General features: G+C 57.9%; 199 protein-coding genes, 3 tRNA genes and 6 pseudogenes (2 of these 208 cut by a window edge). 132 read left to right on the plus strand and 76 right to left on the minus strand.

Annotated features, from left to right (window positions below; all coding sequences use genetic code 11):
- The 9 genes in view from AC3CHX_RS08315 to AC3CHX_RS08355 are tightly spaced (at most 53 nt apart) and all read left to right on the plus strand, a layout consistent with a single transcriptional unit that may run on beyond the window.
- A protein-coding gene (locus AC3CHX_RS08315; protein ID WP_488643573.1) for a bifunctional salicylyl-CoA 5-hydroxylase/oxidoreductase crosses the window boundary here: on the plus strand, positions 1-2,349 show its 3' portion. Its footprint begins 57 nt before the window's first position; 2,349 of the gene's 2,406 nt are visible here — the last part of the coding sequence; its start codon lies off the left edge, out of view; its stop codon occupies positions 2,347-2,349.
- 2 nt (positions 2,350-2,351) lie between these two features.
- On the plus strand, positions 2,352-3,134 hold the full coding sequence (locus AC3CHX_RS08320) for an SDR family NAD(P)-dependent oxidoreductase (protein WP_488643574.1): 783 nt from the start codon (positions 2,352-2,354) through the stop codon (positions 3,132-3,134).
- A 10-nt stretch (positions 3,135-3,144) separates the two neighbouring features.
- On the plus strand, positions 3,145-3,717 hold the full coding sequence (locus AC3CHX_RS08325; protein ID WP_488643575.1) for a MarR family winged helix-turn-helix transcriptional regulator: 573 nt from the start codon (positions 3,145-3,147) through the stop codon (positions 3,715-3,717).
- An 11-nt stretch (positions 3,718-3,728) separates the two neighbouring features.
- The gene (locus AC3CHX_RS08330; RefSeq protein ID WP_488643576.1) at positions 3,729-4,583 is read left to right on the plus strand and encodes an enoyl-CoA hydratase family protein; all 855 of its coding nucleotides are present in this window, start codon (positions 3,729-3,731) and stop codon (positions 4,581-4,583) included.
- Between the two features lie 9 nt (positions 4,584-4,592).
- Positions 4,593-5,768, plus strand: a complete 1,176-nt coding sequence (locus tag AC3CHX_RS08335) for an acyl-CoA dehydrogenase family protein (protein ID WP_488643577.1) — start codon at positions 4,593-4,595, stop codon at positions 5,766-5,768.
- A gap of 13 nt (positions 5,769-5,781) precedes the next feature.
- Positions 5,782-6,216: an acyl-CoA thioesterase gene (locus AC3CHX_RS08340; protein WP_488643578.1), complete on the plus strand. Its 435-nt coding sequence runs from the start codon at positions 5,782-5,784 to the stop codon at positions 6,214-6,216.
- A gap of 53 nt (positions 6,217-6,269) precedes the next feature.
- Positions 6,270-6,662, plus strand: a complete 393-nt coding sequence (locus AC3CHX_RS08345; protein ID WP_488644765.1) for a RidA family protein — start codon at positions 6,270-6,272, stop codon at positions 6,660-6,662.
- Positions 6,663-6,684: 22 nt separating this feature from the next.
- Positions 6,685-8,199 (plus strand): 3-hydroxyacyl-CoA dehydrogenase, encoded by a 1,515-nt coding sequence (locus AC3CHX_RS08350; RefSeq protein WP_488643579.1) that lies wholly within the window; start codon positions 6,685-6,687, stop codon positions 8,197-8,199.
- A 33-nt stretch (positions 8,200-8,232) separates the two neighbouring features.
- Positions 8,233-9,420, plus strand: coding sequence for an acyl-CoA dehydrogenase (locus tag AC3CHX_RS08355; protein WP_488643580.1), 1,188 nt, complete (start codon positions 8,233-8,235; stop codon positions 9,418-9,420).
- On the opposite strand, the gene AC3CHX_RS08360 is transcribed toward AC3CHX_RS08355, so the two are convergent.
- Together AC3CHX_RS08360 and AC3CHX_RS08365 are read right to left on the minus strand one after the other, a co-directional pair.
- Complete coding sequence (locus tag AC3CHX_RS08360; RefSeq protein WP_488643581.1) at positions 9,345-9,710, minus strand: LysR substrate-binding domain-containing protein; 366 nt, start codon at positions 9,708-9,710, stop codon at positions 9,345-9,347. The genes AC3CHX_RS08355 and AC3CHX_RS08360 overlap by 76 nt on opposite strands.
- Positions 9,711-9,861: 151 nt before the next feature.
- Positions 9,862-11,919 carry a 3-hydroxybutyrate oligomer hydrolase family protein gene (locus AC3CHX_RS08365; RefSeq protein ID WP_488643582.1) on the minus strand — a complete coding sequence of 686 codons (2,058 nt, stop codon included), beginning with the start codon at positions 11,917-11,919 and terminating at the stop codon, positions 9,862-9,864.
- Positions 11,920-12,233: 314 nt separating this feature from the next.
- Here AC3CHX_RS08365 and AC3CHX_RS08370 point away from each other — a divergent pair, with 314 nt between their 5' ends.
- Positions 12,234-12,416: a hypothetical protein gene (locus tag AC3CHX_RS08370; RefSeq protein ID WP_488643583.1), complete on the plus strand. Its 183-nt coding sequence runs from the start codon at positions 12,234-12,236 to the stop codon at positions 12,414-12,416.
- Positions 12,417-12,498: 82 nt separating this feature from the next.
- Here AC3CHX_RS08370 and AC3CHX_RS08375 read toward each other — a convergent pair whose 3' ends face one another.
- Positions 12,499-13,410, minus strand: a complete 912-nt coding sequence (locus tag AC3CHX_RS08375) for a choline sulfate utilization transcriptional regulator (protein WP_488643584.1) — start codon at positions 13,408-13,410, stop codon at positions 12,499-12,501.
- Positions 13,411-13,515: 105 nt separating this feature from the next.
- Here AC3CHX_RS08375 and betC point away from each other — a divergent pair, with 105 nt between their 5' ends.
- From betC to AC3CHX_RS08400, 5 genes are all read left to right on the plus strand, one after another.
- Entirely contained in the window at positions 13,516-15,036 is a 1,521-nt protein-coding gene (betC, locus tag AC3CHX_RS08380; protein ID WP_488643585.1) for a choline-sulfatase, read from the plus strand.
- A 41-nt stretch (positions 15,037-15,077) separates the two neighbouring features.
- Entirely contained in the window at positions 15,078-16,034 is a 957-nt protein-coding gene (choX, locus tag AC3CHX_RS08385) for a choline ABC transporter substrate-binding protein (protein ID WP_488643586.1), read from the plus strand.
- Positions 16,035-16,139: 105 nt separating this feature from the next.
- A complete protein-coding gene (locus tag AC3CHX_RS08390; RefSeq protein WP_488643587.1) occupies positions 16,140-17,273 on the plus strand; it encodes a porin in 1,134 nt (377 codons plus the stop codon).
- Positions 17,274-17,303: 30 nt separating this feature from the next.
- Positions 17,304-19,025: a ClcB-like voltage-gated chloride channel protein gene (locus AC3CHX_RS08395; RefSeq protein WP_488643588.1), complete on the plus strand. Its 1,722-nt coding sequence runs from the start codon at positions 17,304-17,306 to the stop codon at positions 19,023-19,025.
- Positions 19,026-19,294: 269 nt separating this feature from the next.
- Positions 19,295-19,600 carry a DUF3955 domain-containing protein gene (locus tag AC3CHX_RS08400; RefSeq protein WP_488643589.1) on the plus strand — a complete coding sequence of 102 codons (306 nt, stop codon included), beginning with the start codon at positions 19,295-19,297 and terminating at the stop codon, positions 19,598-19,600.
- A 46-nt stretch (positions 19,601-19,646) separates the two neighbouring features.
- Here AC3CHX_RS08400 and AC3CHX_RS08405 read toward each other — a convergent pair whose 3' ends face one another.
- Positions 19,647-20,027, minus strand: coding sequence for a hypothetical protein (locus AC3CHX_RS08405; protein WP_488643590.1), 381 nt, complete (start codon positions 20,025-20,027; stop codon positions 19,647-19,649).
- A 163-nt stretch (positions 20,028-20,190) separates the two neighbouring features.
- Here AC3CHX_RS08405 and AC3CHX_RS08410 point away from each other — a divergent pair, with 163 nt between their 5' ends.
- Positions 20,191-23,460, plus strand: coding sequence for an autotransporter outer membrane beta-barrel domain-containing protein (locus tag AC3CHX_RS08410; RefSeq protein WP_488643591.1), 3,270 nt, complete (start codon positions 20,191-20,193; stop codon positions 23,458-23,460).
- A 103-nt stretch (positions 23,461-23,563) separates the two neighbouring features.
- Here the strand turns inward: AC3CHX_RS08410 and AC3CHX_RS08415 are convergent, their stop codons facing one another.
- The 8 genes from AC3CHX_RS08415 to AC3CHX_RS08450 all read right to left on the minus strand — a co-directional run bounded on the left by AC3CHX_RS08415 (position 23,564) and on the right by AC3CHX_RS08450 (position 33,362).
- Entirely contained in the window at positions 23,564-24,304 is a 741-nt protein-coding gene (locus AC3CHX_RS08415; protein WP_488643592.1) for an SDR family oxidoreductase, read from the minus strand.
- A 345-nt stretch (positions 24,305-24,649) separates the two neighbouring features.
- Positions 24,650-26,047: an efflux transporter outer membrane subunit gene (locus AC3CHX_RS08420; RefSeq protein WP_488643593.1), complete on the minus strand. Its 1,398-nt coding sequence runs from the start codon at positions 26,045-26,047 to the stop codon at positions 24,650-24,652.
- Positions 26,044-28,017: a MacB family efflux pump subunit gene (locus AC3CHX_RS08425; protein ID WP_488643594.1), complete on the minus strand. Its 1,974-nt coding sequence runs from the start codon at positions 28,015-28,017 to the stop codon at positions 26,044-26,046. Before AC3CHX_RS08425 ends, AC3CHX_RS08420 begins: the two co-directional genes overlap by 4 nt.
- Before the next feature lie 2 nt (positions 28,018-28,019).
- Positions 28,020-29,204, minus strand: coding sequence for an efflux RND transporter periplasmic adaptor subunit (locus AC3CHX_RS08430; RefSeq protein WP_488643595.1), 1,185 nt, complete (start codon positions 29,202-29,204; stop codon positions 28,020-28,022).
- Positions 29,205-29,289: 85 nt separating this feature from the next.
- Positions 29,290-29,703, minus strand: a complete 414-nt coding sequence (locus AC3CHX_RS08435) for a YgiW/YdeI family stress tolerance OB fold protein (RefSeq protein ID WP_488643596.1) — start codon at positions 29,701-29,703, stop codon at positions 29,290-29,292.
- Between the two features lie 1,008 nt (positions 29,704-30,711).
- On the minus strand, positions 30,712-31,914 hold the full coding sequence (gene pcaF / locus AC3CHX_RS08440) for a 3-oxoadipyl-CoA thiolase (protein WP_488643597.1): 1,203 nt from the start codon (positions 31,912-31,914) through the stop codon (positions 30,712-30,714).
- Between the two features lie 66 nt (positions 31,915-31,980).
- Positions 31,981-32,622 carry a 3-oxoacid CoA-transferase subunit B gene (locus tag AC3CHX_RS08445; protein ID WP_488644766.1) on the minus strand — a complete coding sequence of 214 codons (642 nt, stop codon included), beginning with the start codon at positions 32,620-32,622 and terminating at the stop codon, positions 31,981-31,983.
- A gap of 41 nt (positions 32,623-32,663) precedes the next feature.
- Positions 32,664-33,362 (minus strand): 3-oxoacid CoA-transferase subunit A, encoded by a 699-nt coding sequence (locus AC3CHX_RS08450; protein WP_488643598.1) that lies wholly within the window; start codon positions 33,360-33,362, stop codon positions 32,664-32,666.
- A gap of 194 nt (positions 33,363-33,556) precedes the next feature.
- On the opposite strand from AC3CHX_RS08450, the gene AC3CHX_RS08455 reads away from it, so the two are divergent.
- Positions 33,557-34,384 carry an IclR family transcriptional regulator gene (locus AC3CHX_RS08455; RefSeq protein WP_488643599.1) on the plus strand — a complete coding sequence of 276 codons (828 nt, stop codon included), beginning with the start codon at positions 33,557-33,559 and terminating at the stop codon, positions 34,382-34,384.
- Between the two features lie 22 nt (positions 34,385-34,406).
- Here AC3CHX_RS08455 and AC3CHX_RS08460 read toward each other — a convergent pair whose 3' ends face one another.
- From AC3CHX_RS08460 to AC3CHX_RS08470, 3 genes are all read right to left on the minus strand, one after another.
- The gene (locus AC3CHX_RS08460; protein ID WP_488643600.1) at positions 34,407-35,315 is read right to left on the minus strand and encodes a DNA ligase; all 909 of its coding nucleotides are present in this window, start codon (positions 35,313-35,315) and stop codon (positions 34,407-34,409) included.
- 244 nt (positions 35,316-35,559) lie between these two features.
- Positions 35,560-37,659 carry an elongation factor G gene (gene fusA, locus AC3CHX_RS08465; protein ID WP_488643601.1) on the minus strand — a complete coding sequence of 700 codons (2,100 nt, stop codon included), beginning with the start codon at positions 37,657-37,659 and terminating at the stop codon, positions 35,560-35,562.
- Between the two features lie 21 nt (positions 37,660-37,680).
- Positions 37,681-37,818 (minus strand): hypothetical protein, encoded by a 138-nt coding sequence (locus tag AC3CHX_RS08470; protein ID WP_488643602.1) that lies wholly within the window; start codon positions 37,816-37,818, stop codon positions 37,681-37,683.
- A 403-nt stretch (positions 37,819-38,221) separates the two neighbouring features.
- On the opposite strand from AC3CHX_RS08470, the gene AC3CHX_RS08475 reads away from it, so the two are divergent.
- The 4 genes from AC3CHX_RS08475 to AC3CHX_RS08490 all read left to right on the plus strand — a co-directional run bounded on the left by AC3CHX_RS08475 (position 38,222) and on the right by AC3CHX_RS08490 (position 42,986).
- A complete protein-coding gene (locus AC3CHX_RS08475) occupies positions 38,222-39,760 on the plus strand; it encodes an ABC transporter ATP-binding protein (RefSeq protein ID WP_488643603.1) in 1,539 nt (512 codons plus the stop codon).
- Positions 39,753-40,847 (plus strand): ABC transporter permease, encoded by a 1,095-nt coding sequence (locus tag AC3CHX_RS08480; RefSeq protein WP_488643604.1) that lies wholly within the window; start codon positions 39,753-39,755, stop codon positions 40,845-40,847. Before AC3CHX_RS08475 ends, AC3CHX_RS08480 begins: the two co-directional genes overlap by 8 nt.
- The gene (locus AC3CHX_RS08485; protein ID WP_488643605.1) at positions 40,847-41,764 is read left to right on the plus strand and encodes an ABC transporter permease; all 918 of its coding nucleotides are present in this window, start codon (positions 40,847-40,849) and stop codon (positions 41,762-41,764) included. Before AC3CHX_RS08480 ends, AC3CHX_RS08485 begins: the two co-directional genes overlap by 1 nt.
- A 136-nt stretch (positions 41,765-41,900) precedes the next feature.
- The gene (locus AC3CHX_RS08490) at positions 41,901-42,986 is read left to right on the plus strand and encodes a BMP family ABC transporter substrate-binding protein (RefSeq protein ID WP_488643606.1); all 1,086 of its coding nucleotides are present in this window, start codon (positions 41,901-41,903) and stop codon (positions 42,984-42,986) included.
- A 100-nt stretch (positions 42,987-43,086) separates the two neighbouring features.
- On the opposite strand, the gene AC3CHX_RS08495 is transcribed toward AC3CHX_RS08490, so the two are convergent.
- From AC3CHX_RS08495 to AC3CHX_RS08550, 12 genes are all read right to left on the minus strand, one after another.
- Entirely contained in the window at positions 43,087-45,699 is a 2,613-nt protein-coding gene (locus AC3CHX_RS08495; protein ID WP_488643607.1) for a sensor domain-containing protein, read from the minus strand.
- Between the two features lie 100 nt (positions 45,700-45,799).
- Positions 45,800-46,249 carry a response regulator gene (locus AC3CHX_RS08500; RefSeq protein ID WP_488643608.1) on the minus strand — a complete coding sequence of 150 codons (450 nt, stop codon included), beginning with the start codon at positions 46,247-46,249 and terminating at the stop codon, positions 45,800-45,802.
- Positions 46,242-47,498, minus strand: a complete 1,257-nt coding sequence (locus tag AC3CHX_RS08505) for a sensor histidine kinase (protein WP_488643609.1) — start codon at positions 47,496-47,498, stop codon at positions 46,242-46,244. The genes AC3CHX_RS08500 and AC3CHX_RS08505 overlap by 8 nt, the downstream gene beginning before the upstream one ends.
- Positions 47,495-48,559, minus strand: a complete 1,065-nt coding sequence (gene cheB, locus AC3CHX_RS08510) for a chemotaxis-specific protein-glutamate methyltransferase CheB (RefSeq protein WP_488643610.1) — start codon at positions 48,557-48,559, stop codon at positions 47,495-47,497. The genes AC3CHX_RS08505 and cheB overlap by 4 nt, the downstream gene beginning before the upstream one ends.
- A 207-nt stretch (positions 48,560-48,766) precedes the next feature.
- Complete coding sequence (locus tag AC3CHX_RS08515; RefSeq protein ID WP_488643611.1) at positions 48,767-51,004, minus strand: hybrid sensor histidine kinase/response regulator; 2,238 nt, start codon at positions 51,002-51,004, stop codon at positions 48,767-48,769.
- Between the two features lie 13 nt (positions 51,005-51,017).
- On the minus strand, positions 51,018-52,556 hold the full coding sequence (locus tag AC3CHX_RS08520; RefSeq protein ID WP_488643612.1) for a methyl-accepting chemotaxis protein: 1,539 nt from the start codon (positions 52,554-52,556) through the stop codon (positions 51,018-51,020).
- On the minus strand, positions 52,553-53,143 hold the full coding sequence (locus tag AC3CHX_RS08525; RefSeq protein ID WP_488643613.1) for a TOL_0243 family YfiR-like periplasmic protein: 591 nt from the start codon (positions 53,141-53,143) through the stop codon (positions 52,553-52,555). Before AC3CHX_RS08525 ends, AC3CHX_RS08520 begins: the two co-directional genes overlap by 4 nt.
- The gene (locus AC3CHX_RS08530) at positions 53,140-55,068 is read right to left on the minus strand and encodes a TOL_0244 family TonB-dependent receptor (RefSeq protein ID WP_488643614.1); all 1,929 of its coding nucleotides are present in this window, start codon (positions 55,066-55,068) and stop codon (positions 53,140-53,142) included. Before AC3CHX_RS08530 ends, AC3CHX_RS08525 begins: the two co-directional genes overlap by 4 nt.
- A 34-nt stretch (positions 55,069-55,102) precedes the next feature.
- Complete coding sequence (locus AC3CHX_RS08535; protein ID WP_488643615.1) at positions 55,103-56,830, minus strand: methyl-accepting chemotaxis protein; 1,728 nt, start codon at positions 56,828-56,830, stop codon at positions 55,103-55,105.
- A gap of 14 nt (positions 56,831-56,844) precedes the next feature.
- Positions 56,845-57,396 carry a chemotaxis protein CheW gene (locus tag AC3CHX_RS08540; RefSeq protein ID WP_488643616.1) on the minus strand — a complete coding sequence of 184 codons (552 nt, stop codon included), beginning with the start codon at positions 57,394-57,396 and terminating at the stop codon, positions 56,845-56,847.
- A complete protein-coding gene (locus AC3CHX_RS08545; RefSeq protein ID WP_488643617.1) occupies positions 57,393-58,898 on the minus strand; it encodes a CheR family methyltransferase in 1,506 nt (501 codons plus the stop codon). Before AC3CHX_RS08545 ends, AC3CHX_RS08540 begins: the two co-directional genes overlap by 4 nt.
- Complete coding sequence (locus AC3CHX_RS08550; RefSeq protein ID WP_488643618.1) at positions 58,895-59,356, minus strand: chemotaxis protein CheW; 462 nt, start codon at positions 59,354-59,356, stop codon at positions 58,895-58,897. Before AC3CHX_RS08550 ends, AC3CHX_RS08545 begins: the two co-directional genes overlap by 4 nt.
- A 331-nt stretch (positions 59,357-59,687) precedes the next feature.
- Here AC3CHX_RS08550 and AC3CHX_RS08555 point away from each other — a divergent pair, with 331 nt between their 5' ends.
- Together AC3CHX_RS08555 and AC3CHX_RS08560 are read left to right on the plus strand one after the other, a co-directional pair.
- Positions 59,688-60,734: a 5'/3'-nucleotidase SurE gene (locus AC3CHX_RS08555; protein WP_488643619.1), complete on the plus strand. Its 1,047-nt coding sequence runs from the start codon at positions 59,688-59,690 to the stop codon at positions 60,732-60,734.
- 115 nt (positions 60,735-60,849) lie between these two features.
- The gene (locus AC3CHX_RS08560) at positions 60,850-61,620 is read left to right on the plus strand and encodes an SDR family NAD(P)-dependent oxidoreductase (RefSeq protein WP_488643620.1); all 771 of its coding nucleotides are present in this window, start codon (positions 60,850-60,852) and stop codon (positions 61,618-61,620) included.
- 392 nt (positions 61,621-62,012) lie between these two features.
- Here the strand turns inward: AC3CHX_RS08560 and AC3CHX_RS08565 are convergent, their stop codons facing one another.
- Both AC3CHX_RS08565 and pdxR read right to left on the minus strand, forming a co-directional pair.
- A complete protein-coding gene (locus AC3CHX_RS08565; RefSeq protein ID WP_488643621.1) occupies positions 62,013-63,020 on the minus strand; it encodes an SIS domain-containing protein in 1,008 nt (335 codons plus the stop codon).
- 96 nt (positions 63,021-63,116) lie between these two features.
- Positions 63,117-64,580, minus strand: a complete 1,464-nt coding sequence (pdxR, locus tag AC3CHX_RS08570; RefSeq protein ID WP_488643622.1) for a MocR-like pyridoxine biosynthesis transcription factor PdxR — start codon at positions 64,578-64,580, stop codon at positions 63,117-63,119.
- Between the two features lie 133 nt (positions 64,581-64,713).
- Between pdxR and AC3CHX_RS08575 the strand changes: the two genes are divergently transcribed.
- From AC3CHX_RS08575 to ggt, 5 genes are all read left to right on the plus strand, one after another.
- Positions 64,714-66,120 (plus strand): aldehyde dehydrogenase family protein, encoded by a 1,407-nt coding sequence (locus tag AC3CHX_RS08575; protein ID WP_488643623.1) that lies wholly within the window; start codon positions 64,714-64,716, stop codon positions 66,118-66,120.
- 53 nt (positions 66,121-66,173) lie between these two features.
- The gene (locus AC3CHX_RS08580) at positions 66,174-67,583 is read left to right on the plus strand and encodes an amidase (protein ID WP_488643624.1); all 1,410 of its coding nucleotides are present in this window, start codon (positions 66,174-66,176) and stop codon (positions 67,581-67,583) included.
- Positions 67,584-67,615: 32 nt separating this feature from the next.
- The gene (locus AC3CHX_RS08585) at positions 67,616-68,758 is read left to right on the plus strand and encodes a branched-chain amino acid ABC transporter substrate-binding protein (RefSeq protein WP_488643625.1); all 1,143 of its coding nucleotides are present in this window, start codon (positions 67,616-67,618) and stop codon (positions 68,756-68,758) included.
- Positions 68,759-68,914: 156 nt separating this feature from the next.
- Positions 68,915-69,295 carry an Lrp/AsnC ligand binding domain-containing protein gene (locus tag AC3CHX_RS08590; protein ID WP_488643626.1) on the plus strand — a complete coding sequence of 127 codons (381 nt, stop codon included), beginning with the start codon at positions 68,915-68,917 and terminating at the stop codon, positions 69,293-69,295.
- A 190-nt stretch (positions 69,296-69,485) separates the two neighbouring features.
- Positions 69,486-71,210, plus strand: a complete 1,725-nt coding sequence (gene ggt, locus AC3CHX_RS08595; protein WP_488643627.1) for a gamma-glutamyltransferase — start codon at positions 69,486-69,488, stop codon at positions 71,208-71,210.
- Between the two features lie 80 nt (positions 71,211-71,290).
- On the opposite strand, the gene AC3CHX_RS08600 is transcribed toward ggt, so the two are convergent.
- The 3 genes from AC3CHX_RS08600 to AC3CHX_RS08610 form a co-directional block, all read right to left on the minus strand.
- Positions 71,291-73,036 carry an FAD-binding protein gene (locus tag AC3CHX_RS08600; RefSeq protein WP_488643628.1) on the minus strand — a complete coding sequence of 582 codons (1,746 nt, stop codon included), beginning with the start codon at positions 73,034-73,036 and terminating at the stop codon, positions 71,291-71,293.
- 18 nt (positions 73,037-73,054) lie between these two features.
- Positions 73,055-74,152 carry an aromatic ring-hydroxylating dioxygenase subunit alpha gene (locus tag AC3CHX_RS08605; protein WP_488643629.1) on the minus strand — a complete coding sequence of 366 codons (1,098 nt, stop codon included), beginning with the start codon at positions 74,150-74,152 and terminating at the stop codon, positions 73,055-73,057.
- 108 nt (positions 74,153-74,260) lie between these two features.
- The gene (locus AC3CHX_RS08610) at positions 74,261-75,250 is read right to left on the minus strand and encodes a flavin reductase (protein ID WP_488643630.1); all 990 of its coding nucleotides are present in this window, start codon (positions 75,248-75,250) and stop codon (positions 74,261-74,263) included.
- Positions 75,251-75,510: 260 nt separating this feature from the next.
- Between AC3CHX_RS08610 and AC3CHX_RS08615 the strand changes: the two genes are divergently transcribed.
- Genes AC3CHX_RS08615 through AC3CHX_RS08625 form a run of 3 tightly spaced genes read left to right on the plus strand, consistent with a single transcriptional unit; the run spans position 75,511 to position 78,416 of the window.
- Complete coding sequence (locus AC3CHX_RS08615; RefSeq protein ID WP_488644767.1) at positions 75,511-76,551, plus strand: 2Fe-2S iron-sulfur cluster-binding protein; 1,041 nt, start codon at positions 75,511-75,513, stop codon at positions 76,549-76,551.
- Positions 76,552-76,603: 52 nt separating this feature from the next.
- Positions 76,604-76,783, plus strand: coding sequence for a hypothetical protein (locus tag AC3CHX_RS08620; RefSeq protein ID WP_488643631.1), 180 nt, complete (start codon positions 76,604-76,606; stop codon positions 76,781-76,783).
- A 13-nt stretch (positions 76,784-76,796) separates the two neighbouring features.
- The gene (locus AC3CHX_RS08625) at positions 76,797-78,416 is read left to right on the plus strand and encodes a FadD3 family acyl-CoA ligase (protein ID WP_488644768.1); all 1,620 of its coding nucleotides are present in this window, start codon (positions 76,797-76,799) and stop codon (positions 78,414-78,416) included.
- Here AC3CHX_RS08625 and AC3CHX_RS08630 read toward each other — a convergent pair.
- Complete coding sequence (locus AC3CHX_RS08630) at positions 78,411-78,554, minus strand: hypothetical protein (protein ID WP_488643632.1); 144 nt, start codon at positions 78,552-78,554, stop codon at positions 78,411-78,413. The two genes, AC3CHX_RS08625 and AC3CHX_RS08630, sit on opposite strands and share 6 nt — an antisense overlap.
- Here AC3CHX_RS08630 and AC3CHX_RS08635 point away from each other — a divergent pair.
- Both AC3CHX_RS08635 and AC3CHX_RS08640 read left to right on the plus strand, forming a co-directional pair.
- The gene (locus AC3CHX_RS08635; protein WP_488643633.1) at positions 78,553-80,058 is read left to right on the plus strand and encodes an MDR family MFS transporter; all 1,506 of its coding nucleotides are present in this window, start codon (positions 78,553-78,555) and stop codon (positions 80,056-80,058) included. The genes AC3CHX_RS08630 and AC3CHX_RS08635 overlap by 2 nt on opposite strands.
- 159 nt (positions 80,059-80,217) lie before the next feature.
- Entirely contained in the window at positions 80,218-81,018 is an 801-nt protein-coding gene (locus tag AC3CHX_RS08640; protein ID WP_488643634.1) for an SDR family oxidoreductase, read from the plus strand.
- 111 nt (positions 81,019-81,129) lie between these two features.
- Here AC3CHX_RS08640 and AC3CHX_RS08645 read toward each other — a convergent pair whose 3' ends face one another.
- Positions 81,130-81,597, minus strand: a complete 468-nt coding sequence (locus AC3CHX_RS08645; RefSeq protein ID WP_488643635.1) for an SRPBCC domain-containing protein — start codon at positions 81,595-81,597, stop codon at positions 81,130-81,132.
- Between the two features lie 218 nt (positions 81,598-81,815).
- On the opposite strand from AC3CHX_RS08645, the gene AC3CHX_RS08650 reads away from it, so the two are divergent.
- The 3 genes from AC3CHX_RS08650 to AC3CHX_RS08660 are packed head-to-tail and all read left to right on the plus strand — an operon-like array spanning position 81,816 to position 84,938.
- Positions 81,816-82,925, plus strand: coding sequence for a DUF1214 domain-containing protein (locus AC3CHX_RS08650; protein ID WP_488643636.1), 1,110 nt, complete (start codon positions 81,816-81,818; stop codon positions 82,923-82,925).
- The gene (locus AC3CHX_RS08655) at positions 82,922-84,124 is read left to right on the plus strand and encodes a sulfotransferase family protein (RefSeq protein WP_488643637.1); all 1,203 of its coding nucleotides are present in this window, start codon (positions 82,922-82,924) and stop codon (positions 84,122-84,124) included. The genes AC3CHX_RS08650 and AC3CHX_RS08655 overlap by 4 nt, the downstream gene beginning before the upstream one ends.
- A 25-nt stretch (positions 84,125-84,149) precedes the next feature.
- Positions 84,150-84,938, plus strand: coding sequence for an SDR family oxidoreductase (locus AC3CHX_RS08660; protein WP_488643638.1), 789 nt, complete (start codon positions 84,150-84,152; stop codon positions 84,936-84,938).
- 49 nt (positions 84,939-84,987) lie between these two features.
- Here the strand turns inward: AC3CHX_RS08660 and AC3CHX_RS08665 are convergent, their stop codons facing one another.
- Positions 84,988-86,175: a helix-turn-helix transcriptional regulator gene (locus AC3CHX_RS08665; protein ID WP_488644769.1), complete on the minus strand. Its 1,188-nt coding sequence runs from the start codon at positions 86,173-86,175 to the stop codon at positions 84,988-84,990.
- A 191-nt stretch (positions 86,176-86,366) separates the two neighbouring features.
- On the opposite strand from AC3CHX_RS08665, the gene cysD reads away from it, so the two are divergent.
- The 5 genes from cysD to AC3CHX_RS08690 all read left to right on the plus strand — a co-directional run bounded on the left by cysD (position 86,367) and on the right by AC3CHX_RS08690 (position 92,489).
- Entirely contained in the window at positions 86,367-87,263 is an 897-nt protein-coding gene (cysD, locus tag AC3CHX_RS08670; protein ID WP_488643639.1) for a sulfate adenylyltransferase subunit CysD, read from the plus strand.
- The gene (gene cysN / locus AC3CHX_RS08675; protein ID WP_488643640.1) at positions 87,263-89,167 is read left to right on the plus strand and encodes a sulfate adenylyltransferase subunit CysN; all 1,905 of its coding nucleotides are present in this window, start codon (positions 87,263-87,265) and stop codon (positions 89,165-89,167) included. The genes cysD and cysN overlap by 1 nt, the downstream gene beginning before the upstream one ends.
- A gap of 93 nt (positions 89,168-89,260) precedes the next feature.
- Positions 89,261-90,232 (plus strand): acetyltransferase, encoded by a 972-nt coding sequence (locus AC3CHX_RS08680; RefSeq protein WP_488643641.1) that lies wholly within the window; start codon positions 89,261-89,263, stop codon positions 90,230-90,232.
- A gap of 155 nt (positions 90,233-90,387) precedes the next feature.
- The gene (locus tag AC3CHX_RS08685) at positions 90,388-91,620 is read left to right on the plus strand and encodes a flavin-dependent monooxygenase (protein ID WP_488643642.1); all 1,233 of its coding nucleotides are present in this window, start codon (positions 90,388-90,390) and stop codon (positions 91,618-91,620) included.
- A 113-nt stretch (positions 91,621-91,733) separates the two neighbouring features.
- Entirely contained in the window at positions 91,734-92,489 is a 756-nt protein-coding gene (locus AC3CHX_RS08690; RefSeq protein ID WP_488643643.1) for an SDR family oxidoreductase, read from the plus strand.
- 76 nt (positions 92,490-92,565) lie between these two features.
- On the opposite strand, the gene AC3CHX_RS08695 is transcribed toward AC3CHX_RS08690, so the two are convergent.
- Positions 92,566-93,936 carry a Fic family protein gene (locus tag AC3CHX_RS08695; protein ID WP_488644770.1) on the minus strand — a complete coding sequence of 457 codons (1,371 nt, stop codon included), beginning with the start codon at positions 93,934-93,936 and terminating at the stop codon, positions 92,566-92,568.
- Between the two features lie 220 nt (positions 93,937-94,156).
- Here AC3CHX_RS08695 and AC3CHX_RS08700 point away from each other — a divergent pair, with 220 nt between their 5' ends.
- The 17 genes and pseudogenes from AC3CHX_RS08700 to AC3CHX_RS08780 all read left to right on the plus strand — a co-directional run bounded on the left by AC3CHX_RS08700 (position 94,157) and on the right by AC3CHX_RS08780 (position 112,911).
- Positions 94,157-95,053, plus strand: coding sequence for a VOC family protein (locus AC3CHX_RS08700; protein ID WP_488643644.1), 897 nt, complete (start codon positions 94,157-94,159; stop codon positions 95,051-95,053).
- Between the two features lie 34 nt (positions 95,054-95,087).
- The gene (locus AC3CHX_RS08705) at positions 95,088-95,972 is read left to right on the plus strand and encodes a CoA transferase subunit A (protein WP_488643645.1); all 885 of its coding nucleotides are present in this window, start codon (positions 95,088-95,090) and stop codon (positions 95,970-95,972) included.
- A gap of 11 nt (positions 95,973-95,983) precedes the next feature.
- Complete coding sequence (locus AC3CHX_RS08710) at positions 95,984-96,751, plus strand: CoA-transferase subunit beta (RefSeq protein WP_488643646.1); 768 nt, start codon at positions 95,984-95,986, stop codon at positions 96,749-96,751.
- Positions 96,752-96,791: 40 nt separating this feature from the next.
- Entirely contained in the window at positions 96,792-97,697 is a 906-nt protein-coding gene (locus tag AC3CHX_RS08715) for an enoyl-CoA hydratase (protein WP_488643647.1), read from the plus strand.
- The gene (locus AC3CHX_RS08720) at positions 97,694-98,758 is read left to right on the plus strand and encodes an NAD(P)H-dependent flavin oxidoreductase (RefSeq protein ID WP_488643648.1); all 1,065 of its coding nucleotides are present in this window, start codon (positions 97,694-97,696) and stop codon (positions 98,756-98,758) included. The genes AC3CHX_RS08715 and AC3CHX_RS08720 overlap by 4 nt, the downstream gene beginning before the upstream one ends.
- A gap of 34 nt (positions 98,759-98,792) precedes the next feature.
- Positions 98,793-99,578: an enoyl-CoA hydratase family protein gene (locus AC3CHX_RS08725; protein WP_488643649.1), complete on the plus strand. Its 786-nt coding sequence runs from the start codon at positions 98,793-98,795 to the stop codon at positions 99,576-99,578.
- A 4-nt stretch (positions 99,579-99,582) separates the two neighbouring features.
- Positions 99,583-100,749 carry an acyl-CoA dehydrogenase family protein gene (locus AC3CHX_RS08730; protein ID WP_488643650.1) on the plus strand — a complete coding sequence of 389 codons (1,167 nt, stop codon included), beginning with the start codon at positions 99,583-99,585 and terminating at the stop codon, positions 100,747-100,749.
- Between the two features lie 10 nt (positions 100,750-100,759).
- A complete protein-coding gene (locus AC3CHX_RS08735) occupies positions 100,760-101,815 on the plus strand; it encodes an acyl-CoA dehydrogenase family protein (RefSeq protein WP_488643651.1) in 1,056 nt (351 codons plus the stop codon).
- Positions 101,816-101,820: 5 nt separating this feature from the next.
- Positions 101,821-102,975: an acetyl-CoA C-acetyltransferase gene (locus AC3CHX_RS08740; protein WP_488643652.1), complete on the plus strand. Its 1,155-nt coding sequence runs from the start codon at positions 101,821-101,823 to the stop codon at positions 102,973-102,975.
- A 7-nt stretch (positions 102,976-102,982) separates the two neighbouring features.
- Positions 102,983-103,861, plus strand: coding sequence for an SDR family oxidoreductase (locus tag AC3CHX_RS08745; protein ID WP_488644771.1), 879 nt, complete (start codon positions 102,983-102,985; stop codon positions 103,859-103,861).
- A 31-nt stretch (positions 103,862-103,892) separates the two neighbouring features.
- Positions 103,893-104,975: pseudogene (locus AC3CHX_RS08750) on the plus strand (acyl-CoA dehydrogenase family protein); the annotation flags it as partial.
- 102 nt (positions 104,976-105,077) lie between these two features.
- The gene (locus tag AC3CHX_RS08755; protein ID WP_488644772.1) at positions 105,078-106,214 is read left to right on the plus strand and encodes an acyl-CoA dehydrogenase family protein; all 1,137 of its coding nucleotides are present in this window, start codon (positions 105,078-105,080) and stop codon (positions 106,212-106,214) included.
- Positions 106,211-106,330 (plus strand): annotated as a pseudogene (locus AC3CHX_RS08760) (SDR family oxidoreductase); the annotation flags it as partial. The gene AC3CHX_RS08755 and the pseudogene AC3CHX_RS08760, both read left to right, overlap by 4 nt.
- A 99-nt stretch (positions 106,331-106,429) precedes the next feature.
- Positions 106,430-107,389, plus strand: coding sequence for a WD40/YVTN/BNR-like repeat-containing protein (locus AC3CHX_RS08765; protein WP_488643653.1), 960 nt, complete (start codon positions 106,430-106,432; stop codon positions 107,387-107,389).
- Positions 107,390-107,455: 66 nt separating this feature from the next.
- On the plus strand, positions 107,456-109,843 hold the full coding sequence (locus tag AC3CHX_RS08770; RefSeq protein WP_488643654.1) for an efflux RND transporter permease subunit: 2,388 nt from the start codon (positions 107,456-107,458) through the stop codon (positions 109,841-109,843).
- A gap of 23 nt (positions 109,844-109,866) precedes the next feature.
- Positions 109,867-111,645, plus strand: a complete 1,779-nt coding sequence (locus AC3CHX_RS08775; RefSeq protein ID WP_488644773.1) for an FAD-dependent oxidoreductase — start codon at positions 109,867-109,869, stop codon at positions 111,643-111,645.
- Positions 111,646-111,711: 66 nt separating this feature from the next.
- Entirely contained in the window at positions 111,712-112,911 is a 1,200-nt protein-coding gene (locus tag AC3CHX_RS08780; protein ID WP_488643655.1) for an AAA family ATPase, read from the plus strand.
- Between the two features lie 77 nt (positions 112,912-112,988).
- On the opposite strand, the gene AC3CHX_RS08785 is transcribed toward AC3CHX_RS08780, so the two are convergent.
- The 3 genes from AC3CHX_RS08785 to AC3CHX_RS08795 all read right to left on the minus strand — a co-directional run bounded on the left by AC3CHX_RS08785 (position 112,989) and on the right by AC3CHX_RS08795 (position 115,223).
- A complete protein-coding gene (locus AC3CHX_RS08785) occupies positions 112,989-113,264 on the minus strand; it encodes a hypothetical protein (protein WP_488643656.1) in 276 nt (91 codons plus the stop codon).
- Positions 113,265-113,451: 187 nt separating this feature from the next.
- On the minus strand, positions 113,452-114,387 hold the full coding sequence (locus AC3CHX_RS08790; protein ID WP_488643657.1) for an alpha/beta hydrolase: 936 nt from the start codon (positions 114,385-114,387) through the stop codon (positions 113,452-113,454).
- A gap of 35 nt (positions 114,388-114,422) precedes the next feature.
- The gene (locus AC3CHX_RS08795; RefSeq protein WP_488643658.1) at positions 114,423-115,223 is read right to left on the minus strand and encodes an SDR family NAD(P)-dependent oxidoreductase; all 801 of its coding nucleotides are present in this window, start codon (positions 115,221-115,223) and stop codon (positions 114,423-114,425) included.
- 152 nt (positions 115,224-115,375) lie between these two features.
- Between AC3CHX_RS08795 and AC3CHX_RS08800 the strand changes: the two are divergent.
- Together AC3CHX_RS08800 and AC3CHX_RS08805 are read left to right on the plus strand one after the other, a co-directional pair.
- Positions 115,376-115,570 (plus strand): annotated as a pseudogene (locus AC3CHX_RS08800) (3-ketosteroid-9-alpha-hydroxylase); the annotation flags it as partial.
- 72 nt (positions 115,571-115,642) lie between these two features.
- The gene (locus AC3CHX_RS08805; protein WP_488643659.1) at positions 115,643-116,797 is read left to right on the plus strand and encodes a helix-turn-helix transcriptional regulator; all 1,155 of its coding nucleotides are present in this window, start codon (positions 115,643-115,645) and stop codon (positions 116,795-116,797) included.
- Between the two features lie 42 nt (positions 116,798-116,839).
- Here the strand turns inward: AC3CHX_RS08805 and AC3CHX_RS08810 are convergent, their stop codons facing one another.
- Together AC3CHX_RS08810 and AC3CHX_RS08815 are read right to left on the minus strand one after the other, a co-directional pair.
- On the minus strand, positions 116,840-117,259 hold the full coding sequence (locus AC3CHX_RS08810) for a nuclear transport factor 2 family protein (protein WP_488643660.1): 420 nt from the start codon (positions 117,257-117,259) through the stop codon (positions 116,840-116,842).
- Positions 117,256-118,092: an alpha/beta fold hydrolase gene (locus AC3CHX_RS08815; RefSeq protein ID WP_488643661.1), complete on the minus strand. Its 837-nt coding sequence runs from the start codon at positions 118,090-118,092 to the stop codon at positions 117,256-117,258. The genes AC3CHX_RS08810 and AC3CHX_RS08815 overlap by 4 nt, the downstream gene beginning before the upstream one ends.
- A 127-nt stretch (positions 118,093-118,219) precedes the next feature.
- Here AC3CHX_RS08815 and AC3CHX_RS08820 point away from each other — a divergent pair, with 127 nt between their 5' ends.
- From AC3CHX_RS08820 to AC3CHX_RS08885, 14 genes and pseudogenes are all read left to right on the plus strand, one after another.
- The gene (locus AC3CHX_RS08820; RefSeq protein ID WP_488643662.1) at positions 118,220-119,032 is read left to right on the plus strand and encodes an SDR family oxidoreductase; all 813 of its coding nucleotides are present in this window, start codon (positions 118,220-118,222) and stop codon (positions 119,030-119,032) included.
- A 175-nt stretch (positions 119,033-119,207) separates the two neighbouring features.
- A complete protein-coding gene (locus tag AC3CHX_RS08825) occupies positions 119,208-120,926 on the plus strand; it encodes a DUF1302 domain-containing protein (RefSeq protein WP_488643663.1) in 1,719 nt (572 codons plus the stop codon).
- A 13-nt stretch (positions 120,927-120,939) separates the two neighbouring features.
- Positions 120,940-122,319, plus strand: a complete 1,380-nt coding sequence (locus tag AC3CHX_RS08830; RefSeq protein WP_488643664.1) for a DUF1329 domain-containing protein — start codon at positions 120,940-120,942, stop codon at positions 122,317-122,319.
- Positions 122,320-122,400: 81 nt separating this feature from the next.
- Positions 122,401-123,183 carry a 2-oxopent-4-enoate hydratase gene (gene dmpE / locus AC3CHX_RS08835; protein ID WP_488643665.1) on the plus strand — a complete coding sequence of 261 codons (783 nt, stop codon included), beginning with the start codon at positions 122,401-122,403 and terminating at the stop codon, positions 123,181-123,183.
- A gap of 59 nt (positions 123,184-123,242) precedes the next feature.
- Positions 123,243-124,154, plus strand: a complete 912-nt coding sequence (locus AC3CHX_RS08840) for an acetaldehyde dehydrogenase (acetylating) (RefSeq protein ID WP_488643666.1) — start codon at positions 123,243-123,245, stop codon at positions 124,152-124,154.
- Between the two features lie 9 nt (positions 124,155-124,163).
- Complete coding sequence (gene dmpG / locus AC3CHX_RS08845; protein WP_488643667.1) at positions 124,164-125,195, plus strand: 4-hydroxy-2-oxovalerate aldolase; 1,032 nt, start codon at positions 124,164-124,166, stop codon at positions 125,193-125,195.
- Between the two features lie 83 nt (positions 125,196-125,278).
- Positions 125,279-125,527 carry a DUF2164 domain-containing protein gene (locus AC3CHX_RS08850; protein WP_488643668.1) on the plus strand — a complete coding sequence of 83 codons (249 nt, stop codon included), beginning with the start codon at positions 125,279-125,281 and terminating at the stop codon, positions 125,525-125,527.
- A 724-nt stretch (positions 125,528-126,251) separates the two neighbouring features.
- Positions 126,252-129,425: an inverse autotransporter beta domain-containing protein gene (locus tag AC3CHX_RS08855; RefSeq protein WP_488643669.1), complete on the plus strand. Its 3,174-nt coding sequence runs from the start codon at positions 126,252-126,254 to the stop codon at positions 129,423-129,425.
- A gap of 178 nt (positions 129,426-129,603) precedes the next feature.
- Entirely contained in the window at positions 129,604-131,079 is a 1,476-nt protein-coding gene (locus AC3CHX_RS08860; RefSeq protein ID WP_488643670.1) for a flavin-containing monooxygenase, read from the plus strand.
- 236 nt (positions 131,080-131,315) lie between these two features.
- Positions 131,316-132,134, plus strand: coding sequence for a hypothetical protein (locus AC3CHX_RS08865; protein ID WP_488643671.1), 819 nt, complete (start codon positions 131,316-131,318; stop codon positions 132,132-132,134).
- A gap of 141 nt (positions 132,135-132,275) precedes the next feature.
- Positions 132,276-135,266, plus strand: coding sequence for a putative bifunctional diguanylate cyclase/phosphodiesterase (locus AC3CHX_RS08870; RefSeq protein ID WP_488643672.1), 2,991 nt, complete (start codon positions 132,276-132,278; stop codon positions 135,264-135,266).
- Between the two features lie 134 nt (positions 135,267-135,400).
- The gene (locus tag AC3CHX_RS08875) at positions 135,401-135,709 is read left to right on the plus strand and encodes a Dabb family protein (RefSeq protein WP_488643673.1); all 309 of its coding nucleotides are present in this window, start codon (positions 135,401-135,403) and stop codon (positions 135,707-135,709) included.
- A 1-nt stretch (position 135,710) separates the two neighbouring features.
- On the plus strand, positions 135,711-136,160 hold the full coding sequence (locus AC3CHX_RS08880; protein WP_488643674.1) for a PaaI family thioesterase: 450 nt from the start codon (positions 135,711-135,713) through the stop codon (positions 136,158-136,160).
- A gap of 42 nt (positions 136,161-136,202) precedes the next feature.
- Positions 136,203-136,628: pseudogene (locus AC3CHX_RS08885) on the plus strand (GNAT family N-acetyltransferase).
- A 42-nt stretch (positions 136,629-136,670) separates the two neighbouring features.
- Here the strand turns inward: AC3CHX_RS08885 and AC3CHX_RS08890 are convergent.
- Genes AC3CHX_RS08890 through ygfZ form a run of 4 tightly spaced genes read right to left on the minus strand, consistent with a single transcriptional unit; the run spans position 136,671 to position 140,240 of the window.
- On the minus strand, positions 136,671-138,095 hold the full coding sequence (locus AC3CHX_RS08890; protein ID WP_488643675.1) for a CoA transferase: 1,425 nt from the start codon (positions 138,093-138,095) through the stop codon (positions 136,671-136,673).
- Positions 138,096-138,138: 43 nt separating this feature from the next.
- Positions 138,139-138,864, minus strand: a complete 726-nt coding sequence (locus AC3CHX_RS08895) for an NRDE family protein (protein WP_488643676.1) — start codon at positions 138,862-138,864, stop codon at positions 138,139-138,141.
- Between the two features lie 2 nt (positions 138,865-138,866).
- Positions 138,867-139,169: a DUF4936 family protein gene (locus AC3CHX_RS08900; protein ID WP_488643677.1), complete on the minus strand. Its 303-nt coding sequence runs from the start codon at positions 139,167-139,169 to the stop codon at positions 138,867-138,869.
- 24 nt (positions 139,170-139,193) lie between these two features.
- Positions 139,194-140,240, minus strand: a complete 1,047-nt coding sequence (gene ygfZ / locus AC3CHX_RS08905; RefSeq protein ID WP_488643678.1) for a CAF17-like 4Fe-4S cluster assembly/insertion protein YgfZ — start codon at positions 140,238-140,240, stop codon at positions 139,194-139,196.
- Positions 140,241-140,389: 149 nt separating this feature from the next.
- Here ygfZ and mltG point away from each other — a divergent pair, with 149 nt between their 5' ends.
- From mltG to AC3CHX_RS08975, 14 genes are all read left to right on the plus strand, one after another.
- The gene (gene mltG, locus AC3CHX_RS08910; protein ID WP_488643679.1) at positions 140,390-141,352 is read left to right on the plus strand and encodes an endolytic transglycosylase MltG; all 963 of its coding nucleotides are present in this window, start codon (positions 140,390-140,392) and stop codon (positions 141,350-141,352) included.
- Positions 141,353-141,393: 41 nt separating this feature from the next.
- A complete protein-coding gene (gene tmk, locus AC3CHX_RS08915; protein ID WP_488643680.1) occupies positions 141,394-142,002 on the plus strand; it encodes a dTMP kinase in 609 nt (202 codons plus the stop codon).
- A 66-nt stretch (positions 142,003-142,068) separates the two neighbouring features.
- Positions 142,069-143,112, plus strand: a complete 1,044-nt coding sequence (locus tag AC3CHX_RS08920) for a DNA polymerase III subunit delta' (RefSeq protein WP_488643681.1) — start codon at positions 142,069-142,071, stop codon at positions 143,110-143,112.
- 30 nt (positions 143,113-143,142) lie between these two features.
- Positions 143,143-143,517 carry a PilZ domain-containing protein gene (locus tag AC3CHX_RS08925; RefSeq protein WP_488643682.1) on the plus strand — a complete coding sequence of 125 codons (375 nt, stop codon included), beginning with the start codon at positions 143,143-143,145 and terminating at the stop codon, positions 143,515-143,517.
- A gap of 6 nt (positions 143,518-143,523) precedes the next feature.
- The gene (locus AC3CHX_RS08930) at positions 143,524-144,039 is read left to right on the plus strand and encodes a GNAT family N-acetyltransferase (RefSeq protein ID WP_488643683.1); all 516 of its coding nucleotides are present in this window, start codon (positions 143,524-143,526) and stop codon (positions 144,037-144,039) included.
- A 137-nt stretch (positions 144,040-144,176) separates the two neighbouring features.
- Entirely contained in the window at positions 144,177-144,971 is a 795-nt protein-coding gene (locus AC3CHX_RS08935; RefSeq protein ID WP_488643684.1) for a TatD family hydrolase, read from the plus strand.
- Positions 144,964-145,668 carry an ankyrin repeat domain-containing protein gene (locus tag AC3CHX_RS08940; RefSeq protein WP_488643685.1) on the plus strand — a complete coding sequence of 235 codons (705 nt, stop codon included), beginning with the start codon at positions 144,964-144,966 and terminating at the stop codon, positions 145,666-145,668. The genes AC3CHX_RS08935 and AC3CHX_RS08940 overlap by 8 nt, the downstream gene beginning before the upstream one ends.
- A gap of 175 nt (positions 145,669-145,843) precedes the next feature.
- Positions 145,844-146,335 (plus strand): hypothetical protein, encoded by a 492-nt coding sequence (locus AC3CHX_RS08945; RefSeq protein WP_488643686.1) that lies wholly within the window; start codon positions 145,844-145,846, stop codon positions 146,333-146,335.
- A gap of 88 nt (positions 146,336-146,423) precedes the next feature.
- Entirely contained in the window at positions 146,424-147,596 is a 1,173-nt protein-coding gene (locus AC3CHX_RS08950; protein WP_488643687.1) for a c-type cytochrome, read from the plus strand.
- A 25-nt stretch (positions 147,597-147,621) separates the two neighbouring features.
- Positions 147,622-149,376 carry a cytochrome c oxidase subunit I gene (gene ctaD, locus AC3CHX_RS08955; RefSeq protein ID WP_488643688.1) on the plus strand — a complete coding sequence of 585 codons (1,755 nt, stop codon included), beginning with the start codon at positions 147,622-147,624 and terminating at the stop codon, positions 149,374-149,376.
- Positions 149,373-150,017 (plus strand): cytochrome c oxidase subunit 3 family protein, encoded by a 645-nt coding sequence (locus AC3CHX_RS08960; protein WP_488643689.1) that lies wholly within the window; start codon positions 149,373-149,375, stop codon positions 150,015-150,017. Before ctaD ends, AC3CHX_RS08960 begins: the two co-directional genes overlap by 4 nt.
- Before the next feature lie 21 nt (positions 150,018-150,038).
- A complete protein-coding gene (locus AC3CHX_RS08965; protein ID WP_488643690.1) occupies positions 150,039-150,770 on the plus strand; it encodes a heme-copper oxidase subunit III family protein in 732 nt (243 codons plus the stop codon).
- A 9-nt stretch (positions 150,771-150,779) separates the two neighbouring features.
- The gene (locus AC3CHX_RS08970) at positions 150,780-151,094 is read left to right on the plus strand and encodes a cytochrome C oxidase subunit IV family protein (protein ID WP_488643691.1); all 315 of its coding nucleotides are present in this window, start codon (positions 150,780-150,782) and stop codon (positions 151,092-151,094) included.
- A gap of 103 nt (positions 151,095-151,197) precedes the next feature.
- Positions 151,198-151,734, plus strand: coding sequence for a DUF2058 domain-containing protein (locus AC3CHX_RS08975; RefSeq protein ID WP_488643692.1), 537 nt, complete (start codon positions 151,198-151,200; stop codon positions 151,732-151,734).
- A 157-nt stretch (positions 151,735-151,891) separates the two neighbouring features.
- On the opposite strand, the gene AC3CHX_RS08980 is transcribed toward AC3CHX_RS08975, so the two are convergent.
- The 4 genes from AC3CHX_RS08980 to hpnC form a co-directional block, all read right to left on the minus strand.
- A complete protein-coding gene (locus AC3CHX_RS08980; protein ID WP_488643693.1) occupies positions 151,892-153,028 on the minus strand; it encodes an alpha-hydroxy acid oxidase in 1,137 nt (378 codons plus the stop codon).
- A 125-nt stretch (positions 153,029-153,153) separates the two neighbouring features.
- Positions 153,154-154,500 (minus strand): hydroxysqualene dehydroxylase HpnE, encoded by a 1,347-nt coding sequence (gene hpnE, locus AC3CHX_RS08985; protein ID WP_488643694.1) that lies wholly within the window; start codon positions 154,498-154,500, stop codon positions 153,154-153,156.
- Positions 154,501-154,521: 21 nt separating this feature from the next.
- A complete protein-coding gene (hpnD, locus tag AC3CHX_RS08990) occupies positions 154,522-155,355 on the minus strand; it encodes a presqualene diphosphate synthase HpnD (protein ID WP_488643695.1) in 834 nt (277 codons plus the stop codon).
- Positions 155,356-155,530: 175 nt separating this feature from the next.
- The gene (hpnC, locus tag AC3CHX_RS08995) at positions 155,531-156,343 is read right to left on the minus strand and encodes a squalene synthase HpnC (RefSeq protein ID WP_488643696.1); all 813 of its coding nucleotides are present in this window, start codon (positions 156,341-156,343) and stop codon (positions 155,531-155,533) included.
- Positions 156,344-156,433: 90 nt separating this feature from the next.
- Between hpnC and AC3CHX_RS09000 the strand changes: the two genes are divergently transcribed.
- The 3 genes and pseudogenes from AC3CHX_RS09000 to AC3CHX_RS09010 form a co-directional block, all read left to right on the plus strand.
- Positions 156,434-156,625: a hypothetical protein gene (locus tag AC3CHX_RS09000; RefSeq protein ID WP_488643697.1), complete on the plus strand. Its 192-nt coding sequence runs from the start codon at positions 156,434-156,436 to the stop codon at positions 156,623-156,625.
- 47 nt (positions 156,626-156,672) lie between these two features.
- Positions 156,673-156,757, plus strand: a tRNA-Leu gene (locus AC3CHX_RS09005).
- 291 nt (positions 156,758-157,048) lie between these two features.
- Positions 157,049-157,210, plus strand: a pseudogene (locus AC3CHX_RS09010) (CreA family protein); the annotation flags it as partial.
- Positions 157,211-157,499: 289 nt separating this feature from the next.
- Here AC3CHX_RS09010 and AC3CHX_RS09015 read toward each other — a convergent pair.
- Genes AC3CHX_RS09015 through AC3CHX_RS09030 form a run of 4 tightly spaced genes read right to left on the minus strand, consistent with a single transcriptional unit; the run spans position 157,500 to position 163,012 of the window.
- Entirely contained in the window at positions 157,500-157,868 is a 369-nt protein-coding gene (locus AC3CHX_RS09015; RefSeq protein WP_488643698.1) for a hypothetical protein, read from the minus strand.
- Positions 157,865-159,760, minus strand: coding sequence for an integrase (locus AC3CHX_RS09020; protein ID WP_488643699.1), 1,896 nt, complete (start codon positions 159,758-159,760; stop codon positions 157,865-157,867). The genes AC3CHX_RS09015 and AC3CHX_RS09020 overlap by 4 nt, the downstream gene beginning before the upstream one ends.
- On the minus strand, positions 159,757-161,640 hold the full coding sequence (locus AC3CHX_RS09025) for a hypothetical protein (RefSeq protein WP_488643700.1): 1,884 nt from the start codon (positions 161,638-161,640) through the stop codon (positions 159,757-159,759). The genes AC3CHX_RS09020 and AC3CHX_RS09025 overlap by 4 nt, the downstream gene beginning before the upstream one ends.
- The gene (locus tag AC3CHX_RS09030) at positions 161,627-163,012 is read right to left on the minus strand and encodes a site-specific integrase (RefSeq protein ID WP_488643701.1); all 1,386 of its coding nucleotides are present in this window, start codon (positions 163,010-163,012) and stop codon (positions 161,627-161,629) included. Before AC3CHX_RS09030 ends, AC3CHX_RS09025 begins: the two co-directional genes overlap by 14 nt.
- Before the next feature lie 155 nt (positions 163,013-163,167).
- On the opposite strand from AC3CHX_RS09030, the pseudogene AC3CHX_RS09035 reads away from it, so the two are divergent.
- From AC3CHX_RS09035 to AC3CHX_RS09075, 9 genes and pseudogenes are all read left to right on the plus strand, one after another.
- A pseudogene (locus AC3CHX_RS09035) lies at positions 163,168-163,497 on the plus strand (CreA family protein); the annotation flags it as partial.
- Positions 163,498-163,730: 233 nt separating this feature from the next.
- Positions 163,731-165,083: a trigger factor gene (gene tig / locus AC3CHX_RS09040; RefSeq protein ID WP_488643702.1), complete on the plus strand. Its 1,353-nt coding sequence runs from the start codon at positions 163,731-163,733 to the stop codon at positions 165,081-165,083.
- A 95-nt stretch (positions 165,084-165,178) separates the two neighbouring features.
- The gene (clpP, locus tag AC3CHX_RS09045) at positions 165,179-165,805 is read left to right on the plus strand and encodes an ATP-dependent Clp endopeptidase proteolytic subunit ClpP (RefSeq protein WP_488643703.1); all 627 of its coding nucleotides are present in this window, start codon (positions 165,179-165,181) and stop codon (positions 165,803-165,805) included.
- Between the two features lie 243 nt (positions 165,806-166,048).
- Positions 166,049-167,320, plus strand: coding sequence for an ATP-dependent Clp protease ATP-binding subunit ClpX (clpX, locus tag AC3CHX_RS09050; RefSeq protein WP_488643704.1), 1,272 nt, complete (start codon positions 166,049-166,051; stop codon positions 167,318-167,320).
- Positions 167,321-167,556: 236 nt separating this feature from the next.
- Positions 167,557-169,971 (plus strand): endopeptidase La, encoded by a 2,415-nt coding sequence (gene lon / locus AC3CHX_RS09055; RefSeq protein WP_488643705.1) that lies wholly within the window; start codon positions 167,557-167,559, stop codon positions 169,969-169,971.
- Positions 169,972-170,279: 308 nt separating this feature from the next.
- The gene (locus AC3CHX_RS09060) at positions 170,280-170,552 is read left to right on the plus strand and encodes an HU family DNA-binding protein (protein ID WP_488643706.1); all 273 of its coding nucleotides are present in this window, start codon (positions 170,280-170,282) and stop codon (positions 170,550-170,552) included.
- A gap of 86 nt (positions 170,553-170,638) precedes the next feature.
- Positions 170,639-170,714, plus strand: a tRNA-Val gene (locus AC3CHX_RS09065).
- 60 nt (positions 170,715-170,774) lie between these two features.
- A tRNA-Asp gene (locus tag AC3CHX_RS09070) sits at positions 170,775-170,851 on the plus strand.
- Between the two features lie 79 nt (positions 170,852-170,930).
- On the plus strand, positions 170,931-172,865 hold the full coding sequence (locus AC3CHX_RS09075) for a SurA N-terminal domain-containing protein (protein ID WP_488643707.1): 1,935 nt from the start codon (positions 170,931-170,933) through the stop codon (positions 172,863-172,865).
- A gap of 85 nt (positions 172,866-172,950) precedes the next feature.
- Here the strand turns inward: AC3CHX_RS09075 and AC3CHX_RS09080 are convergent, their stop codons facing one another.
- Positions 172,951-173,565, minus strand: a complete 615-nt coding sequence (locus tag AC3CHX_RS09080; RefSeq protein ID WP_488644774.1) for an arylesterase — start codon at positions 173,563-173,565, stop codon at positions 172,951-172,953.
- Between the two features lie 121 nt (positions 173,566-173,686).
- On the opposite strand from AC3CHX_RS09080, the gene AC3CHX_RS09085 reads away from it, so the two are divergent.
- The 4 genes from AC3CHX_RS09085 (at position 173,687) to AC3CHX_RS09100 (ending at position 176,073) form a co-directional block, all read left to right on the plus strand.
- Complete coding sequence (locus AC3CHX_RS09085) at positions 173,687-174,445, plus strand: ABC transporter ATP-binding protein (protein ID WP_488643708.1); 759 nt, start codon at positions 173,687-173,689, stop codon at positions 174,443-174,445.
- A gap of 52 nt (positions 174,446-174,497) precedes the next feature.
- Positions 174,498-174,833: a hypothetical protein gene (locus tag AC3CHX_RS09090; RefSeq protein ID WP_488643709.1), complete on the plus strand. Its 336-nt coding sequence runs from the start codon at positions 174,498-174,500 to the stop codon at positions 174,831-174,833.
- Positions 174,834-174,903: 70 nt separating this feature from the next.
- On the plus strand, positions 174,904-175,071 hold the full coding sequence (locus AC3CHX_RS09095) for a hypothetical protein (RefSeq protein WP_488643710.1): 168 nt from the start codon (positions 174,904-174,906) through the stop codon (positions 175,069-175,071).
- Positions 175,072-175,158: 87 nt separating this feature from the next.
- On the plus strand, positions 175,159-176,073 hold the full coding sequence (locus AC3CHX_RS09100; RefSeq protein WP_488643711.1) for a LysR family transcriptional regulator: 915 nt from the start codon (positions 175,159-175,161) through the stop codon (positions 176,071-176,073).
- An 8-nt stretch (positions 176,074-176,081) separates the two neighbouring features.
- Here the strand turns inward: AC3CHX_RS09100 and AC3CHX_RS09105 are convergent, their stop codons facing one another.
- Positions 176,082-176,507: a thioredoxin family protein gene (locus AC3CHX_RS09105; protein ID WP_488643712.1), complete on the minus strand. Its 426-nt coding sequence runs from the start codon at positions 176,505-176,507 to the stop codon at positions 176,082-176,084.
- Positions 176,508-176,650: 143 nt separating this feature from the next.
- On the opposite strand from AC3CHX_RS09105, the gene tsaB reads away from it, so the two are divergent.
- The 4 genes from tsaB to AC3CHX_RS09125 are packed head-to-tail and all read left to right on the plus strand — an operon-like array spanning position 176,651 to position 179,754.
- The gene (gene tsaB / locus AC3CHX_RS09110; protein WP_488643713.1) at positions 176,651-177,355 is read left to right on the plus strand and encodes a tRNA (adenosine(37)-N6)-threonylcarbamoyltransferase complex dimerization subunit type 1 TsaB; all 705 of its coding nucleotides are present in this window, start codon (positions 176,651-176,653) and stop codon (positions 177,353-177,355) included.
- On the plus strand, positions 177,352-177,837 hold the full coding sequence (gene rimI, locus AC3CHX_RS09115; protein ID WP_488643714.1) for a ribosomal protein S18-alanine N-acetyltransferase: 486 nt from the start codon (positions 177,352-177,354) through the stop codon (positions 177,835-177,837). The genes tsaB and rimI overlap by 4 nt, the downstream gene beginning before the upstream one ends.
- Positions 177,834-178,733, plus strand: coding sequence for a uracil-DNA glycosylase (locus tag AC3CHX_RS09120; protein WP_488643715.1), 900 nt, complete (start codon positions 177,834-177,836; stop codon positions 178,731-178,733). The genes rimI and AC3CHX_RS09120 overlap by 4 nt, the downstream gene beginning before the upstream one ends.
- Positions 178,714-179,754 carry a DUF1853 family protein gene (locus tag AC3CHX_RS09125; RefSeq protein WP_488643716.1) on the plus strand — a complete coding sequence of 347 codons (1,041 nt, stop codon included), beginning with the start codon at positions 178,714-178,716 and terminating at the stop codon, positions 179,752-179,754. Before AC3CHX_RS09120 ends, AC3CHX_RS09125 begins: the two co-directional genes overlap by 20 nt.
- 44 nt (positions 179,755-179,798) lie before the next feature.
- Here AC3CHX_RS09125 and lplT read toward each other — a convergent pair whose 3' ends face one another.
- Positions 179,799-181,061 (minus strand): lysophospholipid transporter LplT, encoded by a 1,263-nt coding sequence (lplT, locus tag AC3CHX_RS09130; protein WP_488643717.1) that lies wholly within the window; start codon positions 181,059-181,061, stop codon positions 179,799-179,801.
- A 216-nt stretch (positions 181,062-181,277) separates the two neighbouring features.
- Here lplT and alr point away from each other — a divergent pair, with 216 nt between their 5' ends.
- From alr to fghA, 4 genes are all read left to right on the plus strand, one after another.
- Positions 181,278-182,366, plus strand: a complete 1,089-nt coding sequence (gene alr / locus AC3CHX_RS09135; RefSeq protein WP_488643718.1) for an alanine racemase — start codon at positions 181,278-181,280, stop codon at positions 182,364-182,366.
- 6 nt (positions 182,367-182,372) lie between these two features.
- Positions 182,373-183,746, plus strand: coding sequence for a DNA repair protein RadA (gene radA, locus AC3CHX_RS09140; protein WP_488643719.1), 1,374 nt, complete (start codon positions 182,373-182,375; stop codon positions 183,744-183,746).
- 68 nt (positions 183,747-183,814) lie between these two features.
- Positions 183,815-184,921 carry an S-(hydroxymethyl)glutathione dehydrogenase/class III alcohol dehydrogenase gene (locus AC3CHX_RS09145; protein WP_488643720.1) on the plus strand — a complete coding sequence of 369 codons (1,107 nt, stop codon included), beginning with the start codon at positions 183,815-183,817 and terminating at the stop codon, positions 184,919-184,921.
- A gap of 4 nt (positions 184,922-184,925) precedes the next feature.
- Positions 184,926-185,774, plus strand: a complete 849-nt coding sequence (gene fghA, locus AC3CHX_RS09150) for an S-formylglutathione hydrolase (RefSeq protein WP_488643721.1) — start codon at positions 184,926-184,928, stop codon at positions 185,772-185,774.
- Between the two features lie 10 nt (positions 185,775-185,784).
- Here the strand turns inward: fghA and AC3CHX_RS09155 are convergent, their stop codons facing one another.
- The gene (locus AC3CHX_RS09155; protein ID WP_488643722.1) at positions 185,785-186,828 is read right to left on the minus strand and encodes a GlxA family transcriptional regulator; all 1,044 of its coding nucleotides are present in this window, start codon (positions 186,826-186,828) and stop codon (positions 185,785-185,787) included.
- 349 nt (positions 186,829-187,177) lie between these two features.
- Between AC3CHX_RS09155 and AC3CHX_RS09160 the strand changes: the two genes are divergently transcribed.
- The 6 genes from AC3CHX_RS09160 (at position 187,178) to AC3CHX_RS09185 (ending at position 194,017) form a co-directional block, all read left to right on the plus strand.
- Entirely contained in the window at positions 187,178-188,128 is a 951-nt protein-coding gene (locus AC3CHX_RS09160; RefSeq protein WP_488643723.1) for a choline ABC transporter substrate-binding protein, read from the plus strand.
- A gap of 113 nt (positions 188,129-188,241) precedes the next feature.
- The gene (gene cdhC / locus AC3CHX_RS09165) at positions 188,242-189,132 is read left to right on the plus strand and encodes a 3-dehydrocarnitine:acetyl-CoA trimethylamine transferase CdhC (protein ID WP_488643724.1); all 891 of its coding nucleotides are present in this window, start codon (positions 188,242-188,244) and stop codon (positions 189,130-189,132) included.
- Between the two features lie 129 nt (positions 189,133-189,261).
- Entirely contained in the window at positions 189,262-190,227 is a 966-nt protein-coding gene (locus AC3CHX_RS09170; protein WP_488644775.1) for an L-carnitine dehydrogenase, read from the plus strand.
- Position 190,228: 1 nt separating this feature from the next.
- Positions 190,229-190,723, plus strand: coding sequence for a thioesterase family protein (locus AC3CHX_RS09175; protein WP_488643725.1), 495 nt, complete (start codon positions 190,229-190,231; stop codon positions 190,721-190,723).
- Positions 190,724-190,820: 97 nt separating this feature from the next.
- The gene (locus AC3CHX_RS09180) at positions 190,821-191,948 is read left to right on the plus strand and encodes a porin (protein ID WP_488643726.1); all 1,128 of its coding nucleotides are present in this window, start codon (positions 190,821-190,823) and stop codon (positions 191,946-191,948) included.
- 98 nt (positions 191,949-192,046) lie between these two features.
- Positions 192,047-194,017, plus strand: a complete 1,971-nt coding sequence (locus AC3CHX_RS09185) for an acetoacetate--CoA ligase (RefSeq protein WP_488643727.1) — start codon at positions 192,047-192,049, stop codon at positions 194,015-194,017.
- A 67-nt stretch (positions 194,018-194,084) separates the two neighbouring features.
- Here the strand turns inward: AC3CHX_RS09185 and AC3CHX_RS09190 are convergent, their stop codons facing one another.
- The 4 genes from AC3CHX_RS09190 to AC3CHX_RS09205 all read right to left on the minus strand — a co-directional run bounded on the left by AC3CHX_RS09190 (position 194,085) and on the right by AC3CHX_RS09205 (position 199,650).
- A complete protein-coding gene (locus tag AC3CHX_RS09190; protein ID WP_488643728.1) occupies positions 194,085-195,059 on the minus strand; it encodes an alpha/beta hydrolase in 975 nt (324 codons plus the stop codon).
- Between the two features lie 306 nt (positions 195,060-195,365).
- Entirely contained in the window at positions 195,366-196,793 is a 1,428-nt protein-coding gene (locus AC3CHX_RS09195) for a PepSY-associated TM helix domain-containing protein (RefSeq protein ID WP_488643729.1), read from the minus strand.
- A 37-nt stretch (positions 196,794-196,830) separates the two neighbouring features.
- On the minus strand, positions 196,831-199,176 hold the full coding sequence (locus AC3CHX_RS09200; RefSeq protein ID WP_488643730.1) for a TonB-dependent receptor: 2,346 nt from the start codon (positions 199,174-199,176) through the stop codon (positions 196,831-196,833).
- A 90-nt stretch (positions 199,177-199,266) separates the two neighbouring features.
- The gene (locus AC3CHX_RS09205; RefSeq protein ID WP_488643731.1) at positions 199,267-199,650 is read right to left on the minus strand and encodes a DUF2946 domain-containing protein; all 384 of its coding nucleotides are present in this window, start codon (positions 199,648-199,650) and stop codon (positions 199,267-199,269) included.
- Between the two features lie 263 nt (positions 199,651-199,913).
- On the opposite strand from AC3CHX_RS09205, the gene AC3CHX_RS09210 reads away from it, so the two are divergent.
- Entirely contained in the window at positions 199,914-201,173 is a 1,260-nt protein-coding gene (locus AC3CHX_RS09210; protein WP_488643732.1) for an MFS transporter, read from the plus strand.
- A 9-nt stretch (positions 201,174-201,182) separates the two neighbouring features.
- Positions 201,183-202,175, plus strand: a complete 993-nt coding sequence (locus AC3CHX_RS09215) for a GlxA family transcriptional regulator (protein ID WP_488643733.1) — start codon at positions 201,183-201,185, stop codon at positions 202,173-202,175.
- A 12-nt stretch (positions 202,176-202,187) separates the two neighbouring features.
- On the opposite strand, the gene AC3CHX_RS09220 is transcribed toward AC3CHX_RS09215, so the two are convergent.
- From AC3CHX_RS09220 to AC3CHX_RS09260, 9 genes are all read right to left on the minus strand, one after another.
- Entirely contained in the window at positions 202,188-202,562 is a 375-nt protein-coding gene (locus AC3CHX_RS09220) for a copper-binding protein (protein WP_488643734.1), read from the minus strand.
- Between the two features lie 49 nt (positions 202,563-202,611).
- Positions 202,612-205,797, minus strand: coding sequence for an efflux RND transporter permease subunit (locus AC3CHX_RS09225; protein ID WP_488643735.1), 3,186 nt, complete (start codon positions 205,795-205,797; stop codon positions 202,612-202,614).
- Positions 205,794-207,335, minus strand: a complete 1,542-nt coding sequence (locus AC3CHX_RS09230) for an efflux RND transporter periplasmic adaptor subunit (RefSeq protein ID WP_488643736.1) — start codon at positions 207,333-207,335, stop codon at positions 205,794-205,796. The genes AC3CHX_RS09225 and AC3CHX_RS09230 overlap by 4 nt, the downstream gene beginning before the upstream one ends.
- Positions 207,332-208,660 carry a TolC family protein gene (locus AC3CHX_RS09235; RefSeq protein WP_488643737.1) on the minus strand — a complete coding sequence of 443 codons (1,329 nt, stop codon included), beginning with the start codon at positions 208,658-208,660 and terminating at the stop codon, positions 207,332-207,334. The genes AC3CHX_RS09230 and AC3CHX_RS09235 overlap by 4 nt, the downstream gene beginning before the upstream one ends.
- A 75-nt stretch (positions 208,661-208,735) precedes the next feature.
- Positions 208,736-209,134 carry a hypothetical protein gene (locus AC3CHX_RS09240; RefSeq protein WP_488643738.1) on the minus strand — a complete coding sequence of 133 codons (399 nt, stop codon included), beginning with the start codon at positions 209,132-209,134 and terminating at the stop codon, positions 208,736-208,738.
- 132 nt (positions 209,135-209,266) lie between these two features.
- Entirely contained in the window at positions 209,267-210,487 is a 1,221-nt protein-coding gene (gene chrA, locus AC3CHX_RS09245) for a chromate efflux transporter (protein ID WP_488643739.1), read from the minus strand.
- A 16-nt stretch (positions 210,488-210,503) separates the two neighbouring features.
- Complete coding sequence (locus tag AC3CHX_RS09250; RefSeq protein WP_488643740.1) at positions 210,504-211,556, minus strand: DMT family transporter; 1,053 nt, start codon at positions 211,554-211,556, stop codon at positions 210,504-210,506.
- A gap of 94 nt (positions 211,557-211,650) precedes the next feature.
- A complete protein-coding gene (locus AC3CHX_RS09255) occupies positions 211,651-211,830 on the minus strand; it encodes a DUF1289 domain-containing protein (RefSeq protein WP_488643741.1) in 180 nt (59 codons plus the stop codon).
- Positions 211,831-211,965: 135 nt separating this feature from the next.
- Positions 211,966-212,241 carry a metal/formaldehyde-sensitive transcriptional repressor gene (locus AC3CHX_RS09260; RefSeq protein WP_488643742.1) on the minus strand — a complete coding sequence of 92 codons (276 nt, stop codon included), beginning with the start codon at positions 212,239-212,241 and terminating at the stop codon, positions 211,966-211,968.
- A gap of 259 nt (positions 212,242-212,500) precedes the next feature.
- On the opposite strand from AC3CHX_RS09260, the gene AC3CHX_RS09265 reads away from it, so the two are divergent.
- On the plus strand, positions 212,501-213,154 hold the full coding sequence (locus AC3CHX_RS09265) for a peroxiredoxin (RefSeq protein WP_488643743.1): 654 nt from the start codon (positions 212,501-212,503) through the stop codon (positions 213,152-213,154).
- A 76-nt stretch (positions 213,155-213,230) separates the two neighbouring features.
- Here AC3CHX_RS09265 and AC3CHX_RS09270 read toward each other — a convergent pair whose 3' ends face one another.
- Positions 213,231-214,388, minus strand: a complete 1,158-nt coding sequence (locus AC3CHX_RS09270; protein ID WP_488643744.1) for a DNA polymerase Y family protein — start codon at positions 214,386-214,388, stop codon at positions 213,231-213,233.
- A gap of 278 nt (positions 214,389-214,666) precedes the next feature.
- On the opposite strand from AC3CHX_RS09270, the gene AC3CHX_RS09275 reads away from it, so the two are divergent.
- The 3 genes from AC3CHX_RS09275 to AC3CHX_RS09285 are packed head-to-tail and all read left to right on the plus strand — an operon-like array spanning position 214,667 to position 217,310.
- Positions 214,667-215,434 carry a GNAT family N-acetyltransferase gene (locus AC3CHX_RS09275; RefSeq protein ID WP_488643745.1) on the plus strand — a complete coding sequence of 256 codons (768 nt, stop codon included), beginning with the start codon at positions 214,667-214,669 and terminating at the stop codon, positions 215,432-215,434.
- Entirely contained in the window at positions 215,431-216,291 is an 861-nt protein-coding gene (locus AC3CHX_RS09280) for a UDP-2,3-diacylglucosamine diphosphatase (RefSeq protein ID WP_488643746.1), read from the plus strand. The genes AC3CHX_RS09275 and AC3CHX_RS09280 overlap by 4 nt, the downstream gene beginning before the upstream one ends.
- On the plus strand, positions 216,273-217,310 hold the full coding sequence (locus AC3CHX_RS09285) for a glycosyltransferase family 4 protein (protein ID WP_488643747.1): 1,038 nt from the start codon (positions 216,273-216,275) through the stop codon (positions 217,308-217,310). Before AC3CHX_RS09280 ends, AC3CHX_RS09285 begins: the two co-directional genes overlap by 19 nt.
- A 111-nt stretch (positions 217,311-217,421) precedes the next feature.
- On the opposite strand, the gene AC3CHX_RS09290 is transcribed toward AC3CHX_RS09285, so the two are convergent.
- On the minus strand, positions 217,422-218,219 hold the full coding sequence (locus tag AC3CHX_RS09290; RefSeq protein ID WP_488643748.1) for an outer membrane protein assembly factor BamD: 798 nt from the start codon (positions 218,217-218,219) through the stop codon (positions 217,422-217,424).
- Positions 218,220-218,264: 45 nt separating this feature from the next.
- On the opposite strand from AC3CHX_RS09290, the gene AC3CHX_RS09295 reads away from it, so the two are divergent.
- Complete coding sequence (locus AC3CHX_RS09295) at positions 218,265-219,308, plus strand: RluA family pseudouridine synthase (RefSeq protein WP_488643749.1); 1,044 nt, start codon at positions 218,265-218,267, stop codon at positions 219,306-219,308.
- 64 nt (positions 219,309-219,372) lie between these two features.
- Positions 219,373-220,152 (plus strand): peptidoglycan editing factor PgeF, encoded by a 780-nt coding sequence (gene pgeF, locus AC3CHX_RS09300; protein WP_488643750.1) that lies wholly within the window; start codon positions 219,373-219,375, stop codon positions 220,150-220,152.
- An 8-nt stretch (positions 220,153-220,160) separates the two neighbouring features.
- Here the strand turns inward: pgeF and AC3CHX_RS09305 are convergent, their stop codons facing one another.
- Positions 220,161-220,472, minus strand: coding sequence for a hypothetical protein (locus tag AC3CHX_RS09305; protein ID WP_488643751.1), 312 nt, complete (start codon positions 220,470-220,472; stop codon positions 220,161-220,163).
- A gap of 57 nt (positions 220,473-220,529) precedes the next feature.
- Here AC3CHX_RS09305 and phaC point away from each other — a divergent pair, with 57 nt between their 5' ends.
- From phaC to AC3CHX_RS09335, 6 genes are all read left to right on the plus strand, one after another.
- Positions 220,530-222,314 carry a class I poly(R)-hydroxyalkanoic acid synthase gene (gene phaC / locus AC3CHX_RS09310; protein WP_488643752.1) on the plus strand — a complete coding sequence of 595 codons (1,785 nt, stop codon included), beginning with the start codon at positions 220,530-220,532 and terminating at the stop codon, positions 222,312-222,314.
- 144 nt (positions 222,315-222,458) lie between these two features.
- The gene (locus tag AC3CHX_RS09315; protein WP_488643753.1) at positions 222,459-223,199 is read left to right on the plus strand and encodes a 3-ketoacyl-ACP reductase; all 741 of its coding nucleotides are present in this window, start codon (positions 222,459-222,461) and stop codon (positions 223,197-223,199) included.
- 298 nt (positions 223,200-223,497) lie between these two features.
- The gene (gene phaR, locus AC3CHX_RS09320) at positions 223,498-224,061 is read left to right on the plus strand and encodes a polyhydroxyalkanoate synthesis repressor PhaR (protein ID WP_488644776.1); all 564 of its coding nucleotides are present in this window, start codon (positions 223,498-223,500) and stop codon (positions 224,059-224,061) included.
- 173 nt (positions 224,062-224,234) lie between these two features.
- Positions 224,235-225,608, plus strand: coding sequence for a 30S ribosomal protein S12 methylthiotransferase RimO (rimO, locus tag AC3CHX_RS09325; RefSeq protein ID WP_488643754.1), 1,374 nt, complete (start codon positions 224,235-224,237; stop codon positions 225,606-225,608).
- A gap of 107 nt (positions 225,609-225,715) precedes the next feature.
- Complete coding sequence (locus tag AC3CHX_RS09330) at positions 225,716-226,093, plus strand: hypothetical protein (protein WP_488643755.1); 378 nt, start codon at positions 225,716-225,718, stop codon at positions 226,091-226,093.
- 56 nt (positions 226,094-226,149) lie between these two features.
- The gene (locus AC3CHX_RS09335) at positions 226,150-227,313 is read left to right on the plus strand and encodes a cystathionine beta-lyase (protein ID WP_488643756.1); all 1,164 of its coding nucleotides are present in this window, start codon (positions 226,150-226,152) and stop codon (positions 227,311-227,313) included.
- 124 nt (positions 227,314-227,437) lie between these two features.
- Here the strand turns inward: AC3CHX_RS09335 and AC3CHX_RS09340 are convergent, their stop codons facing one another.
- From AC3CHX_RS09340 to mfd, 3 genes are all read right to left on the minus strand, one after another.
- A complete protein-coding gene (locus tag AC3CHX_RS09340) occupies positions 227,438-227,800 on the minus strand; it encodes a DUF4870 family protein (RefSeq protein WP_488643757.1) in 363 nt (120 codons plus the stop codon).
- 60 nt (positions 227,801-227,860) lie between these two features.
- Positions 227,861-228,703, minus strand: coding sequence for a phosphoserine phosphatase SerB (gene serB, locus AC3CHX_RS09345; protein ID WP_488643758.1), 843 nt, complete (start codon positions 228,701-228,703; stop codon positions 227,861-227,863).
- A gap of 94 nt (positions 228,704-228,797) precedes the next feature.
- A protein-coding gene (mfd, locus tag AC3CHX_RS09350) for a transcription-repair coupling factor (protein ID WP_488643759.1) crosses the window boundary here: on the minus strand, positions 228,798-230,686 show its 3' portion. Its footprint extends 1,606 nt past the window's final position; only the last 1,889 of its 3,495 coding nucleotides appear in the window; the start codon falls outside the window, past its right edge — the gene reads right to left on this strand; it ends in the stop codon at positions 228,798-228,800.

A 230,686-nucleotide genomic window follows, 5' to 3' on the forward strand; every position in this document is an offset into this window, starting at 1 on the left:
AAAAAGCAAAATCCGGCGCATGAGATTAGCGTGATCGAGCGCAATCGTCCTTTCGACACCTTTGGCTGGGGCGTGGTGTTTTCCGATCAGACCCTCGGCAACCTGGTGAATGCCGATGAAAAGACCGCACGCACGATTCTGCAATCCTTCAATCACTGGGATGACATCGACGTCCATTTCAAAGGACGCACCATCACGTCCAGCGGCCACGGCTTTTGCGGCATCGGACGCAAACGCCTGCTCAATATCCTGCAAGAGCGCTGTCTGGAGCTGGGTGTCAATCTCGTGTTCGAGACCGATGTGTCCGACGATCAGCAGATTGCAGCCGACTACGACGCCGATCTGGTGATCGCCTGCGACGGCCTCAACAGCCGCGTCCGCACACGCTATGAGAGCACCTATCAGCCGGATATCGAAACGCGCAAATGCCGCTTCGTCTGGCTCGGCACCAAGAAACTGTTTCCCGCCTTTACCTTCGCGTTCGAGCAGACCGAGCACGGCTGGTTCCAGGCCCACGCCTACCAATACGACGGCGATACCGCCACCTTCATTGTCGAGACCCCGGAAGAAGTCTGGCTGAAGGCCGGCCTCGACAAGATGAGCCAGGAAGAAGGCATCGCGTTCTGTGAAAAACTGTTTGCCAGGTATCTTGACGGGAATCCCTTGCTGAATAACGCTACGCATGTGCGCGGTGCGGCGATCTGGATCAAATTCCCACGGATTGTCTGCAAGGAATGGGTGCATTGGAACGCCATGCAAGGCAAGCGCGTACCGGTGGTGCTGATGGGCGACGCTGCGCATACCGCGCATTTTTCGATCGGCTCCGGCACCAAGCTGGCGCTGGAAGACGCGATCGAACTGGCAGGGTGCTTCAAGCAACACGGGGTAGCCGGCATGGAACAGGTCATGGCGGCTTATCAACAGGTGCGCGCCATCGAAGTGCTGAAGATTCAAAGCTCGGCGCGCAATTCGATGGAATGGTTCGAGAACGTCGATCGCTATACAGACATGGAAGCCGAGCAGTTCGCCTATTCCATGCTGACCCGCAGCCAGCGCCTGTCGCATGAAAATCTGCGGCTGCGCGACCAAGGCTACATCGCCCAGTATGAAAACTGGATTGCGGAACAGGCTTACGCGGGCGCCGGTTTGTCCCTACCCGACGACAAAGCGCCGGATCGTCCCGGCGTGCCGCCGATGCTGACCCCGTTCAAGCTGCGCGGCGTGACCCTCAAGAATCGTATCGTGGTGTCGCCGATGGCGCAGTATTCAGCCCATGACGGCGTGGCGGGCGATTACCACCTGGTGCATCTGGGGAGCCGCGCGATGGGCGGCGCCGGCCTGGTGTTTGCCGAGATGACCTGCGTGTCGGCCGATGCCCGCATCACGCCGGGCTGCCCCGGCATGTACACGCCGGAACATACGCAAGCATGGAAACGCATCGTCGATTTCTTTCACACCAATTCGGATGCGAAAATCGCGCTGCAACTTGGTCACGCCGGCCCCAAAGGCTCGACCCGGCTCGCCTGGGAAGGGATCGACCAGCCGCTGGAAAGCGGTAACTGGCCGCTGATTGCCGCTTCCGCGCAGCAGTATGTTGAAGGCGTGTCGCAGACCGCACGCGCAGCGACGCCCGCAGACATGGAGCGGATCCAGGCCGATTTCGTGCGCGCCACAGAAGAAGCCGCCAAGGCCGGCTTCGACTGGCTGGAGCTGCATTGCGCGCATGGCTACTTGCTGTCCACCTTTATTTCGCCGCTGACCAATCAGCGCGCCGATGAATATGGCGGCTCGCTGGAAAACCGCTGCCGTTACCCGCTCAGGGTGTTCGCCGCGATGCGCGCGGTCTGGCCGCAAGACAAGCCGATCAGTGTGCGGATTTCCGCGCATGACTGGGTCGAAGGCGGGATCACGCCGGATGACGCGGTGGCCATTGCCAGGTTGTTCAAGCAAGCCGGTGCGGACATGATCGATTGTTCGTCCGGGCAGGTCAGCAAGAAGGAACAACCGGTGTATGGCCGCATGTTCCAGACGCCATTTTCCGACCGCATCCGGAATGAGGCGGGGATTCCCACCATTGCTGTCGGCGCCATCTTCGAAGCCGACCACGCGAACAGCATCATCGCCGCAGGCCGTGCCGATTTGTGTGCGGTGGCAAGGCCGCATCTGGCGAACCCGGCATGGACGCTGACCGAGGCCGCCAAAATCGGTTATCTGGGCATGGAATGGCCCAAGCAATATTACGCGGCCAAGGTGCAACTGGAGCGCAATCTCGAACGCGAGAAGCAAGTCGCCGCTGCGAATACCGGTCTGACACCGCAACAGATTGCGGCAAAATTGCTGGAGGGCTGAGGATGTTATCCGATAAAACATTGACAGGCAAACACGCGCTCGTCACCGGGGGCGGTCGCGGGATAGGGGCAGCGATTGTGAGCGCATTGCTGATGCATGGCGCGCGCGTGACGCTGCTGGGGCGCAATGAAGCGATCCTGGCCGGGACCGTGCAAAAACACCGGGCGTCGGGTGAGTTGGACTATGTAGCGGCGGACATCACCTCGGCGGCGTCGGTAGCGACGGCATTTGCGCGCGCTGTCGAACGTTTCGGCCGCATCGACATTCTGGTCAACAATGCCGGCCAGGCGAGCTCCGCACCGTTCGTAAAAACCGATGAGGCCTTGTGGCAGCAAATGCTGTCGGTCAACCTGACCGGCACCTTCCACTGCACGCAGGCGGCACTGCCGGCCATGCTGGAGGCGGGCTGGGGCCGGATCGTGAATGTCGTCAGTACCGCCGGCCTGACCGGCTACAGCTATGTTGCTGCATACTGTGCAGCCAAGCATGGCGTGATCGGCCTGACCCGTGCGCTGGCACTGGAACTGGCGACCAGGGGCATTACCGTGAATGCGGTCTGTCCGGGCTACACCGAGACCGACATCGTCAAAGACGCGGTAGCGAATATCGTCGACAAAACCGGACGCAGCGCCGAACAGGCCCGTGCCGAGCTAGCTGCGGGCAATCCGCAAAAAAGACTGGTGCAACCCGAGGAAGTGGCCAATGCGGTCGTCTGGCTGTGTTTGCCGGGCTCGGCTGCAATGAATGGACAAGCGCTGGCGGTGGCCGGCGGTGAAGTAATGTGAAGGATTAAAAATGACCAAGAAAATAGCCAACAAACCAGACCTCAAGATTGCAAGCAGCAGCGACGCCAAAGCGCCTGTGCAGCAAGCGGAATCGGCCCAGGTATTCGATATGGAAACGCGCCTGACGCAAGACCATCATCAATCCTTGCGCTTATGGCTGCGGATGCTGTCTTGCACCGCATTGATCGAGGGGGAAATCCGTTCCCGTTTGCGCACGGAGTTCGGGATTACCTTGCCGCGCTTCGACCTGATGGCGCAACTGGAGCGCCATCCCGACGGCTTGCGCATGGGTGAACTGTCCAAGCGGATGATGGTCACCGGCGGCAATATCACCGGGATTACCGATCAGCTGGAGCAGGAAAATCTGGTGGCGCGGGTGCCGGATCCAAAGGATAGGCGGGCCTACAGCGTCAAGCTCACTGCCGAGGGACGGCGTGCCTTCAAGCGCATGGCCTCCGTGCATGAGGGCTGGATTACGGAACTGCTGAGCGGCATCGGCGGGCCGGATAAAGAGAAATTGATCGAATTGCTGTCGCAAGTGAAGCAGCATCTGAATGAGCCCAGCGCTGAAGATCAGGAATAAGGAAAGAAGCCATGCGTTATTTACCAGGTGAAGCACAGAACCTGCCCGGCAACAGCGGCAGCTTGTCGGCATATCAGGCCAGGCATTTCGGATGCGAGGTGAAGGAGGGCGTAGTCACGCTGACCCTCAACCGCCCTGAGCGCAAGAATCCGTTGACTTTCGAGTCGTATGCGGAGTTGCGCGATCTGTTCCGCAGCCTGAGCTATGCGGCGGATGTGAAGGCTGTCGTCATTGTCGGTGCCGGCGACAACTTCTGTTCCGGCGGTGACGTGCATGACATCATCGGCCCGCTCACCAAACTCGATATGCCGGGGCTGCTGGCGTTTACGCGCATGACCGGCGATCTGGTGAAGGCGATGCGCGCCTGTCCGCAGCCGGTCATCGCTGCGATAGATGGCATTTGCGCCGGTGCCGGCGCCTTGCTGGCATTGGCTTCCGATATCCGCTTTGGTACGGCGCGCAGCAAGACCGCCTTCCTGTTCACGCGGGTCGGGCTGGCCGGTTGCGATATGGGGGCGTGCGCGCTATTGCCGCGCATGATCGGTCAGGGCCGCGCGTCGGAGTTGCTGTATACCGGACGCAGCATGGGAGGTCAAGAGGCCGAGCGCTGGGGATTTCTCAATCGTCTTTGCGTGCCGGAAGCGATATTGAGCGATGCCCAGGAATTTGCCCATGCGCTGGCACAAGGCCCCACCTTTGCCCATGGCATGACCAAGAAAATGTTGCAGCAGGAATGGAATATGGGAGTGGATGAAGCAATCGAGGCGGAAGCGCAGGCGCAAGCCATCTGCATGGCAACCAACGACTTCCACCGTGCCTACCATGCTTTTGTTGCGAAGCAAAAGCCGGTATTCGAAGGCGATTGAGAAACTATCATGGCAGATAAAAAATATTTGGACTGGCCCTTTCTAGAGCCGCAGCATCGTGACCTGGAGCATGCACTCGACGCATGGGCAAGCGGGAATATTTCGCAGCAACACGACAAGGACGTAGATGCCGCCTGCCGCCATCTGGTACGGCAGTTGGGCGATGCCGGCTGGCTGAAACATGCGGTCGGTGGTGTCGCTTATGGCGGCAACAGCGACGCCATCGACACCCGCGCCGTCTGTCTGATACGCGAGACGCTGGCACGGCATGCCGGCTTGGCGGATTTCGCTTTTGCCATGCAGGGGCTGGGTTCCGGTGCGATCACGCTATTCGGTAGCGAAGCCAACAAGCGGCATTTTCTGCCGCGTGTCGCCAGCGGCGCTGCAATCGCGGCGTTTGCCCTGTCGGAGCCGGACGCAGGTTCGGATGTCGCGGCCATGCAATGCGCGGCGCGGCTGGACGGCGATCACTATGTGCTGAATGGTGAAAAAACCTGGATTTCGAATGGCGGCATCGCCGACCTGTACACGGTGTTCGCGCGTACCGGTGAAGCAGCGGGCGCGCGCGGTATTACCGCCTTTATCGTCGAGGCCGACACACCGGGGTTCGAGATTGCCGAGCGGATCGACGTGATCGCGCCCCATCCGCTGGCTCGCATCAGATTTATGAATTGCCGCATTCCTGCCGCGCACCGTCTGGGTGAGCCGGGGCAGGGCTTCAAGGTGGCGATGGCGACGCTGGATATTTTCCGCACCTCAGTGGCCGCTGCCGCACTCGGATTCGCACGGCGGGCGCTGGATGAGGCTTTGCAACGCACCACGTCACGCAAGATGTTCGGCCATACCTTGGCGGATTTCCAGCTGACACAGGCCAAACTGGCGCAAATGGCAACCGGCATCGATGCTGCCGCGCTGCTCACGTATCGTGCCGCGTGGCTGCGCGATCAAGGTCAACGGGTCACCAAAGAAGCGGCGATGGCGAAGCTGACAGCGACCGAAACCGCGCAGCAGGTGATCGATGCGGCGCTCCAGATGTTCGGCGGCCTCGGTGTGGTCAGCGAACAACCGGTCGAAAGGCTGTATCGCGAGATCCGTTCCCTGCGCATCTATGAGGGCGCGAGCGAAGTGCAGCAATTGATCATCGCGCGCGAATTGTTGCGTGAGGCGACGCTTCCTTCCATTTGACCCGGCGGACCTCATGACATCTTCCTTCGATCCTGTTTTCAAGACCAGCATAGTGGTGCGCTTCGGCGACTGCGATCCGGCCGGCATCGTCTTTTATCCGCGCTATTTTGAAATGATCAACAACCTGGTGGAAGACTGGTGCGCGCTCGGGTTGGGGCACAGTTTTCGCAGCTTGCACATGGAGCAGGGCCTGGGTTTGCCGACGGTGCACATCGAGACCGATTTTGTCGCGGCCAGCGAACTTGGCGAGACCTTGCGCGCCGAGTTGCAAGTACAAAAAATGGGCACCGCCTCGATCACGCTGGACATCCGTTTATCGGGGCCGGACGGCAGCGCCCGGGTGCGCTGCACGCTGGTGCTGGTCTTGCTGGATTTACAGAAGCGCAGCGCGGTGGCCCTGCCGGAAGCGTTACGGACCGCCATCGCAAGGTTTTGCGCCACACAGTAACAAACAGAAAAAGCACAATGACACACCATACATCAAGCGAGAAAGGCAACATCATGGACTTCCTGCAACCGCAAGGCTGGGCACGCGCCAAAGGGTATTCCAACGGCATCGTTGCCAGCGGACGGAGTATTTTTGTCAGCGGCATGATCGGCTGGGATGGGGACGGAAAATTCCATACCGATGATTTTGCCGGTCAGGTGCGGCAGGCGCTCCTGAATATCGTGGCGGTGCTGGCCGAAGCGAATGCCTCGCCGGAACATATCGTGCGCATGACCTGGTACGTGGTGGACAAAAAAGAATACGTCGCGGCTTACAAGGAAATCGGCATCGCCTATCGAGAAGTGATCGGACGGCATTTCCCGACCATGACGGCGGTGCAGGTCGCCGCGCTGATTGAAGATCGCGCGCGCGTCGAGATCGAAGTGACTGCGGTGGTGCCGGAATAATCGCACCATGCAGTCTATCCCTATGAACCCACCCGCTATCCTCGGTATCGTCGGTGCCGGCGCGATGGGGCGCGGCATCGCGCAGATCGCCGCGCTGGCAGGCGTGCAGGTCAAGTTGTACGATATGCAAGCCGGCGCGGCTGAAAACGCACGCGCTGCGATCATTGCGCAACTCAAAAAATTGCAGGAGAAAGGCAAGCTGAGCGAAGCGGCGGTGTGCGCCGCGATCGAACAGATTGCACCGGAAAATACCCTCGACGCGTTCGCGGATTGCGACATCGTGATCGAAGCGATCGTCGAAAATCTCGATGCCAAACGCGCATTGTTGCGCACGCTGGAACAGATTGTCGGCAGCGCTTGTATCCTGGCGACCAACACATCGTCACTATCGGTGACGGCCATTGCTGCCGCTGCCACCCATCCCGAGCGCGTCGCCGGTTTTCATTTCTTCAATCCGGTGCCGTTGATGAAGGTGGTCGAGGTCGTTTCCGGGGTGCTTACCGCGGAACCTGTCGCGCAAGCGCTGGCCGACTTTGCCGTCCGGATCGGGCATCAGCCGGTGCGCGCCAAGGATACCCCCGGCTTCATAGTCAACCATGCGGGACGGGGCTATCTGACCGAAGCGCTGCGGATTGTCCAGGAGAGCGCAGCGGATTTTTCGCAAGTCGATGCAGTCATGCGCGAGGCCGCCGGATTCCGCCTGGGGCCGTTCGAGTTATTGGATCTGACCGGACTCGATGTCTCGCATCCGGTGATGGAGTCGATTTACCGGCAGTATTATCAGGAGCCGCGCTATCGCCCCAGCGTCATCACCGCGCAACGGCTGAGTGCCGGTTTGCTGGGACGCAAGAGCGGTCGCGGCTTCTACCGGTATGAGAATGGCAGGCTGATCGAGGAGCCGGCCAGGCCCGCCGAGAGTCGGGTGCCCGCATGGTCCGGGACGGTCTGGGTTGCCAGTGCGGAGACCCACACGCAGTTGGCGGCGTTACTGGCGCGCTGCGGCGCAGTCGTTGAAAGCGCTGAAAAGCCTTCCGCGACGGCGCTCTGTCTGGTTGCCCCGCTGGGCGAAGACGTCAGCACCTGTGTGGCGCGCGCAGGGCTGGATGCAGCGCGTACGCTTGGCATCGACACGCTGACGGATTGCCGCGGGCGGTTGACGCTGATGCGCAATCCGGCGACCGACAAGGCGCTGGCGCAACAGGCGCAGGCATTGCTGGCGCAGAGCGGGCAAGCCGTCACACTCATCCAGGATAGCTACGGTTTTATCGTGCAGCGGGTATTGGCCGCCATCGTCAACATCGGTTGCGACATCGTGCAGCAAGGGATTTGCACGCCGCAGGACCTCGATTGCGCGGTCGAGTCAGGTTTGGCTTATCCGCGCGGGCCGCTGGCGTGGGGCGATCATATCGGTGCGCCGCGTGTGCTGACCATCTTGAAAAACCTGTATCAATCTACCGGTGACCCACGTTATCGGGCCAGTCCCTGGCTGATCCGGCGTGCCCAATTGGGTTTGTCGTTACTGCATTCAAGCAATTGATTTTTTTTCGTTTCAACTATTCAGGAGATTCACATGGCACACGCTAAAGCCTCTTTCCATTGGGACGACCCATTATTATTGACCGAACAATTGACGGACGACGAGCGCATGGTGCGCGACGCCGCGCACGCGTATTGCGAGGGCAAGCTGGCGCCGCGCGTACTGGAATCCTTCCGGCACGAAACCACCGATCCGGCGATTTTTCGCGAAATGGGCGAACTCGGCTTGCTGGGCGCCACGATCCCCACGGAGTACGGCGGCGCCGGTCTGAACTACGTGAGTTACGGCTTGATTGCGCGTGAGGTCGAGCGGGTCGACTCCGGTTATCGGTCGATGATGAGCGTACAAAGTTCGCTGGTGATGGTGCCCATCTACGAATTCGGCAGCGACGCGCAAAAGCAGAAATATTTACCCAGGCTGGCAACCGGCGAGTGGATCGGCTGCTTCGGCCTGACAGAACCGAATCACGGCTCCGACCCCGGCAGCATGGTCACGCGCGCCAAAACCGTGCCCGGCGGTTACGCACTATCCGGTGCCAAGATGTGGATCACCAACAGCCCGATCGCCGATGTGTTCGTGGTCTGGGCCAAGACCGACGATGGAAAAATTCGCGGCTTCATCCTGGAAAAAGGCTGGAAAGGCCTGTCAACGCCGGTCATCCATGGGAAGGTCGGTCTGCGTACTTCGGTCACCGGCGAGATCGTGATGGATGAGGTCTTCGTTCCGGAGGAAAATCTGCTGCCGCACGTCGAAGGCTTGAAAGGCCCGTTCACCTGCCTGAATTCGGCGCGCTTCGGCATCGCCTGGGGCGCGTTGGGCGCAGCGGAGTTTTGCTGGCATGCGGCCCGCCAATACACAATGGACCGCATCCAGTTCGGCCGTCCGTTGGCGGCGAACCAGTTGATCCAGAAAAAACTGGTCGACATGCAAACCGACATCACGATGGCCTTGCAGGGTTGCCTGCGTCTGGGCCGGATGAAGGATGAAGGCACTGCAGCGGTCGAAATCACGTCGATGATGAAACGCAACTCCTGCGGCAAATCGCTGGATATCGCCCGTATGGCACGTGACATGCTGGGCGGCAACGGCATCTCGGATGAATTCGGCGTGATCCGGCATATGGTCAATCTGGAAGTCGTGAATACCTATGAAGGTACGCATGATGTGCACGCGTTGATATTGGGTCGCGCCCAGACCGGGATTGCTGCGTTTGCTAATTGATCGCCGGCAATAGGATGCGGGACTGCGCTAGCTTGGAAACCTGGCGCGGTGGGCCATTGACCTGCGCCGAAAGCAATGGCGACGTCCACCGGCTCTCCGCGAATATCGAATTCGTTCTGAGACGTCACGATCCGCACATCCAGATTCGGCACCAGTTCGCGCAGGGCAGCGAGCCTTGGCATCAGCCAGTAGGCGGCGAAACCGAAGTCGGTCGCCACCGTCAGCACCTGGCGGGTACGGCGCGACCGGATTTTTGCTACGGCATCGCCGATGCCGCCCAGACGTGGCAATCAAATTTTCCAACAAAATAGACCAGGAGCGGTCGTCCGATATTCGCGCCTGATTCAATCAGCCAGATCGAGTTCAAAACTGGTGGCATGCCTAGACTCGCAACTTCAATCGGCGATTCCTGGCAGCCACCGTTTCTTTTGTGGTCCGCTATTAATCCGGCACGTTAATCATGCCGTCGCCGATGGTGATAACGTTCTCTGGCACCGGATTGGCACTGATCGGGGGGACATTTTCAGCGGTGAGAGGTGTCGTCGGGGAAACGCGAGCCTGCGCGCGAACCACCTGTGATGGAGGCAAGGCGGTGCCTGCCGTCAAATGGTTGTACATCAAATCCAATGCCCGTATGGCGTAGACATGCAATGGCACAAAAACACGCGGATAGAACGTAACCAGAGCGTCAAAGTGATTGGCATCGGTGACTTCGTAATAACGCAAGCGTGAATTGCGTTCGGTCTGGCTGTTCAGTGCGGAGTATGGGCGAGATGCGTGGTTGACGGGCACTAGTGTATCAGCGCGTCCTTGGACGACGATTGTCGGTTTACCGTGTAGGTTGCCGTCCACGCGGATCTTGCTCATGCCGTTGCGCACGCGTTCAGCCAGACGTTCTTCCGCCGAGGAAAGCATGGTATTGCCGACAGCCGCGCCAGTGGCAAGGCGGCGCAGGCACATTGCACCGTCGATATTGAAATCTTCCTTGCCGGTACTGAGCGATACGGAAGTGGTGTCCTTTGCCGGGCCGCCACGGGCGTTGTCATTGATGATGGTAAGGATGCCGCTGGCCAGGCCGGATCCGGTTGCCCAGAACTGTTTTTGCACTACTTCGTTCGGTGATCCTGGAATGGTTACGCCAACGCCGCCCACGCTATAGCCACAAATCGGCTCACTCACTGGTGTGCGAGCATAGGCGCTGGCATAGGCGCTTGCCACCAGGTTGGTAAATTCAAAGCCGTAGTGGCTGTCATGCAGGATGTCCGATTCGGGTTCCCAGCCATAGCTGCGCAGCTTCGCCAACGCATCGCTAGCCTGCGCCGCAACAGTCGCTCCGCTGATTACTCCGAATTGCGCCAGCGCAGCACAGCGGTTCTCGGCACGGTCGCGGGCGGTAACAGTCGGAGGAGAACTGCTAGCCAGCGCAGCGCAGGGTTGGAGCAGGTTGGCGTAGGTGATGTAGTCAAACAGCGGCTTGCCCGCGTTTTCGATCACCTGCCCGTTGCGCTTGACTTTGATTTGAGCATTGTCCGGTAGATTCACCTGCGGCTCGGACACCACGACTGCCGTAATCAGGCCATCCTTGTCCTGCTCGGCGGCACGGATCGACGCACCACCGCCGTTTGAAATGCCGGACGCGATCACGATCGTGTTGTCAGGATTGAACTTGGCAGTCGGAAACTCTTTGTTTAACACATAGAAGGCCGTACGGATTGCTTCCAGTGTATAAGTGCCCCAGTCTTGCTCCGGATTCTGTTGCGAATGCAGATGCTTGACGGCGAACCGATGCGGATTGGCGTTTCGATATGCGTCAATGTCAGCTTGAGTCAGGTTGGCATTGAAAGTCAGGTCCTTACGCCCGCGGGCAATAGTCTGAGTCCCGTCGATGAGATAGGCATGATCGGTATCCAGATCATGTGCGCCCATGCCAGTCCCCTTGTCGGTGTAAACCACCGCACAGCCTTTGTTCAATGCCCATTCGCCAGTGGTAGGAGCTGCGCCATAAACACCGCGGGAACCGCTCGACGGTGCGACAATGATGCATGGTTTTGCGAGGTTGAAATGGCTGGGTATCTGCACAGCGATGGTAACGTTGACGCGACCGGTGCCGTCATCGGCAACGCCAACGTACTCTACGCCCTTATTGGCATTCGCGGTAAGCGTTCCGAATTCGTCGCCGAAACCACCTTCTGGATTCAGATCGAGGAGGCCCGCGTAAGAACCCTTGATTTGCAGTGTCCGCAGCGCCTCCGGCGAAGGCTCGACGTCGGCGGGTATGGTGAAGGTGAGCATGTCTCGAAGGTTGGTCGCACTGCCGGTATGCAGCCCGGAGGTAATGCCGTCGTAGTTTTTCTTGACCGGTTCCCCGACCAGGAACACTGGCCTTGAGGTAAAGTCCTTCCCCTCATGCTTATCGGCAGTTTGTTCACCTGCATAAGCAATACTTTGACCAGAAGCCAGGAGTGAGGCCGTTCCAATTACACCATATATTTTTTTCATTCAGTTTCCTATTGCGTCAGTGTTAAACATAGAATCGAGGAGTGCCGCAGAAGAACCAGATCGATTCTAGACGAAATATCGAGGGAACCTCATATAGGAGAAGTCGGAAAATTCGCATGCGTGAAGTCTTGTCGTTGCACGCAACTCATATAGGAAAACTTCTTAACAAAGGTGAGTGGAATTTTGCAATCGTTCACACATTTGTGGCTTTGGGACGTCAGCCTGCTTTGGCAAATTCGATAAAATTGTGGGCATAGCTGAAACGACTGCAACGCAAGACCGAACCAGACGATGGATTCCCGGGGAGAAAAAAGATGTCAGGATTTCAAAAAAACCGCGACGAAGACCTATTCGATTTCAATGAACTGATGACCGATGACCAGATGACGGTGGAAGCTCATGCGGCCATCGCGCGCAAGAAGGTCGAGGCACGCCGGATGATCGAAGATGCATTGGAAGCGGCAAGGGAGCGCCGTGCCACATTGGACGGCATGTAAGCCGCCAGCATCAGACGGCATGCGACGCAAGCCCAAGTCCTTAGAAGCGGGCGGACAAGCGAGACATCCAGCTACCGACGCATCAGGACGCGCGTCTACACTCGCCGATGATCCATTGGCGGAAGCGGCTGAGCGATTCCGGCGAGCGCTGCGAATTTGGCTGGACCAGGAAGTAACCGCGCTCGGTCCTCAGCGGCCGATCGACGGCAGTCACCAGTTGGCCGCTATTCAGCAGTTCGTCAACCAGCGGCACCCATCCCAACGCCACTCCTTGCCCGGCAGTGGCCGCCTGAATCACGAGCGCGTAGTTGTTCAGGGTGAGGTCATGGCTCTCAGTGTTCGTCGCTACGTCATGTAGCGCAAACCAATTCTCCCAGGTGAGCCAACGCGCGGGCTCTGCGCTCTCAAGATGGAGCAAGGGCAAGCGCGTCAGGTCGGCAGAATCGCCGCTCAGGGCATGCCTGGCCAGGAAGCCGGGGCTGCAGACGGGGATGACGATTTCCGGGAACAGCGGTTCGGCCGCACAGCCGGGCCATTGACCCGCGCCGAAAGCGATGGCGACGTCCACCGGCTCTCCGCGAATATCGAATTCGTTCTGAGAAGTCACGATACGCACATCCAGATTCGGCACCAGTTCGCGCAGGGCGGCCAGTCTTGGCATCAGCCAGTAGGCGGCGAAACCGAAGTCGGTCGCCACGGTCAGCACCTGGCGCGTACGGCGCGAGCGGATTTTCGCTACGGCATCGCCGATGCCGCCCAGACTTTCATGCACGGCCTCAAACAGGTGGACCCCATCGGCGGTCAAGGAGACGCCGCGATGTTCCCGTTTGAACAGCGGTACGCCCAGGTCATCCTCCAGCAAACCGATGCGCTGACTGACCGCCGGCTGGCTGGAGCCAAGCTCCTGTGCCGCTGCGGTGAAATTCAGGTGGCGCGCCGCTGCTTCGAAGAAAGCCAAGGTCTGCAGCGGCGGCAGGCGGGATCGCGTTGCCATAATAATTCCTTATGTATCCATAATTATTTTCAGTCTTCACACCCCTGAAAACGCGATGATAGACTGAATTCATCCCATAAATCAAACTTATGCAAGGAACGTTTCATGAGTACCCGCAAGCCAAACATTTTGATTCTGATGGCCGATCAGTTGACGCCTACGGCGCTGGCAGCCTACGACAATCGGATCACCAAGACCCCCAACCTTGACGCGCTCGCAGCCGAGGGCGTTGTGTTCGACTCCGCCTATTGCAACAGCCCGCTGTGCGCACCGTCGCGCTACGTTTTCATGTCAGGAAAGTTGCCGTCGGCTATCGGCGCCTACGACAACGCTGCCGAGCTGGGGTCGGAGGTGCTGACCTTTGGCCACTACCTGCGCCACGCCGGCTACCGCACCGTCCTGTCCGGCAAGATGCATTTCTGCGGGGCCGACCAGTTGCATGGTTTCGAAGAACGGCTGACAACCGATATCTATCCGGCGGATTTCGGCTGGACGCCCGATTGGGAGCGTCCGGACCAGCGGCCGAGTTGGTATCACAACATGCAATCGGTGATCGATGCCGGGCCGTGCATCCGTACCAACCAGCTCGACTTCGACGATGCAGTGGTGTTCGCCGCGCAACAAAAGCTGTTCGACATCGCGCGCGACAGCGATGAGCGGCCGTTCTGCCTGGTGGTGTCGATGACGCATCCGCATGATCCCTACGCCATTCCAGAGCAGTATTGGAACCTGTATCGGGACGAGCAGATCGATCTGCCGCGGGTGACGCTGGCGCCGGAGCAGCGCGATCCCCACTCGCAACGGCTGCGCCACGTCAGCGACATGGATCGCACGCCGGTGACGGAGCAGCAGGTCCGGAATGCGCGCCGCGCCTATTACGGCGCCGTCTCTTACGTGGACGAGCAGATCGGCCGCGTCCAGCGCACGCTCGAAGAAAGCGGGCTGGCCGACGACACCATCATCATCGTGCTGGCCGATCATGGCGATATGCTGGGCGAACGCGGACTCTGGTACAAAATGAGCTTCTTCGAGAATGCTTGCCGCATACCGCTGATTGTGCATGCGCCGGAGCGTTTCCGGGCGCACCGTGTCGCCGCGTCGGTATCGCTGGTCGATATTCTGCCAACGCTGGTCGATCTGGCCTTCGATGGCGCCGCGCCGTGTTATCCGGAGCCGATTGACGGCCGCAGCCTGCTGCCGCATCTGCAAGGTAGCGGCGGCCATGACGAAGTCAGCGGCGAGTATTTCGGAGAAGGTGCGATTGCGCCGATCGTCATGATCCGGCGCGGGCAGCACAAGTTTATCCACTCGCCGGCCGACCCCGACCAGCTGTATGACCTCGCCCACGATCCCGACGAGCTGAACAACCTGGCCGAGGTACCCGCCGCTGCCGCGCTGGTGCGGGAATTCCGGGATGAAGTCGGCGCCAGGTGGGACCTGCCGCAGCTGCATGCGCAGGTGATCGCCAGCCAGCGCCGGCGCCGCTTCCACTTCAGCGCCCAAAGCGCCGGCAGGCACCAGCCCTGGGACTATCAACCGTTTCAAGATGCCAGCCAGCGCTTCATGCGCAATCACATCGATCTCGACGCGCTTGAGGCGAGGGCGCGTTTTCCCAAAGTGAAGTGAACTAATTAAGACGATTTAATCTTTTAACTAAGGAGTGCATCATGTGGAAAAAACGTAGCTTAGTGGCATCCGTCTGCCTGATCGCCGGGACGCTGCTGGCAAGTCAAAGTGCATTCAGCGCCGACCCCGACGCTTGCAAGCTGGTACGCATGGCAGACCCGGGCTGGACTGATATTACCTCTACCAATGCGATCGCCGGCATCTTGCTGAGCGCACTTGGCTACGAGCAAAAGGTATCCACCCTCTCGGTTCCGATTACGTATGTCGGGATGCAGAAGGAGCAAATCGACGTCTTCCTCGGCAACTGGATGCCGGCCCAGAAGCCACTCATCGAGCCGATCATCAAGGAAGGCAAAATCGAGGTCGTGCATGCGAACCTGCCCAACGCCAAGTTCACCCTTGCCGTTCCGGATTATGTGGCAAACGCCGGCGTCAGGAATTTTGGCGATCTGGCCAGATTCGCGGATAAGTTCGAGCACAAAATCTACGGTATCGAACCCGGTTCCCCGGCCAATCAGAACATCAAAAAAATGCTCGATGCCAAGAGCTATGGCCTGGCCGGCTGGACGCTGGTGGAGTCGAGCGAACAAAGCATGCTGAGCCAGGTTGCGCGCAAGGAACGGTCGAAAGACTGGATCGTCTTCCTGGCCTGGGAACCGCATCAGATGAACACAAGGTTTCACATCAATTATCTGGATGGCGACAAGGATTACTTCGGCCCTAACTACGGCAGCGCTACGGTCAACACCGTGGCGCGTCGCGGGTACGCCGCCCAATGTCCGAATGTGGGCCGCCTGTTCAGCCAGCTGGAGTTCAACGTCGATCTCGAGAATCAGATCATTAGCGATGTACTCGACCAGAAAATCGACGCGAAAGCGGCAGCGCTGCATCAGCTGAAAGCGAATCCGAAAATGCTGGACGCCTGGCTGGCGGGTGTAAAGACGCGCAGCGGCGAAGACGGGTTATCTGCAGTCAGGAAGCTGCTCGGGCAGAACTGATGCTGGCCGCGCTGATAAACGCTGATTCGCAGCAGGGGCGAACCGGCGGATAAGCAGCGGTCAATTACTCACGGCTGGGCAACACTATTATTAAGGGGGAGTCAAATGAACAGGATTAAATGTCTGCTTTTGTTGAGCGGGATCGCGGCGATCAGCGGCGTCGCGCAAGCCCAAAGCAATGTCACCATGTACGGTGTCCTCGATGGCGGGATCACCTCCGTCAGCAACGAGGGCGGCGCCCGCAACACCAAATTCGACGATAGCGTCAGTTTGGGAAATCGGCTGGGATTCAAGGGCACGGAAGATCTGGGCGGCGGCACCAAGGCCGTATTCGTCCTGGAGAACGGCTTTCACCTGGGCACCGGGGCGCTCCGGCAAGGGGGCGCCTTGTTCGGCCGGCAAGCCTATGTCGGACTGGAGAATCCATGGGGCGCTCTCACCCTGGGCAATCAATACGACTTCATTGCGGATTACGCCGAGGAATTCAACGTCAGCGCCTACGCCAGCGGTTACGCCATCCACCAAGGCGACTTCGACCGCTTCAATCTTGACCGGCTGAAGAATTCGGTCAAGTTCTCCAGCGCCAATCTTAACGGCTTCACCTACGGCGGCATGTATTCCTTTGGCGAGGTGGCCGGTAACCTGCATGCCGGGAGTGCCTGGAGCGCCGGTGCGCATTACGTCAACGGCCCGTTCACCACCGGCGTCGCGTATACCCGCCTGAATAATCCGTCGGGCGTCGCCGCGCTCGATCCGTTCGCGGCGATCGGCGTCAAATCGTTCCTGGGGCAACAAGTCGCCACGGTGGATCCGGTCACCGGCGCGGTCACCGACTTGTATGCCAGCAACCCGTTCCAGGTCGATAGCCAGGGCATCTTCGCGATCGGTGCGCAATATGTGTTTGGGCCATTCGCGCTGATGGGCAACTTCACCGATACGAAATTCAAGGGCTTTGGTCAATCTTCGCAAATGCGTGTGGAAGAAATTGGCGGAACGTATCAGCTCACGCCGTCCATGCTGGGCGTGCTGGGTTATCAGCACACGACGTTTGAAGCATCGCGCTGGAATCAGTTGAGTGCGGGGCTGACTTACAGTCTTTCCAAGCGTACCGCTGTGTATGCCTCGGCGGATTATTTGAAGGCATCGAGCAATACCAATGCGGTCATCGGTTATAGCTTCGAGCCATCAAGTACCAGTACGCAATCGGCTGTGCGGATTGGCTTGCGGCATAAGTTTTAACGAGGGTTTACGCATACCTCTGCGATTGCCATGAAAACTCCCTTTAATGCGCCCCGGCTCTCGGATGACCATACGATGTTGGGTTGGGCCGCGCTGGTCGGTGCCATCGGCGCGCTGGCCACGATGGCGTTCCGCGAAGGTATCGCGCTGCTGCAAACAGCGATTGCCGGGCATAGCGGCAGCCTGGTCGATATGGCGCGCGGCATGCCGTGGACGGTGCGCATCTGGGTGCCCGCCGGCGGCGGGCTATGCGCCGGCGTGTGTCTCGTACTTTCCCGCTCATGTACCCAACCGCACGCCGATCAGAAATTCAACAGCGACTATATGGAAGCGATCACCATTGGCGAAGGTGTGATCTCGCTGCGTCAAAGTCTCTGGCGCAGCTTATCTTCGCTGTTCACGATTGCGAGCGGCGGCTCGATCGGACGTGAAGGCTCGATGGTGCAACTCGCTGCGCTGTGCGCGTCGCTGTTCGGCCGCCGGCTGCATTTCGATCCGCCGCGCTTGCGCCTGCTGGTCGCTTGCGGCGCGGCAGCCGGGATCACGTCCGCCTACAACGCGCCGCTAGCAGGGGCGTTTTTTGTCACCGAGATCGTGCTTGGTTCGATGGCGATGGCGAGCTTCGGGCCGGTCCTGGTCGCCTCGGTGGTCGCGAACCTGACGATGCGTGAATTCGCCGGTTATCGACCGCCTTACGAGATGCCTGTATTTCCTGCAGTGACCGGCATCGAGGTACTGCTGTTCGTCGCGCTGGGTGCGCTATGCGGACTCAGCGCGCCGCATTTCCTGCGGCTTCTGAATGCGTCGAAAGCGGGTTTTGCAAAACTCGGCTTGGCGCTGCCGCTGCGCCTGGCTTTGGGCGGCTTGCTGGTCGGCCTGTTGTCGATCCAGGCCCCCGAGGTATGGGGCAACGGATACAGCGTGGTGAATGCGATCCTGCACCAGCAGTGGGCCTGGGGCGCGCTGCTCAGCGTCCTGTTGCTGAAGATCGCGGCGACCGCGGCGACCTCCGGTTCGGGGGCGGTGGGAGGCATCTTTACGCCGACGCTGTTTGTCGGCGCGGTGCTCGGTTGCCTGTTCGGACAGGCGCTGCACGCCATCTGGCCCCACACGACATCCTTGCCGTTTGCCTATGCAATGGTGGGCATGGGAGCGTTTCTCAGCGCTGCCACCCATGCCCCGCTGATGGCGATTCTGATGATTTTCGAAATGACCTTGAGTTATCAGCTGGTATTGCCGCTGATGCTTGCCTGCGTCGTCGCCTATTGCATTGCACGGACCATTGCGCCGACATCAATGTACGAAGTCACGCTGCGCCGCAATCGCGCCGAAAAGGAAGGTCTGCGTTTGCGCGCGACGCGGATGCGCGCGCTCATCAAGCCGGCCGGCACGGTGCTGCCGCTGACTGCGGGCGTGCCGGAGATGGCCCGTGTGTTCCTGGTAAATCCGGTCAAGTATCTGTATGTGATCGATGCGGCCGAGCGCTTCCAGGGCGTGGTCGCGTTACAGGACATTACCGCCGATCTGCTCGATAAGTGCGATACCTCGACCAAGACTGCGGCTGCGTATCTGCAACCCCGGTTTACTGTGCTGACCCCCGACATGCCGCTAGGCGTCGCGCTCCGGCACTTCATGGCGTTTCAGGGCGAGCGCCTGCCGGTGGTCGAGAGCGAGCTGGACCCCAGGCTGATCGGGGTGGTCTACAAGACGTCATTGCTGGATGCGTATTTCCGCATGCAGCTCGCATGTTGATGCGTTGTTTGGCGTCTTGATCGACTGGAAACCGGCGTATGCCAATGTGGTGGGGCATTCACCTGGCGGCATCCGCGATTTGAGCCCGTTCTAAACAGATATTTCCTACATACATTCTTGGCGCCCCCTAATAACATTTCAGCGTTATCAACACATCGGGGTAATCAAGACGGCCATCGCCGCTCGGCGCTGCCCAAGGTATTGACGCAACTGCCCGCTGTACGCCAGGGCGCCGACGACGAAGACCACAACGACTATTGGATGAAATCATGAATAATGGCAATCAACAGATCCCGGGCCACACCGACGCCCCAAACGGAGCAGGCGATACACCTAGTACAGCATTGTCTGGCAAAAGAAATTTTTTGCGCCTGACTTGGGTTCTGGCGCTATGCCTGTCCATTGCAGGTTGGGTAACAATTTTCCTGCTCTCAGATAAAACCACTTGGATTGATACCGATGGTTCCCTGCACGAACCGCTGTTCAGGCTTATCCCCATCAGCTATTTCTTCTTGTTTGTTGCCATCGTGCTGGCCATATTAGATATGGCCATCAAGCTCAGGAAGCGTCGTTGATGCCCTTATGGCGGATTCCTCACCACGTCGAATCTGCCGACGGACTTTAACGGATGGAAATCCGCATGCCAATGAAACGGCTTGCAGCTATCCCGCCACGCCTCATCCACATGTCCAAGACCAGCGCCCCCTGAACGCCGCTCACTCTGACCAAGGTCAGCGGATCGGCGATGTCCTCGAGTCCCTTGCCTTCGGCATCGACACCATCATCTGAAACGGTTGCTGCTCCGTGGAGATTGGCCGATATCAAAATATCGTCTTCTCTTTGTACCCATGGTTGCTCGAAAGAGAGAGTTTGAGCACCTTCTAAACAGATATTTCCTACATACATTCCTGGCGCCCCCTCATACCATTTCAACGTTATCCACATACCGGGGTAATCGAAAAGGCCATCGCCGGTCGGCCTAGTCCGGTTGTCGAAGACCATCCTCTGCAAAGAGAATTTCTTTCAGAGCCGCTTTTGCCTTTCCGAAATAACGCCAATTTTCCGCCATCTGTGGAAGGCGATATTTCAGGGACGGTTTCTCTCACGGAATGCGCCATCAATCCGCTTGATTACCAATAAAGAGATAGGTTCTTGTATGAAAACCATGCGTAGATTTGCCGTTAGCAAGCTTGCCGTTTGTGTTGCCCTCGCATTCCCGGCAGTGTCTGCTTTCGCGTTGGAGACGCACACGGTATATAACCCGGCAGGGGTGGGTATTTTTCAAATTCTCTTTGATGAGCCGGGCGATGTTGGTGGGGCTGCGACCTGGGGTTTATCAGCCCCGCAAAAGAAAAAAATTCTGGCTGCAATGTCGTATTGGGCGGAAATTATTCAACCTGCCGGGCAGCACCCCGCTATTATCGGCGTCAGCACTTTTGACGATCCGAACGCGTTTGGCGAGAGTCAATTTGTTTCTGAAGACAGCGCATTCAGCCTGACACAACTGCAAGCTGCCTTGCAGGGTCAGCCTACAGGCGTGCCGACCGGTGACGTCCACGCTGGATTTGTCATCGGGAAACTGGATTTCGATACGCTGGACTATGTTCCCTCGCAGTTGCCGCGCTCCGGCCAGGTTGATCTTTATGGGGTGGCATTCCATGAACTGGCGCATGGTTTGGGGATCATTAACCCGGTGAGTCTGGGGAAGTACGACAAGACCTTAGGCTCCTGGGCCGAACATTTACGCGATGATAACGGTAACCCGGCGCGACCAGGGCAGGTGATCCTCTGTGGACCATGCAGGAAGCCGTACGACCCGAGCGGTTTTGATGTGCGCAAGGATCAAGCCTATTTCACCGGCGAGCATGTGGATGAGGTGCTGGCCGGCGGATTACGCGGTGTGCCGGTAAAACTTCTTACGGAAGACGGTCGCATTGATGGTAACTACATGAGCCACATCGAACTCACAAACAGCTTGATGAGCCATCAAAATTACCGTAACTACACCACCTTTATGGAAGCGGAACTGGCGACGCTGCAAGACATGGGATACAACATCGACCGGCGTAATTTCTACGGCTATTCGCTGTACGGCAATGGCCAGACGATCGTCAACAATCACGGTTTCTTCCGGCGCAATGCCAGTGGCACTGGATATTTGCCGGGCCAATACAACAGCGCGACCCTGGGCCTGGGCTTGCACATTTACGGCAGCGGCAACGCGCTGTTGCAGCAGGCCGATTTGCTGACCAACGGTGCGGGTGGGGCCGGGGTACGGATTGACGGCGTCGGCAACACAATGGTGGTAGCGCCTGGCACCCGTATCCATGCCGACGGCCTCAACGGCCGCGGGCTGATGGTGGCTTACGGTAAGGATCACAACCTGGTTCAGCGCGGCGACGTACAGGCCATGGGGCAGGACGGGATTGCCGCAAGCTTTGATTTTGGCAATAACGCGGTAGGCAACAACACCGAATATCGCGGATCGTATATCCGGTCGAGTTCCTGGCGGTCGCCTCCGCTTCTGGATGAATTAAACGGCGCCCTGGTCGACCGCTTCGACGTCAGCGGGCGTCTGGCCGGCAAGGCCGCCGCGATCTACATGTCGGATAACGCGCTGGTCAACCGCATCAACATCCTGCAGGGCGCGCAGTTGCAGGGTGACATCATCTCTCACTACAACCAACGCGATGCGCAGGGGCGGCAGCGCCTGACCCGGCTCTCATTCGGCCAGGTAGCGGATGCGCAGGGACGCGCGAGCGGACAAGCGGACGCGTATTTCGTGTTCAACTACCAGGGCAATATTGATGGCATCGACAATCTGGCGCTGGCGGCGCAGGGCGGCTACACTTCACTGAACGGCGCGCATCGGATTTACAGCGCAGAAGTTTCCGCCGGCGCGACGCTGGCGGGGAGCAGCAGCTACGCGCTGAATGCCGACGGCGCTTTTATCAATAACGGGACGCTGTCGCCGGGGAATGCGATGGCAGACTGGACGGGGCGGATGGACATCGCCGGCAACTACCGGCAGGGCGCGACAGGCAGGCTGTTGATGGCGGTCGATGGCAACGGCGGTCATGCCACGCTGAACATCGCGGGCAACGCGGAACTGGACGGCCAGCTCACGCTGGCGCCGCGCCGCGACTGGTACGCCAACAGCTGGACCATGCGTTCCGATACGCTGCTGCAGGCGACCAGCGCGCACGGTGCGTTTGCCACGGTGAACAGCCAGATGGCTTCGCCAACGCTGACATTTGACGCGACTCCGCTTGGCAACAACACATACCGGTTCGGCGTCGCGCGCCGGGCGGATGCCTACAGCCGGTATGCGCAAAATGAGAACGCCCGCCAGGTGGGAACGGCGCTGGACGGGCTGGTCGCCAGCGCAGGCCCGGACCTGCAACCGCTGTATCGCACCCTCGATTTCTCCGCGCCGAATGGATCGAGCGTGGGCAACGCGCTGGCGCAACTTTCACCGGCGTCCTACAGCGCGCTCTTCGCCACTGCGTTAAACCGCGAACATCAGATTTCCGACCTCGTGAGCGGGCGCGGCTTTGCGCCGCAGCTTGCAACGAATGAATGGCGCAGTTTTGCGATCCCGTTTGGCGGCGGATTCAGCCAGAGCAGTCTGGGTTCCAGGGTCGGGTATGCCGGGTCCGGCGCCGGCGTGGTGTTTGGCGCCGAAAAGCAAAGTACCCGGTATCGTGACTGGGTGCTGGGCGTCCATGGCGCGGCCAGCGGACAATCGGTCAGCGTCAAGGGACCGGACAATGCCAAAGGGGAAACGATGGCGTTCGATGTCGGGGTGCATGCCCGCTATGGGGCCGATCCGATGGCCGGGACTTATCTGTTTGGTCATGCACGCATCGGCGTCGAGGACGGCAAAATGGAGCGCCGCATCAGCGTCGAAGATTACGCCAGCACACAGCGTGCTGACTGGACCGGACTGAACGCAACGGCGATGGTCGGCGGCGGGTATCGCTGGGAGTTGAGCGAGACCCTGAGCGCAGGGCCGATGGCAGCCCTCAACTACACGCTATTGTCGCGCCCGGAGGTGACGGAATCCGGTGACGCCGGCAGCCGCCTGAAACTGTCCGCCAGCCATCTCAACTCGCTGCGCTCAAGTATCGGCGTTAACGCCAGCCTGAATCTGCCGGCGAAAGCCGGTTCCGCCCTGAAAGCGGATCTCCAGCTGAGTTGGGACAGAGAGCTGCTGCAGGGCGGCCTTACGCAACAAGCCAGCTTCGTCGGCTATCAAAACGCCGGCTTCAGCAGCAAAAACAATCTTGGCGGGCGCGATTCCCTGGGGGTGGGGGCCGGGTTGACCTATAACCTGAACACGGATGTTGCCGTTGGCGCGCAGCTATCCAGCGATCTGCTGCGTCCAGGCTATGACGCCGTGACCGGCAACCTGTCCGCGACCTGGCGCTTCTGATTCGGCGCGACGCATTGCGCTGCTGACGAGACAGTGCTCAGCAGCGCAATCTTGGTCGGCAAGCCGGCGCATACGGCCGTCTCGATTTTTCTCGGTTCCGGTTTTATGCCAATCCACCATTCGCAGGCAGATTTTGTCCCGTGATCCAGCCAGCCTGGTCGCTACTGAGAAACAGCACGACACGCGCAATATCTTCCGGTTCGCCGATACGGCCAAATGCGGCCATTGAGGCCAGATGTTTAACCACGGCCTCGGGTTTTCCCTGATGAAATAACGGGGTATTGGTCGGTCCCGGCGAGATCGCGTTGACGGTGATGTTGCGGGCACCGACCTCTTTGGCAAAGGTGCGGGTCAATTGCTCTACCGCGCCTTTTGTCGCAGCATACGCGCCGTAGGCTGGCATCAGCATACGGGTCATACTGTTGGAGACGTTGACGATGCGGCCGCCATCCTGAAGTCGGGTAGCGGACTCGCGCAGCAGGTTGAAGACACCCTTAACGTTAATGCTGAAGATTCGATCAAATTCATCGTCGCCGGTGTCCTGTAGCTTCTTGCTGAACAGAATCCCGGCATTGTTGACCAGAATATCGACCTTGCCGAAGCGCGCGATCGTCGCGTCGAATAGTGCTGTGGCCTGGGCCGGCTGACTGACATCGGCTTGCACCGCGAAGGCGCTGCCGCCAGCTTGTTCGATCGCGCTGACTACCTTGTCTGCGGCAAGCTGATTGTCAGCATAATTGACGATGACCTTGGCGCCGGCCTGCGCTAGCATCGCGGCAATATGGGCGCCGATGCCGCGTGAAGCGCCGGTGACGATAGCGACTTTGTCTTGTAAGTTTTGCATGAGGTGTCCTTGGGTAACGATGAATAAGAAAAATAGCGAAGAATTTGTCTGCGTGAAATTGATTCACTACGTGACTGACTGCGGAAATTATTTTGCACACTACGCTGTAAGAGCTTCCTGAGATGCGTTGCTTGGCTTTTTGCAGTTGCCGATTATCTGATAGTGGAATGATCCCGTATGTAGGAAAAATCCTATTGTGCATGCGGGAAATATCCTGGAAGGAGTATTGCGTGCGCTGTAAAAGCCGAAAGTGGAATAATCTTCGTGCAGTGCCAAAGGCAAAAATGAGGGACACAACTCGGCCGTGTTGGCTATTCCAGATAGTATTTTCTACATGGTCTCGAATTACTCCTGACCGGCAGCGATCGCGTCGCCGCCCAAGGCTTGGTACAGCTTGACCTGAGCAATCAGCAGATTCAAGTTGTTGTCCGCCAGTGCGATCTCGGCAGCACGCTGCGTTTCTTGTGCGTCGAGCCAGATCCTGAGTGGCGCCGCACCGGCGCGATAGCGCTCTTGATACAGGCGTTCAATCGCGCTTGCCGCTGCCAGTGCTTGCGTTAGCTTGCGTCCCTGATCCTGGAGTTGGCTGCGTGCGGACAAGGCGATTTCTACATCGCTCAACGCTTTATAAAAAGTTTGGCGAAAGTCGATCACGGCTTTTTCATAGTCGGCCTGAGACACCTTGATGTTCAATTGCATTTGATGCCATTGCAAAAACGGGAGGGTCAACCCGGCGCCCAAGGTTGCCACCGGATTTTGCAGCAGGTTCAGCAATGCCGTGCTGGTGCTGCCAAGCGATCCGGTCAGCGTGAATGCCGGGTAAAAGCTGGCGCGCGTGGCGTCGACGCCGGCCAGCATTTTGCGCAGGCGAAGTTCTGCCGCACGCAAGTCGGGCCGGCGGCTCAGCAATTCCGACGGCAAACCGGCATCGATCGACGGCAGCGGGTCGACAGACAGCGCGCGCAACTCGGGGTCGGGGTAGCGGGTTTGCGGCGGGCCGTCGAACAGGAGCGCCAGCGCGGCGCGCGTTTCCACCAGCTGGTGCAGCAGCTGGGTATGGCTGGCCTGTTGCGATGTCAGCGAGCGCTCGGCTTCCAGCACTTCCAGCGTCGATACCGCACCGGCGTCGTGTTGCAAGCGGACCAGTGCCAGGATCTTGCCGACATAGGCAATGCTTTGCTGGCTGACGGCTATATGCTGCTGCAGGTTGGCAATTTTCCAGTACAAGGTGGCGGTGGTGCCGATCAGGGATAGTGCGGCGCTGTCGCGATCCTCGGCAGTCGCCAATGCCTCCCATGCGGCAGCGTCGCGCTGGCTGGACAGTTTGCCCCACAGATCCAGTTCATAGCTGACTGCGCCGCTGAGCGACCGGTTGCGCGCGGGGTTCGGCGCAGCGCGCAGATTGCGGCTGTTGCTAGTGCTTATATTGAGTGAGACAGCGGAATTAGGTGCCGTCAATCCGGCTTGCAATTGCGCGCGCAGCACCAGGATCGCCGCCGCGGCCAGATCGTTATTCCGCGCCAGCGCCAGTTCAATCAATTGATTCAACTGCGGATCGTTAAAATTCTGCCACCAGCGGTCCTTCAACGTGATGCTGGCTCCGGTGGCGGCAGCGCTGTTTTGCCATTCTGCGGGCGTCGCAATTGCTGCTTGCCGGCAGGGCGTGTGTAGTGGAGCGCAGCCGACGAGCAAGCTGGCTGCGATCACACCGATGGTCGTGTTGAAATATCGCATTGTGGTCATTCTCGTGCCAGGGCCTCGACAGGGTCCAGGCGCGCGGCATTGCGTGCCGGTAAAAAGCCGAAGACGATGCCGATCAGGGTCGAACAAGTGCAAGCCACCACGATGGAGGTGGGCGAATAATGCATCTGGAAATTGCCGCCCATGCCGGAAAACAGGGCGCCGATCCCGAGCGCCAGGGCGATCCCCAGGATGCCGCCCAGCAGGCAGACCAGGATCGCTTCGATCAGGAATTGGCGCATGATATCGGCCTGGCGCGCGCCGACCGCCATCCGTACGCCGATTTCCTGGATGCGCTCGGTGACCGATACCAGCATGATGTTCATCACGCCGATGCCGCCGACCACTAGCGAGATCACGGCGATCATCGACATCAGCAGCGTCATGGTGGCAGTAGCCGCTTCATACGTCTTGCGGATGCTGTCGCTGTTCAGGATAAAGAAGTCTTTGCCGCCGTGGCGCTGGCTTAATAATTTGACGATGCTTTGTTCCGCCGCACTGGGCGAAGCCGCATCGCTGATACGCACCTTGATCGATTGCAGATGCGACTGGCCCATGATCCGTGTGAGGGCAGTGGTGTATGGGACCCATAAAGTCAGGTTGTTGTCGCCGCCATACGCATTCCGTTCTTTTTTTGCGACGCCGATGATGCGGCAGGGGATATTCCCCAGCATCAGCACCTGCCCGAGCGGGTTGCCGTCGGTGCCGAATAATTTCTGGCGGGTATTGTGATCGATCACCACCTCTTGCATCTGGTGCCTGATGCTGGCCGCCGTGAATGACGTGCCTTCGGCCATTTGTATGCCATGCACCCGAAAATGCTGCCCACCGACGCCCTCCAGCGAGGCGCTGACCGACAGATTCCGATAGCGCACCGTCGTCGCGGTCGTGACGCCGGGTGTGGCGCTGTCGGCATAGACCTGCTGCGCCAGCGCATCGGCATCGGCCGAGACCAGCGTGCGCAGTGCCGCAGCTTTTTCGTCACCCCAGTCTTTGCCGGGATAAATCGTGATGGTATTGGTCCCCAGAAAACTGATGTCTTGCAGAATTTTCCGGCGCGATCCTTCGCCCAGCGCGACCACCGAGACCACCGACGCAATGCCGATGATGATGCCCAGCATGGTCAGGAAGCTGCGCAGCCGATGTGCATTCATCGATAGCAACGCCATCTTGCAGGCTTCGATCAGGCTGGCGCCGATGGCGCGCCATGACGACTCCTGACGCAGATCGATGTGCGGCCGGTCGGCGCGTGTTGCCGACGCCGCTGCCGTAGCGCCGGCGTTCCCGGTCCGCAGGCGATCGGCGATGATTTCGCCGTCGCTGATTTCAATGATGCGCTGTGCGTACTCGGCGACCTGCATGTCGTGCGTGACGATGATCACGGTATGGCCTTCGGCATGCAGCTCCTGCAAAATCCTGATGACTTCCTGGCCGCTATGACTATCCAGAGCACCGGTCGGTTCATCGGCCAGTATCACCTGGCCGCCGTTCATCAGCGAGCGGGCGATACTGACGCGCTGCTGCTGACCGCCGGACAATTGACCGGGCCGATGATGGGTGCGGTTGGCCAGTCCCAGCCGGCTCAGCAAGGCGTGTGCGCGCCTTTTTCGTGCGGCCGCCGGTGTGCCTGCGTAGATCGCCGGGATTTCGACATTGCCGAGCGCATCCAAATCCGGTAACAGATGATAACGCTGGAAAATGAAACCGAAATGTTCCCGTCGCAATTGCGCCAGCGCAGCGGCTTGCATGTCGCCGGTGGCGTGGCCCGCGACATGGTAACTGCCGCTACTGGGGCGGTCCAGGCAGCCGAGGATGTTCATCAACGTCGATTTGCCTGAGCCTGACGGGCCGACCAGGGCCACCATTTCTCCCGCGGCAATCTTCAGGTTGATGTTTTTAAGTACGGTGACGGTTTCTTCGCCGGACGGAAACCGTCGAGACAGTGCGGTCAGTTCTAATAAGGCGGGCGTCATGCTTAGTAGCCCATGACCATGGCATTTTGGTCAGTGCTGCTGCCGGCTTCGCCGATGATGACCTGTTCTCCCGCCTTTAAGCCATCCAGCACTTGTGCATGCATGTTGTTGATGCCTATCCGTACCTGGCGTGTGGACACAGCGTGCTTGCCGTTCCTGGTTTCCAGCACCCTGACCTGATAGCGGCCATCCTTGCCCCGCTCACCCAGGGCCGTCGAGGGGATTGCCAGTGCGCCTTTGGCTTGCTGCACTACAATCGAGACTTGTGCCGTCATCGAAATCCGCAGTTTGTTGTCTGGATTGGGGACGTCAAACAAAGCGTTGTAATAAATCGGGGCAGCAGTTGCATTGCTTTTATTTCTGCTGTCGCTTGCATCGGTGCTAATCGAATCCGGGGCGGGATCGACAGTACGCAGCGTTCCATGGAAGCGTTGATCGGGATCTCCCAGAATCGTAAAGAAGACTGGTTGTTGCGGCTTGACGCGAATCACGTCGGCTTCGGAAACCAGGGCCTTGACCGTCATGGTTTTCAATTCGGCCAGAATGATGATGGTCGGCGCCAGCTGGGCGGAATTGACGGTTTGTCCTTCCTTGGTCACGATCGACACGACCTTGCCATCCATAGGCGCAATAATTCGGGTATAGCCGAGATTCAGCAGCGCGGTATCGACCGTGATCCTGGCTTGTTCGATTTGCGCATTCAGCGCGTCAATGTCCGCCAGCGTGGCTTGCCGCGTTGCCGAGGCGCTTTCATAGCTCTCACGCGAACTTGCGTCGCCGGCCAGCAAGCGTTGCTGGCGCTTGAAATTCAACTGGGCCTGGGCCAGGCTTGCCTGTTTGGAGCGTAGTTGGGCGCGCACCTGGGTCAGCGCCGACCGGGCATTTTGCAACGCGTTTTGCTGCGTCAACGAGTCGATCTCGGCGACCAGTTGGCCCTTTTTAACTTCCTGCCCGAGTACCACCTTGAGTGATTTGAGTTGGCCGGATACCTGGGCGCCGACATTCACCTGTTGCAATGCTTCCAGTGAACCGCTGGCGAGGACTGTGTCTTGAATGTCGGTGACAGTGACCGGTGCGGTCAGGTATTCCGGGTCCTTATCAGTCGGAAAGGAGAATCGGTAGAGAGCGAATGCCGCCAGCAGGAGCACGGCTGCGGAGATCAGGAAAGTAATGAATTTTTTATTCAAAACGCATTTAGGAACGGAATTGATTGTGTGGGGAGGACGACTGAGTAGCTGTCTTTACGCCAGCCATTCAGTCGTCGCATCCCATTTATTTGGAAATCACCTTGATGTGTTTGACTTCCAGTTCCGACGTGCCGAAATGTTCCTTGTCGAATTTTCCGGTCAGTTCGACCGCTGTATTGGCGTCGATGGTTTGGTTTGCCGGAAAATATTTAGCTGGAATTTCTACCTGTATTTCGCCGCTGGCGTCAGCCAGAACGTACTGCTTGCCGCCGGTGTGGCGTACCAGTTTTCCTCTCAGGGTCGCATATTGATCATCCACGCCATTTTCCAGCAACTGTCTGGCAGTCATGTCCGGCACGGTTGATGGCCCGGAATAATTCGGACTGGCCGGTGTGGAGGGCGTTCCGGATGGGCCGGTATAGCCGCTGCTCTGTGCGATGACTGCGCTTGAGCCGGCGGCCAGAAGAGTGATGACGATCAGTTTGCTAATGCGATGCATGTGCTGTCCTTGTTAACAACGATGGAAATGATTGATAGCTTCGGTTCAGCACGGTATCTGTTGTTTGCTGACCCTGATGCTATCAGGCCCTGGATTTCAAGCTGAATCTCTTGCACTCGTATTTTAAAAAGAACGAACCCATATGCATGTAGGAAAATTCCTATTAATCGTAGTGTTTTCTCCGTTTGAAGTGGGAGGGCAACATGCGTTGTTGGATTCGGTCTGCGTGACCCCTATGGGCTAAGCGGTGGCGTGCTAACAGTAGACGGATGCGGGCTCAGCTGCCCCTGCGCCGCGATTCTATCGAGATGGCGATTGCGTTGCGAGGGTAGAGACAGTACCTGCGCCGACCTGATCGCCGTTGCCGCAACCTTCCAAAAGATGACTTATGGAATTTGACGATATTTTTTAATAGGAGCCTGCTCTTGCAGGCAGTCTTCCGCTGTTTTTCGGATTTCTCCTACATACGTTCCTGCCGGCAGCTTCTATGATCAAACGTCTAATCTCACCTTGCTATGACGGCGTCAAACGGGTACTTGCTTTGCCAGGCGGGGGCTTAATTAACGATGGAGGGCGAGTATGGAAGCCGGAAAGATTTTTAAAGCAAAGAGTATGGTTGCAGCGTGCGTCGGGGTTTTCCTGGTCGGCCTTCTCCCAGGCAGCGGGTACGCAGCGAATGGCAAGATAACGACAGCGGCCAAGGAGGCGCCCCTGACTTTTGCAGCGAATGGCACGATAAGCACCACGAGCAAGAAGGTAACGCCCATGGATTTTGCAAGCAAGGGCCGGAACTAAAAGTACGGGGATGTTCCTGCACAATGGCCTCTGACTCAGAGGTTTTTAATTTCAACCCTGTACGGGTGCGCTCGACCATCAGTTCCGCGCCATGTCGGTCAGACAGATCGTGATATATGGAAGCAACGGCCTGATGGCGTGCCGGTATCGATGGCGTCGGCGCGGCGCGTGAACTGAAATCCATGTCACAGCGCCGGCCCATACTATCTTTCGTTAAACCCGTTCCAGCACCAGCGCAATGCCTTGCCCGACGCCGATGCACATCGTGCACAAGGCATAGCGTCCATTGGTCCGTTGCAACTGGTTGACGGCGGTGGCTACCAGGCGGGCGCCGGATGCGCCCAGGGGATGCCCGAGTGCGATGGCGCCGCCGTTCGGATTGACGCGCGGGTCGTCGTCCTGCAGGCCCAGTTGGCGCAGCACGGCGAGGCCTTGCGCGGCGAACGCTTCATTGAGTTCGATGACATCGAACTGGGCCAGCTTCAGGCCGGTCAGTTCCAGCACTTTTTGCGTCGCCGGAAATGGTCCGATGCCCATCACGCGCGGCGCCACACCGGCCGTCGCCATGCCGACGATACGCGCCTTCGGCGTCAGGCTGTATTTGGCCGCGCTGGCTTCGTTGGCCAGCAGCAGGGCGCAGGCGCCGTCATTTACGCCGGAAGCATTGCCGGCGGTGACGCTGCCGTCGGCTTTGACGATGGGTTTGAGTTTTGCCAGCGCTTCGAGCGAAGTGGCGCGCGGATGCTCGTCCCGGCTGACGACGATTGGATCGCCTTTTTTCGGGGTGATCGTTACCGGCGTGATCTCGCTATCGAAGAAGCCGGCTTGTTGCGCGGCGATGGCTTTCATTTGGCTGGCCAGCGCCATCTGGTCTTGATCTGCGCGATTGATGCCGTATTCCGTAGCGACATTTTCGGCGGTCTCGGGCATCGAGTCGACCCCGTATTGCGCCTTCATCAGGGCGTTGATGAAGCGCCAGCCGATGGTGGTATCCTCGATTTTTGCTGCACGCGAAAATGCGCTTTCCGCCTTGGCCATGACGAACGGTGCGCGGCTCATGCTTTCGACGCCGCCGGCGATCATCAGGCCGGCCTCGCCGCTCCTGATGGCGCGGGCGGCAGTGCCGATCGCATCCAGCCCCGAGCCGCACAGGCGGTTGACGGTCGCGCCGGGAACTTCCAGAGGCAAGCCGGCCAGCAGGGCCGACATGCGGGCGACGTTCCGATTGTCTTCGCCGGCCTGGTTGGCGCAACCGTAGATCACATCGGCCACGGCTTGCCAGTCGACCTGCGGGTTACGCGCGATCAGCGCGCGAATCGGAATCGCCCCGAGATCGTCGGCGCGGATGCCGGATAACGCGCCGCCGTAGCGGCCGAAGGGTGTGCGCTGGGCGTCGCAAATGAAAGCATGGGACATCGGAATCTCCTGAATCTAAATAAAAAATGATAGTTAAACGTCGGCGTTATACGTACAGCGGCAGGATCAGCAAGCGTTGACCAGCGCTACCGCAGTCACTTTTTGCAATTCATCGAAAGTCATTCCCGCAACGATGTCGATCACCGTGGCGCCATCCGCGCTCAGGTCGATCACGGCCAGATCGGTATAAATCCGGCTGACGCAGCCGACGCCGGTCAGCGGGTAGGTACAGGCGGGAACCAGTTTGCTGGCGCCGGCTTTGGTCAGGTGTTCCATCATCACGTAAGTTTTCTTGGCGCCGATGGCGAGATCCATCGCGCCGCCGACGGCCGGGATCGCGTCCGGCGCGCCGGTGTGCCAGTTGGCCAGGTCACCGCCGACTGACACCTGGAACGCGCCGAGTACGCACACATCCAGATGGCCGCCGCGCATCATCGCGAAACTGTCGGCGTGATGGAAGTAACAGCCGCCCGGCAACAGCGTCACCGGTTGCTTGCCGGCGTTGATCAAGTCGTAGTCTTCTTCGCCTTTGGCGGGTGCCGGTCCCATGCCGATCACGCCGTTTTCGCTGTGCAGAATCACTTCCCGATCGCTCGGCAAGTGATTGGCGACCATCGTCGGCAAGCCAATCCCGAGGTTGACGACGTCGCCGTCGGCAATATCCTGCGCCACGCGCAGCGCCATTTGTTCTCTGGTCCACTTGTTCATCTTGGTTTCACTCATCATTTTCTCGCTCATTCTGTTCTCCCTCAGGCTGCCTTGAAGCCGGCCGGGCCGGTTGCGGTGCGCGGCACTTGCACTACGCGCTGCACGTACAGGCCGGGCGTGATAACGGCCTCCGGATCGAGGCTGCCCAATTCCACGATGTCGTGCACCGATGCGATCGTGACCTTGGCTGCGCTGGCCATGATCGGTCCGAAATTGCGCGCGGTCTTGCGATACGTCAGATTGCCCCAGCGGTCGCCGCACTCCGCCTTGATCAGTGCAAAATCGGCATGGACCGGATATTCCAGCACATACATGCGACCGTTGATGGCGCGCGTTTCCTTGCCAGCGGCGAGTTCGGTGCCAAAACCGGTCGGCGTGAAGAAGGCGCCGATACCCGCACCCGCGGCACGAATCCGTTCGGCCAGGTTGCCTTGCGGGACCAGTTCCAGTTCCAGCTTGCCGGCGCGATATAAGGCGTCGAACACATGCGAGTCAGCCTGGCGCGGGAACGAGCAAATGATCTTGCGCACCTGACCATTCTTTAACAGGGCGGCCAGGCCGGTATCGCCATTGCCGGCATTGTTGTTGACGATGACCAGGTCTTTCGCACCTTGCGCAATCAGGCCGTCGATCAATTCGGCTGGCTGGCCGGCGCCGCCAAAACCGCCGATCATGACCGTTGCGCCATCGTGAATATTTGCCAGTGCTTCTGCTACCGAGGGAAAAATTTTGTTGATCATGTTTTTTATACGAACAAATGGTTGAAAACAAACAATAAAGTTCTTACAATGAACAAATATTCGCATTTAGAACTTATTGGGTAAGAATAGACAGCTGACCGCAGCTTGTCAATCCCCAACTCATGCGCTTAGGCCGTCTTTGGATTGCTTGCTGCCGGCTTGCCAATAAATACATCAAATGAAGAGGACGATCCATGCCGGATTCCGTAACGGTAAACACCAAGATCGCGACTGAGGACGCTCTTTCCTCCGATCCCAAACCGGGCGACAGCTATGTCCAGTCCTTCGCCCGCGGGCTCGCCGTGCTGCGCAGTTTCGGCGCCGACGCCCCCGCCCAAACCCTGTCCGAAGTCGCCGAACGGGCCGAGCTGACCCGCGCCGGCGCGCGCCGCATCTTGCTGACCCTATTGCATCTCGGGTATGTCGAGGCAGAAGGGCGCCTGTTTCGTTTGACGCCGAAAGTGCTGGAGCTGGGTTTCGCCTACCTGTCATCGCTGCCGGTATGGAACCAGGCGCAGCCGGTGATGGAAGAACTGGTGGAAAGCCTGCGGCAATCCTGCTCTGCCGCGGTGCTGGACGGCGCCGAGATCGTCTATGTATTGCGGGTGCCGGCCCACAAGATCATGTCGATCAATCTCGGCGTCGGCAGCCGCCTGCCTGCATATTGCACGTCAATGGGACGCGTATTGCTGGCAGGCTTGCCGCCTGCGACGCTCAGGGAGCGCCTGGCCGGCATGGCGTTGCTGCCCCTGACGCCGCACACAATCGTCGATCCGGAGCGCCTGCTGGAAGCGATCGAACAGGTACGGATCCAGGGCTGGTGCATGGTTAGCGGGGAACTGGAGCCCGGCCTGGTATCGCTGGCCGCACCGATTGTCGATCGTAACGGCCGGGTCGTGGCGGCGATCAACATCAGCGGTCAGGTCAATAATCCGGGCCCGGCCAGCTTGCTGGAAAACTGCCTGCCCAAGTTGCTGGCCGCTGCGGCAAAAATCAATATGCTGGTACGCGCGCAGCAATGATGCGCGCCAAGGCGGCGCAAAATTACGGCGTTGCCAACCCTGGCGGCATCTCGTCCCGCACCCGCATGAAGCTGGCAAATCTGGGGATGCCGCTCGGATTCAACCCTCTATAGCGATAGGTCACCCAGCTACCGACGGGCGGCGGCTGACGGCGTTCTGCATCCTTGAAGCCGGTGCCTAGCCGAAACCGCAATCCCTCCGGTGTTTCCACCAGCAGCGCGCCCATCATCCCTTGATATTTTCCTTTGCCGGGGAGATAGCCGATCACCCTCGCTTCGCTATCGTCATGCATTTTGAGTTTCAGCAGATCGTCGCTGCGGATGCCGCGATAGCGTGAATCGGCGCGATGCAACATCAATCCCTCGCCACCTTGCCGGACGGTTTTTTCGAGCATGGCTTGCAATGTCTTCTGATCGCCGATCCTGATTTGCTGCACTGGCCGGACCCAGGGTTGCGCCAGTGTGGCGAGCAAGGTTTGCAGGGCCGGAATCCGTTCGGTGAACGTGCCCGGATGGGCGGGTAAATCAAACACCATAAAGCGTATCTCGCGCCACGCCGCATCATGTGGCAGGTCCTGGCGCACGGTCGAGACCGCCTTGGAAAATTGCCCGCGGCCAGCCCATAGCTCACCGTCCAGCGGGACCTTCGGCCAGTTCGCGGTGAACCACGCCGGCGCATGAACCGGCGTGGCGCCGCGCGTCCACAGCGTTGCGCCGTCCCAATATCCGCGCACGCCATCGAACTTTTCACTGACCCAGTAATCCGCCAGTCTGACACCTCGATGATAGACATTTGCCAGCATGAGCGGTGGGGGCGGATGGTCGGCTGCATGCGCGGCGAGCGGCGTCGCTGCCAGTAGAAAACCGGCGCTGAGCAGCAATACAAACAGTTGCCGGCGGAGGAGGGGTAGGCGGGCGTTGACGATTGACATGAGCTGTCCTGGTTGGCTGAGGGGATCGAGCTTGCTTTTGTAAAAAGCTTAGCAGCGTTCCGGGCCGGGATTCCACGCCAGCGGCATCAGATAAGCGATGTCATAGATGGCCTTGGCGAATCAGCGTCAGTTGGGGGATTGTTTGCAGTGGCTGGCGCAAACGCAAACGGGCAGGCACTTTCACGCTTTGTCTGGTGAAAGTGCCTGCCCATATTTACTGCAAAATCCCGGGAGCCTGTCCGGCTTATCTATTCAGCTTCATCAGATCCAGGATGTGCTTCGGCACAGCGGCATAATGCTTGAACTCCATGGAATATGTCGCCCGCCCCTGCGTCAGCGAACGCAATGTTGTGGAGTAGCCGAACATCTCGGCCAGCGGTACTTCGGCGCGGATGGTTTTGCCGCCGCCGCCGGGGATATCGTCGGTGCCCTGGACCATGCCGCGACGCGAAGACAGGTCGCCCATGACGTTACCCATGAAGTCTTCCGGCGTTTCCACCTCGACCATCATCATCGGCTCGAGTAATGTCGGACTGGCGCGCCGCATGCCTTCCTTGAAGGCGATCGAGCCGGCCATGCGGAAGGCGTTTTCGTTGGAGTCGACGTCGTGGTAGGAGCCGAAGGTCAGCGTGGCCTTGACGTCGACCACGGGATAACCTGCCAGCACGCCGCTCTTGAGCGTTTCCTGAATACCTTTGTCGACCGCCGGTATGTACTCGCGCGGTACCACGCCGCCCTTGATGGCATCGACAAATTCGTAGCCTTTGCCGGGCGCAAGCGGTTCCAGCTTGAGCACGACGTGGCCATATTGCCCGCGGCCGCCGGATTGCTTGATGAATTTGCCTTCGATATCTTCGACGGACTTATGGATGGTTTCGCGATACGCCACTTGCGGTTTGCCGACCGAAGCGTCCACGCCAAATTCGCGGCGCATGCGTTCGACCAGGATTTCCAGATGCAACTCACCCATGCCGGAGATGATCGTCTGGCCGGATTCTTCATCCGTATGCACTCTGAACGACGGGTCTTCCTGCGCCAGACGATTCAGGGCGATGCCCATTTTTTCCTGATCGGGCTTGGTCTTCGGTTCCACCGCCTGTGAAATCACCGGCTCCGGAAAGATCATGCGCTCAAGGATAATGACGTGATCCGGATCCGACAGCGTATCGCCGGTGGTGACGTCTTTCAGGCCCACGGCTGCCGCGATATCGCCGGCATAGACCTCCTTGATTTCCCTGCGTTCGTTAGCGTGCATCTGCAGGATGCGCCCCAGCCTTTCCTTTTTGCCCTTGACCGGGATGTAGACGGCGTCGCCGGAATTGACCACGCCCGAGTAGACCCGGAAAAAAGTCAGCTGACCGACGAAAGGATCGGTCATGATCTTGAAGGCGAGCGCAGAGAACGGCTCATCGTCCGCGGGATGGCGTTCAATCTCGCGATCGTTTTCGTCATGACCGAGGATCGCCGGTACGTCCAGCGGCGACGGCAGATAGCGGACCACCGCATCCAGCATGGCCTGCACGCCCTTGTTTTTGAAGGCGCTGCCGCACAGCATCGGCACGATCTGGTTGGCAACGGTGCGCAGGCGCAGGCCGTGGACAATCTCGGCTTCGGTGAGTGGCTCGCCACCGAGGTATTTGTTGAGCAGTTCGTCAGTCGCTTCGGCGGCTTGCTCCACCATCTTGTCATGCCATTCCTGTGCCTCGTCCATCAGATCGGGAGGGATCTCGCGGACATCGAACACCACGCCCTGACTGGCTTCATCCCAGATGATGGCTTTCATCTTGACGAGGTCGATCACGCCCTGGAAGTGATCCTCGGCGCCGACCGGAATCTGGATCGGAACCGGGTTGCCTTTCAGCCGCTCCTGCATCTGCTGGCGCACCCGGAAGAAGTCGGCGCCAACCCGGTCCATCTTGTTGATAAAGGCAATCCGCGGCACGGCATATTTGTTGGCCTGACGCCAGACGGTCTCCGATTGCGGCTGGACGCCGCCGACGGCGTCATACACCATCACCACGCCATCGAGCACCCGCATGGAACGCTCGACTTCAATGGTGAAATCGACGTGGCCCGGGGTGTCGATGATATTGATGCGGTGCTCGGAAAAATCGCCGGCCATGCCTTTCCAGAAGGCGGTGGTGGCCGCCGAGGTAATGGTGATGCCGCGCTCCTGCTCTTGCTCCATCCAGTCCATGGTGGCGGCGCCATCGTGCACCTCGCCGATTTTATGTTTGACGCCGGTGTAGAACAGGATGCGTTCGGTGGTGGTGGTTTTACCGGCATCGATGTGTGCGCTGATGCCAATATTCCGATAGCGCTCAATGGGAGTCTTGCGTGTCATGGCAGGGCCTTTTCAAGTGTTTTAGTGCGATATGGGTAAGAAGAACTTGCCGGACGGTGTCGTTGCACCATCATCAACGTCACGGTCAAAGGAGGGGCGCAAGCTGCCGCTCCTTTGACCAATACGAATTACGGCGATCAACTTGTCATAGGTACGCATACCAATTCCTTGAAAGCGGGCATAAAGCAGGCCACCATTTCACGCCAGATTATCATTTTTCTAACCGATCAGTGGCCCGGATGTAAATATGGGGTGAGTTCGCACACAAAACAATGGCGGCGACGCTTTTTACGTAACAGGGAGCGTGGCGTATGCTGCGAAGTCTGTCATTCAAACGCCTAAAGATCGTTATCCCGCCAGACAAAATTAGATTGCGATTATTACATTTTGATGTAGCCTCAATTATCTGTATGGGCTGCGCTCCGATACTTTGCGGAAATACGTCCTATATCCATATAAGTATGATTGCCATGTCGCGCTGCAGATATGTCCAGGGCTCGCTTTCCTATACCTTAAAAACATAAGAAAAATAATGTTTTCTATATAAAAACTAAACGAGACAATGACAAACCGCCTAGAACTTCATAGCATCACCAAACGCTATCCGTCGGTTGTCGCTAACGATGGCATCAACTTAACCGTCAAGCCAGGTGAAATCCACGCCGTATTAGGAGAAAACGGCGCCGGCAAATCGACCTTGATGAAAATCATCTACGGCTCGGTCAAACCGGACGCCGGCCGTGTGATCTGGAACGGCAAGGAAGTCCATCTGGCCAATCCCTCCGCTGCCCGGGAACTGGGTATTGCGATGGTATTCCAGCATTTTTCCCTGTTCGATACGCTGACCGTTGCCGAAAACATCGCACTCGGTCTGCCGCTGGACACCAAGCTTGACGAGCTGGAAAAACGCATCTCGAACACGGCCGAGCAATATGGCCTGGAGCTGGAACCGCAGCGCCATGTGCATACGCTGTCGGTCGGCGAATGTCAGCGGGTGGAAATTGTGCGCGCTCTGCTGGCCAAGCCGCAGCTGCTGATTCTGGATGAGCCGACGTCGGTGCTGACGCCGCAAGCGGTCGAGAAGCTGTTCGAAACCTTGCGCAAACTGGCCGCCGAGGGCTGCAGTATTTTGTACATCAGCCACAAACTCGATGAAATCAGAGCGCTGTGCCACACCTGCACCGTGGTGCGGGCCGGCAAAAATACCGGGGTCTGCGACCCGCGGGAAGAATCCGCCGCCAGTTTGTCGCGCTTGATGATCGGTGCCGAGCCGCCCGCCATCAAGCATGTGTTGCGTTCGCCCGGCGAAACCCTGCTGGCGGTGAAAAACCTGTCGCTGGCCAAGAGCCATCCGTTTGCGACCGAATTGTCCGGCATCAATTTCGAATTGCGGGCCGGCGAGATCCTCGGGATCGCCGGCGTCTCCGGCAATGGCCAGCAGGAATTGCTGGCAGTCTTGTCGGGCGAGGACCAACGCGCCAAACCCGACATGATTTTGCTGCAGGGCGAGCGGGTCGGCCATTTTGGACCGGGCCGGCGGCGCGAGCGCGGCCTGGGTTTCGTGCCGGAAGAACGGCTGGGACGCGGCGCGGTACCTGAAATGTCCTTGGCCAACAACATCATGCTGTCGCACCAGACCGGCGCCACCATCCGCCACGGTTTTGTCAAACACAACGCGATCGTCAAAATGGCGGCCGACGTGATTGCGCGTTTTAATGTCAAGGCCGGCGGGCCGCATGCCGCTGCGCGCAGTTTGTCCGGCGGGAATTTGCAGAAATACATCGTCGGCCGTGAAGTCATGCGTGGGCCGAAGGTGCTGATTGTGGCGCAGCCGACATGGGGGGTCGATGTCGGCGCGAGTGCCCAAATCCGTGCGGAACTGGTGGCATTGCGCGATGCCGGTTGTGCCTTGCTCGTCATTTCAGAAGAGTTGGACGAATTGTTTGAAATCACGGATCGCCTGGTGGTCATCGCAAAAGGCCGTTTGTCGCCGTCCATCAAAACGGCGAACGCCACCATCGACCAGATCGGTCAGTGGATGAGCGGCATGTGGACCGATACCGCCGTCACACCAATCAAGAAAGGGGCAAGCAATGTTTAAGTTAGAGGCGCGTGCCAATCCATCCACTTTCATGTCGTGGATGTCGCCGGTACTGGCGGTATTGTTGACGGTGCTATGCGGGGCCATCCTGTTCGTCATTCTGGGGAAAGATCCGCTGACCGGCCTGGCAGTGTTTTTCCTGGAACCGATCAAGGATTTGCGCGGCTGGTCCGAGGTTGGGGTCAAAGTCGCTCCGCTGTTGCTGATCTCGGTCGGGTTGGCGATCTGTTTCCGTGCGAATGTGTTCAATATCGGTGCCGAAGGGCAGTTGGTCGTCGGTGCGATTGCCGGCGGCGCTGTCGGTTTGTTCTTCGATAACGGCAGCGGCGGCGGCCCCCTGATGATAGCCGTCGTGCTGCTGGCCGGCATGTTGGGCGGCATGGCCTGGGCCGCCATCACGGCTTTCCTGCGCGATCGCTTTAACGCCAATGAGATTCTGGTTTCCTTGATGCTGGTGTATGTGGCGCAACTGTTGTTGAGCTATCTGGTACACGGCGTGCTCAGGGATCCTGAGGGCTTCAACTTCCCGCAGTCAAAGATGTTTTCGGAAGGGTTTTTGCTGCCCATCATCATGTCAGGCACCCGCTTGCATTTCGGTCTCGTGCTGGCGCTGCTGGTGTCGTTTGCCGGTTGGCTGTTCCTGTCGAAGAGCTTTGCCGGTTTCCGTCTGCAAGTGGGCGGCATGGCGCCACGGGCAGCACGTTATGCCGGGTTCTCTTCGCGCCGGGCGCTCTGGACGTCGCTGATGATTTGTGGCGCGTTATCCGGTCTGGCCGGTGTCTGCGAAGTGTTGGGCCCGATCGGTCAATTGACGCCGTCGGTGTCGCCCGGTTATGGCTTCGCCGCCATTATCGTGGCGTATGTCGGTCGCTTGCATCCGATTGGCGTCATATTTTCCAGTTTCATCATGGCCTTGTTCTATATCGGTGGCGAACTGGCGCAATCCCGACTGGGGATGCCGAGCGCCATCACGGGCGTGTTCCAGGGGATTCTGCTGTTTTCGCTGTTGGCCTGTGACGTCCTGATTAACTACAAACTGCGCTGGAGCGGCTCCATGATCAATTCAACACTTCTCGGGAGCAAATAATGGCGTCCTTCGCACCCCTGATTGCGGCATCTATCAATGCCGGCACGCCCTTGATGCTGGCGTCCTTCGGTTTGTTGATCAACGAAAAATCCGGGGTGGTGAACCTCGGTGCCGAAGGCATGATGCTGGTCGCTGCGATTGTCGGTTTTGCGACCACCATCCATACCGGCAGCGTGACGGTCGGCTTGATGGCCGGTGCTTGTTCCGGCATGCTGCTGGCGGGATTCTTTGCTTGGTTGACCGTCTGGCTGGGGACCAATCAGGTGGCTACCGGTCTGGCGCTGTCTTTGTTCGGCACCGGGGCTTCGGCCTATATCGGCATCCATTATGTCGGTAGCAGCCTGCAAAACGCCAAGTTCGGCATTCCCTTGCTGCAAGACATTCCATTTTTAGGCACGGCGTTGTTCAGGCAGCATCCGATGGTGTACGTCGCGATGGCGTTGTGCCCGGCGATTATCTGGTTCCTGTACCGCAGCCGCGCCGGCCTGATTTTGCGTGCGGTTGGCGAGTCGCCGTCCTCGGCGCATTCGCTGGGCTATGACGTGCGCCGGATCCGCCTGGCTGCGTTGCTGTTCGGCGGCGCTTGCTGCGGTCTGGCCGGCGCTTTCCTGTCGCTGGTGTATACGCCGCAATGGGTCGAAGGCATGGTGGCAGGGCGCGGCTGGATTGCGCTGGCGCTGGTGACGTTTGCCACCTGGCGGCCGGCACGCGTGATGGCCGGCGCCTATCTGTTCGGCGGCGTGACCATTTTGACCTTCTACATGCAGGGTGAAGGCGTAGCGATCGCCTCGCAGTTGCTGTCGATGTTGCCGTACCTGGCGACGATCGTGGTGCTGGTGCTGATTTCCCGGAATGCGAACTGGATCAAGCTGAATATGCCTGCCTCTCTGGGCAAGCATTTCAATCCGAATAGCTGATTCCAGGTACTGCGAATCTGTGAGTGACCTGGACCGAGATGCCATGGCAGTTGGTATCCATGATTTGCCGCTTATCCCACGCGGCAGATTGCTCGGCCAGGATGATGCGAGTGGGAGTTACACCTAGAGGAAAATAATGTCTAAGAATTTCATGCGCAATGCTGTATATGCAATCGGTTTGCTGCCTGCTGTCGCAATGTCCCCGGCAGCATCTGCTGCAGAGCCGCTGGGTGTTGGTTTCGTCTATGTCAGCCCGATCGGTGAAGCCGGTTGGACCACGCAACACGATATCGGCCGCAAGGAAATGGTCAAGCATTTCGGCGACAAGATTAAAACCAAGGTGGTCGAAGACGTGCCTGAAGGCGCCGATGCCGAGCGCGTGATCCGCGACCTGGCCCAGCAAGGCAACAAGCTGATCTTCACGACGTCGTTCGGCTACATGAACCCGACCTTGAAAGTCGCGAAACAGTTTCCTGACGTCAAATTCATTCATGTGACGGGATACAAAACGGCCTCCAATGTCGGCAATGTCAATGCCCGCTTCTACGAAGGCCGTTACCTGGCGGGCGTGTTGGCGGCGAAGATGAGCAAAGGCAATGTGGCCGGTTACGTTGCCGCATTCCCGATTCCGGAAGTGCTGCAAGGAATTAATGCCTTCACGCTGGGCATGCGCAGCGTCAACCCGAAAGCCGAAGTCAAGGTGATCTGGGTCAACAGCTGGTACGATCCGGGCAAGGAACGCGATGCCGCGTTGACATTGATGAGTCAGGGCGCCGAAGTGGTGACCAACCACACCGATTCCACCGCGGTCGTGCAAGCGGCGCAGGAAAAGGGGAAATACGCGATTGCCTACCACTCGAACATGAAAAAATTCGGTCCAACGGCACAGCTTGCTTCGGTCACGCATCACTGGGGCGAGTACTACATCAAGCAAGCGCAGGAGGTGATGGATAACAAATGGAAACCGACCAGCGTCTGGGGCGGCATTAAAGACGGTATGGTTTCGCTAGACAACTATGGCCCGGCGGTGCCGAACGACGTCAAAGTGTTTGTCCAGGGCAAGGAAGCGCTACTCGTCGCCGGAAAATTGTCGCCATTTACCGCGCCGGTGAAGGATAACGAGGGCAAGGTCCGCCTCGAAAAAGGCCCGATGACCGACGAAGCGTTGAACAAAATGGACTATTACGTCGAAGGTGTGGATGGGAAATTGCCTTCCAAGTGACCGCAGCAAAACACGCTGCCTGCCATGCAGGCAATGTGTCGTGTTGAGAATTGGCAGGGAAACGGCTGAAACACAGCGGTTTCCCTGTCTACACTGGTGCTCATTCCATCTCAAAGCTAGCCAGCAGCGTTTCAACTTCCGTTCCGGCCATCGGTTTTCCAAGTAAATAACCTTGCAGCTCATCGCACCCCAGCAACTGCAGCTGGGTGCGCTGCTCGATCGTTTCCACGCCTTTCGCAATGACTTTGAGTTTCAGTGCATGCGCCAGCAAGATGATCGTCGACACGATGGTGATCTGCCCCGTATGGGTGGTTAAATCCGAGACAAAGCCGCTGTCGATCTTGATCGCGTTCAGGGGAATCCTGGCGAGATAGCTGAACGACGAATAACCGGTTCCGAAATTGTCGATCGCGATGCCGATCCCTTTATCCTTGAGTATCTGCAAGGACGGGATGACGCTGTCGATGTTCCCCATGAGCACGGACTCGGTGATTTCCAGATCGATTGCGGCGGGATTTTCCTCGTCAAGTCCAGCCACCGCGTCGCACACGGTTGCCAGAAAATCCGGTTGCCGCAACTGAATTGCCGAGATATTCACCGCAATCGCGGGCGGATTCAAGCCTTGTTTGCACCAGTCGCGATAATCGGATGCGGCCTGTTGCAACACCCACTTGCCCAGGTCCACGATCATTCCGGTCTCTTCCAGGGTTGCAATGAATGCAAGCGCCGGAACCAGTCCGTGTTCCGGGCTGTTCCAGCGGATCAGCGCATCAAAACCGATCAGGCGGCCGCTGTCGGCTGCCATCTTGGGTTGGTAATACAACATAAATTGCTTATCCGCGATGGCCCGTCGCAACTGGCTTTCCAGGACCAGCTGTTCTGCTACGCGCGCTTTCAGGTTCGCTGTATAGAACAGATATTCCTCACCGGACAGTTTGGCTTTCTTCAATGCGGCTTCGGCGTTGCCAAGCAGTTCATCGACATGCGTGCCGTCATTCGGATATAGCGCGACGCCGCAGCGTGCCGCGATGCTTATTTCCTGATTCTCGATCGAGAACGGTTGATCAAGGGGGCCGAATACATATTTCTTCAATGCGTGCGCGACGTCTGCATCGCTATGCAGATCCGATAACGCCATGGCAAACGTGTTGCTGCCAATCCGCGCGCAGTTGATCCGGGCGTCGGTACTCAGCCGTTTGGCCAGGAGCTTGAGCACCTGGTCGCCCTCGGCCTTGCCAAACGAGTCGTTGATCACACCAAAGTGCCGGATGTCCAATACCACCAGCGCCAGCTTCGTGTGGGTTTGCGCATTGGATTTGAGCGATTGCGCGGTATGCTCCAAAAACAGCTGGCGGTTGGGCAGCCCCGTCAGCACGTCGTACAGGGCGAGGTAGTTCAGGCCCGCTTCTTTTTCCAGGTAATCGAGCGCGAAGGAAATGTCGTCGGCCAATTCCTTGAGCAACGCCGCTTCCTCGCAGTCGAATGTATTCGGTTCTGCGGAATACAACACGAAGACACCCATCACGCGTCCATCCATCGCCATCGGCAGTATGGCAATCGAACGGACGCCATGTTGCAGCAATATGTCTGCGCGCTGGGGATTGAACATATCCGACTCGAGAATGTTGGCGACAACCGGCTTGGACAGGTCGATCGTCTGGTTCAGGATAAATCCTCCTTCAGCCTTGTTGTCGCGCAAAATGAGACGAACGCCGATCAGGATTTCGGTGTCGTCTCCCGCCCAGCTGAGAGGTGTCAATGCATGCGTTTTCATATTCACAAGGCCGCTCCAGGCCAGCTTGAATCCGCCTTTTTCGACCGCAATCCGGCAGGATTCACGGAGCAGCGCTTCGCGGTCGCGGATGCGCGTGATCGCCGAATTGATGCCGCTCAGCATGGCGTGGAAATGGTTCAGACGGACGATTTTGTCCTGCTGCCAGGCGCGGTCGGTAATATCGCGGTCGGCGCCGCGATAACCGGCAACTTCACCGTCGCCGCCGAACAATGGCACGGCATTGCTTTCCAGCCAGCAGGTGCTGCCGTTTTTATGTTTCCAGCGGAACGTCAGGTTGCGCCACCCGTGCTTGCTGGCGAAAGCGCTTCGCGCCAGATCGGCGGCGGCCTCACCGTCCTCTTCGAGCATGTAGTTGTTGACGTTTTTGCCGATGAGTTCCTCTGGCGCATAACCCAGGATCGTGTTGCTGACCGGGCTGCAGTAGGTGAAGGTCCCGTTCACGTCGGTCTCCCAGATCCACTCGACGATTGCATCTGCAATGGAGCGAAAGCGTTCTTCGCTCTGCGCCAGTTCCTGCTCGGTCCTGCGCAGCGCCTTGCACGCCTCGGCTTCCTTGAGCGCACGCTGGATGGCCGGCAGCAGCCGCGCCCGATTGTCTTTCAGGACATAATCGACCGCGCCGCGCTTGAGCGCTTCGATCGCACGTTCCTCGCCGATGGTCCCCGACACGAATATGAGCGGAATATCGGGCGTCTGCTCCAGGACCATTGCCAGGGCACGCATGCCGCCGACGCCCGGCACGGAGTAATCGCAGAGGATCACGTCCGGCTTGAAATGTTCAAGTGCGTACGCCAGTTCTGCGTGCGTGTCTACGCGCCGGGGGTCGATCTCGAGCCCGCCCTTGCGTATTTCACGGATCAGCAGTTCCGCATCTTCGACCGCATCCTCGACAAGCAATACCTTGATTGGCTCAGTCATATATTCTCCATTTTCTTCAAATTACCCGGACTTATGCAAAATTCGTCGGCAGGTTTTGACAAACTCGTTGCCGGGATAATTTTGCATAAGTCATCAGTCCTCATGACAAATCATTCGGACGCTTATTCAAAATCGTCCAATACCAGCAGGCGTGCGACAGCATCTCGGTGAATGCCGCGGCATCCACCGGCTTGGTGATGTAGCTGTTGGCGCCCAACTGGTAGCACTCCACCAGGTCGCGTTCTTCGGCTGACGAGGTGAACATGACTACCGGGATGGATTTTGTGTTTTCATCCGACTTCACGCGTCGCAAGACATCGATGCCGCTCAGTCCTGGCATCTTGATATCCAGCAGGGTCAGTTTCGGGTGGCCATTGCGGCGCTGTCGATAAGCGCCGCTGCAGAAAATGAAATCGAGCGCCTCGACGCCGTCGTGAGCGCGCACAATTTTGATTGCCCACCAGCACTTCTTGAGGGCGCGTATCGTCATCTCGGCGTCTGTATCGCTGTCTTCCACCAGAAGCACATCAACCCGTTCCAGATCATCCATTTTTTTCTCCGACCGGCAGTGCAAAAGTAAACACCGCACCCTCATTGACCTTGCCTTCGGCCCATACACGCCCGCCGTGGCGCGTCACCACCCGATGGACGATCGCCAGGCCGACACCGGTCCCGGCGAATTCCTCGGTCCGATGCAGGCGCTGGAATACCCCGAACAGCTTGTCGTAATAGTCCATGCTGAAGCCGGCGCCGTTGTCCCGGATCGAATACCTGTTTTCCACACCATCGCTGCAGCCGCTTATTTCGATGATCGGGGCGGGCGCTTTGCTGCTGTATTTGAGGGCGTTGGAGATCAGGTTGGTCCACACCTGACGCAGCAGCCCGCGATCTGCCTGGGCCGATGGCAGGGAATTGACTGCGATTTTTTGCATCCTGTATTCCGGATGGTCCTGATACGCGCTTTCGATGACTTCCTGCACCAGTTGATTCATATCCAGTTCGCCCGGAATGATGGCTTGCCGCGCCAGCCTGGAGAAGGACAGCAGCTCGTCGATCAGCGTGCTCATGCGCTTGGTGTTGCTGCGAATCACGGATAGATACCTCACCCCCTCTGCATCCAGGCGGTCGCCGTAATCCTCCTCGAGGATGTTGGCGTAGCCGTCGATCGCGCGCAACGGCGCGCGCAGGTCATGCGAAACCGAGTAGCTGAAGCTCTCCAGCTCCTTGTTGCTGGTTTCCAGTGCTTCCTTGCTTTCGTTGAGTTCCCGGTTGCGCTGGATGGCGGCGTCGTAAGTGGACAGCAGCAGATTGAGAATTTGCAGACGATCGGCGGTGATGAAATGGCGCTGGCCGTTGAAATAGATTTCCACTCCCATGCCCGCTTCCTCGGTCCGCCGCAATTCGCGATTCAGGACCACGTACTGCACGCGGCTCAGCAGATAGCGCTCGTCATACGGCTTGAGGACGAAGTTGTCGGCCCCGCACTCCAGTCCGCGAATCACGTCCTGAGGATCGGACATCGTGGTCACGAGAATGACCGGGATGTCGCGCAGAGAGGCGTCCGCCTTGATCCGCTGGCAGAGTTCGTAGCCGTCCATTTCGGGCATGATGACGTCGCTGATAAGCAGTGCAGGGCGGAACTGTGGGGCCATTTCCAGCGCCAGGCGGCCGTTGGCGGCGACGCCGACTTCGTAGCCTTGCTGTTCGAGAATATTGCGCAGCCTTTGCGCCTGGGTCGGGCTGTCTTCCGCGATCAGGATCTTGATGGGTGCATCGGTCATTTGCACGACTGAATTCATGATTTCCTCGACATGTCATTTTTCTGGTTGACCAGTGCGACCAGCGCCGCGGCGATCTTGTCCGCCGCCAGCACATGGGTGGCGCCGCCCAGAGCGACGGCGACACCAGGCATCCCGTACACCACCGAACTTTCCTCGTCCTGGGCGATGGTGACGGCACCTTGATCCTTCATCAGTTTCAATTCCGCTGCGCCGTCCTGGCCCATGCCGGTGAGCAGCACGCCCAGGGCGTTCGGGCCGACCGTCTCGGCCAGCGAGCGGAACAAAAACGACACCGCCGGCCGCAGGTGGTTTTCCGGTGCTTCCCGGGTCAGGACAATCCTGCCGTCGGCGCCGACGCCCATGTGGAAATCGTCGGGCGCCAGATACGCGTGGCCCGGCAGCGGATAAGTCCCGTAGGAGGCGATGTGAATCTGCCAGCCGGTGGTGTGGCTCAGCCACTCGGCCATGCCGGCCATGAAGCCGTGCGCAATATGCTGCACGATGAGCACGGGCACGGGAAAATCCTTCGGAAGCGCGCCCAGGATGGTTTGCAGCACCGGCGGTCCGCCGGTGGAGGCCCCGATGCCGATCAGTTTGATCCGCGCCGGCGTATGCGCTGGGCGCGCCGCAGGCGATGCCAGCCGCGAGTAGGCCGAGCGCCGCACCACCTTGACCTCGGACATCAGCTTCACCGTTTCCAGCAGGTGTGCAGCCGTTGCCTCGAAATCGCCGAGCTCGCGACCGTAAGGTTTCTCGATGCAGGCAATGGCGCCGGCTTCCATGGCCTGGAATGAAATGACGATATCCTTGGCGTTGGAGGTGGCGCTGCAAATCACGATCGGCAGCGCGCACGTTTCCATGATGCGGCGCGTCGCCTCGAAACCGTCCATGCGCGGCATATGGATATCCATGAGTACCACGTCGGGCTTGTTGTTCTGGACGAACTCAAGCGCAGCCTGGCCGTCGGCGACGGCGCCGATGACGCTGATTTGCGGATCCGACTCAAGCAAATGCACGAGAAACATGCGTATGACTGTCGAGTCTTCTGCCACCAGTACCTTGATCTTGCGGTTGCTCATGAAAGACGCTTCCTTTAGCGTATTACCGGTCAATTTAATTTTCGTTAAGGTTAGTTAAATTCTTGACAATTGTAATTGCTCTGTTTCAACTGTCTTGACCGTGCGTCTCAGTTTTTAAAAAATCAACTGTTTTACACCCAGCCGGTAGGGCGTAATAGCGCAGCGTATTGCGCCCTACCATCATTATTTCCTTTAGCGTTGATTTCTTTAAATCAGCCGTCGCACGGCCTCCAGCAGGTTGCTCTGATCGAAACTGCTCTTGACCAGGTAGGCATTGGCGCCGACGTCGATGCCGCGCTCGCGGTCCTCCCGCATCTCCAGCGCTGTCACCAGTACGACCGGCAATTCCGTTAATTTTTTGTCGGCGCGAATCCTTGCCGTCAGGTCGAATCCGTTCAGCCGCGGCATTTCCACATCGGATACAACCAGGTCGAACTTGTCGGCGCGCAACAGGGTGAATGCCTCCATGCCATCCACCGCCGTTGTCACTTTGTAACCGGCAGACTCGAGAATGTTCTTGATCAGCATGCGCGAGGTGATCGAATCCTCGGCGACCAGAATCGCCCTGGCTTTCACCTGCTGTGTTTTGACCGCACCGCGTGCAGCCGCACTGCCGGCCTTGATGGCGGATTTCAGCAGGTCGGCGACGTTCAGCACCGGCGCCACCTGGCCGGAGCCGAGCACGCTGGCGCCGGCGATGTGGCGCACCCGCGAGAGCGGTTTGCGCAGCGGTTTGACCAGCACTTCCTGTTCGTCCAGCACCGCGTCCACTGCGAACGCGATGCGCTGGTCGGCCGCGCCGAGGACAATGACCGGCGTGCCGGCGCGCGCTGCGTCGTCATGCTGCGCGGGGGGCAACTCCAGGATGTCGGTCAGCCGCACCAGCGCCACGGCACGCCCGCTCAGGGAGATGGTTTCGCGGCCTTCCACCGTCTGGACATCGTCTGCCTTGACGCGCGTCACCCGTTCGACATGGAAGGTGGGCAGAATAAACAGTCGCCCGGCTGCCTCGATCAGGATTCCCCGAAACGTCGCGAGCGTGGAGGGCAGCGTGATGCGAAAACTGGTTCCCTGGCGCGGCTGACTCTCGACGGCGACCGTGCCGCCCAGTTTTTCGGCCTTCTCGCGCACGATCGCCAGGCCCAGGCCGCGGCCGGACAGCCGGGTGATCATCGGACTAGTCGATACCTCGGCCTGGAAAATCAGCGCCTGCGCCTCCGCGTCGCCGAGCTGGCGGGCGTTATCCGCCGACAGGAAACCGTGTTTGACGGCGGATTGCCTGACACGGTCGGTGTCGATGCCGGCGCCATCGTCGGACACCAGGAGTTCGACCTTGCTGCCATTCATGGGAGATACCGTGAGCGTGATCGTGGCATGCGCGGGTTTGCCCTGGCCCACGCGCGCTTCGGACATTTCGACACCGTGATCGATGCAGTTGCGCAGCAGGTGGATGAGCGGGTCTTTCATCTCCTCCAGGATGCGCTTGTCGATCTCGACCTCTTCGCCCTGGATCACCAGGATTGCCTCCTTGCGCTGGTCGCGGCACAGATCGCGCACCAGTTTCGGGAACGGCGCCACCAGCGTGGCGAAAGGCAGCAGGAGCAGTTTCTTGGAGTCTTCCAGCAGATCGTCCACCAGCTTGCCGACGACATGCCGGTCCTGCTCCGCAGTGCGGGCGAGCGCCGCCACTTTGCTTTCAAGCGCTTTGATGTAATCGCAATTCCAGTCGAGAAATTCCAGCAGCCGCACCGTGCCCAGGCTGACCTTGTGGCCGATGCCGCCCGCCAGCGGCCGCTCAATCGTCTGACGCAATGCACGGGCTTCCGGTTCGAGCGTCGTCCATTGATTTTTCCAGGCCTCGAAGCGCTGCGCCAGCGCACGCAAATCTTGCGCACGCTGGCCGGTGGTCAGCTTTACGGCCAGCATCTCCTCCGCTTCCATCATCCGAAGGTCCAGTTTAGCGACGGCGATGCGCACGGTTTCGTCGGAGGAAAAAGGCGTTTTCTCCAGCGCCGGCGGCGGGCGGGCAACTTGCGCCGGCGCCGCTATGGCGACTTCGGGATGCAATGACGGCTGCGCTACCCGCGCGCGCACGCCGCGTGCCAGTTCCGGTGCGGACAGGTTGGTGCTGATGGCGTTGAGCGCGCGGTGGGCGGTGTCGAAGGCAGCGGGTGACGGAGTGTCCTCCTGGCGCTTCCACGAGGCGAACATGTCTTCCAGCGACTGGCATTGCGATTCAATCTCGGTGAAGTCGACCGCCCGCGCCGCGCCCTTCAGGCTGTGGGCGGCACGGAACACGGTCTCGACCAGGCTGCGTTGCGCTGTGGTCTGCGGCGTTTTTTCCAGGTCCAGCAAGCCCGTCGCAATGACTTGCAAATGCTCCGCGGCTTCGATCCTGAAGGTCGCTCGGAGTTGCTTGAGGAATTCGTCTTCCTTGGTGCTCATCGGGATTCGCTTTCTACACTTTATACAGCTCGACCATCTGTTTGAGGCGCTGGCCCATCGCATTGAAATTGTGCGCTTCGGCCTCCAGCTGTTTCGCACTCGCCAGATTCTGCTGGCTGGCCTGCTTGATGCTCTCCATCGCGCCCGCGACCTGGTCCACGCCGACCAGCTGCTGCTGGCTGGAGGCCGCGATCTGTATCGCCGCCTGTGCGGCCTCCGTCACGCTGCCGCTCAACGCCTGGATCGACTCGCCCGCCGCTTCGGTTTGCCGGGTGCCGGCTTCCACCGCCTTGCTGCCTTGCTCGGTGGCCATTACCGCGCTCGCCGTCGCCTTCTGAATGTCGCCGAGGATGGTGCGCACCTGGTTGGTCGCCTGGCGCGATTGTTCGGCCAGGCTCTTGACTTCCTGCGCCACCACGCCGAAGCCCTTGCCGTGCTCGCCCGCTTTGGCCGCCTCGATGGCGGCGTTGACCGCCAGCAGGTTCGACTGCGTCGCCAGGTCTTCCACCGTAGCGATGATCTGGCCGATGGTCTGGCTCTGCTCGGAGAGCCGTACCATGCTGACGGCAATCGCCTCCATTTGCTGGTGGATGCGGGTCATGCCGGCACCCATATCTTCGATCGACTTGCGCCCGTTGCGGGAATTCTGGGCCGCCTTCTGGGCGCTGTCGGCAACGTATTTAGCCTTTTGATTCGCCAGTTGTGCGGTTTGCCGGACTTCTTCCACCGTGCTGGTGGTTTCGCTGACCGCCGTGGCCGACTCGCTGGCACTGACGGCCAGTTGGCCGGTGGAGGCGACGATTTTGCCGGCTGCCGTACCCAGCACGTCAGCGCCCTCGGCCAGCCCGTGAATCTGGGCGCGCAGATTCTCGGTCATCTCGGTGATCTTGGTCGCCAGCAGCCCCAGTTCGTCTGTGCGCGAGGTGGATGCGATGCTCACCGTCAAATCGCCCGCCGCAATCCCCGACACGGCCCGCGCGATTTCACGGATAGGATTCGCGATCGTGGCATGCAGCCGTGTTGAAACCGGCAAGGTGATGAGCAGCGAGCCGACCATCACCAGCAGAATGATCCCGCCGTAACGCATCAGGCGCGTCGTCAGCGGTTCGATGCCGGCGCGCAGATACACGGTGCCGATCTGCGCCGGCCCCTGTTTGACCGCCCGCGACGCCGTCAATTCGTCGCCGTCGAAACGCTGGCCCGGAGCCTCCGCGCGGGCGGGCGCCGGTCGCGCGTCCGTTCCCTGGCGGGCATAGCCTGCGAAAAGAGCGCCGTCCGCTCCGTACACGCCGGCCGCGGCAATTTCCGGATTGGCTTCGAGTGCGCTCAGGTATTCCTGCGCCGCCTTGGGATCGCTGAATGCAAGAGGGGCCGTTACGCTGGCCGCGACGATCTCGGCCTGCACCGAGATTTCCCTGGCTTTCTGGGCACGGTAGGTCATGGTTTCGTACGCAACGATGACCGATCCGGCCAGCAGCAGGGCAATCATGCTCGACAGCACTGACACCAGCATCAGTCTTGCGCGAATGGGAATATCCGTCAGTTTGCTCATTTCGCCGGTTCCTTGGGTGTTCTGCGTTTGACGTCCAGCGCAAGGCTCATCAGTTTTGAACTGATGGCAAGCCCGTTCTGTGCGGCCGCTTCGTCGTCGATATTGAAACGCACACGATTATCCTTAATGACAAAATGAATGATTCCCGCGCTGGTTCCTGGAACGCGGTCGTCGCTGACGGTCAGTACGCTGTTGCCGCGGACTGCCTCGAACACTTGACTTGAGCGCGGCGTCCTGGGGTCGCCCAGGTACAGGATGTGGCAGCCGGCGTCGCGCGTGATGCTCTTCAAGCGGCGGATGACGATTGCGCGGCCATCGATTTTCTGGTCGCCGACCGCACGGTCAAGCAGCGCGCCGAACGGATCTTCTCCGGCAACACAGAGGTTGAGCGGAGCGCTCGGTGAAGAAAATGCCGTGCCCGGCCATTGGACAAACAGGCCGAACTTGTAAAGGAATGCAGCCTTGACGGCGTATTCCAGCGATTGATCTTCAGCCACGGCGACGCCGGCCGGCACCAGGGCAAGCGCAACCAGGAGCGCCGCTGTGGCGCGTCTGCAGATGCGCGTCCTTGCGCTCAGCGGCTTCATAACGATTTCCATAGTATTTTGAGATAAACGGCGCGCCCGAATTCGCTGCGCGTCGCCGCCGTTCCGAATTCCGCATGACGCCGATCGAGCAGATTGGATCCCGCTAGCGATATCTCGAGACCTTTCGATACCTTCCAGCCTAGTCGGCCATCGAGCGAGGTATAGCCAGGAACGCCCGGATTCGGCAGGGCGCCAATCGTTTGCAGCGCAATATCCAACTCCAGGTTATGCGCCAGGTTCATCTGGGAACGCAATGAAACCTGGTGTGACGGATCGTTGCCGGCGGCTTGCACCCCTGTGGGGTCGAGGCTGCCGGATGTGTAGTGCAACGCCTTTTTCAGGTAGTTATAGCTGGCGCTGAGTTGCCACCAATCGCTTACGCGGTAACTTCCCCAGGTTTCCACGCCATAGGTGTCCCCCGCCATCTTGTTGGAGATCACATACGGTAGCCCACCGTTGGCCGAAGGTTCCAGGCTGCGCAATTCGTCGTAGACGTTGTAGAACGTGGAAACCGAGAAAGAGGCGCCGGCAGTCGGTTGCGCCCGGTAGCCGATTTCATAGGCAGTCAGTTTCTCCGATTCGAAATTCGCTCCGCCGGCGATCAGAAAGGGCGGCTGGCTCGGGGAAAACAGGTCGCGATCCAGCCGCGAGGGCGTCCGCACCGCGCGCGAGACGGCCGTCCACAGCAGGGTATTGTCGTACTGCTTCCAGGCCAGCCGGGCGTTGGGCTCGATCTCGAAGCCGGTGTAGTTGTTGCGTTCGAGCTTCGCGCCCAGCGTCAGTTGCAGGCGCTCGCCGAGGGCAACGCTGTCCTGCAGAAAGACATTGGCGAGACTGAGATCGGTCCGGGCCGGAAGGAATGCCAGCATGGCGCTGTTGGTGACATCGTCGCGCTCCAGGCGGTAGCCGCCGCCCCACAGGATTTCATGGTACTGGCCCAGCTTGAAGCGATGTTGCACGTCAATGTCGTAAGTATCGAGCGTTTCACCGAACGTGCCGGGGTAAATCCGCCGGGTGGTGTCGTAGTAAGCCTGTACCTGGAGCGCGGAGCCGTCGTCGAACGTCCTGTCCCAGCGCCCCAGCAAGTTGCCGCCGGAGATTTTCCTGTCAGCGAACAGCGGCTGCTCGATCGTCCCGTCATAGGCATCGCCCTGGAGTGTGAGCGTATTGCTTGCCGCGCCCCAGTCGACACGGAACCCGCCTTGCTGTTTGTTCCAGTTATCCTGCGCGCTGGCGCCGCTTGCGGTCACGCTGTGATCCCGGTCGAGGCCCTTCGCGTAGACGCGGTAGGTCGCGTTGTCGCCGAACCGGCCGCCGTAGCGCGCCGCTGCGTCGCGCCCATCGCTGCCTGCGCCCACGCTCACCAGGCTGCCGGTCGTGTCCCGCGAACTGCGTGTAATGATGTTGATGACGCCGTTTACCGCGTTCGCGCCCCATAGCGTGCCGCCCGGCCCGCTGATCACCTCTATCCGTTCTATATCTTCGATCATGGTGTCCTGGACGTCCCAGAAAACACCGGAATACAGCGGCGTATACACGCTGCGTCCGTCGATCAGGACCAGCAGCTTGTTGGCCGTGGTGCTGTTGAAGCCGCGCGCCGAAATGGCATATTGGTTCGCGTTGACGCGCGCCACCTGGAGATTGGGTGCAAGGCGCAGTATTTCCGGGATGCTGTTGTAGCCCGAGCGGCGAATGTCTTCGCTGGTGATCACGAATACCGCCGCGGCCGCATCGGCGAGCCTCTCGGGTTTCTTCGATACCGAAGAGATTTCGACGTTCGCCAGGTCTTCCAGCGTCATGCGCGAAAAGTCCGGAGCCGATGGCGGCCCGGCTGCGCTGTCCGCCGCCGCAGCGCCGCCAGCCTCGAACAGCATGCACATGGAGGCGACGATGCGGCTAAGTACGGTGCTTTTTATTTTTATCATATGCTCCCCTTATCATGGATGTATCCTGCGGGCGTCACACTTGGTAACGTTCGACCATCAGCTTGAGCCGCTGGCCCAGCGCGTTCAAATTACGGGCTGCGGTTTCCAGTTGCTTGGCGCTCGTGACATTCTGGGTGCTGGCTTGCTTGATGCTTTCCATTGCCCCCGCCACCTGGTCCACGCCCACCAACTGCTGCTGGCTGGTGGCGGCGATCTGTATCGCCGCCTGCGCCGCCTCGTTGACACTGGCTTCCAGCGCCAGGATCGCCTTGCCTGCCACGTCGGTTTGCAAGCTTCCCGCCTCCACCGCCTTGCCGCCTTGCTCGGTGGCCATGACCGCCGTCGCCGTCGCCTTCTGAATGTCGCCGAGGATGGTGCGCACCTGGTTGGTCGCCTGGCGCGATTGCTCGGCCAGGCTCTTGACTTCCTGCGCCACCACGCCGAAGCCTTTGCCGTGCTCGCCCGCTTTGGCTGCCTCGATGGCGGCGTTGACCGCCAGCAGGTTCGACTGCCCGGCCAGGTCTTCCACTGTGGCGATGATTTGCCCGATGGTCTGGCTCTGCTCGGAGAGCCGCTCCATGCTGGCGGCAATCGCCTCCATTTGCTGGCGGATCCGGTTCATGCCGATGCCGACGTCCTCGGTCGACCTGCGCCCGTTCTGGGAACTCTGCTCCGCCTTCTGGGCGCTGCCGGAGACCTGCATGGCCTTCTGGCTTGCCAACTGCGCGGTTTGCCGCACTTCGTCCACCGTGGTCGTGGTTTCGCTCACCGCCGCGGCCGATTCGCTGGCGCTGGCGGCGAACTGCGCGGTCGAGGCGACGATTTCGCTGGCGGCCGCGTTCAGTACATTGGCGCCTTCGACAAAGCCGCGAATCTGTTCGCGCAGATTTTCGGCCATGCGCGCAAATGCGTTGCCCAGAACATCGAGGCCGGACTGGGGTTTGAAGGTCGAGCGCAGGTCGCCGTCGGCGATCTGTTCGGCTACCGCAGCCATCGACCGCAACGACTGCGTCATGCGGTCGAAGGTCCGTGTCAGCACGCCCACTTCGTCGCTGCGTTCATCGGTCGACACGGTGATGCTGAGATCGCCGACGGTAATCCGTTCCGCCACGGCAGTCAGGTCCCGCAGCGGGCGGGCGATGTTGCGGGTGATGGCGAATCCGGCCAGCGCCGAGACTAGCAAGGCGGCCAGGGTGCCCAGCACGATAGTCCATTTTGCGTTGGTGGCGTCGGTCGTTGCCTGCTCCGAGCGGCGCACCAGCAATTCGTTCTCGACCTGTGCCATTGCGGCGAAACCCTTGCGAATTTCATCGAGCAACTGCTTGCCGGTGCCGCTCTTGATGATCCGGGTGGCGGCCTCCAGGCCGGTATTTTGCCTGGCGTCCACTACGGCTTTGGCGAAGGCAAGCTGGTTCTTGATAAGCGGCTCCAGCTGGTCGAGGTTGCGCTGTTGCGTCGGATTGTCCGACGTCAGTCTCCGAATTTCCAGGACGTTTCGGTCAACCTTGCCCAGTGCGTCCCGATAGGGTTCGAGGTAGTTTTCTTCCCCGGTAATAACGTAGCCGCGCTGGCCGGTCTCGACATCCTTCATCAGCGACAGCACGTCGGATATTTGATTGAGCACTTCGTACGTGTGCTTGTGCCAGTCCGATGCGTCAATCAACTGCGTCGTGCTGCGGTAGGAGACCGTCCCGACGATCACAAAGATTGCCAGCGCCAGGCCAAACCCGGCGCCGATCTTGGTTCCGACATTCCATTTCATGGTGCAGATCTCCGTTAGTTTTCGACTTCCTCGTGCACAATAATTTTCGGATCCGCCAGGATGCGATCCAGGTCGAGCACCACCAGCCGTTCCGCCGTCACGCCTTTCAGGTATTCGCTGCGGATGCCGGTGAGGGTCGGCAGCGAGGGCTGCAGGCTGTCCACGGCAATGGTGCGCACGCCGACGACGGCATCGGCCAGCAGGCCAAGCTCGAGATCGTTGCCGCGCACCAGGATGATGCGATGGAGGTCGGTCAAGCCCTTGTCCGGAAGGTCGAAAAATTTCTTGATGTCGATCACCGGCGTGATGCGGCCGCGGACATTCACGACACCCAGCACAAAAGGCGGCGTGCAGGGTAGCGGCGTCAGATCCTTCAGCGGATAAACCTCGTGCACGCAACGGGTCTCCAGCGCGTAATACTCCTGTGCCAGACGAAACTCCAGCAGTTCGAGCGTTGCGCCGCTGGCGGCAGCGTTTTCCTGCGGGCGCGCCAGCGCCTGGGCCCGGGCGCGCAGGATTTGTCCGGCGTCGAGGGCGGAAGAGGGGGGCGATGGGGGTTGCTTCATGGCGCGTTCTCGATGGCAGTCATGGCGGTAATGAATGCAGTGAGGCGGCCGGCAGTGAGGCCGTCCGCTTCGGGCAGCAGATCGTTCTGCTGATAGTTATGCAACAGGCGCAGCGCGTTGGCTAAATGCCGCTCTGCCTCATCCGTTTTTCCGCCGCCGCGCGCCAGGTTGCCCAAGGCAAAATGGGCCAGCACGAAATCGGGGTGCAGATAGATCGCCCGCTGGAACGAAGCGCGCGCCTGCTCCGGGTGGCCCTGTTCCAGCAGCACCACCGCGCGCAGATAATGGCCCGCTGGTTCGAGTTTGTCGGCGGCGATCCAGCGCTCGCACCATGCCAGCGCATCGGCCAGCCTGCCCTGGTTGGCCAACGCGCGCGCCAGCAGCGGAAATTCGGCCGGCGCGGGCGAGTGTTCGGCAAACGCGGCCAGCAGCATGTCGGCCGCCTCCGCATAGCGGCCTTCCTGGTAAAGCGCTTCCGCACCGTTCAGGCGGCTGGGCGGGGCCACTTCTTTCTGCGGCTCTGCGGGCTCCGCAGGCGCGCTCAGGGCAACTGACGGTACTAATGGCAAAGACGGTTCAAGCACCGGGGCGGCGGTGAGCAACTCCGGCGGCGCGACGAATGGCATCGACTTCGGTTCGGGCGCAGGCGGCGCGGCGCTTTTTTGAAACAGGATTGCGCCGGGGAAATTCACGTTGACGAAGCGCGGAAACAAGGCCGTCGATGCTTCGCTCGGACTCACCGCCAGCCAGCCGTTTTCCACCAGCGCCTGGCGCAGGTTGCCGATGACACGGCGCACCTGAGGCGGCGTGAAATACATCAGCACGTTGCGGCAAAAGATCACATCCATCGCGTTGGTGTCGGTCTCCAACGCGGGATAAACGTCTTCCACCAGGTTCAATTGCGCGAAATTCACCAGTTTTCTGATTTCCGGGATGATGGCGTAGCGGCCATCTGCGCTGCGGTTGAAGTAATTTTGCCTGAGCCAGGCCGGCGCATCGCGGAACGACCACTCGCCGTAGGTGCCCGCCACGGCTTTTTGCAGAAAGCGCGCGTTGATATCGGTCGCGGTGATCGTCACCCGCCAATCCTGCAAGTCCGGCAATAGCTGATGCAGCAGAATTGCCAGCGAATACGCCTCTTCGCCGCTGCAGCAAGCCGCGCTCCAGAGGCGCAGCCGTTGCTCCCGACCGCGCCGGGCGCGGATCAATGCCGGCAGGATATGCTCGGCGAGTGCCTGCAGCGCTTGCCGGTCGCGGTAGAAATAGGTTTCGCCGACGGTAAGATGGTTCGCCAGCACCTGCAAGTGCGCTTTGCTTGGCGCCGCCGCCAGCAACCAGTCGATGCATGGCGCCAGATCCGCAAAGCCGAACTCCTGCGCAGCGCCTGCGAAACCACGCTGCAGATCGTCGCGGCGCTCGCGCGGAAAATGCAGTCCCATCCTGGCGGCGATGAACTCGCTCAATTGCGACCATTGCGTATCCAGGACTTGATTTGGCATCATTCGCTCCGATCCATTGCCTGATCCAACATGTCCGCCTCGTCCAGCGAGAGAAATTTTTCCAGGTCGTGGATCAGTACCAGTCCATCGGCGAGCTTGACGACGCCACGGAATTGTTCGAGGCCGGGTGTGATCAGGCTGGCGCTGACGATGGCGGATTGTGCGTGTTCGATGACCCCCTGGGCCTCATCGACGACCAACGCCACCGCGCGTCGCCGGGTGAGTGCGATCAGGAACCGGTCGTTGACACCGATCTCCCGCTCCGGCAATTGAAACCGTCGCCGGACATTCAGCACCGGGATCACCTCGCCTTGCAGGTCGATCGCACCGAGCACGATGGTCGGCGCGTTGGGCAAGGGTGTTACCTCTGCGGCGTAGACAATGCGGGTAACGCTGGCGAGCGGCAGCGCATAGCGCCTCCCGTCCAGAAAAAAAACGACCAATTGGATGAGTTCACTCATTTGAAAACCTGAGCCTCCCGAATTTTCCGGACCGGATTTAAATTGCTTATTGGCAATTAGAGTAGCATGCTTTTATATAAACGGTAGCGCTATAAATGGGGGATATCGTTGTTTTCAGTGCAATAACTGGCGGTGCGCAAAGCCGGCATTGACGCGCGGGGGTGTTGTTGCACGGATAAGAATATGGCGGGATGAGGCCTTGCCTCCGGGCGTTATGAAATTTGCTCTCAGTATCCCTAAGTCCGACAGACGCCTAGTCTGAACAGACGTTGAATTCCAAAAGGCAATACCGCTACGCTAAAGACTCCTGGATTGGCAAAGAAAGATAAATATGAAAAAAGGTGTGAAGTGCATGATCGCCGCGGCACTTGTTTCAAGCGCTGCATCTTCCGCTTGCGCGTTGAATATTCTCGTGACCAACGACGACGGTGCCGAATCGTCAACTGTACATGCGCTGTATCAACGCCTGACGGCCGCCGGCCACAGGGTGATCATTGCCTCGGAGGTCTGTGACAATAGTGGAAAAGGGGGCGCGCTGGATTTTTTGCGGCCGATCGGCCCTTTGTCCGCGACTAACTGCGGCGCTGCTCCCAGCCGCGGCGGCGTGCTGCCCGCCGCTGCGCCCGGGGTGGGCACCTTGCCTGGTATGCCGTATGCCTATTATGTGAATAGCACCCCGGTCGCCGCGACCTTGTATGGGATAGATATCGCGGCGAAAAAGGTGTTTAAGCGGGCACCCGATCTGGTCGTTTCCGGCCCGAATTACGGTAACAATACCGGTCTCGTCAACAATGGTTCCGGCACCGTGAATGCAGCGCTGATCGCGATAAACCGCGGGATTCCGGCGCTTGCCGTCAGCGCAGAACAGCCGCAAACCTATAAGCCATTCAATCAACTGGCCGCTGGCGACCCTGAGTACGAAGTGGCGGATGTCGTCGTCAAGCTGGTCAGTGCGCTGGAACAGCACAAATCGGCGGCAGGCGGCAGCTTGTTGCCGCAAGGGCTTGGTCTGAACGTCAACCTGCCAAAATTTGCCAAAGGCACTGCGTCATCGTTGCCGCTTAAATTCAGCAAGCTCGGCCTGGCGACTATCGCGCTGCCGTATTTCGTTGAAGATCTGTCGCAAGACCCGGTTGCGCAGAGTTATCTGGCAAAGGCGTTTCCTGGTGGCGTTCCTGCGTATCCCGGCGTGACCCTGGTGATCAATCCGGCGCCTGTGCCTGCCGGGCTGACCTACATCCGGGATACCGATCCCGATTCAGAGCAAAATGTCGTGAATTCCGGAGCGATTGCCGTGTCAGTGATGCAGGGAACCCATCAGGCTTCCCGCGCTCAGGAAGCGGCATTGCGCGCCAGGTTGATCAATTTTGCCAAGTGAGCTTGTCTGATGGCATCGGGACAAAGAATCTAGTCTGTTTAAAGGTGGCACGGCTTGCTGAGAAAGGTTATTTTTGTACACACCTTTTTCTCGACCAATTTTTACAGGAGCTTTTATGAGTATCGCGTTAAATTCCCCTGGCACCGCCGTGATTGTTACCGGCGGGGCCTCCGGTATCGGGCTGGCGTCGGCCCGTGCCCTGGCGGAGGTCGGTCGGGCGGTGGCTTTGTGGGACATTAACGGTGACAAGGCCAGCGCCGCCGCCGCAGCGCTGAAGGCAGAGTTTGGCGTGGAAGCAATTGGTGTGCGGGTTGACCTGAGTCAAGCCGATGCGTTGGCCGGCGCCTTACAGACTACCCGTGCGGCACTCAAGGAGATCGGCGGCCTGGTGCATGCTGCCGGTATCGTTGACACCGGTTCACTGGAGGGGGTGACCCTGGAGGTATGGGAGGCGGGCATGAATACCCATCTGCGTCCGCTGATTCTGCTGGTGCAGGCTTTACTGCCGGACTTCAAGGCCAATCCGGGCTCCGCCGTGGTCGGCATCGCCTCCATCAACGCCACGCTAGGCAATCACGTCAACCCGGTCTACAGCGCCGCCAAAGGCGGCATGCTGTCCATGGTGCGTTCGCTGGCGGATCGCCTGGGCATGGACGGCGTGCGCATCAACTGCGTGTCACCGGGTCAGATCGTCACCCCGATGCTGCAGCCGGCGATCGACCACCTGCCCAAGGGGACTTTCGAGAAACGCATCCTGTTGGGCCGCATGGGCCAGCCGGAAGAGATCGGTCGGGTGGTGCGCTTCCTGCTGTCCGATGAAGCGAGCTACATTACCGCTGCCGAGATTGTGGTGGATGGCGGGAATATCTCATCGCAGCGCATGTAATGCCGGTTCTGAAGCCGAATCTGAATCAAACACGCATGTGTGCGCGCTATCTGCCGATTATTGATGAGTACATGCCTTGGCTGCGCTCCAATATCCGCTTGGGCGATTCTGCATAAGTGCGCCTTTTGATGTAAAACACTTTGGCGGCGAAGCGTCGAAGAACAGTCGGAAATCGATGACTAGCGGGAGGCATCACACGCCCGACCTGACCGGAACGAAAGAAAAGGCCCCCTACGTTCCGTCAAATAGAGGATCGGAGCGGCCGCCAAGACTATGGTGACCACGTAGCGAGCTGCGACGGCCCTGGCGACGACGACAACAACGAGTTATCAGGACTTAACCTCATTCCGTATTGACCGTCTTTTAAACGGCCAATACGAGTACAGACTGTCTTACAGCTTAACGCGGGAAGTTGCCGTCGCCCAAGGCTCGACGTCCTCGCGAGTCGTGTCGGGATTTGATCCGCGACGACGTGCCAATTCGGCCACCAGACGCTGAAGCGGGATGATCGAGACAAACGGACGAAGCAGATAGTCGACCTCGGCGAAAGGGAGGTCGCAATCGCCCGTGCCTGCAGTCAGCACCTCGACGCCAAGTTCGACCAGCAACGTACGCAGCGCTGCGGTGCGTCCGCCATCGTCGATATTCGGTACAACCGTAATCGCAGCCATCCGGGACTCAAAAACGGCAGGCGTTCCATGGAGTGCTAGCTCGACGGACATTGCCTCTGCCCAGAGATACGCTCCTTCCTTTATCTTCAACGCCGCTTCCGTCACTGAAAGTTCGTCGATACCAAACCCAGTCAGAAAAATCGGCTCCCGGTTGATCAGGCGTGCCAAAACGTTGGTGGGCGCGGGCTTCGCAAGCGTTTCCTGAATCGCTGCCGGAATCTTATCAAGCGCAGCCTCGAACTCGGAGGCGTCGTCGCCAACCAGTTTTGCTACAAGGCGTCCGAGAACGGCGAGTGCAGTGAGGTACGACACAGTATGCGTGCTTGCCTTTTCGTCGGCGCACGTGCGCAGAACAACGTCGCCACCTGGGTTTTGCGCGCCATGACCTGAGATTGCGATTGTCAGAGCGCCAACCTTTCTTGCGCGTTCAAAGAGCTGATGTGGGAAGCGCTTGGTGCCGCGATGGCTCACGACAACGATCTGATCTTCCGCCCTTATCTCGCCACGCAACGCATAGTCGTGCGTTTCGACAGCTGCGGGCCGAAGACGCCCGCCGGAAAGCTCGGCTACCCAGTAGGCCGCAACCTTGCAGGCATGCAGCGACGTGCCGATGCCTGCGAAGATGACCGGCCGCTTTGGGTCGAGTGTTGGGACCTCAATTGATTGGAGGACGCTGCTGACAGCCTCAAACTGAGAGGCAATCTGATCGTCGAATGCGAAATGTTTCATTACGAGACTCCTAAAGTTGGGAAAAGGAGTCTCGAATGTTATTGAATAAATGGACTCATGAAAAGATCCACTTTTTTCATGTTAGCTAGGCCAATTTCAATCACGATCTGCATCCATGATCGCCATCCGAAGGCGCTCCACCGCCCAAATGGCTCGGTCTTCTGGCGTATTTGCGAAGCCAATAACGAACCCATTCAGATCGGAGCGCGCCAACCCATAGCCGGACAGCGCCGGGGCATTGATCCCCAGGTTCAGTCCGATCCTGGATGCCTTCGCGTCGTCAATTCGACGGCGCAGCTTGACGATAAAGTGAAGTCCCGCGCCGTAGTCCACCGGCTCAACCAGGTCTTTGATCTTTCTGAACGCATCCAGAAGCGCACGGCGACGTGCATCGTAGATCGGCCGTAGTCGCTTCACATGGGCCGCGAGGTGGCCACCCTCGATGAATTCAGCGGCCACTGCCTGAATCTCAATCGAAACATGCCGATCGCTCACGGCTCTCGCCGCGGCGAAGGCGTCTACAAGATCGGATGGAACCACGAGATAGCCGAGTCGCAGCGACGGCGCGAGGACTTTGCTCAAGGTGCCGAGGTAGACCACGCGTCCGCCCGAGTCCAGCGAGTGCAGAGCACTCACTGGTTTGCCGGCATAGCGAAACTCGCCATCGTAGTCGTCCTCGAGGATCCAGGCATCGGCGCGTTCTGCCCAGTCCAGCATCGCCATCCGGCGCGGCAGGCTCTGGACTGATCCCATGGGATATTGGTGAGATGGCGTGACGACCGCGAGTTTTGCATGGGGCGCGAGGAGCGCACCAGCCACGGGATCCAGGCCTTGCTCATCCACTGGGACAGGCACCAGGCGGGCACCGTTTGCGGCAAGCGCACTGCGGCCAGCGACATAGCCTGGATCTTCGACCCACACTGCATCGCCCGGGTCGAGCAAAACGCGGGCAGCGGTATCGATGCCAGCCTGAGATCCCGCGACGATCAGGACTTGCTCCGGTTCGCAGGAGATGCCGCGCGCAGCGCGCAGATAGTTTGCGAGAGCTCTTCGCAGCGGAGCGTATCCGGCAGGATTGCCGTAAGGGAGCAGGTTGTGTGGTTTGCTGCGCCAAAACCGGCCCGTCATCCGAGCCCACAGCGTGAAGGGAAATTGATCAAGTGCGGGAAGGCCGGGCGTTAGCGGCAGGGTCGAACTCGCGACAAAACCGGTTGCTGCATTGAGCGTCCGTTTACCACGCGTGGATGGACGGCGAACCGGCAGGTCCCGGCCCTTCGCCTTGGCCTTTGGAAGCCCTTCGGCGACATAGGTTCCCGACCCGGTACGACTCTCAAGATACCCCTCTGCGACCAGTCGCTCATAGGCAAACGCGACAGTGTTCCGGGCAACCCCTAACTCGGAAGCCAGTTCGCGCGTGGGCGGAAGGCGCGTTCCCGAGCGCATGCTGCCGGAAGCAATGGCTTCCCGGAAAAAAGCAACGATCTGGTCTTGAATTGGCCTCTTGTCATTTCGGTCCAGAGCAAAGCTGCTCCAGACCGGGTATGTCGGGTGGATTTTCATGATGGATGATTGGCTTAGTTGACTATTGAAAAGTGGATCTACCTTATGGGCCAAATTTATCATATTCTTCGAGGCAAGTGGCGGCAACATTTGTCCGTCGCATCCAAATGACAGAACCTTTTGAGAGACTTTGATGTTTACGATTTCTGAGCCATTGACCACTACAAAGACAATCAAAGTCCTGAACCCGTTCGATGGTTCACTAGTTGGCGTGGTACCTGACGATGACGTTGCCAGCGTCCGCCGCGCGCTCTCAGCGGCCGAGCAGGGATTCAAGATCAGCCGCGCGCTTTCTCGGCATGAGCGAGCAACGATTCTCGAGCGCACCGCAGCGCTTGTTGAGGAGCAGTCCGACGCCTTCGCGCGTCTGGTCACAGCTGAAAGCGGAAAAGTGCTGCGAGCAGCGCGCAAGGAGGTTGGGCGCTGTATCAATACACTGAAGTTGTCGGCTGAGGAGGCGAAGCGCCTCGGCGGTGAGGTCATCCCGTTCGACTCCTTTCCCGGATCTGAGCGCCGAGTTGGCTTCTACCAGCGTGAGCCGATAGGCATTGTCGTTGCCATCACGCCTTTCAACGATCCGCTCAACCTGGTCGCCCACAAGCTTGGGCCTGTGATCGCAGCGGGAAATTCGGTCGTCTTGAAGCTGAGCGAGCTAGCGCCTCTCTCCGGTGCACGACTAGTGGCGCTGTTTATCGCGGCGGGACTTCCCTCTGAAGTCATCACCGTCGTTACCGGAAGGGGGGCGATCGTTGGCCCTGCGCTCGTTTCGGATCCATCCGTGCGGTTGGTGTCGTTTACTGGCGGTTTTGAAACCGCGCGCGCAATTAAGAACTCCATGGGTCTTGCCCGGATCACCATGGATCTCGGCGGCAACGGCGCGGTCATTGTTCTGGACGATTGTGATCTCGAGCGCGCCGTAGTTCAGACTATATCAGGCGCGTTCTGGGCGGCTGGACAAAACTGCATTGGCGTTCAACGGGTCTTCGTCCAACACGGCATCTTTGAGCGTTTCGCAGAGCGCGTGGCAGTCAAAGCGCGGAGCCTTGTCGTCGGCGATCCGCAAGATGAGCGTGCCGACATGGGGCCGATGATCAGTGTTTCAGCCGCGCAGCGCGCGGAGGCGTGGATCAATGACGCGGTTGAAGCAGGCGCCCGGATGCTGACAGGCGGCAAGCGGGATGGAACGCTACTTCAGCCCACCGTACTCATAGACGTTCCCGATACCGCGCGCCTTGCCTGCGAGGAGGCATTTGCACCCATTGTCTGCATCAACCGGATCGACACGCTTGAGGAGGGAATTGCACGCGCCAATGCGACTCCCTATGGCATCCATGCAGCGATCTTTACCAAAGACCTTGGTTCGGCTTTGTCCGCAGCCGAAGAACTTGAAGCAGGCGGGGTGATGATCAACGACTCTACCGACTACCGGCTGGATGCGATGCCTTTCGGCGGAGTGAAGGCCGGCAGCTTGGGTCGAGAGGGCGTCCGATTTGCTATCGAAGAAATGACACAGACCAAGGTCATTTGTTTTAACCGGTAATCAACGCTCAGCGGGAGTCCGCTGTCACAGTTCTTAAAAGGATGTCACGACAAATGCTTTATGAAAACGCCCCTATCACAAGAGCGCCTTCGCTCTGTCAACTCAGCGCAGCGCAATTGGCGGAATGCTATGCGAGCGGCGAAATATCGCCGGTGGAAGTTGCGAGGGCAGCAATCGACCATGCCCACCATGTCCAGGGCGCGCTAAATGCCTTCACGTTCATCGACAGCGAAGGGGCATTGATCGCCGCGCGCGCGTCCGAGTACCGCTGGCGCATGGGACGGCCGCTGTCCGAGTCCGATGGCGTCCCGACGACGATCAAAGACCTCGTCTGGGTCGACGGTTGGACGGTACGTTTCGGCAGCAGGACGACATCCGAGGTTGCTATGCGCAGCGATGCACCTTCGGTGGCGCTTTTGCGCAAGGCAGGGGCGGTGTTTATCGGGCAAAGCGCTTCATCGGAATTCGGCTGGAAACCAGTAACGGACAGCCCCCTGCGCGGCATCACCCGTAACCCATGGGAGAGCAGTAAAACGCCGGGTGGTTCATCGGGCGGTGCGGCGGTTGCTGCGGCCACAGGCGCGGGAGTGTTTCACCTCGGGACCGATGCCGGAGGATCGATCCGGGTCCCAGCTTCATTTACAGGGATTGTGGGGCTCAAGCCGAGCTTTGGGCGCGTGCCGAACTATCCGCCGAGCGGATTCTTCTCGGTCTCCCATACCGGACCGATGACGCGCTCTGTGGACGACGCCGTCCGCATGCTGCGCGCAATGTCGGGACGCGACATGCGTGACTGGTCGCAAAGCGCCGGAGAGCTACGTCTACGTGGGCTAGCTCTTTCTTCCATTGATCTAGCTAATCTGAAGATCGGTTACTGGTCAGAGCCGCCCGTGGGCTCGCTCGATCCCGAAGTAAAAAACGCAGTGGATGCAGTGGCGACTGCGCTCGCCAACCAAGGCGCTGCAATCAGGCCATTCAGTCTTCCGGCCGAAGACATCCTGGAGATGTTCAACCAGCATTGGCTGTCTGGCGCCGCGTTGAAGTTCTCGTCGCTATCGGATGTCGATCGCACATTGGTCGATCCTGGATTTCGCCTGGCCGCCGAGGAAGGCAGGCATCTGACGGCAACGAATCTGCTCGAAGCGCAAGTGAAGCGCGCGCATTTCGGTGCAGCCATGGACGCGTTGCTTGCGGAAGTCGACGTTGTGATCTCACCTGCAACGGCGATACCTGCCTTCGAAGTCGGGTCCGATGTGCCGCCGGGCCGCGGTATGCGACGCTGGACTGAATGGACAAGCTTCAGCTATCCCCTGAACCTGAGCGGACAGCCTGCCTGCGTAATTCCTTGTGGCGTCACAAGGGCTGGATTGCCCATCGGCCTGCAGATTATCGGGCCACGTGGGGAAGATGCCCGCGTTCTTTCCGTGGCAAAGGCCATCGAACTTCTGATCGGCGTGTTGTAGTTCCTTGCTGTTTAATCCTTAGGAGATGAGAGATGCAATTCAAAATGAAAATGATTCCACTGGCTGGCGCTATTACTTTCGCATTTGCAGGCGCTCTGCATGCGCAGGAAGTAGTGAAGATCGGCGAGGTCGGCCCGATTACTGGTCCCGTCGCTCACTTGGGCAAGGACGTCCAAAATGGCGCCCGTATGGCAATTGATGAACTGAATGCAAAAGGCACCACCATCGGCGGCAAGAAAGTGAAATTTGAACTGGCGGCTGAAGATGACGGAGGCGATCCCAAACAAGGTACTACCGTCGCACAGAAATTAGTCGATGAAAAAGTCAATGGCGTGATCGGTCATTTTAACTCCGGTACCACCATTCCGGCGTCCAAGATCTATTTCGAAGCGGGCATCCCGCAAATCTCACCATCAGCAACCAACCCGAAATACACCCAGCAAGGCTTTAACACGGCATTCCGCGTGGTCGCCAACGATGGTCAGTTGGGCGGCACCCTGGGCCGCTATGCAGCGAAAGTCCTGAAAGCCAAAAACATCGTGGTGATCGATGACCGTACCGCCTATGGTCAAGGTGTTGCGGAAGAGTTCAGCAAAGGTGCAAAAGGCGCTGGCGTGAACATCGTGGCGACCCAGTTCACCAACGACAAGGCGACCGACTTCAACGCCATTCTGACTGCGATCAAAGCCAAGAACCCGGATCTGGTGTTCTTCGGCGGAATGGATGCAGTTGCCGGTCCAATGCTGCGCCAAATGAAACAACTGGGCATCAACGCAAAGTTTATGGGCGGTGACGGTATCTGTTCCGAAGGACTGGTGGCACTGGCTGGCGACGGCATGGCGAATGGCCAGGTTATTTGTGCGGAAGCCGGTGGGGTTGAAGAGTCTGGGAAAAAGGGCCTTGATGACTTCAAGGCGGCCTACAAGCAGAGGTTTGGCATCGATGTCCAGGCTTATTCGCCATATGCCTACGACGCTGTCATGACCATGGCAGGGGCCATGCAAAAAGCGGGATCGGCTCAACCGGCAAAGTACCTGCCTGAGCTAGCCAAAATTCATCACAAAGGTGTCACCGGCAATATCGCTTTCGACGCTAAGGGCGATATGCAGCAAGGCACTTTAACGCTCTACACCTACAAGGATGGCAAACGCCAACAACTGGCCGTCACCAAATAATCAATATTCGACATCATCTTGCGGCACAAATTCTAATCTGATCAGCGCCCTGCAATGGGCAGCGGCGCTGTTTGATCCTGCCGCTTTAGCCGCTCCTGAACAACGCTTGTCGGCGCTAGGGGTGGCTTAGCAAGTGTTGTGCAAGGAGTAGAAAGGATGGACATTTTTATACAAGTGGCGCTGGTCGATCATAAAAGCAAAACGCTTAGCGCGTTCAAGAGGAAAGTCGAGGTGCTATCCGAAATTGTGGAGTGGTACCGGATCATCGGAGACTTCGATTTCTTGCTGAAAGTGCGGATCGAGGACATGTCTGGATACCGCCATTTTCTCGGAGGACTGTTGGCGATTGAGCAGGTCCTTTCGGCGCGGACTTATGTGGTTATTCCGGAAAGCGAGCCGATCAGACTCAATCCGGACACAAAAATATCGATCATTTTCCGCATCAATCGGCGGATGACATCGTCGGCGTATTGCGTTCACGCTAACTGCCCATTATTGATGAGTACATACCGTGGCTGCGCCCCAATATCCGCTTAGGCGATTCTGCATAAGTCGTCTGTGCCGAAGCAGGCGGTGTCGAAGAGTCCGGCAGAAAAACGGGGACATGAAGAGTGGTGCGATGACGCTGTATACCTACAAGGATGGGCAGCGTAAGATTATCGGTGTTTTCCATTAAGATTTTCCCGAGCACTGATCTTGCCCACCTCAACTCAAGGAGACTAAAACAATGAAAACCCACAAAATCCGGCAGACGCTGCTCGCCTCGGCCATCGCGCTCTGTTGCTGCACCGCGCAAGCGGCATCGCTGGCGCCAGTGGCCGCAGAACACGGCATGGTCGTGTCAGCGCAACATCTCGCCAGCCAGGTCGGGATTGATGTGTTGAAGAAGGGCGGGAATGCCGTGGATGCCGCCGTGGCCGTGGGTTATGCGCTGGCGGTGGTGTATCCTGCCGCCGGCAACCTGGGCGGTGGCGGCTTCATGACGATCCAACTGGCTGACGGACGCAAAAAATTCCTCGACTTCCGCGAGAAAGCCCCGCTCGCCGCCAGTGCCAATATGTACCTCGACGCCAGCGGCAACGTCGTCAAGGGCCTCAGTACGACCGGCTATCTGGCGGTCGGCGTGCCTGGCACAGTGGCGGGCATGGAGCTGGCGCTGGCGAAATACGGCACGATGAAGCGCGCCGCGCTGATTGCGCCGGCGATTCAATTGGCCGAACACGGCTTTACGCTGGACGAGGGCGATGTCGACCTGTTGCTCACCGCCACCAGCGACTTCCGCAAGGATGCGCCATCGGCCGCCATTTTCCTCAACAAAGGCGAACCGTATAAGCCTGGCCAAAAGCTGGTCCAGCACGACCTGGCCAAGACGCTGCATCTGATCAGCCAGCATGGTGCAGATGGCTTTTACAAGGGACCGGTCGGCACTGCCCTGGTGGCATCGAGCGCGGGCGGCAAGGGCATCCTGACCCAGGCCGACCTCGATCAATACAAGGTGCGCGAGCTGGCGCCGGTCGAATGCGACTATCGCGGCTATCACATCGTCTCCGCACCGCCACCGAGCTCGGGCGGCGTCGTTATCTGCGAGCTGTTGAACATCGTCGAAGGTTACCCCTTGAAGGAATTGGGCTTTCGCTCGGCGCAGGCGGTTCATTACCAGATCGAAGCCATGCGCCATGCGTATGTCGATCGCAACAGCTACCTGGGCGACCCCGACTTCGTGAAAAACCCGCTGGATCGCCTGCTCGACAAGGGCTACGCCGCGAAAATCCGCGCCAGCATCGACCCGGCCAAAGCGGCTGTGTCGAAGGACCTGAAACCCGGCGTTGCGCCGCATGAGGGGAACAACACCACGCATTATTCCATCGTCGACAAGGATGGCAATGCGGTGTCGGTCACCTATACCCTGAACGACTGGTTCGGCGCCAAGGTCACGGCGGCGAAGACGGGCGTGATGCTCAACGACGAGATGGATGACTTCACCGTGAAAATCGGCGTGCCGAATATGTACGGCCTGGTGCAGGGCGAAGCGAACGCCATCGCTCCGGGCAAACGGCCGTTGAGTTCGATGAGTCCGACCATCGTCACGCGCGATGGCAAGCCGGTCATGGTGGTCGGCACGCCAGGCGGCAGCCGCATCATCACGGCCGTGTTCCATACCATCATCAACGTCATCGACTATGGCATGAACGTCCAGGAAGCAGTCGATGCACCGCGCTTCCATCAGCAATGGCTGCCGGATGTGACCAACGTCGAGACCTTCGGGATCAGCCCGGACACCAGAAAAATCCTGGTCGGGATGGGGCACAATCTGGGCGAGCCGCAGCCGGAAAACCATTTGGCTGCCATTCTGGTTGGCGCGCAGTCTCTGAACGGCAAGCCGCGCGGCGCGAACAAGTTCTACGGCGCCAACGATCCGCGTCGGAATACCGGGCTGGCTCTGGGGTATTAAGGCCAGGGGCGCAGCCGCAGGCACGAAGAAAAAAGCAGCTTCGGCTGCTTTTTTCTTGTCAACCGCGCTGGACTACTACTTCAAGCTGTGGCCTGCACACGGGCCTTGTTTGCTGCACACGCAGCCGCATGCGCGCCGGCACGCCGTCCGGAAAAAATGCAATCCGCCGCAGATAACCCGCTGACATACAGATGCGAGCAAATGCCGATTGCCGTTCTGCCTGCCGCGTACAGCCCGTCAATGACGGTTTCGTCTTCCCGTTTTACCTGACCGGTTGCTTCGTCGACGATCAGTCCGCCAAGCGTCAGTACCGGCATCGGGAACAGCTTGCTGGTGACCGAAACGTCAATCGCATAAAACGGCCCGCCGGTCAGTGCGCACATGTCCTTCCTGCCTTTTGCGAAGGGGTCGGGATGTTGACCGTCAGCAGCCCGGTTGTAGGTGGCAATCGCCGCTGCCAGTTTCTCGGGAGAAAAGCCGCATTTCCTGGCCAGTTCGCGAATGTCCGATCCTTTGCGTCGCGCGAACAGGAGCGCCAGAATCGCCGGGTCGCGCTGGAACGGCAGTAGTTCGTCCTTGAAGACCTGGCGCCAGGCCTCACGATATAGTTTCGCGTCCAGAATCACGTAGCCTTTGCCGTTGTGCTCCTCACACATTGCATAACCCAGCGTGGCGCCATACAGCGATTCGTCACAAAACCTGGCGCCGTCGGCATTGACGACGATGCCTTTGGAGAACGCCATGGGCGGATTGATAAAACGCCAGCCGCTGACATGCTGCAGGCGACTGACAGCGCCGCCCGCCGTTTGCCCCAGGCGGATGCCGCTGCCGTCATCGCCGGGATTGCCAAGCGGCATGCCGGCCTGGTATTTGGGCGCGTAGTGACTGACCATTTCCCGATTGAAAATAAAGCCCCCGGCGCTCAGGCAGACGCCATGCCTGGCCCGGATAGTCCGCTCAACCCGATGCATGCCGGCCAGGACCTCGGCCTTGCGGCTATAGTAATTGGCGATCTTCGCCATCAGGCCGGCACCCGGAAACGACGGCGGTAATTTCAGCAGATATTTTTTAGCCTTGGCCTGGTACCCCGCATATTCTGCAATCGCACTGCTTCCCACCGGAAACTGAAGGACTTTTACGCCGATGACGCGACCGCTCTGGTCCAGGATGAGGCGTTGCACTTCAGCGTTTTTCATTTGCCTGACACCAAGCCGCAGCGCCGCCTCCATCAACGGCGTGTAGAGCGCAGCGCCGTAGCCGGTGCCGGTCTTGTTGTGGTGCCGCGACCAGACCTTGTGTCCGCGCGCTGCCGGTTTGGCGATTGCTGCGCGGGCGGATGACATCGAGCTATCCGAATGGTAAAGAAAATACCTGAGGGCTGGATAAGAGGTCTTCTTACGGTAAATTGTGCTGTTGAAGCGTACTCCATGGGCCATGAGCCAGGCTATCATCGCCGGGCTTTCTTCGCAAAACCGGCGTAGTGTCGCGTCACTGATAACGCCTTGCGTCTCTGCCGACAGGTAGTTGAACATTTGCTCCGGGTCGTCTTCCACCGCAGCCTGTTTCTGGATCGCCGTTCCGCCGCCCGCATACACGACCCCGCCATTCATTGCGGTGGAGCCGCCGCCTTCAAAACGGTCCAGGGCGATCACTTGCAATCCCTGTTCTGCCGCCTGCAGTGCGGCCGCTACGCCTGCTCCGCCATAGCCCACCACCACAAAATCGGCTTCCTCATCCCATTCCAGCAGGTTTGCGTCTGCTACCACATCGGGCCGTTTTACCGCCGAAAACCAGGTTGCCGAGTCGGGGCCAATTGCATTTGTCATTGCTGGGCTCCTCGGCAGCTACGCTGCAGCGGTGTAAGGGAGCGCACCGCGCGGCACATATACGCCCTCGCACTGTTCGAGAAACTCTTGCTTTTGTGCGCGCGGATTGAAGAACTGCTTGTACCAGATGCGGGCCTTCATGTAGGGACCGTCGCTTGGCAGGAACAAGCCGTTCAGGCATGGCGCCTTGCTGCTCCAGACTTCAAAATCCTGCTTGAAGGCTTGCAGGGCACCCGCCTGGAACTGGCGCGCGGCAACCGTGTCCGGCAACGTGACTTGCGCGTTGTTTCCCGGCGACTTGACCAGCAGCGCGTGCCAGACTTTGATTGATCCATCGTCGACCGGTGTGTGAGTGATCAGCATGATCGCGTCGAACAGGCCGGTCAGGTGGGAAATCAGCACACCCGGGCCGTGATAGGTAGTGTCGGTATGCAAGACAGGGCTGACACCGTCCACGCCGACCAAGGTGCGATGCGGTCCGCACTGACGTTGTATGGCGGTATGGGCGAGAAATTCATTTTCGTACTTTTCGACGGTCGAACCGTGAATCGGGCCGAGGTGGGCATAGTCGGCGATGTTGTCGATCACTTCCATCGGATGTTGCTGCAACATGCCAAGGTGATCGAATTTCCAGCGTACCCAGGACGGATCGTCCCACTGCGGCAGCGACGGATGCTGCCACTCCGGCGCGCCGCCTTCGGGGTCATGCCAGACCCAGATGGCACCCATGCTCTCGACCACCGTCCATGCCTTGACGCAGGCAGTCGCCGGGATCGGGCCCTGGTGATTCGGAATCTCGTCGCACTTGCCGTCGGGACCGAAGCGCCACGCATGATAAGGGCAGCGAATGGCGTCGCCTTCGACATTGCTGCCGCCACCGTCGATGACCACGTAGGAGGTGTTGTTGGGCGCGGCCAGGTGGGTTTTCATATGCGGGCAATACGCATCCAGCAGCACCACTTTGCCCGTGGCGCGGCCACGATATAAAGCGAAATCCTTGCCAAAAAAGCGTAGCGCCACAGGCTTGTGCGTATTGATCTCTTCAGCGTCGGCGATCATGAACCAGCCGCGTGGGAAAGTGAATTCTCCGAGCCGGTAATCTTTAGTTGTTGCCATTATTCCTCCTGAATTTGACGCAATTGGATAGACCTACGCGATTGTTCCCTATCCATGGGTGGGACGCATACTCTGTTTGGACGATATGCGGCCGGGATTCCGGAACGACTATTCCGTGGATTGCCCGTCGGCGGTCCACAGTTTTGGCAAGCCGGGATCGCTGCTGAGGATCATTCTCTTGAGCAGGTTGCGCAACGCTACCGCTTCAAATTCTCCGATGCGGGCTATCAGGTCGGCCTCGATCGATTTTGCCGCCGCCAGCAGGTGCAGAATGGCATCGCGTCCGTCAGCGCTGAGCCGGTACAGCGCCAGGGTGTCGCCTTCTTGGCACAGCAGGTTGCGCTTGCATAATCCTTGTAGCGCGGCCGGATCGATGTCGAACCCGGTATAGGCCATATGCCTGGCGATCTCTTGCGCCGACAAGGAGGCGCGCACGCTGAGTAGCGACAGCACGAAGAACTCGGCGTCGGACAGTTCGCGCTGCTGGAGGATGGGGCGGATCCCGGCCAGAAACTGGTAGTGGGCGCGGCCCAGCAGGTATCCCAGCATATCTTCCGAAAAAGGCGACGCCGGAACATTCGCTTGCGCTTCGGTGGACACTGCGCCCGATTTGCGCGTGGCGAGTGCGTAGCCTCCGGTCACATACAGCAATGGCGGCCGTTCCGTACGGTTGTAGTCGATGACTTCACCGACGAAGATGATGTGGTCGCCGCCTTCGTACTGGAACATGGTGCGGCACTGAAACCGCGCACTGCAGTCCGGAATGAGCGGCGCATCGGTGATGCCGGGATCGAGTTCGAGGCCGCCGAACTTGTCCGCTCCGGAGCGGGCGAAGCGGTTCGACAATGTTTCCTGTTGATTGGACAGGATGTGGACGTTCCAATGTTGTTTGCCACTGAACACGGCCAGGTTGCGTGAGCTCTTGGCCAGGCTCCACAGGACCAGTGGCGGTTCCATAGATACCGAATTGAAACTGTTCGCGGTGACCCCCACGGCGGCGCCGTTTTCGGCACGCGCCGTAACGATGGTCACGCCGGTGGCGAACATGCCCAAGGCATTGCGGAAATCTTTTGGATCGAATATGCGCGGCTGATTCATGGTTGGTTGTCTCCTTATTCGCTGTATTGACGATGCACAGCACAAGCACAGCATGCCGGGTATGACAGCGCCGCAAATCCCTCACTTGGACTATTCGGAGGGAATTGCTTGTTATGCCGGTCTGTTAGTCCGGATAGACGATGAATGCAACGACAGCGAATGAGACGATCAGGCCATACCGGGTGTTAAAGACGGATCAAGGAGATGTAGTGGAGCAAGATGTTGAGGTAATGGCCGCCGGCCTGAACCGGGATCGGCCTATGAGTACGCCGGATTCCCGCTATCACGGCTTGCGCGTGCGCGCAGTTGTCGACGAAACACCCGATGCCAAGTCGCTGCTGTTCGACGTGCCGCCCGCTCTGGCCGAGGTGTTTCGCTACCGCTCAGGTCAATTTCTGACGCTGCGGCTGCCGCTGCAGGGGCGGCATGTGCCACGTTGCTATTCCATGTCCAGCACGCCGGCGCTCGATGATGCACTGCGCGTCACCATCAAACGGGTGAACGGCGGGCGCGGCTCGAACTGGATCTGCGATCAGGTGCAAGCCGGCGATACGCTGCAAGTATTGCCGCCGTCCGGGGTCTTCACAGCGCGGTCGCTGGATGGCGACTTCTTGCTGTTGGCCGGCGGCAGCGGCGTGACGCCGGTATTTTCAATTCTGCGGGCGGCCTTGGCCGGCGGCAGCGGGCGCATCTGCCTGATCTACGCGAATCGCGACCAGCACTCGGTAATCTTCCGCGAGGAACTCAACGCGCTGGCCGCTGCCCACCCGACACGGTTACAGGTGATTCACTGGCTGGACGCCGTACAAGGCGTGCCGGCGGTGGCGCAACTGGCCGAACTCGCCAGACCCTGGCATCAGGCCCAGGCGTTCATCTGCGGGCCGGGGCCGTTTATGGATGCAGCCGTCGCGGCGTTGCAGGGCAACCAAATGGCATCCGAAAGAATCCATGTCGAACGCTTCGTCTCGCTGCCGGATGAGGAAGATGCGCATGCTGTATTGGCGACTGCGGCGCCGGGCGTTGAGAACGCCGAACTGGAGATTTCACTGGACGGTGTGCTGCACACCATCCAATGCGCTGGCAACGAGACGCTGCTGGAGGCCGCCTTGCGCGCCGGATTGAAGGTGCCGCATTCCTGTCAGGCCGGCATGTGCGCCTCTTGCATGTGTCAGGTGGTCGACGGCAAAGTGCACCTGCGCCACAACGATGTACTCGACCAGAAAGATCTTGCCAAGGCGTGGACACTGAGTTGTCAAGCGCTGCCGATGAGCGACCGTGTACGCATCAAGTTTCCGGAGTGATAAATAATCCTAGATTCCTCAGTTGACCGCTTACTTTTGTCTGGAAATCCACATGAACACATACTTTCTTTCGTTCGATAAGCTGCACCGATTGGGTGAGAACGCTACAGGCGCGATTGCACATTTTTCCGGCCCTCTGGCCGCGTTGCTCCTCCTTGCAGAATGCAGTCTGCCGCGTCGTCGCGCCTTGCCAGATGACCGGAAAAACGCACACTCGCACCTGTCCAACTGAGGAATCTAGGATGATGCCTGAGTTCCTGAATGAAACAGCTGGCGATCTGCCGCAAACGCTGCCGCAAATGATCCGCCATGCCGCCCGCCGGTTTCCGCAGCGTCAGGCGATCGTCGATGGCGCGCTGTCCATTGATTACACGGACCTGGTGCGCAGGACCGAGCAAGCGGCAGCTGCGCTGATCGCTCTGGGAGTGGAGGCGGGCGATCGGGTGGCGATTTGGGCGCCCAATCTGCATGAATGGATTATCGCCGCCTGTGGCATCCATGCCGCCGCCGCTGTGTTGGTCCCGATCAACACTCGCATGAAGGGTGCCGAGGTGGCCGACGTCCTCGAACGCAGTCATGCCAGGGTTTTATTCTGTATCGGAGAATTCCTGGGGCAATATTATCCGGATCTGCTGGATGGCCTGCGTCCTGCCGGACTGCGCCATGTAGTGGTCCTGCGGGACAGCCGTGCGGCCGACGCCGGCGGCAACATGGACTGGACTGCCTTTCTGGCCCGGGCCCACACCGTTCCACTGGCGCGCGTGCTTGAGCGCGAACAGTCGCTGAGCGCCGGGAGTATGGCCGACCTGATGTTCACCTCGGGTACCACCGGCCGTCCCAAGGGCGTGATGGCGGCGCACGGTCCGACCATCCGCGCCTTCAGCGAATGGGCCAAGGTGGTGGGGCTGGATGAAGCGGATCGTTATCTGATCATCAATCCGTTTTTTCATACCTTTGGGTACAAGGCCGGATGGGTGGCGGCGTTCATCCGGGGGGCGACAGTCTTTCCCCATCTGGTGTTCGATGCCGAGCAGGTATTGCAGCGGATTGCGCAGGAGCGCATCAGTTTTCTTCCCGGGCCGCCGACGTTGTTCCTGAGCATGCTGGCGCACCCGCAGTTGCGTTCGTTTGATATCAGTTCACTCAAGGCCACCGTGACCGGCGCCACCACGGTGCCGCCGATCCTGATCAAGCGCATGCGTGAAGAACTCGGGTTTCAGCACGTGACGACTGCCTACGGACTGACCGAATGCGGTGGTTGCGCCACGCTGTGCGATCCATCCGATAGCGCGGAAACGATCGCCACCACTTGCGGCAAGGCGCTCCCCGGCACCGAAGTCCGTTGCGCCGACGAGCAGGGGCGCAGCGTCGCCATCGGCGAACCCGGAGAAGTACTGCTGCGTGGCTACCACGTGATGCTCGGCTATTTCGAGGATGAAACGGCCACGCGCGAGGCGATTGACGCGCAGGGCTGGTTGCACACCGGCGACATCGGCGTGCTGGACGCGCGCGGCTACCTGCGCATCACGGATCGCCTGAAGGATATGTTTATCGTCAGCGGGTTCAATTGCTATCCGGCCGAGATTGAACGCATGCTGGCCGAACATCCGGCCATTGCGCAGGTCGCGGTGGTCGGGATCCCCGATGAACGGATGGGAGAGGCCGGTTGCGCGTGCGTGATATTCCGGCCCGGCAGCGCGCTCAGCGCTGAGGAACTGGTGGCCTGGTCGCGCCAGCGTATGGCGAATTACAAGGTGCCGCGTCATATGCTGGAGTTTGCCGCGTTTCCGCTGAATGCCTCGAATAAGGTACTCAAGCGGGAGTTGGCGCAACTTGCCGCAACGCGCCTGACGCCGGCGCTATGAGCGCAACGCAGCGCTGCCGCAGTGCCGCGCATTACCGTATCCGGCCAGCTCGGGCGTCAATCCGGGAGTTGGCCCGGTGAGCAGCATCGCCAGTCCTGCGCTACCCGTCACGCAGGCGCCAGCCATCAATCGTCGCATGATTACGATCTCAATCATGCTGGCCACACTGATTCAAAGCCTGGATGGCACCATCGCCAACGTTGCTTTGCCACATATGCAAAGCAGCCTGTCGGCAGCGCAGGATCAAATCACCTGGGTGCTGACCTCGTATATTGTGGCGACGGCAATCGCGACGCCGCTTTCAGGCTGGTTGTGCGACCGTTTCGGCCTGAGGTTGGTGTTCCTCGCATCGGTTGCCGGTTTCACTGCGTCCTCGGCACTTTGTGGTGTCTCCACCTCGTTGACGCAGATTGTCGTGGCGCGCCTGCTGCAAGGCATGTTCGGTGCCGCCCTTGTGCCACTTTCTCAAACCGTCCTGCTGGATATCAATCCGCGCGAAAAGCACGGCTCGGCAATGGCAGTCTGGGGCATGGGGGTCATGCTCGGGCCGATACTCGGGCCGACGCTGGGAGGCTGGCTCACCGATGCATTCAACTGGCGCTGGGTATTCTTTATCAATGTGCCGATAGGTGCGATGGCGTTTTACGGTATCGCCAGATACATTCGCCATGTTCCCGGCAGCCGCCGCATGCGCTTCGACATGTTTGGCTTCGCGACCCTGAGTCTGGCGCTCGGCGCGCTGCAAATGCTGCTGGATCGGGGCGAACTGAACGACTGGTTTTCCGCCCTGGAGACCTGGATCGAAATGCTTGTTTTTGCAGCCGCCACGGGCTATTTCATTGCGCACACCGTGGCCACGCCGGCCAGTCGATCTTTTTTTGATTACCGCTTGCTCAAGAATCGTAACTACGTCACCGGATTGCTGTTCATATTCATGGTTGGCATGGTGCTGTTTGCGACACGCGTCCTGATGCCTGCCTTGTTGCAAAATCTGCTGGGTTATCCGGTAGCGCTGGCCGGTCTGCTGACCGCGCCGAGCGGCCTGGGAACCATGATTTCCATGCTCATCGCCGGACGCCTGATCGGCCGCGTGGATCTACGTTTGCTGCTGTTGACCGGCTTTGCAATTACCGCATTTTCCCTATGGCAGATGTGCGGCTATTCGCTGGAGCTGTCACAGGGCGATATTGTCTGGCCGGGCATGATTCAGGGCATCGGGCTGGGCCTGGTTTTCATACCGCTGAGTACGGCAACGTTTGCCACCTTGGATCCGGCGCTGCGTCAGCAGGGAACGGCAATCTTCAGTCTGGTTCGCAACATCGGCAGCGGTATCGGCATCTCGCTGGTGCAAACCTTACTGGTCCGGAATACCCAAATCAACCACGCTGCGCTGGCAGAGCATATTACGTATGCCAATCCTGCATTGCAGGACCCGGCGCTGGCGGCTTTCTATAGTCCGGCGCATCCGCTGGGACTGGCGATGCTGAACGCAGAAATCACCCGGCAGGCTTCAATGATCGCCTATCTGGACGATTTCTGGCTGATGCTGCTGATGACCTTGATGGCAATGCCGCTCTTGCTGCTGATCAAATTACCGGGCAAAGGCGAATCAGCCATTGTGGAGCATGTCGCCACGGAATAGCGGCGCGCCATGTCGGTTGCTGCATAGTCCAAACAGGGGATGAGTCGCGCGATCTGCGCTAGTAATCTCAACGCATAGCGCGCTGCCGGTCCGCTGCGCCGTTGCGGGATCGGGGCGGCACAACAGCGGAATTCAAATGCATTTCAGGAGAATGGACGAATGGGAATTATTGCGGTAACAGGAGCGGCTTCAGGTATCGGTGCGGCCACGGTAGCGCGCCTTTTGCACGACGGGCATCGGGTGCTTACGGTCGACCGGCAAGCGGCGGACATTGTGTGTGATCTGGGGTCGGAGCAGGGACGGCAGCTCGCCATCAAGGGCATCACCGAACTTGCCGGGTCGCATCTGGACGGCCTGGTGACCTGCGCCGGGATCGGCGGGTTTCCGCACCGAAGCGGTGCCGAGGTGGCGGCCGTCAACTACTTTGGCACGACGGTGTTGCTGGCCGGATTGCGGCCGCTGCTGGCCGCCGCCGGCAACGCTTCGGTGGTGGCGATCAGTTCCAACTCGGCCACCGTCCAGCCGGGCTGGCCGCAGGCGCTGGCCGAGGCTTGCCTGAGCGGGGACGAAGCGCGCACCTGCACCCTGGCCAACGAGGTCGGCGCGCTCCTGACGTATCCCGCCAGCAAGGCGGCAGTGGCACGTTATGTGCGACGCCATGCGCCGACCAAAGAATGGATCGGTGCCGGCATTCGCCTGAATGCGATCGCGCCCGGACTGGTCGAGACGGCGCTGGTTGCCGAGGGCCGCAGCGACCCGGACATCGCCCGCGCATTCGATGCCTTTCCGGTGCCGCTGGGCCGCGCCGGGCGGCCCGAGGAGGTCGCGGCGCTGATAGCCTTCCTGCTTGGTCCGGAAGCCGGATTCATATGTGGCTCGGTCATCTGGCTGGATGGCGGCTCCGATGCCCTGTTACGGCCGGACGACTGGCCGGCGGTGTGGAATCTGCCTGAGGCTTGAGAACGGACTCAGGGACGCCGCCTCTTCACTCACGCTCACCAAACATCTCAGCAGCGCACGTTTGCAAGTCTTGAGACGCTAACAAGCACCGTTGCGTGATGTTGGGGCTGTTCAGGCCAAGGCATATAACTGCTCGGCCCTTGCCTTCAAGCTGTGTGCGACCGCGTCGAAGCCCTGTTTGACCCATGGCCCGTGCTTCTCCATCACGGTGGGTGCGGTTGGCCCAAGGAAAAGATCGGTGGTGTAATACGTGCAGCTGACCTCGCTCGTGACCTCGATGTATTGGTCGCGACGTGCGGCGTCAGGGGAAATTTCCGACGGAGACATCTCCCATGACAGTCGCTGCGGCTGATCGAACGCTGCCAGCTGTTCGATCACGTGAATCAATTCTCCAGGTCGGGTCGGATCGGGTAAAAACAGGTTAACAGGTTCGCCCATTTTGAGGGTGGATTCGACCCGCACCGTGTAGGGATTCCATTGCGGGTATTTTTCGAGATCAACCAATACTTTCCATACCAGGGATGCGGGCGCGTGGATCTGTACTTTGACCGAGGTGACAAGATATTTTGAAGCGGACATGCAAGGCTCCTTAGAGATGGTCGACACTTAGTGGAATTGCCGTAAATATCTTACTAACCACCAGAGATCCGATCTTCATCCGATCGGACGAAGAGTGGTGTGCTTGCCCTTGTTATTGTGTGAAATCAGATGGTGTTCGCGAGAATATCCAGTAACAAACAGCCAGGAATGATTTTGCCAATAAGCGCCGTCGAGGTGCGGACTACAGGAGACGCAACGTGACAACAGATTCGATCGAATCGCAAATACTTTCCGGAGAAACATGGGCAACATTCTGCGATGCATTAAAACGCAGTGGCCAGCAAATTCTCAGGCCGGAAGCCCCGCAAGACGCATTGACCCGCGCCGAAGGTTACCGTTACCTGAGCCGCTTGTTGCGCATAGCGCTCGAGATGCACGTGGAGTTTTCCGATCCGGCGTTTCCCGGGTTCTTTTCGCCATCCCATGAGACGGCGAAGATCGGTGCCGATAATCCCGATAATTTTTATCAATACGCGCGCTTGAACGGCCACCATGCCTACCGTGTAGCCGGCAATCGGGGGACGGTGTCGTATTTGAGTTTCGGGACCCAGAAAGGCGGTTACGAGACTGATGGGAAAATGGAGCAGACCGGCTTCATCGACGCCAGCCATCTCGACATCAATCCGGATGGCAGCTTCGCGCTGATCCTGAGCCAGCAACCACAACCGGGAAACTGGATACGAATGGCGCCAGACACCAATGCGTTGATCGTGCGGCAGACCTTCCTTGAGCGCAAGCTTGAAAAGCCGGCGCAACTGAGGATTGAGCGCATCGGACACAGCGACGCGCCGGCAGCGCTGGACCCGCTTGCTCTGCATAATGGACTGTTGCGCGCCGCCGGCTTTGTTGAAAACACCGCGCGCATCTTCGCCGACTGGGCGGCCGGCTACCGTGCGCACACCAATCAACTTCCGCCGGCCGACCAGGCGGTATGCCAGGCGGCTGGCGGCGATCCGAATATTTTCTATTACCACTCCTATTGGGAGCTGGCCGCGGACGAAGCGCTCGTCATCGACGTGGCGTCGGTCCCTGATTGTGATTTCTGGAATATGCAAATCGACAATTACTGGATGGAGTCGCTCGATTACCGTTATCACAATATTTGTATCAACAAGCATTCGGCGCATTACAACGACGACGGCGGGGTGACCTTGGTGCTTGCCCACCGTGATCCTGGCCGGCCCAACTGGCTGCAAACCGCCGGACACGGCAACGGAACCATGTGTTTGCGCTGGGTCGGCGCATCGCAGCAGTCTCACCCGACAACCCGCGTCGTCAAACTGGATACCCTGAAGGAGGCCGCATGAGCGCCAATATCGCAGTAGCGCCTGAATTCAATGTGGATGGCCTGATGTCGCTGGCGATCGAACGCTCCGGCGGCCTTGCCGATTTCGGTGGCGGCGGTTATCGGGAGGCGTTGACCGTTTTGTGCGCGGCGCTGGAGCAAGAGGCAAACCTTTCGGCGCAGGGCAGGGTGCTGATGCACGAAAAAATTGTCGCGCAACTGGTTAACCGTTTGGCTATCGAGGATTACTGCCGGCGCTACCCGGAAATTCTGACGCAGCGAATCGACGATCCGGTCGTGATCGTCGGCCTGCCGCGTACTGGAACCACCTTGTTGCAGCGCGCTCTGGCGGCCGATCCGCGCTTTTATTCTGCGGCATTCTGGGAGACCCGCTACCCGGCGCCACTGCCGGGTCAAGCGTCGCACGATCCGGGGAAGCGTATTGCACTGGCCCGCGACGAAGTCGATATGATGATCAAATACATGCCGCAAATTCTGGCGATGCATCCGCTGGATGCGATGCAGGCCGACGAAGAGTTCATGCTGATGGAGCATTCGTTCATGTGCGCAATGGACTCGTACGTCAATGTGCCAAGCTATACCGCCTGGCTGGACCGGCAGGATCAGACCCCGGTCTACGATTATCTGAAAAAAATCCTGCAGTTTCTGCAGTGGCAGAAGCTGCAGCGTGGCGAACCCGCGGCGCAACGCTGGATACTCAAGACACCGCAGCATTTGCATACCCTTGAATTGCTGTTCAAGGTATTCCCACAAGCAAAAGTCGTCCTTACCCACCGCGATCCGCTGCACACCATTCCATCGATCGCCAGCATGGCGCATACATTGTGGAAAATGTATGCCGATGAACCGGATGCGAAAGTGGTCGGACAGCAATGGAGCACGCGCATGAGACGTGCGGTGCACCACGCGATGCAGGTGCGCGCTGCGCTGCCGGCAGGCAGTTTTCTGGATATACGGTTTGAAGATACCGTCACCGATCCGTTCGGCGTGATTGCGTCGATCTACCGCTTTGCCGGCATCGCATTGACGGAAGAAGTACGGGGCGCCATACACAACTGGCTGACGGAGAACCGTCGCGACCAGCGCGCGGCGCACGACTACACGCTGGCCCAGTTCGGCTTTGGCGAGGAACAACTTAAGCGGGATTTCGCGGCCTACCGAGAGCGTCATATCCTGGCCGATGCGGTTACAGCGCGTTAAATCGCAATTCAGAGGAGATTTGAAAATGCTGTTAAAAAACAAGGTAGTCATCGTATCCGGCATCGGCCCCGGTCTCGGCGTCAAACTGGCAGTCGAGGCCGCACGCGAAGGTGCGCGTGCGGTGGTGCTGGGGGCGCGCACTGCGGCTAAACTGGATGATGCCGAAGCCCGCATCAAGGCACTCGGTACGGATTGCGAAGTGTTGAAGGTGGTGCTCGATATCACTGATCGTGCCCAGTGCAAGAGCATGGCCCAACAGACGGTGCAGCGCTTCGGCCGTATCGATGCGCTGCTCAACAGCGCGTACGTGCATGGCAATTTCGAGCCGGTGGAAATGGCCGACCTGGAAGCCTGGCGCGCGACGTTCGACACCAATGTGGTCGGTACCATGAACCTGACACTTGAGGTCGTGCCGACCATGAAAGCCCAGCGCGGCGGAGCGATCGCAATGATTAACACCCAGGCTACGCGCAAGCCTTTTCCCGGTGAGTCCGGTTATGCCGCTTCGAAAGGCGCGTTGGCGGTGGCGGTAAAATTTCTCGCCCGCGAACTTGGCGCGCATGGCATTCGCGTCAACAGCGTGTTCATGGGCTGGATGTGGGGCGCACCGGTACAAGGCTATGTCCGGCATGCTGCCGCAGAGCAGAACGTGGCGCAGGAGCAGATCATTGGGCAGATCACGGCGAATATCCCGCTTGGCCATATCCCGACCGATGACGACTGCGCCAAGGCGGCGCTGTTCCTGGTGTCGGACTATGCCAAAGCGGTCACTGGCGCTTCGCTCGACGCCAACGGCGGCGAGTTCATGGCGTGATTTTCCAGCCGGCCTCGCCGGTCACGGCCTGACAGGCCACTTCTGTTATTCAAGTCAGGGCGACCACGCTGCTCAACAAGGTCTTCATGAGCGTGGCCTGGCGGGTCGCACCGGTCTTTGCGAAAATGCCGCGCAGGTGAGTGCGCACAGTATTTTTCATGATCCCGAGCTGGTCGGCCGCTTCGTCGAGTGTCAGCCCATCGGTGAGCAGCAATGCGAGTTCGGTTTCGGTCCGCGTCAGCTTGAAAAGCTTGCGCAGCACCTCGCGCGATGTCTGCGAGGTGCTGACCGGATCGCGGATGAAGATCACGACTGCGGGGCGGCGCTGTTTTTCCTTCGCGTAATAATTCAGCGGGATCGCGCGGATCAGGACGGTGAGCGGCATTTTTCCGGAAGGCCGCGACAGGGTGCTTACCTCAACAGCAGAAATCGCCGCGTTCAGGTGATTGTTCAGTCCCTGTTGAATCGCTTTCTGGAGTTTTCTGTTTTCGAGAGGGCAATGCGCTTTCAGCATGTGCTGGCTAACCTGAATACCATCTTTTGCAGTGATCAGGTCGTATGCTGCGCTGTTGGTCTTTAGCACCTCGCCGCCTTCGTCCAGGATCACGGTGCCAATCAGCATCCGGTCGATTGTACTTGCGTAAAGCGATCGCTCCGATTCCAGCACGTCAAGCTTCGAATGCAGATCGACCGCTCTTTTGAGGTGCGGCAGCAAAACCTCGATGAAGGCTTTTTCGATCACCGCGAAATCGCTCGCAGCATGGTTGCGGCTGACGAAGAATGCGCATTCCACACCATCGTCGGTGCGAATGTTGGCCGCCAGGATGTAGCGCAGATCGAGCGGTTGCAGGTACTGCATGTAGAACGGATTGGCGCGCCATCCGCTTGCGCCGAAAATTTCGTCGGCGGTACGCACCTGATCGGTCGGCAGGCCTAAGAATGGGCACAACGCATAATAATCGTTGCTGTAAGCGGGCTCGCCCGGCAGCGCGGTGCCGTAGACGGAGGCATTGACGATCAGCCCGGGGCGGGAACTGGCCGGTGTACGCAATACCAGTGTCGCGAAACTGGCATCCAGCCGGCGTCGGACAAGTTCAAGCGAACTCGACCACGGGGTTGCCTCCATCGGCCCCTGATACAGCAAGCCAAGCAGCGTACTCAGTTCGGCGGGCGGCAGCACCGCTGTTGCAAACAGCTGAGGCGCATCGTGGCGGGATCTGGTCATTGCCGGCAACATACTCATTGTCTCCATCGAACATGACTTCAGGGTCATTTGTTGTTTACTTATACCCGCTTCACCTGATCGCGAATCGTCCGTTTGGTCTAGGTGATTTCAGAGAGCTTTGGTTCGCCCGAATGGATGATGTTGTGCGCGGATTTTCCCCACACACTGTGACCTCATCGAGCAAATAAAGAAGGAGACAAACGATGTTGACTCACTTGCAGCGCCTTGAGGCGGAGAGCATTCACATCATGCGTGAGGTGGTGGCGGAATGTGAAAATCCGGTGATGCTGTATTCCATCGGGAAAGACAGTGCCGTGATGCTGCATCTTGCGATGAAGGCGTTCTACCCGGCCAAGCCACCGTTTAAATTATTGCACGTCGACACGACCTGGAAATTCAAGGAAATGATTGCGTTCCGCGACCGGACGGCGCAGCAGCTGGGGGTTGAACTGATTGTCCACGTCAACCCTGACGGGCTTGAAAAGAATATCAATCCGTTCACCCATGGCTCTGCGGTGCATACCGATATCTGGAAGACGGAAGGCTTGAAGCAGGCACTGGATAAATACGGCTTTGACGCCGCATTCGGTGGCGCCCGGCGCGATGAAGAAAAGTCGCGCGCCAAGGAGCGCATCTTCTCGATGCGTTCCGCCCAGCACCGCTGGGACCCGAAATTGCAACGTCCCGAACTCTGGCGCATGTACAACGCGCGCAAGAATAAAGGTGAAAGCATCCGGGTGTTTCCGATCTCCAACTGGACCGAGCTCGACATCTGGCAATACATCCACCTTAACAATGTGCCGATCGTGCCGCTGTACCTCGCAAAGGAGCGGCCGGTGGTGGAGCGCGACGGCACATTGATCATGGTGGACGACGACCGCATGCCGTTGAAGGAGGGCGAGGTCCCCATGACCAGGAAGGTACGCTTCCGCACGCTGGGTTGCTATCCGCTGACTGGCGCGATCGAAAGTGAAGCCGATACCCTGACGGCGATTATCCAGGAAATGCTGTTGGCTAAAACATCCGAACGGCAGGGGCGTCTGATTGACCACGACTCCGCCGGTTCGATGGAAAAAAAGAAACAGGAGGGATATTTCTGATGGCACACGTATCCGACATGATTGCCGAGGACATCGAGCAATATCTGACATCACACGAGAACAAGAGCCTGCTGCGGTTCATCACCTGCGGCAGCGTTGACGATGGCAAGAGCACGCTGATCGGCCGCTTGCTGTATGAATCGAAAATGCTGTTCGAAGACCAGTTGAGCCAGCTCGAACTAGATTCGAAAAAGGTCGGCACCCAAGGCGGCGACCTGGACTTCGCATTGCTCGTGGATGGACTTTCCGCAGAGCGTGAACAGGGCATCACCATTGATGTGGCGTATCGCTTCTTCTCGACCGACAAGCGCAAGTTCATCGTGGCCGACACCCCGGGCCACGAGCAATATACGCGCAACATGTTTACGGGTGCTTCCACGGCGGACGTCGCCATTATCCTGATCGACGGCCGCAAAGGCGTGCTGACGCAGACCCGGCGACATAGCTATCTGGCTTCTCTGATCGGCATTCGCCATATCGTGGTGGCGATCAACAAACTGGATATGGTGGATTACTCCAAAGAGATCTTTGATCGGATCGATGCGGAATACCGCAGGTTTGCAGACGAGATCGGCCTGAAGAATATTGTGACGATTCCCATGTCGGCGCTCAAGGGCGACAACATCACGGCATTAAGCGCCAACACGCCGTGGTACGCCGGTCCGACTTTGATGGCGCATCTGGAGGATGTGCAGGTCGAGGATACGGCCGATGAATCCTGGCCGTTTCGCATGCCTGTGCAGTGGGTCAATCGCCCGAACCTGGACTTCCGGGGCTATTCCGGGATGGTGGTGGGCGGCAGCGTCAAGCCTGGCGACCGCTTGCGCGTATTGCCGTCCGGCAGAGAAAGCAACGTCGCGCGTATCGTGACAGGCGATGGCGATCTTGCGCGTGCAGTGTCGGGTCAGTCGGTCACGATTACGCTACAAGACGAGATTGACATCAGTCGCGGCGACGTCCTCGTGACCGCCGAGGCGCCGGCCGGGGTCGCGGACCAGTTCGAGGCGACTATCGTCTGGATGCGCGATGAACCGATGCTGCCTGGACGTCCTTATCTATTGAAGATCGGGACCAAGACCGTGACAGCCACCAGCGCGGCGCCAAAATACAAGGTCGACGTCAATACGATGGCGCATCTGGCGGCAAAGAAGCTCGACCTTAACGAAATCGGCGTCTGCAATCTGAGTCTTGACCAGTCGATCGCGTTTGATCCGTACCAGGAAAATCGCGATACCGGCGGCTTCATCATGATCGACCGTCTGACCAACAACACGGTGGGCGCCGGACTCCTCCACTTTGCCTTGCGTCGTTCGCAGAATATCCATTGGCAGGCGATCGACATCAACAAGCAGGCGCACGCAGCCCTCAAGCGACAAAAGCCTTGCGTAGTCTGGTTCACGGGATTGTCGGGCGCCGGCAAGTCGACCATCGCCAACCTGGTTGAGAAGAAGTTGCACGCGCTGGAGAAACATACCTGCCTGCTCGATGGCGACAACGTGCGGCATGGGCTGAACAAGGACCTCGGATTCTCGGAAGCGGATCGGGTCGAGAACATTCGCCGGGTCGGAGAAGTGGCAAGACTGATGGTCGACGCCGGTCAGATCGTGCTGGTGTCGTTTATCTCGCCATTCCGTTCCGAACGCAGAATGGCGCGTGAACTGGTGGCAGCCGACGAGTTCTTCGAGGTGTTCATCGATACCCCGATCGACGTGGCCGAACAACGGGATCCGAAGGGGCTCTACAAAAAGGCGCGGCGCGGCGAACTGAAGAACTTCACCGGCATCGATTCACCTTATGAAGCACCGGAGAATCCGGAGATACGCATCGACACGGCCGCTCAATCGCCGGAGCAGGCTGCCGAATTGATCGTCAATCACCTGATTGCCAGCGGCGTCGTCAGCTAGGAGCCTGTCAGGGCAGATGCCCGGGCAACGTGGTTAGCCGCTGCTGCTAACCACGCATTCGCAGCACACGATACTTTGTACCCATCGAATCCTATGAACCATTACTACGCTTTTAACGGCGACGCGGACGGCTTGTGCGCGCTGCAGCAACTTCGGTTGGCCGACGTATCCGGTGCTGCAGCGGCGACGCTGGTGACCGGCGTCAAACGCGACATCCAGCTCCTGCGGCGCGTTGCGGCGGCAGCGGGCGACCAGGTCACTGTGCTCGATATATCGCTCGATCAGAATCGGAGCGATCTGTCGCGGCTGCTGGAGACAGGGGCATCGGTGCGTTACTTCGACCATCACTACGTCGGCGAGTTGCCGCAGCATCCGCGCTTCGCGCCTTATATCGAGGAGACGGCCGATGTGTGCACCAGCATCATGGTCGACCGTCATCTCGGCGGACTGCATCATGCCTGGGCCATTGTCGCCGCTTTCGGCGATAGCCTGACGCAGGTGGCCGGCAAGATGGCGCAGGCAGCCGGTGTCGATGCACAGGCGACGGTAACTCTGGAAAAACTCGGCGTTTATCTCAACTACAACGCTTACGGCGAAACGGTTGCCGATCTGCATGTCGATCCGGTTGAACTGGCTGCCCGGATGCTGCCGTTTGCCGATCCGCTGGAGTTCGTCAGGAATTCGCCGACATTTACCCAGCTTTCCGCCGGATACGAAGAGGATATGACCCAGGCACGTCGACTCGCACCGATCCGCCAAGTGCCGGGAGCAACCTTGATGTTGCTCCCGGATGCACCTTGGGCGCGACGGGCGATCGGGGTTTTTGCCAACGAATTGATGCACGCACACCCCGACAGCGCCCTCGGCATTCTGTCACCAAAAATGCAAGGTGGCTTTACGGTGAGTGTGCGTGTACCAGCCGATAGCCCGCTGGGCGCCGCTGATTTCTGTCGCACGTTTGAGACCGGTGGCGGCAGGAAGCTGGCTGGCGGGATCAATCATCTCCCGGAATTGGCGGTCGATCAGTTTGCCAGTAGTTTCGAAGCATGCTTCGGGGCGCGTTAGGGGAGGTCTGTTCCGCAAGTTTTCCATGCATGCCGTAGTCAGTAGTCTTTTTGGACGATGTTGCCGCGCGTTTAATGCATAAACATGTTCATCAATCAAAGAAGAATCCAGGCATCGTCCGATGCCCGGGTGCCAGATAATCGTGGAGCACATTCATGCAACAGACATTGGTCGAGATTTCACCTTCAAGCACAGCCTTCGCCGAGGCTTCATCCACCGTTTCCGCCGCCGGGCTGATCGCGCGCGCGCGCGAATTGGTGCCGCTGCTGGCGCAGCGGGCGGCACAAGCCGAGCTGGCGCAAAAGGTCCCGGATGAGACCATCGCGGATTTCCAGCGCGCCGGTTTTTTCCGCGTTCTGCAGCCGAAGCGTTTCGGCGGTTACGAAATGGATCCGGACGTGTTCTATCAGATCCAGATGACGCTCGCCGAAGGCTGCATGTCGAGCGCCTGGGTGTACGGCGTTGTTGCGGTACACAACTGGCAGCTGGCCCTGTTCGATGAGCGCGCGCAGCAAGAAGTGTGGGGCGCGAACGGTTCGGTGCTGACTTCCTCGACTTATATGCCGGTGGGCAAGGTGGTGCCGGTTGACGGTGGCTTCCAGTTTTCCGGCCGTTGGGGCTTTTCCAGCGGCAGCGAGCATTGCGACTGGGTGTTGCTGGGCGGCCTGGTGCCGCCCAAGGCGGGAGAAAGCGCGCCTGAATATCGCACTTTTCTGCTGCCGCGGCGCGACTACCAGGTGGTGCGCAACTGGGACGTGCTGGGATTGAAGGGAACCGGCAGTCATGACATCGTGGTGGAAGCTGCCTTTGTGCCGGATTACCGTACCCACAAGGCTATCGATGGCTTCAGGTGCGATAGCCCCGGCAATGCGGTCAATCCGGCAGCGTTATATCGCTTGCCGTTCGCGCAGATTTTTGTACGCGCGGTATCGACCGCGTCCATCGGTGCCTTGCAGGGCGCCGTGAATCTGTTCCGCGAAGTTGCGTCCAGGCGGGTAAGCGCGAATACCGGACAAAAGACAACCGAGGACATCGGCGCGCAACTGGCCTGCGCCGAAGCCCAGGCCGCGGTGGATGAAATGCGGCTGGTGTTGTTGCGCAATTTCAGAAACATGATGCAGGCGGCCCGCGCCGGCGAGGCGATACCGGTCGACACCCGGGTCGCGTATCGCTTCCAGTCCGCCGCTGTCGCAGAACGTTGTGCGACCCACGTCAATCGGCTGTTGCGCTATTGCGGCGGGCGCGGGATCTATCTGAGCAATCCGATTACGCGGACCTTTCTCGATCTGCACGCTGCACGCGCCCACGTGGCGAATAACATCGACCCGTACGGTCGTAACTATGGCGGCGTGCTGATGGGGCAGAACAACACCGATTTCTTTATTTAAGTCGTTGCAGGAGTGTATGTCGACGGCGCTTACACGACATTGAAACAAGCCCTGGCATGCGCTTGATGTGGAATCAGTTTTATCGTCAGTAAACACTAAATCAGGAGATGAAGATGGGTCGGGTTGAAGGAAAAGTCGTATTGATCACCGGTGCCGCCAGCGGTGTCGGCAAGGAAAACGCATTGCTACTGGCGCGCGAAGGTGCGCGCGTGGTGCTGACCGACGTCAACATCGAGGGCGCGCAAGCCGTTGCTGCCGAGATCGGCGCTGCCGCGCTGGCCTTGCGTCACGATATCGCCAGCGAAGACGACTGGAAACAGGTGCTGTCCGCCACGCTGGAAAAATTTGGCCGGCTGGATGTGCTGGTCAATAACGCGGCGATTCTTGCCTTGGGAACCATTGAAGATACCTCGCTGGAAGCCTGGCAAAAAATCCAGCGGATTAATGCCGACGGCTATTTTCTGGGATGTAAATACGGCGTGTCGGCGATGAAAGACCACGGCGGCACGATTATCAACATGGCCTCGCTGGCCGCGCTCTCCGGCATGGCGAGTTTCTGTGCCTACAGCGCCTCCAAAGGTGCGGTGACCGCATTGACCCGCAGCGTGGCGGCACATTGCAAGCAACATGGCTACAAGATCCGCTGCAATTCCGTTCATCCGGACGGCATTCTGACGCCGATGGTCGCCAATCTGCAGGCCGCAGCCGACCCCGCAACGCTCAGCGAGGTAAGGGGTGATCCGATGGCACGCATGTGCCTGCCGCAGGATATCGCTAATCTGATCCTGTTCCTGGCGTCGGACGAGTCGCGGTTTATTAACGGTACGGAAGTCCGGATCGACAACGGGCATTTGACGCTGGATATCTAAAACGCAGTCTGAGATTTTGCTGTGGCAGGCTTTGCGCGTCAGCTGGGGCAACGCCGTTTGGAAGGAACGGCGTCCATCAATCGGATGATCCCGCTGCTTGCCGGGCTTTCCATGCCGCGAATTCAGACGGGCGCAGCCCGTACCGCGCCAGCACACCCTCGTGCAGCCGGCGCAGTTCCTCGATAATCAATGCCTGTACGTTCTCGCGATCGGGTTTTCCTACATGCTCTGCAACACTCTGCAAAATGACTGTGAGAGCATCCTCTCCGGTACGCGTTACTACCTCACGGATGGTCTGTTTTATGATGTCCCGGTAGGCGAGGCGGCCGGGATCGGGCTCGGCCAGGTCTTGCTTGATAGCAAGATATTCCTGGGTCGAGCGCTCGTAAGCCCAGACGTAAAGGTCACGCAGCAATTCCACCCGGGTCAGTTCGTACAGGCCAAGAATGGTGCGACTGTAGGCCTGCTCGGGCACGTCCACGAAGGTGAGGGGGCAAAGGTTCGCGCGGAACAGTGGCAGGTTGGCCGCCAGCCGGGAAGTGCGCTTGTTGATGTCTGCAAACGGCTGCAGATAGGGCAAATGCACCATCACGAAGAAGGACTGTTCGAAAGGGTCGACGATCTGACTCGCTTTCTCCAGCAGCAGGTCCAGCGTTGCGTCGATTTGCTGTGGCGTGGACAGCGGTCGATACACGCTTTTGCCAATTTCCACGGCATGCTGGCGAATCCGGCCTTCATCGGCTGGATTGGGTAAAAGGTTCTCCGACAAGGCGCTATGCAGGTTCATGAACGTGTAGCGGTCGAACCCGACCGTCCCGGCATTCTCCACCAGCAACTCGATGGCGCTCTTGTGGTTCAGGATCATCTGGGTATCGAGGACCGCCTTGCCTTGCGCCACCTTGCCGTGTTCGATCAGTTCCCGCGTGTCGAGTCGCGAGTAGGTGTTGCCCTCCAGATGGCTTGACGCCCAGGACAGATCGATCAGTAATCGATTCAGAATCGCGCGGCCATAGGTGCCTGCCGGTGCATCGGCCTGGGCGGTTTTCCCCATCCTGCGCAACTGACGACGCAGCGACTCCGACAGGTACCAGGTACGGTTCGGCTGATAGGCATCAAGGAAGTCGCGCTGGTAGCCCACGGGCCTGCGCGCTTCCAGGGGGTGATCGACGTAGGCAAGGATGTCGCGGCTGTCGGCAGAGAGCGGGATGTACCCTGGGAAGATGTCTTGTTCAGTGCCGGAATCTTGCGCGACAGCCGGCTTGACTGCGAGATAGCGTCGCGCGCTTCCTGCGCCGATGCCGGTTATCCGGCCATCAATGATCAGTCGACTGATCCAGCGCTGAGCCGTTCGGCGGGCAACGTCGGAATGCCGCGCCAGCAATTCTGCCAGCGTCAGACCAGAGGCGGATTGCTGGATGCTGATCAGTAGGTCGCTGGCGGAGGACATGGCATCGTTTGGCGCAGTTTGTTTGAGTGATGGCGCAATTATGGCGCAGTTCAATAGACTGCGCCACCGGAATGGCGCAGTTCGCAATTCCCGGACTATTCGTAATACTTTTTCAAGAATTTCATGCGCTGCGCCCGCGCGTAGTCTTCTTAGACGATGTCGATACTTCTTATTTCTCTCAGAATCGACTCCAGACTTTAACGCAAGCGAGGAGCGAGACATGATGGATATTCGCGGGTTGGGCTACATCGTCGTCGAATCGACGGACATCGCCGGCTGGCGTCGATATGGCGAGCAGGTGCTCGGCATGATGGCGGACGATGCGCCTGACGGCGGCCTGTATCTGAAGATGGATGAGCGGGCGTTTCGGTTTGAAATCGTGGCGGGCGGGCGCGATGGCTATTTCGCCTCCGGTTGGGAGGTGCCCGACGTTGCGGCTTTCGTCGCCGCGCAGCAATTGTTGACCGAGCGCGACCTCAGGTTCCAGATTGCCGATAGCGCGACTTGCAGTTTGCGCCGTGTGCAGCAAATGCTCTGGTTTATCGACCCGTCGAATAACCGGCATGAGATTTTCTGGGGCATGAAATCCGACTTCCGGCGTTTCGTCTCCCCGGTCGGCGTACCGCATTTCGTCACCGCCGGGCTGGGGCTGGGCCACGTCGTGCTGCCCGCGCCGAATTTCGATGCGACCTACGCCTTCCTGTCCGATCTGCTGGGTTTCAAGCTTGCCGACATTTACCGGGTGCGCTTTACCCAGGATCCGGCAGAGCCGGAGAAACGCATCTATTTCCTGCATTGCAACAACAATCGTCATCACAGCCTGGGCATCTTTGAGATGCCATTGGCCAGCGGTTGTGTGCACGCGATGGTGGAAGTGCCATCCATGGATGAAGTCGGCCGCGGACTGGATCGCGTCCAACAGCATGGCGTCAAGATGTCGGCCACGCTGGGACGTCATTGCAACGATCAGATGACCTCGTTCTATATGAAGACACCGGGCGGCTTCGATGTCGAGTACGGCTGCGGCGGACTCGTGGTCGATTGGGAAAAACACAGTGTCTACGAAGCCACCGCGGTCAGTTTGTGGGGCCACGATTTCAGCATCGGTTACAAGTAAATCCGCTGATATTCGGGAATGGAAAGGATAGTTCATGGCATTGAATAAACAAATGAGCGCTGCGCAGGCGGTGGCGCAATTGCAGGACGGGATGACCATCGGTATCGGTGGCTGGGGACCGCGCCGCAAACCGATGGCGCTGATAAGGGAACTGTTGCGCTCGCCGCTGAAGGACCTGACGGTAGTCGCTTACGGTGGCGCGGATGTCGGGATGTTGTGCGCTGCGGGCAAGGTGAGGAAACTGGTGTTCGCCTTTGTGTCGCTGGACTTCATTCCGCTCGAACCCTATTTTCGTGCCGCCCGTCAAAGCAGCAGCATAGAGGTCATGGAGATCGACGAGGGCATGCTGTTGCTGGGATTGCGAGCGGCCGCCATGCGGGTGCCGTTCATCCCGACCCGGATCGGTCTTGGCACCGACGTCGTGCGGCATAACCCGGATCTGAAGATCATTGATTCTCCATACGATGACAAAGCCTGGGTCGCGATGCCGGCGTTGGCGCTGGATGCGGCCCTGCTGCATGTCGACCGTGCCGATGTGCGTGGCGTGTGCCAGATCAAAGGCCCGGATTTGTATATGGACGACCAGTTCGCCCGTGCCGCGCAGCAGACGTTCGTGTCCTGCGATGAAATCGTCGACAGCGCATTTTTTGCGCAGGACGAGGAGGCCCGCTACGTGTTTTGGGAGCGTTCGCAAACCACCGGTGTGGTGCATCTGCCTTGCGGTGCCCATCCGAGTTCCTGCGCGCCGCTGTACGGCTTCGATATCCCGCATTTCAAGGAATACGCGGCCAGCGCCAAGGAAGGCAGCGCCGGCTGGCAACAGTATTTCGAGCGCTATGTGGCCTGTGGCGAGCAGGAGTATCTGCAGCGCGTAGGCGGTGCAGGCGCCATCCGCAAGTTGAGCTTGCCGGTATTTTGAAGGGGACGGACATGACTGAACAACCATTGATCGATCGCATTATCTGCGCCGCAGCGCAGGTCTGGAATGCCGATGGCGAGGTACTGGCGACCGGTATCGGCGTGTTGCCGCGCCTGGCGGCGTCGGTCTGCATGGCATCCGCCAACAGCGACCTGATGATGACCGACTCCGAGGCCTGGCTGGTGAGCGAGCCGGTACCGCTCGGGCCGCGCGGGGACTATCAGCCACGGCGCGAAACCTGGATGGGCTTTGCGCGCATTTTCGATAATGTCTGGGGCGGGAAACGTCATGCGATGGTCGCGCCGACGCAGATCGACCGCTTCGGCCAGGCGAATATCTCGATGGTGGGTTCCGATTACCGCCGTCCGAAGGTGCAGATGCTGGGTGTGCGCGGATTTCCGGGTAACTCGATCAATCACGCCAACTCGTTCTTCGTGCCCAGCCATAGCCCGAAAGTGTTCGTGTCGGGCGAGGTCGATATGGTGGCCTCGATAGGCTACAACCCTGAGCGCCTCCCGCGCGGTTATAGCCTGGACGATATCGATATCCGTCAGGTCATCAGCAATCTGTGCGTGATGGATTTTGGCGGGCCGCAGCATCAACTGCGCATCGTCTCATTGCATCCGGGAGTGAGTGCCGGGCAGGTGCAGGAGGCTACCGGCTTTGCGCTATGCATTCCAGAGAATATTCCTGAAACAGTCGCACCTGCGGCAGAACAGCTGGCGCTGATTCAAAAGCTGGATCCGCACAATTTGCGCGCTAGCGTTCTTGGCGCATAGCTGCTTATTTACCGCGTAATAACCGCAAACCAAGGCTCACATGACAAGCGACAACTCCGTTTATGAAACCGATGAGCCGGTGCTGTATGGCGTCAAGGACGGGATTGCCACCGTGACGATCAACCGGCCCCAGTTCAACAACGCCCAAAACTCGCAAATGACCTATGCACTGGACGCTGCATTCCGGCGTGCGGTGGATGACGACGCGGTCAAGGTGATCGTGCTGCGCGGCGCCGGCAAGCACTTCTCCGCCGGTCACGATATCGGGACTCCGGGACGCGATATCCATCAGTCGTTCCCGCGCACGTCGATGTGGTACGACCATGTCAACAAACCGGGTGGCGAGTTCCTGTATGCACGTGAACAGGAAGTGTATCTGGGCATGTGCCGGCGCTGGCGCGATTTGCCGAAGCCGACCATCGCCATGGTCCACGGCGCATGCGTCGCCGGTGGCCTGATGCTGGCCTGGGTGTGCGACCTGATCGTGGCGTCGGACGATGCCTACTTTGCGGATCCGGTGGTACGCATGGGAATTCCGGGAGTCGAATATTTTGCCCATCCGTATGAATTGCATCCGCGCATCGCCAAGGAATTCCTGTTCCTCGGCGAGCGCATGCCGGCCAGCCGCGCCTATGAAATGGGCATGGTGAATCGGGTCGTGCCGCGCGCGCAGCTGGAACAGGCGACCTATGACATCGGCCAACGCATCGCCCACATGCCGCGCATGGGTCTGGCGCTGGCCAAACAGGCGATCAACCACGTCGAAGAACTGCAGGGCAAGCGCGCGGCGATGGATGCTGCATTTGGCTGGCACCAGTTCGCCCACGTGCATAACGAACTGATCTCGGGCGACAAGCTGGGCGGCTACGACGCCAGGGCGATGGCGTCTGCGCAGCGCCAGCCGGTCGCACAAGACAGCAAAAACAGCGAAAGCCCGGAAGCATGAGCGACATCCTGAGAACTCCATTGTGCGATCTGCTCGGCTGTCGCTATCCGATCGTCCAGACCGCGATGGGCTGGGTCGCCGATGCGCGCCTGGTGGCGGCCACCGGCAACGCCGGCGGTTTCGGCTTTCTGGCCGGTGCCACGATCGGGCCGGATCAGCTGGAGCTGGAGATCCGCAAGGTCAAGGACCTGACCGATGCGCCGTTCGGTTTGAATTTCCATATGTTTCAGCCGAACGCGCAGGAAGCCATCAATCTGGCGATCAAGTATCGCTTGCGCGCGGTCAGCTATGGCCGGGGACCGGATGCCGGCGCGATCCGGCGTCTCAAGGACGCTGGTGTGATTTGCATGCCGACGGTCGGTGCGCTCAAGCATGCGCAGAAGGCCATTGCGTTGGGCGCGGATGTGGTCACGGTACAAGGCGGCGAGGGCGGTCATACCGGCTCGGTGCCGACCACCTTGCTGCTGCCGCAGGTACTCGACGCGGTGCAGGTGCCGGTGGTCGCGGCTGGCGGCTTTTTTGACGGCCGCGGCCTGGCCGCCGCGCTGGCCTACGGCGCGGCCGGCATCGCGATGGGAACGCGGTTCTTGATGACCACGGAATCGCCGGTGCCGGCAGCCACCTTGGATCGCTATGTCGCTGTGCGCGACACGGCGGCGATTCGCGTGTCGCATGTGATTGACGGTATGCCGCAACGAATGATCGACAACCGGTATTTGCTGGAGCTGGAACAGGCCGGACGACTGCGCCGTTTGCTGTTGGCGCTGGGTGCCGCGCAACGCTGGCGCACCCATACCGGCATGCGCTGGGGTCAGATGCTGCGGACCGGACTGACGGCCTTGCGCGCTGGCGACATGACTGTGGCCCAGACCCTGATGGCCGCGAATGCGCCGGTACTGATCCAGCGCGCGATGGTCGAAGGAGCCCCGGATGAAGGTGTGCTGCCAAGCGGACAGGCTGCAGCGGCGATCGGCAGTATCGCATCGTGCGGCGACGTGATTGCACGCATCGTCGCAGACGCGGAACAACGCTTGACATCTTTTGGCCATGCAGCGCAGTAAATACCGAACCAGATCAAACAGGAAGGAATATTCCATGAATCATCCGAGTCAACCATTCCATACCAGCATCGCCGACGGCATCGCCGAACTGGTGATCGACCAGCCGCCGGTGAATGCGCTCGATTGCGCGGGCTGGCACGCACTCGCGGCAGAACTCGACGCGCTTGGCCGCAACCAAGAGGTGCGCGTGATCGTGCTGCGCGGCGAAGGGCGGGGTTTCTGCGCCGGTGTCGACATCAAGGAGCTGGCGGCGTTTCCGGAACGCATCGTTGCCGTCAACGCCGGCAACTACGCTGCATTCCGCGCGGTGCATCGGAATCCGAAGCCGGTGATTGTGGCCGTACACGGCTTTGTGCTGGGCGGCGGCATTGGTTTGGCGGGCGCTGCCGACATCGTGCTGGCGTCTGAATGCGCGCGCTTCGGGGTACCTGAAATCGATCGCGGCGCGATGGGCGGCGGTGCCCATTTGCAGCGTTTGTTGCCGCTCCAGAAAGTGCGCTGGATGTACTTTACCGGCCTGATGATAGCCGCGGCGGAAGCCTATCGTCTGGGCGGCGTCGAACGCGTGGTGCCGCTGGCGCAACTGCGTGCCGCCGCGCTGGAGATGGCGGCCGTGATCGCACGCAAGAGTCCGGAAATGGTGCGCCTTGCCAAAGAGTCCCTGAATGGCGTGGAAGACGGCAATCTTGAAGACAAATATCGCTGGGAGCAAGGGTTTACCTTGCAAGCCTACATGAGCCGGGATTCGGACGAGGCACGCGAGGCTTTCGTCGAAAAACGCGATGCCAAATTCGAACCGCTTGCGCCCTGCGGAGCCTGATGCCATGAACCTTGTATATACCGACGGTCAACGAAAATTTCGCGCCGAGATCCGTAGCTGGCTCAAGGAACATGTCCCTTCCAGTCCATTGAAGAGCTTCGATACGGAACAAGGTTTTGCCGAGCACCGGGCCTGGGAACGGGTCTTGTATTCCGGGCGCTGGAGCATGGTCACCTGGCCGCAGGAACTTGGCGGGCGCGGCTGCGACCTGATCGAATGGCTGATCTTCGAAGAAGAATACTGGCGCTCGGGCGCGCCGTTGCGGGTCAATCAGAATGGCGTCTTTCTGCTGGGGCCGACCTTGATGGATTTCGGCACGGAAGAACAGAAGGCCCGGTTCCTGCCGCGCATCGCCGCCGGTGATGACGTCTGGGCGCAGGCCTGGTCGGAACCCGGCGCCGGGTCCGATATGGCGGCGATCCGCTGCAGCGCGCATCTCGATGGCGACAGCTATGTGGTCAACGGCCAGAAAATCTGGTCGACCCGTGCGGTCTGGGCCGACTGGGTGTTCGGACTGTTTCGCACCGATCCCGGATCGGTCCGGCATCACGGCCTGTCATTTCTGCTGATGCCGCTGGATACGCCGGGCATCACCGTGCGCCCGATCAGGCAATTGAACGGCCAGACCGGGTTTGCCGAAATTTTCTTCGATAACGTGCGGGTGCCGCTGGAAAACCGTCTGGGCGATAGCGGCGCAGGCTGGCAGGTGGCGATGGCGACCGCCGGCTTCGAACGCGGCCTGATGTTGCGCTCTCCCGCCCGCTTTCAGGAAACGGCACGCGCACTCGCTAGCCTGTATCGCCGGCGGGCGGCAGAAGGCGCTGCGGATCCGGTATTGGGCGAAGCGGTGGCGCGGGCCTGGATGGATGCCGAGGCGTATGCGCTGTCAACCTATGCGACCGCCTGCCGCTTGCAGCAAGGCGGTCATATCGGTGCCGAGTCCAGCACCAACAAAGTGTTCTGGTCGGAGCTGGATATTCGCATGCACGACACCGCGCAACGTCTGGCCGGTCCGTTGGCCGAACTGACGGAACAGGCGCCGCTGGCGCTGGAGCACGGGCGCTGGCTGGAAGGCTTCATGTTTGCGCAATCCGGCCCGATCTACGCCGGCACCAATGAAATCCAGCGCAATATCGTCGCGGAACGCATGCTCGGCATGCCGCGCTCTTAAGGAAAAAGACATGGACTTCACCTTCCACGAAGATCAAAACATGCTGGTCGATAGCGTGCGCAAATTTCTGATGAATGAAGTGTCGCCCGAACTGATCCGCGAACTATGGACCAGTCCGACCGGACGTTCACACAAGATCTGGGATCAACTGGCGCAGCAGGGATTGACCGGGTTGTCGGTGCCGGAGGCGCATGGCGGCATGGGCTTGAGCGATATCGACTGGATCCGGATTGCGCAGGAATGCGGTTATTACGCGCTGCCGGAGCCCTTGCTGGAGAGCGCATGGGTTGCGGCAGGGCTGGTTGACGCCTTGCCGGACAGCGACTTCCGCAGTTGCTTGCTGGCCGACATCGCTGACGGCAGCGCCCGCGTCGCGCTGGGCCATGCGCATAGTCCGCTGATTGCGGATGCCGATCAGGCGACTGTATTGCTGCTGGCACGCGGCGGCAAGCTGTACGCCATATCTCCCGGGAATGCACAGCTGACCGCGCAGCCGAGTGTGGATCCAAGCCGTCGCTTGTTTACCGTGAATTTCGAACGGGAAGAAAAACATTGCATCTCCGGGGATGACGACGCCGGGGCCTTATGCGCGGAGGCGTTCGATCGCGGCGCCCTGGCCGCTGCCGCCCAATTGCTGGGCCTGGCACAACGGATGCTGGATCTGTCGATCGACTATACGGCGCAGCGCAAGCAATTCGGCAAGCCCATCGGCTCCTATCAGGCGGTGAAACATCATCTCGCAGATGTCGCCATCAAGCTGGAGTTCGCCCGTCCGGTGGTGTATCGCGCCGCGCATGCGATGGCGCATGGCGAAGCTGATCGGACCGCCCATGTATCACACGCAAAAATCGCAGCCTCCGAAGCGGCGCAGCTGGCGGCAAGGCACGGGATTCAGGTCCATGGCGCGATGGGCTATACCTGGGAAATGGATCTGCAGATTTTCATGAAAATGGCCTGGGCGCTGGATGCGGCCTGGGGAGACCGGAGTTTCCACCTTGCGCGCACGCGCGCCTTTGTCCTGGAATCGGGTGTTGCGCTCGGACCTGGCTGCACTTTTAACGAGTAATGTTTATGCAAAAATCAGAAGCTTATATTGTCGATGCGCTCCGTACACCAATCGGCAAACGGCGCGGTGCGCTGGCGCAGACGCATCCCGCCGACCTGGGCGGCTTCGTATTGAAGGCGCTGGTTGATCGCAACGTGATCCCGGCTGACGAATACGATGATGTGATTTTCGGCTGCGTCGATACGATCGGCCCTCTGGCCGGGAATATCGCGCGTTCATCCTGGCTGGCAACCGGTCTGCCGTTGACCGTCCCGGGCGTCACGATCGATCGCCAGTGCGGGTCTTCACAGCAAGCGCTGCACTTTGCCGCTCAGGCAGTGATGAGCGGCACCCAAGACGTGGTGATCGCCGGCGGCGTGCAGACCATGAGCCAAATTCCCATTTCATCGGCGATGATCGCCGGCCAGCCTCTGGGCTTTACTGATCCGTTCTCCGGCAGCGTTGGCTGGAACAAGCGTTTTGGCGATCAGCCGGTATCGCAGTTCTATGCCGCACAAAAGATTGCCGAGCGCTGGAATTTGAGCCGTCTCGACATGGAACGCTATGCCTTGGAAAGCCATGCACGCGCATTGAACGCTACCGCGGAAGGCCGGTTTGCCCGCGAGATCGTGCCGTTTGCCGGTCTGTCCCACGATGAGACACCACGCCAGACCTCACTCGACAAGATGGCTGCGCTGGAACCGCTCGAAGCGGGGAGCCGCCTGACCGCCGGCGTGTCGAGTCAAACCTGCGATGCCGCCGCCGCCCTGCTGGTGGTGTCCGCAGCCGCCTTGAAGCGCTACAACCTGACGCCGCGCGCGCGGATTCATCACCTCAGCGTGCTGGGCGACGATCCGATCTGGATGTTGACCGCACCGATCGCGGCCACGCAACGCGCGCTAAGGCAATGCGGCTTGCAATGGGATGACATCGATCTGGTGGAAATCAACGAAGCCTTTGCGTCGGTCGCCCAGGCCTGGCTGAAGGAAACCGGTTACCCGCATGCGCGCACCAACGTCAATGGCGGTGCAATTGCGTTGGGTCATCCGCTAGGGGCGACCGGTGCGCGTCTGATGACCACCTTGCTGCATGAACTGGAACGCAGCGGCGGACGGTATGGCCTGCAAACCATGTGCGAAGGCGGCGGTCTCGCCAATGTCACGATTATTGAACGTCTTTGAGGGTTATATGGGCATTTGTGAAAATCGTACTGTCATTATCACCGGCGCCGGTGCGGGTCTGGGGCGCGCTTATGCGCTGGCATTTGCCGCCGAAGGCGCGAATGTTGTGGTCAACGATATTCGGCATGAGGCGGCGCAGGCCGTTTGTGCTGAAATTCGCGCCCAGGGCGGCAATGCCCTGGTCAACGCTGGCGACATCACCGGCATGGCCGGGGCCGAAGGCATCGTCGCCGCCGCGTGTACGGCGTTCGGTGAAGTCCACATACTGGTCAACAATGCCGGCATTTGCCGCGACCGCATGTTTGTCAGCCTGACCGAGGCCGACTGGGATGAGGTCATGCGGGTCCACCTGAAAGGGCATTTCTGTCTGGCCAACGTGCTGGCGCGGCGCTGGCGCGATGCCGCCAAGGCCGGCAAGCAGATCGCTGCGCGGATTCTCAACACCAGTTCCGGCGCGGGCTTGCAAGGTTCGATCGGGCAGTCGAATTATGCCGCGGCGAAAGCCGGCATTGCCGCGCTGACCCTGGTGCAGGCGGCCGAGCTGGCGCGCTACGGCATTACGGCAAACGCGCTGGCCCCGGCGGCCCGTACCGGCATGACCGAAGACGTGTTCGGCGCCATGATGAAAAAGCCGGACGGCGCAGATTTCGACTATTTCGATCCGGCCAATGTCGCGCCCCTGGTGGTGTGGCTGGGCAGCGCCGAATCGGGACACGTCAGCGGCCGCATGTTCGAAGCCGCCGGCGGCATGATTGCGTTAGCCGAAGGATGGCATACCGGCGTCGCGTGCGACAAAGGCGGGCGCTGGCAAGCTGCCGAGATTGGCGCGGCGGTTGCTGCCTTGCTGGAAGAAGGTCGTCCCGCTCAAAAAGTTTACGGTGCATGAGATGGAATTTAATCTGAATTCGGATCAGGAAATGATCCGCGACGCTGCCGACGCCTTCCTGTCGGAGCAATGCGATTCCGCTGCCTTGAGAAAAGCAATCGAAAGCGAGGACGGTGCCGATCTTGCCTTATGGCGGACGATCCGCGCGGAGATGGGCTGGTGCAGCCTGACCATTCCGGAAAATTTCGACGGCATGGCACTTACGCAGGTCGAGCGCGTCTTGCTGATGGAGCAGCTGGGGCGGCGGCTGGCGCCGGTGCCCTATCTTGCCAGCGCCTGTCTGGCCACCGATGCCTTGCAATATGCGGCGCATGCAGCGGCGCAGCAGCGTTATCTTCCCTCTTTGGCCAGCGGCAGGATCAGCGCTGCGCTGGCCTTGCCGACGGCGGCCGGATGGCGCGCCGAGGCCTGTACCGTGACGGCGCAGCGGGTGGACGATGGCTACGTATTGCATGGCGTCGTGGCGCAGGTACTTGGCGCTGCCGAAGCGGATCTGCTGCTGGTACCGGCGCGCCTGTCCGATGCAGCGGAGTCCTTTGCCATGTTCGCGCTGGACCTGCCGCTGCACGGCGTCGGCGTGACAGCATTGCAAACGCTGGACATGACGCGCCGGATTGCGCGCCTGACACTGGACAACGTGCGGCTGGAAGCCGCCGCGCGTATCGACCAGCCAGAGCAATTGCAGGCCGGCTTGCACCTGACCGCGGCATGCGCCGGATTGGCAATGGCCGCGGAACAGGTCGGCAGCGCGCAGCAATGTCTCGATCTGACGCTTGCCTATGTCAGCGAGCGGAGCCAGTTTGGGCGCGTCATTGCGTCGTTTCAGGCAGTCAAGCATCGCTGCGCCGAAATGATGGTCAAGCTGGAATCGGCCCGCTCGATGGTGTATGGGGCCGCACGGATGGCGCATGCCGCTGCCGGATTGGATGCTTTGCAATTGGAAGTCGCGTGCGCCAAAAGCGCCGCCAATGAAGCCTTGTTCTTTTGTGCGCAGGAAGCGATTCAGCTGCATGGCGGCGTCGGGTTTACCTGGGAATACGACCCGCAGCTGTATTTCAAGCGGGCGCAGGCAGCACGCGTGTGGTTTGGCGACGATGCGGCTTGTCATGCACGGATAGCCGCGGCGCTGTGCGATAGCGGCGATGTGCATCCGGACGCTGCGGCAGTCCCGGAGGGGCGCAGCGACGCAGATTTTCGCGCCGGGTTCGCGCAATGGATGCAGGAAAATCTTCAGGGCGAGTTTGCCGTTTTACGTCATCGTGGCGGCCCGGGCGATGAGGAGGCGTATCCCGCCGGGCGCAAGGCATGGGAGCGCACGCTGGCGGCTGCCGGCTGGAGTTGCGTCGGGTGGCCGCAACAGTACGGCGGCAGAGGCCTGTCGATCGCGCAACAAGTCATTTATCACGAAGAATATGCACGTGCCGGCGGTCCGGGTCGCGTCGGCCACATCGGCGAAGGATTGATCGGCCCGACCCTGATCGCGTATGGCAGCGAGGACCAGAAGCAACGCTTTCTGCCGGGTATCCGGAATGGCAGCGTGCTGTGGTGCCAGGGCTACTCCGAGCCGAACGCGGGCTCCGATCTGGCGAACGTGCAAACCCGCGCGGTGCAGGATCCGGCCAGCGGCGACTGGATTGTCACGGGGCAGAAGGTATGGACCTCGCTGGCCCACGATGCGGAATGGATATTTGTGCTGGCGCGCTGCGAAGCCGGTTCGCGCGGCAATCGCGGCCTGATTTTTCTGCTGATGCCACTGGCTCAGGCTGGCGTCGAGATCCGGCCGATCCGGCAGCTCAGCGGTTCGGCGGAATTCAATGAAGTGTTCTTTGACGGCGCGCGCGCGAAGGCCTGCGATGTGGTGGGCGCAGCGGGCGACGGCTGGAAGATCGCGGTGGCGCTGCTGGGTTTTGAACGCGGCCTGTCGACACTTGGCCAGCAAATGCATTTTCTGCATGAGCTGGAGCTGGTGATCGCCGTGGCGCGCGCTAACGGCAGTCTGCAACAGCCTTTGATGCGCGCTCGGATTGCGCGTGCCTGGGTCGGTTTGCGCACGATGCGCTACAACGCGTTGCGGATGCTGTCGGTCGCCAGCGACGGTCAACTGGGACGCGCAAGCCTGATTTACAAATATTACTGGTCGAACTGGCACCGCTCGCTGGGCGAACTGGCGATGGATGTGCTGGGCGCCGAGGGCAATCTGGTGCTGGCCGACGATCTCCGCCATGCGCGCCTGCAGGGCCTGTTCTTGTTTACCCGGGCCGACACGATTTACGCCGGCACCAACGAAATTCAACTCAACATCATCGCCGAGCGCGGTCTCGGCATGCCAAAGGAAGCAAGAGGCCAAGCATGAACCAGTCACCCGAACAACACACGCCGGCAGTACCGCCTTACGTCGCGGGCCATCAGTTGCTGAGAGGCAAGTCGGTATTGATCACGGCCGCGGCAGGCGGCGGCATGGGTGCTGCCAGGTTGTTTGAAGTGCTGTAAGCAGCAGCGATGTAATAAGTAATTTGCAACATCAAGAAAATATAACGTGGCCAACGAACCACACAGGAGACGACAATCATGAAATCAATCCGACTCGCCAGTCTTGCGCTGTCGGCTGCGGTCGCTGCGGCAGCCGTCTATGCATTCTCGGCGCGGCCCCTTGCCGTTTTCCCGGATACCCGGGTGCGCGCCGACCGCCTTCAGATCAATGGCATGGCCAAGGCCGGCAAGCGTCTGGTGGCGGTCGGCGAGGGCGGGCATATCTTGTTCAGCGATGACCTGGGCGGCCATTGGCAAGACGCGGAGGTGACGCCGCAGTCCGGATCGACCTTGAATCAGGTCAGCTTCGGCGACAATTCGCATGGCCTGGCGGTCGGCCACGACGGCGCGATCGTCAAAACCGACGATGGCGGCGCGCATTGGCGCCAGGTGCGATTCGATGACAAACATTCCGAGCCGTTGCTGGGCATTTCCTCCATTGATCCCGACACGGCGTTTGCGGTTGGCAGTTTCGGCACAATGCTGCGCTCGACCGACGACGGCGCGCACTGGAGCAGGCCGGCATCCATGCCGGATATCGCCGACGGTCATGTGAATGCGCTGGTCGCGGGTGAGGGCGGGCGCTTGCTGCTGGTCGGCGAGGCCGGCATGTTGCAGCGCTCTGCGGACAGCGGAGCACAGTGGGAAGCATTGACGCTTCCCTACAAAGGATCGTTGTTCGGCGGCCTGGCGTTGTCTGCGAATACCTGGCTGGTGTATGGCATGCGCGGCAATGTGTTCCGGACCGAAGATTTTGGCACTAGCTGGACGCGCATCGAAAGCGGCTTGCCGACCTCGTTTTTCGGCGGCTTGCGGTTGCAGGACGGGCGCATTGTGCTGGTCGGCCAGGGCGGGGCGATGCTGGTCTCAAGCGACGCCGGCAAGAGTTTCAGGATTCATCGCGTCGGTGGCCGTGCCAGCCTGACCAGTCTGGTCGAACTGGCCCCCGGTAAATTGTTGATTGGCGGCGAGGCGGGCGTTTCTACGGATGCGCTGTGAAGCCCGTTCTGGCGTCGTGTTCCACGGCATCCATTTCTTTGAATCATTTGCGTTGAGAGTCCCGTCATGAGTCAGTCATCCAATTCACGTTTGTCCGCCTTTATCGATTCCTGTGCCGCTTTCCTGTTGCATTCTCGCCGCCTGTTGTTGTGGCTGTTCATTGTCCTGACCTTGCTGCTGGCGGCCTCTGCCACCCGGGTCAGACTGGATCCCGGCTTCGCCAAAACCGTGCCTTTGCAACATCCTTACATGCAGACTTTCACGAAGTATGCGAGCAAATTTTCCGGTGCCAACCGGATTGTCGTCAGCTTGCGCTGGAAGGGGGCGGGCGATATCTATAACAGGCAATTTCTGGCTGCCTTGCGTGAGGTGACCGATGATGTGTTCTTCCTGCCGGGGGTTCAGCGTAGCCGGGTGTCGTCGCTGTTCACGCCTAACGTGCGTTACACCGAAGTCACCGAGGCCGGTTTCTATGGCGATGTGGTAGTGCCGGCGCGCTTCTCCGGCCAGCCGCAAGAGCTTGAAACAGTGCGGGTCAACGTCGCCCGTTCCGGACAAATCGGGCAACTGGTGGCTAACGATCTGAAGAGTGCAATGGTCCGGGCGGAGTTGCAAGAGGTCGATCCGAACACCGGCCAAAAGCTGGATTACGTCCAGGTTGCACACAAACTGGAACAGATCCGCAGCAAATACGGCAAGGACAATATCGAGATCAACATCACCGGCTTTGCCAAGGAGATGGGCGATGTGATGGCCGGTATCGATGGCGTGATGTCGTTTTTCGGGGTCGCGTTCCTGATTACCGCCGCTTTGCTTTTCCTGTATACCCGGTCGGCACGCATGACCGGATTGGCGCTGGCGGTGGCCTTGTTGCCGGTGATCTGGCTGCTGGGGATATTGCCGCTGATCGGATTCGGCATCGATCCGATGTCGATACTGGTGCCCTTCCTGATTTTCTCCATCGGCGTGTCGCACGCTGTGCAAATGACGAACGCCTGGCGTCAGGCCGCGCAGGCCGGCGCATCTTCCAGGGAAGCATCGCGGGAAGCATTCCGCAGGTTATTCATCCCCGGTACGGTGGCCTTGCTGACCAACGCGCTCGGGTTCCTGGCGATCATGACTATCAAGATCGATATCGTGCGCGAACTGGGCGTGACGGCCTGCATCGGCGTGCTGCTGATGATTCTGACGAATAAGATGTTTTTGCCGATTCTGTTGTCGTATATGTCGACCGGCGTGCAGCCGTCTGCAGTCAAGCTTGCGTCCGAACAGCGCAGCCGGTTCTGGTGGGCGCTATCGTCTGCCGCCGAACCGCGCGTCGCCTTGCTGGTGATGTTGTTGAGCGCCGGCTTGCTGGTGCTGGGAGCGTTTGGCGCGCGTCATTTGAAAGTCGGGGATATCGGCAACGGCGTACCCGAACTGCGGGAAAATTCGCGTTATAACCGTGATAACGCCGCCATTACCAGGCAATACAACGTCGGCGTCGATGTGTTGTCGGTGATCGCCGAGACCCGCGAAAGCGGCGATGCCTGCCTGCAGTATCCGGTCATGAGCAGTATCGAACGCTTCGAAATATTCCTGCGCGGTGTCGCCGGTGTCCAGTCCGTCGTCAGCGTGCCATCGCAGGCGAAAGTAACCATAGCGGCCTTTAATGAGGGCAATCCGCGCTGGCAGGCATTGCCGCGCAGCAGTCAGGGATTGGGGCAGGGGTCGGGCAGTTTCAACCCGGACTACGGCATGAATTCCGAAGACTGCAAGGCGATCCAGGTCCTGATTTACACCGACAATCACGAGGGCACCACGATTGCGCATGTGATCGGCGAGATCAAACGTTTTATCGCGCAGGAGAAATCGCCGGTCAGGTTCCAGCTGGCCAGCGGCGATGTCGGCGTGATGGCGGCCACCAATGAGGCGGTGGAGCAGGCCGAGGTAGGCATGCTGCTGTCGATCTTTGCGGCGATTACGCTGCTGTGCCTGATCACCTTCCGCTCCTGGCAGGCGGTGCTGTGCATCATCGTGCCATTGGCGTTGGTGTCGATCCTGTGCAATGCCTTGATGCCGCTGTTGGGGGTAGGGCTCAAGGTGTCGACCTTGCCGGTGATCGCGCTGGGAGTCGGGGTCGGGGTCGATTACGGCATTTATTTGTACGAACGGATCCAGCATCAGATGCAAGTCGAAGGCCAGGCATTCCGGCTGGCGTTTTATGAGGCCATGCGGCAACGCGGCACCGCGGCATTGTTTACCGCCGTGACCATGTCGCTCGGTGTCGGTACCTGGGCTTTCTCGGCACTCAAATTTCAGGCCGATATGGGGTTGTTGCTGGCCTTCATGTTCCTGGTCAATGTGCTGGGTTCGATTTTCCTGTTGCCTGCGCTGGCAGCCGGCCTGCTGGCTAGGCGGTCTCCCAAAAAAAGCGTTAGCGCGGTGGTCCGCGCCGCCACCTTGCAAGGGTAAATAATATGTCTTCCAGCTCTCGAATGAATACGCGTCAGGCCATAACGCTGGCAACAACGCAGGCAACAGCGGAGCACGAATACGACGTGATTGTGGTGGGCTCCGGCGGCGGCGCGATGCTTGCCGCCTGCCGTGCCGCGGACCATGGCATGTCGGTGCTGGTGCTGGAAAAATGTGCGCTGTATGGCGGCACCACGGCCATCTCGGGCGGCGGGATATGGATCCCGTGCAATCCGCTGGCACAGGCGGCCGGTGCCGCAGACAGCCTGGATGAGGCGCTGGCGTATGTGCGGGCCTGCATCGGGCCGGATATGTCCGAGTCGCGGGTGCGCGCCTACCTGCAAGCCGGACCGCGCATGGTCGCGTATCTGCACGACAAGACCCGGGTACGGTTTGTCACCTTACCTGAGTATGCCGATTATTTTCAGCATGCGGCGTCCGCCAAACCGGGGCATCGCTCGCTTGATCCGGTCCCGTTCGACGCCCGCAAACTGGGGGCGGATCACGCCGTGCAGCGTCCACCGCTGGCGGCCACGCTGGTTGCAGGGCGCTTATCGATGACCCAGACCGAGGCGCGCGAGATACTCGGCAAACATCCCGGCTGGATGAAGATCCTGGCGCGGATCGGTGTGCGGTATGCGCTGGATCTGCGCTGGCGCCTGCGCTCGAAGTCGGACCGGCGCATGACGCTGGGCGCTGCGCTGGTCGCCGGTCTGCGCAGCTCCATGCAGGATCGGAAGATTCCGTTGTGGTTGAACACGCCATTGACACAACTGGTACAGGAGGACGGCCGGATTGCAGGCGTCATCGTCGAGCGCAACGGCGCAGCGCTTCGGATCGCAGCGCGCAAGGGCGTGATTCTCGGGGCCGGCGGATTCGAATGGAACCAGGAAATGCGCGATCAATATTTACCGCAGCCGAGCCGCATCGAATGGAGCGTGACGCCGCCGCATGCGAATACCGGCGATGCGATCCGGGCCGGCCAGGCGGTCGGCGCCAAAGTGGCATTGATGGAGCACCTGTGGGGTGTGCCGGCCGTAGAAATTCCCGGCAAGCCGCAAACACATCCGATTTTTGTCGAGCGCTCATTGCCGGGATGCCTGATTGTGAATGCGCAGGGGCAGCGGTTCCTGAACGAAAATCTGGCCTACACGGAATTCGTCCGGACCATGTACCGCCGGCATGCCGAGGGCGGCGGCACGATTCCGGCCTGGATCATATTCGATGCGCGGTTCCGCAAGAATTATCCTTGCGGCCCGATTTTGCCCGGATCGATAATGCCTGACAGCCGCCTGCCGCCGCCATTGCGCGAGATTCTTCATTGCGCCGACACGCTGGAGGAGCTTGCGCTCAGGATCGGCGTGGATGCCGGCGGCCTGCGCGGCAGCGTCGCACGCATGAACAGCGCCGCCGCAAGCGGTGTCGACACCGAGTTTGGAAAGGGCGACAACGTCTTCGATACCTACTACGGCGACATCAACGTCAAGCCCAATCCCTGTCTGGCACCCATCATGCAGGCGCCGTACTACGCACTGAAACTGGTCCCGGGCGACATCGGGACCAAAGGCGGTTTACTGACCGATGCCAACGCCCGGGTTCAGCAGCATGACGGGACCGCGATTCCCGGCTTGTATGCGATCGGCAATTGCAGCGCAGCGGTCATGGGAACGACCTATCCCGGCGCCGGCGCGACCATCGGCCCGGCGATGGTGTTTGGCATGCTGGCCGCAGATCATATTGCATCCCAGACTGTGGAAGACGGAATTTCAGAGGCAGCTCAGTGTAAAAATTACCTGGATTAGCCAGGAAATTTACCAAAGTTAGTGAGTTTATGTAAAATACATAAACTCACTAACTTTGGTATATCCATGGATCCTATTCTTAATCCTTATGCCCCTGGCGCCGGTAGCCCGCCTCCTGAACTGGCTGGTCGCAGCACGGTAAGAGAACGCGTCAGGGTGTGCATCGAACGACTGCGGCACGGCAAGCAAACCAAGAGCGTCATGATGGTTGGCCTGCGCGGGGTAGGAAAAACAGTGCTGCTTGATCGCATGCGGAACGATGCAGAAAAAAGTGGCGTTCATACCATCCGGATCGAAGCCCCCGAAAGTCGTTCGCTTCCAGCGCTTCTTGCCCCTCAGCTTCGACTCGCCCTACTCCGACTGAGCCGGATCGCAGCCGCAAAGGATTATGCGATCAGAGGCCTGAGGGCGCTGACAGGCTTTGCTCGCAAACTGAAGGTCACCTATTCCGACATTGAGGTTGGCCTGGATTACGAGTCTGAGCCTGGCTTGGCCGACAACGGAGATCTCGAAGGGGATCTGACCGCGTTGCTGGAGCAGGTTGGTATAGCTGCGCGGGAAGCTAAAACCGTTTTAGTTATCTTCATTGACGAGCTTCAATATGTTCCCGAAACTCAGCTGGCTGCACTGATCTCAGCCCTCCACCGTTGCTCGCAGAGTCAACTTCCGGTGACTGTTGTAGGGGCTGGCCTTCCTCAGCTTAGAGGCCGGATGGGCGAGGCTAAATCCTATGCCGAGCGTCTTTTCGACTTTCCCGAGATCGGGCCATTAGACAAAAATGATGCCAAGGAGGCGATCGTCAAGCCCGCGGAAAAAGAAGGGGTTGAAGTACTGGATGAAGCAGTCGATCTCATTGTCGCGAAAACCAAGGGATATCCATACTTTCTGCAGGAGTGGGGAAAACACGCTTGGGATATTGCGCCCGAGAGCCCTATCACGGAGACGGATGTAGCTAACGCTTCGCAAGAAGCCGTTGCAGCTCTCGATGAGAGCTTTTTCCGCGTTCGCTTCGACCGGCTCACGCCAAGTGAGAAGAGATATCTGCGTGCCATGGCTGAGTTAGGGCCGGGCCCGCATAGATCAGGTGACATCGCAGTTCAACTCGGGCGATCCGTCCAATCATTTGGACCGACCCGAAACAATTTGATCCTGAAAGGCATGATTTGGAGCCCGACTCATGGCGACACAGCTTTCACCGTGCCGTTGTTCGACGAGTTCATGCAACGGATCATGCCCGGGGATGACTGGAAAAATGGCGTCGCATGATGCGAGGAGCCCAGTCAGCATTGCCGGGCAGCCGCATCGATGGGTGAGGCGAGACATCCACCTTGCCTGCATTGCCCTTATCCTCCCTGTCGCTGCAGCATGGCCCAGACATCCCCGCGAAAGGTGGAGTAAACGACTTCACCCTGCGACGGTTCCGGCGCTGCCCCCGACTGGTGCATGGCTAAAGCCAGTCCACCCGCTCCCGCCAGAATGAACAGGAGATAGCCGATTTTCTGGAATAATCTTGCGGATTTCCCGTTGGCATTCCGGGATGGCGTTTTTCTTGCTATGACCAAGCTTTCCCGGCCCTGAAATTTTTCGGGTCCAGTCCGGCGCGCGCTGCGGTAGTTCATGCTTGTCTCCTGTGTTTCCCGGCGTTGCGTGCCGGAAACTAGTTATTTGCCGGTTTTTTCCGTGCTTTTTAGCTTTTTCCAACTCCATCTTCCACATATTCACTGCCCGTGACCTCGTCCAAACAGACTACGGATGCACCTATTTTTATATTGTTGAAATGGCACCCGCGCCTACCACCGGACATTCCTATACGCGGAGTGCCTGACGGACCGCCCTGGCGCCCAGTTCCAGCGCCTCATCTGCCGCGCGCAGCATGCCCACCATGCTGACGAAACCGTGAAACACGCCGTCCCAGTTTTTGAGTTGGACCGGAACCCCGGCTTGTCGCAGGCGTTTTGCATAGGCGGCCGCTTCGTCGGACAGCGGATCGCATTCCGCGGTGACGATGGTGGCACTTGGCAGTCCGGCCAGGTTTTCGGCCCGGGCAGGCACGGCAAGGGCATCGTCGCGGTCTGCCGGGTGCGGCAGATATTGCTGCCAGAACCAGCGCATCATGTCGCGCGTGAGCAGATAGCCGGTGGCGTAGGTGTCGAACGATGCGCTATCGCAGGCGGCGTCAATTACCGGGTAAAACAGCAACTGGTGCGACAGGTGCGGCAGGTTCTCGGCCGGGTCGCGTGCCAGCAAGGTACAGGCAACGGCCAGATTGCCGCCGGCGCTGTCTCCGCAGACCGCCAAACGGTGCGGATCGATGTTGAGTTGTCTGGCTTGCCCATGCACCCATCGCAATGCGGCGCAGGCATCGTTGAGCGCTGCGGGGAATGGCGCTTCCGGTGCCAGCCGGTAATCGACTGCGACCACCGCACAGTCGCTCAGATTCGCCAGCCGTCGGCACAAATTGTCATGCGAGTCGAGACCGCAAGAAACCCAGCCGCCGCCATGCAGGAAAACAATTGCCGGCAGCGTACTGTCCCGGTCTGGGTGGTACAGGCGCAGCGTCAGCGGGCCGCCGGGACCGGCGATCACGTGATCGGTCATCTTCGACACCGGCTCAGTCAGCGGCGGTAACTGTTGTCGGACCACCATGGCGCGATAGTCTGTGGCCTGCAATGTTGCATAGTCGGGTTCGGGAATGCCGGCGAACATCGATAGAATCGCCTGAGCTTGCGGATCAATGGTCATTGTTGCTCCAAGGAAAATGGTGGGAGGACGGGCGCTTAAGCAACTGCAAGCAGCGCTTCCATCCTCTGCCTGAGTGCCGCCTTGAGCATCGCGGCGTGTGGATAAATCCAGAGTTTCCCGGCGTCAACTCCGGCCAGAACGATCTCGGCCAGTTCGTCCGCCGTCATTCCGGCGCTGATCGTGTCGCGTAAAAAATCGTTGCTGTCAGCGAGCTGCCGGTCGCCGTCTGCCGGCGGGACGTTGCGGCAGATGCCGGTATTCACCGGACCCGGGCAGACAATCGACATTTTCAGCGGCAGCTTGAGCGCCGTAAATTCCTGCTGCATGGTGTCGCTCAAGGCCACCATGCCGTGCTTGGACACGGTGTAAGGCGCCAGCCAGGGGCCGACCAGCAATCCGGCTAACGATGCGATGTTGATAATGTGACCGGAACCTTGCGCGATCAGACGCGGTACAAACGCGCGCGCGGTCCGAATCGCGCTCCACAGATTGATATCCAGTACCTGCGCCCATTGCGTCTCGTCCAGTTCCCAGCTGCGGCCGCTGACCAGCGTACCGGCACAGTTATACAGCCAGTCGACCCGGCCGAAAGTGCCGAACGCCTGCTCGCTCAGGGTCGCAATGTCTGCCGGCCTGGACAAATCTGTCTTGCGTATCAAGGTGTTGACGGAGGGTGCCGTTTTTGCAATGTGTGCGGCGCTTTGCTGCAGGCCGTCATGATCGATATCTGCCAGCACCAGGTTGCTGATGTTGCGATTCGCCAGGGCGTACGCGATTGCCCGTCCTATTCCGCTGGCGGCACCGGTGATGACGGCGCAAGGCGATGAAGGCGACATGGAAATTCTCCAATTTAGAATGGGTTATGCCGCGACTATCCGGTTAGCAGGGCTGTTCTGCATCGTCCGTAAGGACGATGCAATGCGGCCGTAAGGCACGTACTTTGTCCCGTGCCGAAGCTGAATAAAGCAATCAATGGGTTGCACTACGGAAACTCCCGGGGCTCAGCCAAAAGCAAAACAAAGAAGCCGTTATTCGAACCCTCGAATTGGCGCAAGAAGCCTTTTATCAGGGTGTCGGAATCTGGCACAATAAGACGCGACTTGCCAGTCCGGTATTGGGTCAGGCAGATGGCCCCGTCAATCAATTGCGAGCGTGGTATGAACAGTTTTATCGCGCTGCCTGATCGGGTATTTCGGCGAAAGCTATAAATGGTCCGGACGCTGTCTGGATCTTGTTTTATGCGGATACTATAAATATGAAAAATGCGACAGCAATTTTTCCGTTGGAGACTTTCAGTGAATTGGTTGGCGCGGTCTATGACGGCCTTCTGGAGTCGATTCCCTGGCAAAAATGCATGCTCCGGATGCGGGAGGAGTTCGCGGCCAATTACGTCACGTTGATCCTGCGTCCGCCGCGCGCCGGCGATCATGGACTGATGATCACCGTCGGCGATCACACGATAGAAACCAATATTTCGTATAACAGCCATTTTTACGCGCTGGACCCGTTTGTCGGGTTGCCGTCGGACAAAGTGGTGACCATTAACGAGATCCTTGACGAGGCGCGCTGGGTACAGACGCCGTTCTATCAAGAGTTTCTGTATCCGGTGAATGTGCACCGCCTGATGGGGGCGGATATCGTCATGGCGGATGGCGGCGAGTGCCGCCTGCGCGTCTGTCGACCGCGCGATGTGCCGGATTTTTCCGCCCGCGACAAGGCGCTTTGCAGCATGCTGTTGCCGCACTTTAAACGCGCGGTCACCTTGCACGGAAAACTGGATCTGGTTGAATCCGAACGCAAGCTGTACGCAGGCGCGATGGATCGCTTGATGGTGGGCACCGTCATGCTTGACCAGCATGGCCGCGTGTTGCAAACCAATCGTCAGGCCGATGCGATTTTACAGGCCGGCGATGGGATACGGATTGTCAATAACATGCCGCACGCCACCCATGCAGCCGACAATCGGGAATTGCAACGGTTGATAAAAGGGGCGTTAGGCCGCCATGGCAATCAAAAGGTGGCGACGGTGGCGGATGCCATTTCAGTGATCCGCAATTCCGGCAAGCGCAATCTCGGCGTGGTAGTGCATAGCGTGCCGCCGAGCGAATGGTCGGAAGGGAAAACCCGTCCTGCGGCAATTATCTATATCCGCGATCCCGAGCACAAGGCGGAGGCGCCCCATGAAATAGTGCGCCAGCTGTTCAACTTTACGCCTGCAGAGACGAACCTGGCGATGCAATTGGCGAACGGCTTGTCGCTTGAAGATGCCGCTATAGAACTGGGAATCCGGCGCAATACCGCACGCGCGCATCTACGTGCGATTTTCTCCAAGACGGATGTCACGCGCCAGACCGAGCTGGTGCGGATACTGCTCAATAGTGTGGCGACAATGGGAATCCGCGATGCGTAGGAGCGCACTGCACCGCAAATTTCCGACCCGGACAAGCCACTCTTACGACACCGAATTTTCATCCCAGAATGCCCGCAACTGCGCGATTTTCCCGGATTTATCCAGTCTGAAATTCTCGATGATGTGCAGCGTGCCGCTGGCAATCCCGACCACGTCCATGTGCATCGAAAATTTCACGATCGCCTCGTTACCGCACACCAGGATACTCTCCAGTGTTGGATCGAACCTGGTGGGATAAGCGGCAGCGCGCTGCCAGAACGCGAGCAGGGCGGACCGGCCCTGGATGGCGGGCGCGCCAACCGGATCTTCGACCACGGCATTCTCGGCGAACAAGGCGGCGCGCGCCTGGCTATCGCCATTGCGCCAGCTCTCCAGGTAGCTGTTTACCGCGGCCGTCACCTGTTCAGGCGCCAGGTCCGACTGAATGGTGTGCAACAACTGCTGCATCATGGTCTTGATCAAGATATGTTTCTCCGTAAAAATTCCAGGCACATCCGATTAAAGGTCTCGCGATGTTCCACCATCACCCAGTGTCCGCAACGATTGATCAGCAGGAAGCGCGCATCGCGACAATGCTGCATAAGTTTCATGGCGCCCGAGACCGGATTGAATTTGTCGTCGCTCCCCCAGAAACCCAATACCGGACAGGTAATCTCGCTCAGTCGCTCGGTTAAGTTGGGTACCCGCATGGTCGACAGCACCGTGGTCGGTTGCGTGTCGCAGATCGGGAGGCGCTCGGCGATCAGCTGATCCGTGATATGCGTCGTGTCAAATACCAGCAACGACATGAGCTCGCGCATGGTAACGGCGTTGAGCTGACGTCCGGTGAACAGCGACATCATCTTCTGGATGCCCTCCATGCGGAAATACGTCTCGCGTTCTTCCACGCCGCCGGGTGCCATCAACACCAGTTTGGTGATTTCTTGCGGGTAGTCCAGCGCGTATTTCAGCGCAATCGCACCGCCCAGCGAATTGCCTACCAGGGCGCAACGGCCCACGCCGATTTCCTGCAGAAACTGATGGAGCGCCGTGACAAAAAAATCTAGCACGTATTCCTCCGCTTCCGGCTTGGAAGAGAGCCCGTAGCCAGGGAGATCAGGGACGATGACGCGATGGCCGTGCTCTGCGAAGACTGGATAGTTGTGCTTGAAATTGCTGAATCCGCTGGCGCCCGGCCCGCTGCCATGCAGGAAGACAACGATCTCGTCGCCGTCGCCAGCGTCGTGATAATGCATCGTCAAGCCGCTTGCCAGGACGGCTTGTCGGCCAAACGGAATGGAGGAAGTGTGGGTCATGTAGGGGTCTCCGGTTGCCAATGATGATTGGATCATGACCAATCCGGCATGTCGCTACATCGTCTTTTCAGACTATGTATTGCGCAGCGCATTTGCTTACTATTCAAACTTTCCATGGGAGGTCTGAATGAATAGCTCAAATGACTACGCTGGCAAGGTGGTACTGGTCACCGGGGGCACCCGAGGCATCGGCCGCAGCATTGCCGAAGCGTTCCTGGCGCAAGGCGCCATCGTTGCAATTTGCGGGCGTCAGGCGCCGTTGCAACCGATACAAGTTGGTAATAACGCGGCGCTGTTCTTTGCTGCCGACGTGCGCAATGGCGCCCAAATCACGGAAGTTTTCGCAACCTTCAAGGAGCGCTTCGGACGTCTCGACGTGCTGGTCAACAATGCCGGAGGCAGTCCGCATGTGATGGCGGCCGATGCCTCGGCGCGCTTCAACGAGGCGATCATCAGCCTGAATCTGAGCGCGCCGCTGGATCTGGCGCAACGCGCCAACGCCATCATGCAAGAGCAGGGTGGCGGCGTGATTCTCTTCATCGCCAGCGTCAGCGCCTTGCGACCGTCGCCGGGTACTGCGGTCTACGGCGCAGCCAAAGCCGGCGTGCTGAGCCTGGTACGTTCGCTTGCCATCGAGTGGGCGCCCAAGGTGCGGGTGGTGGCGCTGAGTCCGGGCCTGGTGTTGACGGAAGAATCGCATCAGCACTATGGCGATGCAGACGGTCTGGCGGCCATCAGTGCCACCATTCCGCTCGGCCGGCTGGCAGCGCCGCAGGACATTTCCGCCGCTTGTCTGTTCCTTGCGTCGCCGGCCGCGGCGTATGCCACCGGCACCAATCTGGTGCTGGATGGCGGCGGCGAAAGCCCCGCTTTTCTGGCTGCCGCCAACGTGCAGCACAGCCATCGGCAGGTAGCGCCTTTCGTCTCGGGCGATTTTTAAACGACCGAAAACGACTATGTTGAAAAATGTAGTCCGTTTAAACGATGTAGGAAGCGCCTCAAAAAATGACACTGAATCAGCGCAGCGAATTATCCATTGTGCGTGCAGGCGTCGGAAAAAAGAGGCGATCAAAAAGCCGGGTGCAGTCAAATAACAAAGTGTGGAGACCAGGGTTATGAAGAGTATGCGAGCGGCCCAGAAGCCGAAGAAAATGCGGCGTTTCACAGAGGCGGCGCTGTTGATTGCCTGTGCGCAATCGGCGCTGGCAGGCAGCACCGTGCAATTGGGAGATAACACCACCCTTGATTATGCCGCGACCATTGATTATGGAGTCGGCGTGCGTACCAAATCCCCCTCGGACGCCATCATCAACGGTCCGGTGGGCGCCTCCGGTTTGCCGTCGACCATCAACGGTGACGACGGCGATCGCAATTTCAAGAAAGGCAGTCTGACGGCTAACCGGATCAGTGCCCTGCTGGAAGGCAATCTGAAGCACGACAATCTCGGCTTCTTTGCGCGCGGCAGCATGTTTTACGACGATGTGTACAACACCCATAATGCCAACAATTCTCCCGGTACCGTGAACAAATCCGGTCCCAACAACCAGTTTACCGACGGCGCCCGCGACTATGATGGACAGCGTGCGCGTTTGCTCGATGCGTATGCCTACGGCGATTTCAATCTGGGCGGCAGCAAGCTGAATATGCGGGCCGGCCAGCAACTGGTGCAATGGGGCGAAGCTTTGTATTTCCCGAATATCGCCGGGGCGCAGGCGCCTGCCGACGCGACCAAAGCCAACGTGCCGGGAGCGGAAGTTAAGGATATCCTGTTGCCGACCGGGCAAGTTTCAGCGCAGTGGGCCATCAATAGCCAGGTGAGTTTGCTGGGTTATTACCAGTACCAATACAAGCCCACCGAGCTGTCTCCTGCGGGCGATTATTTCAGTACGGCGGACATGATCGGCCCTGGCGCCGACCGGATTTATACGCTGGCAAATCCTTTGCTGGCGAATCCAGCGACTGCTGGTTTACCCGGTCTGCCCAAGGCGTTGACCGCCATGCGCGGCCCCGACATCAAGCCGAAAAACAGCGGCGAGTGGGGCATCGGCACCCGCTTTCGGCTGGATGAGAAAACCGAGTATGGCCTGTATTACCTGCATTACCACGACAAGAATCCAAGCGTCGTGACCAATTTCGGGATTGCAACGCTGTATCCGGGAAGTGCCGGCATCCCGCCGATTACTTCGGCCGTGCTCCCTGCTGCATTTCAGAATCTGCCGATCAGCTATCAGGTAAAGTATTTCGACAATATCAAATTGGCCGGCGCCAGCTTTTCGACTCAGCTGGAAGGTGTCAACGTGGCTGGCGAAATCAGTTATCGCGATGGTGCGCCGGTGCTGGTGAATGCGCCGGCGGGCCCGACCGCAACGCGCTCCAAATCCTGGCAGGGGCAAGTCTCGGCGATCAAGTCGATTGAAAAAACGCCGCTTGCGGATTCCATGACGCTGGTCGGTGAAGTCGCGCTGCATCAGGTGTTGAGCGTCGATTCAGTCGCCATGGGAGGCGCGCAATTCAATCAACTGACCAACACCAAGTCGTCCTGGGGCTACACCCTGGCCTGGACGCTGAACTACAACAACGTGTTCAACGGCTGGGATATGGCGGTGCCGATTACGTTTCAGCAACTGGTCAATGGCAAGCCTGGCGTGGCCGGGAGTTTCGGCAGTCTGACCGGGAAGGGCGACACGCGCCTGAGCGTCGGTACCACCTTCAAGTATCTGAGCAATCTCGAAGTAGGCCTTGCCTACAACGCCTATCTCGGCGGTGCCGACGCAACGTTTCGACCGCTGGCTGATCGCGATTATATGACTGTCAACGTCAAGTACACATTCTGATAAAGAGGATTAGATGAAAACGTTTATACACAAAGTCGCGCTGTCCGCGGTATCGATCGGCGCGTTGGTCATGGTGAATCCATCCTGGGCCAAAGCCACTGCGGAAGAAATCAAATCGTTGGGAACAACACTCACGCCGATGGGCGCAGAACGGGAGGGCAACAAGGATGGCAGCATCCCGGCTTATTCGGGCAAATGGCTGGGTGCGCCGCCGGGAGTGAATTTTTCCGGTACCGGTAAGATTTATCCCGATCCTTACCCCAACGAGAAGCCTTTGTTTACGATTACTGCACAAAATATGGCGCAGTATGCGGAGCGCCTGAGCGACGGCGAAAAAGCCATGTTCAAGAAATACCCGGCGACTTTCCGCATGCCGGTGTATCCAAGTCACCGCGATTTTCGTTACCCCGACAAGGTGCTTGCCAACGTCAAGGAAAATGCGGCGACAGCGGAACTGGCTGACGGCGGCCTGGACTTGAAGGCCGCGTTTGGCGGTCCGGCTTTCCCGCTGCCGAAATCGGGTATCGAGCTGCTGTGGAATACCCAGACGGTATATCGCGCCTCGAATGAAATCGCGACCTACGATCAGGCCGTCGTGTACCCGGACGGGAATGTCGCATGGGGCCGGGTCAGCTACAAAATACTGGCGCCGAAAAACAACCTGGGCGTCGATCGCAAAGACGCCAGCGGTCCTTCGAACTATTTCAACGTCACCACACTGGTGCCGGAGCGTGAAAAGGGCACCATCATCGTCGGCAATGAAACCACCGACTTTGCCAACCATCCGCGGCAAGCCTGGCAGTACAACCCGGGCACCCGGCGGGTGCGGCAGTTGCCGAGTTTCGGCTTCGACATGCCGAATGGCGCAGGCGGGTTCCGTACCGTCGACGATGATCGGCTGTTCAATGGTTCGCCCGAGCGTTATGACTGGAAAACGCTAGGCAAAAAGGAAATCTACATTCCTTATCATGGCAACAAGCTGGACGATCCGAAGTTGAAGTATGCCGAGATGCTGACCAAAGGCCATATCAATCCAGACTTGATGCGTTATGAATTGCATCGGGTCTGGGTGCTGGAAGGAAGCGTCAAGCAAGGCGTGCGGCACCAATATGCGAAGCGCATCATGTACGTGGATGAGGACAGCTGGAACGCGGTCATGGCGGATAACTACGATGCCCGCGGCCAACTCTGGCGTGTCGCCATGGTGAACCTGGTGTATGCCTATGAGCTGCAGGCCTACCACGTGCGGGTTGCGCTGTACCACGATTTGCAGTCGGGAGCCTACCTGGCAGACCGGCTGGCCAATGAACAGCCAAAGCCTGCGAAAATCAATACCGGTGAATTGAAGGCGTCCGATTACACGCCTGACGCGGCAAGACAGGCCGGGCTGTGATATTCCAATCTCAGCAGCAGTAACAGCATCACGACGCCGGCCCCTGGGTCGGCGTTTTACAGTAGATCTGGCGGAACAACTATGGATAATGCAGAACTGGATAGCCTGGGCGACACGTTGTACGACGCCTGGCGCATGCGCCGCATGTTGGCGCCGCTCACGGCCCGTATGCCGGCACTGACGATAGACCATGCCTACCGCATCCAGCAACGGATGGTGGCACGGCGCATCGCGCAGGGCGAACGGGTGATCGGTAAAAAAATCGGTGTGACCAGCAAGGTGGTGCAGGACATGCTGGATGTGCACCAGCCCGACTTTGGCATATTGCTCTCCGGCATGCTCTATCAGGATGGCAGCGCGATTCGGATGGATAGCCTGCTCCAGCCGCGCGCCGAAGGTGAAATCGCGTTCTTCCTGAAACATGCATTGCGCGGCCCGGGGATTACCGCCGAACAAGTGTTGGCCGCCACCGCCAGCGTCGCGGCCTGTTTTGAAATTGTCGATTCCCGCATCCGGGACTGGAACATCAAGATTGCGGATACGGTCGCGGATAACGCCTCGTGCGGCGTATTTGTAATCGGCAAGGAACGGGTCGCCCCGGCGACCCTGGACCTGGCCGCATGCGCGATGGTCATCGAGAAAAACGGCGCCATCGTCGCGACCGGAGCCGGTGCCGCCGCGCTCGGCCATCCGGCTAACGCGGTCGCCTGGCTGGCCAATGAATTGGGCGCGCGCGGCATCGCCTTGCAAGCCAATGAGCCGATCTTGTCGGGCTCTCTGGGCGCGCTGATTCCGGTGCTCGCCGGGGATGCTCTGACCGTCCGCATCAACGGCATCGGCAGCTGTGCGGTGTCGTTCGAATAGCGCGCCGGAAATCGGCCCTGCCGCATCAGATCACGCACTTCAGACATAAAGACGAAACCATGAAAAAAATCAAATGTGCCTTGATCGGCCCCGGCAACATCGGCACCGATCTGCTTTACAAACTACAGCGCAGTGCCTTTCTGGAACCGGTCTGGATGGTCGGTGTCGACCCGGCCTCGGAAGGCTTGAGACGTGCGGCCGACATGGGCCTGAAAACCACCGCCGAAGGCGTGGACGGCTTGCTGCCTCATGTGCAAGCCGATGGCATCCAGATCGCATTCGACGCGACCTCGGCCTATGTCCATGCGGAAAACGCGCGCAAACTCAACGCGCTGGGGGTGCTGATGATCGATCTCACGCCCGCTGCGATCGGCCCCTTCTGTGTGCCGCCGGTGAATTTGCCGGAGCACGTCGGTCAACGGGAAATGAACGTGAATATGGTCACCTGCGGCGGCCAGGCCACGATTCCGATGGTCGCGGCGATTTCCCGGGTGCAGCCGGTAAGCTACGGTGAAATCGTGGCCACGGTATCGTCCAAGTCGGTCGGACCCGGCACCCGCAAGAATATCGATGAATTCACCCGCACCACGGCTGCTGCCGTCGAAATGGTCGGCGGCGCCAAAAAAGGCAAGGCCATCATCGTCATCAACCCGGCCGAGCCGCCGATGATCATGCGCGACACCGTCCACTGCCTGACAGAGACGGAACCGAATCGCGACAAGATCACCGCATCCATCCACGCCATGATCAAGGAAGTGCAGAAATACGTTCCCGGCTACAAATTGGTGAATGGCCCCGTGTTTGACGGCAATCGGGTCTCGGTCTTCATGGAAGTCGAAGGCCTCGGCGATTACCTGCCGAAATATGCCGGCAACCTCGACATCATGACCGCCGCTGCCGCACGTACCGCGGAAATGTTCGCCGAAGAGATCATCAACGGCAAGCTCACTCTCCAGCCGATTGCGGCATAAGGACAAATCATGACAAGCCAAGCAACAAAAATCACGGTTCACGACATGACCTTGCGCGACGGCATGCACCCGAAACGCCACCAGATGTCGCTGGATCAAATGAAAAGCATCGCACAAGGTCTGGATGCCGCCGGTGTTCCGTTGATTGAAGTCACGCATGGCGACGGTCTGGGCGGTGCGTCGGTCAACTACGGCTTCCCGATGCATAGCGATGAAGAATATCTGTCGGCGGTCATCCCGCTGATGAAGCAGGCCAAGGTCTCGGCGTTGCTGCTGCCAGGCATCGGCACCGTCGACCACTTGCAGATGGCGCACAACCTGGGAGTGGCCACCATCCGGGTCGCGACCCACTGCACCGAGGCCGATGTCTCGCAACAGCATATTGCTTACGCCCGCAAGCTCGGCATGGATACCGTCGGGTTTCTGATGATGGCGCACATGGCGTCGCCCGAGAAGATTCTCGAACAGGCGCTCTTGATGGAAAGTTACGGCGCCAACTGCATCTACTGCACGGATTCGGCCGGTTACATGCTGCCGGAAGACGTAAAGTCCCGCATCGGGCTGCTGCGCGACAAACTCAAACCGGACACCGAACTCGGCTTTCACGCACACCACAATCTGGCGATGGGTGTGGCCAACTCGCTGATCGCGGTGGAATACGGCGCCAACCGGATCGATGCGGCAGCGGCCGGGCTGGGTGCCGGGGCCGGCAATACGCCGATGGAAGTCTTGATCGCGGTTTGTGCACGCATGGGGATCGAAACCGGGGTGGATGTGTACAAGATCCAGGACGTGGCCGAAGACCTGGTGGTGCCGATGATGGATTTCCCGATCCGCATCGACCGCGACTCGCTCACGCTGGGTTACGCCGGGGTATATGGCTCGTTCCTGCTGTTTGCCAGGCGGGCCGAGCAGCGGTACGGCGTGCCGGCGCGTGACATCCTGGTCGAAATGGGTCGACGCGGGATGGTCGGCGGTCAGGAAGACATGATCGAAGACACTGCGCTGACGATGGCGCGGGAGCGTAAGCTGGCCGGGTAAAATGGCGTCCTGCCATGCCGGCACCTATTCACAGGAAATGCGCGCTGACCAGCGCTTCCACTCGATCATTTGGAAAAAACAGTATGGCCATCAAAATCAAGGAAGAAACCTCACAAAGGCTGATCGCATCGATCCAACGATATTTTTCAGAAAACATGGATGAGCCGATCGGCGACCTGAAAGCCAAGCTGCTTTTAGACTTCTGCGTCAGGGAAATCGGCCCCGGTATTTATAACCAGGCCATACAGGATGCCCAATCCCATTTGCAAGAGAAAGTCGCCGACATGGATGCCGAGTGTTATGAAGCCGAGCACGGCTATTGGCGCAAGTAATTGAAAGTGCAAAAACAGGGCGAAGAGAAGTGCAGCGCTATCAGAATGCGGCCTTCTCTTTGTGCCGATGGTTGCCGCGCTCCGCGCCAGCCGGTTTTCTAAGGCCTGTTCCTGCAGGCTGAATTCCTTTCCCAAGGCCTGGCAGTCAAATATTGAGCGTAAACGCCAAATAGGCGGTTGCTTCATGCGAGTGCCCTGCGCCATACCCCACGATTCGGTAGTCAACATGCTTGGTCAACCTCGCCAGCGGGTCATCCGGTTTCACGCGACGGTTACCGCGACGCAATAAGAATATGGGAATAAGGCGCATAGGACTACTACGCAATCATCCGAATTGACAAGGATAAATGCCCTTATTCGGAAAAAACATCGCGTGATTCCAGATTTTTCCTACATGTTCGTGAATTCGCTGTCGCTAGAATATTTTCAGCTTCCCGACGGATGCGGCGGCCTCGACCTGTCCGGCAATATCCCCGGCACGCAAAACGCCGCACCTGACGGCAACCCTACGCGAAGTGATTTATCTGTAAGAGAAGCTGGAATTTAGTCAGAGGGCAGCAGAAACCGACGTCAGAATTTTTTATCTTTAGCGATCTTATCGCTAACTGCCCTTTCCCGGCCACGCAAGAAAGGCAGTGGCGGCGGCTTGCTTAAAAGATTCTCACAAGGCCTGTAGCGCACATAGCGCCTCCTGGAAATATCGCCTCATAAGGAAGAACCCTCCATGAAAATCAAGCAATATCACTGGCTCAGGCCCATCATCAATATCCAGATCGCCGTACAGATCGCCGCCGCGCTGTTGCCGTTCTACGCCACCGGCGCGCATGCGGTCGAGCCTAAGGCAGAAGTTGCAACCGCCACCGCTGACGTACAAGATCAAAATTTCCAGCGAAACATCGCCGAGAAGCTGTCTACCTTCGGCAGCGGCGCTGCCTCCGGCAACCTCGCCGGCGCCGTCGGTCAGCAGGTCACCGGCGGCGTCACGCAAGCCGCCGAAGAATGGTTGAAACGTTTCGGCACCGCGCGTATCGATCTGAACGCCAGCGACAAATTCACTATCGACAGCGGCGCCATCGACCTGCTCTTGCCGCTCGCAGACAGCGACACCCGTCTGCTGTTTACCCAGATCGGCATGCGTAAAAAAGATGCGCAGATCACCGGCAACGTCGGCCTCGGCCAACGGCACTTCAGCGGCGACTGGATGTTCGGCTACAACGCCTTCTACGATCAGAGTCTCAGCCGCGGCCACCAGCGCGTCGGCATCGGCGGCGAAGCCTGGCGCGACTATCTCAAGTTGTCCGCCAACGCCTATCTGCGGCTGTCCGACTGGAAAGCCTCGCCCGATGTCATCGATTTCAATGAACGTCCCGCCGACGGCTTCGACCTGCGCGCAGAAGCCTGGCTGCCCGCCATGCCCAGCCTGGGCGGCAAGCTGATGGTTGAACAGTATTTCGGCAACGATGTCGGTCTGGCCGGGATCGCCAACCGTCGGAGCAACCCCAGGGCGGTGACGCTCGGGGTGAACTACACGCCGATTCCGATGCTGACCGTCGGCCTCGATCACAAACGCGGGGGTGGCAGCAATGACACAAGCGTCGGCCTGCAACTCAATTACGCCCTCGGCCAGTCCTGGGCCAGCCAGACGGACAGGTCCAAGGTCGCCCGGCGCCGCAGCATCTCCGGCAGCCGTTACGACCTGGTCGAACGCAACAACAATATCGTCCTCGAATACCGTAAACGGCAGCCGGTGAAACTGCAACTGCCGAAGGAAATCGTCGGCAAGAGCAATGCAACCATTGCGCTCGCTTACACCGTTGAAGCCAGGAATGGCTTGCGACGCATAGACTGGCAATATGCCGAACTGGCCGCCGCCGGCGGCGTCGTCACCGAGTTGGGCAATCACCAGTTCCAGCTCACGCTGCCGGCTTATCAGGCGACCGGTAGCAACGTTTATCCATTGAGCGGTGTGGCAATCGGCAACAAGGGGAACACCGGCACGGCATCCAGCAGCATCCGTGTCAATGCGCCTGGCGCCAGCGCCGGCAACAGCGCAGTCACGGCCACCCCGGCGACCGTCCCGGCCGATGGCAAGAGCACATCCATCGTCAAGATAGAACTACGCGACGAAGACAACAACGCGATCTCCGGCATGGCGGCCGATCTGAAGGCGCCCCTGACCGAAACCCTGCAAGTCAGCCAGCCAGCCGCCCTGAGCAGCCTGCCGGTCCAGCCCGCAACGATTTCTGCGCTACAGGAAACCTCTGCCGGCATCTATGAAGCCATCGTCACCGCAGGTACCCGTGCCGGCAGTATCCAGGTCGCCCCCGTCTTCAGAGACGTCGCCCTGACAGCGGTCACTATCGCAGAAGGCGCCGACATCGGCACCGCCCATATCGCCGATGCTGCGCTGCAAGTCACGCTGGATAACAGCATTGCCAACGGGCTTGCCGCCAACCAGGCCAGCGCCACCGTCACCGACGCAGGGGGCAATCCATTGGCAGGCGTGCCCGTCACCTTTACCCTCAGCGGTTCAGCCAAGGTAGCCGCCGGTTCGTCATTGACGCCAAGCACCGACGCCAAAGGCATGGTCGCCATTGGCATCACCGATATCGCGGCAGAAAGCGTGACAGTGACAGCTACTTTAGCCAATGGGAACAATGCCAGCGTCGCGATGCAATTTGTGACCGATGCGGGTTCTGGGCACATCGGCAGCGGCGACCTGACCGTAGATAAAACCACGGTCATTGCCAACAACACCGATGCCGCAACGTTTACCGCAATCGTCAGGGACGCCAACGGGAATCCGGTGCCGAACCTCGGCGTCAACTGGACCACCGACCTTGGCAACCTGTCCTCCGCCAGCAGCACAACCGACGCCAACGGCCGCGCTACGATCAGCCTGACCGGCAGCATGGCCGGCGCCGCGCAAGTCATGGCCAAGGTCGGTACCAGCGCAGCAGTGAAGGCGCCGGTCGTGACTTTCATCTGCGATACGGCCTCTGCGCACATCGCCGCTGGCGACCTGAGCGTGGATAAAACCACAGTCATCGCCAACAACATCGATGCCGCGACCTTTACCGCGATCGTCAAGGACGCCAACGGGAATCCGGTGCCGAACCTCGGCGTCAGCTGGACCACCGACCGCGGCGGCCTGTCCGCCGCCGGCAACACCGACGCCAGCGGTCGCGCCACGATCAGTCTGGCCAGCGCCAGCGTCGGCGTTGCCCAGGTGACGGCCAGGGTCGGCACGAGCGCAGCGGTGAAGGCGCCTGTCGTGAATTTCGTCCCTGTTGGGGTCGTCGCAGCGATTACTTCGACAAAAGACAAGATCACAGGAACCGGAGCGGAATACAGTACTGTGGCTGCGTTCGTAAGAGATGCGGAAGGTCGTCCGGTCGCCGGTGCCACGGTCAACTGGACAACGGATCTGGGTCACTTGAGTAGCGCAACGTCCGTTACCAACTCCATCGGCGTGACAAGAATCAGCCTCACTGCCGTTTTGGTAGCAACGTCGAACCGAACTGCACATGTAACGGCAACAATCAATAATGGCAGTAGTAAAACCAGTGAGATTGAAGTGCGCGCGGTGATTCTGGCCGGTGGCAAGTATTACTGGACCATGCAGAGCGATCACTTCACCACTGACGAGAATACGGCAACTAAAAATTGCCGTAGCCATGGTGGTGGCCATGCCGCCGGAGTGCACGAGTTGTGGACATTTGCAAATGCAGGCGCAGACTTTGCAAGAATGTCGGTTGCCGGTGAGTATCAGGATTACTGGTGGCGCCTAACTTACGGTGGGGAAGGGACAGGCGGGTCTTTCCATTCTGGACGAGCGCGTGTCGGGGATCATCATTACCGTGATGATCATGCATCGTATGTTTGCACAACCCTCTGATAATCAGGTGTCGTTCTGCACAAGATAATATTGACCCTGCGAAACCGGCAAAATCTGTCCTCGCCAGTTTTTTTTCGCTTCGACGCCCCAAATCCGACAGGCTCTAGTCCGAATGAAAGTGTTCGGAACCCGATCAACAACATAAGCTGTGTCATCAGACCAATGAGCGGAGGGCAATATGATGACCAGCAAGACAGCAAAGCGCGATCTTCGCGTTGTAGTGATGGGGGCGGGCATGGCCGGTATTCTGAGCGGCATCAAGTTGCGTGAGGCTGGCTTTTGCAACGCGACCATCTACGAAAAAGCCGCGCGTGTCGGTGGCACCTGGCGCGAAAACACCTATCCCGGCCTGACCTGCGACGTGCCATCCCATGCGTATACCTATTCCTTCGAACCGAATCCGGACTGGAGCCACATGTTGCCGCCCGGTGCCGAAGTGCAGGACTACTTCGAACGTACGGCAAAAAAATACAACATTGACGAGATGATTCGCTTCAATGAAGAAATCGTCCGCTGCGAGTTCAAAAACGGCCGCTGGCACCTCGAGATGAAGAGCGGCCTGCGTGACGAAGCGGATGTCGTGATTGCCGCCACCGGCGTGCTGCACCATCCCAGTCTGCCCAACATCCGGGGACTGGATAGCTTCAAGGGTGCGATGTTTCACAGTTCCCAATGGGATCACAGTGTGCCGCTGGACGGCCGGCGAATCGGCGTCATCGGCAACGGCTCGACCGGCGTGCAACTGATTTGCGCGCTGGCCGGACGGGCCGCCAAGGTCAAGCATTTCCAGCGCACGGCCCAGTGGATCATGGCGGTAGAAAACACCGCCTTCAGCGAGGAACAGAAAGCGGCGTTTCGCGCCGATCGGGCACTCTTGCACAGCATGCAAAACGATGCTTCCTATCTGGCCAACGTCGAGCGATTCACCAACGCCGTGGCGGATGCCAACTCTCCCGAGATCGCCCAGATAGAAGCCATCGTGCTGAGCAATCTGGAGCAAAGCGTCGCCGACCGGGCGCTGCGCGAAAAACTCCGTCCCAACTACCGGGCGGCCTGCAAGCGCCTGATTTATTCGCCGAGTTATTACAGCGCTATCCAGCATCCGGACGCCGCACTGGTAACCGATGGCATCGAGTGCGTTGAAGCCGGCGGTATTCGTACCCGGGATGGCCAGTTGCATGAACTGGATCTGCTGGTGCTGGCAACCGGCTTCAAGGCCGACCAGTTCATGCGTCCGATGAACGTGACCGGTCGCAACGGCATCAAACTCAACGATGTCTGGGCCAAACGCCCGAATGCCTATCTCGCGGTCGCGATCCCGGAGTTTCCCAATTTCTTCATGCTGAACGGCCCCACCGGCCCGGTCGGAAATTTCTCGCTGATCGACGTTGCCGAACAGCAATGGGGCTATGTTGCGCAACTGATCGACCTGCTGCGGTCCGGCGCGTGCCGGGAAGTCAGCGTGACCCAGGCCGCCATGGACAGCTATGAACAGGCGCGGATAGCGGCGGCCAAGAACACCATCTTCGCCTCAGGTTGCCATAGCTGGTATCTCGATGCCGAAGGCGTGCCGGCCAGCTGGCCCTGGAGTTACAGTCGTTTCAAGGAGGCAATGTCGGTGCCCCGGCTCGATGCCTTTGTACTGAACGAATAATTTCATAATTGCTGCGAGCGAAGCATCATTCAATCGCATGTTGCCGAACAGCATTCTATTCGAGGAATTCCGCCGCACCGTTCAGAAAAAAGTGTGGCGGAAAAGCGAATGGATATTCAAAACTATTGTCGAAAATTCAGCTTGTTGTCATCTTAACTCCGAGAACGTGAGAATCTTTCATTGTCGTACTGCAATCGCATGACGGCTAACTTTCCTCACATAACGGGAGTAATAAAATGGAACGGTTACAAGCAGTTACCTCGACCTCACGCCCTTTTTCCGCAAACGCCGATAGCAACACTCAAGCAGGAAGCGCCGATATTGGCGGCATGTCAAAAGTGAAAGCCGTGCAGCGCATGCCTTTCACCATTCGCATCGTCGATGATGAAACGGCATTGTTGAAGGCGGTCGATATCCGTCAAGCGGCTTACGGTCGACATATTCCGGAACTGGCCAGCACGCTGGGAGCGCCGGAGCAGGCCGACCATGAGGCCGGCTCGGTCGTGTTGCTGGCCGAATCGAAGTTGGATGGCACATCGCTAGGGACAATGCGGATTCAAACCAACCGTTTCCAGCCGCTTGGAGTTGAAAAGTCGATCGCTTTACCCGATTGGTTGCACGGCCATAGCCTGGCGGAGGCAACCCGATTGGGGGTGTCCGGCGGTCAGGTTGGCAGAGTGGTCAAAACCATGTTGTTCAAGGCTTTTTTTGAATATTGTGTTGCACAAAAAATTGATTGGATGGTGATTACCGCGCGTTCCCCGCTGGATCGCCAATATGAGGCATTGCTGTTTCAGGACGTTTTTCCTGAGCAGGGTTTCACTCCCATGCGCCACGTCGGCAATCTGCCGCATCGGGTGCTGGCATTCGAAGTGGCAACGGCGCAGATTCGATGGAAGGCTGCAGCGCATCCTTTGTACGACTTTATCTTCGAAACCACGCATCCGGATCTTCGGCTCGACCCGCAGCCGGGGATGCGCGTCGGTAAGAAGGATGTATTGGCCGAGCTGGCGTTCCGGCCGGAAACCGGACGCGCACGAGCACTTGCCGCATAAGTAGTTATGTAAGAGTAATTAACCGGCAACGGTATGGTCTGCACACGAATGTGCAGACCAAAGCAAATTTCTGCGGGGTAATACAACCTTGCACATTTAAAGTACAGTAGCGGTTGCGCACTGTATTTTGGATAGGCCCCCATGCTGTTGTTCCCCGCATATAGACAGAAAAGCACCGTCAGTGGCAGCGGCTCACTCGACTGGCTGCTGTTCAGCTTTTCCGTGGGCGTTGTCCCGCTATTGATTTTATTGCTGACGGTATATGCTTTCGTCACCTTTGACGACCAGTTTGCGCGTCATCCCCCGACCAAGCTCGAATTGCACGCAATCAGCGATGCGGAACAACGGCTGACGCCGTCCGAGGCTACGCGCCAACTGGCGGCAGTCCCCGCCCAATTGGATAGCCATACCCATCTCCAGGAGACGCCGTTCTGGTTTTCGTTTGCGGTGCCGGCGAACATTAAAAACGACAGTACAGTGATCGAAATGCCTTCTCGTCATGCTCAGAAAATAGCTTGTTGGGACGGCATTGACCAGCACCTGATGGGGACGGCGGACCGGGGGCACTCCAGTGGACTGATCAAGCCGTTAAAGGCTGGTTTTGCGATCACTTTGGGCGTCATGACGTTACCGAGGGCGATCGTTTGCAAGGGATTTTACTCGGGTCCGGCACGCATCACCGTGCAGCAGTGGCCGGCCTTTGATGCAGACCAGTCGGAAAATGAATTTCATCGCGGCATTGGCCTGCTGGAAGGCGGGTTGCTGATGCTGACGGTGTTCGTGCTGGTCGCGGCCTTGATCAATCGGGAATGGATGTATGTGCTGTTTGCGGTGTGGCTGTTCGGCAACTTGCGTCTTGGCGCCAACTCAATGGGCTGGGATGCGCAATGGGTCACGATAGTCTTGCCGAATGAATGGATGCCGCTGCTACGCAAGCTGACCTTCGCGATCTATTACGTTGTGACGTTTGCGTTGTTCTCGATGCTGTTCAAGACCGAATTGAAGCAAATCGGCCAGGCCTGGATACTCCGCATCGGGCAGTGTCTTGCATTGATCGTCTTTGGCGCTGCGTTGGTACTGTCATATGCACAATTCCTGCTCGTTTTATGGAGCTTGACGGCGCTCGGGATGGTGATTCTGGTGACGTTGCTGTTGCGGATTCTGATATTGACGCATTCCCGGGTCGCACTCTGGTACAGCGCGTCGCTCGCGGTTGTTCTGTTTGCCACATTTGATGAAGTGATCGCGGCAGCCTTCGGCATCAGGGCGTGGAGCGGCGTGCTCAACAGCGTCAGCGCGGCATTGCTGTCGAGCTTGATGGCAGCGTTTGCCATCGCCGAACAAATGCGCCTGGAGCGGCATGCGAGAGTGCTGGTCGAGGCAGAGTTGCGCAGCACCTATGAAGTGACGCCGATCGGCTTGTTTACGCTCGATAGCGAAGGTAATTTCATCCGTAGCAACCCAGCCGTGGAAAAAATGCTCGGACTTGATTTGCTAACGAACAAAATGAAAAGATGGAGTGAGTATTTCGAGCATGGCGCATGGGATAAGTTACAGCATATCGCCGCCGAAAAAAGCGGTGGCGGCGCAGAAATACGCGCTGCAGCTAGAGCTGGCGCTGGCAATGAGGCAGGCGATGCCAATGTGTACCTGGTGACGGCAACCGTTTCCGGTGGACGAATCGAAGGCTCATTGCAGGATGCTACGGAGCGTGCGCTGGCCGTCCAACGGTTGCGATTTTTGGCGGAAAACGATTCATTGACCAGCGTTTTGAATCGTCGCGGCATCGAAAAAATGCTGGAAAAGTCGATCAGCGCGCAAAGCGATGCGCGACCGCTGGCATTGGCTTACCTGGATCTGGATCGCTTCAAACTCATTAACGATCTATTCGGGCATCACGCAGGTGACGAAGTCTTGAAGCAGCTTTGTCTTCGTATCAAGGAAGTGTTGCATGAAGATCACGACATAGGCCGGATTGGCGGCGATGAATTTGTCATTCTGTTCCGCGATGCCGGGATTGCGCATGCGACCGATGTTTGTCGAAATATCATCCAGAAAATCGGCATTGAGCCGTATCACATCGGCACTCGGGCGTTTCAGGTAAAAGGGTCAATCGGCCTGATTGAAGTGGCCGCAAAAATGCGTGTGCAAGATGCCATTTCGGCTGCGGACCGGGCCTGTCGCGAAGCCAAGAAAGCGCACAGCGAACATATCGTTGTGTATCAAAAAAATGCAGCTGCATTTCAGGACAGGCTGGATGAGCTGGATCTGATCGAAAAGCTGGGCGGTGAATTTTTGCCAGCGGGGCTGTTCATCGAAATGCAACCGATCATGTCGCTACGGGAGCCTGAAGAGTCGCTGAATTTTGAAGTTCTGCTGCGTTTGCGTGAAGCCGATAATTCGATAGTGCCGGCAACAAAAATCATTGCCGCGGCAGAAGAAAACGGCAGCATCGCAGCGATCGATAAATGGGTGCTGTCCAGCGTATTGACATGGTTGTCAACCCATCACCAGCAACTGCCGCGGACCAGGTTTGTCTGCGTCAATTTGAGCGGTGGTTCATTAAACGATGAAAAGTTCATTCAGGATATTTTTCAAATCCTGGAGCGTTACCAGCATATCGTGCCGCTGTTGTGTATCGAAATCACTGAATCGGTCGCGCTGCATGATCTCGACCATACGCGTAGCTTTATCGATCGTCTCCAGCGTCTGGGCGCCAAAGTTGCGCTCGACGATTTTGGTGCCGGCTACACTTCATTCACCTATCTGAAAGAATTGTCGGCAGACGCCTTGAAGATTGATGGTGCGTTCATTCAAGGCATGACGGCGCATCCGGCCAACGAGGCCATCGTCGAGGCGATCGTCGAACTCGCACACAATCTCGGCATGAAGAGCATCGCCGAGTGGGTTGAGGACTGTTCAGTGATCGAGGCGTTGAGCAAGTTAGGCGTCGATTATGTGCAGGGTTATGTGGTTGCCAGACCGCAGTCGCCGGAGCGGATATTGCTGGCACATTCGGCTGCCAGCTTTATAGAGGATCCCGCGCTGGTGAAGTTTATACAAGATCGCAGCAGCGCTTGCAGCGATGCCTGGGATGACAACCTGACCATGGCGTCACCGAATTTGCATTGATACGCTCGCCGGTCTTGGCAAAGGCGCCCAGTCGCGCCCGATCTGTAGGTAAAATAGCGATTTTGCGGCCGCTTGCAGGCCGCAGCAATTTTGCAATAACACCTCAATCGCATTCGCGGGATGAATCAATATTTATGGCTACTCTCAAGCACATCGTTATCTGGAAACTCAAAGAACATGCAGAAGACGCCGACAAGGCGACCAATGCGCTCAAGTTAAAGGTGTTGCTGGATAGCTGCGCCGCACTGGTGCCGGGCATCCTCAAATTCGATACCGTGATCGCCCAGGACGGTCTGGAAGCGACCTACGATGTGATCCTGAATGCCGAATTTGCTTCACGCGAGGCGTTGGACGCCTATCAGAACCATCCTACCCACGTCGCGATCAAACCTTTCGTCGGCGCCGTCCGGGAAGCCCGCCAGTGCTTCGATTATTTGAGCTGACATGTTTCCTACGCACGTCTTCCCGCTGGACAATCCATTTTTGAAATACCTCGGCGTCGAGTTCGTGGAGATGGGCGATGGCGCTGCCGAACTTGCGCTGGATTTGCAGCCGCATCACATGAATAGCTGGCAAGTTACGCACGGCGGCGTCTCGATGACCATGCTCGACGTGGTGATGGCGCTGGCCGGGCGCACGCTTTATCCGCAAGCCGAAGCAGCGGTGACGGTCGAAATGAAAACCAGTTTTTTGCAACCGGGCGGCCAGACCGGCGGTCGTATCGTGGCCAGGGGCAAGGCATTTCATCGTTCTGCCACCATGTGTTTTTGCGAAGCCGAATTATGGCATGGCGACAAATTGGTGGCGAAGGCGCTCGGCACCTTTAAATACATGAAAAATACGCGCGCCAGACGTAAGGCCGGGCCCAATTCCGATAGTGCGGCGGACGCATGACGCCGGATTGTTTTCAGCCTGCTCGTCAAAAGTGGAGTGACAATGCATTTCAAAGTAACCGTCGATAATTGGGCGACGCTGCAAAGCGATGCCGGCGCGGTGCGTCGTGAAGTGTTCGTGATCGAACAAAAAATTCCGGAATAGCTGGAATGGGATGAGATGGATGCCGTCTGCGTGCATGCGGTGGCGTACGACGCAGCCGGGCAGACGCTGGGCACCGGCCGCTTGCTGCCGGACGGCCACATCGGTCGCATGGCGGTCAGGCTGGCCGGGCGCGGGCAGGGCGTTGGCGGCGCGATTCTGCAGGCACTCATGGCGCAGGCGCGGCAGCGCGGCGATAGTGCGGTGGTCCTGAATGCGCAGACGCAGGTCGAGGCCTTCTATCAGCGCTTCGGTTTCAGTCGCTACGGCGATGAGTTCATGGAAGCGGGCATTCCGCATATTTCCATGCGTCATGTATTTGCATGAAATTGCATCAGCGGATGCGCTTCAGGTAAGGCGCAGGGCGGATTAGCGCTGTTGCCAGGCTGGCGGATGGGTGCCCAGCGCTACCGACGGCAGATCCCAATGCGCCGGAGTCAATGACATCTGCGCCGCATGTCGCACCGCAGTCAGTTGCCCAAAACCCGACCCAGTCTGTTCCAGCAAGTCCCGCACCTGGTCGAAGCCGAGGTCGGCGGTATCCAGGCCATTTTCGATCCGGCCCAACTGCCGTAACCACTGGCCGGTCTGCGCCAGTGACACGCGCACATGCCAACTTCCACCTTCGGTAATACGTCGCGCCAGCGCGCTCATGGCGCCATAGGCCATCAGGTAGCCGGCGGCGTGATCCAATACTTGCGCCGGCAACGGTTTGGGCGGTGCGCTGCGCGCAGCCTCCGCTTCTGCGTGGTTGAAGCCGCTGGCGGTTTGTACCAGCGAGTCGAAACCGCGTCGTTCCGCCCATGGTCCGACGTGACTGTAGGCCGAGAGCGATACATACACGATGCCGGGGCGTTGCGCAGCCGCTGCTTCCGGGCTGAAACCATGGGCGGCCAGGGCTCCCGGACGATAACCCTGGACGAAGACATCGGCGTCGCCAAGTAAATCGTGCAAGGCGGCCCGGCCGGCGGCGTGTTCCAGGTCGATCTGGCAAGAGCGCTTGCCGCGTCCGGTATCAATCACCAATGGCCCGATGGCAGGTAGCTGCGGTGCGGTGACCAGTAACACCTCGGCGCCATGCGCAGCTAGCGTCCGTCCGCACACCGGGCCCGCAATGATGCGGGTCAGGTCGAGCACGCGGACCCCGTCCAGCGGCCGATGTGCGAGCGGGGCAGGCAGCGGCTGGACCGCGGCCTCGCCGATCTTTTCGATGCTGAATATTGGTAGCGTCCGGACCGCAAGACCTTGCGAATGCCGATCCCATTGCGTAAAGGAACGCATCGCTGCGACCACCAGGCCGGCTTGCGCAGCGGCATCTTCGAAGCCCTCGGCAGTCCAGTCTTGCAGGCTGCGTTCGACGTTGGCGCGATCGTATGCGCATCCCAGCAGCGTCAGTACGCCATCGCGGTGGTGTGGGAAGTTGGCGTGGATGCGGACCCACTGATCGTCGCCGCAGCGATAAGCGCCAGTGATTTTGTCCCAGATATCTGCGCTGCTGGCGCCATCCACACGGAAGTAACGCTCGCTACGGAATTCAGTGATTGCGTGGCGCATGTCGACCGTTACCTGCTGGCGCGCGCCGCCGCGCAAGTGCCACAGCTCGGCAGCGGCCAGCGCCGACGCGGCGATACTGGCTTGGGCGGCGGTGCCGACAGCAAATGACGATGGCAATACCGGTTCGCAACCGGTGAGCGTCAAGTGCGACAGGGCCGCTGCCGGACGATTGAGCGCCGACCATAATGTCCGGACCGTGTCCGCAGGCGTTTGCGGTGTATCCAAAGTCGCAGAAAGCATCTATTGCTCCAGGATTAGGGACGCAGGATTGATCCCAATGGCGCTATCGGATTACGTGTTCTTCCAGCACCGCCGTGCCGCAGGCATGCAGCTTCACGAGTGTCGACGTGCGCGTGCCGTAATCCGGCGATTCGATAAAAACCGCTGACAATAGTCGTTCGGTTTCAATCGCGACGCCGGTCGATGGCAAGCGGCAATCGCCGGCGCGCGTGGTATCGCTCAGCATTTCAAAGTAGGTTTCATCGGGTGCGCCTTGACACAGCAGACTGGCAAACTGGGCTTTGGTCCGGACTACTTTGGGCCAGCAGACATCGAGCAAGGCATTCGACAAGCCATAAATTCCCGGTGCCAGGGGCTGCCCGTTTCGCGCATCGGATTGCCCTTTGTTGGAGTACCAGATCAAATCCCGGCCATCGTTGATGAGCAAGTTGAAACCGTTAAAGTCGCCCGCAGTTGCGCCGATCTGCGCAATGTATTCGGCTGCCGTCGCGGTACTGCTCAGAAAGTCAGCCACCAGCGTGCCGCGACTGGGTGCATGCTCGCGTCGTTCTGCCGGTGCGCGGACGTTGGTGATGGCGGCAAAGCGACCCGTTCGGCTGATGCCTATCCAGGTGCCGCCATCTTGCAGGTCGCGGCCGGCATAAATATCCGGAAGGTCTTCCCACCAGCCGGCAGGGGCGGTTGGGCGCGCATAAAATTCATCGCGGTTGGCGGCCGCAATCAAAGGCAGGCCTGGGATGACTTTCCAGGAAAAAACGATTAGACACATGATCACCCAGTGGCAAAAGACTCAGGAATAAAAAATTCAGTGTGACGATGACCTTGAATCAAGGCGGCGATGCCGCTTTGCTCAACGGCTTGCTCGACCTGCAATGCAAAATTCTCGGGTACTGCCAGATACACCTCCATCCAGGTGTGATGACCGTCCTTGATGTCAGGCCGCCGTTTGAGTGCGCTGGCAATCTGATGCTGACTTGACAGCGCGGCCTGCATCGCTGTCGCCGCGCTGGCAAATTGCGTGGCGCGCTCGGCGGCCACCCGATAATAAATGTAGAGATCCATACTGATATGCATGCAGACACCTGACGTAGATGGCGCTTATCCCAGCTTGACCGCAGGCGCGGCGTCCGGCATCGGGTAGGGCTGCGGCAGGAAGGTCAGTTGCGGACCGCTGACAGAGCCCAAATGCACGCTGCCGTTTTCGAGCGCCGCCAGCTTGATTTCCAGCAGGCAGGTGGAAGTGCCTGCATCATGATCAAGGCGTTCCGCGTTGACGATCATGCCGCACGGTTGCAGCGGATCGGCGCTGGAAAATACTTCGGTGGCGGCGGCAACCTCAATCGCCTCGACATTTGCCAGTACGGCCCGGCGCTTGAGTTTGCCCAGATATTGGCTGCGTGCGACGATTTCCTGGCCGGGATAGCACCCTTTCTTGAAATTAACGCCGCCAACGACTTCGTAGTTAATCATTTGCGGCACGAACTGTTCCTGCGTTGCCAGCGTAATTTGCGGAATCCCCGCTTGAATTTCTCCCAGCCGCCATACCCGGGCGCTGACTGCGGGAAGCGTTTGTGAAAGGGTCGGCCAGGCAGCCATAGCGATTTCAGGTGTCGTGATCCACTGATACCGGGCGATGCCATTGGCGTCGTCGCATCGAATCAGTGTGCCGGCTTGATTCTCGATTTTGGCGTAAGGCGTGGCTGGCAGGCTGGCAAACCAGGCCGCCAGCGCGCTGCCGACAGCATTGCCGCCGAGGCCAAGGATGACCTGGTTATCCGTGATGTCGGCCAGTTTGGCTTTGGAGCGTAATATAAACATTTGCAGGCGCTTTTGTACCGGTGCCTGAATGTCGCGCGGCAGTTGCAGAAAAATGCTGTGATCGTTTTTCCACATCAGCATTGTCGCCAGCAAGCGACCTTTGGGCGAGCAATAACCTGCCAGTCGTGCCTGGTCCAGTGTCAAATGCTCGACATCGTTGGTGAGTTGGTTATGCAGGAAACTGGCGGCGTCGTCTCCCGTCAACGCCATCAGGCCGAGCTCGTTCAGCGGTGCAATGAAATTGCCGGCAGCGTCTGGGGTCCCTTGATGCAGGTCTGTGGCATGTTGCGTTAAAAAGTCCAGCCAAACGGTTGTAATTTTAGTCATAAATTTTGGGCATTCTCAATTCAGCGATTATCATGTTGGGTTGATTATAGTGATGTCGCAAAAAAAGCGTCGGGTTTCGCCGATTTTCGATTATCCCAACCTGATTTAGCGAACCCCCGGAGCGATTGGTCTTGTTTAAAAAACTATTCATGAGTGTCGTTGTACTGGGCCTGCTGGCCGCTGGTGGCCTGGCGTACTGGGCCGGACAGCCGGTGATCGATGCCGGACCGCCGATTCCATTCGCGATCAAGGCGGGCAGCGGTGTCGACAGCATCACGCAACAAATCGCCGGTGCCGGGGTTCCCGTCAATCCCGACTTGCTCGGTTTGCTGGCGCGGCTGACCGGCAGGGGCGGCAAGCTGAAGGCGGGCAGTTACGAAATAAAACCCGGTACCACGCCTTGGCGCCTGATTACGCAACTGGTACGCGGCGAATTCGCGCAGGAGTCATTGACTGTGATCGAGGGCTGGACTTTTCGTCAGATGCGCGAGGCGGTGGCTGCGCAGAGTTCACTCAAGCACGATACGCAGTTGCTCTCCGATGCTGAGCTGATGGCCAAAATCAGCGCGGACTACAGCATGCCGGAAGGCTTGTTTGCACCTGATACTTATTTGTTCGCGAAGGGAGCGAGCGATCTGCAGGTCTACCGGCAGGCGCATGCGTTGTTATTGAAACGACTCAATCAGGCGTGGGAAACGCGCGCTGCAACCTTGCCTTACAGAACACCCTACGAAGCGCTGATCATGGCGTCGATAGTCGAGAAGGAAACCGGTCGTAGGGCAGAGCGTACGAGTATCGCCGGCGTGTTCATCAATCGACTGCGGATCGGCATGCTGTTGCAAACCGATCCGACGGTGATCTACGGTATGGGCGATCAATACCAAGGCATTATCCGCAAGCGCGATTTGACCACCGACACGCCATACAATACTTATACGCGGGCCGGGTTGCCGCCGACACCGATTGCCTTGCCTGGCGATGAATCGTTGCTCGCAGCGATGAATCCCGCCAAAACCGATGCGCTGTATTTTGTCGCCAAGGGCGATGGCAGCAGTCACTTTTCGAGTAACCTCAGCGAGCATAATCAGGCTGTGAATAAATATCAGCGTTAAGCCTTTAAGCTCGCGAACCGAATATACACACCAAACCCTCTATGGCATCTGCAAAATTTATTACCTTTGAAGGCATCGACGGTGCTGGAAAGTCAACCCACATCGGCTATGTGGCTGAATTGTTGCGCCGCCGCGGACTGACCGTGGTCTCAACCCGTGAGCCTGGCGGAACCGAACTCGGAGAAGCCTTGCGCGAACTGGTCCTGCATCAGAAAATGCATCTGGAAACCGAGGCGATGCTGATGTTTGCCTCCCGCCGCGAACATCTGGCGCAGGTCATCGAACCTGCGCTGGCGCGCGGTGACTGGGTAGTTTCAGATCGCTTCACCGACGCGACGTTTGCGTATCAGGGCGGCGGCAGAAAGCTGCCGCTAGCCAAGCTGGAGGCCTTGGAACAATGGGTGCATCCGCACTTGCAGCCGGATCTGACGCTGTTGTTTGACGTGCCACTGGAGGTGGCGCGCGCACGTTTGGACGCGACCCGCGACCTGGATAAGTTTGAACAGGAGAAAGCGACATTTTTTGCCGATACGCGTGCCGAATACTTACGCCGCGCCGCGCAGTTTCCCGAGCGCTTCCGGATCATCGATTCGACTCGGCCGATAGCCGATATTCAGCAAACCCTGGAGCAGATCGTCGCAGCGCTTTAGGTTGAGCTGTTGATCCGTCTGAGGTCGGACACTTTAGTGAGTAATTTGGTAACCAATTGATTGTTAATGAATAATTCGATATTCCCCTGGCAGCTGAGTGCCTGGCAGCAACTGCAGAAAATGCGCGCACGCTTGCCGCATGCGATCCTGTTTCACGGTGCCGAAGGGATAGGCAAAACCGTTTTTGCCGAACAGTTTGCGCAATCGCTGTTTTGCGAGAAGCCGTTAGCGGATGGTCACGCCTGTGGCGAATGCGGCTCGTGCGGCTGGTTTGTGCAGCACAACCATCCGGATTATCGGCGGGTACGACCGGAAATTCTGGAAGATGAGGAGTCGACAGATAGCGCCGACAGCGCAGATGATGCGGGCGAAAGTAAAAAGTCCGCGAAGTCGGCCAAAGCCCCGTCGAAAGAAATCAAGATCGATCAAATCCGCGCGTTGGCCGGATTCATGAACGTCTCCACCCATCGCCAGGGACAACGCGTCGTGGTGCTGTATCCGGCCGAAGCCTTGAATGTTGCGGCCGCCAATGCCTTGCTGAAAACCCTGGAAGAGCCGCCGCCGAATACGGTATTTTTATTGATCTCCAACAGCCTGGACCGGTTGTTGCCGACGATATTGTCGCGCTGCCGCAAATTTGCAATGCCGCTTCCTGCGCCGCAAGATGCGCTCGGCTGGCTACAGCAGCAAGGCGTTGCCGATGCCGATATGTGGCTGGCGGAGCAAGGCGGCGCGCCGTTGACGGCGCAGGCACAGTCGCAAAGCGAAGGGCGCGAATTGATCAACGAATTTTTGGCGTATCTGAGCAAGCCCGGTATCGATGGCGCGCTGAAATGTGCCGAGCGCTTGCAGAAAACGCCGGTGGTGGAATTGCTTGGCTGGCAGCAGCGCTGGCTCTATGATTTGTTTTCGCTGAACATGACCGGCACTGTACGTTATTATCCTCGTTATCAAAAGGCCTTGGCCGCGCTGGCGGCGCGGGCGCAAACGGGTGATTTGTTACGCGCGCTAAAAGCCAGCAACGAACGGCGGGCGATTGCCGAGCATCCTTTGTCAGCCAGACTCTTCATTGAGGAAATGCTGCTGGATTACGCAAAAATATTTGCTTGAACTTTTGTTTGTATATCGATAGGAATGCGCATGGCAGATAATGTAATCGGTGAGGGCATCAAACTAGCGAGGCCGTCGGTATTGTCGCTGGCTATCAAGGAAAAATCGGCGTTATATGCGGCGTACATGCCATTCCTGATCAATGGCGGGATATTTGTGCCGACCAACAAGTCGTATTCGATCGGAGACGAGATTTACCTGATCCTCAGCCTGATGGACGATCCGGCCAAATATCCGATTGCCGGCAAGGTAGCCTGGATCACCCCATCCGGTGCCAATAACAACCGGGCGCAAGGGATCGGCGTGCATTTCCCCGAAGATGACAGCGGCATCCGCTTGCGTGCCCGCATCGAAGAAAGTTTAGGTTCAGCACTGGGTTCAAGTCGCCTCACTCACACTTTATAAAACAACATGAAATATCATCACAGACTCGCAGTGCAACAGGATCTGGCTGCAATCGTTGGGATCTACAACAGCACTATCCCTTCACGCGAAGTGACGGCAGATACCGAACCGGTGTCGCTTGCATCGCGACAAGCCTGGTTCGATCACCACAATCCAACGTCGCGCCCGCTGTGGGTGGTTGAGCAGGAGGCCGACGACAGCGCGCCGGCGACCGTCATCGGCTGGTTATCGTACTCGGATTTCTACGGCCGCCCGGCGTATTCCGGCACCGCCGAAATCTCGATCTACATACACGAAGCCGCACGCGGGAAGGGCGTTGGCCGTTACCTGATGGAGCTGGCCATCAGCTATGCACCAAGCGCTGGTGTGCATACTCTGCTGGGTTTCATCTTCGGGCATAACGCGCCGAGCCTGAAATTGTTTGACGCATTCGGTTTCGAACGCTGGGCCAACATGCCGCGGGTGGCGACACTGGATGGTATTGAGCGCGATCTGGTGATTTTAGGCAAACGGGTCGCTTAAGTTTGCAAGATGCGTTTGCAAGATGCGCACCGTTTCAGCCTCTGTGATGTCACCGATGTTCGACGCATAGCGATTTTAGTGCGCATGGCAACTCACACACGACACGCCATGCGCGACAGACAGAGATAATTTCCACCATGTACATCGATTCCCACTGCCACATCAACTTCCCCGAACTGGCCGCCAAAATGCCGGAGATTCTGGCCAAGATGGCGCAAAACCGCGTCACCCACGCGCTCTGCGTCTCGGTCGACCTGCCGGATTTCCCGCAAGTACTGGAACTGGCTAAAACTTATCCGAACATCTACGCCTCGGTTGGCGTCCATCCTGACTACGAAGACACGCCGGAACCGACGGTTGACGACCTGATTCGACTTTCCGATCATCCGAAAATCATCGCGATTGGAGAAACCGGCCTTGATTACTACCGTTTGCAAGGCGATCTGGAATGGCAGCGTGAACGTTTCCGCCGCCACATCCGCGCCTCGCGCGCCACCGGCAAACCGCTGATTATTCATACCCGCGCGGCATCGGAAGACACGATCCGCATCATGCGGGAAGAGGGCGCCGGCACCGACGCCGGTGGTGCCGGGGGCGTCATGCATTGCTTTACCGAGTCGCTGGCGGTGGCCGAGGCGGCCATGCAGATGGGGTTTTATATTTCGTTCTCCGGCATCGTCACTTTCAAGAGTGCAAAAGACTTGCAGGCCGTAGCGCTGGCAGTGCCGCTGGAGCAGACCCTGATAGAGACCGACTCGCCGTACCTGGCGCCGGTGCCGCATCGCGGCAAGATGAATGAGCCGGGACTGGTGATGCATGTCGCTGAATTTCTCGCGAATCTGAAGGGCGTACCGGTAACCCGGGTCGCACAGCAAACCACGGACAATTTTTTCAACTTATTCAAACTCTCAGCAGAGAACACGCATGTTTGATTTTGCAAAAAAAATAAATGCAGCGGCAGGTCGCCTTGTCTTTTTGCCGCTAGCGGCCATGGTCGTTTTGACGGTTGTGCTGGCCGGCTTGCCGTTAAAGAGTCATGCCGCCGGCTCGGATGACTTCTTCCGCTTGGTCCAGCTCAATGACTATCGCCAATTGCCGAAATTATTGGCGGCCGGGATGGATCCGAATGTGGTGGAGGACAAACGCGGCGATACCGGCCTGATTCTGGCGGTACGCGAAGATGCGATGAAGTCGTTTGACATATTGTTGAATGCACCGGGAGTCGATTTGAATGCCCGCGCCCGCAACGGCGATACCGCGTTGATGCTGGCCGCGTACAAAAACAATGTCGCCGCGGTGAAAGCGTTACTGGATAAAGAGGCGGAACCTAACACCACCGGCTGGACGGCGCTGCACTATGCGGCGACGGTTGGCAATGATGAAATTGTGCAAATGTTGCTGGATGCGTCGGCCTATATCGATGCCGGTTCGCCGAACAATACTACGCCGCTGATGATGGCGGCACGCGGCGGAAAGATTCTGACGGTCAAATTGCTGCTGGACTCCGGCGCCGACGCGACCTTGAAAAATGATGTCGGCATGAGCGCGATTGATTTTGCCAAGAAATTTAACCATCAGGATATCGTTGATGGTCTGACGTATCGGTTGAAGAAGGCGGGAAAACTGTAAGCAGAACCAAATGTGTGCAGTGCAGCAAACAGTCTGTTGTGCAGCTTATTAAATTTGTACTACACTGAACTCAGCAGCGCCTGACGATGCGGGTTTGTGCTGCTCAAATCGGCAAAACATGCCGGACAAATTGTTGCGTGCTGTCGCTTTTTGGGAGGGTGCCATGGAAATTCACATGCATACACATCACCTGGAGTCGCGCGCGCCCGACTGGGCTGCGGCGGTGGTGTCCGGGTTCGTCGGCGGCGCCGTCCTGATGGTGCTGGAGCTGCTCTGGTCGGCGCTGATCGCGGGCACCAGTCCGTGGGAGATGTCACATATGATTTCCGCCATCGTGATGGGGCCGGATGTCCTGCAATCAACCGATTTCAGCTTGAGCGTGGTGGCGACTGCATTGATTACCCACTATGTGCTGGGCATCGTTTTCGGCGTCATCCTGTGTGGCATTCTTGCGCCGTTTCATTTCGATTCAAGCGTGGGCATGTCGTTGCTCGCAGGCGCTGTGTTCGGGCTGGTGCTTTATCTGTTCAACTTTTACGGCATGGCGCGCTTTTTTGCATGGTTTGCCGAGATGCGCAGTTGGGCGGCTCTGGTGACGCACCTGATCTTTGGGATGGTGACAGCAGTCATCTACTGGAAGCTGGAGCGACGCGGCCTGAGCAGGTAGTAGCGCCGGCAGAACATGCACGTAGTAAAGTAGCCTTTATTGACGAGGTGTCACTTCGACGGTTTTGCCGACGAGGAAGAGGATAGTTATGGTCATGGCCATCGTGCTCATCGTGATTGTCGACCTGGCGGTGCTATTTCATATTTTCAGCCCGTGGTGGGCGACTCCGCTGGCCTCGAACTGGCTGCGGATGGACAACACCCTGACGATTACGCTGGCGATCACCGGCTTTATCTTCGTCTTTATCAATCTTTTCCTAGCCTACACATTACTGCATTTTGGCCACCGCAAGGGCCGTCGCGCGGCGTATGAACCGGAAAACAAAAAAGTGGAGTTGTGGCTGATAGGCGTTACCACGGTCGGCATTATCGCGTTGCTGGCGCCTGGCCTGCTGGTGTATGCCGAGTATGTCGAAGTGCCGTCGAATGCGCTCCAGGTGGAAGTGCTGGGCCAGCAATGGCAGTGGCGTTTCCGCTTTCCCGGCGCCAGCGGCAAACTGGGCCGGAGTAGCGTCAGCCTGGTCAGTGCGGCCAATCCCTTCGGCATCGATCCGCGTGACCCGCTCGGTCAGGACAACATCCTCATCAATAACAATGAACTGCATTTGCCGCTCAATGTGCCGGTCAACATGCTGTTGCGTTCGCAAGATGTGTTGCACGATTTCTTTGTGCCGCCATTTCGCGCCCGGATGAATATGGTGCCTGGCATGGTGACCTCGTTCTGGTTCACGCCGAACAAGGTTGGACGTTATGAAGTGCTGTGCGCGCAACTGTGCGGGGTGGGCCACGCCAACATGCGCGGCTATGTGGTGGTTGAGGATATGGACAGCTTCAAGAGGTGGTTGCAGGCGCAGCCGACTTTCGCCGTGTCGATGCTGCCGCAGCAACGTGTGAGCGCTGCGGCAGCAGGTGCCGATACGCTGGTGGCACAGGGCAAGGCGCTGGCTGCATCCAAGGCCTGCGTCGCCTGCCACACGGTAGATGGCAGCGCCTTGGTCGGGCCAACCTGGAAGGGCTTGTTTGGCAAGACTGAGACGATGGAGAACGGCAGTACCGCGCTGGTAGATGAGACTTACCTGAAGGACTTCATCCGCAATCCGCAGGCCAGGGTGGTGAAGGGTTACACGCCGATCATGCCGAAGATCGCCCTCACCGACGATGAATTGAACGCGCTGGTGGCGTATATCAAGTCCTACGGAGCACCGGCAGCAAACGCTACACCAAATGCGGCAGGCGCAGCAGCAACAGTGGTCAATAAATAGGAATACCGACGCTACGGGGAAGGCCATGACCAGCACCGACGACGACAGCATGCATCACGCACCGCAAAGCTTCTGGCTGAAATATGTCTGGAGCCAGGATCACAAGGTGATTGCCATTCAGTATTCCTGTGTGGCGATTGCTGCCGGGCTGGTGGGTTTGCTGCTGTCGAATCTGATGCGCTTGCAGCTTGGATTTCCCGGACGCTTTCCCGGTATTGACGCGACCCATTACTACCAGTTCATGACCATGCACGGCATGATTATGGTGATTTATCTGCTGACGGCGTTGCTGCTGGGCGGCTTCGGGAATTATCTGATTCCGCTGATGGTGGGCGCGCGCGACATGGTGTTCCCTTACCTGAATATGCTGAGTTTCTGGACTTATTTTCTGTCGGTGCTGGTGTTGATGGCGAGTTTCTTCGTGCCGGGCGGTCCCACCGGCGCTGGCTGGACGCTGTATCCGCCGCAGGCGATCCTGCCCGGTACGCCGGGTTATGAGTGGGGCATCATCCTGATGCTGGTGTCGCTGGTGATTTTTATTGCCGCGGCGACCATGGGCGGACTGAATTATGTGACCACGGTATTGCAGGCGCGTACCGAGGGCATGACCCTGATGCGCATGCCGCTGACGGTATGGGGTATTTTTGTCGCCACCATCCTGGCGCTGCTGGCTTTTCCGGCGTTGTTCGTCAGCGGTGTGATGATGCTGCTCGACCGCACGCTGGGCACCAGCTTCTTCATGCCGGCGCTAGTCTCGATGGGGCAGGTCAGCAACTACAATGGCGGCAGTCCGTTGCTGTTCCAGCATCTATTCTGGTTTTTCGGTCATCCCGAGGTCTACATCGTCGCGCTGCCGGCGTTTGGCATCGTCTCCGATCTGATCAGTGTGCATGCGCGCAAATGCATTTTCGGCTACCGCACCATGGTCTGGGCGATACTCGCCATCGGTGTGCTGAGCGTTGTGGTGTGGGCGCATCACATGTTCGTCAGCGGGATGAATCCGTATTTCGGTTTTTTCTTCGCGACGACTACCCTGATTATTGCGGTACCCACAGCGATCAAGGTTTACAACTGGCTGCTGACGCTGTGGAACGGCGATATTCACATGTCGGTGCCGATGCTGTTTGCACTGGCTTTCATTAGTACCTTTGTCATCGGTGGATTGACAGGACTGTTCCTGGGAAATGTCAGCGTCGATATTCCATTGTCCAACACCTATTTCGTGGTGGCGCATTTCCACATGGTGATGGGGGTATCGCCGCTGTTGGTGATTTTCGGCGGGATCTACCACTGGTTTCCCAAGATTAGCGGACGGATGCTCGATGACCGGCTCGGCAAATTGCACTTTTGGATGACTTTTGTCGGCACCTATGCGATTTTCTTCCCGATGCACTATCTCGGCATACTCGGCATGCCGCGTCGCTACTACGTATTCGAAGGCTATAAATTCATTCCGTCATCGGCACAGTCGCTGAATGTCTTCATCACCGTGGTGGCGCTGGTTGTGGCGACCGGTCAACTGGCATTCATCTTCAATCTGATCTGGAGCACTTTCCGTGGCAAGCGCGCCGACCCCAATCCATGGCGCGCCGCCTCGCTGGAATGGCAGACCCCAACGACGCCGCCCGGGCATGGGAACTGGGGCGCGCAGCTGCCAGTGGTGTATCGCGGCGCCTACGACTACAGCATCCCCGGCGCGCAGGAAGATTTCATCGCGCAGAATACGCCGCCTGCCGCAGAGCTGGCGGAACCAGGCGTTGGCAGCGGAGTGCTGGCATGAACGCCGCGACGATGCCGAAAGCTGCCGCGGGGCCCGCCAGCCCTGCGGGCAAGCGTGCCGGAGACCGTCGCGCTGCTACCATCAGCGTCGCGTTGTGGCTGTTTATTGGCGTGGCGACGGCGCTGTTCACGCTGTTCCTCGCAGCCTATGTGATGCGAATGGATGCCACTGACTGGTCGCCAATTGCGATGCCGTGGCAGCTGTGGCTCAGCACGTCATCGTTGATCGCGGCAAGTGTGATGATGCACCTGGCAAGCAGAACGACGCGCCTGGCGCCGGCGCGTAATTTTCTGGCCGCGGGTGGTGTTTTCGGGCTGGTGTTTTTAGGCGCGCAGTTGTGGGGCTGGCAGGCGCTGCAGACGATCCATGTGACGCCGGTCGGCAACCCCGCCGGTAGTTTCTTCTACCTGCTGACGGCCATGCATGGGATGCATGTGCTTGGCGGACTGGTCGGCTGGGGGCGGACGGCACGCTGTGCATGGTTCTACGCCATGGTCGATGCCGACATGGTCGAAGTCAGCTGGCGCAGCGCGCTGTGTGCGCGCTACTGGCATTTTTTGCTGGCGGTATGGATCGTGCTGTTCGCGGCACTGGGCTGGCTGACACCGGAAGTGGTCCGCTTAGTCTGCGGCACACATTAAGGCGGAAACGAGGGAGGCGATATGAGCGTACCTGCGGATGTGCCTGTGAATGTACCGATAAGTGTAACCACGCCGTCGGCGCCGGACGCCTCATTGGCTGCGCCCGGCGGCTGGCGTGGGCTGGGGACCGACTGGTCGTCGGATCGCCGGGCTTTTCAGGTGTCCTGGGGCAAGGCGATGATGTGGATCTTCCTGCTTTCCGATACGTTCATTTTCAGTTGTTTCCTGATCGGCTACATGACGGTGCGGATGTCCAGCACGGTATCCTGGCCCGACCCGAGCGTGATGTTTGCGCTGCGTATCGGCGATACCGAGGTGCCGTTGCTGCTGATCGCCATCATGACCTTCGTGCTGATCAGTAGTAGCGGCACCATGGCGATGGCGGTGAATTTTGCCTACCGCCGCGAGCGTGTGCGCGCCGCTATACTGATGCTGGTGACTGCCGCATGCGGCGTTGCCTTTGTCAGCATGCAGGCGTTTGAATGGACCAATCTGATCGTCAATGAAGGTGTGCGGCCATGGGGCAATTCGGTGGGTGCGCCGCAGTTCGGCTCGACTTTCTTCATGATCACCGGATTTCACGGCCTGCACGTCTCCATCGGCGTGATCTATCTGGTGACGGTAGCTGTGCGGGTACTACGCGGCCGCTATGAACGCAGCGGCAATTACCAGATTGTCGAAATTGCCGGGTTGTACTGGCACTTTGTGGATCTGGTCTGGGTATTTATCTTTGCGCTGTTTTATCTCTGGTGAGGTGCCATCATGAGTTCCGCTACAGGCCAGCAGCATCCGACCAGCCTCTACCTCAAAATCTGGGGTCTGCTGTTTGTACTCAGCACGCTTTCCTACATGGTCGACTACCTGCAATTCCATGGCTATCTGCGCTGGACCCTGATCCTGCTGCTGATGTTGCTAAAGGCGGGACTGATAGTCGCTTTTTTCATGCACATGGCATGGGAACGCCTGGCGTTGGTGTATGCGATTCTGGTGCCGCCGCTGTGCCTGCTGGTGCTAGTGGTATTGATGGCGACGGAAGCGCATTACACCTTCATTACGCGCTTATTGTTTTTCCGTTGAGCAGGGCGACGAAAAACAAAACAACAAATTTGCTATGCTAGCGTCTTTCCGCTGGTCGGCACCACCGCCTGGGCCGGCGGACCCTATTTATGGAGCAGCGCATATGGCGTCTTTGCAAGAGCAATTTTTGAAAGCTGGCCTAGTCGACAAAAACAAAGTCAAACTGGCCAACCAGGACAAGAGTAAGCAGAAGAAGGCCGAGCGCCGGACCGGCACGCATAGTGTCGATGAAACGCGCCTGGCTGCACTCGATACGTTACGCAAGAATGCCGACCGCGCCCGCGAACTCAATGCTCAGCGCGATGCGGCCGCCACCCAAAAGGCGATTGTGGCGCAAATTGCCCAGATGGTGCAGAAGAATCGCCAGAGCAAGGGCAGCGGCGACATCGCCTACCATTTTACTCACGACAAGAAGATCGAACGGCTGTATGTTTCGGCCGCGGTCCAGGCGCATTTGATGGCTGGGCGCTTGGTGATTATCTGCCAGGGCGGCGCCACCGAATTGGTGCCCAGGATCATCGCCGACAAGATCGCGGAGCGCGATGCCTCGCTCGTCGTGCGAGTAAACAAGACCAGCGCCGAGATCGATGCGGACGATCCGTATGCCGCCTTCCAGATCCCGGACGACTTGATGTGGTAGCCGAGCCTGTAGCTCTCGAAAGTTTTTAACAATGTCGGTAGCCGGGGTGTACCCCGGTTTACTTTGTCAACGACCGCTTTGGGCGCACTGCAAAGCAGCTGTTCGCTAACATCATGCGTTTGTTCCTTGGCATACCGGTGGCGTCCATGTAAGTTTCTTAGCCCCGCATCAAAATCTGCGGGCCTACATCCTTGATGTTCCTGGTCCCGGTCAACGCCATGCTGACGTCGAGTTCCTGGCGCATGATCTCCAGCATCTTGGTCACGCCGGCTTCGCCCATCGCACCCAGGCTGTATAGGAAAGCACGACCGATCATGGTGCCTTTGGCGCCCAGCGCGACTGCTTTCAGCACGTCCTGACCGCTGCGGATACCGCCGTCAAACCAGACTTCGATCTGATCGCCAACGGCTTCAACGATGGCCGGCAAAGCAGAAATCGATGACACCGCGCCATCCAGCTGACGGCCGCCGTGGTTGCTGACGACAATGGCATCGGCGCCGCTGGCGGCGGCGATTCTGGCGTCTTCGACATCCAGTATGCCTTTCAGTATCAGTTTGCCGCCCCATTGCTCCTTGATCCAGGCAATGTCGTCCCAGCACAAGGTCGGATCGAACTGGCTGGCGGTCCATTTGCTCAAGGTCAGAATGCCGTCGGCGCCTTTGACGTGACCGGCCAGATTGCCGAAGGTTTTGCGGCCGCCCAGTGCGCGCAGAGCCCAGGCCGGTTTGGTGGCCAGGTCGATGATGTTGGCGAGTGTCATTTTTGGCGGCACCGACATGCCGTTCTTCAGATCCTTGTGACGCTGGCCAAGAATCTGCAAATCCAGCGTTAGTACCAGCGCCGAACATTTGGCGGCCTTGGCACGTTCGATCAGTGATTTGACGAAGCCACGGTCGCGCATGACATACAACTGAAACCAGAACGGCTTGGTGGTAACGCTGGCGACATCTTCGATCGAGCAGATGCTCATGGTCGATAGCGTGAACGGAATGCCGAATTTTTCAGCGGCGATCGCCCCCAGCATTTCACCGTTGGCCCATTGCATGCCGGTTAATCCGGTGGGGGCAATGGCTACCGGCATCGTGACCATTTCGCCGATCATGGTGGTCGCCGTGCTGCGCTGATCGACGTTAATGGCGACCCGCTGGCGCAATTTCAACGCGGCCAGATCGCTGCTGTTGGCCCGATACGTGCCTTCGGTGTAAGAGCCGCTATCGGCGTAGTCGTAGAAGGCTTTCGGCACCCGTTTCTGGGCGAGTACGCGCAGATCTTCGATGCAGGTAATGACGGGCATGGTTTCTCCGTGAGTCTGTGATGAGTGAGGAACTCTGTGTTTTCCGGTATTCAGGGCATCCGCCATCCTAGGACAAAATGCGTCGGCGTTGGAAGGAAATGATGGAGGTTTGTGGTGAAAACTTTTCAAGTCAGCAAAGAGGCAGTCGACGATCGCTTGAAAATCAACTCTTTCGCCGCCTGGTTGCCGCTCCGGACCGCGGATTCCAGCGTGGCGGGATAGTCGCTAACGGTATAGTCGCCGGCCAGAAATACGCCAGCCACGCCGCTGTTATTGCCCGGGCGGGCAAGCGCAGGAGTGCAGGCAAAGGTCGCGCGCTTTTCAGAAATCACTTTGGTCCAGCTTGGTTGTGCCAGCTCAGGGCGTTTGAATACGTTGGCCAACTGCGCAGCAACAGAGCTGCTCAGCGTCGCGTGACCATCGGCAATGGCAGCGCCGGAACTGCTGATCACGACCGCCAGCATGCCGGCTTGCAGCGCATCAAGTTGACCGCGATCAAATACAAACTGGCCCCAGTCGCCTTTAGCGCTGTCTTCAACCAGCGCAAAAAAAGCTTGCGGCAGGCGCACAGCCGACGCGTACTGTAAATAGCAGGTGGTAATCGGTTCGTAGGAGAAGCTTCGCAGCAGCGTGGTATCGGTAAAGTCATCCAGCAAGTTGGCAGCAGTCTCGGGAGGCGTTGCTATGACCACCGCATCAAAATCGCCTTCATAGTCAGCGGCGATGAGCCGCCACCGGCTGCCGTCGGCCTGCAACCGCCGTATGTTGCAACCAAGGCGGACGCTGCCGCCATGTTGCTCGATAAATGCGGCGGCGCTATCCGGCAACAAGCTGCTCAGGTTGACCCGTGGCAATAGCATGTCCGAGGCTGCGCGGCGCGCGCCCAGGCTATCGCGCAACACCGCCAGAAAGACTTGCGCCGATGCTTGCGCCGGCGGCGTGTTTAGCGCGGCGATGCACAGCGGTTGCCACAGTAAGCGCTTCAGGCGCTCGGTCTGGTCAAAGCGCTCCAGCAAGGTGCTGACGCTGCAATCGTCATGCAATTGCCAGCCCATCCAGCGCGCGGCTGAATTGAATCTTGCCAGCGCCAGTTTGTCTTCCCGGGTCAACCCTTGTGCACGCCACAGGGCTGCCAGCAAGTGTAGAGGCGCTGGCAGGCGTGCTGCCGAAAAGGTCATGCCGCCGCTGTCGGCGGGGTAACACATTTGCAATGGCAGGCGGAGCAGTGCGGCGTTGGGATCGATGCCGACGGCGCGCATCAGTTGCAGGCTTTGTTTGTAAGCGCCGAGCAGGATGTGCTGGCCGTTATCGAGCGTGACGCCGTTGGTCGCGACCCGCCGGGCGCGGCCGCCGAGTATGCGGCCGGCTTCGAACAGCGTGACCTGATGCCGGCTGCCGGTCAGCGCTACTGCTGCCGCACAACCGGCCCAGCCGGCGCCGATGACGGCGACCTTTGGTTTCTCGACGCTCATGGAAAGCGGTAGTTGAATAGATCAGCCACGCACATAAGTCTTCCATGCCAGCCACAATTTACGGATCGGCGTCAATGAAATCCGCTGGTTCAGTACGTGATAGCCATCGTGTTCAATTTCGTTCAGCAGTGCGCGGTAGATCGCCGCCATCATCAACCCGGGACGTTGGGCGCGGCGGTCTTCTTTCGGCAGCAGCGCGAATGCGTCGTCATAAGCCTGTTGTGCGCGAGCGACCTGAAAGCGCATCAGGTTTTCAAAATTTTCGTTATGACGCGCATTCAGTATGTCGGCGGCAGTGACGTTGAATTGCTGCAGTTCGTTGACCGGCAAATAAATCCGGCCTTTGCGGCCATCTTCGCCGACATCGCGAATGATATTGGTGAGCTGAAAGGCCAGTCCGAGCTTTTCGGCAAACTGCAGCGTCTGCGCCTGAGTCACGCCAAAAATGCTGGCCGACAAAATGCCGACCACGCCGGCGACGTGCCAGCAATATTGCTTGAGACCGGGATAGTCCAGATAGCGGGTCTGATTCAGATCCATTTCCATGCCATCGACGATCGCCTGCAGGTGTTTGCCGTCAAGCTGATAGGTTTGCAGATGCGGTTGCAATGCCTTGGTCACCGGGTGAGTTGGATTGCCGGCCAGCATCGCGGCGATTTCCTTGCGCCACCACATCAGCTTGGTGCGAGCCACCGCTTCGTCGGTGCAATCATCGACGGTATCGTCGACTTCACGGCAGAACGCGTAGAGCGCTGTAATCGCACGGCGCCGTTCAAGGGGTAAAAACAGAAAGCTGTAATAAAAACTCGATCCGCTCTGGGCGGCTTTTTGCTGGCAGTAGTCGTCGGGAGACATGAAGGATCTTTGGTAGTCTTGTGTTATGGCAACCGAGGTTGCGGTGTTGGTAGTAATGCGCAAAGTCGCTATGCTAGCCGAGTGTGCCGGCCAGGACAAATCGAAGGCTCCCAAAAATCAAAAATAATCTATCGGGGCGTCTGAAATTTCCTGACCACGACCAATGACGGCGATTTCAGCGCATTCGCATCGCACGCCATGCCAAAATGAGCCAATCGACTTTTCCCAACTTTGGCCGATGCCGGAAAACATCGTAATCAACCACGTCCAGGCGCTCCAGAATCCGTAGCCCGCCCTGAATCACGAGTCGTAGTTCCCAGCCGATCCGCCCCCGCAGCCGCAAGGCTAGCGGTGCTGCGTCAAGCATCATTTTGCGTACGCGTTGCACTTCAAACTGCATTAGATTGCGCCATGCGTGGTCGCTGTTGGCGGCGGCAATGTGCGCCTGACCGACGCCGAAGCGCTGCAAATCCTCCAGCGGCAGATAAATCCGTTGCTTCTCCCAGTCGATGGCGACATCCTGCCAGAAGTTAATCAGTTGCAAAGCCGAACAGATTGCATCGGAGTCGCGCATATTTTGTTCGGTCACAGCGCCGTATAAATGCAACATCAGGCAACCGACCGGATTTGCCGAGCGCCGGCAATAATCGAGCAGGTCTCCATAGTTGGCATAGCGGGTGGTGCTGACGTCTTGCTTAAACGCGGATAGCAGGGCGCGGAACGGTGCCAGCGGCAGCTTGTATTCCACGATGGTTATTTGTAATGCCTGAAACAAGGCACTTTCGGCCGGTTGCCGCTGTTCGATCCGGTCCAGTGCAGTTTCATAGTCGCCTAGTGCGGAGAGTCGCTGCTCCGGATTGGCATCGCCTTCATCGGCAAGGTCGTCCGCGCCACGGGCGAACGCATAAATGGCCTGCACCGCCGGCCGTAAATGCGCGGGCATCAGCCATGAGGCAACGGGAAAATTTTCGTAGTGATCAACGGCCATATTGACGAGTATTTCAACAGTATGAGGGCAGGCAAATAACGGGGATATTTTCGCAACGCTTTTTCAGTCCCGAATAGTAAAGGAAAAAACGTGTTGCCCCAGACAAATTCGCATCAAATCCCTTGCTCGGCAGTTATGGCATTCTATGGGCGAGGTTGTATCGCGGTGCTGGCAATGATTCCGCTGTCGCGCCCGGTATTCTGGGGGAGGGCAATGGCGCTTGCCATCATGGGGGAGGCCGATGGGCGGCACAACGCGCAAAATACGTCGCTCGCCATATAATTGAGTAGCGCTATGGGTTGCTATTTGATAGAATGCTGCCTCTTGAAGCGGATATGGCGAAATTGGTAGACGCACTAGATTTAGGTTCTAGCGTCGAAAGACGTGGGGGTTCAAGTCCCTCTATCCGCACCAAAAACATGCAGCAAAATAATCGTAGCAATCTTCCCGGGTTGGACGATGTCAGAAAAGCCCTCTTTTGAGGGTTTTTTTGTGCCCGCTGCATTTATTTTCTTGCGCGATATCGTTACTGATAGCGGCGCGGCTCCGCGATATGGCCGTCGGCTTGCATATTCCGGCAATGCCCACACATCTGGTAGATTACGAACGGCACCAGGTATGAGTATTGCCCAGGGAGCGGTAGAGGTCCGGGTCAGCGGGCGTTTCCCGCCATATTGCAATCACGATTTTTCAAGAGGGATCACTATGCGCGTTAAATCCTTGGCTGCTGCGTTAGGGGTGGCCGGTATCTGTTCAGTCTGCGCCGCTTATGCAGCGCCTGAGCAGGTAGGTGAGGTGAGCACCGCGTTTCGCTGGCTCGGACACAATGACCGGGTTGTGGTCGAGGCATATGACGATCCCAAAGTGCAAGTATGAGCAATTTCCTTAAAAATGGACAGGTGCATACCTAAGTAAATCAACGACTTAACCGGACATGCCTGTCCATTCTAAAGAGGGTAAAAATGGACATGTTGAGCGTAAATGTCCATTTTTTGAACCCTCTGCATCGCAATTTTCCACGTAGCGAACAGGCCGCGTAGATGGTTGGCCGGGTTACCCACCGCGCCGCTCGCTCTTGCCCCTGACATTGGGCGGCGAGCGGCGCCGTGGATAACCCTACATCAGGGCCCGCGACAGCCTATTCGCTTTGAGTGGTTTAACGCGGCCTTTTCGCCCGAATGGGAATGACGGTTCCAGACCTTAACTGAGCGAGCTCTCGCTTCAAATCAAATACTTCCTTAATTAGGCAAATTTCCCGCTCTATAGCCTCATCCAAACGTTGACGGATACTCTTCTTTTCTTCTTTTGCACGCTCGAGCTGCGCAATAGGCTCATTGCGGACGTCTGCTAATTCGGCCGCAGCAGTGTCGATAGCGGCAATAAGGTCGGCAAATTGGAGGCGTGATTTCTTAATGCTTCCTTTCTTGCGGCCCGCTTCCAGCGCAACGGTATCGTTGTTTATCTTGGCTTTTCGATTTTTCAATCGCTCTAGCGCAGCATAATAATCGTTCATCGAATCATTCATGGGGCGTCCGAAGTCTCAATCTTTGTCAGTGCTTTGGTAAGTATTTCCAGTCCTCGTCGCTCCATCCTATGTTCAACGGATAGCGGGCTATTGCGTTCAAGCCGCTCCACGAGGATTTGTTGTGATTCAAGGGTTCTCCGCAGCTTTCTCGGACTGACAACGAGATTCTTGCAGTTGCTGGAAAGGCATTCGAACGGAATAGGAGTCAAGGGGGTGCTATCGCAGGAACTTGTACTTGTGCAGCCGCCAAGAACGGTTTCGCGATATGCCATCTCTCCTTTCTCGAACATACGGAGGGCGTGCGCACGCGAGTGCACAGACACTGGCGACGCTTTAACTGCGGGACTGTGAGCCCATGCAGCAGCACCTCCGAATAATCGTTCGTCGCTCATGAGAACCTGCATGGCATAGCCAAGATACTCGGAAAGCGTGCGACTGGCGTTCCATTCGGTAGCAAAATGGTCTCGGTCAAAGACCATGGACTTGGCGAATGCTGAACCCTTGGAGTAATACATTGACATCTCTTGTGTCAGGTGCTTTAGTTGCGCTTTTAGACTTGGAAGAGTAACCATGCCGGAGCGGTGCGCATATAGCGCAAGGCTCCGACGGAACTGATGCATAGCCGCTGGCCATTGCATTCCCACAGCAAACTCGCCTTCGTTATGCCAGTCCCTTTCAACATCTATCTGCTCCAATTCCTCAATATCACCTCTTTCGATAATCGGCGAAATTCTTGAAAAAAGCTTTGCTTTCGGAATATCGGCCCCTTGGACCTTCATTCCATCGTAGTGGCCGTAACTTCCAAAGCCGTGCCGTGGAAATAGTAAAAACGGTGAACTTTCATCTCCCAATAGATGCTCGTTGCCATATTGAGTATGGAGTGCTTTTGCCAGTGTCATGGCAACCGTTGCTGCACGAACTCCGGTTGAATTGGTCACCCAGTTCGCCTCTTGCTTCTTTCCCTTGTTGAATTTGGTTGTGTACCCTCTGATGCACGAATGGACAGTGCCGCCGTGCGCAAAGGTGGTCAGTGCGTTGACGGGCAGGGTTTCAACCTCTCCTTTCCGCATACCTGTATTTGCGGCAATGACGGCACAGCAAACTGCGTAAACGTTAGAAATCCATCCAGCTACATCGGAAAGCCGCGGACTGCCAGTTTGTCCAAGCCAGGTCGCGTATTCCTGCAACCGGGCACTGGGCGTTGGGTAGTTTCCTCGGCTGCACCCATGAGCAACACGAATATAAGAAAGGAGGTCCTCAAGTACCAGTTCTACCGTGTCAAGTTCCGCAGTCAATCTGGTTAGTATGTGCGAGTAGATTCGAGTGGGAATAACAGGTGTTTGCTTTTCGGCATCACGTATTGCTCGGTCAGCCTTAAGGATAGCGGGGTGCAGTTTCTTTAAGGGGACATTTACGGTAAATTCGGGCAAAGCAACTAGCTTGATGAGCAAGCTATATAGCTTCACTGCCATTCTCGGTTTGTTCGAAATGAACTCAAGACCAAAAGCCATGTCGCCCAATGCGTCATAGAGTGTTAACCCGGCTTTTGAAGCTTCCACGGCGAAGGTTCGGAGAGCGTAATAATTCCCCATGAAGGTTGACGCAGCGGGAAGCTCTTCGCCTTCGACATGCAGTAGCAGGTAGAAGAGGACCTTAATTTGAAGGAGAGACGTCTCATGCGAGATGCCTAAACGTCTTAGCCGAGTGAACTCCAATTGTTTTGTCCATGAAATATTCCCTTGCAATGCAGAAATGTCCCACTCGTCACCACCAAACCGGCTCCTCCCCGGTCGCAGTGTTGCCACTATCTCAGCGTCGTCAGGTGGGCGCCAAAACGGTGTGTTAACGCCCTGGTCAAGGTCTTTCGTGATGGTTACAGTAGTTGCGCTCATATCACTCCAAGGCTTGTAAGTTGCTCAATTTTTGTTCCCCAAAACGGGTCGAGTAATTCGTCGAGCTCAACCTCATGCTCAATCTTCGCAACCAAAGCGTTGTTGACCGTGCGGAGTTCCTGTAGCAGCTCCTCAATTCGTTGAAGCACTTTGCCAAGTACGCCATCAGCTAGGTCAATATTCCCAGTGGAGCCAAACGTTAGCTTTAGGCAGTACCGGCAACTCAGGAGTTTGCGGACATCCGTTTCGTCGGCATGGATTCGGTATTTGTTGCAAAAGAGACACCCTTCAGTGGACGTGCATGTGGGCATCACCGGCACTGTTTGGGATATTGCTTCTGGGTCATTAAAGCTCTTACAACGTCCTACACCGTTTTGGACCTGGATTTCCGATTGAACGGGCGTTCGCACCACGGTTTCCTCCAGGGTTGTCAAGTAGCGGCCCATCTCCTTGGTGTGGGTGACCTGAGAGCCGTTTGAATATGACCGCAGCGCCGTTGCGATGGAATGACCCATTAACTTAGCGGCCACGTCGGGTGTTTCGTGGCGGATGAGGTGGTCTTGCTTAGCAGCTCGCAATTTTCGAAGGCTCAGCTTCGGCACAGTTATTCCAAATCGGGCGACCCTTCTCGTCAAATTTTGCTTAAACCATCCCGTGGGAAATGGCGCAGCATTGCCGCTGGCGTCGATGAAGAGTAAGAGTGCCTCACAGGAATTCCCGCGGAGGATGCAGTCGCGCACCTCCAAATAGCGTTTGAGCTTAGGCATAAAACCGATACCAACGGATATGGTAATTTCCTTTCCGTCGGCCCTTAGCTTTAGCGCACGAAACTTGGCGCGCGTGACGGCACCTCTCTGAACGTGGTCGGAGAGGTCATCGGAGCAATCGAGGAGGTGGAGAATAGACTGATTGTGACCAGTCTCTAATGCGAACAATCCTCCGAAAGCTAGGCAGGCAAGCGAAGCGATGTTCAACCGCTCTGGATGGTATCGGTTGGTGTTTGCCTCCGTCAGGATGCGCCTCGCTTCTCTTATCGCGTGTCGTGCTTGAATACGAGGATTCTTGTTAAGGCCGGCGGCATATATTTGTTCAACTTCATCGACACTTCGAAGGGTGCCGTCCTCGATATTCCAGGCAGCTCCTCCACGTACATTCAACAACGTGCTTCGACTTTTACCGTTTGGCACCCACCAGATAGTCTCTTTGCTACCGTTAGTGCTCTGGTCCGTGAATGCAAGAGGGAAAGGTGCGTCTGTGAGGATAGCGTTACTCGCAACGTCAAATATTTCGTTCATCCATGCCGCAAAAGTCCGGAGATTTTCTTCGTCCGGGGCACGCGTTGGATTGCCTCCGGATTGCTTTAAGGGTTTGAATCGTTTGCAAAATTCTTCATCATAGAACTCGCGCGCGAATACCAGAAGGGACTGTTGCCGGGAGGCGGCTGTGCGAGTGGAAAGTTGTCCGGTCGAGGCTGCGAGGCTCAATTCTTGGCAATATTTTACGAATATGCGTTCAGTTTCGGCTCTTTCGACCCACACGGCCGCGCCATCGTTGTTCCCGTCCACCCAATCCATGAAGTTACGTACATACCCAAAATTGGTAAACGCGCTCATGGGAGACCAGCCCTTTGTTTCAATCAACTGGGAGAGGGTAGTTGCGATATTAACGATGACGGGAAGCCTTGGCGCGTAGAAGCTATTTTCGTCGATGGGCCAATCCGATGGCTTTCCGACTTTCTTTTCACGGTTCACATATGCGAAGGTCCAAATATGCCCAAGAGTTTCGGCTCCCTCAAATCTCAAAGCTAATCTATCCGGTTTTGCCACCTGCATACTCGTTGATATCGGCATGTCGAGGATTGTCAATTCATTCGGCTTCAATAATGGTTCCCTTTTTTTGTATGAGGTTCCGCAGATACGAACTCCACCCTTCGTCGGCGGCCTCCAACAGACGGCGGTTACGCCGATAATCAAGGTACCGAATCGTCGTTGTTATGTCGGAATGCCACATAAGTCCAGAAAGTTGCTCGAGCACCCAGTCTCGCTGCACCGTGCCTTCCGCAATACTGGAGGCGCAAAAATCCACGAAATTCATTCCGAAAGATGCGCGCAGGTCGTGAAATCTGTATGCAAACATTGGTTGCCCCAGTTTTGCGCGCGCTGCGGCAATGACTTGCGCGGAGATGAACGAGCGAAGGGACTGCCCCTGCTTGGTGCTTCTAAGCTGTTGACCCGCAAGGCGGATTTTGTGACGGTCCTCTATCGACTCATAGAATGGATTGCCGTGTTGAGTAAGAAAGAGGTACTGGTTTTCCTCGTCGCCTTTCTCATTCTTCGCTCTTCGTTTCGCTGCTCGCGGACTTTTTGAGTAGATGTGAAGCTGCTGGTAGAGATACTTTGGCACGTGCAAGATTCCTTGCTTGTTTTTCTTCGTATCTATCCCGGTGCCCGGACCGCAGGCAATACGTACGTCATCACTGCTGAATTGGTCGGGATTGGTTTGCACGTGGCGCAACCGAAATGTAAGGACTGATTGTTCTCGTGCGCCCGTGAGCAAAGACAGTTGATGCATGAGCGTGATTTCTGTGTTCCCGAGGTCGTCAAGAGCCTCCAATATTGCCTTTTGCTCGATGGTAGGTAATGGTCGTAGCTTTCCGCCGTCATCTATTTGGTCATCTAAAGGGTCGTCTGACTTCGGGACCTTGATGCTGATATCGGTGGTAGTAACTTCCTTGGTTCGGTCCATGCCCTTTTCATCTCGGAAGGCTATGGCTACGCCGCGTTCCACCCAGGGAGGATTTTTGGGTGAAAAAATGCCATTGTTGATTAACCAGGCATAGAATCTGATGACGGCGGCCATTCGTCGCTTGGCAACGCTTGGGCTTACTGTTCCTTTTCGAATTAATAGTTTCAGCTCTGCCGAGTAGCGATAGGTTGGTCTGGAGTACTTCCGGCTTTCAAACGAAAGCCAATCCAACTCTTCATCATCGAGAAAATTTCGGTAATCTGCTAAGTCCCCGGCGACCGTCCCGAAGGACAGCATATTCGGCTCGGTCTTCAACTCAGCACAGTCAATGAAGTACAGGGCTGCCTCTGCCCAGGGACTGCCATCCGCGTTCAAGACAATAGGAAACCGACCATAGCGACCGTGGGACCATTCAGGTCCACCGTCAATGCGCTTTCCCGAAGGCTGGCGAACAGCGGTCCTGTAATAGGTCACATGTTCGGTCGAACCTTTTAATTCGACTTTCATTGAACCTATTTCAGGAGATTCACTTGCGAGGGATAATGCTAAGGTCGGGAGGGTAGTTCGGTGTGCGCGGGCGGTCATCAACAATCATTATTGTTATAATGGCGTCCATTTTACAAAAAGTTGCTATACATCGCAAGTCACAGAAACTTGCTAGTGTGCAAGGCGTCACTTGCTATGTGTCGCGTGCGCGAACCGGTGGTGTGAAAGGCACGATTGGCCTGGCCGAAGATCGCGCCGAGGCATCGATCGCCTGCCGCCAGGTGGCCGCGAGCGTGCGTTTTCCTGGCAAGTTGCCATTGCAGGAAGATGTGTTTACGGAGCGCATGTCGATACTGTTCAAGCGCTTGCATATCGTTCGTGTAGTCGATCCCAGCCGCAATACATTGATCTATCTGACTTACTCGGATAAATTGATCGATGGTAGTCCGCAAAACAGCGTTACTGCAGTGCCGGTGCCAGCTACTACGCCGATTCCGGTAAAGTAGAACCGGTTATTTGGATTGCAATGCCGGATTGCGGTGCTATAGCAACCGGTTTTGGCGCAACCAGCAGTTTTACGTATAGAATATCGGACTTTAGCGTGCCGGGGGCGGGGTATAAATGGCAACATTTAGCCGCTTAAGTTGGAGAAAACCTTGTTCAATCGGGGTTTTCGTTAATTTGAGTCACTCTGGTCACACATATAAAACACAGAATTTTTAATTTTTGGACGATTCACATGGCAACTGCAGTCGAAACTTTGAGCAAACTTGAACGCCGCCTCACCATTACCATTCCAATGGTTGAAGTGCAAACTGAAGTTGAAAAGCGCCTGAAAGTGCGTGCGCGCACCGCCAAGGCACCGGGTTTCCGTCCTGGTAAAGTGCCAATGAAAATGGTTGCTGCGCAGTACGGTTTTCAGGTCGAAAACGAAGTGCTGAACGATAAAGTCGGTCGCGCATTCAATGACGCTGCGAACGAAAATAATTTACGCGTTGCCGGTTTCCCGAATATCGAGCCCAAGACCAGCGAAGGTGCGCCAGAAGGTGTGGTCGCATTCGAAGCAACTTTCGAAGTTTATCCTGAAGTCAAAATCGGTGATCTGAGTAGCGTTGAGGTCGAAAAGACCAAGGCTGAAGTCAGCGATGCTGAAATCGACAAGACCATCAACATCCTGCGTAAACAGCGCGTGCATTACCACGTCAAGGGCGAGCAAGACGCACACGGCGACGGCGGCAGCGATCTGACAGCGCAAAACGAGAACCGCGTCACCATCGATTTCATTGGCAAGATCGATGGCGTTGAATTTCCGGGCGGTAAAGCCGACGACTACGCATTCGTGCTGGGCGAAGGCCGCATGTTGCCTGAATTTGAAGCCGCTACTGTCGGCCTCAAAGTCGGCGAGGCAAAGACTTTTGAATTGTCTTTCCCTGCTGATTATCACGGTAAGGATGTCGCCGGCAAAACTGCAGAATTCACCATCACCTTGAAGAAGCTGGAATGGGCGCACCTGCCGGAAGTCGATGAGGAATTTGCCAAGTCGCTGGGCGTGGAAGACGGCGATCTGATTAAAATGCGCGCAGACATCAAGCTCAATCTGGAGCGTGAAGTTGGCGCCCGTGTCAAAGCCAAGAACAAAGACAGCGTGATGGATGCGCTGATCAAGGTCAGCGAACTGGACGTGCCGAAGGCGCTGATTGATCAGGACGTGCAACGTCTGGTTGAAATGACCCGTCAAGACATGGCGCAGCGCGGTATGGACGTCAAGAACATGCCGTTCCCACCTGAACTGTTCACTGCGCAAGCTGAGCGTCGTGTTCGTCTGGGTCTGATCCTGGCGGATGTCGTTAAAGAAAACAAACTGCAAGCGACGGCCGAGCAAGTCAAAGCCCAAGTTGAAGATTTTGCGCAAAGCTACGAAGATCCAAAACAAGTCCTGAAATATTATTTCAGCGATCGTAGCCGTCTGGCTGAAGTCGAAGCACTTGTTTTAGAAGAAAACGTCGTCAACTACGTGTTGAGTCAATCGAAAGTGACTGAGAAATCGGTCGCGTTTGATGAGCTGATGGGTAACAACGGTCAACAAGCGTAATTAAGCCTAGTGGGCTTGCGGGCCTGTTCAGGGATTGCGTGCGGTAGTGCGTCAAAATGTGAACAGGTACCGAATACGCTCCAATAAGGAAGAATATGACAGGCTTTCATCGTAATTCGGCGCTAGATACTGACATGCTCGGCATGGTGCCTATCGTGGTTGAGCAAAGCGGTCGCGGCGAGCGTTCATATGATATCTATTCGCGTTTGCTGCGTGAACGTGTGATTTTTCTGGTTGGTCCGGTCAATGATCAGACCGCCAATCTGATCGTGGCACAGTTGCTGTTCCTGGAGAGCGAAAATCCAGAGAAGGATATTTCGCTTTACATTAACTCTCCTGGCGGTTCGGTATCGGCCGGCATGGCGATTTACGACACCATGCAATTTATCAAGCCGGACGTGTCGACCTTGTGTACCGGTATGGCGGCATCGATGGGCGCATTCCTGCTGGCAGCTGGCGCCAAGGGCAAGCGTTTCTCGTTACCTAACTCCCGGATCATGATTCATCAACCGCTGGGTGGTGCGCAGGGACAGGCTTCCGATATCGAAATTCAAGCGCGGGAAATTCTGTATCTGCGTGAACGTCTGAATGGCATTCTGGCGGATAAAACCGGCAGAAGCATCGAGCAGATCGGCAGGGATACCGACCGTGATAATTTCATGTCGGCAGATGCGGCAGTAGATTATGGCCTGATTGACAAGGTTCTTACGACACGCGCCTGATAGCCGGGTGTGATGCAAAACGCCCGAACCCAAATGGGTCGGGCGTTTTTTCTTTTTTGATATTGGCTTTTTCATCCTTTAAGCGTAAAAAAAAATGTCACGCCGCGGTCATTTTTATTGGTCCGCGCCGTGACGAATTGGTGTTTCGCAGGTAATATCAATTCAACGCCAAGTGGCCGCTTATTTAGGCTTCTTTTGTCTTAGCTTGACACCCCTTACTGACGCTCACTCAAACATTGCCTTATGTCCGATAAAAAAACTTCCAGCGGCGAAAAACTGCTTTATTGCTCCTTCTGCGGAAAAAGCCAGCACGAGGTGAAAAAACTCATCGCCGGACCGTCGGTCTTCGTCTGCGACGAGTGTATCGATCTTTGTAACGACATCATTCGTGACGAAGCGTCGAGCGTCGAAACCTTGGATGGTCAGAAATCAGAGTTGCCGATTCCTCAGGAAATTTGCGAGCTGCTCGATCAATATGTGATCGGCCAGGAAACGGCCAAGCGGATTCTGTCGGTGGCGGTGTACAACCATTACAAACGCCTGAAGCATCTTGGTAAAAAAGACGATATCGAATTGGCGAAGAGCAATATTCTGCTGGTAGGGCCGACCGGTTCCGGTAAGACTTTACTGGCACAAACGCTGGCACGTACCTTGAATGTACCGTTTGTAATTGCCGATGCGACCACGTTGACTGAAGCTGGTTACGTTGGTGAGGATGTCGAAAATATTATTCAGAAATTGCTGCAAAATTGCAATTATGAAGTTGATAAAGCGCAAAAGGGCATCGTCTATATCGATGAAATCGACAAGATTACGCGCAAATCGGACAATCCGTCGATCACCCGCGACGTTTCCGGCGAAGGCGTGCAACAGGCCCTGCTGAAACTGATAGAGGGCACCATGGCTTCGGTGCCGCCACAAGGTGGGCGCAAGCATCCAAACCAGGATTTCGTACAGGTTGATACGACAAATATTTTGTTCATTTGCGGCGGGGCTTTCGATGGCCTGGCAAAAATCATTTCTGAACGTTCAGAGAAGAGCGGCATCGGCTTCTCGGCAAATGTGAAGAGTCAAAGCCAGCGTACCTCAAGCGAAGTATTACTGGACGCCGAGCCGGAAGACTTGACCCGTTTCGGTCTGATTCCGGAGCTGGTTGGTCGTTTGCCGGTGATCGCAACGTTGACTGAACTGAATGAAGCGGCGTTGATACAGATTCTGGTGGAGCCGAAGAATGCGCTGATCAAGCAGTATGCAAAACTGCTGCAAATGGAAGGCGCTGAGCTCGACATTCGGCCGGCTGCGCTGCAGGCTATCGCCAAGAAAGCATTGGCGCGCAAGACCGGCGCTCGTGGTTTGCGTTCGATTCTGGAGCACGCACTGCTGGATGTGATGTATGACTTGCCGAGCCATAAAAATGTTTCGAAAGTGGTGATTGACGAAAACACCATCACTCATGGCGCTAAGCCGTTGATGATCTATCATGAGCAGGCAAAGGTCTCAGGCGCAAAATCATAAAATTTGTAAAGTTAAGTAAAAAGCGGGCTTAAAAACCCGTTTTTTGAGCAAAAGCAGTACAATTTCGTAAAATTATAAATCAGGCTTCAATCGTAAAGCCACCCGAAGGTAACTTCGCGTGTGGCTTTTTTTATTGCCCACGCAACTGTAAGTGATGAATTTTTTGTTGCAACTAGGGCTTGTGTTTAGGCTACTCGTGCCAACATCATTAATAAGTTTTTTTGATAGGGCTCGCCATGACAACTTCTACATTTACTGAACAAACCCGGTTGCCACTGCTACCGTTACGGGATGTGGTGGTATTCCCGCATATGGTGATTCCTCTGTTCGTCGGTCGCCCAAAATCGATCAAGGCTCTCGAAGCCGCGATGGAGCAGGGCAAGAGCATCATGCTGGCCGCCCAAAAGGCCGCCGCCAAGGACGAACCATCGGCTGACGACATTTATGAGATCGGCTGCGTCGCTAATATTCTGCAAATGCTGAAACTTCCGGACGGCACCGTGAAGGTGTTGGTCGAAGGTGCACAACGTGCGCGCATTCATCGCATCAGCGAACTGGATACCCATTTCGTTGCTGATTTGACGCCGGTTGAGTCGGAGTCAGGGGACGAAGCTGAGGTGGAGGCGATGCGTCGCGCCATCGTTCAGCAGTTCGATCAATACGTCAAACTGAATAAAAAAATCCCACCGGAAATCCTGACCTCACTGGCCGGGATCGATGATGCCGGTCGTCTGGCCGACACCATTGCCGCCCACTTGCCGCTGAAGCTGGAGCAAAAACAGGTCATTCTGGAAATCTTCAACGTCGCCAAACGTTACGAGCATCTGCTTGGGCAACTGGAAGGCGAGCTGGATATTCTGCAAGTTGAAAAACGCATCCGTGGCCGTGTCAAACGGCAGATGGAAAAGTCGCAGCGTGAGTACTATTTGAACGAGCAAGTCAAAGCGATTCAGAAAGAACTCGGCGAAGGCGAAGAAGGCGCTGATCTGGAAGAACTGGAAAAGAAAATCCTTTCTGCCAAGATGCCAAAAGAAGCGTTAGAGAAAGCCCAAAGCGAACTCAAGAAACTGAAGCTGATGTCGCCGATGTCGGCCGAAGCGACGGTGGTGCGCAATTACATCGATACACTGGTTGGTTTGCCATGGAAGAAAAAATCCAAGGTGAATAACGAGCTGGGCAATGCGGAAAAAGTGCTGGAAGGCGACCACTATGGCCTGGATAAGGTCAAGGAACGCATTCTGGAATACCTCGCCGTACAACAACGCGTCGACAAGCTGAAAGCGCCGATCCTATGCTTCGTGGGTCCTCCGGGTGTGGGTAAGACTTCGCTTGGGCAATCGATCGCGCATGCCACCAATCGTAAGTTTGTGCGGATGGCATTGGGCGGCGTGCGTGATGAGGCCGAGATTCGCGGTCATCGCCGTACTTACATCGGTTCGATGCCAGGCAAGATTTTGCAAAGTCTTGCCAAGGTCGGCGTGCGCAATCCGTTGTTCCTGCTCGATGAAATTGACAAGCTCGGCATGGATTTCCGTGGCGATCCATCGTCGGCATTGCTTGAGGTGCTTGATCCTGAGCAGAATCACACGTTCTCGGATCATTACATCGAAGTCGATTTCGACTTGTCGGACGTGATGTTTGTGGCGACATCCAATTCGTTCAATATTCCGCCAGCCTTGCTGGATCGGATGGAGGTGATTCGTCTGGCGGGTTATACCGAAGATGAAAAAACCAATATTGCGCTGCGTTATTTATTGCCTAAACAGATCAAGAATAACGGTCTGAAAGTGGAAGAAATCGGTGTTGCCGAAGGTGCGATTCGCGACATCATCCGTTATTACACGCGGGAAGCCGGTGTGCGCTCGCTGGAACGTGAAATCTCCAAGATTTGCCGTAAGGTAGTGAAGTTGCTGCTACTGAAAAAGCAGGAGAAAAAAGTCGCGATCACATCGAAGAACATCGACAAATTCCTCGGCGTTCGACGCTTCGATTTCGGTGTCGCCGAAAAAGAAAACCAGGTTGGTCAGGTGGTTGGTCTGGCATGGACCGAAGTCGGTGGCGAGTTGCTCACGATTGAAGCTGTGGCGATGCAAGGCAAAGGCGCGATCATCCGCACCGGTACGCTGGGTGATGTGATGAAAGAGTCGATTGAAGCGGCGCGCACGGTGGTGCGCAGTCGTGCCAAGAAGCTGGGCATCAAGAACGAGGCGTTTGAGAAAACTGACATTCACATTCACGTGCCGGAAGGTGCGACGCCGAAAGATGGTCCTTCGGCAGGTATCGGGATGGCCACGGCGCTGGTGTCGATCTTTACCGGTATTCCAGTGCGTGCAGATGTGGCGATGACCGGTGAAATTACGTTGCGCGGCGAGGTGTTGCCGATTGGCGGATTGAAAGAGAAACTGCTGGCGGCGCATCGCGGGGGCATCAAGACGGTTTTGATTCCAGAGCAGAACGCCAAGGATCTTGCGGAGATCCCGGACAACGTAAAAAATAAACTGGAAATCGTACCGGTGCGCTGGTTTGATAAAGTGCTGGAAATCGCTCTTGAGCGTCAACCGGTACCACTGACCGAAGAGGAGGCTGTGGTGGATGCTGCTGCCGTCGCCAAGGCCGGTGAAAAGGCGGACACGACAGTGGTTAAGCACTAAATATGCATTAGGCAAGGCAAGCATCAAGGTTGTTTTGTTTTTAGTAATGATATTGGGCTGTTTTAATAGTCCGTAAAAAGGCGCTCGCAAGGGCGCTTTTTTTTTCGCAGAAATTTTGAGCGTGGATTATTTGTGCAATGTTAAATCTGTTTAATTCGGTGCCGCATGGCGGCAAACCGCTTGACACAAGGCTTTGCGGCTTGTTTAATGTGGTCTGCAGATTTCTTCTGCGTTCTCTGCGGTGGTCTTCATATTTGATCTGAGCGAGAATAGCCATCCCGAATTTCAATCTTTTTGAGGGGACTTAATTGAATAAAACCGAACTAATCGAGCACATTGCTAAATCAGCAGATATTTCCAAGGCGGCTTCATCACGCGCACTGGATGCATTGATCGGCGCCGTTAAAGCAACCCTGAAAAAGAATGGCACTGTTACCTTGGTCGGCTTCGGTACTTTTTCAGTTGGCAAGCGCGCTGCACGTACTGGTCGTAATCCACGTACCGGCGAAGCGATCAAAATCAAAGCTGCCAAGGTTCCTAAATTTAAGCCTGGCAAAGCGTTGAAAGATGCTGTAAACTAATCGTCTTTGGCGCGGTGACAAACGCCAAATGTTTGACTGGCTTCGCCCTCGGTTTTAAATCAAATTTGGTTTGAATATGAAGTGTAGGGTGCTTAGCTCAGTTGGTAGAGCGGCGCCCTTACAAGGCGTAGGTCGGGAGTTCGAGCCTCTCAGCACCCACCAGTTAGTCAGGCAAAATAGTTGCGATGAAATTTGAAAATTTTTTTGCGATATGCAGTTTTAGGAGTGGTAGTTCAGCTGGTTAGAATACCGGCCTGTCACGCCGGGGGTCGCGGGTTCGAGTCCCGTCCACTCCGCCAGAATTAAAAAGGCGAACGAAAGTTCGCCTTTTTTCATATGTGCTAGTGATTTTAGCAATCTGTCTTTGATTGGCTGACCATGTTTGAGTTTATTCGCTCCCATCAACGCTTGATGCAGTTTCTGCTGCTGCTGTTGATCATCCCTTCTTTCGCTCTCGTCGGCTTGCAAAGCTATAGCAGTTTTGGTGACAGTGCCAATACCGTGGCGAAAGTCGCCGGCCAGTCAATTACGCAGCAGGAATGGGATGCCGCACAGCGTCAGCAAATGGAGCGCATGCGACAAATGTTGGGCGCCCAGTTCGATGCGAATATGTTTGACACGCCAGCGGCCAAGCAAAGTATTCTGGATAACCTGGTTGCGCAGCGCGCGCAGTTGGCGGCGGTGACCCGCGAGCATCTGATGGTGTCCGATCTGACATTGCAGCAGACACTACTTGGTATTCCTGAATTGCACGGCGCCGACGGTAAATTCGATAACGAAAGATACCGTGCGCTGCTGGCTGCACAAGGCACCACGCCAAAAATGTATGAAGCCGGCCTGCGCCAGGATCTGGCGCTGCAGCAATTGACTGCTGCGATACAAACCACTGCGTTTGCGCCAAAGTCGCTGGCATTGCGCTTCTCGAATATCAACGACGAGGAGCGCGAGGTTCAGGAGTTGTTGCTCAAGACTGCCGATTACGCCTCGCAGGTCAAAGTCACGGATGACATGCTGAAGGCGTATTACGAAAAGAATGGCCAGCAGTTTGAAATTCCTGAACAAGTCAAAGCAGAATATGTCGTGCTTGACAGCGCTGCAGTAGCCGCGCAAGTGACGGTCAACGATGCTGATATCAAGTCGTATTATGAGCAGAATTTGCAGCGTTACTCGACACATGAGCAACGTCGCGCCAGCCATATTTTGATTGCAGTCAAAAAAGACGCTTCTGCTGCCGACAAAGCAGCGGCCAAAGCCAAGGCTGAAAGCTTGCTGGCACAAGCGCGCAAGAATCCGGCGGAATTCGCCAGGCTGGCCAAAGAGAATTCGCAAGATACGGCCTCTGCTGAACAAGGTGGCGATCTGGGTTACTTCGGCGCAGGAATGATGGTGAAACCATTTTCCGATGCTGCGCTGAAATTGAGGCAGGGCGAGATCAGTGATCTGGTTGAGTCGGATTATGGCTATCACATCATTCAGTTGACCGGCATTAAGGCAGCTGAAGTCAAGCCTCTGGAACAGGTCAAGGCTGATATCGCCGCCGAAATTAAAAATCAGCTGGCGACTAAAAAATTCGCCGAACTGGCCGAGCTGTTTAGCAATACTGTCTACGAACAGGCCGATAGCCTGAAGCCGGCCGCTGACAAGTTGAAACTGACTATCCAGACTGTGTCGGATCTGGGACGTCATCCTAATCCTGCGGTTGCGCCGACAGTACCGTACAACAATGAGAAATTCCTGAAGGCGTTGTTCTCGAACGAGTCTGTAAAGAACAAACACAACACCGAGGCAATTGAAGTTGCGCCAAATACGCTGGTCGCCGGACACGTGATCAGCTACAAGCCGGTCACCAGGCGTGCATTTGACGAAGTGAAGGAAACGGTACGCGCCAAAGTAACCCAGATCGCAGAAGCCGAGTTCGCCAAAAAGGCCGGCGAAGAAAAATTGGCCGCGCTGAAGGCTAAAGATGATGCTGCCGGTTTTGCCGACGCCAAGACGATTTCACGCGTGAAGCATCAAGGCATTGCACCTGAGGTATTTGATGCAGTGATGAAAGCCGATGTCAGCAAGTTGCTCGCATACGTTGGCGTAGCCTTGCCGGAACAGGGCTATGCAATCTATCGCATCGGTAAGGTAGCGCAGCCAGCCACGGTCGATCAGGCCCGTCGTCAGGCTGAGCAACAGCAGGTATCGTCGGCATTGGCGCAGCAGGAAATGATTGCTTATGTTGAGGTCCTGAAGCAAAAAGCCAAGGCGAAAATCCTGAAGCCGGCAGTTGCCAGCGCTGCGGGCACTGACAACTCAGCATCGAAATAAAGCAAATTAATGCAACATAAAAAAGCCACTGTGAAGTGGCTTTTTTATGTTGCAGCAACTTTGGAAAACAAGCGGATGACAGTGTTTATTTTGTTGCCGGCGTCGTCGTTTTGATTAAGGGTTCCAACTTCTGCCAGACGTTATTCAATATGATCGGATGCGCTTGCGCGATCGGGTGAATGCGGTCAGCCTGAAACAACTGGGGTTTATCGGCGACACCTTCCAATAGAAACGGCACCAGCGCCACCTTGCTCTGTTTTGCCACGGTTGAATATATACCGAAAAATTTCTCTGTATAGTCGCGCCCATAGTTAGGCGGGATACGCATGCCGACCAGCAGCACTTTGGCACTGGCTTTTTGTGCCGCGGCGATCATCGCACGCAGGTTGGCTTCGGTGGCTTTCAGTTGCAGACCACGTAGTGCATCATTCGCCCCAAGTTCGATGATGACGATATTCGGGCGTTGCAGCAGCAGCGCCGGGAGACGGGCATAGCCGCCGCTGGTGGTTTCGCCGCTGATACTGGCGTTGGTGATGTTGAAGTCGATATGCTCGGCCTGCAGGCGTTGCTGTAGCAGGGCGACCCAGCCGCTGCCGCGAGCCAGACCATATTCCGCTGATAGGCTATCGCCCAACACCAGAACCGATTTTGATGCAGAATGGGCGCTTGTTGCCGGTAGCATACCGAACACGCCGAGCATGCCAGCCAGCAAAACGCTGCGGCGCAGGGTGTGGTTGACTTTGCCTGGTCGACCTGGCTTAAATGATGGCTGCCCGCGCCAGCTCCGAATAATATTTTCGAACTTCCTGCCGATAAACTGCATGCCGATATCCCCTTCGATTGATTCTTGCAATGTGCAAGCTACCACGCCAGCCGCCGACTTTGCGGTCGTTGCGCAAAACCTGACCAAGCGGGTTGCCGACGCCAGCGGTCAGCTGGTGATACTGAACGACATCAATTTTACCGTTCGGGCCGGCACTACGCTGGCGATTGTCGGCGCTTCCGGGTCTGGCAAGTCGACCTTGCTGGGACTGCTGGCCGGTCTGGATACCCCATCGAGCGGCACCGTCAGGATTGATGGTGTGGATATTTTTGCTTTGGATGAAGACGGGCGTGCCGGTGTGCGCAAGGAAAAGCTCGGTTTCGTGTTCCAGTCATTTCAATTGTTAAGTCATTTGAATGCGCTGGAAAACGTTATGTTGCCGCTGGAGTTGCGCGGTGATGCCGATGCCAAAGAAAAAGCGCAAACCATGCTGGGCCGCGTCGGGCTGGCAAGCCGCCTGCGTCACTATCCAAAATACCTGTCCGGCGGCGAGCAGCAGCGGGTCGCGCTGGCACGCGCTTTTGTGACGGAGCCACCGCTATTGTTTGCTGACGAGCCTACCGGCAGCCTGGATGCCGCCACTGGCGATGCGGTGATTCAATTGATGTTTGACCTGAATCAGGAGCGCGGTTCGACGCTGGTGCTGGTAACGCATGACAGCTCGATTGCGATGCAGTGCCGGCAGACGATAACGATTGCTGCCGGACGTTTGCTGCATCCCGGTGACACTACGCCTAGCGAAGTGCAAATTTTTTGATGCCGGATCGCGGGATGAGGTTAAATATTCGAAAACAGAGGGAGAAAAACACATGGCCGATTGGCTTCCGGTAGCAAAAGCGATTCTTCCCTACCTCGGTGATATCATCGCCGTCGCCAAGCCGGCTTTTACCAGGCGCAAGGGTAGCAGCGCAGCCAGCCAGATAGAGATTTTGCAGGAGCAGGTGGCCGAACTGCAAAATGCCTCACTACAGAATATTCGAGACGTCAAGGCGCTTGCCGAACAATTGAAAACGGCGGTTCCGGCGCTCGAACAGGAAGTGTTGGCAGCGCAGGCAAAGGTGCGGTGGGCCAATGGGCTAGCAGGCATTTCCCTGGTGTTGGCGTTGATAGCGTTGGGTGTGGCCGTGATGGCGTCGCTGCGCTAGCTGAAGCTTCCATCCGGCGGCAGCATTGGGGAATACTATTGGCGCCCACCAGATATGTCGGAAGATCACCATGCGAAATCAGCCAGTGCAGAAAAAAACGCGTCGTCGCTGCCTATTCGGCGGTCTCGGTGCGGGCGTCGGAGTAACGGCGGCGTTAATCGGCGGCTGGGGTGTCATGCCGCCACGCCGGCGCTTGAATAGTGCTCACTCTGTTGCATTCTATGCATTGTTGATGTGAAATTAAATTCCGACGATGGCATACATGGTTGCTGTTGATGAAATTCTCGACGTGAGAGAATCGGTGAGATGAAGGGTTAGCCAGGATATGGATCGTTTACAGTCGATGCGGGTTTTTTCAAAAGTGGTGGAGCAGGGCAGTTTTGTCGGTGCCGCGCAAGTCCTTGAGTTGTCCAACGCGGTCGTCACGCGCCACGTCGCGGATCTGGAAAACCATCTTGGCACGCGCCTGTTGAATCGCTCCACGCGCAGAATGTCATTGACTGAAACCGGGCAGGCTTACCTCGAGCGTGTGCGCAGCATTCTGGCCGAGATCGACGAGGCCGATGCGATTGCTTCAGCGCTGTCCAAAAAACCGGCTGGAACCTTGAATATCTATTCCCATATTGGTTTCGGACAAACGCAATTGGCACGCTTGCTGCCGCAATATTCGATGCAATATCCGGACGTGATGCTGGATGTGACGATGTCGGATCGCACTGTTGATTTGGTCGAGGAAGGTTTTGATGTCGGTATTTTTACTGTGCATCAGAAGTTCGATGTCAGCATGGTGGCGCGTCAGTTGGGCATTGCTGAAGTGTTATTGTGTGCATCGCCTGATTACATACGGCAGCACGGTGCGCCGCAACTGCCGGAAGACCTGATGCAACATGCATGCTTGAATTTTGCTCTGGAGCATCTGCGCCATCACTGGAGCTTTCAGTCGCCGGACGGCGTGTCCACGGTACCGATTACCAGCAAGGTGGTGTCGAATAATACGGATCTGTTGCGCCACTGCGCCCTGGCCGGAATGGGCATTGCCATGCGCAGTTCCTATTCGCTCGGGGATGATCTGGTGACCGGCAAGCTGCTGCGCTTATTGCCAGAGCATCAAATCAGCAAGGTCTCGGTGCAATTGGTCTATCCAAGCAGGCGTCTGTTGTCGGCCAAGGTACGCAGCTTTGTCGATTTTATGATGGCGCAGTTCCCGCATCCGGATCGCGATCCCTGGTTGGCTGCTTAAGTGGCTGTTTAAGCCGATTTCTGTAGCCGTAATAGCAAATTGCCGTCGCTTTGCCATTTGCGGCGTTCCGCGCTGCTGTGCGCTTCAGCAGCCAGTTCGGCCGGGCTTTTTTGGTATTGCGCCAAAAATATTCTTTCGGCCAGCCTCAGGTCAAGTTCAACCGGGCCCAGAAACGTCACAATCTGGCCACGCTGAATCAGCAAGGTAGGGAAATTATCGACGTCGAGGTCGTCCATCAGGTCGGCCTGATCCTCAATGTCTATCCAGACAAACCGGATATCCGGGTGCCGTTGGGCCAGTAGCGCAAAGTTGGCCTGGTATTCGCGGCAACTACCGCACCAGGCGGCACACAGACAAGCGACCACCCAGCCGTCATCGGCCAGAATCTGGGCGAGTTGCGGGCGATTGTCATTATCGATAATCAAAATGGACATGGGCGCATTTTACCGTGACTAGGCGTCGCCAGGGCGCGCAGCCGACAGTTTACGGTGGCGCATGATGTCGTTCCGGCAAATTAATTCAGCCGTCACTGTGAGAACCCTGCGCTAGCACGGCCTGGCGCGGTAAAATACGGCCTATGCCGATTATTCTTGCCATCGAAACCTCCACCGAGCTCGCCTCCGCTGCGCTATTGCGCGACGGTCGGGTAATTAGCCGCGAATCTGCCGGTGTTCAAACGCATTCGCAAACCATCCTGCCGATGGTGCAAAGCCTGTTGGCAGAGGCCGGTATCGGCCTGGCACAGTGCGATGCGCTGGCATTCGGTGTCGGTCCCGGTTCGTTTACCGGCGTCCGTACCGCTTGCGGCATTGTGCAGGGACTGGCGTTCGGCGCTGGCTTGCCGGTGTTGCCGATAGTGACCCTGGAGGCAATGGCGCAGGCTTGTCATGAGGCGCATGGTGCGACGGAGGTCTTGAGCGTGCTGGATGCGCGCATGGGCGAGGTGTATTGGGCACAATACCGCTACGCCGATGGGAGCTGGCAAGTTGTGGTTGAGCCAACGCTGTCGGCGCCCGCGCAGGTATTGCCGCTAAACAGCGTGCTGGCCTGTGGCAACGGCTTATCTGCTTATGCGGAACTGTTTGCTGCCGCGGCATTTGCCACGGATGCCAAACCTGCGCTGATGCCGCATGCGCGTCAGATTGCACAACTTGGCTTGAAAGCGTTTCAGCAAGGATCAGGTTTGCCTGCAGCGGAGGCGCAGCCACTTTATCTGCGCAACAAGGTGGCACTGACCACGGCTGAGCGTACGGCTGAGCGCGCCGCCAAGGTGTCAGCATGAGTGCCAGTCTAGGCGCGGTAAGTACGCTGGCCTTGCCGCTGTCTTTCGCACCCATGTCGATTGACGACCTGGATCAGGTGGTGGACATCGAAAATCGGGTGTATTCGCATCCCTGGACTTACGGTAATTTTGTCGACTCGATCGATAGCGGCTATCAGTGCTGGACCCTGCGCGATGCCAGTCAACGGCTGATCGGCTATTTTTTTGTGATGTCAGTGGTCGATGAAGCGCACTTGTTGAACATCAGCGTTCACGGCGATCTGCACGGGCACGGCATCGGCAAGCAGCTGCTCGACAAGGTCGTGACGCTGGCGCGGGAGCATGCCATGACATCGGTGTTGCTGGAAGTGCGGCCATCGAATCAGCGTGCGATCAGGATTTATCAGCGCTATGGCTTTGTTGAAATCGGCATACGACCGGCATATTATCCTGCTGCCGGCGAGAGCCGTGAAGACGCAATCGTGATGAGGCTGTCGCTATGAATACGCTGGCACGACGCGCGGTTTTCATGGATGAGTGCGGCGTAGGCCCGCTCTGGGTGCGTCGGTATATTCAGACTGCAGAGCAAGTAACGCCGGCGGAGATGTCGGTGGCGGTGCCGCCTGCGCCTGCGGTAATCGAAGTCGAGCCGTCAACCAATACTGTGCCAACGCCAATACCAAAGACAGCGCAGGCCTTGGTAGTCGACGCTGCGATGTCAGCCTGGGAAGATACGGCATCGGAGGCGCCTGTTGCGACGCCCAAGCCGGTTCTGCGCAGCGTTGCGTCCGAGACCGCAACGCCATTGGCGAATCCGGCAGGTATGGACTGGCGGCAGTTGAAGGCCGCAGTAGCAGAATGCACCCGTTGCGGCTTGTGCCATGGCCGTGAGCATACTGTCTTCGGTGTTGGCGACGAACGCGCCAAATGGTTATTCATCGGTGAAGGGCCGGGTCGTGTAGAGGATCAGCAGGGCGAACCATTTGTCGGGCCTGCCGGCAAGCTGCTCGACAACATGCTGGCGGCAATGGGCGTCAGGCGCGGTGAGAATGCCTACATTGCCAACATCGTCAAATGTCGTCCGACCGACGACAACGGCCGTGACCGGCCGCCATCGGCGCAAGAGGTTGCCGCATGTCTGCCATATCTGCAGCGTCAGATCGCGCTAATTCAGCCCACCGTATTGGTCGCGCTGGGTAAGACGGCGGCATTGTCGCTGCTGGCACTCGACCCGATGACACCGGTCTCCAAACTGCGAGGAACGATACATCGCTATGCTGACCTGCCGCTGGTGGTGACTTATCACCCGGCATATCTGTTGCGCAAACCGGCAGACAAAGCCAAGGTGTGGAGCGATTTGTGCCTGGCGATGAGTAGTTATGCGCCCGCCGCCGAATAAGCTTTCCCAGGCTGTTCCGCAAGCATCGCCGGGTGCGCTGGGTGCTTTCCAGGCGCAATTTCATGAGCGCTGGAACCACCTCAATGATCCGCACGTGCGGGCACTCGCATGGTTGCTGGATGCGCCCGATTTGCTGGATCTGCATGCGCCGCAATGGCAGGGCAAGGTCGCCCATATCGCCGCTGCAGATGATGGCGAGTATCAAAACACGGCCACATGGCTGCAAGCGCTCGATAGCGAACCGGAACAGCGCCTGGCCTTGCATGCGTTTATCGGCAGTCTGTTGTCGACCCGTCTCGGCTTGTATGCCGAAAAGCTGATGGCGTTTTATTTTCAGCAACAGCAGATGCTGGTAGCGCATGGCTTGCAGGTGAGAGCCGGAAACGGTGGCACGGTCGGTGAGTTTGACTTCCTGTTGCGACAGCCGGGCGGACTGGTGCATTGGGAGTTTGCGACCAAATTTTATTTGCTGGAAACCAGTGGCGCCAGTCTTGTCGCCGATGACTTTGTCGGTCCCAATCTGTCGGATTCGCTAGGTGAAAAAATCCAGAAAATTTTTCGTCGCCAATTGGTGTTGTCCCAACATCCGGCTGCGCAGGACTATTTGACCGAGCCGGTGGTGTCTGCACAAGCGCTGGTGAAAGGCTGGCTGTTTTATCAGGATCAGGGATTTGTTGTTCCGGCCGCGCTCGGTGTGTCGGATAGACATTGTCGCGGTTATTGGTGTCCGTTGTCGTTGATGGAGATCGATGAGGCTGCGCACTATCTGATTCTGCCAAGGCTGCGCTGGCTCGCGCCGGCAAAGGCGATGCTTAAAGATGCGCTCAGCGGTGCCGAAGCGCGGCAGGCCTTGCAGGCGCATTTTGCGCATGACCGCGCGCCGCTGATGCTGGCAACACTGGGCGCATATGGTGACGAGGGGCTGGAGCTTAGACGCGGATTTGTGGTGCCGGACGATTGGTCTGCGCGCGCCGCCGCAACGCGACGCCTGGCGACGGTCAAGATCGCGGCCGCTGCCTGATCATCCTGCCGGCCTTCATCATTCCGGGAGGCCTACACAACCGTTTAGTGCTTCCGTTCACCGATCAGGGCCAGCGAATCATGTTCTCGTTGATTTGCAGCGTGCTTGCGCATGACCAAAAACATGGTCCCGGCAACGAACAGGCCAAACATGATGATGACCAGATTGACGTTCATGTCCAGCTTTACCATTAGCGCATACAGCACCAGCATGGTCAGCACCGACAGATTTTCATTGTAATTTTGTACGGCGATCGAGTGACCCGCACTCATCAGGACGTGGCCGCGATGCTGCAGCAGGGCGTTCATCGGTACCACAAAATAGCCGGACAGGGCGCCGATCAGCACCAGCAACGGATAGGCGATCCAGATCGAGTGCACCAGCGTCATGGACATCACCACCAGACCCATCACGATACCCATCGGCATCACCGACAATGACTTCTTCAATGGCACGAAGCGGGCCGCCGCAATGGCGCCGAAAGCAACGCCGACCGCTACCACGCCTTGCAGAATGGCGGCTTTATCGAGCGGCATATGGAGCGATTTCTCGGCCCATTTGAGAACGATGAATTGGAGTGTCGCTCCGGCACCCCAAAACAGCGTCGTGACGGCGAGAGAAATCTGCCCCAGCTTGTCTTTCCACAGGATGCTATTGCACTTGGCAAAGTCGGCGACCAGCTTGATCGGGTTGCGCTCCTGATGCGGATAACGTACGCAGGTGTCGGGAATCTTCAGATTGAACATGGTGGCGACCACATACAGCACAGCGATAACGCTGAGGGCTGCCTGGGTCGGTGTATTCGGACTCCAGTTCAGTACCGGCACATGCAGCGTCAGGAGAACGGCGGATACGTGCGGGTTGACCAGCGCGCCACCCATCACTGTGCCAAGAATGATCGAGGAGACCGTCAAGCCTTCGATCCAGCCGTTGGCGGCGACCAGTTTTTCGGCGGGTAACAGTTCGGTCAGAATGCCGTATTTGGCCGGGGAGTACGCCGCCGCACCGAAGCCGACCATCGCGTAGGACAGCAGCGGATGCACGCTGAAAAACATCATCACGCAACCCAGGATCTTGATCATGTTGGTCAGGAACATGACGCGGCCCTTAGGCAGCGAATCGGCAAACGCGCCGACAAAAGGCGCCAACAGCACGTAAGACAGGACAAAAAACAATTTGAGTAACGGCGTCATCCAGGTCGGTGACGACATTTCTATCAATAACGCAATCGCCGCTATGAGTAGGGCGTTATCGGCCAGCGAAGAAAAAAACTGCGCCGCCATGATGGTATAAAAACCGCGATTCATTCGCATCTTAAACTGTAACTTAATGTCCCCGGCATGCTTTATACCATGAAAATATGAGCGCTCAGCGATTAAGGCGGCATGTCATTCCAAATGGTTAGGGAGAAGTTTGATCTGACGCGATTTGGTTAAATGCACTGGAGAGGTGTGCGATGATTCGTGTTGGCGTCGCATCCGGTAAAATAGTGCCTTCATCAAAATTCATTAGATAAAATCCTCATGCCAAGGCCAATCGTCGCGACTATTGATATTTCCGCTCTTCAACATAACCTGCGCATCGCCAAGTCACGGGCGCCGCATTCCAAAGTCTGGGCAGTACTTAAGGCTAACGCATACGGACATGGCCTGGAGCGCGGGCTGCGCGGCTTCGCCGAGGCCGATGGCCTGGCATTGATCGAGCCGGAGTATGCCGTGCGTCTGCGCGAACTTGGCTGGCAAAAGCCGATTTTGCTGCTGGAAGGGTTTTTTGATGCTGCCGACCTTGAGGCCGTCGTCGCGGCGCGGCTTGAAACTGCCGTGCATTGCGTTGAGCAGATCGCATTGCTTGAGCAATTTTTGCCGGCGCAGCAGATGTCGTCCAAGCTGAACGTGCATTTGAAAATGAACAGCGGCATGAACCGCCTGGGCTTCCCGCCCGAAGCCTACCATGCTGCCCATGAACGTCTGCGTGCGTTGCCGCAGATAGGCAATATTACGTTAATGACCCATCTTGCGAACGCCGACGATCCGCACAACCCGGGACTGCCGTTACAGCAACAGGTTGCGCGCTTTGAGCGCGGGATCGCCGGCCTTCCTGGCGAACATAGCATCGCCAACTCTGCCGCCGACCTGATGCATCCCGAATTGCGCTCCGACTGGGTGCGGCCCGGTGTCATGCTGTACGGTGCGACACCCGGCGGCGATACTGCGGAATCGTTCGGCTTGCGCCCGGCAATGACGTTGACCAGCGAGATTATCGGTATTCAGAAAATTGCCGCAGGCGAAGCGGTTGGCTACGGCAGCCGCTTTGTGTCGGCCGAACCGATGACGATAGGCGTGGTGGCCTGCGGTTATGCCGACGGTTATCCGCGTCACGCGCCGACTGGCACGCCGGTGCTGGTCGACGGTGTGCGGACCGGCACGGTTGGACGCGTATCGATGGACATGATTTCGGTCGATCTGACGCATATTCCCGGTGCCCGGGTCGGCAGCCAGGTCCTGTTGTGGGGCCAGGGCTTATCGGTCGATGAGGTGGCGCACGCCGCTGGCACTATCGGCTATGAGTTGCTGTGCGCTGTCGCGCTTCGGGTCCGGATCGCAGAGGCCTGATTTCAGATGGCCAAAGCGAAAACCAACTATACCTGTTCCGAATGCGGCGGCGTCGCCAACAAATGGACTGGGCAATGCCCGGCCTGCGGTCAGTGGAATACGCTGGTGGAAACCATCATCGAGGCCGCCGGCAATCGCTTTTCAAATCAGCATCAAGGCTTGGCGCAGACCGCGCCGGTGGTCAGTCTGGCGGAAATCGATGCGATCGATGTGCCGCGTTTCGGCACCGGCATCGAAGAATTCGACCGCGTGCTCGGCGGTGGCCTGGTGGCCGGCGGCGTGGTGCTGATCGGCGGCGATCCCGGCATCGGCAAGTCGACCTTGCTATTGCAGGCGCTGGCGAATCTGTCGCGCATCAAGAAAGTGTTGTACGTCAGCGGCGAAGAGTCCGGTGCGCAAATCGCCATGCGTGGCAAACGGCTTGCGGTGGATGCCAGGGATCTCAAGCTGCAGGCGGAAATCCAGCTCGAAAAAATTCTCAATACCTTGTTCGAACACAAGCCGGAAGTGGTGGTGATCGACTCGATTCAGACCGTGTATTCCGATGCGCTATCCTCGGCCCCCGGCTCGGTGGCGCAGGTACGCGAATGCGCGGCGCAACTGACGCGCGTCGCCAAGCAGTCCGACATCACCATCATCATGGTCGGCCATGTCACCAAAGAAGGGGCGTTGGCCGGGCCGCGGGTACTCGAGCATATTGTCGATACCGTGCTGTACTTTGAAGGCGACACTCATTCCAGCTTCCGTCTGGTGCGGGCGGTCAAGAATCGTTTTGGCGCGGTCAATGAGCTGGGTGTGTTTGCCATGACCGAAAAAGGCCTGAAGGGTGTGTCGAATCCTTCGGCATTATTCCTGTCGCAGCACGATGTCGCGGTAGCGGGTTCGTGCGTGATGGTGACGCAAGAAGGCACGCGCCCGTTGCTGGTGGAAATCCAGGCCCTGGTCGATGCGTCGCATTTGCCGAATGCGCGTCGTCTGTCGGTCGGTCTGGAACAAAATCGACTGGCCATGCTGCTCGCCGTCTTGCATCGCCATGCCGGGATCGCGGCGTTCGATCAGGATGTTTTCATCAATGCGGTGGGCGGCGTCAAAATTACCGAGCCCGCGGCCGATCTGGCGGTATTGCTGGCGATTAATTCATCGATGCGCAACAAACCATTGCCGCGCGGCCTGGTGGTGTTTGGCGAAGTCGGGCTGGCGGGCGAAATCCGGCCCGCGCCGCGCGGCCAGGAGCGCTTGCGCGAAGCGGCCAAACTGGGATTCTCGATGGCGATGATTCCCAAATCGAACGTGCCGAAACAAAAAATCGAAGGTTTGACAGTCATCGGTGTGGAACGTATTGACGACGCGCTCAGCAAAATACGCGACGCCGGAGAATAGGCATGGCAGGGAAAAAACCTGAATAATTGCCCCTAGCATTTAAGTTAATCAACGCCAAAGGACAAGACATGAAAACCAAAGCAGCCGTAGCCTGGAAAGCCGGACAACCATTGACCATCGAAGAAGTCGAGCTGGGCGGGCCGCGCGAAGGCGAGGTGCTGGTTGAAATCAAGGCCACCGGTATTTGCCACACCGATTACTACACCTTGTCGGGCGCCGATCCTGAAGGAATATTCCCCGCTATCCTGGGCCACGAAGGTGCCGGTGTGGTGCTCGAGACCGGTCCCGGCGTCAAGAGTCTGAAGAAAGACGATCACGTCATTCCGCTGTACACGCCGGAATGTCGCGAATGCAAATTCTGTTTGTCGCGCAAGACCAATCTGTGCCAATCGATCCGTTCTACCCAGGGACGCGGCTTGATGCCGGACGCCACCAGCCGCTTCTCGATTGATGGCAAGCCGATTTTCCATTACATGGGTACCTCGACGTTCTCGAACTATATCGTGGTGCCGGAAATCGCCCTGGCCAAGATACGCTCAGACGCGCCATTCGATAAAGTTTGCTACATCGGCTGCGGCGTCACCACTGGCGTTGGCGCGGTATTGTTTACCGCCAAAGTGGAAGCCGGAGCGAATGTGGTGGTGTTCGGTCTGGGCGGGATCGGACTGAATGTGATCCAGGCGGCACGCATGGTCGGCGCCGACAAGATCATCGGGGTCGACCTGAACCCGGCGCGGGAAGCGATGGCGCGAAAATTCGGCATGACGCACTTCATCAATCCAGGCAAAGTGGAAAACGTTGTGGATGCGATTATCGGCCTGACCGACGGCGGCGCCGATTACAGCTTTGAATGCATCGGCAACGTCAATACCATGCGTCAGGCACTGGAATGCTGCCACAAGGGCTGGGGGCAATCGATCGTGATCGGGGTGGCGGCGGCGGGGCAGGAAATCAGCACGCGGCCGTTCCAGCTGGTGACCGGCCGGGTCTGGAAGGGCTCGGCATTCGGCGGCGCGCGCGGGCGGACGGATGTCCCGAAAATCGTCGACTGGTACATGGAAGGCAAGTTGAACATCGACGACCTGATTACCCACAAATTGCCGCTGGAACGGATTAACGAAGGCTTCGATTTGATGAAGAGCGGCGAATCGATTCGTTCGGTGGTGGAGTTCTAGGGCCATGACAATCGAACGCATCAGCGAACATGGCTGCTTCGGCGGCACCCAGGGGTTTTATCGACATGTCTCGAAAGAGATCGGTCTGGCGATGCAATTCTCGGTATTTCAACCGGCACAGGCGAAATCCGGGCCGGTGCCGGTGTTGTTTTTTCTGGCAGGCCTGACCTGTACCGAAGAAACCTTCATGATCAAAGCCGGCGCGCAGCGTTATGCCGCCGAGCACGGCATCATGCTGGTGACGCCGGATACCAGTCCGCGCAATACCGGTATCGATGGCGTCGCAGAGAGCTGGGATTTCGGCAATGGCGCGGGCTTTTATCTGGATGCCACTCAGGCGCCGTGGTCTGCGCATTTCCGGATGTATTCGTACGTGGTGCATGAGCTGCGCGCGACGATCCTGACGGAATTCCCGGCACGCGCCGATCGTATCGGCATCTTCGGCCATTCGATGGGCGGCCATGGCGCACTGGTGCTGGCGTTACGCAATCCCGACATTTATCGTTCGGTGTCGGCATTCGCACCGATTGTGGCGCCAAGTCATTGTCCCTGGGGGCAAAAGGCTTTCGGCAATTATCTGGGAGCGGATCAGTCTGCCTGGGGTCAGTACGACGCCACCGCGCTGATGCAAACATCGCATATGCCGTTCCCGCAAGACATTCTGATCGATCAGGGCTTAAGCGATAAATTCCTGGATGTGGAGTTGCTGCCGGAGCGGTTCGAGGCCGCATGTCGGCAAGCGCAGCAAGCGCTGACTTTGCGCCGCCATCCCGGCTACGATCACGGCTATTACTTTATTTCGACGTTCATGGAAGATCATTTGAAATTCCATAGTCAGATTTTGCACGCGTAGTCTGGCCTCATCAACGTGCTTCCGCTCCGGCGTTGTCGTTGCGGTCGTGTTTCGGACTGCGCCCGAAATGCGTGCGATAAGCGCGCGAGAAATAGGACGGCGATTCAAATCCGCAGGCCACGCTCACCGCCATAATGCTCATCTCGGTCTGGCGCAGCAATTGGCGCGCCTGATCCAGCCGTAAACAGAGGTAAAAATGGTTGGGCGTATCTTTCAGGTGCGTACAGAACAGGCGTTCCAGCTGGCGTCGGGTCACACCGATGGACGCCGCCAGCTGGTCGCTGGAGAGCGGTTCTTCAGTGTGCTGTTCCATCACACTGATGACCTGTATGGTTTTCTTGTTGTGGATGCCATAGCGTGCCGTAATCTGCATGCGCTGGTGATCCGACTGGTTGCGTATCCGGCTCAGCACAAATTGTTCGGAGACCGTGGTCGCCAATGCGTGACCGTGTTTGCGGCTGATCAACTCCAGCATCATGTCGATGGAGGCCGTACCGCCTGCGCAGGTGATGCGCCGGTTGCCTATCTCAAATAATTCCTGCGACACCTGCAATGCCGGAAAGCGCTCCTGAAAGGCGGCTACCGCCTCCCAGTGCAGCGTGATTTTCGATTGCGGGTTTTCCTGCTTGTTTCCTTGATCAAACAGACCGGCTTCCGCCAGCACGAAGCAGCCGGTGTCGATCGCGCCCAAGGTCGCCTGTTTGCGTTCCAGTCCGCGCAGCCACGTGCCGATTGCCGCCGAGTAATGCTCCAGCGGATTGAAGCCTGCGATCACGAATACGGTGGCGGCGTTGCTGACGCTGGCAAACGCGGCATCGGCGTTGATCGACATGCCGTTACTTGCGGCGACCGGACCGCCGTCTATACTCAGGATATGCCAGCGATATAAATTCCCCCCAGGATTGCTGCCAAAGCGATTCGCCACCCGCAACGGCTCGAGCGCCGACACAAAACCCATCACGGAAAACTCAGGCAGCAATAGAAAGTAAATGTCCTCCGGCTCAGGTCGCCGGGCAGGCGCAAACGTCAATATGGCGGGAGCGGAATTATTCATAAGGCCTGAGTTGAGGTTGGATTCTGGTGGTCTGCTAATACAAGCTACCGTTCGGTTGTTGCATGGCCTAGCCAGATTACGACATATTTTAGCCAGATTCCGACTGCCGCTGTCCGTGGGCCACCTATTTGCGGCGAAGGTCGCCTCAACCCTACGAAAGGTCGCAATTGGTCGATTTGCGCCAGATTGCCGCAGGTACATTACTGACAACGGCAATCGTGCGATATCACTCCCGGGAAGCCCCCTTTAAGAGTAGAGGATATGGGAGCTAAACAAGAATGCCCGTCGTACTGACCGTATCCGATCTTGTGTGCCATTACCAAAAATTTCATATTTATCCGGAGACACTATGAAGCCATCTTTTAAACTCGCCAGCTCTTTCCTGTTAGCTGTGCTGGGTGTTATTTCCACATCGACATTTGCGCTAGAGCCAGATAGTTGTCATAACGTTCGCTTCGCCGATATCGGCTGGACTGATATTTCGGCAACGACCGGTGTGGCGGCGACGCTGTTTTCCGGACTCGGTTACAACCCCACCAAGACCATCGTGTCGGTGCCGATTTCGTTTGCCGGATTGAAGAGTAAGCAGCTCGATATCTCGCTCGGTTACTGGAGCCCGGTACAAACGCAAATGGTGGAGCCGCTTGCGAAGGCCAAGAATCTGGTCGTACTGGAACGTCCGAATCTGGTCGGTGCCAAGGCCACGCTGGTAGTCCCTGATTATGTCGCCGAAGGCGGGATAAAAAGCATCGCGGATATCGCCAAATACAAGAAGGAACTGGATGGAAAAATTATCGGCATCGAACCCGGTAGCAGTGCGAACGCCAAGATTCAGGGAATGATCGACAGGAATGAATTCGGACTTGGTGATTTCAAACTGGTGCAATCAAGCGAAGCCGGCATGTTATCCGAGGTCCAGCGCGACGTCCGTCAGAAAAAATGGGTCGTGTTTCTAGGCTGGGAGCCGCATCCGATGAATCTGCAAATGAAGTTGACGTATCTGACCGGCGGCGACACCGTATTCGGCCCGAATTTCGGCGAAGCCAAAGTCTACACGCTGGTGGCCACCGACTACATGGAGCGTTGCCCGAACGCCGGCAAACTGGTCTCGAATCTCGAATTCAACACGGACATGGAAAATCATTTGATGGCGTCGATCATGGACAAAGCCGAACCGAACAGCGTTGCGAAAGCCTATCTCAAGAAGAATCCGCAGTTGCTCGATAAATGGCTGACCGGCGTCAAAACCTTTGACGGAAAAGATGGTCTGCCAGCGGTTAAAAAGTATCTCGGCCTATAGCGATAGGCAGCGCGATCCGCCTGCCTAGCCATAAGCCAATCTCAATCTACACAATCAACCTTCGGGCTAACCAATGCATCAGGTTAGCCTGACCCTGCTTATGGAGTTTTTAAATGAACAATGAAGTGATCGTTACCTGTGCTGTAACCGGTGCCGGCGACACCGTCGGCCGCCATCCGGCGATCCCCGTTACGCCCAAGCAGATCGCTGAAGCGGCAGTCGAGGCAGCCAAGGCCGGCGCCACCGTGGTGCATTGCCATGTGCGCAATCCGGAAACCGGCAAACCCAGCCGCGACCCGCAGCTGTATTACGAACTGGTCGACCGGATTCGTGATTCCGGTGTCGACATGATCCTGAATCTCACCGCCGGCATGGGCGGCGATCTGGAGATCGGCCCCGGCGAAGAGCCGATGCGCTTCGGCGCCGGTACCGATCTGGTCGGCGGATTGACCCGCCTGATCCACGTTGAGCAACTACTGCCGGAGATTTGCACGCTGGATTGCGGCACGCTGAATTTTGGCGATGGCGATTATATCTACGTCTCGACCCCGAACCAGTTACGCGCCGGCGCCAAACGCATACAGGAACTCGGCGTCAAGGCGGAGCTGGAAGTCTTCGACACCGGTCATCTGTGGTTCGCCAAGCAGATGGTGAAGGAAGGGTTGCTGGGCGATGCGCCGCTGTTCCAGCTGTGCCTGGGAATCCCGTGGGGTGCGCCAGCCGATACCACCAGCATGAAAGCAATGGTCGACAACATGCCGCCGGGCGCGATCTGGGCCGGTTTCGGGATCGGCAAGATGCAGATGCCGATGGTGGCGCAGGCGGTGCTGCTGGGCGGCAATGTACGGGTCGGGCTGGAAGACAACATCTGGCTCGACAAAGGTGTGTACGCCAGCAACGGCAGCCTGGTAGAGCGCGCGGTTGACCTGATCGGCAAGCTCGGCGCACGGACATTGACGCCGGAAGAAGGCCGCAAGAAGCTGGGTTTGGTGAAGCGCGGATAAGTGCGCAGGTTCTCAACACCATTGACTGCGCGCCGTGCTTGGTAAGCACAGCCTCATCCGCCTTATTTTTGCGTATAGCCAACATAAACCAACTAGCCTGACGAGGAATTCAAAGTGGCAAACAGTAACATCGCACTCATCACCGACATCAAAACCTTTGCCGCCATCGGCGCCGGCGTCATCGGCAGCGGCTGGGTCGCGCGCGCATTGGCGCATGGCCTGGACGTGGTGGCCTGGGACCCGGCTCCCGGCGCGGAGCAGGAACTGCGCGCACGTGTCGCGAATGCCTGGCCCGCGCTGGAGCGGGTCGGCCTGAAGCAGGACGCATCGCCATCGCGCCTGCGGTTTGTCGCCACCATAGAAGAATGCGTGCAGGACGCCGATTTTATTCAGGAGAGCGCACCCGAGCGCGAAGACCTGAAGATCCGGCTGCATGCGCAAATCAGCGCAGCGGCGAAACCGGGTGCCATCATCGCGTCGTCCACCTCGGGTTTGTTGCCGTCCGATTTCTATAAGGATGCCATCGGGCCGCAGCGTTGCGTGGTCGGCCATCCATTCAATCCGGTGTATTTGCTGCCCCTGGTGGAAGTCCTGGGCGGCATCAATACCGCGCCAGAGGCGATTGACGCAGCGATCCAGATCTACACCGAACTCGGCATGCGGCCGCTGCGGGTCCGCAAGGAAGTCCCGGGCTTCATTGCCGATCGTTTACTGGAAGCGGTGTGGCGCGAGGCCCTGCATCTGGTCAATGAAGGCGTCGCCACCACCGGTGAAATCGATGATGCAATTCGCTTTGGCGCCGGGATTCGCTGGTCTTTCATGGGCACCTTCCTGACCTATACGCTGGCCGGCGGCGATGCCGGCATGAAGCACTTCATGGCGCAATTCGGGCCAGCGCTGGAATTGCCATGGACCAAACTGGTTGCGCCGAAGCTGACCGACGAATTAATCGACCGCGTGGTGGATGGCACCACCGAACAGCAGGGCGGACGTTCGATCAAGGAGCTGGAGCGTTATCGCGACGATTGCATCATCAGCGTGCTCGATGCCGTCACGCATGCGAAATCGCGGCACGGCTTCGAATTCGAGGATTGAAATGAACAACCTCACTGCCACGGCCCATGCCGCACCGCTGACGCTACATCGTGAGCTGGTGCGCTCTGAGTGGGTCGATTACAACGGGCATTTGCGTGATGCGTTTTATTTGCTGATTTTCAGTTTCGCGACGGACGCGCTCATCGACTATATCGGCCTTGATGAAGCCGGGCGGGCGCGCAGCCACAGTTCCGTCTACACGCTGGAAAGCCACATCAATTATCTGCAGGAAGTCAAAGACGGTGCCGAAGTGCGGATCGAAACGCAGTTGCTCGGGCACGATGCCAAGCGCTTGCATATTTATCACGCGATGTATCTGCCGGGGGCTTCGGAGCCGGTTTCGGTCAGTGAGCAAATGTTGCTGCATGTTGACATACGCGGACCAAAATCGGCAGCGTTTGATCCGGAGGTGATGGCGCGTGTGCAGGCGATCGCCGCGGCGCATAGCCGGCTGCCGCAGCCGAAATATGCGGGCAGGGTGATTCGTCTGGCATAAGGCCGGATGGTAAAAGCGCGCGTGAATTTTTTCGCGCATCAGGGCACGCATCAATTCAATTAACCAATTATTAAAAATATTTTCAGGAGACGGAACAATGAAGAAGACACTCATTTTGATGGCATCGTTGGGTGCCTTTTCGAGCATGGCGCAGGCGCAAAGCAATGTCACCATGTACGGTGTCCTCGATGGCGGGATCACCTCCGTCAGCAACGAGGGCGGTGCCCGCAACACCAAATTCGACGATAGCGTCAGTTTGGGAAATCGGCTGGGATTCAAGGGCACGGAAGATCTGGGCGGCGGCACCAAGGCCGTATTCGTCCTGGAGAACGGCTTTCACCTCGGCACCGGGGCGCTGCGGCAGGGGGGCGCCTTGTTCGGCCGGCAAGCCTATGTCGGACTGGAGAATCCATGGGGCGCTCTCACCCTGGGCAATCAATACGACTTCATTGCGGATTACGCCGAGGAATTCAACGTCAGCGCCTACGCCAGCGGTTACGCCATCCACCAAGGCGACTTCGACCGCTTCAATCTTGACCGGCTGAAGAATTCGGTCAAGTTCTCCAGCGCCAATCTTAACGGCTTCACCTACGGCGGCATGTATTCCTTTGGCGAGGTGGCCGGTAACCTGCATGCCGGGAGTGCCTGGAGCGCCGGTGCGCATTACGTCAACGGCCCGTTCACCACCGGCGTCGCGTATACCCGCCTGAATAATCCGTCGGGCGTCGCCGCGCTCGATCCGTTCGCGGCGATCGGCGTCAAATCGTTCCTGGGGCAACAAGTCGCCACGGTGGATCCGGTCACCGGCGCGGTCACCGACTTGTATGCCAGCAACCCGTTCCAGGTCGATAGCCAGGGCATCTTCGCGATCGGTGCGCAATATGTCTTTGGACCATTCGCGCTGATGGGCAACTTCACCGATACGAAATTCAAGGGCTTTGGTCAATCTTCGCAAATGCGTGTGGAAGAAATTGGCGGAACGTATCAGCTGACGCCGGCCATGCTGGGCGTGCTGGGTTATCAGCACACGACGTTTGAAGCATCGCGCTGGAATCAGTTGAGTGCGGGGCTGACTTACAGTCTTTCCAAGCGTACCGCTGTGTATGCCTCGGCGGATTATTTGACGGCATCGAGCAATACCAATGCGGTCATCGGTTATAGCTTCGAGCCATCAAGTACCAGTACGCAATCGGCTGTGCGGATTGGCATGCGCCATAAGTTTTAACAGGTCGCCGGCAATTGCCGGCAGAGAAGCGCCTCGCGGGAAACGCGAGGCGTTTTGACTTGTCGGTGATCTTGCATACTTAGACATGAAGGACAGCAATGAACCAACTTGCCGCATTACCGATCTGGGAACCGAGCGCCGCATGGATTGAACAAGCCAATATGACGGCATTTATGCGAAGGCAACAACAACAGCATGCGCTGCAGATCGGGGATTATGGCGATCTGCATCGCTGGTCGATCCGGAACCCGGAGGCTTTCTGGCGTGCGGTCTCTGACTTTTGCGGCGTCATTGGCGAGGGCTTCGACGGTCCGGTGCTAGAGCGCGGCGCCACGATGAAGGATGCGAAATGGTTTCCTCAAGCGCAGCTGAATTTCGCTGAAAATCTGTTACGCCGGCGCGACGACGGTGTCGCCATCGTGTTCCGGGGTGAATTGCCGGAGCAGCGACGCACGCTGACGTTTTCCGAATTGTACGAGCAGGTGTCGCGCACTGCGCAAGCGCTGGAAAAAACGGGCGTAGGCGCAGGGGACCGCGTAGTCGGCTACCTGCCAAATATTCCTGAAGCAATGATAGCCATGCTGGCAACCGCCAGTTTAGGCGCGATATGGTCGTCATGCTCGCCGGACTATGGCGCCAGCGCCGTGATCGACCGGTTTGGCCAGCTGGAACCCAAAGTCATGTTTACCGTGGACGGCTATCGCTACGCTGACAAGATTCATCTGGTTGGCGATAAAGTGGCTGAAATTGCCGCCGGCTGCGCAGCGCTTCTGCGGGTTGTCGTCATTCCATTCATCGGACCGGCGCACGCTGTTGATCGTCAAGCTGCGCAAGTGTTGTGGTCCGATTATCAGCAGAACACGATTGCCGCTGACATCCGGTTCCGCCGCGTTGCGTTCGCTCATCCGCTCTGTATTCTATTTTCTTCCGGCACTACCGGCATTCCGAAATGCATCGTGCATAGTGTCGGCGGAACGCTGCTGCAGCACCTGAAGGAACATTCCCTGCACGGCGACCTGAAGCCACACGATCGGCTGTTTTATTACACGACTTGCAGCTGGATGATGTGGAATTGGCTGGCCTCAGGTCTTGCGCTGGGAGCGACACTTTACCTGTATGACGGCTCGCCCTTTGCAAGAGATGAGCGCGTATTGCTGGAAATGGTCGAAGAAGAAAAAATCACCCACTTTGGCACCTCCGCAAAGTATATCGATGCGCTAAGGAAAAGCGGCATGCTGCCGAAGGATGCATATGCGTTCGAGGCCTTGCGCGTGATGTATTCAACCGGCTCGCCATTGGCACCGCAAGCCTACGATTTCGTGTATGAAGCCATCAAAAGCGACCTGTGTCTGGCCTCGATTTCGGGCGGCACGGATATCATTTCCTGCTTCGCCCTCGGTTGCCCCATTCTGCCGGTACGTCCCGGCGAACTACAGTGTATCGGTCTCGGTATGGACGTCCGGATAGTCGACGACGACAGCCGTCCAGTTTTCGGTGCAAGCGGCGACATGGTGTGCTGTTCGCCATTCCCATCGATGCCGGTCGGCTTCTGGAGCGATGCTGACGGATCGAAATATCAAGCTGCTTACTTCGACCGTTTCGCAGGAGTGTGGCATCAAGGCGATTTGGCTGAGGTCACGCAGTACGGCGGCATCGTGATCCATGGCCGCTCGGACGCCGTGTTGAATCCTGGCGGAGTACGCATCGGCAGCGCGGAGATTTACCGGCAGGTGGAAGCGCTGGAAGAGGTACTGGATTCCGTTGTGGTTGGACAGGACTGGGGCGGCGACGTCAGGGTCGTGTTGTTTGTCAAGCTGAAGCCGGGCATGGTGCTTGACGCCATGCTCAAGGCGCACATTATCCGGCAGATCCGCAGCAATACGACGCCGCGTCATGTGCCTGCGGTGATCCTGCAGATCGCAGATATTCCCAAAACCAGGACCGGCAAAACGGTCGAGCTCGCGGTGAGGGATGTGATCAACGGAAAAGAGGTGAAGAACAAGGAAGCCCTCGCCAACCCCGAATGTCTGGTGTTGTTCTCCGGCTTGCCCGAGCTGACGGCGGACTAACTGTCGGGGCGTTGGCGCAAGGATAGCTGGATGGGAGTGCTCGCCTTTGGATACTCTCTCTGCAGGATCAGGTCGGCGCTGCAAGAAAACGGCCCAGCGCCGCCGCCAACGCATCATACAGTTGATCGACTTCCGGGCTGAGGCCGCGGGCACGCAGGCAGCCGTGCATCAATCCGTGGCCGAAGTGGAGTGCGGCCGCCACCTCGGCCTGACGCAGCCGTTTGACATATTCCACACCATCGTCGCGCAGCGGATCGAACTCGGCCACCGCGACAAAAGCGGGCGGCAAGCGGTCGAAGCGTTTGGCGGTGAGCGGCGCGACACGGGGATCGTTATGGAGCGTGGCATCGGCCACGTAAAGACTGCGGAAGTAGGCACTTTCACGCATGGAGAGCAGCGGCGCGTCGGCGTGCTGGTGGCAGGCGGGTGCCATCGGCGTGCTGGCAAGTATTGGGTAGATCAAGGCTTGTCCGGTGGGCATCGGCTCGCCGGCGTCGCGTAGCGCTACGCACAAGGCCGCCGCTAAATTGCCGCCGGCGCTGTCGCCTGATACCGCAATCCTGCCGGGATCGATGCCAAGCGCAGCGGATTGGCGTCGCAGTGCGCGCCAGACCGTAAGACTGTCGTCAAAGGCTGCGGGAAAGGGATGTTCCGGCGCAAGGCGATAGTCGACGGCAATGACCATCGCCTGCAGGGTCGCCGTGAGTGCGGCGGTGATGAAATCGTGCGAGTCCAGGTTACCCAGGGCGAAGCCGCCGCCGTGCAGGTAGATCAGGCAAGGCCAGCCGGCGCGGGGTGCTTTACCCGGCGGACAATAGCGGCGCACCGGAACAGATTGCTCGGCGACGGTAAGGAGCAGATCGGTGGCGCTGACACCCGCCGGGCGCGGCGGCGTGAATGCACGGCACATGTGCAGATAGGCTTCACGCTGGGCTGCCAGGTTATTCTCGCTGGCAGAGAGCGCGGTGGTGCGCGCGACGAAGGCCGCCAGTTCGGGGGACAGTGGGTATGGCGCTGGTGGTGTAGGCGGGGGGCAGGTCATGATCGACTTTCTCGGTTTGGACAGAGCATCCAGAGCACAAGTTACAGGCGAGTGCCTTCGGTGGATCGACCCATTGCGACGCATCGTTGACCTGGCGCGACCCTGCGCGATCCGCGGGATGAGCGTAGCGCTTTTTTGATCAGTAACCCGGCATTTTTACCTGTGCGCAATGCCGAATACGTCGCGCTTTTTTGTACCGCATATTCGCATTAAAACAGCCACTGTTCGGCATTTGAAAGTGGCCGCCCGTTTGCATCGAAAAATGCATTTTTTAATCAGGCAAACAATATGCCGCCAACCCAAACGTCAGGCTCTATTTCTAAAAATCAGCGTATCTCCCAACCATACCGCGAGCATCGTCGCCCCCATCAACGGAAACAGAATGCCCATGATAGCCATATAAGCTTTCCAGCGGTTGATGGCAGGCGGTGGCTGAAGCACGCGCTTTGGCGCGCCAACGGCATTTTGCGGACGGCGCTTCCACCACATCACAAATCCGGTGACCGCCATCCCGAGCAGAGTCAACGAAATCGCTGCGCAAATGAGTTGGTTCGCCAATCCGAAATATTCGCCCATGTGCAAGGCAACACCCAGCGTCACCGCCTTGGACACGGCACTGTAGTCGGCATAACGGATATCTTTCAGGATTTTTCCGCTGTATTGATCAATATGCAGCGTCCGTTGCCGATTGAGGTCGGAACGAACAAATTCCGAAGCGCCGGGTGCATACGATGCGGTGAATACATCGGCATTTGTATTCGGCAATGCAAGCTGATAAGTGAACATGCCGTTCCGGGCCGCTATCGTTGCGACCTGATCAATCGACAGTCGTTGCGGCGGCATGGCGTGGTCGTGGGACATTGGTACGGTCGTTGCCCCAACGGCCCAGGGAATCTCCGCCAGCGGCAGATCCTGCATCTTCATCGGCATTGCATGGCCTGGCGTTGGGCTAGCGTCTTCCGTGTGGATATGCTCGCTTTTCACGGCCGGCGTCGGCTGATCGAAGTTAGCCCAGGTCACCGCGGCCTGAAAATTCTTGCCCCAGAAACCCGACCACGGCAAGCCGCTCAATATAAAAAATACTGCGCCGATCGATACCCAGAGACCTACCACCAGATGCAGCTCTCGCCACACGGCCCGTCCCTGTAAATTCAGGCGAGGAAGCAAGGTACCCCACACCGAAAACCGCTTTCTCGGCCACCACAGGGCGATGCCGGTTCCGACCATGATCAGGGTCCAGCAGGCAGCCAGTTCCATCAGCCAGCGGCCCCATGTTCCCAACAGCAGATCGCGATGGATTTGCCGCACCTGCTGCATCAGCCGATGCTCTACGCTGAGCGTGCCCAAGACCTGACCGGTGTACGGATTGACATACACGCTGGTGCTTTCGCCGGAGGGTAAGCGGAACACCGCTTCGGTGCTGCGTCGTGGGTCATTGCTCACGGCGAACGACTTTGCTACGGCATTTTTCGGTACAGCAGCGGCCGCGATGCCTAACTGCCTGTCGTAACCGATTCGTGGCTGCCGGCTTGGAGACACAAACAACTTGTCGCCATAGAGTGCCGTATCTATCTGCGGTTTAAACACATAGATTGCGCCGGTAATCGCCAACACGATCAAAAAGGGCATCACGAACAGCCCGGCATAAAAGTGCCAACGCCACAGGATGCGGTAATTGCGCGAAGCGGTTGATGCTGCGTCAGCTTGCGATTGTTCTTGAAATGTAGTCTGCATGATCAACTCTGGAAAATAAAGGGAAGGGGAGCCCGCATTACATGCTGACTTTTGCTTCCAGATAGAAGGTTCTGCCTGGGTACGGGTAGTAGACGTAATAGCGACGGTCGGTCAGATTATCGATGCCGATCCCAATCTCCGTATTTTTCGTCGGCTTGAAAGTAAATTTGGTGTCGAACACCAGGAACGAACTGGTACCCCCAAACGTATCCGGATTGATATCGGTGTTGGTCAGCGTGTTGAACTGTCGGCCAGAGTAGCGCCCTGCCAGCATCGTGCTTGCCTGATCATTGATGCGATAAGTGCCGACCAGATTCGCGCGCCATAATGGGATACGGTAAAAATTCTTCCCGACAGTCGCTGGATTTTTACTGTTTTCCAGAATAATGGAGCGTGTATAGCCAACACTGGCGCTCAGATCAAGTCCCCGCAGAAAAACATTTTCGCCGGAATAGCTGAGTTCGATGCCGCGAGAGCGCACGCGATCGATGTTCTGGATATTCGTCACGTTGGGAAACACCGTCGTATTGGTTTGGCTGAACAATGTGTTCTTCACATCGTCCTCAAACACGGACATGCGAACCAGTCCGTTTAACTGCGCCCACTCGGCGCTCAATTCCTTCGCCAGATCGTTTTCAGGTTTGAGATTCGGATCGTTATTGACCAGTGTCGAGCCGGTCAGGCTTCCTTGAAAGAGTTCGCTGACAGTCGGGAAACGGTAAGCGCGCCCGGTAGAGAAACGGAAAATCAGATCGGATGTCGCTTTGTAGGACAGCGCCGCCTTTGGCGACCAGTAAGACAGGTTGCGATTGTTGTAGGCCTGGCGCGAACCGGTGACCGCACGCGCGCCATCGTAGGCGCGCCAATCTTCGTAGCGCAGACCGTAGGTCAATTTCCAGAGCGGACTCAATTGCCAGGCATCTTGCGCAAATAGCGCCTGCGTTTCTGTTTTGCCGGCAAAGGCATTGTTGAATCCGCCGCTGTCACTGCTACGCCAGTTGCTCAGAGTGTAGGTCGTATTTTCCAGGAAATAATTGTCGTAGTGATAGCCGAAAGTGGGCCAATGGCTGCCGGCATCGACCGTAGTGGGCTTGTAGTCGGCCGATAGGTCAAGGGTCTTCCAGCCGGAGCCATCACCGAATGTCGCAACGCCGGTGAGATCGCTCGCCAGACCGCTGCTGGCAGACCTGGAAATGCTCTTTGATACATCAAAATACGATGCAATCGCGGAGTAATTCCAGCCGCTGGGATTGCGGGTTTTAAGCGTCAGTCCATACAGCTGATTCTCACTCGCGCTCGCCGCTGGTGCGAAGAATGATGCGGGCAAGGCATATTGATAGCCGCCAACATTGACGAGGCCCGCATACACCGGGTTGCCGCTCGCGTCGCGCAAGAACGACAATGTACTGTTGCTCACCTGCTGGCGCCAGTAACCGAAAGTGAATCCGGCCTGCAAGGTCGGCGTGATATCGTAGGCCGCCTTGAACTTGAATTGATCCTGCAGCGCCCGTTCGGCACCTTCGGCATTCACCCCGAAGATGGTGGCGGGTGCGCCGTTTGGATCGGTGTATTGATATGCGCCGGTCACCGGAATTGCCGCGCCGGTTGCCGCTTTCGTTGAACGTGGCTGGCTGGCGTACACAAATGGTTGTCCGGCATTGCTGAGGTGATCTATGCCCAGCAGGAAGGAGAGATCCCCGACCTTGTTGCCAATCGACGCGGTAGTTTTATTCCCGTCGAAATGGCCGTCAACCCCGAACAGGTTGAATTGCTGACTAAACACCTGCGCCTTTGCCAGCGCTTCAAACCGGGTCGGCATTTTAGTGGTGATCGCTACTGTTGCGCCCATCGAATTACCCGGGTACAGCGCCGAAAAAGGACCGTAGATCACATCCACCTGCGCAATGTCTTCGGGGAACACCATCGACCAGCGCGGCGGGAAGCTATGCGTATTGCCGAGGAAATTGCTCAGCAACAGCCCGTCGGCATATACCAGTCCGCGCGCGGTCTGGGAGGTGCCATTGCCGCGCACCGAAATGGTGGCATTTTCATCGCCGATAAAGCGTTTGCGAATCGCCATATTCGGCATGTATTTCAACGCATCTTCCGTGTTGATGACGTTCAGATTTTCCAATTGTTGCGCTGTGATCCGTTCGCTGGTAGCGGGCAGATTGGGATCAAACGCCTGCTTGTCCCTGGTCCCGGTCACGAAGACTTCGGGAACGACGTGAATATCGTCCTCTGCGGCACGTGCGCTTTGAGAGAGTAATGGCAGTGCAAGGAATGACAACGGCAGCAATGCGGCGGATAAACAATATGATTGACTTAATGATAACTTTTGGCGTGCTACAACACCCTTAGTTTGCGCGAGCAAATTAAGCATAAACTTCCCCTGGATTTCAATGAATAGTCGTCCCCCGCATTGCACATGCAATAGGAGGGTGCGCGACACAAATGTGTCGGAAAAAGAAGATCAGGAAATAGTCAGTGGAGGATCGAGCGGGTGGGTCTGACCGCGAAACGGGCGTGGCGGCGTGTAGTCGTACAACAGAGGACTGTCATGCGACATGGTGGCGGCAGTTGCGACCAATATGTCGAAAGAACTGGTCACCGGCGGGCTGTTGGCCAGCAGCGTACAGTAGCCGCAGGCATTCCAATGATCACTGGCCGGTAAAGATGACTTGCCGCTGTCACCTGAATCGGAATGGGAGAATCCGGATGACGTACAGATGTCGTGGAATATCTGCGCCGTCCCCATCGCCTTAAGCGACTGCGAAATCGTCGGCATGAACACACTTAGCCATATGGCAAAGATGCAAGTCCAGGCAACAAGTTTATGACGGCGGGTACGCAACATGGGGGACTTACGAGGATGCAAGCGGGTCAGAAAAAAAACCTACGCATTCTATTGTGAAGGCTTGGGAAACACAAGTTGAAGTCGTTCCACATCGCATGTCTGGTGCGCCTGGACTATGTCCAGTCAATCCTGACTGTGCCTCTAGTTATCTGGTTTTGGCAGGAAATGACTGTTCGTTGTCATTGACGCCAAAACTGGTGTCTATGACAATCCTCTTAACGTGTCCTGTAGTTTTCCGATGGAGGCGCAACCAGAGGATGGCGATGACAGCAATTGACACGACAAACGCGGCGCCGGGCGCCGACGATACCGGCAATGCCGGCAAGCGGAATGCCTTGGTGCTGGCGATCTGTCAGGGCCTGTTTACCAGTGCAATCTCGATCGACCTGACGTTAACCGGCTTGACCGGCTATCAGTTGGCGCCGAACAAGGCGTTAGCGACACTGCCGTTTGCGATGATCACGGTGGCCGGCGCACTGGTGACGTTGTTTGCCGCGTTCCTGTTGCAAAGACTGGGCCGCCGCGTGGGCTTCGCATTGGGTGCCATGGTTGGTGCGATTGGCGGTGCGATCTCGGTTTGGGCGGTTTTCCACAATCATTTCTGGGTGTTTTGTGTCGGTACGGCAGCAGTCGGCGTGTTTCAGGCTTTCGCCCAATATTACCGGCTGGCGGCGGCTGATGCGGTCGGCCCGTCGGCCAAAAGCCGGGCCATCGCGACGGTGCTGACCGGCGGGGTGATCGCCGCGGTACTTGGTCCTGCGCTGGCGGCGTGGAGCAAGAACCTGTTCCCGGCCGCGCTGTTTGCCGGTGCTTATCTGATGGTGGCAATTCTGGGGTTGCTATCGGTCATCGTGCTACTGAGCTGGTATCGCGATAACGCGCCACAGGCTAAACAGATGGAAACTGTCGGCGCAGCGCCAGCGCGCGCGCTGGCGGTGATCGTCCGCCAGCCGGTTTTTGTCGCTTCGCTGGCGAATAACGTGGTGGGATCAGTCGTCATGATGTTCATCATGACCGCTGCACCGCTGGCTGCGGTCGCCTGTCATCACAGCATCGATGACGGTGCGAATATTATTCAATGGCATCTGGTGGGCATGTTCGCGCCATCGTTTTTTGCCGGGTATCTGATGACGCGCTTTGGCGTGGCGCGCATGGTGTTGGCCGGCATGGGATTGAATGCTCTGTGCGTCGTGATTGCGATGAATTCCACCGGTTTGGCGGCGTTCTACTTCGCTTTGCTATGCCTGGGGGTAGGCTGGAATTTCATGTTCGTCGGTGGCAGCACGTTGCTGGCCCAGTCTTACCGCCCGGCCGAGCGCGCCAAGACCCAGGGTGCCGCCGAATTCCTGCGCTATGCGGCGACTGCGCTGGCAACCCTGGCCGCCGGTCCGCTGCTGCAATACTACGGCTGGGCCGCGCTCAACACGGCGATGCTGCCGCTACTGACGTTATGCGCGATGATGACCGTGTGGTGGGTGTTGGCGCAGCGGCGTGGCTTTTCGGCAACTGAAGCTATCCAGTAAATAACTCAAATGACAGCTAAAAAATCTTATCGCGTGGTCTTGCTTGCCTACGAAGGCATGAACCTGATTGATCTCAGCGGACCTTTGCAGGCGCTGGCGACGGCAAGCCGCCTGAACCGGGATGCGGGAGGCGGAACCTACGAAACCATCGTCGCTTCCGCCAACGGCGGCCCGGTCGTCACCGGACCGGGTTTGCCGGTCATCACGGTCGCCCTGGCAGCACTGGACGGGCTGGCAATCGACACGCTGATTGTTCCGGGCGGTTCGCGCGATGACATCTTTGTTCCGGAGGCCGCATTGGTCGACTGGATCGTATTGGCTGCACCTGAGGCACGCCGGGTTTGTTCGGTGTGCACCGGGGCTTTTTTGCTGGCAGCGGCCGGGCTGTTGAGCGGCCGCAGGGTCACGACGCATTGGGATTGGGCGGCAAAATTGCAGACCCGATATCCGGCGCTGGTGGTCGATCCCGATCCTATCTTTATCAAGGACGGACGGCTCTGGACCTCGGCTGGCGTGAGCGCCGGCATCGACCTGACGCTGGCACTGATCGAGGAGGATTTCGGCCATCAACTGGCGATCCAGACCGCGCGGCAACTGGTGATGTTCGTCAAGCGCCCGGGCGGTCAATCGCAATTCAGCGTGCCGCTGATTGCGCAGGCTGCCAAGGGCGGTCACTTCGCTGATCTGCACGCATGGATCGCGGCCCATTTGCAGGATGATTTGCGGGTGGAGCGGCTGGCCGAACAGGCCGGCATGTCGCCACGTACTTTTGCCCGGATATATAGCGCGCAACTGGGTCGTACGCCGGCCAGGACGGTGGAGGCGATCCGGCTGGAGGTGGCCTGCCGGATTCTGGAGAGTACGCGTCTGCCGCTGAAAAGCATTGCCACCGAAGTCGGTTACGGCGAAGAGCAAAACCTGCGGCGGGTATTTCAACGCCAGCTGGGGATTAATCCGGCCGAATATCGGGCCCGTTTTGCCGCGCATGGCAATCCGGCCTGATCCGGACAGCCTTTACTTCACAGCGGTCACGACATAATGGGTGTCCTGTTGGGTGAAATCGATGGTCACTTTCTTGTCGACGGCGAGTTTGTCGAAGAACATCTTGTCCTTCACAGCGAAGGTCATCGTCATGGCCGGCCAATTCAAGGTTTTGACCGGTCCGTGCGCAAGCGTCACCGTGCCCTTGGCCGGATCAACCGCCTTGACCGTACCGGTCGCCTTGTGGGTGACGGTTTTAGGAGTGGAGTCGGGAGACATTTTGTCCATCGGCATGGTCTTCATGTCCATGCCTTGCATATCCATATTTTTCGCGCCGCCAGACTGCGCCATGGCAACATCGGATGCGGACAAAGCGAGGATCAGGGACACTGTTGCGGTAAGTTTCATTGCAATTTCCTTCGTTGGTTGGGTTGGTAAAAAAAATATTGGGTGCAGTCTAGACCGTGGCGATCTCTCCTGCTTGCATGCCTGAACCTGCGCCGGAGGCCATGACGGTGGCGCGCAGCGGACGCCGACGCAACAGCAGGTAGACCGCCGGGACCACAAACATCGACAGCAGCGGTGCGGTGATCATCCCGCCGACCATCGGTGCGGCGATGCGCTGCATGACTTCCGACCCGGTGCCGGTGCCCAGCATGATCGGCACCAGGCCGGCGATGATGACGGCCACCGTCATCGCCTTGGGGCGCACCCGCAACACGGCACCTTCGCGAATCGCATCGAGCAGGTCGGCTTCACTATCCTTGCCGTTGGCCAGGCGCTCTTCCCAGGCATGTTTTAAATACAGCAGCATGATCACGCCGAACTCGGCCGATACGCCCGCCAACGCAATGAAACCGACGCCGCCGGCGACCGACAGGTGATAATCGAGCAGCCACAACAACCAGATACCGCCCGCCAGCGCAAACGGCAGCGTCCCCATGATCAAGGCCGCTTCATCAAAACGCTTGAAGGTCAGATACAGCAGGACGAAAATAATCAGCAAGGTCGCTGGCACCACGATTTTGAGTTTTGCGGTGGCACGCTCCAGATATTCGAATTGCCCCGACCAGGCGATCGAGTAGCCAGCCGGCAATGTGACTTCCCTGGCCACGACTTGCTGCATGTCGTGCACGGTGGAACTCAGGTCGCGATCGCGGATATCGACATACACCCAGCCCGACAGGCGCGCGTTTTCGCTTTTCAGCATCGGCGGGCCATCGTTGATGCGAATCGCGGCGACATCGCCCAGTTGGATTTGGGCGCCGCGATCAGTCAGCACCGGTAACTGGCGCAGCTTCTCGACCGAGTCGCGCACCTCGCGCGGATAACGCACATTGATGGGGAAGCGCTGCAAGCCCTCGACGGTCTCGCCAATGTTGTCGCCGCCGATCGCCGCCGACACAACGCTTTGCACGTCCGCAATATTCAAGCCGTAGCGGGCGGCCGCATCGCGGTCGATGTTCACGTCGATATAGCGGCCGCCGTTCAAGCGCTCGGCGAGCGCCGATGACACGCCCGGCACGTGCTTGACGGCGCGCTCTATGTCACCGGTAATGCGGTCGATTTCCTGCAAACTGATGCCTGCGACCTTGACCCCGACCGGACTTTTGATGCCGGTGGCCAGCATGTCGATCCGGTTGCGGATCGGCGGCACCCAGATGTTCGACAACCCGGGTACCTTGACGATGCGGTCGAGTTCCTGGATCAGCTTGTCCGGGGTCATGCCGGGCCGCCACTGATCGTGCGGCTTGAACTGAATCATGGTTTCAAACATTTCCAGCGGCGCCGGATCTGTGGCGCTCTCGGCCCGACCGGCTTTGCCGAACACGCTTTGCACCTCGGGCACGGTTTTAATCAGGCGATCGGTTTGCTGCAGCAACTGCGCTACCTTGCCGGCCGACAAACCAGGCAGTGCCGACGGCATGTACAGCACATCGCCTTCGTCTAGCGGCGGCATGAATTCGCCGCCAAGCCGGGTCATCGGCCAGATCGTCACGATCGCCACCAGGGCGGCCACCAGCAAGGTCAGCTTCGGGAACCGCAGCACAATGTCGAGCAAGGGACGGTACAGCGCGATCAGGAAGCGATTGAGCGGATTCTTTTGCTCATCCGGAATCCGGCCGCGAATCAGATAACCCATCAAGACCGGAATCAGCGTCACCGCCAGGCCCGCGGCGGCGGCCATCGCATAGGTCTTGGTAAACGCCAGTGGAGAAAACAGGCGTCCTTCCTGCGCTTCCAGCGTGAACACAGGAATGAACGAGAGCACGATGATCAGGAGCGAGAAGAACAGCGCCGGACCCACCTCGGAGGCGGCGTCGCCGACGACGCGCCAGTGGTCATTGCCCGTCAGCTTTTCACCGGGATGAGCGTGGTTCCAGGCTTCAATATGCTTGTGGGCATTCTCGATCATCACCACGGCGGCATCGACCATGGCGCCGACCGCGATGGCAATCCCGCCCAGCGACATGATATTTGCGTTGACTCCCTGGTAATACATGACGATAAAGGCGATCAGGATCCCAATCGGCAGCGTGATGATGGCAACCAGTGCCGAGCGCAGGTGAAACAGGAAGATCGCGCAGACCACGGCGACGACGATGAATTCCTCGATCAGTTTTTCTTTCAGGTTGGTGACCGCACGTTTGATCAGGCTCGAGCGGTCGTAAGTCGGGACGATCTCGACACCGGGCGGCAGGCTGGCTTTCAATTTTTCGAGTTTGGCCTTCACCGCAGCGATGGTTTCCAGCGCGTTTTTGCCGGAGCGCATGATGATCACGCCGCCGGCGACTTCGCCTTCGCCATTCAGTTCGGCAATCCCGCGCCGCATTTCCGGCCCGACCTGGATCCGCGCGACGTCCCCCAGCCGCACCGACACACCGGCGTCGGTCGTCATCAACGGAATCTTGCGGAAGTCATCGAGCGATTTCAGATAACCCGACGCGCGCACCATGTATTCTGCCTCGCCCAGTTCCAGCACGGAGCCGCCGGATTCCTGGTTGGCTTTCTGCACCGCGTCGATGATCTTGCCGTGCGGGATGTTGTAGGCGCGCATCTTGTCCGGATCGAGCACGATCTGGTATTGCCGCACCATGCCGCCGATGCTCGCGACTTCCGAGACATTCGGCACCGCCTTCAACTCGTACTTGAGAAACCAGTCCTGTATGGCCCGCAATTCCGACAGATCGGTCTTGCCGCTGCGATCCACCAACGCATATTCGTAGACCCAGCCGACGCCGGTCGCATCCGGTCCGAGTGCGGTTTTGGCTTGCGGCGGCAGGCGCGACTGTACCTGGTTCAGGTATTCCAGCACCCGTGAGCGGGCCCAGTACGGATCCGTGCCATCTTCAAACAGGATGTAGACGAAGGAATCACCGAAAAACGAGTAGCCGCGCACGGTCTTCGCACCTGGCACCGACAGCATGGTCGTGGTCAGCGGATAGGTGACCTGGTTCTCGACGATCTGTGGCGCCTGGCCCGGATAGCTGGTGCGGATAATGACTTGTACGTCGGACAAATCGGGTATCGCATCGAGTGGCGTACGCGCCAGCGACCAGATGCCCCAGGCGGTGACCATCAGCGTCGCCAGCAGCACCAGAAAGCGGTTGGCGATGGACCAGCGGATCAGCTTGGCGATCATTGCGCGGCTCCTGCCGGCTTGGCAGCGGCCCGGGTAATCGCGGCTATTTCGAACGCGCCATCCTTGATCGGATGAATCTCGAAAACGACGTTGCTCCCCACGACAATGTTTTTCGGCAAGCCACCCGCCGGCAACTTGAAGCCCATCGTCATCGCGCCCCATTGCAGGGTCGGAATCGGCCCATGCGAGATCGTGATCTCCTCCTTGTTGATACTTTCAACCTTGCCGTCGCCGCGATGCGTCGGTCTGCTTGCTTTGCCGCGTGCAGCTGCGCTCATTCCGCTCATCCGCGTTTCCGTTCCTGTCAGGCTGGCTTCGGAATCGATCAGGAACTGGCCGGAGACGACGACCTTTTGCCCCGCTTCCAATCCTTTGCGGACTTCGCTCTGGCCGTTGGTTTCAGCGCCGATTTCAACGTCGACCGGGAGAAACTTGCCATCCCCTTGCGCCACCATGACAACGCTGCGGGTTCCGGTCTGGATCACCGCTTCGGTCGGTACCAGCAAGATGTCCTTGCGTGCCGCAGACGAAAAGTTGATCGTGGCAAACATGCCCGGCACCAGCTGGCCGGAAGGGTTGGCCAGTTCGATGCGCGCCTTCAACGTGCGCGTAGCCGGATTCACGTCCGGCAGAATCGCGCTGACCTTGCCCTTGAATACCGTCCCTTGCAACGCCGGCGTGCGCGCTTCGACCGCATTCCCCGGGCGCACCAGGGCGGCCAAGCTCTCCGGTACGTCGGCATTCACCCAAATCGTGCGCAGGCCGTTGATTTTGAACATCGGTGCGCCAGCCATCACGGTCATGCCTTCACGCACGGCAAGTTCTGACACCACGCCGCCGATGGGGGCAAAAATAGTCAGGCGCGGATGTACCTTGCCGCTGGATTCCACCAGATGAATCTGGTCGTCGGCCATGCCGACCAGGCGCATGCGTTGACGTGCGCCGTCAAGCAGGCCTTCGATGCCGTTTCCCTGCATGTGCCTGACTGACAAATACTCTTCCTGCGCCGCCACCCACTCGGGCACATACAATTCGGCCAGCGCCTGTCCCTTGCGCACCGGATCGAGTGGCGCACGCACATACAGCCGTTCGAGGAAACCATTGCTGCGCGCCTGCACCAGCACGACATCGCGTTCGTTGTACGCCACGCTGCCGACGGCAACGACTGCCGACGTCAGGTTGCCTCTGGTGACTGCGGCGGTACGGATGCCCAGGTTTTGTTGCACGCGCGGGCTGATATTCACCTTGCCGTCGTCGCCTGCATCGTCGGCGTAGACCGGCACCAACTGCATATCCATGAACGGCGATTTGCCCGGCTTGTCGAACTTCTGGCCCGGCACCATCGGATCGTGCCAATACAGCACTTTCTTGCCGGCATCGCCGGCTGTCGACTCAGCGACTGCCGAGGATGCCGTTTGGCTCGCCATCGGCGTCGCCATTTTCTTACCCTGCTGCATGCCGGTCGAATACAGGCCGTAGCCAGCTGCCCCGACCAGACCGGCAACCGCAGCGGCGAGGAGGATTTTCATGTTCTTCATTGCGTGTCCCGGTTCATCCCAGCGTGCGCCATCGCATCATCGGTGGGAAAGAGAAAGTTGAGTTGCGCCCACAGGCGGTCGGTCTCGGTCGCGAGTTGCAATGCCTGGATGCGCACGTCGATATCGTTGCGGCGTGCGGCCAGCACATCGGCCAGGCTGGCTTTGCCGCCACGGTAGGCAGTGATCGCTGCCAGCGTGCGTTGATTGGCGAGTGGAATCAGTTCGCGCTCATAGCGGCTATACCGCTCGCGATTGTTGTCCCATTCGTTGATCATGCTGCGGGTCTCCGCAACATGCGCGCGCAGCATCTCCTCGCGCTCGGCCTTGGCTTGCTCGACTTGCGCCAGTTTGGAAGAGAGTTCACGGTCCTGGCGGTTCTTCCGATCCCACTGCAGCGGGATCGAGACGCCGACTGACACCATGTTGGAAAAAGCTGAACTTCGCTGCTGGAATGCTAGTTCCACGGTCCAGTCGGCTGTTTCATTGGCTTTCGCGAGCTTGGCTTCCGTCTCGGCAACTTCGACCTGCTTGGTGAGAACGGCAATCTGTGGATGATGCCCAAGCTGACTATCGAGCGTCGCCGGGTCCAGTCGGATAGTGTCGGTGGCAGGTTTGTCGGCCAATGTCAGGCCCGCGACGTCACCGATCCAGCGCGCCAGCATGGTATTCGCATTGCGCACGCGGCGTTGGATTTCACTGGCGCGATCGTCAAACGCCGCCAGTGCGCTGCGGGCGGCGAAGATGTCGGCTTGACTGCCGCGACCGGCACGGTAGACGCCTTCGGCCGATTGGATTTCAAGTTTGGCCTGTTCACCTTGCTCGGCGACGACCTCCGCCATCGCGTCGGCGTAATACCGGTCCAGCCAGGCCAGAGCCGTATCGCGCTCAATGGCGGCCGTTGCCACATTCTTCTCGGCCAGGGTCTTTTGGGCGTCAAGCTCGAAGCGATCGGCGCGCAAATGCCGTTTGTCGGAACGCGTGATTTCCTGCATCACGCCGACCCGACGCATGGTCATGAAGTCGTTGTTGAGACTGCCACGGTCGCGGCCGGTGACAGGCAGGTTGTCGATACCGGCCTTGAATACCGGATCGGGCAACTGGTTGGCGGCGACCGCCATGTCGCGCGCAGCGGCGACAGAGAAATCCTGAGCAATAAGCTGGTGCGAATGTTGTATGGCGCGGCGCTGTGCCTCGGCCAGCGTCAGTGGTGCCTCGCCGGCATAGACGTTGGCAGAGAACGCAAGCGACCCTGCCAGTGCGGCGCAGCTGATTCTCAGGGAAAACCGAAGAACCGCAGAAAATGTGGATGATGCGGGGGATGACATGTAACCTCCAGATAGCGATAGGCAACATCAGGCGTGCACGCGGCACGACGATGACGGACTAGGCGATCCGGGGAGTTAAATGCGGAAACAGCAGTTGCGAATGGACAGCGGCGGCGCGGTGGATCGCGTCAGAAGAACAGCGTTGGGTGGTGTGTCGGTGGAATGGTCGACGATCTGAATATTTCGGAATACCAGCGTCAGCGCGGCGGCCATAAAGGGCTGCACATGCGGCATCGGCGGCTTGTCGAGAGACTGGTTGCCGGCCTGATCCTGCGCGTGACAGACGCTGGGTTGCGACTTATCCATGCCCTCGCACCCGGGCATCGCTTGATCGCCCTCCATCGACATCGGCGCACTGACCTGCCCGATCTTGAAGGCCGGACAAGCATATCCTGCGACAGCAAGCTGCATGAACAGCATGCTGATCAGCACGATGAGTGCGGCAAGCAAGCGGGAAGGGCGGGAGAGTTTCATTATTTTAAGTTTTTGCTTAATTTATGGCGAGCTTGCTTCCTGGGAGCCGGTAAAAAAACGCGATAGCGGATTATCATCGTTCCCCCAGTGGGAAGGTCAAGCGCTATTTGCCGTCAGCTGGCATGCGTTAACTTACTTAACGTAACTTAGCCCCCATCCGGCGACACCGCACCCGATAACGACTAACCAAGGCGGCAACTTCCAGAACATCAAAGCCACCAGCGCAATGAGCGCGAGCCCAAAATCCACTGGTTTTAATACTGCGCTGGTCCAGACCGGATGGTAGAGCGCGGCCAGCAGGACGCCGACAACTGCCGCGTTTACCCCGGCGAGCGCAGCTTGCATACGCACGTTGCGGCGCAACGGCTCCCAAAACGGCATGGTGCCTAGAACCAACAGGAATGACGGCATGAAGATGGCGATCAAACACACGGCGGCGCCGATCCAGCCGCTTGGCGAAAGATTCATCGAGGCGCCCAGAAAGGCTGCAAATGTGGAGAGCGGGCCAGGCATCGCCTGTGCGGCGCCGTAGCCGGCCAGGAAGGCTTCATTGTTCACCCAGCCGCCTGGTACGACTGCGGCTTGCAGAAGCGGCAACACTACGTGGCCCCCACCGAAGACCAACGATCCGGCGCGGTAGAACGCAGTGAACATTGCCAGCGTCTGATCCGGCCATGCTTTCGCCAGGATGGGCAAACCGATCAGCAAACCAAAAAATAGCCCCAGCAGCACGAAGCCGACGTGTCGGCTAACTGAGATCGGGAGCGGATCATGGGGTAATACTTGCGACGGCTTGAACAAGTACAGGCCGACCAGGGCAGCGCTACAGATCACGCCAATCTGGCCCCAGGCAGTCGGCCATACCAGGATCACGCAAGCGGATACCGCAGCGATACTGACACGCAACGTATCTGTACAAAGATTGCGCGCCATGCTCCACACGGCTTGTGCCACCACGGCGACGGCGACCACCTTCAAACCATGCAATGCGCCCGCCGGAACAGCATTGCCCCAGGTCGACACGCCAATGGCAAACAGCGTCATGGCGATCGCAGAGGGCAACGTGAAACCAGCCCAGGCGCCTAGCGCACCGGCATATCCTGCGCGCGACAAACCAAGCGCTATGCCGACCTGACTGCTGGCGGGGCCGGGTAGAAACTGGCACAAGGCGACGATGTCAACGTAGCTGCGGTCACTAAGCCACTTGCGACGTGTAACGAATTCGTCTCGGAAGTACCCCAAGTGTGCGATTGGACCGCCAAATGACGTGAGGCCCAAACGTAAGAAGACCAGAAATACCATCCACGCGCTGTCAGCGCTGTCTTTCTTGATTTCGGTTGTAGTCGACAACATTGTTGCGCCTGTTGCGTCAGTGTCGATGCCGGTGATGAATATCCGGGAAATGCGGATGCGTATGTACCAATGTTTGATGCCGATGCGGATGGACGTGCGGTTCCTTCCCATCCCATGGAAAATCATGTTCGTGTTGGTGATGGGCGTCATGGCGGTGCAGATGCGAATGCGACAGCGGTAAATGCGTATGGTCATGCGCATGCGTTTCCGTCACATGCAGCCAGATGCCGAGTCCCATCAACGCCGCGGCAATCCAGAACACGGTAGTTGGGGTTTCCCCCAGCATCAGTAGCGCCACGATGGCGCCGACAAACGGCGCTGCAGAGAAATAGGCGCCGGTTCGGGCTGTGCCGAGATGCCGCAGCGCCAGCACAAACAGCACCAGGCTCAGGCCGTAGCCGCAGAAACCGACGATCCCGGCGCTAAATATGGTGCGTGCCTCCGGCACGGAATAGCCCAGCGCCAGTGCAATCGACAGATTCACCGATCCCGCCACCAGGCCTTTGATGCCGGCTACCTGGACCGCATCGCTGGCCGATACCTTGCGCGTCAGATTATTGTCGATGGCCCAGCATAGGCAAGCGGCGACAATTGCGAACGCTCCCCAGGGTACGCCCAATGCGGGGCGCTGCTCCCATGAAAGCAAGACGCCGGCCGCCACGATCAGGACCATGCCGAGAAAGATGCGGCGGTCGAAATTCTCCCGGAAGACGAACCACGCCAGCAGCGCCGTCAACACGCCTTCCATATTCAGCAACAGCGATGCGGACGACGCCGGCGTGTGCGTCAAGCCGAGCATCAGCAGCACAGGCCCGGCTATGCCGCCGAACAGGATGGCACCGGCCAGCCATGGCAGATCGCGCCCGGTCAGGCGGTCGCCTGGCGCCCGTTTGCGGTCGGCGGCGATGGCGCGCACCGCATACCAGGCCAGCAAGCCCACTCCGCTGCCGAGGTAGAGCAGCCCGGCCAGCATGACCGGCGCCATCTGGCCGACCAGTATTTTGGAAAACGGCGTGCTGGCGCCAAATAACGCGGCGGCCAGCAATGCGCAGATCACACCTTGATGCATAATTATTCCAGTTCATTGAAAAATTCAATCCGTGTGCACGGGATTCGGGTTGAATTTGCAATTAAAGTTTGCGCCACCTGAGCATGCAGTCGTTTTAGCCTTGCTTTGGCAACTTGGTCTCGCGCCTCCTGCGGTCCTGGAGGATCTGATGGCGCCGGTTGTCCTTCATTTTCCTCCATTCTTTGCACTCGTCACGCGTGCGCAGGCAGGCGACGCAGAACCCCGTATTCCCGTCAAACTTGCATACTTCAATGCAGGGTGAACTGACACTCATATGTCATGCTGCCTGGTGTTTAGCATAGCGATCACCGCCCAGGTCTTGCGTTCGTTCCTGGCGTGACGTTCACCCAGAATAACGTGGTCATGGCCAACCCAGAATGGGGCTTCGCAAAATTCACTCATTGCAGACTCACTTGAAATAACTGTGGACAACGTCGATAAGTTGTTCTTTGGCATCGCCCTGTTCTCCGTCATGCGGGTCGGCATCGACCAGATGCGTACGGATGTGATCTTCAAGCACGACGGCCAGCAAGCCGGTCATTGCGCCTCTGCAACTGGTGATCTGCTGGAGTACCTTGATGCAGTCACTTTCCTCGTTCAAGGCGCGTTCTATGGCCTCGACTTGTCCCCGGATGCGACGTACGCGGTTCAGAAGCTTTTGCTTGTCGCGGATAGTGTGGCCCATGCCTCATCTCCAAATATAGGGTAGGGGACTATATCATAGTCCTGATGTCGGCATCTGCATGCCGCGACTGATGCTTGATAAACTTAGATGCAATTATTGCAAGGCAGCTGTCAATATGGAGATCCCTATGAAAACCAAGGCGATTGACTACAATGAAAGTTTCAGGGCGCTCAATCGCGGTTCTGAACCCAGAGTTTGACAAAGCCATCACGCTGCTGATGGCCGGAATAATCCGATTCACACACAATGGAGGTCGAAAATGTCGATTCGCATAGGTGACGAAGCACCGGACTTTACTGCCGAAACCACTGAAGGAAAGATCCGCTTACACGAGTGGATCGGGGACCAATGGGCCATCCTGTTCTCCCACCCAAAGGATTTCACTCCCGTCTGTACCACCGAGCTGGGTTATATGGCCAGCCTGAAACCCGAATTCGACAAACGCAACACCAAGGTCATCGGACTCAGCGTGGATCCTGTCAGCGACCACCAGGCCTGGGTCAAGGACATTGAGGAGACGCAAGGCCACGCGATCAACTATCCGTTGATCGGCGACCCGGATCTGACGGTCGCGAAACTCTACGACATGCTTCACCCGAACGCCAGCGGCGGACAGCGCAGCGCGGCGGACAACGCCACCGTGCGCTCGGTGTTCATCATCGGGCCGGACAAGAAGGTCAAGGCAATGCTTGTCTATCCAATGAGCTCGGGCCGCAATTTCGATGAAGTGCTGCGCTTGCTGGATTCGATTCAGCTGAACGCCAAGCACACCGTGGCCACGCCGGTGAACTGGAAGCCAGGCGAAGACGTCATCATTCCCACGTCTGTTTCCGATGAGGATGCCAAAAAGAAATATCCGCAGGGCTTCAAGACCTTGAAGCCGTATCTGCGGGTTGTGTCGCAACCCAAGTAATAGATCAGTCGGAAGGGAGGGGCGTCAGCCCCTTCCAATTCGTTACGGCACGCTACCGGTCCGTCGCCTTTGCGTTTCACATATCGAAGAAAAGATCGCCTTGAGAGGAATCGTCTTTATTATCAGGGGCATCGCGTCTGGATAAAGCACTCGCCTTTACACCCAGCAGTCGCAATCTCTGCTCAAGCGGAACGCGTCGCAGGCATTCCCCGGCAGCGCGACGAATGGTCGCGCCGTCAGCAGTGGGAACCGGGAGCGTCACATCACGCGTAACGGTGCGAAAATCCGTGTAGCGCAGTTTGATGCCGATTGTGCGGCCAACGTAACCTTTGCGTAGAAGATCTTCGCCCAGGCGCGTACATAATTCAGTAAAGATAGTCGATAGCGTGTCACGATCGTGACGGGCGTGCAGGTCGCGTTCAAAGGTGGTTTCGCGACTGATGGACTTCGGTTCCGAACTCGTTATTACCTGCCGGTCATCAATGCCGCGAGCCACATTATGAAGCCAGGCGGCGTAGCTTCTGCCAAAATGCTTCTGAAGTAAATCAGGCGCTGCTTTTGCCAGCTCTTCAATCGTGAAAATTCCAAGGCTGCCAAGTTTTTCAGTGGCTTTCGGGCCGATGCCATTGACCTTTCGTACCGGCAGCGGCCAGATTCTTTGCGGTATATCCGCATAGCTCAGAATCGTCAGTCCATTCGGTTTTTCCAGGTCTGAGCCGATCTTGGCCAATAGTTTGTTTGGTGCTACGCAAATCGAGCATGACAAGCCGGTGGCATCCTGGACCGCCTGTTTAATACTTAGGGCGAGCGAATGCGTCTCTTCAGGCCGATCACTGAGGTCAATATAGATCTCATCGATACCCCGGTCTTCGATGTGCGGTGCAATGCCTGTGACCGCGCTTTTGAACAAGCGCGAATAATAACGATATGCATCAAAGTCGGTCGGCAAGAGAAAGGCGTCGGGCGCTAATTGTGCCGCTTTCATGATGCCCATGGCAGAGAAAATGCCAAGCGCCCGTGCTTCGTAGGTTGATGTCGTCGCGACACCTCGGCCAATGTAGTCTCTCAACTGCGCAAAGATGCGCGTTCCATCCTCCTGAAGTATTGGACGGTGCGCTGAGCGCCCACCGATAACGACTGGTTGCCCTCGCAATTCCGGATAGCGCAGGAGTTCTACCGATGCATAAAAGGCATCCATATCCAAATGGGCGATGCGGCGGGTTTCAACGTTCATAACGATAACGATGGCGCATCACGCATTTCTACTGAGGAGTAGAAACAATCGCAATCGCAGTGCATGATTTTTGGTGTGCTCAAGGTGGGCTGGGTAAGTATGCTGGTGGCGCTGCAGGCGTATTTTACCGCTGGTTCCGGGATCTCATTCTGTCGCCGCACGTATGTGGCTCATTTGCCAATTAATGTTACCAAGTCATCAAACGGAAATAAATCTGTCATTTTCTTGAAGTAATCGATAGTTAGTCTGGCGTTGTCGAAATCTGAAAAGGACGATGCATGCGATTACTGACGATACCAGGCGATGCCAACCCGAGTTTTTCCAAATTAACGGTGAGTCTCGCCAGCACGCCGGAAGAAATACGCGAAGTACAGCGCCTGCGCTATAAAGTGTTTATTGAGGCATTCAGTTTGTCGGCCCTGGCCAATCCGGACGGCCTCGATAGCGATGAATTTGACTCCTACTGCGATCATCTGATTGTCCGCGATACGAAAACCTTACGCGTAGTGGGTACCTATCGTGTGATGAGTCCGCACGCAGCGCGTCGCATGGGACGCTTCTACTCGGAACAGGAATTTGACCTCGGCCGCCTCGATCACCTGCGCAGCAGCATCGCCGAGGCAGGGCGCGCCTGCATCCACCCGGACTATCGCAGCGGCAGCGTCATCATGCTGCTATGGGCCGGGCTGGCTGCATATATGCGACGCGAGCGCTGCGAGTATCTGATGGGGTGCGTCAGCGTCAGCCTGGCGGACGGCGGTCATAATGCGGCGGCGCTGTATCACGCGCTGAGCGACGAGAATTTCGCCCCGGCGGAGTATCGGGTGACACCGCACACGCCGTTCCCGGTGTATGAGCGCGAGGCCGGCCATGTGCCGCACATGCCGCCGCTCTTAAAAGGCTATTTGCGCAGCGGCGCGTGGGTCTGCGGCGAGCCGGCATGGGACCCTGATTTCCATTCAGCTGATTTTTTCCTGCTATTGCCATTAGCGAGACTCGATAGTCGTTATGCACGTCACTACCGTAAAGAGATGGGGGCTGCATGAAACCTGGCGATCGTTTCTTGAGTAGCGGATTTTCCGGGCCGGGGTCGAACGTCAAGCGCGAGCCGATTCGCTTCCGCGCCATCTGGATTTCGGATGTGCATTTGGGAACGACAGGTTGTCAGGCCGCGCGCCTGCTCGAATTTTTGCGCGCGACGGAATCGGAGACGCTGTATTTGGTCGGTGACATCATCGATGGCTGGCAGTTGAAGCGGCGCTGGTATTGGGATCAAATCCATAACAACGTCGTACAGACGGTATTGAAAAAAGCGCGCAAAGGGACCGAAGTGATTTTTGTCCCGGGCAATCACGATGAAGCGGTCCGGCAATTCATTGACCTGGACTTTGGCGGCATCAAGATTCGCGATGAGCTGGTCCACACCACCGCCAAGGGAAAGCGCTTCCTGGTGCTGCACGGGGACCGCTTTGATGGCGTGATCGCTTGCGCAAAATGGCTGGCATATGTCGGGGACAGCTTGTACACAGTGATTCTGAAGTTTAATCAGTGGTTCAATGGCTGGCGCGCGCGTGCCGGTTTGCCGTATTGGTCGCTGTCGCAGTATTTGAAGCTCAAAGTAAAAAATGCGGTGAATTATATTTCCTCATTTGAGGATGCGTTAGCTGCGGAAGCTGCGAAAAAAGGCTTGGATGGCGTCATCTGCGGGCATATTCACAAGCCGGAAATTCGCGATATCAATGGCATCACATATTGCAACGACGGCGATTGGGTCGAGAGCTTGTCAGCCTTGGTGGAAGATGCCAGCGGCGCATTGCGTCTGGTGACTTGGCAGGAAATCATGGGGCAAAAAAACACAGTGGCCAGTACCAGGGTAGGGGAGCTATGCGAATTGCCATCGTAACGGACGCTGCCCAGTCTCAAATTAATGGTGTTGTGAATACGCTGAAGGAAACCTGCCGCTGTTTACGTAATCATGGTCACGAGGTGATGCTGATCAGCCCGGATGATGCCGCTACTTTTGCGTGTCCCACTTATCCGGAAATCCGACTCGCTTACAAGCCTTATGCGCGTGTGGCGGCGACGCTGCGCGCGTTCCAGCCGGACTGCATACACATCTCGACTGAAGGTCCGATGGGGCTGGCGGCGCGGCGCTTTTGTCTGCGCCACAGGATAGGATTTACTACTGCCTATCACACCCGCTTTCCGGAATACCTGAGTGCGCGTTCGATGTTGCCGATGGCGCTGACGTATCGATGGCTGCGCTGGTTTCACGGGCCGTCGAAGGCAGTGATGGTGCCTACACCGCATATTCGGCAGGCGCTCGAAGGGCGTGGGTTTCGGCATCTGGTGTTGTGGGGACGTGGCGTGGATACAGAGCGTTTTCGGCCGGTTGAGCAAGATCACGCATGCATTTTGCGTCCGTTGTATTTATATGTAGGCAGAGTCGCCGTTGAGAAAAACATTGAATCGTTTTTGCGAGCGGAACTGCCCGGTAGCAAGTGGATTATTGGCGATGGCCCGTTGCGTGAAGAGTTGCAGCAACGCTATCCGCACGCGCACTTTCTGGGAAGTAAATTGCATCACGAATTAAACGCTTATTACAACTGCGCAGATGTGCTGGTGTTTCCCAGTCATACCGATACCTTTGGCCTGGTGATGGTGGAGGCCATGGCCTGCGGTGTACCGGTAGCGGCGTATCCGGTCAGCGGTCCGATCGATGTGGTGGCAGACGGTCGTTCCGGCAGCCTGGAGAATGATCTGGCGCGTGCTTGCATGAATGCGCTCCAGCTGGACCGGGAGCAGGTGCGGCAGCATGCCTTGACCTATTCGTGGGAATCGGCCACGCAACAGTTTTTGCAAAGCCTGCATCGGATTGAGTGGGTCAAGGCAACGGCATTGACGCAATCGTCGATTGCCTGATGATGTAAAGATTTCCGCATCCGGGTGAGCGCGCTTAGTTGGCACGAAAAAAAGCCACGCATTGCGTGGCTTTTTGTGATCGTGCACGACATGCGCCATGCAGTGGCGTGATTACCAGATTTTCCACCAGGGATTTTTCTTTACCGGTCCACCTTTGTAAAAGACACTATCCGGATAATTTTTTTGCAAGACGCGTGCAGCGTCGTCGCGCAACTCCTTCATGCCCAGCGCATCATAGGAACGCACCATGATGTACAGCGCTTCTTCCACGGCTGGGGCATCGCGATATTCCTGAACGGCATTTTGGGCGCGATTGACTGCAGCGATATACGCGCCGCGGCGCAAATAATAGTTGGCCACGTGAACGTCATATTGGGCCATCGCATTCACCAGATACTTCATGCGGGCGAGCGAGTCCGGTGCATAAGTGCTGTCCGGGAAGCGTTGTACGACTTGCTTGAAGGCATCGAAAGCATCGCGAGCGGCTTTTGGATCGCGTTCGGTGACGTCTTCTTTCGACAGGAAATCAAAGATACTGACCTTGTCGTTGAAGTTGACCAGGCCGCGCAGATAATACATATAGTCCACGTTCGGATGATTCGGGTGCAGCTTGATGAAGCGGTCGATAGCTGCGAGTGCTTCCGGCTGCTCGCCCTGGCGGTAATGCGCATAGGCGATATCTATCTGTGCTTGCTGGGCGTAGGTGCCGAATGGATAGCGTGATTCCAGCTTTTCAAAATATGAAATTGCCTTATCGTAACCACCACTACTCATTTCATCCTTGGCCTCCGAGTATAATTTGGGCGCAGACCAGTTTGCGGTTTCATCGACCTTGTCGGGCAATAAGCCACATGCCGATAAAGAGAGAGCGAATGCGACTGCAGCTAGTGTGGATAGTTTTTTTTGCATGGTGGTTCGCAAGAATGCGTGTAAACAATTGATTGATTATAGCCGATGGGACTTGCAGTGACGTCATTTACAAAGCCAAATTTGGCTGAAAACCCTACGGAAGCAGAATTCGAAGCCGATATCGATGATATCGAAGAAAGTGATGCAGCGGTAACCAGTGCCGCGCCGATTGTGCTGGAATTGACGCCGGAGGTGTGTGGAACCCGACTCGACAAGGTGATTTCCAGCCAGATTCCACAATATTCGCGTAGCCGCATCCAGCAATGGATGGAGGCTGGTCATGTCAGCGTGGATGGCAAGGTTGCCACCACCAAAATGATTGCCTTCGGCGACGAGACGGTGATTGTGTTACCGCAACCGGCACCGGATGAGCACGCGTACACGCCGGAAGCCATGCCTATTTCGGTGGTGTATGAAGACGACGATATTATCGTGATCGACAAACCGGCCGGACTGGTGGTGCATCCTGCCGCCGGTAACTGGTCGGGAACCTTGTTGAACGGCTTGCTGTTTCGCTGGCCGGAGCTGGGTGGTGTGCCGCGCGCCGGCATCGTCCATCGTCTGGATAAAGACACCAGCGGGTTGATGGTGGTTGCCAAGACCTTGGAAGCGCAGACCGATCTGGTGCGCCAGTTGCAGGCGCGCACGGTCAAGCGCCAATACCTGGCGCTGGTTTGGGGCACGCCACAACTGAATGGCACCATTGATAGTCCGATGGCGCGTCATCCGCGCGATCGGATCAAGATGGCAGTGTCAGAAAGCCCGAGCGCCAAAACAGCGGTAACGCATTACGAACGACTGCAAAGCGGCCTGCTGGACGGACGTCCTGTGAGCCTGATGCGCTGCCAGCTGGAAACCGGCCGTACCCATCAGATTCGTGTGCATATGCTGTCGATCGGTTTTGCCTTGGTTGGCGACACGTTGTATGGCAAACAGCATCTGATGCCGGCATTTCCGCGCCAGGCCTTGCAGGCGACACGTCTTGGTTTGCTTCACCCGACTACCGGGGAGGACTGTGAGTGGTTCACGCCGCTTCCGGATGATTTTGCCGATTTGATCACGCGTGCAGGCATTTCTGCACCTGAATAAAATTTCCGGGGACGATGCATTTTGTGTGCGTCTTTCCTGCGACCGCTTGCTTACATCTCAACTTATGCATCTGATTATTCCCGATTGGATCGGTGCGCCACATAATGTCGGCGCTTTGGTTACTTCCCGTGAAGGTGGGGTCAGCCTGCCCCCTTACGATAATGGTGTCGGCGGCGGCGGTCTGAATCTGGGTGCGCATGTCGGAGATCAACTGGCCGACGTCGTGCGGAATCGGGCTTTGCTGGATAGCTTGTTGCCGGCCCCTCCACTGTGGATGACGCAGGTTCACGGCGTGAATGTGGTAGATGCCGGCAGCGCGGATATCGGTGTCGAAGCCGATGCCGCAATCGCGACCCGGCCTGGAGCGGTCTGCGCGGTACAGACGGCGGACTGTTTGCCGGTATTGTTTTGTGACGTCGAAGGTCGCGCGGTTGGCGCCGCACATGCTGGCTGGCGTGGCTTGGTGGGCGGCGTGCTGGAGAGTACGGTGGCGCGCATGCGTGATGCCGGTGCCGGCGAGCTCATGGCCTGGCTCGGCCCTGCAATCGGCCCGCAACAATTTGAAGTTGGCACCGACGTGCTTGCAGCATTTATGGCGGGCGCTCGCGCACGGCAAGCATCGGCAGAAATTCTGCTGCAGACCGAGTCCGCATTTGTACCGATTGCCGAACGGTCGGGGAAATATCTGGCTGATATCTATAGCCTGGCCCGGATTGTTTTGCGCGAGGTTGGCGTAGCGCGCGTGTATGGCGGTGGCGCTTGTACTGTCAGCGATCGGCAGTTTTACTCTTATCGGCGTGATAAGGTGACAGGTCGCATGGCGTCGCTGATCTGGCTAAAATAACAGCGTTTTCAATCTCGCTTTTCCACCGAATCATCGGTCGGCTTTTGCGCCTGCTCATGTGCAATCTCATGTGCAGGATCATATTTTGTATCAGGTGCCTCCGCATTCACTTTATCGACTGTGTCCGGTTGGCCAGACATTCGCTTTTGTTCGGCTCTTTGTCGATTTCGCTTGCGTTGCGGTATGCCCATCAGGTATAAAACAATTGTCAAAGGAAGAACGCCGTACAGCAGGAATGTCATTACTCCGGCGGTAGCAGTCTGCTCGGTGATTGCCATCATGAAGACGACGTAAATCCATGCAATGGCGACGATATACATATAAAGAATCAGACTCAAAGACAATTCAGCACAATACGCGAAATCACCGTTACCAGCATGAATATTCCAAATTTCCCTGCCTTCGATCCCGCATTATTATCGCAAGCCTCACAGCAAATGCTGGAGCAATTTTCTAAAAATTTGTCGCAGACCATGCCGCAAATTGCTGATCCGAACAAGTGGCTGTCGTGGTTCAATCCTGCGGCCGGTCAATCAGTCCAGGCGGCTTCAAGCGCGAACGCCGCCTTGAATGAGTTAGGTGTCAAGCTGGAGCCGGCAGTCCTCGAAAAATTACAGAAAGAATATACAGAGCAGCTCACCGCGCTATGGCAGGACGTGCTCGCGGCGCGCACGCCGGCCATCGCTGACAAGCGTTTTAATGGCGCTGCCTGGCTCACTAATCCACTGCACGCATTTAACGCCGCCGCCTACCTGTTGAATGGACGTTATTTAACTGCGCTGGTTGATGCGGTCGATGTTCCGGCAAAAACCAAGCGCAAAATTGCCTTTGCGGTTCAGCAGATGGTCGATGCGATGTCGCCCAGTAATTTTCTGGCAACTAATCCGGTTGCGCAGCAAATGTTGGTCGACACCAAAGGCGAGAGCTTGACGCGCGGGATAGCACAGCTGATCGCGGATATGCAAAAAGGCAAAATATCGCAGACCGATGAGGCCGCGTTTGAAATCGGCAAAGATGTCGCCACCACAGAAGGCGCGGTGGTGTTCGAGAATGCTTTATTTCAGCTAATTCAGTACACGCCGTTGACCAAGACCGTGCATCAGCGACCTCTGCTGATCATGCCGCCATGTATCAACAAGTTCTACATCATGGATTTGCAGCCGCAGAATTCGCTGGTGCGTTATGCGGTCGAACAGGGCCATACCGTCTTCTTGATTTCCTGGCGCAATGCCGATGAGTCGATCGCGCAGACGACATGGGATCAATATGTGGAAGACGGTGGCGTGCAGGCCTTGCATGTGGTGCAGGAAATCTCCGGTCAGGACAAGGTCAACGCGCTCGGATTCTGTGTGGGCGGCACGATCTTGTCGGCAGCGCTGGCGGTCATGTATGCACGTGGCGAAAAGCCGGTGGCGAGCCTGACCTTGTTGACGGCATTACTTGATTTTTCCGATACCGGGATTCTTGACGTCTACATTGACGATGCACAGATCAAAATGCGCGAGCAGGCAATTGGCGGCGGCGGTTTAATGCCCGGACGCGATTTTGCTTCCGCATTTTCGAGCCTGCGTCCGAATGACCTGGTTTGGAACTATGTCGAATCGAATTATCTGAAAGGCGAAGAGCCGACCGCCTTTGACCTGCTGTACTGGAACGCCGATAGCACGAATTTGCCAGGCCCGATGTTTTGTTATTACCTGCGCAATATGTATTTGGATAATTCGCTGAAGGAACCGGGCAAACTCACCGTGGCGGGCGAGAAACTCGACCTCGGCAAAATTGCTGCGCCGACCTTTATTTACGCATCGCGTGAAGACCATATTGTCCCATGGACATCAGCATATGCATCGACCGCACTACTCAATCCAAAACACGCTGGCCGCAATCGTTTTGTCCTTGGCGCATCGGGCCATATCGCCGGGGTGATTAATCCACCCGCGAAAAAGAAACGCAGCTACTGGACCAATGCAAAGGTTGGCGTGGCTGCTGAAGAATGGATGGAAGGGGCCGCTGAGCATCCAGGCAGCTGGTGGACCGAGTGGTCCGGATTTTTGGCTGAACATGGCGGCAAACAAGTGGCGGCACCGCGTAAACCGGGAAATACCACATACAAATTAATTGAGCCGGCACCAGGACGTTATGTCAAAGTAAGAGCAGAATAGATCAATAGTCAGATAAGAAGTGCCCTTGTCGCCGGCGTCAGCCGGGCAGTAAGTATTCAACAGCATAGTAATCCCCGCCAAGGGAGTTTTAGCGATGTATGGATTGCATCGGTTTTTGTTAATTGAATGAAAGAGGAGTCAAAAATGTCCAAGCGAATTGCTTACGTAACAGGTGGAATGGGTGGCATTGGGACCCCAATTTGTACTCGTCTTTGCAAAGATGGTTACACCGTGGTGGCAGGCTGTGGTCCGAATTCGGCGCGCAAGGATAGATGGCTGGCGGAAATGCGTGGCAAAGGTTTTGATATCCATGCATCCGAAGGCAACGTTTCTGACTGGGATTCGACCAAAGCTGCATTTGACAAGGTCAAAGCCGAGATCGGTGAAATCGACATCCTGGTGAATAACGCCGGTATTACGCGCGACGGACAGTTCCGTAAAATGTCCAAGTCTGACTGGGACGCGGTCATTGATACCAATCTGAATTCGCTGTTCAATGTCACCAAACAAGTCATCGACGGTATGGCGGATCGCGGCTTCGGCCGGATCATCAATATTTCATCGGTGAATGGGCAGAAGGGGCAGTTCGGCCAAACCAACTACTCAACCGCCAAAGCCGGTATTCACGGCTTTACCATGGCACTGGCACAGGAAGTCGCGACCAAGGGCGTTACCGTTAACACAGTATCGCCAGGTTATGTCGGTACGGATATGGTGCGCTCGATCCGCCCCGAAGTTCTGGAGAAAATCGTTGCCGGGATTCCGGTCAAGCGCCTTGGTGAGCCGGAAGAAATCGCTTCGATTATTGCCTGGATTGCGTCGGATGAAGGTGGTTACGCTACCGGTTCCGACTTCTCACTGAATGGCGGTCTGCATATGGGCTAAGCTGCTGGCTGGCCGAAAGGCCGGCAAGCTGTTTGTTCCGTACGTTATCAGTAAAACACTAGTGACGCGAGTGCCTGGGTGGCTCGCGTTACTAGCGTCACCATAGCGGTGAGCGATGCGGCCTCTACCGGCTATTGGTCTCCTTGCAATAATTCTGTTAATCCCCTCAATTTGGCGCAATTTGCGCAATATAATGAAGTATGTCGACCGTATCACGGTGCGCTGCATTGTGTCATGGCGGGTTGACTTTACATGTTTGATTTGAAATGCGTTATTGCGCAATAAACTGGAAATTCCTATGACTACTACAAAAAAAATTTCTGTGCGCTTGATCAAAAAATATCCGAATCGTCGCCTATACGACACCCAGACCAGTTCGTACATCACATTAACTGACGTGAAGCAACTAGTGCTCGATAACGAAGATTTTGCGGTGATCGATGCCAAGAGCGATGAAGATTTGACGCGTAGTATTTTGCTGCAAATTATCCTGGAAGAGGAGTCCAATGGCACGCCGATGTTTTCCAGCGCGGCGTTGTCTCAGATCATTCGCTACTACGGCCATGCCATGCAGGGCATGATGGGATCGTATCTGGAAAAGAATATTCAGGCGTTCATCGATATTCAGAACAAACTCACCGAGAACTCAAAAGGTTTCTACGAGGGCAAGCCCTTTAGTCCTGAGATGTGGGCACAGTTCATGAATGTTCAGGGGCCGATGATGCAGGGCATGATGAGCAATTACATCGAACAAAGCAAAGCGCTGTTTGTGCAGATGCAGGAACAAATGCAGAATCAAAGCAAAAACATGTTCGGGACATTCCCATTCGTGCCGACAGTGCCTGAAAAAGACAAAAAATAATATGCCGGGCTGAATAGTTGCTTTTTGAGATGGTTTCCTGAAATTGTTTCAACTTTATCCTCGCAATGGCATGGCGCTGCAGCGATATCATGAATTTGCCGTGATCGCCAAGGCGACCATGACAGTGGAAGGGGTACAATAGCGGCTTCGCTTTGTCCCCCTTTTTTTTGCCCATGTCAAATGTTACTCCTGCAGCCCCAGCGGTTGCCCCTAAAGTTGGTTTCGTCTCCCTTGGTTGCCCGAAGGCGCTGGTCGATTCCGAGCAAATCCTGACGCAATTACGTGCCGAAGGTTACGAAACTGCCAAATCCTATGATGGTGCCGATCTGGTGATCGTGAATACTTGCGGCTTCATCGATGCAGCCGTACAGGAGTCGCTGGATGCCATCGGCGAAGCGCTGGCCGAGAACGGCAAGGTGATTGTCACCGGTTGCCTGGGCGCGAAGAAGGATGCTGCCGGCGATGACATTATTCAAAAAATTCATCCGAAAGTACTCGAAGTTACCGGTCCGCATGCGCTTAGTGAAGTCATGTTTGCGGTGCATAAACATTTGCCGAAGCCGCACGCACCATTCTTCGATCTGGTGCCAGCGCAAGGGGTCAAACTGACGCCCAAGCATTTTGCTTACTTGAAAATCTCCGAAGGCTGTAATCATCGTTGCAGTTTTTGCATCATTCCATCAATGCGTGGCGACCTGGTGTCGCGGCCGATCGCCGACATCATGCTGGAAGCAGAGAATCTGTTCAAAGCCGGCGTCAAGGAATTGTTGGTTATTTCGCAAGATACCAGTGCCTATGGCGTTGATGTTAAATTCCGCATGGGCTTCTGGAACGGCAAGCCGGTCAAGACGCACATGACGCAACTGGTAACGGCCTTGGGTGACCTGGCAGCCCAGTATGGCGCCTGGGTTCGTCTGCACTACGTTTATCCATATCCGCATGTCGACCAGATCATCCCGTTGATGGCGGAAGGAAAAATCCTGCCGTATCTCGACGTGCCGTTGCAACACGCTCATCCGGATGTGTTGAAGCGGATGAAGCGTCCGGCCAACGGTGAGAAAAATATTGAGCGGATCCAGGCCTGGCGTGCAATGTGTCCGGATATCACTATTCGTTCGACCTTCATTGCCGGCTTTCCGGGAGAGACCGAAGCAGAGTTCGAGTATCTGCTGGACTTCCTGAAAGAGGTTGAAATCGACCGTCTGGGTTGCTTTGCCTATTCGCCGGTAGAAGGCGCAACTGCTAATGGCATCGCCAATCCGGTGCCGGAAGAACTGCGTGAAGAGCGCCGCGGCCGGGTCATGCTGTTGCAAGAAGAAATTTCCAAGAAGCGCTTGCAAGCTAAAGTCGGTAAAACCATGCGTGTGCTGATCGATGCGATCGATCGCAGTGGCGGGGTCGGCCGTTCCAGTGCTGATGCGCCGGAAATCGACGGCGTGGTGTATGTCAAACCACCGTTCGAACCACATAAGAAACTGGTAGTCGGAGAGTTTGTCGACGTTACGATGACTGCAGCCGATTCACATGATTTGTGGGGGGCTGCATGACGTTGAAGTACCGTTCTGTTTTGATGGCAGTCCTGCTGACTGCTTTAAATTCCGGATATGCCGCGCCCACTGCCGGGTCTGTCGCCCGGGAGGCCGCAGCAACAACGATGCCAGTCGCACCAGGCGTAGCTAAGACGCCGGTATCTGCCGATCTGTTTGCCAGGCCGCTAACGTTCCGCGGCACACTTGGTGACGCGAAGATTGAAATGCATCTGCAACTGAAGCCTGATCCGACCGAAGGCCTGCAAGGAACATATTTCGCCATCGGGCAGTCTGCCAAGGTGTTGCTGGCCGGCGAGTACGAAGGTGGCGACGTGTTGATGGAAGAGTCAGTCAACGGCAAGGATGTGTCCGGCGAGTGGTCGGGCAAGTTTAATGGCGACACTTTCAGCGGTACCTGGTCGACTACCGATGATGCGGTTACCAAGCCGTTTGTATTGAAAGTCCAGGCCGGCATTGCGGGCAACAAACCCACCGCAAAATAACAGGGTAAAAGCCGCGTCGACAGCGGCAAGATATGTCATCAGCCAGGTAAAGCCACATGAAAAAAAAATCGCCGCAAACTTCCTTGATCCATAGCGATTACTGCGCCCCGCAGGGCTTTGGCGCGTTTCCGGTGCCGATACATCATGCATCGACTGTCTTGTTCGAGAATGTGGCGGCCATGCGTTCGCGGGACTGGCTCGACAAGAACGCGTACAACTACGGTTTGCATGGCACGCCGACCAGTTTCACGCTGGAAGCACGTCTGGCCGAAATCGAGGGCGGTGAGTATTGCCGCTTGGCGCCCAGCGGTTTGGCGGCGATTACGATGGTCGACTTCGCGTTTCTGAAAAGCGGTGACGATGTGCTGTTACCGGACAACGTGTATGGCTCGAATCGTGCGCTTAGTAACTGGCTGGTGGCTAATTTCGGGATTACCGCGCGCTATTACGATCCGTTGATCGGTGCCGGGATTGCCGATTTGATTCAAGCCAATACTAAGCTGATCTGGACTGAAGCGCCTGGTTCGGTGTCGATGGAAGTGCCGGACATCCCGGCAATTTGTGTCGCTGCACATGCCCGCGGCGTATTGGTCGCGATTGACAATACCTGGTCGGCCGGTTTGGCATTCCGTGCGTTCGACCACGGTGTCGATATCGTCATGCAGGCGCTCACCAAATATCAATCTGGTGGATCGGATGTGTTGATGGGAGCGGTCATCACACGCGATCCTGCGCTGGCCAGGATGGTGGAAACGGCTTTTAACAATCTCGGGCTGGGTGTCGGCATGGACGACGCTTACCTTGTGCTGCGTAGCTTGCCGACCATGAAATTGCGCTTTGACGCACATGACGCTGCCGCCCGCAGCGTCGCCAGCTGGTTTAAAAGCCGGCCGGAAATTACCCGGATGTTGCATCCTGCTTTCCCGGATTGTCCCGGCCATGAAATATGGAAGCGCGATTTTACCGGCGCTGCCGGCCTGTTCTCGGTGCTGTTTGATAAACGTTATAGCGAAGAGCAGACCGATCGCTTCGTCGATAGCTTGCTTCTGTTCAAGATTGGTTTTAGCTGGGGTGGATCGAATAGTCTGGTAGTGCCGTACCGTATTCAGCACATGCGCAAAGACTGGCAGGATCAAGGCATTCTGGTGCGTTTCAATATTGGCCTGGAAGATCCGCAGGATCTGATCGCAGATATTGAGCAGGCGTTGGCCAAGTTGTAAGCACGTTCCCGTATGGGAGGAAGCTCTCTGTACCGAAAGTGTTGATAATTGAAATGTATTACGCATCACCATCCCCTTGGCACCCGTGATGTAGCAGGTGAGAAGGGGCGGGCAACTGGCGAGCCTAAATCGGCATCGGCTTATTGTCATTCAAGTCGATTAAGCCCTTGATCAATCGATAGGCTTTCCAGATCCAGGCAATACCCCATACCAGCAACGCCAGCGGAATCCCGACCCAGGTCACAAACAAGACGCCGCCGACCGCCATCCATACCAGATACCACCAGAATGACCGGATTTGCCAGGTGTGATGGCTATACACAAAAGTGTTGGCGGCATCTTCTCGCTTCATGTAGCTGATGATCAACGGAATAAAAGAAAACAAACCCAGCGAAAATACCAGGCTGGCGCCGTGAAACAAATACAGCCACCAGGCCAGATTTTTCAGGGAGTACAACTTGTTATCGAATACTAATTCCTGCGTCATCGTAGCGATCCTTTGAGTAAAAAGTGGACGAGCGGTTAGCGACGCTGACTTTGATCGCAATCAGGCCAGTACAGGCAAGATGCCGTCCAACCCGACAAAATTCAAGGCCATGCTGGCCTGAGCACGTACCACCGGTTTGGCACGGAAGGCCACTGAGAGGCCGGCGATGCGCATCATTTTCAGGTCATTGGCACCATCGCCCATGACGATGGACTGCTCCGGAGGAATTCCCAATTCGGCACAAACGCGTGTTACCGTGCGCTGCTTTTCGTCGGCATTGACGATGTCGCCGACCACTTTGCCAGTCAGTTTGCCGTCGACGATTTCGAGCACATTGGCGTGCGTGTAGTCGAGTCCCAGGCGTGTCCTGATGCGATCGGTAAAGAAGGTGAAGCCGCCGGAAACCAGGAGCGTCTTGATCCCGGCCGCCTGGACCGCCGCCAGCATTTTTTCCGCACCGGGCGAAAGTTGTAGCCGTTCATCATAAACGCGCTGCAGCGCCGATGCATCCAAACCTTTTAGCAAGGCGACGCGACGAATCAGGCTTTCATTGAACTCCAGTTCGCCCCGCATGGCAGCCTCAGTGATCGCCGAAACTTGTGGTTTCAGGCCTTGCATATCGGCGATTTCATCAATGCATTCGATGGTAATCAGGGTCGAGTCCATGTCCATCGCAAGCAGTTTGAAATCAGACAATTTACGGGCCGGTGGAGCAAACGCATAATCAAGCCTGGCCGCCTGACAGGCAGCATCAATCTCGGTTTTTAATGCATCCGAATAAGTCACGTCCTCACAACGCCAGGCAGTAGGCGAGATGTCGGTAACCTGGCGCGCTGCCGCCAAGGTGGCGATTGCGCTGGCAGCTGCACGGTCTTGGCTAAGGCTCTGCAGGATCAGATTCATATCGTATTTCTTTCGTTTTCTTGATTAAATAGTTGTATTGGGCAATTGCTGCGCCAGCGCTGGTTGGCGGACGCTGGCAACTGCATTCGCCGATTTAGCCGATCAGGGCCCGGATCGTCGCCTTGACCTGGTTCACGCGGGCGGCCAGGTCGGGCATGTCGACGGTAATGCGCAACTTGTCCTGTCCATTCAGCTTGATATGCCGATTTTTTTGAATCAACTCGATGATGCGCATCGCATCGATTGGTGGATTCGGCGCGAATTGCAGCAACGCCGATTCGGAATGCGCATCGATTTTAACGATACCTATGGGTTTCGCCGCGACCCGCAGTCGATGGGTTTCGATCAGCGCTTTGGCCGGATCCGGCAATTTGCCAAAACGATCGATCAGTTCTTCCTGCAGATCGTCAATCTTGTCCTGCGCATTACAGTTCGCCAGCCGCTTGTAGAGCGACAGCCGCTCGTGGACGTCGCCGCAATAATCATTCGGCAGCAATGCCGGCACGTGCAGATTGATTTCTGTCATGGTCGAGAGCGGTGCCGCGAGGTCGGGCTCCTTGCCATTTTTGAGTGAACGCACCGCCTCGTTGAGCATGTCGGAATACAGCTGAAAGCCGATCTCGTGCATTTCGCCGGATTGACTGTCGCCCAGCACTTCACCGGCGCCGCGGATTTCCAGATCGTGCATCGCCAGATAGAAGCCGCTACCGAGTTCTTCCATTTGCTGGATCGCATCGAGGCGGCGTTGCGCCAGCTTGGTCAGCCCCTGTACGTCATGCACCAGCAGATAGGCATAGGCCTGATGGTGCGAGCGGCCGACCCGGCCGCGTAACTGATGCAGCTGCGCCAGTCCGAATTTGTCGGCGCGATGCATGATGATGGTGTTGGCGGTGGGGACGTCGATACCGGTTTCGATAATTGTGGTGCACAGCAAAATGTTAAAGCGTTGCGCGACAAAATCGCGCATCACTTTTTCCAGGTCGCGCTCGTGCATCTGGCCATGGGCAACACCGATACGTGCTTCCGGCAATAATACTTCCAGCATCGCTTTACGGTTCTGGATGGTTTCGACTTCGTTGTGCAGGAAGTAAACCTGACCGCCGCGTTTCAGCTCACGCAAGCAGGCTTCGCGGATGGTCGATTCGTCTTCACCGCGAACAAAGGTTTTGATCGCCAGGCGCTTTTGCGGCGCGGTGGCGATGATGGAAAAGTCGCGCAGCCCTTCGAGCGCCATCCCGAGCGTGCGCGGAATCGGCGTCGCTGTCAGCGTCAGCACGTCGACCTCGGCACGCAACGACTTCAGCGCTTCTTTTTGACGCACGCCGAAGCGATGTTCTTCGTCGATGATGACCAGGCCCAGGCGTGCAAACTTGACGTCACCGGACAGCAGCTTGTGCGTGCCGATGACGATATCCATGGTGCCATCGGCCATGCCTTTCATCGCAAGCGTGATTTCTTTGCCGGAGCGGAAGCGCGACAGTTCGGCAATTTTTACCGGCCAATCGGCAAAGCGGTCGGCAAAGGTTTGTGCATGCTGTTCCGCTAACAACGTCGTCGGCGCCAGGATCGCTACCTGCTTGCCGCCCAGCACGGCGACAAAAGCGGCGCGCAGCGCGACTTCCGTTTTGCCGAAACCCACGTCACCGCAAATCAATCGATCCATCGGTTTGCCGCTGGTCATGTCGTTGATCACCGCAGTAATAGCGGCAGCCTGATCGGCGGTCTCTTCAAAGCCGAAACTTTCTGCAAAGGTAGCGTAGTCATGCGGCGAATACGCAAAGGTGTGACCCTGACGCAGTGCCCGGCGCGCATACAAATTCAGTAATTCGGCGGCAGTATCGCGAACCTGTTGTGCCGCTTTGCGTTTCGCCTTTTCCCACTGGCCGGAGCCGAGTGCGTGCAATGGCGCGTCTTCCGGCGATGCGCCGGAGTAGCGTGAAATAACGTGCAGTTGGGAAACCGGCACATATAGTTTGGTGTCTT

The sequence above is a fragment of the Glaciimonas sp. OK215 genome (assembly GCF_057787885.1).

Bases quoted from the DNA above. Each gene is read 5' to 3' on its own strand.
- AC3CHX_RS08320 (WP_488643574.1), top strand. From the start codon at position 2,352: ATGTTATCCGATAAAACATTGACAGGCAAACACGCGCTCGTCACCGGG.
- AC3CHX_RS08325 (WP_488643575.1), top strand. From the start codon at position 3,145: ATGACCAAGAAAATAGCCAACAAACCAGACCTCAAGATTGCAAGCAGC.
- AC3CHX_RS08330 (WP_488643576.1), top strand. From the start codon at position 3,729: ATGCGTTATTTACCAGGTGAAGCACAGAACCTGCCCGGCAACAGCGGC.
- AC3CHX_RS08335 (WP_488643577.1), top strand. From the start codon at position 4,593: ATGGCAGATAAAAAATATTTGGACTGGCCCTTTCTAGAGCCGCAGCAT.
- AC3CHX_RS08340 (WP_488643578.1), top strand. From the start codon at position 5,782: ATGACATCTTCCTTCGATCCTGTTTTCAAGACCAGCATAGTGGTGCGC.
- AC3CHX_RS08345 (WP_488644765.1), top strand. From the start codon at position 6,270: ATGGACTTCCTGCAACCGCAAGGCTGGGCACGCGCCAAAGGGTATTCC.
- AC3CHX_RS08350 (WP_488643579.1), top strand. From the start codon at position 6,685: ATGAACCCACCCGCTATCCTCGGTATCGTCGGTGCCGGCGCGATGGGG.
- AC3CHX_RS08355 (WP_488643580.1), top strand. From the start codon at position 8,233: ATGGCACACGCTAAAGCCTCTTTCCATTGGGACGACCCATTATTATTG.
- AC3CHX_RS08365 (WP_488643582.1), bottom strand. From the start codon at position 11,919: ATGAAAAAAATATATGGTGTAATTGGAACGGCCTCACTCCTGGCTTCT.
- AC3CHX_RS08370 (WP_488643583.1), top strand. From the start codon at position 12,234: ATGTCAGGATTTCAAAAAAACCGCGACGAAGACCTATTCGATTTCAAT.
- AC3CHX_RS08375 (WP_488643584.1), bottom strand. From the start codon at position 13,410: ATGGCAACGCGATCCCGCCTGCCGCCGCTGCAGACCTTGGCTTTCTTC.
- betC (WP_488643585.1), top strand. From the start codon at position 13,516: ATGAGTACCCGCAAGCCAAACATTTTGATTCTGATGGCCGATCAGTTG.
- choX (WP_488643586.1), top strand. From the start codon at position 15,078: ATGTGGAAAAAACGTAGCTTAGTGGCATCCGTCTGCCTGATCGCCGGG.
- AC3CHX_RS08390 (WP_488643587.1), top strand. From the start codon at position 16,140: ATGAACAGGATTAAATGTCTGCTTTTGTTGAGCGGGATCGCGGCGATC.
- AC3CHX_RS08395 (WP_488643588.1), top strand. From the start codon at position 17,304: ATGAAAACTCCCTTTAATGCGCCCCGGCTCTCGGATGACCATACGATG.
- AC3CHX_RS08400 (WP_488643589.1), top strand. From the start codon at position 19,295: ATGAATAATGGCAATCAACAGATCCCGGGCCACACCGACGCCCCAAAC.
- AC3CHX_RS08405 (WP_488643590.1), bottom strand. From the start codon at position 20,027: ATGGTCTTCGACAACCGGACTAGGCCGACCGGCGATGGCCTTTTCGAT.
- AC3CHX_RS08410 (WP_488643591.1), top strand. From the start codon at position 20,191: ATGCGTAGATTTGCCGTTAGCAAGCTTGCCGTTTGTGTTGCCCTCGCA.
- AC3CHX_RS08415 (WP_488643592.1), bottom strand. From the start codon at position 24,304: ATGCAAAACTTACAAGACAAAGTCGCTATCGTCACCGGCGCTTCACGC.
- AC3CHX_RS08420 (WP_488643593.1), bottom strand. From the start codon at position 26,047: ATGACCACAATGCGATATTTCAACACGACCATCGGTGTGATCGCAGCC.
- AC3CHX_RS08425 (WP_488643594.1), bottom strand. From the start codon at position 28,017: ATGACGCCCGCCTTATTAGAACTGACCGCACTGTCTCGACGGTTTCCG.
- AC3CHX_RS08435 (WP_488643596.1), bottom strand. From the start codon at position 29,703: ATGCATCGCATTAGCAAACTGATCGTCATCACTCTTCTGGCCGCCGGC.
- pcaF (WP_488643597.1), bottom strand. From the start codon at position 31,914: ATGTCCCATGCTTTCATTTGCGACGCCCAGCGCACACCCTTCGGCCGC.
- AC3CHX_RS08445 (WP_488644766.1), bottom strand. From the start codon at position 32,622: ATGAACAAGTGGACCAGAGAACAAATGGCGCTGCGCGTGGCGCAGGAT.
- AC3CHX_RS08450 (WP_488643598.1), bottom strand. From the start codon at position 33,362: ATGATCAACAAAATTTTTCCCTCGGTAGCAGAAGCACTGGCAAATATT.
- AC3CHX_RS08455 (WP_488643599.1), top strand. From the start codon at position 33,557: ATGCCGGATTCCGTAACGGTAAACACCAAGATCGCGACTGAGGACGCT.
- AC3CHX_RS08460 (WP_488643600.1), bottom strand. From the start codon at position 35,315: ATGTCAATCGTCAACGCCCGCCTACCCCTCCTCCGCCGGCAACTGTTT.
- fusA (WP_488643601.1), bottom strand. From the start codon at position 37,659: ATGACACGCAAGACTCCCATTGAGCGCTATCGGAATATTGGCATCAGC.
- AC3CHX_RS08470 (WP_488643602.1), bottom strand. From the start codon at position 37,818: ATGCGTACCTATGACAAGTTGATCGCCGTAATTCGTATTGGTCAAAGG.
- AC3CHX_RS08475 (WP_488643603.1), top strand. From the start codon at position 38,222: ATGACAAACCGCCTAGAACTTCATAGCATCACCAAACGCTATCCGTCG.
- AC3CHX_RS08480 (WP_488643604.1), top strand. From the start codon at position 39,753: ATGTTTAAGTTAGAGGCGCGTGCCAATCCATCCACTTTCATGTCGTGG.
- AC3CHX_RS08485 (WP_488643605.1), top strand. From the start codon at position 40,847: ATGGCGTCCTTCGCACCCCTGATTGCGGCATCTATCAATGCCGGCACG.
- AC3CHX_RS08490 (WP_488643606.1), top strand. From the start codon at position 41,901: ATGTCTAAGAATTTCATGCGCAATGCTGTATATGCAATCGGTTTGCTG.
- AC3CHX_RS08495 (WP_488643607.1), bottom strand. From the start codon at position 45,699: ATGACTGAGCCAATCAAGGTATTGCTTGTCGAGGATGCGGTCGAAGAT.
- AC3CHX_RS08500 (WP_488643608.1), bottom strand. From the start codon at position 46,249: ATGGATGATCTGGAACGGGTTGATGTGCTTCTGGTGGAAGACAGCGAT.
- AC3CHX_RS08505 (WP_488643609.1), bottom strand. From the start codon at position 47,498: ATGAATTCAGTCGTGCAAATGACCGATGCACCCATCAAGATCCTGATC.
- cheB (WP_488643610.1), bottom strand. From the start codon at position 48,559: ATGAGCAACCGCAAGATCAAGGTACTGGTGGCAGAAGACTCGACAGTC.
- AC3CHX_RS08515 (WP_488643611.1), bottom strand. From the start codon at position 51,004: ATGAGCACCAAGGAAGACGAATTCCTCAAGCAACTCCGAGCGACCTTC.
- AC3CHX_RS08520 (WP_488643612.1), bottom strand. From the start codon at position 52,556: ATGAGCAAACTGACGGATATTCCCATTCGCGCAAGACTGATGCTGGTG.
- AC3CHX_RS08525 (WP_488643613.1), bottom strand. From the start codon at position 53,143: ATGAAGCCGCTGAGCGCAAGGACGCGCATCTGCAGACGCGCCACAGCG.
- AC3CHX_RS08530 (WP_488643614.1), bottom strand. From the start codon at position 55,068: ATGATAAAAATAAAAAGCACCGTACTTAGCCGCATCGTCGCCTCCATG.
- AC3CHX_RS08535 (WP_488643615.1), bottom strand. From the start codon at position 56,830: ATGAAATGGAATGTCGGAACCAAGATCGGCGCCGGGTTTGGCCTGGCG.
- AC3CHX_RS08540 (WP_488643616.1), bottom strand. From the start codon at position 57,396: ATGAAGCAACCCCCATCGCCCCCCTCTTCCGCCCTCGACGCCGGACAA.
- AC3CHX_RS08545 (WP_488643617.1), bottom strand. From the start codon at position 58,898: ATGATGCCAAATCAAGTCCTGGATACGCAATGGTCGCAATTGAGCGAG.
- AC3CHX_RS08550 (WP_488643618.1), bottom strand. From the start codon at position 59,356: ATGAGTGAACTCATCCAATTGGTCGTTTTTTTTCTGGACGGGAGGCGC.
- AC3CHX_RS08555 (WP_488643619.1), top strand. From the start codon at position 59,688: ATGAAAAAAGGTGTGAAGTGCATGATCGCCGCGGCACTTGTTTCAAGC.
- AC3CHX_RS08560 (WP_488643620.1), top strand. From the start codon at position 60,850: ATGAGTATCGCGTTAAATTCCCCTGGCACCGCCGTGATTGTTACCGGC.
- AC3CHX_RS08565 (WP_488643621.1), bottom strand. From the start codon at position 63,020: ATGAAACATTTCGCATTCGACGATCAGATTGCCTCTCAGTTTGAGGCT.
- pdxR (WP_488643622.1), bottom strand. From the start codon at position 64,580: ATGAAAATCCACCCGACATACCCGGTCTGGAGCAGCTTTGCTCTGGAC.
- AC3CHX_RS08575 (WP_488643623.1), top strand. From the start codon at position 64,714: ATGTTTACGATTTCTGAGCCATTGACCACTACAAAGACAATCAAAGTC.
- AC3CHX_RS08580 (WP_488643624.1), top strand. From the start codon at position 66,174: ATGCTTTATGAAAACGCCCCTATCACAAGAGCGCCTTCGCTCTGTCAA.
- AC3CHX_RS08585 (WP_488643625.1), top strand. From the start codon at position 67,616: ATGCAATTCAAAATGAAAATGATTCCACTGGCTGGCGCTATTACTTTC.
- AC3CHX_RS08590 (WP_488643626.1), top strand. From the start codon at position 68,915: ATGGACATTTTTATACAAGTGGCGCTGGTCGATCATAAAAGCAAAACG.
- ggt (WP_488643627.1), top strand. From the start codon at position 69,486: ATGAAAACCCACAAAATCCGGCAGACGCTGCTCGCCTCGGCCATCGCG.
- AC3CHX_RS08600 (WP_488643628.1), bottom strand. From the start codon at position 73,036: ATGACAAATGCAATTGGCCCCGACTCGGCAACCTGGTTTTCGGCGGTA.
- AC3CHX_RS08605 (WP_488643629.1), bottom strand. From the start codon at position 74,152: ATGGCAACAACTAAAGATTACCGGCTCGGAGAATTCACTTTCCCACGC.
- AC3CHX_RS08610 (WP_488643630.1), bottom strand. From the start codon at position 75,250: ATGAATCAGCCGCGCATATTCGATCCAAAAGATTTCCGCAATGCCTTG.
- AC3CHX_RS08615 (WP_488644767.1), top strand. From the start codon at position 75,511: ATGAGTACGCCGGATTCCCGCTATCACGGCTTGCGCGTGCGCGCAGTT.
- AC3CHX_RS08620 (WP_488643631.1), top strand. From the start codon at position 76,604: ATGAACACATACTTTCTTTCGTTCGATAAGCTGCACCGATTGGGTGAG.
- AC3CHX_RS08625 (WP_488644768.1), top strand. From the start codon at position 76,797: ATGCCTGAGTTCCTGAATGAAACAGCTGGCGATCTGCCGCAAACGCTG.
- AC3CHX_RS08635 (WP_488643633.1), top strand. From the start codon at position 78,553: ATGATTACGATCTCAATCATGCTGGCCACACTGATTCAAAGCCTGGAT.
- AC3CHX_RS08630 (WP_488643632.1), bottom strand. From the start codon at position 78,554: ATGCGACGATTGATGGCTGGCGCCTGCGTGACGGGTAGCGCAGGACTG.
- AC3CHX_RS08640 (WP_488643634.1), top strand. From the start codon at position 80,218: ATGGGAATTATTGCGGTAACAGGAGCGGCTTCAGGTATCGGTGCGGCC.
- AC3CHX_RS08645 (WP_488643635.1), bottom strand. From the start codon at position 81,597: ATGTCCGCTTCAAAATATCTTGTCACCTCGGTCAAAGTACAGATCCAC.
- AC3CHX_RS08655 (WP_488643637.1), top strand. From the start codon at position 82,922: ATGAGCGCCAATATCGCAGTAGCGCCTGAATTCAATGTGGATGGCCTG.
- AC3CHX_RS08660 (WP_488643638.1), top strand. From the start codon at position 84,150: ATGCTGTTAAAAAACAAGGTAGTCATCGTATCCGGCATCGGCCCCGGT.
- AC3CHX_RS08665 (WP_488644769.1), bottom strand. From the start codon at position 86,175: ATGTTGCCGGCAATGACCAGATCCCGCCACGATGCGCCTCAGCTGTTT.
- cysD (WP_488643639.1), top strand. From the start codon at position 86,367: ATGTTGACTCACTTGCAGCGCCTTGAGGCGGAGAGCATTCACATCATG.
- cysN (WP_488643640.1), top strand. From the start codon at position 87,263: ATGGCACACGTATCCGACATGATTGCCGAGGACATCGAGCAATATCTG.
- AC3CHX_RS08680 (WP_488643641.1), top strand. From the start codon at position 89,261: ATGAACCATTACTACGCTTTTAACGGCGACGCGGACGGCTTGTGCGCG.
- AC3CHX_RS08685 (WP_488643642.1), top strand. From the start codon at position 90,388: ATGCAACAGACATTGGTCGAGATTTCACCTTCAAGCACAGCCTTCGCC.
- AC3CHX_RS08690 (WP_488643643.1), top strand. From the start codon at position 91,734: ATGGGTCGGGTTGAAGGAAAAGTCGTATTGATCACCGGTGCCGCCAGC.
- AC3CHX_RS08695 (WP_488644770.1), bottom strand. From the start codon at position 93,936: ATGTCCTCCGCCAGCGACCTACTGATCAGCATCCAGCAATCCGCCTCT.
- AC3CHX_RS08700 (WP_488643644.1), top strand. From the start codon at position 94,157: ATGATGGATATTCGCGGGTTGGGCTACATCGTCGTCGAATCGACGGAC.
- AC3CHX_RS08705 (WP_488643645.1), top strand. From the start codon at position 95,088: ATGGCATTGAATAAACAAATGAGCGCTGCGCAGGCGGTGGCGCAATTG.
- AC3CHX_RS08710 (WP_488643646.1), top strand. From the start codon at position 95,984: ATGACTGAACAACCATTGATCGATCGCATTATCTGCGCCGCAGCGCAG.
- AC3CHX_RS08715 (WP_488643647.1), top strand. From the start codon at position 96,792: ATGACAAGCGACAACTCCGTTTATGAAACCGATGAGCCGGTGCTGTAT.
- AC3CHX_RS08720 (WP_488643648.1), top strand. From the start codon at position 97,694: ATGAGCGACATCCTGAGAACTCCATTGTGCGATCTGCTCGGCTGTCGC.
- AC3CHX_RS08725 (WP_488643649.1), top strand. From the start codon at position 98,793: ATGAATCATCCGAGTCAACCATTCCATACCAGCATCGCCGACGGCATC.
- AC3CHX_RS08730 (WP_488643650.1), top strand. From the start codon at position 99,583: ATGAACCTTGTATATACCGACGGTCAACGAAAATTTCGCGCCGAGATC.
- AC3CHX_RS08735 (WP_488643651.1), top strand. From the start codon at position 100,760: ATGGACTTCACCTTCCACGAAGATCAAAACATGCTGGTCGATAGCGTG.
- AC3CHX_RS08740 (WP_488643652.1), top strand. From the start codon at position 101,821: ATGCAAAAATCAGAAGCTTATATTGTCGATGCGCTCCGTACACCAATC.
- AC3CHX_RS08745 (WP_488644771.1), top strand. From the start codon at position 102,983: ATGGGCATTTGTGAAAATCGTACTGTCATTATCACCGGCGCCGGTGCG.
- AC3CHX_RS08755 (WP_488644772.1), top strand. From the start codon at position 105,078: ATGCAGGAAAATCTTCAGGGCGAGTTTGCCGTTTTACGTCATCGTGGC.
- AC3CHX_RS08765 (WP_488643653.1), top strand. From the start codon at position 106,430: ATGAAATCAATCCGACTCGCCAGTCTTGCGCTGTCGGCTGCGGTCGCT.
- AC3CHX_RS08770 (WP_488643654.1), top strand. From the start codon at position 107,456: ATGAGTCAGTCATCCAATTCACGTTTGTCCGCCTTTATCGATTCCTGT.
- AC3CHX_RS08775 (WP_488644773.1), top strand. From the start codon at position 109,867: ATGAATACGCGTCAGGCCATAACGCTGGCAACAACGCAGGCAACAGCG.
- AC3CHX_RS08780 (WP_488643655.1), top strand. From the start codon at position 111,712: ATGGATCCTATTCTTAATCCTTATGCCCCTGGCGCCGGTAGCCCGCCT.
- AC3CHX_RS08785 (WP_488643656.1), bottom strand. From the start codon at position 113,264: ATGAACTACCGCAGCGCGCGCCGGACTGGACCCGAAAAATTTCAGGGC.
- AC3CHX_RS08790 (WP_488643657.1), bottom strand. From the start codon at position 114,387: ATGACCATTGATCCGCAAGCTCAGGCGATTCTATCGATGTTCGCCGGC.
- AC3CHX_RS08795 (WP_488643658.1), bottom strand. From the start codon at position 115,223: ATGTCGCCTTCATCGCCTTGCGCCGTCATCACCGGTGCCGCCAGCGGA.
- AC3CHX_RS08805 (WP_488643659.1), top strand. From the start codon at position 115,643: ATGAAAAATGCGACAGCAATTTTTCCGTTGGAGACTTTCAGTGAATTG.
- AC3CHX_RS08815 (WP_488643661.1), bottom strand. From the start codon at position 118,092: ATGACCCACACTTCCTCCATTCCGTTTGGCCGACAAGCCGTCCTGGCA.
- AC3CHX_RS08820 (WP_488643662.1), top strand. From the start codon at position 118,220: ATGAATAGCTCAAATGACTACGCTGGCAAGGTGGTACTGGTCACCGGG.
- AC3CHX_RS08825 (WP_488643663.1), top strand. From the start codon at position 119,208: ATGAAGAGTATGCGAGCGGCCCAGAAGCCGAAGAAAATGCGGCGTTTC.
- AC3CHX_RS08830 (WP_488643664.1), top strand. From the start codon at position 120,940: ATGAAAACGTTTATACACAAAGTCGCGCTGTCCGCGGTATCGATCGGC.
- dmpE (WP_488643665.1), top strand. From the start codon at position 122,401: ATGGATAATGCAGAACTGGATAGCCTGGGCGACACGTTGTACGACGCC.
- AC3CHX_RS08840 (WP_488643666.1), top strand. From the start codon at position 123,243: ATGAAAAAAATCAAATGTGCCTTGATCGGCCCCGGCAACATCGGCACC.
- dmpG (WP_488643667.1), top strand. From the start codon at position 124,164: ATGACAAGCCAAGCAACAAAAATCACGGTTCACGACATGACCTTGCGC.
- AC3CHX_RS08850 (WP_488643668.1), top strand. From the start codon at position 125,279: ATGGCCATCAAAATCAAGGAAGAAACCTCACAAAGGCTGATCGCATCG.
- AC3CHX_RS08855 (WP_488643669.1), top strand. From the start codon at position 126,252: ATGAAAATCAAGCAATATCACTGGCTCAGGCCCATCATCAATATCCAG.
- AC3CHX_RS08860 (WP_488643670.1), top strand. From the start codon at position 129,604: ATGATGACCAGCAAGACAGCAAAGCGCGATCTTCGCGTTGTAGTGATG.
- AC3CHX_RS08865 (WP_488643671.1), top strand. From the start codon at position 131,316: ATGGAACGGTTACAAGCAGTTACCTCGACCTCACGCCCTTTTTCCGCA.
- AC3CHX_RS08870 (WP_488643672.1), top strand. From the start codon at position 132,276: ATGCTGTTGTTCCCCGCATATAGACAGAAAAGCACCGTCAGTGGCAGC.
- AC3CHX_RS08875 (WP_488643673.1), top strand. From the start codon at position 135,401: ATGGCTACTCTCAAGCACATCGTTATCTGGAAACTCAAAGAACATGCA.
- AC3CHX_RS08880 (WP_488643674.1), top strand. From the start codon at position 135,711: ATGTTTCCTACGCACGTCTTCCCGCTGGACAATCCATTTTTGAAATAC.
- AC3CHX_RS08890 (WP_488643675.1), bottom strand. From the start codon at position 138,095: ATGCTTTCTGCGACTTTGGATACACCGCAAACGCCTGCGGACACGGTC.
- AC3CHX_RS08895 (WP_488643676.1), bottom strand. From the start codon at position 138,864: ATGTGTCTAATCGTTTTTTCCTGGAAAGTCATCCCAGGCCTGCCTTTG.
- AC3CHX_RS08900 (WP_488643677.1), bottom strand. From the start codon at position 139,169: ATGCATATCAGTATGGATCTCTACATTTATTATCGGGTGGCCGCCGAG.
- ygfZ (WP_488643678.1), bottom strand. From the start codon at position 140,240: ATGACTAAAATTACAACCGTTTGGCTGGACTTTTTAACGCAACATGCC.
- mltG (WP_488643679.1), top strand. From the start codon at position 140,390: ATGAGTGTCGTTGTACTGGGCCTGCTGGCCGCTGGTGGCCTGGCGTAC.
- tmk (WP_488643680.1), top strand. From the start codon at position 141,394: ATGGCATCTGCAAAATTTATTACCTTTGAAGGCATCGACGGTGCTGGA.
- AC3CHX_RS08920 (WP_488643681.1), top strand. From the start codon at position 142,069: ATGAATAATTCGATATTCCCCTGGCAGCTGAGTGCCTGGCAGCAACTG.
- AC3CHX_RS08925 (WP_488643682.1), top strand. From the start codon at position 143,143: ATGGCAGATAATGTAATCGGTGAGGGCATCAAACTAGCGAGGCCGTCG.
- AC3CHX_RS08930 (WP_488643683.1), top strand. From the start codon at position 143,524: ATGAAATATCATCACAGACTCGCAGTGCAACAGGATCTGGCTGCAATC.
- AC3CHX_RS08935 (WP_488643684.1), top strand. From the start codon at position 144,177: ATGTACATCGATTCCCACTGCCACATCAACTTCCCCGAACTGGCCGCC.
- AC3CHX_RS08940 (WP_488643685.1), top strand. From the start codon at position 144,964: ATGTTTGATTTTGCAAAAAAAATAAATGCAGCGGCAGGTCGCCTTGTC.
- AC3CHX_RS08945 (WP_488643686.1), top strand. From the start codon at position 145,844: ATGCATACACATCACCTGGAGTCGCGCGCGCCCGACTGGGCTGCGGCG.
- AC3CHX_RS08950 (WP_488643687.1), top strand. From the start codon at position 146,424: ATGGTCATGGCCATCGTGCTCATCGTGATTGTCGACCTGGCGGTGCTA.
- ctaD (WP_488643688.1), top strand. From the start codon at position 147,622: ATGACCAGCACCGACGACGACAGCATGCATCACGCACCGCAAAGCTTC.
- AC3CHX_RS08960 (WP_488643689.1), top strand. From the start codon at position 149,373: ATGAACGCCGCGACGATGCCGAAAGCTGCCGCGGGGCCCGCCAGCCCT.
- AC3CHX_RS08965 (WP_488643690.1), top strand. From the start codon at position 150,039: ATGAGCGTACCTGCGGATGTGCCTGTGAATGTACCGATAAGTGTAACC.
- AC3CHX_RS08970 (WP_488643691.1), top strand. From the start codon at position 150,780: ATGAGTTCCGCTACAGGCCAGCAGCATCCGACCAGCCTCTACCTCAAA.
- AC3CHX_RS08975 (WP_488643692.1), top strand. From the start codon at position 151,198: ATGGCGTCTTTGCAAGAGCAATTTTTGAAAGCTGGCCTAGTCGACAAA.
- AC3CHX_RS08980 (WP_488643693.1), bottom strand. From the start codon at position 153,028: ATGCCCGTCATTACCTGCATCGAAGATCTGCGCGTACTCGCCCAGAAA.
- hpnE (WP_488643694.1), bottom strand. From the start codon at position 154,500: ATGAGCGTCGAGAAACCAAAGGTCGCCGTCATCGGCGCCGGCTGGGCC.
- hpnD (WP_488643695.1), bottom strand. From the start codon at position 155,355: ATGTCTCCCGACGACTACTGCCAGCAAAAAGCCGCCCAGAGCGGATCG.
- hpnC (WP_488643696.1), bottom strand. From the start codon at position 156,343: ATGGCCGTTGATCACTACGAAAATTTTCCCGTTGCCTCATGGCTGATG.
- AC3CHX_RS09015 (WP_488643698.1), bottom strand. From the start codon at position 157,868: ATGAATGATTCGATGAACGATTATTATGCTGCGCTAGAGCGATTGAAA.
- AC3CHX_RS09020 (WP_488643699.1), bottom strand. From the start codon at position 159,760: ATGAGCGCAACTACTGTAACCATCACGAAAGACCTTGACCAGGGCGTT.
- AC3CHX_RS09030 (WP_488643701.1), bottom strand. From the start codon at position 163,012: ATGAAAGTCGAATTAAAAGGTTCGACCGAACATGTGACCTATTACAGG.
- tig (WP_488643702.1), top strand. From the start codon at position 163,731: ATGGCAACTGCAGTCGAAACTTTGAGCAAACTTGAACGCCGCCTCACC.
- clpP (WP_488643703.1), top strand. From the start codon at position 165,179: ATGACAGGCTTTCATCGTAATTCGGCGCTAGATACTGACATGCTCGGC.
- clpX (WP_488643704.1), top strand. From the start codon at position 166,049: ATGTCCGATAAAAAAACTTCCAGCGGCGAAAAACTGCTTTATTGCTCC.
- lon (WP_488643705.1), top strand. From the start codon at position 167,557: ATGACAACTTCTACATTTACTGAACAAACCCGGTTGCCACTGCTACCG.
- AC3CHX_RS09075 (WP_488643707.1), top strand. From the start codon at position 170,931: ATGTTTGAGTTTATTCGCTCCCATCAACGCTTGATGCAGTTTCTGCTG.
- AC3CHX_RS09080 (WP_488644774.1), bottom strand. From the start codon at position 173,565: ATGCTCGGCGTGTTCGGTATGCTACCGGCAACAAGCGCCCATTCTGCA.
- AC3CHX_RS09085 (WP_488643708.1), top strand. From the start codon at position 173,687: ATGCCGATATCCCCTTCGATTGATTCTTGCAATGTGCAAGCTACCACG.
- AC3CHX_RS09090 (WP_488643709.1), top strand. From the start codon at position 174,498: ATGGCCGATTGGCTTCCGGTAGCAAAAGCGATTCTTCCCTACCTCGGT.
- AC3CHX_RS09095 (WP_488643710.1), top strand. From the start codon at position 174,904: ATGCGAAATCAGCCAGTGCAGAAAAAAACGCGTCGTCGCTGCCTATTC.
- AC3CHX_RS09100 (WP_488643711.1), top strand. From the start codon at position 175,159: ATGGATCGTTTACAGTCGATGCGGGTTTTTTCAAAAGTGGTGGAGCAG.
- AC3CHX_RS09105 (WP_488643712.1), bottom strand. From the start codon at position 176,507: ATGTCCATTTTGATTATCGATAATGACAATCGCCCGCAACTCGCCCAG.
- tsaB (WP_488643713.1), top strand. From the start codon at position 176,651: ATGCCGATTATTCTTGCCATCGAAACCTCCACCGAGCTCGCCTCCGCT.
- rimI (WP_488643714.1), top strand. From the start codon at position 177,352: ATGAGTGCCAGTCTAGGCGCGGTAAGTACGCTGGCCTTGCCGCTGTCT.
- AC3CHX_RS09120 (WP_488643715.1), top strand. From the start codon at position 177,834: ATGAATACGCTGGCACGACGCGCGGTTTTCATGGATGAGTGCGGCGTA.
- AC3CHX_RS09125 (WP_488643716.1), top strand. From the start codon at position 178,714: ATGCGCCCGCCGCCGAATAAGCTTTCCCAGGCTGTTCCGCAAGCATCG.
- lplT (WP_488643717.1), bottom strand. From the start codon at position 181,061: ATGAATCGCGGTTTTTATACCATCATGGCGGCGCAGTTTTTTTCTTCG.
- alr (WP_488643718.1), top strand. From the start codon at position 181,278: ATGCCAAGGCCAATCGTCGCGACTATTGATATTTCCGCTCTTCAACAT.
- radA (WP_488643719.1), top strand. From the start codon at position 182,373: ATGGCCAAAGCGAAAACCAACTATACCTGTTCCGAATGCGGCGGCGTC.
- AC3CHX_RS09145 (WP_488643720.1), top strand. From the start codon at position 183,815: ATGAAAACCAAAGCAGCCGTAGCCTGGAAAGCCGGACAACCATTGACC.
- fghA (WP_488643721.1), top strand. From the start codon at position 184,926: ATGACAATCGAACGCATCAGCGAACATGGCTGCTTCGGCGGCACCCAG.
- AC3CHX_RS09155 (WP_488643722.1), bottom strand. From the start codon at position 186,828: ATGAATAATTCCGCTCCCGCCATATTGACGTTTGCGCCTGCCCGGCGA.
- AC3CHX_RS09160 (WP_488643723.1), top strand. From the start codon at position 187,178: ATGAAGCCATCTTTTAAACTCGCCAGCTCTTTCCTGTTAGCTGTGCTG.
- cdhC (WP_488643724.1), top strand. From the start codon at position 188,242: ATGAACAATGAAGTGATCGTTACCTGTGCTGTAACCGGTGCCGGCGAC.
- AC3CHX_RS09175 (WP_488643725.1), top strand. From the start codon at position 190,229: ATGAACAACCTCACTGCCACGGCCCATGCCGCACCGCTGACGCTACAT.
- AC3CHX_RS09180 (WP_488643726.1), top strand. From the start codon at position 190,821: ATGAAGAAGACACTCATTTTGATGGCATCGTTGGGTGCCTTTTCGAGC.
- AC3CHX_RS09185 (WP_488643727.1), top strand. From the start codon at position 192,047: ATGAACCAACTTGCCGCATTACCGATCTGGGAACCGAGCGCCGCATGG.
- AC3CHX_RS09190 (WP_488643728.1), bottom strand. From the start codon at position 195,059: ATGACCTGCCCCCCGCCTACACCACCAGCGCCATACCCACTGTCCCCC.
- AC3CHX_RS09195 (WP_488643729.1), bottom strand. From the start codon at position 196,793: ATGCAGACTACATTTCAAGAACAATCGCAAGCTGACGCAGCATCAACC.
- AC3CHX_RS09200 (WP_488643730.1), bottom strand. From the start codon at position 199,176: ATGCTTAATTTGCTCGCGCAAACTAAGGGTGTTGTAGCACGCCAAAAG.
- AC3CHX_RS09205 (WP_488643731.1), bottom strand. From the start codon at position 199,650: ATGTTGCGTACCCGCCGTCATAAACTTGTTGCCTGGACTTGCATCTTT.
- AC3CHX_RS09210 (WP_488643732.1), top strand. From the start codon at position 199,914: ATGACAGCAATTGACACGACAAACGCGGCGCCGGGCGCCGACGATACC.
- AC3CHX_RS09215 (WP_488643733.1), top strand. From the start codon at position 201,183: ATGACAGCTAAAAAATCTTATCGCGTGGTCTTGCTTGCCTACGAAGGC.
- AC3CHX_RS09220 (WP_488643734.1), bottom strand. From the start codon at position 202,562: ATGAAACTTACCGCAACAGTGTCCCTGATCCTCGCTTTGTCCGCATCC.
- AC3CHX_RS09225 (WP_488643735.1), bottom strand. From the start codon at position 205,797: ATGATCGCCAAGCTGATCCGCTGGTCCATCGCCAACCGCTTTCTGGTG.
- AC3CHX_RS09230 (WP_488643736.1), bottom strand. From the start codon at position 207,335: ATGAAGAACATGAAAATCCTCCTCGCCGCTGCGGTTGCCGGTCTGGTC.
- AC3CHX_RS09235 (WP_488643737.1), bottom strand. From the start codon at position 208,660: ATGTCATCCCCCGCATCATCCACATTTTCTGCGGTTCTTCGGTTTTCC.
- AC3CHX_RS09240 (WP_488643738.1), bottom strand. From the start codon at position 209,134: ATGAAACTCTCCCGCCCTTCCCGCTTGCTTGCCGCACTCATCGTGCTG.
- chrA (WP_488643739.1), bottom strand. From the start codon at position 210,487: ATGTTGTCGACTACAACCGAAATCAAGAAAGACAGCGCTGACAGCGCG.
- AC3CHX_RS09250 (WP_488643740.1), bottom strand. From the start codon at position 211,556: ATGCATCAAGGTGTGATCTGCGCATTGCTGGCCGCCGCGTTATTTGGC.
- AC3CHX_RS09255 (WP_488643741.1), bottom strand. From the start codon at position 211,830: ATGAGTGTCAGTTCACCCTGCATTGAAGTATGCAAGTTTGACGGGAAT.
- AC3CHX_RS09260 (WP_488643742.1), bottom strand. From the start codon at position 212,241: ATGGGCCACACTATCCGCGACAAGCAAAAGCTTCTGAACCGCGTACGT.
- AC3CHX_RS09265 (WP_488643743.1), top strand. From the start codon at position 212,501: ATGTCGATTCGCATAGGTGACGAAGCACCGGACTTTACTGCCGAAACC.
- AC3CHX_RS09270 (WP_488643744.1), bottom strand. From the start codon at position 214,388: ATGAACGTTGAAACCCGCCGCATCGCCCATTTGGATATGGATGCCTTT.
- AC3CHX_RS09275 (WP_488643745.1), top strand. From the start codon at position 214,667: ATGCGATTACTGACGATACCAGGCGATGCCAACCCGAGTTTTTCCAAA.
- AC3CHX_RS09280 (WP_488643746.1), top strand. From the start codon at position 215,431: ATGAAACCTGGCGATCGTTTCTTGAGTAGCGGATTTTCCGGGCCGGGG.
- AC3CHX_RS09285 (WP_488643747.1), top strand. From the start codon at position 216,273: ATGCGAATTGCCATCGTAACGGACGCTGCCCAGTCTCAAATTAATGGT.
- AC3CHX_RS09290 (WP_488643748.1), bottom strand. From the start codon at position 218,219: ATGCAAAAAAAACTATCCACACTAGCTGCAGTCGCATTCGCTCTCTCT.
- AC3CHX_RS09295 (WP_488643749.1), top strand. From the start codon at position 218,265: ATGGGACTTGCAGTGACGTCATTTACAAAGCCAAATTTGGCTGAAAAC.
- pgeF (WP_488643750.1), top strand. From the start codon at position 219,373: ATGCATCTGATTATTCCCGATTGGATCGGTGCGCCACATAATGTCGGC.
- AC3CHX_RS09305 (WP_488643751.1), bottom strand. From the start codon at position 220,472: ATGTATATCGTCGCCATTGCATGGATTTACGTCGTCTTCATGATGGCA.
- phaC (WP_488643752.1), top strand. From the start codon at position 220,530: ATGAATATTCCAAATTTCCCTGCCTTCGATCCCGCATTATTATCGCAA.
- AC3CHX_RS09315 (WP_488643753.1), top strand. From the start codon at position 222,459: ATGTCCAAGCGAATTGCTTACGTAACAGGTGGAATGGGTGGCATTGGG.
- phaR (WP_488644776.1), top strand. From the start codon at position 223,498: ATGACTACTACAAAAAAAATTTCTGTGCGCTTGATCAAAAAATATCCG.
- rimO (WP_488643754.1), top strand. From the start codon at position 224,235: ATGTCAAATGTTACTCCTGCAGCCCCAGCGGTTGCCCCTAAAGTTGGT.
- AC3CHX_RS09330 (WP_488643755.1), top strand. From the start codon at position 225,716: ATGCCAGTCGCACCAGGCGTAGCTAAGACGCCGGTATCTGCCGATCTG.
- AC3CHX_RS09335 (WP_488643756.1), top strand. From the start codon at position 226,150: ATGAAAAAAAAATCGCCGCAAACTTCCTTGATCCATAGCGATTACTGC.
- AC3CHX_RS09340 (WP_488643757.1), bottom strand. From the start codon at position 227,800: ATGACGCAGGAATTAGTATTCGATAACAAGTTGTACTCCCTGAAAAAT.
- serB (WP_488643758.1), bottom strand. From the start codon at position 228,703: ATGAATCTGATCCTGCAGAGCCTTAGCCAAGACCGTGCAGCTGCCAGC.